Source organism: Curtobacterium sp. ABR8 (assembly GCF_057812125.1).
Window position 1 is genome coordinate 112949 of the sequence record NZ_CM173818.1, and the last position, 223645, is coordinate 336593.

At 69.1% G+C, this 223645-nt stretch carries 223 protein-coding genes and 4 tRNA genes (1 of these 227 only partly in view); 127 read left to right on the forward strand and 100 right to left on the reverse strand.

The window, feature by feature from the left end; translation table 11 throughout:
* A protein-coding gene (locus tag ACXKZB_RS00520) for an MFS transporter (RefSeq protein WP_488824272.1) crosses the window boundary here: on the reverse strand, positions 1–1322 show its 5' portion. 100 nt of this gene lie to the left of the window's left edge; only the first 1322 of its 1422 coding nucleotides appear in the window; the start codon lies at positions 1320–1322; the stop codon falls past the left edge of the window.
* Between ACXKZB_RS00520 and ACXKZB_RS00525 the strand changes: the two genes are divergently transcribed.
* Entirely contained in the window at positions 1301–2428 is a 1128-nt protein-coding gene (locus ACXKZB_RS00525; protein ID WP_488824273.1) for a LacI family DNA-binding transcriptional regulator, read from the forward strand. The two genes, ACXKZB_RS00520 and ACXKZB_RS00525, sit on opposite strands and share 22 nt — an antisense overlap.
* Before the next feature lie 57 nt (positions 2429–2485).
* Positions 2486–3295: an isocitrate lyase/PEP mutase family protein gene (locus ACXKZB_RS00530; RefSeq protein WP_488824274.1), complete on the forward strand. Its 810-nt coding sequence runs from the start codon at positions 2486–2488 to the stop codon at positions 3293–3295.
* Between the two features lie 43 nt (positions 3296–3338).
* Here ACXKZB_RS00530 and ACXKZB_RS00535 read toward each other — a convergent pair whose 3' ends face one another.
* The gene (locus ACXKZB_RS00535) at positions 3339–4625 is read right to left on the reverse strand and encodes an MFS transporter (protein ID WP_488824275.1); all 1287 of its coding nucleotides are present in this window, start codon (positions 4623–4625) and stop codon (positions 3339–3341) included.
* Between the two features lie 63 nt (positions 4626–4688).
* Between ACXKZB_RS00535 and ACXKZB_RS00540 the strand changes: the two genes are divergently transcribed.
* The 3 genes from ACXKZB_RS00540 to ACXKZB_RS00550 all read left to right on the forward strand — a co-directional run bounded on the left by ACXKZB_RS00540 (position 4689) and on the right by ACXKZB_RS00550 (position 6515).
* Positions 4689–5282, forward strand: a complete 594-nt coding sequence (locus ACXKZB_RS00540; protein ID WP_488824276.1) for a CGNR zinc finger domain-containing protein — start codon at positions 4689–4691, stop codon at positions 5280–5282.
* A gap of 84 nt (positions 5283–5366) precedes the next feature.
* On the forward strand, positions 5367–5915 hold the full coding sequence (locus tag ACXKZB_RS00545) for a hypothetical protein (RefSeq protein ID WP_488824277.1): 549 nt from the start codon (positions 5367–5369) through the stop codon (positions 5913–5915).
* A 9-nt stretch (positions 5916–5924) separates the two neighbouring features.
* Complete coding sequence (locus ACXKZB_RS00550) at positions 5925–6515, forward strand: TetR/AcrR family transcriptional regulator (protein WP_488824278.1); 591 nt, start codon at positions 5925–5927, stop codon at positions 6513–6515.
* A gap of 240 nt (positions 6516–6755) precedes the next feature.
* On the opposite strand, the gene ACXKZB_RS00555 is transcribed toward ACXKZB_RS00550, so the two are convergent.
* Complete coding sequence (locus tag ACXKZB_RS00555; protein ID WP_488824279.1) at positions 6756–7925, reverse strand: lipopolysaccharide biosynthesis protein; 1170 nt, start codon at positions 7923–7925, stop codon at positions 6756–6758.
* A gap of 68 nt (positions 7926–7993) precedes the next feature.
* Complete coding sequence (locus ACXKZB_RS00560; protein ID WP_488825937.1) at positions 7994–9304, reverse strand: MATE family efflux transporter; 1311 nt, start codon at positions 9302–9304, stop codon at positions 7994–7996.
* A 176-nt stretch (positions 9305–9480) separates the two neighbouring features.
* Between ACXKZB_RS00560 and ACXKZB_RS00565 the strand changes: the two genes are divergently transcribed.
* Positions 9481–9738: a hypothetical protein gene (locus tag ACXKZB_RS00565; protein WP_488824280.1), complete on the forward strand. Its 258-nt coding sequence runs from the start codon at positions 9481–9483 to the stop codon at positions 9736–9738.
* Positions 9739–10034: 296 nt separating this feature from the next.
* Here ACXKZB_RS00565 and ACXKZB_RS00570 read toward each other — a convergent pair whose 3' ends face one another.
* Together ACXKZB_RS00570 and ACXKZB_RS00575 are read right to left on the reverse strand one after the other, a co-directional pair.
* Complete coding sequence (locus ACXKZB_RS00570) at positions 10035–10481, reverse strand: hypothetical protein (protein WP_488824281.1); 447 nt, start codon at positions 10479–10481, stop codon at positions 10035–10037.
* A gap of 142 nt (positions 10482–10623) precedes the next feature.
* Positions 10624–11961: a uracil-xanthine permease family protein gene (locus tag ACXKZB_RS00575; protein WP_488824282.1), complete on the reverse strand. Its 1338-nt coding sequence runs from the start codon at positions 11959–11961 to the stop codon at positions 10624–10626.
* 81 nt (positions 11962–12042) lie between these two features.
* Between ACXKZB_RS00575 and ACXKZB_RS00580 the strand changes: the two genes are divergently transcribed.
* Both ACXKZB_RS00580 and ACXKZB_RS00585 read left to right on the forward strand, forming a co-directional pair.
* Positions 12043–14007, forward strand: coding sequence for a M13 family metallopeptidase (locus tag ACXKZB_RS00580; protein ID WP_488824283.1), 1965 nt, complete (start codon positions 12043–12045; stop codon positions 14005–14007).
* Complete coding sequence (locus ACXKZB_RS00585; RefSeq protein ID WP_340196669.1) at positions 14007–14945, forward strand: serine hydrolase; 939 nt, start codon at positions 14007–14009, stop codon at positions 14943–14945. Before ACXKZB_RS00580 ends, ACXKZB_RS00585 begins: the two co-directional genes overlap by 1 nt.
* A 42-nt stretch (positions 14946–14987) precedes the next feature.
* Here ACXKZB_RS00585 and ACXKZB_RS00590 read toward each other — a convergent pair whose 3' ends face one another.
* A complete protein-coding gene (locus ACXKZB_RS00590) occupies positions 14988–15407 on the reverse strand; it encodes a GNAT family N-acetyltransferase (protein ID WP_488824284.1) in 420 nt (139 codons plus the stop codon).
* A 151-nt stretch (positions 15408–15558) separates the two neighbouring features.
* Complete coding sequence (locus tag ACXKZB_RS00595; protein WP_488824285.1) at positions 15559–16236, reverse strand: DUF4232 domain-containing protein; 678 nt, start codon at positions 16234–16236, stop codon at positions 15559–15561.
* Positions 16237–16335: 99 nt separating this feature from the next.
* Here ACXKZB_RS00595 and ACXKZB_RS00600 point away from each other — a divergent pair, with 99 nt between their 5' ends.
* Positions 16336–16611: a hypothetical protein gene (locus tag ACXKZB_RS00600; RefSeq protein WP_488824286.1), complete on the forward strand. Its 276-nt coding sequence runs from the start codon at positions 16336–16338 to the stop codon at positions 16609–16611.
* A 3-nt stretch (positions 16612–16614) separates the two neighbouring features.
* Here the strand turns inward: ACXKZB_RS00600 and ACXKZB_RS00605 are convergent, their stop codons facing one another.
* Together ACXKZB_RS00605 and ACXKZB_RS00610 are read right to left on the reverse strand one after the other, a co-directional pair.
* The gene (locus ACXKZB_RS00605; RefSeq protein WP_488825938.1) at positions 16615–17052 is read right to left on the reverse strand and encodes an NUDIX hydrolase; all 438 of its coding nucleotides are present in this window, start codon (positions 17050–17052) and stop codon (positions 16615–16617) included.
* A complete protein-coding gene (locus tag ACXKZB_RS00610; protein ID WP_488824287.1) occupies positions 17049–18371 on the reverse strand; it encodes a glutamyl-tRNA reductase in 1323 nt (440 codons plus the stop codon). Before ACXKZB_RS00610 ends, ACXKZB_RS00605 begins: the two co-directional genes overlap by 4 nt.
* Positions 18372–18409: 38 nt before the next feature.
* Here ACXKZB_RS00610 and hemE point away from each other — a divergent pair, with 38 nt between their 5' ends.
* The 12 genes from hemE (at position 18410) to ACXKZB_RS00670 (ending at position 28551) form a co-directional block, all read left to right on the forward strand.
* Entirely contained in the window at positions 18410–19543 is a 1134-nt protein-coding gene (hemE, locus tag ACXKZB_RS00615; protein ID WP_488824288.1) for a uroporphyrinogen decarboxylase, read from the forward strand.
* Positions 19540–20880, forward strand: coding sequence for a protoporphyrinogen/coproporphyrinogen oxidase (locus tag ACXKZB_RS00620; RefSeq protein ID WP_488824289.1), 1341 nt, complete (start codon positions 19540–19542; stop codon positions 20878–20880). Before hemE ends, ACXKZB_RS00620 begins: the two co-directional genes overlap by 4 nt.
* Positions 20881–20980: 100 nt before the next feature.
* Complete coding sequence (locus tag ACXKZB_RS00625) at positions 20981–21235, forward strand: hypothetical protein (RefSeq protein WP_017887727.1); 255 nt, start codon at positions 20981–20983, stop codon at positions 21233–21235.
* On the forward strand, positions 21232–21690 hold the full coding sequence (locus tag ACXKZB_RS00630) for a phage holin family protein (protein ID WP_123311102.1): 459 nt from the start codon (positions 21232–21234) through the stop codon (positions 21688–21690). The genes ACXKZB_RS00625 and ACXKZB_RS00630 overlap by 4 nt, the downstream gene beginning before the upstream one ends.
* A 32-nt stretch (positions 21691–21722) precedes the next feature.
* Complete coding sequence (locus tag ACXKZB_RS00635; RefSeq protein ID WP_111083767.1) at positions 21723–21953, forward strand: DUF3618 domain-containing protein; 231 nt, start codon at positions 21723–21725, stop codon at positions 21951–21953.
* 67 nt (positions 21954–22020) lie between these two features.
* Entirely contained in the window at positions 22021–22764 is a 744-nt protein-coding gene (hemQ, locus tag ACXKZB_RS00640) for a hydrogen peroxide-dependent heme synthase (RefSeq protein WP_340196681.1), read from the forward strand.
* On the forward strand, positions 22761–23996 hold the full coding sequence (locus ACXKZB_RS00645) for a ferrochelatase (protein ID WP_488824290.1): 1236 nt from the start codon (positions 22761–22763) through the stop codon (positions 23994–23996). The genes hemQ and ACXKZB_RS00645 overlap by 4 nt, the downstream gene beginning before the upstream one ends.
* Entirely contained in the window at positions 23993–24952 is a 960-nt protein-coding gene (gene hemC, locus ACXKZB_RS00650; RefSeq protein WP_222659088.1) for a hydroxymethylbilane synthase, read from the forward strand. Before ACXKZB_RS00645 ends, hemC begins: the two co-directional genes overlap by 4 nt.
* Positions 24953–25020: 68 nt before the next feature.
* The gene (locus ACXKZB_RS00655; protein ID WP_488824291.1) at positions 25021–25704 is read left to right on the forward strand and encodes a uroporphyrinogen-III synthase; all 684 of its coding nucleotides are present in this window, start codon (positions 25021–25023) and stop codon (positions 25702–25704) included.
* The gene (gene hemB, locus ACXKZB_RS00660; RefSeq protein WP_260232956.1) at positions 25701–26756 is read left to right on the forward strand and encodes a porphobilinogen synthase; all 1056 of its coding nucleotides are present in this window, start codon (positions 25701–25703) and stop codon (positions 26754–26756) included. The genes ACXKZB_RS00655 and hemB overlap by 4 nt, the downstream gene beginning before the upstream one ends.
* The gene (gene hemL, locus ACXKZB_RS00665; RefSeq protein ID WP_123311094.1) at positions 26753–28078 is read left to right on the forward strand and encodes a glutamate-1-semialdehyde 2,1-aminomutase; all 1326 of its coding nucleotides are present in this window, start codon (positions 26753–26755) and stop codon (positions 28076–28078) included. The genes hemB and hemL overlap by 4 nt, the downstream gene beginning before the upstream one ends.
* A gap of 8 nt (positions 28079–28086) precedes the next feature.
* Entirely contained in the window at positions 28087–28551 is a 465-nt protein-coding gene (locus tag ACXKZB_RS00670) for a DIP1984 family protein (protein ID WP_123311092.1), read from the forward strand.
* 226 nt (positions 28552–28777) lie between these two features.
* Here ACXKZB_RS00670 and ACXKZB_RS00675 read toward each other — a convergent pair whose 3' ends face one another.
* The 5 genes from ACXKZB_RS00675 to ACXKZB_RS00695 form a co-directional block, all read right to left on the reverse strand.
* Positions 28778–29356, reverse strand: coding sequence for a hypothetical protein (locus ACXKZB_RS00675; protein ID WP_488824292.1), 579 nt, complete (start codon positions 29354–29356; stop codon positions 28778–28780).
* Between the two features lie 166 nt (positions 29357–29522).
* Positions 29523–30308: an ABC transporter ATP-binding protein gene (locus tag ACXKZB_RS00680; RefSeq protein WP_488824293.1), complete on the reverse strand. Its 786-nt coding sequence runs from the start codon at positions 30306–30308 to the stop codon at positions 29523–29525.
* A gap of 17 nt (positions 30309–30325) precedes the next feature.
* The gene (locus ACXKZB_RS00685) at positions 30326–30994 is read right to left on the reverse strand and encodes a GntR family transcriptional regulator (RefSeq protein ID WP_111083777.1); all 669 of its coding nucleotides are present in this window, start codon (positions 30992–30994) and stop codon (positions 30326–30328) included.
* A gap of 85 nt (positions 30995–31079) precedes the next feature.
* Entirely contained in the window at positions 31080–32057 is a 978-nt protein-coding gene (locus ACXKZB_RS00690) for an MDR family oxidoreductase (protein WP_488824294.1), read from the reverse strand.
* Between the two features lie 141 nt (positions 32058–32198).
* Entirely contained in the window at positions 32199–33227 is a 1029-nt protein-coding gene (locus ACXKZB_RS00695) for a 6-phosphofructokinase (RefSeq protein ID WP_123311084.1), read from the reverse strand.
* Between the two features lie 93 nt (positions 33228–33320).
* Here ACXKZB_RS00695 and ACXKZB_RS00700 point away from each other — a divergent pair, with 93 nt between their 5' ends.
* Positions 33321–34307, forward strand: coding sequence for a DNA-3-methyladenine glycosylase family protein (locus ACXKZB_RS00700; RefSeq protein WP_488825939.1), 987 nt, complete (start codon positions 33321–33323; stop codon positions 34305–34307).
* Positions 34308–34318: 11 nt separating this feature from the next.
* Here the strand turns inward: ACXKZB_RS00700 and ACXKZB_RS00705 are convergent, their stop codons facing one another.
* A complete protein-coding gene (locus ACXKZB_RS00705; RefSeq protein WP_488824295.1) occupies positions 34319–35176 on the reverse strand; it encodes an NAD-dependent epimerase/dehydratase family protein in 858 nt (285 codons plus the stop codon).
* Positions 35177–35247: 71 nt separating this feature from the next.
* Entirely contained in the window at positions 35248–36258 is a 1011-nt protein-coding gene (locus tag ACXKZB_RS00710; RefSeq protein WP_488824296.1) for a TerC family protein, read from the reverse strand.
* Positions 36259–36377: 119 nt separating this feature from the next.
* Here ACXKZB_RS00710 and ACXKZB_RS00715 point away from each other — a divergent pair, with 119 nt between their 5' ends.
* Genes ACXKZB_RS00715 through ACXKZB_RS00725 form a run of 3 tightly spaced genes read left to right on the forward strand, consistent with a single transcriptional unit; the run spans position 36378 to position 38283 of the window.
* On the forward strand, positions 36378–37067 hold the full coding sequence (locus ACXKZB_RS00715) for a YceI family protein (protein WP_488824297.1): 690 nt from the start codon (positions 36378–36380) through the stop codon (positions 37065–37067).
* On the forward strand, positions 37064–37579 hold the full coding sequence (locus ACXKZB_RS00720; protein WP_123311076.1) for a sigma-70 family RNA polymerase sigma factor: 516 nt from the start codon (positions 37064–37066) through the stop codon (positions 37577–37579). The genes ACXKZB_RS00715 and ACXKZB_RS00720 overlap by 4 nt, the downstream gene beginning before the upstream one ends.
* A complete protein-coding gene (locus ACXKZB_RS00725; RefSeq protein WP_488824298.1) occupies positions 37576–38283 on the forward strand; it encodes an anti-sigma factor in 708 nt (235 codons plus the stop codon). Before ACXKZB_RS00720 ends, ACXKZB_RS00725 begins: the two co-directional genes overlap by 4 nt.
* A gap of 361 nt (positions 38284–38644) precedes the next feature.
* Here ACXKZB_RS00725 and ACXKZB_RS00730 read toward each other — a convergent pair whose 3' ends face one another.
* Positions 38645–39121, reverse strand: coding sequence for a MarR family winged helix-turn-helix transcriptional regulator (locus ACXKZB_RS00730; protein ID WP_123311071.1), 477 nt, complete (start codon positions 39119–39121; stop codon positions 38645–38647).
* A gap of 152 nt (positions 39122–39273) precedes the next feature.
* Between ACXKZB_RS00730 and ACXKZB_RS00735 the strand changes: the two genes are divergently transcribed.
* Both ACXKZB_RS00735 and ACXKZB_RS00740 read left to right on the forward strand, forming a co-directional pair.
* Positions 39274–39534, forward strand: a complete 261-nt coding sequence (locus ACXKZB_RS00735) for a DUF4190 domain-containing protein (RefSeq protein WP_488824299.1) — start codon at positions 39274–39276, stop codon at positions 39532–39534.
* A 79-nt stretch (positions 39535–39613) separates the two neighbouring features.
* Complete coding sequence (locus ACXKZB_RS00740; RefSeq protein WP_488824300.1) at positions 39614–43186, forward strand: proline dehydrogenase family protein; 3573 nt, start codon at positions 39614–39616, stop codon at positions 43184–43186.
* Positions 43187–43201: 15 nt separating this feature from the next.
* On the opposite strand, the gene ACXKZB_RS00745 is transcribed toward ACXKZB_RS00740, so the two are convergent.
* The 4 genes from ACXKZB_RS00745 to ACXKZB_RS00760 are packed head-to-tail and all read right to left on the reverse strand — an operon-like array spanning position 43202 to position 45313.
* Positions 43202–43399, reverse strand: coding sequence for a hypothetical protein (locus ACXKZB_RS00745; RefSeq protein ID WP_488824301.1), 198 nt, complete (start codon positions 43397–43399; stop codon positions 43202–43204).
* Between the two features lie 10 nt (positions 43400–43409).
* Entirely contained in the window at positions 43410–43952 is a 543-nt protein-coding gene (locus tag ACXKZB_RS00750) for a dihydrofolate reductase family protein (protein ID WP_488824302.1), read from the reverse strand.
* A 33-nt stretch (positions 43953–43985) separates the two neighbouring features.
* Positions 43986–44321 (reverse strand): hypothetical protein, encoded by a 336-nt coding sequence (locus tag ACXKZB_RS00755; RefSeq protein WP_488824303.1) that lies wholly within the window; start codon positions 44319–44321, stop codon positions 43986–43988.
* A complete protein-coding gene (locus ACXKZB_RS00760) occupies positions 44318–45313 on the reverse strand; it encodes an SDR family oxidoreductase (protein ID WP_488824304.1) in 996 nt (331 codons plus the stop codon). The genes ACXKZB_RS00755 and ACXKZB_RS00760 overlap by 4 nt, the downstream gene beginning before the upstream one ends.
* A gap of 99 nt (positions 45314–45412) precedes the next feature.
* Between ACXKZB_RS00760 and ACXKZB_RS00765 the strand changes: the two genes are divergently transcribed.
* Positions 45413–46033 carry a hypothetical protein gene (locus tag ACXKZB_RS00765; protein ID WP_488824305.1) on the forward strand — a complete coding sequence of 207 codons (621 nt, stop codon included), beginning with the start codon at positions 45413–45415 and terminating at the stop codon, positions 46031–46033.
* Positions 46034–46045: 12 nt separating this feature from the next.
* Here ACXKZB_RS00765 and ACXKZB_RS00770 read toward each other — a convergent pair whose 3' ends face one another.
* From ACXKZB_RS00770 to ACXKZB_RS00785, 4 genes are read right to left on the reverse strand one after another with little or no spacing between them, the layout of a single operon-like run.
* Positions 46046–46819, reverse strand: a complete 774-nt coding sequence (locus ACXKZB_RS00770; protein WP_488824306.1) for a YqjF family protein — start codon at positions 46817–46819, stop codon at positions 46046–46048.
* Complete coding sequence (locus tag ACXKZB_RS00775) at positions 46816–47649, reverse strand: nitroreductase family protein (RefSeq protein ID WP_488824307.1); 834 nt, start codon at positions 47647–47649, stop codon at positions 46816–46818. Before ACXKZB_RS00775 ends, ACXKZB_RS00770 begins: the two co-directional genes overlap by 4 nt.
* Before the next feature lie 22 nt (positions 47650–47671).
* Positions 47672–48046 carry a hypothetical protein gene (locus tag ACXKZB_RS00780; protein WP_488824308.1) on the reverse strand — a complete coding sequence of 125 codons (375 nt, stop codon included), beginning with the start codon at positions 48044–48046 and terminating at the stop codon, positions 47672–47674.
* 10 nt (positions 48047–48056) lie between these two features.
* Positions 48057–48494, reverse strand: coding sequence for an Lrp/AsnC family transcriptional regulator (locus ACXKZB_RS00785; protein WP_111083794.1), 438 nt, complete (start codon positions 48492–48494; stop codon positions 48057–48059).
* A 246-nt stretch (positions 48495–48740) separates the two neighbouring features.
* On the opposite strand from ACXKZB_RS00785, the gene ddaH reads away from it, so the two are divergent.
* Together ddaH and rocD are read left to right on the forward strand one after the other, a co-directional pair.
* Positions 48741–49643: a dimethylargininase gene (gene ddaH, locus ACXKZB_RS00790; protein WP_222659106.1), complete on the forward strand. Its 903-nt coding sequence runs from the start codon at positions 48741–48743 to the stop codon at positions 49641–49643.
* Entirely contained in the window at positions 49643–50872 is a 1230-nt protein-coding gene (rocD, locus tag ACXKZB_RS00795; protein ID WP_488824309.1) for an ornithine--oxo-acid transaminase, read from the forward strand. Before ddaH ends, rocD begins: the two co-directional genes overlap by 1 nt.
* 86 nt (positions 50873–50958) lie before the next feature.
* Here the strand turns inward: rocD and ACXKZB_RS00800 are convergent, their stop codons facing one another.
* Positions 50959–51951 carry an SDR family oxidoreductase gene (locus ACXKZB_RS00800; RefSeq protein WP_488824310.1) on the reverse strand — a complete coding sequence of 331 codons (993 nt, stop codon included), beginning with the start codon at positions 51949–51951 and terminating at the stop codon, positions 50959–50961.
* A 58-nt stretch (positions 51952–52009) separates the two neighbouring features.
* Positions 52010–52654 (reverse strand): hypothetical protein, encoded by a 645-nt coding sequence (locus tag ACXKZB_RS00805; RefSeq protein WP_488824311.1) that lies wholly within the window; start codon positions 52652–52654, stop codon positions 52010–52012.
* A gap of 193 nt (positions 52655–52847) precedes the next feature.
* Here ACXKZB_RS00805 and ACXKZB_RS00810 point away from each other — a divergent pair, with 193 nt between their 5' ends.
* A complete protein-coding gene (locus ACXKZB_RS00810; RefSeq protein WP_396289825.1) occupies positions 52848–53858 on the forward strand; it encodes an aldo/keto reductase family protein in 1011 nt (336 codons plus the stop codon).
* 68 nt (positions 53859–53926) lie between these two features.
* Here ACXKZB_RS00810 and ACXKZB_RS00815 read toward each other — a convergent pair.
* The 3 genes from ACXKZB_RS00815 to ACXKZB_RS00825 form a co-directional block, all read right to left on the reverse strand.
* Positions 53927–53999 (reverse strand) — tRNA-Phe (locus ACXKZB_RS00815).
* Between the two features lies 1 nt (position 54000).
* A tRNA-Asp gene (locus tag ACXKZB_RS00820) sits at positions 54001–54077 on the reverse strand.
* Positions 54078–54130: 53 nt separating this feature from the next.
* Positions 54131–54203 (reverse strand) — tRNA-Glu (locus tag ACXKZB_RS00825).
* Between the two features lie 258 nt (positions 54204–54461).
* On the opposite strand from ACXKZB_RS00825, the gene ACXKZB_RS00830 reads away from it, so the two are divergent.
* Positions 54462–55739, forward strand: a complete 1278-nt coding sequence (locus ACXKZB_RS00830; RefSeq protein ID WP_123311043.1) for a M23 family metallopeptidase — start codon at positions 54462–54464, stop codon at positions 55737–55739.
* A 33-nt stretch (positions 55740–55772) separates the two neighbouring features.
* Positions 55773–57236 (forward strand): C40 family peptidase, encoded by a 1464-nt coding sequence (locus tag ACXKZB_RS00835; RefSeq protein ID WP_488824312.1) that lies wholly within the window; start codon positions 55773–55775, stop codon positions 57234–57236.
* 96 nt (positions 57237–57332) lie between these two features.
* Here ACXKZB_RS00835 and ACXKZB_RS00840 read toward each other — a convergent pair whose 3' ends face one another.
* Positions 57333–57824: an inorganic diphosphatase gene (locus tag ACXKZB_RS00840; RefSeq protein ID WP_111086931.1), complete on the reverse strand. Its 492-nt coding sequence runs from the start codon at positions 57822–57824 to the stop codon at positions 57333–57335.
* 64 nt (positions 57825–57888) lie between these two features.
* On the opposite strand from ACXKZB_RS00840, the gene tilS reads away from it, so the two are divergent.
* From tilS to ACXKZB_RS00910, 14 genes are all read left to right on the forward strand, one after another.
* Complete coding sequence (gene tilS / locus ACXKZB_RS00845; RefSeq protein WP_488824313.1) at positions 57889–58908, forward strand: tRNA lysidine(34) synthetase TilS; 1020 nt, start codon at positions 57889–57891, stop codon at positions 58906–58908.
* A gap of 9 nt (positions 58909–58917) precedes the next feature.
* Complete coding sequence (gene hpt / locus ACXKZB_RS00850; protein WP_205463567.1) at positions 58918–59469, forward strand: hypoxanthine phosphoribosyltransferase; 552 nt, start codon at positions 58918–58920, stop codon at positions 59467–59469.
* A 135-nt stretch (positions 59470–59604) separates the two neighbouring features.
* Entirely contained in the window at positions 59605–61593 is a 1989-nt protein-coding gene (gene ftsH, locus ACXKZB_RS00855; RefSeq protein WP_123311037.1) for an ATP-dependent zinc metalloprotease FtsH, read from the forward strand.
* A 9-nt stretch (positions 61594–61602) separates the two neighbouring features.
* Complete coding sequence (gene folP, locus ACXKZB_RS00860) at positions 61603–62469, forward strand: dihydropteroate synthase (RefSeq protein ID WP_185021087.1); 867 nt, start codon at positions 61603–61605, stop codon at positions 62467–62469.
* Positions 62466–62855, forward strand: coding sequence for a dihydroneopterin aldolase (gene folB, locus ACXKZB_RS00865; RefSeq protein WP_222659116.1), 390 nt, complete (start codon positions 62466–62468; stop codon positions 62853–62855). The genes folP and folB overlap by 4 nt, the downstream gene beginning before the upstream one ends.
* Positions 62852–63427, forward strand: coding sequence for a 2-amino-4-hydroxy-6-hydroxymethyldihydropteridine diphosphokinase (folK, locus tag ACXKZB_RS00870; protein ID WP_123311033.1), 576 nt, complete (start codon positions 62852–62854; stop codon positions 63425–63427). The genes folB and folK overlap by 4 nt, the downstream gene beginning before the upstream one ends.
* Positions 63424–63912 (forward strand): DUF3180 domain-containing protein, encoded by a 489-nt coding sequence (locus ACXKZB_RS00875; RefSeq protein WP_488824314.1) that lies wholly within the window; start codon positions 63424–63426, stop codon positions 63910–63912. Before folK ends, ACXKZB_RS00875 begins: the two co-directional genes overlap by 4 nt.
* A 27-nt stretch (positions 63913–63939) precedes the next feature.
* Positions 63940–64461 carry a PH domain-containing protein gene (locus ACXKZB_RS00880; RefSeq protein ID WP_488824315.1) on the forward strand — a complete coding sequence of 174 codons (522 nt, stop codon included), beginning with the start codon at positions 63940–63942 and terminating at the stop codon, positions 64459–64461.
* A gap of 9 nt (positions 64462–64470) precedes the next feature.
* Positions 64471–66228, forward strand: coding sequence for a PH domain-containing protein (locus ACXKZB_RS00885; RefSeq protein WP_488824316.1), 1758 nt, complete (start codon positions 64471–64473; stop codon positions 66226–66228).
* On the forward strand, positions 66225–66917 hold the full coding sequence (locus ACXKZB_RS00890; protein ID WP_222659121.1) for a Rossmann-like and DUF2520 domain-containing protein: 693 nt from the start codon (positions 66225–66227) through the stop codon (positions 66915–66917). The genes ACXKZB_RS00885 and ACXKZB_RS00890 overlap by 4 nt, the downstream gene beginning before the upstream one ends.
* Before the next feature lie 71 nt (positions 66918–66988).
* Positions 66989–68515, forward strand: coding sequence for a lysine--tRNA ligase (lysS, locus tag ACXKZB_RS00895; RefSeq protein ID WP_123311025.1), 1527 nt, complete (start codon positions 66989–66991; stop codon positions 68513–68515).
* A 44-nt stretch (positions 68516–68559) separates the two neighbouring features.
* Positions 68560–68763: a hypothetical protein gene (locus tag ACXKZB_RS00900; RefSeq protein WP_111086942.1), complete on the forward strand. Its 204-nt coding sequence runs from the start codon at positions 68560–68562 to the stop codon at positions 68761–68763.
* A gap of 122 nt (positions 68764–68885) precedes the next feature.
* Positions 68886–69017 (forward strand): hypothetical protein, encoded by a 132-nt coding sequence (locus ACXKZB_RS00905; protein ID WP_258373406.1) that lies wholly within the window; start codon positions 68886–68888, stop codon positions 69015–69017.
* 367 nt (positions 69018–69384) lie between these two features.
* Positions 69385–70443, forward strand: a complete 1059-nt coding sequence (locus tag ACXKZB_RS00910) for a sigma-70 family RNA polymerase sigma factor (protein ID WP_123311023.1) — start codon at positions 69385–69387, stop codon at positions 70441–70443.
* 149 nt (positions 70444–70592) lie between these two features.
* Here ACXKZB_RS00910 and ACXKZB_RS00915 read toward each other — a convergent pair whose 3' ends face one another.
* Positions 70593–71525, reverse strand: coding sequence for an NAD(+)/NADH kinase (locus ACXKZB_RS00915; protein ID WP_488824317.1), 933 nt, complete (start codon positions 71523–71525; stop codon positions 70593–70595).
* A gap of 70 nt (positions 71526–71595) precedes the next feature.
* On the opposite strand from ACXKZB_RS00915, the gene ACXKZB_RS00920 reads away from it, so the two are divergent.
* Both ACXKZB_RS00920 and ACXKZB_RS00925 read left to right on the forward strand, forming a co-directional pair.
* On the forward strand, positions 71596–72072 hold the full coding sequence (locus ACXKZB_RS00920; RefSeq protein ID WP_488824318.1) for a Clp protease N-terminal domain-containing protein: 477 nt from the start codon (positions 71596–71598) through the stop codon (positions 72070–72072).
* A 155-nt stretch (positions 72073–72227) separates the two neighbouring features.
* Complete coding sequence (locus ACXKZB_RS00925) at positions 72228–74750, forward strand: ATP-dependent Clp protease ATP-binding subunit (protein WP_123311017.1); 2523 nt, start codon at positions 72228–72230, stop codon at positions 74748–74750.
* A 255-nt stretch (positions 74751–75005) separates the two neighbouring features.
* Here ACXKZB_RS00925 and ACXKZB_RS00930 read toward each other — a convergent pair whose 3' ends face one another.
* The 5 genes from ACXKZB_RS00930 to ACXKZB_RS00950 all read right to left on the reverse strand — a co-directional run bounded on the left by ACXKZB_RS00930 (position 75006) and on the right by ACXKZB_RS00950 (position 78541).
* A complete protein-coding gene (locus tag ACXKZB_RS00930) occupies positions 75006–76034 on the reverse strand; it encodes a DUF8805 domain-containing protein (protein WP_488824319.1) in 1029 nt (342 codons plus the stop codon).
* Positions 76031–76981, reverse strand: a complete 951-nt coding sequence (locus ACXKZB_RS00935; protein ID WP_488824320.1) for a hypothetical protein — start codon at positions 76979–76981, stop codon at positions 76031–76033. Before ACXKZB_RS00935 ends, ACXKZB_RS00930 begins: the two co-directional genes overlap by 4 nt.
* Complete coding sequence (locus tag ACXKZB_RS00940) at positions 76978–77436, reverse strand: SGNH/GDSL hydrolase family protein (protein WP_123311011.1); 459 nt, start codon at positions 77434–77436, stop codon at positions 76978–76980. The genes ACXKZB_RS00935 and ACXKZB_RS00940 overlap by 4 nt, the downstream gene beginning before the upstream one ends.
* Positions 77433–77876, reverse strand: coding sequence for a hypothetical protein (locus tag ACXKZB_RS00945; protein ID WP_123311009.1), 444 nt, complete (start codon positions 77874–77876; stop codon positions 77433–77435). Before ACXKZB_RS00945 ends, ACXKZB_RS00940 begins: the two co-directional genes overlap by 4 nt.
* Before the next feature lie 212 nt (positions 77877–78088).
* Positions 78089–78541 carry an SRPBCC family protein gene (locus ACXKZB_RS00950; RefSeq protein WP_123311007.1) on the reverse strand — a complete coding sequence of 151 codons (453 nt, stop codon included), beginning with the start codon at positions 78539–78541 and terminating at the stop codon, positions 78089–78091.
* A gap of 122 nt (positions 78542–78663) precedes the next feature.
* Here ACXKZB_RS00950 and ACXKZB_RS00955 point away from each other — a divergent pair, with 122 nt between their 5' ends.
* Positions 78664–79206, forward strand: coding sequence for an amino-acid N-acetyltransferase (locus ACXKZB_RS00955; RefSeq protein WP_181437672.1), 543 nt, complete (start codon positions 78664–78666; stop codon positions 79204–79206).
* A gap of 64 nt (positions 79207–79270) precedes the next feature.
* The gene (locus ACXKZB_RS00960) at positions 79271–79927 is read left to right on the forward strand and encodes a hypothetical protein (RefSeq protein ID WP_488824321.1); all 657 of its coding nucleotides are present in this window, start codon (positions 79271–79273) and stop codon (positions 79925–79927) included.
* Between the two features lie 93 nt (positions 79928–80020).
* Here the strand turns inward: ACXKZB_RS00960 and ACXKZB_RS00965 are convergent, their stop codons facing one another.
* Both ACXKZB_RS00965 and cspE read right to left on the reverse strand, forming a co-directional pair.
* Positions 80021–80224 carry a DUF3800 domain-containing protein gene (locus ACXKZB_RS00965; protein ID WP_488824322.1) on the reverse strand — a complete coding sequence of 68 codons (204 nt, stop codon included), beginning with the start codon at positions 80222–80224 and terminating at the stop codon, positions 80021–80023.
* A gap of 429 nt (positions 80225–80653) precedes the next feature.
* Positions 80654–80863: a transcription antiterminator/RNA stability regulator CspE gene (cspE, locus tag ACXKZB_RS00970; protein WP_017887662.1), complete on the reverse strand. Its 210-nt coding sequence runs from the start codon at positions 80861–80863 to the stop codon at positions 80654–80656.
* Between the two features lie 281 nt (positions 80864–81144).
* Here cspE and ACXKZB_RS00975 point away from each other — a divergent pair, with 281 nt between their 5' ends.
* Positions 81145–81528 (forward strand): SseB family protein, encoded by a 384-nt coding sequence (locus ACXKZB_RS00975; RefSeq protein WP_488824323.1) that lies wholly within the window; start codon positions 81145–81147, stop codon positions 81526–81528.
* 36 nt (positions 81529–81564) lie between these two features.
* Here ACXKZB_RS00975 and radA read toward each other — a convergent pair whose 3' ends face one another.
* Together radA and ACXKZB_RS00985 are read right to left on the reverse strand one after the other, a co-directional pair.
* On the reverse strand, positions 81565–82926 hold the full coding sequence (gene radA, locus ACXKZB_RS00980; RefSeq protein ID WP_488824324.1) for a DNA repair protein RadA: 1362 nt from the start codon (positions 82924–82926) through the stop codon (positions 81565–81567).
* Positions 82927–82936: 10 nt separating this feature from the next.
* Positions 82937–83902: an SGNH/GDSL hydrolase family protein gene (locus ACXKZB_RS00985; RefSeq protein WP_488824325.1), complete on the reverse strand. Its 966-nt coding sequence runs from the start codon at positions 83900–83902 to the stop codon at positions 82937–82939.
* A 143-nt stretch (positions 83903–84045) separates the two neighbouring features.
* Here ACXKZB_RS00985 and ACXKZB_RS00990 point away from each other — a divergent pair.
* Positions 84046–84135, forward strand: a tRNA-Ser gene (locus ACXKZB_RS00990).
* A gap of 271 nt (positions 84136–84406) precedes the next feature.
* On the opposite strand, the gene ACXKZB_RS00995 is transcribed toward ACXKZB_RS00990, so the two are convergent.
* The 3 genes from ACXKZB_RS00995 to ACXKZB_RS01005 all read right to left on the reverse strand — a co-directional run bounded on the left by ACXKZB_RS00995 (position 84407) and on the right by ACXKZB_RS01005 (position 88009).
* A complete protein-coding gene (locus ACXKZB_RS00995; RefSeq protein WP_488824326.1) occupies positions 84407–86494 on the reverse strand; it encodes a hypothetical protein in 2088 nt (695 codons plus the stop codon).
* Positions 86495–86497: 3 nt separating this feature from the next.
* Positions 86498–87595: a site-specific integrase gene (locus ACXKZB_RS01000; protein WP_488824327.1), complete on the reverse strand. Its 1098-nt coding sequence runs from the start codon at positions 87593–87595 to the stop codon at positions 86498–86500.
* 198 nt (positions 87596–87793) lie between these two features.
* Positions 87794–88009 (reverse strand): helix-turn-helix domain-containing protein, encoded by a 216-nt coding sequence (locus tag ACXKZB_RS01005; RefSeq protein ID WP_488824328.1) that lies wholly within the window; start codon positions 88007–88009, stop codon positions 87794–87796.
* A 629-nt stretch (positions 88010–88638) separates the two neighbouring features.
* Between ACXKZB_RS01005 and ACXKZB_RS01010 the strand changes: the two genes are divergently transcribed.
* On the forward strand, positions 88639–89151 hold the full coding sequence (locus ACXKZB_RS01010) for a cupin domain-containing protein (RefSeq protein ID WP_488824329.1): 513 nt from the start codon (positions 88639–88641) through the stop codon (positions 89149–89151).
* 110 nt (positions 89152–89261) lie between these two features.
* On the opposite strand, the gene ACXKZB_RS01015 is transcribed toward ACXKZB_RS01010, so the two are convergent.
* Positions 89262–90080: a hypothetical protein gene (locus ACXKZB_RS01015; RefSeq protein ID WP_488824330.1), complete on the reverse strand. Its 819-nt coding sequence runs from the start codon at positions 90078–90080 to the stop codon at positions 89262–89264.
* A 176-nt stretch (positions 90081–90256) separates the two neighbouring features.
* Here ACXKZB_RS01015 and ACXKZB_RS01020 point away from each other — a divergent pair, with 176 nt between their 5' ends.
* Positions 90257–90535, forward strand: coding sequence for a helix-turn-helix domain-containing protein (locus tag ACXKZB_RS01020; RefSeq protein ID WP_488824331.1), 279 nt, complete (start codon positions 90257–90259; stop codon positions 90533–90535).
* A 1190-nt stretch (positions 90536–91725) separates the two neighbouring features.
* Here ACXKZB_RS01020 and merB read toward each other — a convergent pair.
* The 6 genes from merB to ACXKZB_RS01050 form a co-directional block, all read right to left on the reverse strand.
* The gene (gene merB / locus ACXKZB_RS01025; protein WP_488824332.1) at positions 91726–92388 is read right to left on the reverse strand and encodes an organomercurial lyase; all 663 of its coding nucleotides are present in this window, start codon (positions 92386–92388) and stop codon (positions 91726–91728) included.
* Between the two features lie 130 nt (positions 92389–92518).
* Positions 92519–93313, reverse strand: coding sequence for an SGNH/GDSL hydrolase family protein (locus tag ACXKZB_RS01030; RefSeq protein WP_488824333.1), 795 nt, complete (start codon positions 93311–93313; stop codon positions 92519–92521).
* A 136-nt stretch (positions 93314–93449) separates the two neighbouring features.
* A complete protein-coding gene (locus ACXKZB_RS01035; protein ID WP_488824334.1) occupies positions 93450–94499 on the reverse strand; it encodes an alpha/beta hydrolase in 1050 nt (349 codons plus the stop codon).
* 133 nt (positions 94500–94632) lie between these two features.
* Complete coding sequence (locus tag ACXKZB_RS01040; protein ID WP_488824335.1) at positions 94633–95454, reverse strand: alpha/beta fold hydrolase; 822 nt, start codon at positions 95452–95454, stop codon at positions 94633–94635.
* Positions 95455–95656: 202 nt separating this feature from the next.
* Positions 95657–96514, reverse strand: a complete 858-nt coding sequence (locus ACXKZB_RS01045) for an MBL fold metallo-hydrolase (RefSeq protein WP_488824336.1) — start codon at positions 96512–96514, stop codon at positions 95657–95659.
* 69 nt (positions 96515–96583) lie between these two features.
* Positions 96584–96937 (reverse strand): DUF1330 domain-containing protein, encoded by a 354-nt coding sequence (locus ACXKZB_RS01050; RefSeq protein WP_488824337.1) that lies wholly within the window; start codon positions 96935–96937, stop codon positions 96584–96586.
* A 104-nt stretch (positions 96938–97041) separates the two neighbouring features.
* Here ACXKZB_RS01050 and ACXKZB_RS01055 point away from each other — a divergent pair, with 104 nt between their 5' ends.
* Positions 97042–97632 carry a TetR/AcrR family transcriptional regulator gene (locus tag ACXKZB_RS01055; protein ID WP_488824338.1) on the forward strand — a complete coding sequence of 197 codons (591 nt, stop codon included), beginning with the start codon at positions 97042–97044 and terminating at the stop codon, positions 97630–97632.
* A gap of 241 nt (positions 97633–97873) precedes the next feature.
* On the opposite strand, the gene ACXKZB_RS01060 is transcribed toward ACXKZB_RS01055, so the two are convergent.
* The 4 genes from ACXKZB_RS01060 to ACXKZB_RS01075 all read right to left on the reverse strand — a co-directional run bounded on the left by ACXKZB_RS01060 (position 97874) and on the right by ACXKZB_RS01075 (position 101909).
* Entirely contained in the window at positions 97874–99181 is a 1308-nt protein-coding gene (locus ACXKZB_RS01060; RefSeq protein ID WP_488824339.1) for an LLM class flavin-dependent oxidoreductase, read from the reverse strand.
* Between the two features lie 208 nt (positions 99182–99389).
* On the reverse strand, positions 99390–100277 hold the full coding sequence (locus tag ACXKZB_RS01065) for a sulfurtransferase (protein ID WP_488824340.1): 888 nt from the start codon (positions 100275–100277) through the stop codon (positions 99390–99392).
* Between the two features lie 5 nt (positions 100278–100282).
* Entirely contained in the window at positions 100283–100885 is a 603-nt protein-coding gene (locus tag ACXKZB_RS01070) for a CGNR zinc finger domain-containing protein (protein WP_488824341.1), read from the reverse strand.
* 52 nt (positions 100886–100937) lie between these two features.
* Positions 100938–101909 carry a helix-turn-helix domain-containing protein gene (locus ACXKZB_RS01075; RefSeq protein WP_488824342.1) on the reverse strand — a complete coding sequence of 324 codons (972 nt, stop codon included), beginning with the start codon at positions 101907–101909 and terminating at the stop codon, positions 100938–100940.
* A gap of 409 nt (positions 101910–102318) precedes the next feature.
* On the opposite strand from ACXKZB_RS01075, the gene ACXKZB_RS01080 reads away from it, so the two are divergent.
* Positions 102319–103038 (forward strand): alpha/beta fold hydrolase, encoded by a 720-nt coding sequence (locus tag ACXKZB_RS01080; RefSeq protein ID WP_488824343.1) that lies wholly within the window; start codon positions 102319–102321, stop codon positions 103036–103038.
* A gap of 176 nt (positions 103039–103214) precedes the next feature.
* Entirely contained in the window at positions 103215–103685 is a 471-nt protein-coding gene (locus ACXKZB_RS01085) for a DUF6841 family protein (protein ID WP_488824344.1), read from the forward strand.
* A gap of 795 nt (positions 103686–104480) precedes the next feature.
* Here the strand turns inward: ACXKZB_RS01085 and ACXKZB_RS01090 are convergent.
* Both ACXKZB_RS01090 and ACXKZB_RS01095 read right to left on the reverse strand, forming a co-directional pair.
* Positions 104481–105716, reverse strand: coding sequence for a family 1 glycosylhydrolase (locus ACXKZB_RS01090; protein WP_488824345.1), 1236 nt, complete (start codon positions 105714–105716; stop codon positions 104481–104483).
* A 42-nt stretch (positions 105717–105758) separates the two neighbouring features.
* Positions 105759–106928 carry an MFS transporter gene (locus ACXKZB_RS01095; RefSeq protein ID WP_488824346.1) on the reverse strand — a complete coding sequence of 390 codons (1170 nt, stop codon included), beginning with the start codon at positions 106926–106928 and terminating at the stop codon, positions 105759–105761.
* 241 nt (positions 106929–107169) lie between these two features.
* Between ACXKZB_RS01095 and ACXKZB_RS01100 the strand changes: the two genes are divergently transcribed.
* From ACXKZB_RS01100 to ACXKZB_RS01110, 3 genes are all read left to right on the forward strand, one after another.
* A complete protein-coding gene (locus tag ACXKZB_RS01100; RefSeq protein ID WP_488824347.1) occupies positions 107170–107802 on the forward strand; it encodes a TetR family transcriptional regulator in 633 nt (210 codons plus the stop codon).
* A gap of 351 nt (positions 107803–108153) precedes the next feature.
* Positions 108154–109050 carry an alpha/beta fold hydrolase gene (locus ACXKZB_RS01105; RefSeq protein WP_488824348.1) on the forward strand — a complete coding sequence of 299 codons (897 nt, stop codon included), beginning with the start codon at positions 108154–108156 and terminating at the stop codon, positions 109048–109050.
* Entirely contained in the window at positions 109047–109745 is a 699-nt protein-coding gene (locus tag ACXKZB_RS01110; protein ID WP_488824349.1) for a GNAT family N-acetyltransferase, read from the forward strand. Before ACXKZB_RS01105 ends, ACXKZB_RS01110 begins: the two co-directional genes overlap by 4 nt.
* 66 nt (positions 109746–109811) lie before the next feature.
* Here the strand turns inward: ACXKZB_RS01110 and ACXKZB_RS01115 are convergent, their stop codons facing one another.
* The gene (locus ACXKZB_RS01115; protein WP_488824350.1) at positions 109812–110771 is read right to left on the reverse strand and encodes an aldo/keto reductase; all 960 of its coding nucleotides are present in this window, start codon (positions 110769–110771) and stop codon (positions 109812–109814) included.
* Between the two features lie 149 nt (positions 110772–110920).
* Positions 110921–111283: a winged helix-turn-helix transcriptional regulator gene (locus ACXKZB_RS01120; protein WP_488824351.1), complete on the reverse strand. Its 363-nt coding sequence runs from the start codon at positions 111281–111283 to the stop codon at positions 110921–110923.
* A gap of 216 nt (positions 111284–111499) precedes the next feature.
* Here ACXKZB_RS01120 and ACXKZB_RS01125 point away from each other — a divergent pair, with 216 nt between their 5' ends.
* Together ACXKZB_RS01125 and ACXKZB_RS01130 are read left to right on the forward strand one after the other, a co-directional pair.
* Positions 111500–112474 (forward strand): GlxA family transcriptional regulator, encoded by a 975-nt coding sequence (locus ACXKZB_RS01125; RefSeq protein WP_488824352.1) that lies wholly within the window; start codon positions 111500–111502, stop codon positions 112472–112474.
* A 75-nt stretch (positions 112475–112549) separates the two neighbouring features.
* The gene (locus tag ACXKZB_RS01130) at positions 112550–113395 is read left to right on the forward strand and encodes an alpha/beta fold hydrolase (RefSeq protein WP_488824353.1); all 846 of its coding nucleotides are present in this window, start codon (positions 112550–112552) and stop codon (positions 113393–113395) included.
* A 146-nt stretch (positions 113396–113541) separates the two neighbouring features.
* On the opposite strand, the gene ACXKZB_RS01135 is transcribed toward ACXKZB_RS01130, so the two are convergent.
* A complete protein-coding gene (locus ACXKZB_RS01135; protein WP_488824354.1) occupies positions 113542–114090 on the reverse strand; it encodes a TetR/AcrR family transcriptional regulator in 549 nt (182 codons plus the stop codon).
* Positions 114091–114173: 83 nt separating this feature from the next.
* Between ACXKZB_RS01135 and ACXKZB_RS01140 the strand changes: the two genes are divergently transcribed.
* Both ACXKZB_RS01140 and ACXKZB_RS01145 read left to right on the forward strand, forming a co-directional pair.
* Positions 114174–114866: an SDR family oxidoreductase gene (locus tag ACXKZB_RS01140; protein WP_488824355.1), complete on the forward strand. Its 693-nt coding sequence runs from the start codon at positions 114174–114176 to the stop codon at positions 114864–114866.
* 138 nt (positions 114867–115004) lie between these two features.
* Positions 115005–115949 (forward strand): SLAC1 family transporter, encoded by a 945-nt coding sequence (locus tag ACXKZB_RS01145; protein ID WP_488825940.1) that lies wholly within the window; start codon positions 115005–115007, stop codon positions 115947–115949.
* On the opposite strand, the gene ACXKZB_RS01150 is transcribed toward ACXKZB_RS01145, so the two are convergent.
* On the reverse strand, positions 115950–116378 hold the full coding sequence (locus tag ACXKZB_RS01150) for a tautomerase family protein (protein ID WP_488824356.1): 429 nt from the start codon (positions 116376–116378) through the stop codon (positions 115950–115952).
* A 79-nt stretch (positions 116379–116457) separates the two neighbouring features.
* Here ACXKZB_RS01150 and ACXKZB_RS01155 point away from each other — a divergent pair, with 79 nt between their 5' ends.
* The 7 genes from ACXKZB_RS01155 (at position 116458) to ACXKZB_RS01185 (ending at position 124235) form a co-directional block, all read left to right on the forward strand.
* A complete protein-coding gene (locus ACXKZB_RS01155) occupies positions 116458–117072 on the forward strand; it encodes a TetR/AcrR family transcriptional regulator (RefSeq protein ID WP_488824357.1) in 615 nt (204 codons plus the stop codon).
* Positions 117073–117315: 243 nt separating this feature from the next.
* Positions 117316–117957 carry an HD domain-containing protein gene (locus ACXKZB_RS01160; protein ID WP_488824358.1) on the forward strand — a complete coding sequence of 214 codons (642 nt, stop codon included), beginning with the start codon at positions 117316–117318 and terminating at the stop codon, positions 117955–117957.
* A gap of 629 nt (positions 117958–118586) precedes the next feature.
* The gene (locus tag ACXKZB_RS01165) at positions 118587–118847 is read left to right on the forward strand and encodes a hypothetical protein (RefSeq protein WP_488824359.1); all 261 of its coding nucleotides are present in this window, start codon (positions 118587–118589) and stop codon (positions 118845–118847) included.
* Positions 118844–120355, forward strand: coding sequence for an MFS transporter (locus ACXKZB_RS01170; RefSeq protein ID WP_488824360.1), 1512 nt, complete (start codon positions 118844–118846; stop codon positions 120353–120355). The genes ACXKZB_RS01165 and ACXKZB_RS01170 overlap by 4 nt, the downstream gene beginning before the upstream one ends.
* Before the next feature lie 59 nt (positions 120356–120414).
* A complete protein-coding gene (locus ACXKZB_RS01175; RefSeq protein ID WP_488824361.1) occupies positions 120415–121386 on the forward strand; it encodes a zinc-dependent alcohol dehydrogenase family protein in 972 nt (323 codons plus the stop codon).
* 186 nt (positions 121387–121572) lie between these two features.
* Positions 121573–122958, forward strand: a complete 1386-nt coding sequence (locus ACXKZB_RS01180) for a DHA2 family efflux MFS transporter permease subunit (RefSeq protein ID WP_488824362.1) — start codon at positions 121573–121575, stop codon at positions 122956–122958.
* 92 nt (positions 122959–123050) lie between these two features.
* Positions 123051–124235, forward strand: a complete 1185-nt coding sequence (locus ACXKZB_RS01185) for an MFS transporter (RefSeq protein ID WP_488824363.1) — start codon at positions 123051–123053, stop codon at positions 124233–124235.
* A gap of 64 nt (positions 124236–124299) precedes the next feature.
* Here ACXKZB_RS01185 and ACXKZB_RS01190 read toward each other — a convergent pair whose 3' ends face one another.
* Both ACXKZB_RS01190 and ACXKZB_RS01195 read right to left on the reverse strand, forming a co-directional pair.
* Positions 124300–124770, reverse strand: coding sequence for a winged helix-turn-helix transcriptional regulator (locus ACXKZB_RS01190; RefSeq protein WP_488824364.1), 471 nt, complete (start codon positions 124768–124770; stop codon positions 124300–124302).
* Positions 124771–124979: 209 nt separating this feature from the next.
* A complete protein-coding gene (locus ACXKZB_RS01195) occupies positions 124980–125645 on the reverse strand; it encodes a hypothetical protein (RefSeq protein WP_488824365.1) in 666 nt (221 codons plus the stop codon).
* A 153-nt stretch (positions 125646–125798) separates the two neighbouring features.
* On the opposite strand from ACXKZB_RS01195, the gene ACXKZB_RS01200 reads away from it, so the two are divergent.
* The 3 genes from ACXKZB_RS01200 (at position 125799) to ACXKZB_RS01210 (ending at position 128006) form a co-directional block, all read left to right on the forward strand.
* Positions 125799–125996, forward strand: coding sequence for a hypothetical protein (locus tag ACXKZB_RS01200; protein WP_488824366.1), 198 nt, complete (start codon positions 125799–125801; stop codon positions 125994–125996).
* 370 nt (positions 125997–126366) lie between these two features.
* Positions 126367–126480 (forward strand): helix-turn-helix domain-containing protein, encoded by a 114-nt coding sequence (locus tag ACXKZB_RS01205; protein WP_488824367.1) that lies wholly within the window; start codon positions 126367–126369, stop codon positions 126478–126480.
* A gap of 287 nt (positions 126481–126767) precedes the next feature.
* Entirely contained in the window at positions 126768–128006 is a 1239-nt protein-coding gene (locus ACXKZB_RS01210) for a NosD domain-containing protein (protein WP_488824368.1), read from the forward strand.
* A gap of 73 nt (positions 128007–128079) precedes the next feature.
* On the opposite strand, the gene ACXKZB_RS01215 is transcribed toward ACXKZB_RS01210, so the two are convergent.
* From ACXKZB_RS01215 to ACXKZB_RS01235, 5 genes are all read right to left on the reverse strand, one after another.
* Positions 128080–129003, reverse strand: coding sequence for a PfkB family carbohydrate kinase (locus ACXKZB_RS01215; protein ID WP_488824369.1), 924 nt, complete (start codon positions 129001–129003; stop codon positions 128080–128082).
* A 40-nt stretch (positions 129004–129043) separates the two neighbouring features.
* A complete protein-coding gene (locus ACXKZB_RS01220; protein ID WP_488824370.1) occupies positions 129044–130078 on the reverse strand; it encodes a LacI family DNA-binding transcriptional regulator in 1035 nt (344 codons plus the stop codon).
* A gap of 142 nt (positions 130079–130220) precedes the next feature.
* Positions 130221–131060 carry a carbohydrate ABC transporter permease gene (locus ACXKZB_RS01225; protein WP_488824371.1) on the reverse strand — a complete coding sequence of 280 codons (840 nt, stop codon included), beginning with the start codon at positions 131058–131060 and terminating at the stop codon, positions 130221–130223.
* The gene (locus ACXKZB_RS01230) at positions 131057–131941 is read right to left on the reverse strand and encodes a carbohydrate ABC transporter permease (protein WP_488824372.1); all 885 of its coding nucleotides are present in this window, start codon (positions 131939–131941) and stop codon (positions 131057–131059) included. The genes ACXKZB_RS01225 and ACXKZB_RS01230 overlap by 4 nt, the downstream gene beginning before the upstream one ends.
* Positions 131942–131991: 50 nt before the next feature.
* Positions 131992–133152, reverse strand: coding sequence for an ABC transporter substrate-binding protein (locus tag ACXKZB_RS01235; RefSeq protein ID WP_488824373.1), 1161 nt, complete (start codon positions 133150–133152; stop codon positions 131992–131994).
* A gap of 290 nt (positions 133153–133442) precedes the next feature.
* Here ACXKZB_RS01235 and ACXKZB_RS01240 point away from each other — a divergent pair, with 290 nt between their 5' ends.
* A complete protein-coding gene (locus ACXKZB_RS01240) occupies positions 133443–134672 on the forward strand; it encodes a glycoside hydrolase family 32 protein (protein WP_488824374.1) in 1230 nt (409 codons plus the stop codon).
* 74 nt (positions 134673–134746) lie between these two features.
* Complete coding sequence (locus ACXKZB_RS01245; protein WP_488824375.1) at positions 134747–136090, forward strand: NosD domain-containing protein; 1344 nt, start codon at positions 134747–134749, stop codon at positions 136088–136090.
* Between the two features lie 476 nt (positions 136091–136566).
* On the opposite strand, the gene ACXKZB_RS01250 is transcribed toward ACXKZB_RS01245, so the two are convergent.
* Positions 136567–137325 (reverse strand): hypothetical protein, encoded by a 759-nt coding sequence (locus ACXKZB_RS01250; protein ID WP_488824376.1) that lies wholly within the window; start codon positions 137323–137325, stop codon positions 136567–136569.
* A 901-nt stretch (positions 137326–138226) separates the two neighbouring features.
* Here ACXKZB_RS01250 and ACXKZB_RS01255 point away from each other — a divergent pair.
* Positions 138227–139672, forward strand: coding sequence for a sugar porter family MFS transporter (locus tag ACXKZB_RS01255; RefSeq protein WP_488824377.1), 1446 nt, complete (start codon positions 138227–138229; stop codon positions 139670–139672).
* On the opposite strand, the gene ACXKZB_RS01260 is transcribed toward ACXKZB_RS01255, so the two are convergent.
* The gene (locus ACXKZB_RS01260; protein ID WP_488824378.1) at positions 139673–140650 is read right to left on the reverse strand and encodes a LacI family DNA-binding transcriptional regulator; all 978 of its coding nucleotides are present in this window, start codon (positions 140648–140650) and stop codon (positions 139673–139675) included.
* Between the two features lie 174 nt (positions 140651–140824).
* Between ACXKZB_RS01260 and ACXKZB_RS01265 the strand changes: the two genes are divergently transcribed.
* The 10 genes from ACXKZB_RS01265 to ACXKZB_RS01310 all read left to right on the forward strand — a co-directional run bounded on the left by ACXKZB_RS01265 (position 140825) and on the right by ACXKZB_RS01310 (position 152122).
* Positions 140825–141892 carry a Gfo/Idh/MocA family oxidoreductase gene (locus tag ACXKZB_RS01265; RefSeq protein ID WP_488824379.1) on the forward strand — a complete coding sequence of 356 codons (1068 nt, stop codon included), beginning with the start codon at positions 140825–140827 and terminating at the stop codon, positions 141890–141892.
* Complete coding sequence (locus ACXKZB_RS01270) at positions 141889–142704, forward strand: TIM barrel protein (RefSeq protein ID WP_488824380.1); 816 nt, start codon at positions 141889–141891, stop codon at positions 142702–142704. Before ACXKZB_RS01265 ends, ACXKZB_RS01270 begins: the two co-directional genes overlap by 4 nt.
* A gap of 40 nt (positions 142705–142744) precedes the next feature.
* Complete coding sequence (locus ACXKZB_RS01275) at positions 142745–143329, forward strand: winged helix-turn-helix domain-containing protein (RefSeq protein WP_488824381.1); 585 nt, start codon at positions 142745–142747, stop codon at positions 143327–143329.
* A gap of 149 nt (positions 143330–143478) precedes the next feature.
* Positions 143479–144471: a substrate-binding domain-containing protein gene (locus ACXKZB_RS01280; RefSeq protein WP_488824382.1), complete on the forward strand. Its 993-nt coding sequence runs from the start codon at positions 143479–143481 to the stop codon at positions 144469–144471.
* Between the two features lie 77 nt (positions 144472–144548).
* On the forward strand, positions 144549–145589 hold the full coding sequence (locus ACXKZB_RS01285) for an ABC transporter permease (protein WP_488824383.1): 1041 nt from the start codon (positions 144549–144551) through the stop codon (positions 145587–145589).
* Positions 145589–146473 (forward strand): ATP-binding cassette domain-containing protein, encoded by an 885-nt coding sequence (locus ACXKZB_RS01290; protein WP_488824384.1) that lies wholly within the window; start codon positions 145589–145591, stop codon positions 146471–146473. The genes ACXKZB_RS01285 and ACXKZB_RS01290 overlap by 1 nt, the downstream gene beginning before the upstream one ends.
* 489 nt (positions 146474–146962) lie before the next feature.
* Positions 146963–147766, forward strand: coding sequence for a recombinase family protein (locus tag ACXKZB_RS01295; RefSeq protein WP_488824385.1), 804 nt, complete (start codon positions 146963–146965; stop codon positions 147764–147766).
* Positions 147767–147777: 11 nt separating this feature from the next.
* Positions 147778–148941 (forward strand): N-acetylglucosamine-6-phosphate deacetylase, encoded by a 1164-nt coding sequence (nagA, locus tag ACXKZB_RS01300; RefSeq protein ID WP_488824386.1) that lies wholly within the window; start codon positions 147778–147780, stop codon positions 148939–148941.
* A gap of 598 nt (positions 148942–149539) precedes the next feature.
* Positions 149540–150748, forward strand: a complete 1209-nt coding sequence (locus tag ACXKZB_RS01305) for an MFS transporter (protein WP_488824387.1) — start codon at positions 149540–149542, stop codon at positions 150746–150748.
* A gap of 60 nt (positions 150749–150808) precedes the next feature.
* Entirely contained in the window at positions 150809–152122 is a 1314-nt protein-coding gene (locus tag ACXKZB_RS01310; protein ID WP_488824388.1) for an NtaA/DmoA family FMN-dependent monooxygenase, read from the forward strand.
* Positions 152123–152750: 628 nt separating this feature from the next.
* Here ACXKZB_RS01310 and ACXKZB_RS01315 read toward each other — a convergent pair.
* Positions 152751–153491, reverse strand: a complete 741-nt coding sequence (locus ACXKZB_RS01315) for an NADPH-dependent F420 reductase (RefSeq protein ID WP_488824389.1) — start codon at positions 153489–153491, stop codon at positions 152751–152753.
* Positions 153492–153576: 85 nt separating this feature from the next.
* Between ACXKZB_RS01315 and ACXKZB_RS01320 the strand changes: the two genes are divergently transcribed.
* Entirely contained in the window at positions 153577–153966 is a 390-nt protein-coding gene (locus ACXKZB_RS01320; RefSeq protein ID WP_488824390.1) for a MerR family transcriptional regulator, read from the forward strand.
* Positions 153967–154349: 383 nt separating this feature from the next.
* Here ACXKZB_RS01320 and ACXKZB_RS01325 read toward each other — a convergent pair whose 3' ends face one another.
* Genes ACXKZB_RS01325 through ACXKZB_RS01350 form a run of 6 tightly spaced genes read right to left on the reverse strand, consistent with a single transcriptional unit; the run spans position 154350 to position 158422 of the window.
* Positions 154350–155384, reverse strand: coding sequence for a hypothetical protein (locus ACXKZB_RS01325; RefSeq protein ID WP_488824391.1), 1035 nt, complete (start codon positions 155382–155384; stop codon positions 154350–154352).
* A complete protein-coding gene (locus ACXKZB_RS01330) occupies positions 155384–155635 on the reverse strand; it encodes a hypothetical protein (RefSeq protein ID WP_488824392.1) in 252 nt (83 codons plus the stop codon). The genes ACXKZB_RS01325 and ACXKZB_RS01330 overlap by 1 nt, the downstream gene beginning before the upstream one ends.
* Positions 155632–156495, reverse strand: coding sequence for a hypothetical protein (locus ACXKZB_RS01335; protein ID WP_488824393.1), 864 nt, complete (start codon positions 156493–156495; stop codon positions 155632–155634). Before ACXKZB_RS01335 ends, ACXKZB_RS01330 begins: the two co-directional genes overlap by 4 nt.
* A 39-nt stretch (positions 156496–156534) precedes the next feature.
* Positions 156535–156810 (reverse strand): hypothetical protein, encoded by a 276-nt coding sequence (locus ACXKZB_RS01340; protein ID WP_488824394.1) that lies wholly within the window; start codon positions 156808–156810, stop codon positions 156535–156537.
* A gap of 13 nt (positions 156811–156823) precedes the next feature.
* A complete protein-coding gene (locus ACXKZB_RS01345; protein WP_488824395.1) occupies positions 156824–157837 on the reverse strand; it encodes a hypothetical protein in 1014 nt (337 codons plus the stop codon).
* Positions 157838–157873: 36 nt separating this feature from the next.
* The gene (locus ACXKZB_RS01350) at positions 157874–158422 is read right to left on the reverse strand and encodes a hypothetical protein (RefSeq protein WP_488824396.1); all 549 of its coding nucleotides are present in this window, start codon (positions 158420–158422) and stop codon (positions 157874–157876) included.
* A 250-nt stretch (positions 158423–158672) separates the two neighbouring features.
* Here ACXKZB_RS01350 and ACXKZB_RS01355 point away from each other — a divergent pair, with 250 nt between their 5' ends.
* The 5 genes from ACXKZB_RS01355 (at position 158673) to ACXKZB_RS01375 (ending at position 162779) form a co-directional block, all read left to right on the forward strand.
* The gene (locus tag ACXKZB_RS01355) at positions 158673–159845 is read left to right on the forward strand and encodes a hypothetical protein (protein ID WP_488824397.1); all 1173 of its coding nucleotides are present in this window, start codon (positions 158673–158675) and stop codon (positions 159843–159845) included.
* 490 nt (positions 159846–160335) lie between these two features.
* A complete protein-coding gene (locus ACXKZB_RS01360; RefSeq protein ID WP_488824398.1) occupies positions 160336–161124 on the forward strand; it encodes a TIGR04255 family protein in 789 nt (262 codons plus the stop codon).
* Positions 161121–161660 (forward strand): restriction endonuclease subunit S domain-containing protein, encoded by a 540-nt coding sequence (locus tag ACXKZB_RS01365; protein WP_488824399.1) that lies wholly within the window; start codon positions 161121–161123, stop codon positions 161658–161660. The genes ACXKZB_RS01360 and ACXKZB_RS01365 overlap by 4 nt, the downstream gene beginning before the upstream one ends.
* Positions 161661–161698: 38 nt before the next feature.
* The gene (locus ACXKZB_RS01370; protein WP_488824400.1) at positions 161699–162217 is read left to right on the forward strand and encodes a hypothetical protein; all 519 of its coding nucleotides are present in this window, start codon (positions 161699–161701) and stop codon (positions 162215–162217) included.
* A 202-nt stretch (positions 162218–162419) separates the two neighbouring features.
* Positions 162420–162779: a hypothetical protein gene (locus ACXKZB_RS01375; protein WP_488824401.1), complete on the forward strand. Its 360-nt coding sequence runs from the start codon at positions 162420–162422 to the stop codon at positions 162777–162779.
* Here the strand turns inward: ACXKZB_RS01375 and ACXKZB_RS01380 are convergent.
* The gene (locus ACXKZB_RS01380) at positions 162755–163651 is read right to left on the reverse strand and encodes a hypothetical protein (RefSeq protein WP_488824402.1); all 897 of its coding nucleotides are present in this window, start codon (positions 163649–163651) and stop codon (positions 162755–162757) included. The genes ACXKZB_RS01375 and ACXKZB_RS01380 overlap by 25 nt on opposite strands.
* Before the next feature lie 361 nt (positions 163652–164012).
* On the opposite strand from ACXKZB_RS01380, the gene ACXKZB_RS01385 reads away from it, so the two are divergent.
* The 4 genes from ACXKZB_RS01385 (at position 164013) to ACXKZB_RS01400 (ending at position 170280) form a co-directional block, all read left to right on the forward strand.
* Positions 164013–164594, forward strand: coding sequence for a hypothetical protein (locus tag ACXKZB_RS01385; RefSeq protein ID WP_488824403.1), 582 nt, complete (start codon positions 164013–164015; stop codon positions 164592–164594).
* A gap of 58 nt (positions 164595–164652) precedes the next feature.
* Positions 164653–165198 (forward strand): hypothetical protein, encoded by a 546-nt coding sequence (locus ACXKZB_RS01390; protein WP_488824404.1) that lies wholly within the window; start codon positions 164653–164655, stop codon positions 165196–165198.
* A gap of 623 nt (positions 165199–165821) precedes the next feature.
* On the forward strand, positions 165822–169952 hold the full coding sequence (locus ACXKZB_RS01395; RefSeq protein ID WP_488824405.1) for a hypothetical protein: 4131 nt from the start codon (positions 165822–165824) through the stop codon (positions 169950–169952).
* A gap of 34 nt (positions 169953–169986) precedes the next feature.
* Positions 169987–170280: a formate/nitrite transporter family protein gene (locus tag ACXKZB_RS01400; protein WP_488824406.1), complete on the forward strand. Its 294-nt coding sequence runs from the start codon at positions 169987–169989 to the stop codon at positions 170278–170280.
* Positions 170281–170543: 263 nt separating this feature from the next.
* Here ACXKZB_RS01400 and ACXKZB_RS01405 read toward each other — a convergent pair whose 3' ends face one another.
* Complete coding sequence (locus tag ACXKZB_RS01405) at positions 170544–170804, reverse strand: hypothetical protein (RefSeq protein WP_488824407.1); 261 nt, start codon at positions 170802–170804, stop codon at positions 170544–170546.
* 937 nt (positions 170805–171741) lie between these two features.
* Here ACXKZB_RS01405 and ACXKZB_RS01410 point away from each other — a divergent pair.
* A complete protein-coding gene (locus tag ACXKZB_RS01410) occupies positions 171742–172983 on the forward strand; it encodes a hypothetical protein (RefSeq protein ID WP_488824408.1) in 1242 nt (413 codons plus the stop codon).
* Between the two features lie 187 nt (positions 172984–173170).
* On the opposite strand, the gene ACXKZB_RS01415 is transcribed toward ACXKZB_RS01410, so the two are convergent.
* Positions 173171–173917 carry a GntR family transcriptional regulator gene (locus tag ACXKZB_RS01415; protein WP_488824409.1) on the reverse strand — a complete coding sequence of 249 codons (747 nt, stop codon included), beginning with the start codon at positions 173915–173917 and terminating at the stop codon, positions 173171–173173.
* A gap of 184 nt (positions 173918–174101) precedes the next feature.
* Between ACXKZB_RS01415 and ACXKZB_RS01420 the strand changes: the two genes are divergently transcribed.
* The 9 genes from ACXKZB_RS01420 (at position 174102) to ACXKZB_RS01460 (ending at position 182029) form a co-directional block, all read left to right on the forward strand.
* Positions 174102–174989 (forward strand): carbon-nitrogen hydrolase family protein, encoded by an 888-nt coding sequence (locus tag ACXKZB_RS01420; protein ID WP_222659148.1) that lies wholly within the window; start codon positions 174102–174104, stop codon positions 174987–174989.
* Positions 174986–175771 (forward strand): ABC transporter ATP-binding protein, encoded by a 786-nt coding sequence (locus ACXKZB_RS01425; protein ID WP_222659149.1) that lies wholly within the window; start codon positions 174986–174988, stop codon positions 175769–175771. Before ACXKZB_RS01420 ends, ACXKZB_RS01425 begins: the two co-directional genes overlap by 4 nt.
* Entirely contained in the window at positions 175768–176604 is an 837-nt protein-coding gene (locus ACXKZB_RS01430; RefSeq protein ID WP_488824410.1) for an ABC transporter permease, read from the forward strand. The genes ACXKZB_RS01425 and ACXKZB_RS01430 overlap by 4 nt, the downstream gene beginning before the upstream one ends.
* Before the next feature lie 74 nt (positions 176605–176678).
* On the forward strand, positions 176679–177734 hold the full coding sequence (locus tag ACXKZB_RS01435; RefSeq protein WP_488824411.1) for an ABC transporter substrate-binding protein: 1056 nt from the start codon (positions 176679–176681) through the stop codon (positions 177732–177734).
* Positions 177735–177798: 64 nt separating this feature from the next.
* Positions 177799–177981: a hypothetical protein gene (locus ACXKZB_RS01440; RefSeq protein ID WP_488824412.1), complete on the forward strand. Its 183-nt coding sequence runs from the start codon at positions 177799–177801 to the stop codon at positions 177979–177981.
* Positions 177978–179414 (forward strand): amidase, encoded by a 1437-nt coding sequence (locus ACXKZB_RS01445; RefSeq protein WP_488824413.1) that lies wholly within the window; start codon positions 177978–177980, stop codon positions 179412–179414. Before ACXKZB_RS01440 ends, ACXKZB_RS01445 begins: the two co-directional genes overlap by 4 nt.
* Before the next feature lie 209 nt (positions 179415–179623).
* On the forward strand, positions 179624–180460 hold the full coding sequence (locus ACXKZB_RS01450) for an alpha/beta fold hydrolase (protein WP_488824414.1): 837 nt from the start codon (positions 179624–179626) through the stop codon (positions 180458–180460).
* Positions 180461–180521: 61 nt separating this feature from the next.
* Entirely contained in the window at positions 180522–180749 is a 228-nt protein-coding gene (locus tag ACXKZB_RS01455; protein ID WP_456794938.1) for a hypothetical protein, read from the forward strand.
* Between the two features lie 68 nt (positions 180750–180817).
* Positions 180818–182029: a cupin domain-containing protein gene (locus ACXKZB_RS01460; protein ID WP_488824415.1), complete on the forward strand. Its 1212-nt coding sequence runs from the start codon at positions 180818–180820 to the stop codon at positions 182027–182029.
* 6 nt (positions 182030–182035) lie between these two features.
* Here ACXKZB_RS01460 and ACXKZB_RS01465 read toward each other — a convergent pair whose 3' ends face one another.
* The 9 genes from ACXKZB_RS01465 to ACXKZB_RS01505 all read right to left on the reverse strand — a co-directional run bounded on the left by ACXKZB_RS01465 (position 182036) and on the right by ACXKZB_RS01505 (position 192938).
* Positions 182036–182455 carry a DoxX family protein gene (locus ACXKZB_RS01465; protein ID WP_263091212.1) on the reverse strand — a complete coding sequence of 140 codons (420 nt, stop codon included), beginning with the start codon at positions 182453–182455 and terminating at the stop codon, positions 182036–182038.
* Positions 182455–182910: a hypothetical protein gene (locus ACXKZB_RS01470; protein ID WP_488824416.1), complete on the reverse strand. Its 456-nt coding sequence runs from the start codon at positions 182908–182910 to the stop codon at positions 182455–182457. The genes ACXKZB_RS01465 and ACXKZB_RS01470 overlap by 1 nt, the downstream gene beginning before the upstream one ends.
* A gap of 71 nt (positions 182911–182981) precedes the next feature.
* Positions 182982–183590, reverse strand: a complete 609-nt coding sequence (locus tag ACXKZB_RS01475; RefSeq protein WP_488824417.1) for a biotin transporter BioY — start codon at positions 183588–183590, stop codon at positions 182982–182984.
* Between the two features lie 45 nt (positions 183591–183635).
* Positions 183636–184328, reverse strand: a complete 693-nt coding sequence (locus tag ACXKZB_RS01480) for a TetR/AcrR family transcriptional regulator (protein ID WP_488824418.1) — start codon at positions 184326–184328, stop codon at positions 183636–183638.
* A 23-nt stretch (positions 184329–184351) separates the two neighbouring features.
* Entirely contained in the window at positions 184352–186064 is a 1713-nt protein-coding gene (atzF, locus tag ACXKZB_RS01485) for an allophanate hydrolase (protein WP_488824419.1), read from the reverse strand.
* Complete coding sequence (gene uca, locus ACXKZB_RS01490) at positions 186061–189726, reverse strand: urea carboxylase (protein WP_488824420.1); 3666 nt, start codon at positions 189724–189726, stop codon at positions 186061–186063. The genes atzF and uca overlap by 4 nt, the downstream gene beginning before the upstream one ends.
* A 26-nt stretch (positions 189727–189752) precedes the next feature.
* The gene (locus tag ACXKZB_RS01495) at positions 189753–190457 is read right to left on the reverse strand and encodes an urea amidolyase associated protein UAAP2 (RefSeq protein WP_488824421.1); all 705 of its coding nucleotides are present in this window, start codon (positions 190455–190457) and stop codon (positions 189753–189755) included.
* Positions 190457–191296 carry an urea amidolyase associated protein UAAP1 gene (locus ACXKZB_RS01500; protein WP_488824422.1) on the reverse strand — a complete coding sequence of 280 codons (840 nt, stop codon included), beginning with the start codon at positions 191294–191296 and terminating at the stop codon, positions 190457–190459. The genes ACXKZB_RS01495 and ACXKZB_RS01500 overlap by 1 nt, the downstream gene beginning before the upstream one ends.
* Before the next feature lie 13 nt (positions 191297–191309).
* Complete coding sequence (locus ACXKZB_RS01505; protein ID WP_488824423.1) at positions 191310–192938, reverse strand: APC family permease; 1629 nt, start codon at positions 192936–192938, stop codon at positions 191310–191312.
* A gap of 224 nt (positions 192939–193162) precedes the next feature.
* Here ACXKZB_RS01505 and ACXKZB_RS01510 point away from each other — a divergent pair, with 224 nt between their 5' ends.
* Together ACXKZB_RS01510 and ACXKZB_RS01515 are read left to right on the forward strand one after the other, a co-directional pair.
* Positions 193163–194182, forward strand: coding sequence for a phosphotriesterase family protein (locus tag ACXKZB_RS01510; protein ID WP_222659168.1), 1020 nt, complete (start codon positions 193163–193165; stop codon positions 194180–194182).
* Positions 194183–194228: 46 nt separating this feature from the next.
* Positions 194229–195683, forward strand: a complete 1455-nt coding sequence (locus ACXKZB_RS01515) for an aldehyde dehydrogenase family protein (protein ID WP_111086482.1) — start codon at positions 194229–194231, stop codon at positions 195681–195683.
* On the opposite strand, the gene ACXKZB_RS01520 is transcribed toward ACXKZB_RS01515, so the two are convergent.
* A complete protein-coding gene (locus ACXKZB_RS01520; RefSeq protein ID WP_488824424.1) occupies positions 195670–196872 on the reverse strand; it encodes an MFS transporter in 1203 nt (400 codons plus the stop codon). The genes ACXKZB_RS01515 and ACXKZB_RS01520 overlap by 14 nt on opposite strands.
* Positions 196869–197375 (reverse strand): RidA family protein, encoded by a 507-nt coding sequence (locus tag ACXKZB_RS01525; RefSeq protein ID WP_165932414.1) that lies wholly within the window; start codon positions 197373–197375, stop codon positions 196869–196871. The genes ACXKZB_RS01520 and ACXKZB_RS01525 overlap by 4 nt, the downstream gene beginning before the upstream one ends.
* Before the next feature lie 100 nt (positions 197376–197475).
* On the opposite strand from ACXKZB_RS01525, the gene ACXKZB_RS01530 reads away from it, so the two are divergent.
* From ACXKZB_RS01530 to ACXKZB_RS01550, 5 genes are read left to right on the forward strand one after another with little or no spacing between them, the layout of a single operon-like run.
* Positions 197476–198717, forward strand: coding sequence for an aminotransferase class V-fold PLP-dependent enzyme (locus ACXKZB_RS01530; protein ID WP_488824425.1), 1242 nt, complete (start codon positions 197476–197478; stop codon positions 198715–198717).
* The gene (locus ACXKZB_RS01535; RefSeq protein WP_488824426.1) at positions 198714–199808 is read left to right on the forward strand and encodes an FAD-dependent oxidoreductase; all 1095 of its coding nucleotides are present in this window, start codon (positions 198714–198716) and stop codon (positions 199806–199808) included. Before ACXKZB_RS01530 ends, ACXKZB_RS01535 begins: the two co-directional genes overlap by 4 nt.
* Positions 199805–201361: a gamma-glutamyltransferase gene (locus ACXKZB_RS01540; protein ID WP_488824427.1), complete on the forward strand. Its 1557-nt coding sequence runs from the start codon at positions 199805–199807 to the stop codon at positions 201359–201361. Before ACXKZB_RS01535 ends, ACXKZB_RS01540 begins: the two co-directional genes overlap by 4 nt.
* A 28-nt stretch (positions 201362–201389) precedes the next feature.
* Positions 201390–203384 carry a primary-amine oxidase gene (locus ACXKZB_RS01545; protein ID WP_209132747.1) on the forward strand — a complete coding sequence of 665 codons (1995 nt, stop codon included), beginning with the start codon at positions 201390–201392 and terminating at the stop codon, positions 203382–203384.
* The gene (locus ACXKZB_RS01550) at positions 203384–204820 is read left to right on the forward strand and encodes an amidase (protein WP_488824428.1); all 1437 of its coding nucleotides are present in this window, start codon (positions 203384–203386) and stop codon (positions 204818–204820) included. Before ACXKZB_RS01545 ends, ACXKZB_RS01550 begins: the two co-directional genes overlap by 1 nt.
* 102 nt (positions 204821–204922) lie before the next feature.
* On the opposite strand, the gene ACXKZB_RS01555 is transcribed toward ACXKZB_RS01550, so the two are convergent.
* Entirely contained in the window at positions 204923–205618 is a 696-nt protein-coding gene (locus tag ACXKZB_RS01555; protein WP_488824429.1) for a GntR family transcriptional regulator, read from the reverse strand.
* A gap of 110 nt (positions 205619–205728) precedes the next feature.
* Here ACXKZB_RS01555 and ACXKZB_RS01560 point away from each other — a divergent pair, with 110 nt between their 5' ends.
* The 10 genes from ACXKZB_RS01560 (at position 205729) to ACXKZB_RS01605 (ending at position 216489) form a co-directional block, all read left to right on the forward strand.
* Positions 205729–206241, forward strand: coding sequence for a hypothetical protein (locus ACXKZB_RS01560; RefSeq protein ID WP_488824430.1), 513 nt, complete (start codon positions 205729–205731; stop codon positions 206239–206241).
* Positions 206242–206383: 142 nt separating this feature from the next.
* Positions 206384–207145 carry an amidohydrolase family protein gene (locus ACXKZB_RS01565; protein ID WP_133938734.1) on the forward strand — a complete coding sequence of 254 codons (762 nt, stop codon included), beginning with the start codon at positions 206384–206386 and terminating at the stop codon, positions 207143–207145.
* Complete coding sequence (locus ACXKZB_RS01570; RefSeq protein ID WP_488824431.1) at positions 207142–207681, forward strand: cytidine/deoxycytidylate deaminase family protein; 540 nt, start codon at positions 207142–207144, stop codon at positions 207679–207681. The genes ACXKZB_RS01565 and ACXKZB_RS01570 overlap by 4 nt, the downstream gene beginning before the upstream one ends.
* A gap of 113 nt (positions 207682–207794) precedes the next feature.
* Positions 207795–208400 carry a cysteine hydrolase family protein gene (locus ACXKZB_RS01575; RefSeq protein WP_488824432.1) on the forward strand — a complete coding sequence of 202 codons (606 nt, stop codon included), beginning with the start codon at positions 207795–207797 and terminating at the stop codon, positions 208398–208400.
* Positions 208393–209784 carry an amidohydrolase gene (locus tag ACXKZB_RS01580; protein WP_488824433.1) on the forward strand — a complete coding sequence of 464 codons (1392 nt, stop codon included), beginning with the start codon at positions 208393–208395 and terminating at the stop codon, positions 209782–209784. The genes ACXKZB_RS01575 and ACXKZB_RS01580 overlap by 8 nt, the downstream gene beginning before the upstream one ends.
* A 110-nt stretch (positions 209785–209894) precedes the next feature.
* Positions 209895–211475 (forward strand): ABC transporter substrate-binding protein, encoded by a 1581-nt coding sequence (locus tag ACXKZB_RS01585; protein WP_488824434.1) that lies wholly within the window; start codon positions 209895–209897, stop codon positions 211473–211475.
* Between the two features lie 105 nt (positions 211476–211580).
* Complete coding sequence (locus tag ACXKZB_RS01590) at positions 211581–212642, forward strand: ABC transporter permease (protein ID WP_488824435.1); 1062 nt, start codon at positions 211581–211583, stop codon at positions 212640–212642.
* A complete protein-coding gene (locus ACXKZB_RS01595) occupies positions 212635–214377 on the forward strand; it encodes a dipeptide/oligopeptide/nickel ABC transporter permease/ATP-binding protein (protein ID WP_307804535.1) in 1743 nt (580 codons plus the stop codon). The genes ACXKZB_RS01590 and ACXKZB_RS01595 overlap by 8 nt, the downstream gene beginning before the upstream one ends.
* Positions 214374–215192, forward strand: a complete 819-nt coding sequence (locus ACXKZB_RS01600) for an ABC transporter ATP-binding protein (protein WP_488824436.1) — start codon at positions 214374–214376, stop codon at positions 215190–215192. Before ACXKZB_RS01595 ends, ACXKZB_RS01600 begins: the two co-directional genes overlap by 4 nt.
* A gap of 19 nt (positions 215193–215211) precedes the next feature.
* Positions 215212–216489, forward strand: a complete 1278-nt coding sequence (locus ACXKZB_RS01605; protein WP_488824437.1) for a metal-dependent hydrolase family protein — start codon at positions 215212–215214, stop codon at positions 216487–216489.
* 30 nt (positions 216490–216519) lie between these two features.
* Here ACXKZB_RS01605 and ACXKZB_RS01610 read toward each other — a convergent pair whose 3' ends face one another.
* The gene (locus tag ACXKZB_RS01610) at positions 216520–217206 is read right to left on the reverse strand and encodes an alpha/beta fold hydrolase (RefSeq protein WP_488824438.1); all 687 of its coding nucleotides are present in this window, start codon (positions 217204–217206) and stop codon (positions 216520–216522) included.
* Entirely contained in the window at positions 217203–217853 is a 651-nt protein-coding gene (locus ACXKZB_RS01615) for a cyclase family protein (protein ID WP_488824439.1), read from the reverse strand. The genes ACXKZB_RS01610 and ACXKZB_RS01615 overlap by 4 nt, the downstream gene beginning before the upstream one ends.
* Positions 217854–217930: 77 nt before the next feature.
* On the opposite strand from ACXKZB_RS01615, the gene ACXKZB_RS01620 reads away from it, so the two are divergent.
* Positions 217931–218740: an N-acyl homoserine lactonase family protein gene (locus tag ACXKZB_RS01620; protein WP_488824440.1), complete on the forward strand. Its 810-nt coding sequence runs from the start codon at positions 217931–217933 to the stop codon at positions 218738–218740.
* Positions 218741–218782: 42 nt separating this feature from the next.
* Here ACXKZB_RS01620 and ACXKZB_RS01625 read toward each other — a convergent pair whose 3' ends face one another.
* From ACXKZB_RS01625 to ppk2, 3 genes are all read right to left on the reverse strand, one after another.
* Positions 218783–219298, reverse strand: a complete 516-nt coding sequence (locus ACXKZB_RS01625; RefSeq protein WP_488824441.1) for a DUF6611 family protein — start codon at positions 219296–219298, stop codon at positions 218783–218785.
* Entirely contained in the window at positions 219295–219831 is a 537-nt protein-coding gene (locus tag ACXKZB_RS01630) for a hypothetical protein (RefSeq protein ID WP_173170142.1), read from the reverse strand. The genes ACXKZB_RS01625 and ACXKZB_RS01630 overlap by 4 nt, the downstream gene beginning before the upstream one ends.
* A gap of 86 nt (positions 219832–219917) precedes the next feature.
* Positions 219918–220826, reverse strand: coding sequence for a polyphosphate kinase 2 (gene ppk2, locus ACXKZB_RS01635; protein ID WP_488824442.1), 909 nt, complete (start codon positions 220824–220826; stop codon positions 219918–219920).
* Between the two features lie 200 nt (positions 220827–221026).
* Here ppk2 and ACXKZB_RS01640 point away from each other — a divergent pair, with 200 nt between their 5' ends.
* Positions 221027–222028, forward strand: coding sequence for an aldo/keto reductase (locus tag ACXKZB_RS01640; protein ID WP_488824443.1), 1002 nt, complete (start codon positions 221027–221029; stop codon positions 222026–222028).
* A 149-nt stretch (positions 222029–222177) separates the two neighbouring features.
* On the opposite strand, the gene msrA is transcribed toward ACXKZB_RS01640, so the two are convergent.
* On the reverse strand, positions 222178–222699 hold the full coding sequence (gene msrA, locus ACXKZB_RS01645; protein WP_488824444.1) for a peptide-methionine (S)-S-oxide reductase MsrA: 522 nt from the start codon (positions 222697–222699) through the stop codon (positions 222178–222180).
* Between the two features lie 99 nt (positions 222700–222798).
* The gene (locus tag ACXKZB_RS01650; RefSeq protein WP_488824445.1) at positions 222799–223620 is read right to left on the reverse strand and encodes an aldo/keto reductase; all 822 of its coding nucleotides are present in this window, start codon (positions 223618–223620) and stop codon (positions 222799–222801) included.
* Positions 223621–223645: the final 25 nt, after the last annotated feature.

Below are 223645 nucleotides of genomic sequence, written 5' to 3' on the forward strand. Positions count from 1 at the left end.
GCGGCGGCACCGGTCTCGCGCGCTGCACCCGAGGCCAGGCCGGCCGCGATGATGAACACGAAGACGATCAGCAGCGCCCCGAGCAGGCCGATCTCCTCACCGAGGAACCCGATCAGCGGCGGCCCGGCCAGGAACGCCACGTAGCCGATCGTCGCGACGGCGCTGACCTTGGCGGCGGCGGTGTGGGGGTCGTCGGCCGCGGCGGACATGCCCATCGGGAAGCCGAGGCTCGCGCCGAGGCCCCAGAGCACGACGCCCACGATCGCGAGCGGCACGTTGTCGATGAAGATGAGCATGCCGAGGCCGACCACCGCGACGGCGGCGCTGATGCGCAGGATCGGCACGCGGCCGAACTTGTCGATCAGCGGGCTGCCGGCGACACGGCCGGCGGTCATCGCGGCGAGGAACACCGTCAGCACGGCAGCACCGCCGGCGTTGTCGAGCCCGTGGCCGTCGATCATCGCGAGGGGCAGCCAGTCGTTCGCGGACCCCTCGGCCAGCGCCATGCCGAGCACGATCACACCGATGAGGATCGTGGAGGGCTGCGCCCAGACCTGCCAGCGGGTGAGCGGCGTCGCGACCGGGCTGGTGTCGGTGGAGACCTGCTCCGCGAACCGGTGCTCGTCCTGGAACTTCGTGACGGCGACGAGCATGGCGGCGCTCGTGATGACGACCAGGACGATGAAGTGCAGGGAGACCGGGACCTCGAGCTTCTCGGCCAGGGCTCCGAGGCCTGCGCCGGCGAGCGTGCCGAGACTGAACGCGGCGTGGAACAGCGGCATGATCGTGCGCCCGCCGGCCTTCTCGGCGGCGGCTCCGGAGACGTTCATCGACACGTCGCACAGGCCGTTGCCGAACCCGAAGGCGATCAGCGCGATCCAGATGGCGGCGAAGCCCCACTCGAGCGTGACCGCGATGCCGGCGAAGACCATGCCGAGCGCCAGGCAGGCGGCGGCCACCTGCACACCACGGCGCGCTCCGAGCTTGGCGACGATGTGGCCCGCGAACGTCAGGCCGGCGATCGAGCCGACGGCCATGCCGAGGACGAGCAGACCCATCTCGAAGGTGCTCGCCCCGAGGGAGTCGCGGACGCTCGGGATCCGGCCGAGCCAGGTCGCGATGTCGAGCCCGGACAGGGTGAACACGACGAACACCGCGATGATCCAGGCCTTCGTGGTCGGGACGGTGCGGGTGGACGGCGTCGTCATGGTGATCCCATCGTGCTTCGTTGCGTGTTCTGAGGCGTGCGTTGCGCTGATCGAATCGATTCGACCGATTGTTCCGGCTACGCTAACCGGCGATGGACGAACCGGCAACAGCACCCGGCGCGTCGCCTTCCCGCGGCGGCGTCGCCCGTCCGTCGCGCCCGACGCTGGCCGCGGTCGCCCGCGCCGCCGGTGTCGCGCCGTCGACGGCCTCGCTCGCGTTCAGCGGCAGCGGCCCGGTGTCCGAGGACGCCAAGGCCCGCGTGCTCGCCGCCGCCGCAGAGCTCGGGTACGGCGGTCCCGATCCCCGTGCGCGTTCGCTCCGTCGAGGGCGTTCCGGCGTGATCGGTGTCGTCATGGACGAGCGTCTGAGCGATGCCTTCCGCGACCCGGTCAACGTCCTGACGCTCGACGGCATCGCCGAGGTCGCCGGGGCCGCGGGCGCTTCACTCTTACTGGTCCGGAGTCCGCTCGATGACGAACAGGGCGCCGGGCCACTCGTCGACGCCCCGATGGACGCCGTCGTGCTCGTCGGGTGCAACGTCCGGATCGACCCGGCCGTCGCGGTGCTGCGGCGTCGGCAGATCCCTGTCGTCGCGATCGAGGCGGACGAGATCGAGGGTGCCGTGCCGGTCCAGCTCGACAACCGGGACGCCTCACGCCGTGCTGCCGAGTACCTGCAGGAGCTCGGCCACCGGGACGTGACCGTCGTGACCCTGCCCCTCGACGCCGCACGCCGCCGTGGTCCGATCGACGCAGCCCGGCAGGACGAGGGCATCGCCTTCACCACGCTCGAACGCCTGCGTGGTGTGCGCCAGGTCTACCCGGACGCCGTCGCGATCGAGACCGCCGGTAGTTCGGTGGAAGAGGGACGTCTCGCCGGCACGGAGCTCTTCGCGCCGGCCGGTCCCCGCCCCACCGCCGTCATCGCGCAGAGTGACCTGATCGCCGTCGGGGTCATCTCGGCCGCTCTCGACGCCGGACTCCGGGTGCCCGAGGATGTCAGCGTCGTCGGGTTCGACGGCATCACGGTGGACGACAGCCTGCTGCACCGGACCCCGATCCGACACCTGACCACGCTCGTGCAGCCGTTCGTGCAGAAGGGCCAAGCGGCAGCCCGTGCTGCCCTGGCGATGCTCGAGGGGGCGGAGCCGCAGCCGGCGTCGTTCCGCTCGGAGCTGCGCGTGGGTGACACGACAGGGCCGCCGCCGACGCTGCGCTGATCCCACGCCGTCCGGAATCCGCCAGACCGGGGCGGCGGTGCAGGCTGGACTGGTTCCGTGAACAGCACGACGACAGCAGCAGCCACCCGCTTCCACTCGCTCCACCGGAACCGGCACCATCCGCTCGTCCTCGCGAACGCGTGGGACGCCGCGAGTGCCCGACTGATCGAGGTCGCCGGTGCCCCGGCCATCGCGACCACCAGCGCGGGTGTCGCATGGTCGCTGGGGTACCCGGACGGCAATGCCCTCCCGCTCCACGAAGCACTCGGCGCGATCACCCGGATCACCGCCGCGGTCTCCGTCCCCGTCACCGTGGACATCGAGGGTGGCTCCGCGGACGCTGCCGACGGGGTGGAGCGCACGGTGGACGCGGTCCTCGGAGCGGGCGCGGTCGGGATCAACATCGAGGACGGCGCGCTGCCACCGAGCGAGCTCGTCGACCGCATCACCGTGGCCCGCCGTGCCGCCGAGCGCGCCGGAGTCCGGCTGTTCGTCAACGCGCGGACCGATGTGCACCTCGCTGGGCTCGTCGCGCCGGACCGGATGCTCGCGGAGTCGATCGACCGCGCGAACCGGTACGTCGACGCCGGGGCCGACGGCGTGTTCGTCCCGGGGGTCGGCGACGTCGACACGATCCGCGCGCTCGTCGAGGCCGTCGGTGCGCCCCTGAACGTGATGGCCGGGCCGGGGTCGCCGATCGTCTCGGAGCTCGCCGCACTCGGCGTCGCGCGCGTCAGCCTCGGCTCCGGGGTCGCGCAGGCCGCGTACGCCGTGGCGCGGCAGGCGGCCACCGAGCTGTTGACCGCGGGGACCTACGACTCCACCGCCCGGGGCGTCGAGTACGGCGAGATGAACGCACTGTCCTGACGGGAGCGGGCGGTCGCCTCGAGGGGCGGTCGCCTCGCTCGGATCACGAGGCGCGATCGGGGCCCGCGTGGGTGGCGAGGAGGCGTGGGTCGCCCACCTTCCGGAGGGGTGACGCGGCCACCCAGACGACGGTGAGGAGCGTGCCGGCGCACCCCAGGGCGATACCCGTGCGGGTGCCGAGGGACTCGCCGACGATGCCCCCGACAGCGGCGCCGATGGCGATGACGCCGTAGGAGAGCCACCGCATCGTGGCGTTGACCCGGCCGAGCAGGTCGTCGGGGGTCCGGAGCTGACGGAGTGTCAACGCGACGACGCTCGACAGTGACGTCCCGGCTCCGTTGATCGCGAAGACGACGACGAGGACCGTGACGACCACGGGCGCCGTCCACGACGCATCGACGACGGGGAGGGCGGCGAGGGCGAGGCACTCGGCCGCGGCGCACCCGACCATGACGGACCCGGCACCGAGACGTCTGACGCTCACCGGCGCGGCAGCCGCGCCGAGGACCGCCCCGACGGCGCCGAGACTGAACACGAGCCCGAGTTGCCCAGCGGTGAGGTCGAGTTCACGAACGGCGTGGACGGTGAAGAGCACCATCACCCACTGGGCGAAGAGGTTGTAGATGCCGGCGAAGCCGACCAGGGACACGAGGTAGCGGTCGCGCTGCACGAACCGCAGCCCGTCCGCCAGGTCGCGCAGAGGGCTCCTGCCCGTGGGGACCGGGTGCCGTTCCGGGGTCGAGATGCCGAGGAGCGCCACGGCCGAGACGACGTAGGTCGCGGCATGGGTGAGCAGTGCCCACGGGGCGGACAGTGCCTGGATGAGCAAGCCGGCGAGGCCGGGGCCTCCGATCTCCGCCGCAGACGCCGTCGCCTGCAACCGACCGTTCGCGCGCTCGAGGTGCTCGCGGCCCGCGACCGTCGGCAAGAACGACTGGTAGCCGACCTCGAACAGGACGGTGAACGCCCCGAGCGCCCCCACCAGGACCACGAGGGTCGGCAACGTGAGCAGGCCGGAGAACGCCAGTGCCACCACGACGATCGTCAGGGTCGCTCGGGCGATGTCGGACGTGACGAGCAGCGGGCGTCGTCGCCGCCTGTCGACCAGGACCCCGAGCGGCAGTGCGAGCAGCAGGAACGGTACCCACCGAGCTGCGCCGAGCAGCCCGACCTCGCCCGCCGACGCGTGCAGCACCAGGACGGCGAGCAAGGGCACCGCGAGTTCGCTGATCTGACCACCGATCGACGACGCTGCCTGGGCGACCCAGAACTTCGCGAAGTCCGGCCCGGTCCGCTCTGACGCAGGACTAATGGGCGCAGGTCGTTTCATGCGTTAGACCCTGGCAGGACATCGCTAATGGTGCAAGAGGCCATCGCGCATTAGGATGACGTGATGACGAAGCCGGCCGTTCGATCGCCGTACCCCGAGGTGGGTGGGCACCCGGCGTTCGACCTCGTCGACACCGTGCACTGGCGTCTGGACGAGGACCGTGCGATCGACACGCTCGCCGCGTTCGAGGACGTCGTGGCGTGGTGTGTGCAGCTGGGCGTCCTGGGACGTGACCCAGAGGGCCTCGACCGTGCTGCACATCAGGCGCCGGACTCGGCCGAGGCCGAACTCCAGGCGGTCATCGCGCTCCGCGAAGCGATCTACGAGGCGGTCTTCGAGTCGTCGACTCCCGCGGTGGACCTGATCGCACGCGAGCACGTCGCGGCACTCGGTCGATCGACCCTGCACCGGGACGCAGGCGCGCCGACGTGGTCCTGGCGCGTCCCTTCTGATCTCTCGGGGCCGCGTGCGGCCATCGCCTTCGCCGCGCACGACCTCCTGACGTCGGACCTCGGCTCCGCGCGGCAGTGCGGCGACGACGCCTGTGGCTGGGTGTACCTGGACACCTCCCCGCGACACAACCGGGTCTGGTGCACCGCCGCAGGCTGCGGGAACCGCAACCGCGTCGCACGGCACCAAGCCAAGAAGAAGCACTGAGGCGCACGCGCGGGGTCGATGCGCTCGGCCCGCGCGTCTGACATGCTGTTTGAGTACACCCGTACTCAAACGGACGGATTCCCTGTGACCCTCATCGCCATCGTCGTCTGCGAGATCGCTTTCTGGATCGCGATCCTGGGCGGCCTGACCGCACGGTACGTCTTCCGCCGCCCGCGACTCGGCACCACGATGCTCGTCGCCGCGCCGGTCGTCGACGCGGTCCTGCTCGTACTCGTCACGATCGATCTGCTGGGCGGCGGGACGGCGTCGTGGCACCACGGGCTCGCGGCGATCTACATCGGAGTCTCGGTCGCGTACGGACACCGGATGATCGCCTGGGCGGACGTCCGGTTCACCCATCGGTTCGCGGGCGGTCCGGCCCCGGAACGACTGTCCGGACTGCGCTACACCGTCCGGTGCTGGGGTGACGTCGTGCGGACCGGGCTCGCCGTCCTGATCGCCGCGGGGATACTCGGTGGCCTCATCGCCCTCGTCGCCGACCCCGAGCGCACGGCCGAACTGCAGGGCACGTTCGCACTGCTCGGTCTGGTCCTCGGCGTCGAGGTGCTCTGGGCGATCAGCTACACGCTCTGGCCGCGCAAGCCGTCTGCAGCGCCCGCGGACCGGCCGTAGGCTGAGTGCGTGCCACGCCGTGTCGACCTCGAGGAGCGAGGCGCGCTCGTCACCGCGGCCTGCCTGCGCATCCTCGAGCGCGACGGACTGGCTGCACTGTCGGTGCGCAACGTGGCCGACGAGGCCGGGATTGCCGCAGCCTCGCTCCGAAGGCTGTTCCCGACGCAGGACGCCCTCCGCGAGCACTGCCTGACGATCATCGAGGAACGGGTCACTGCGCGACTGTCGGCGTTGCACTCGACCGGCCGAGCACGCTCCCTGGACATCCTGGCGCAGGTGCTCCCACTGGACGCCGAACGCACGACGGAGATCCTCGCCCAGGTGCAACTCGGGGTGCTCTCGCGAACCGACGAGCACCTTGCCCGCAGTGCGCGCCGCCTGAACGCCGGCGTCGGCCGGGTCTGCGCACGGGCCATCGACGTCCTGGCGGAGGCCGGTGGGCTCGGCCCCGGACGCGACTCGTCCGACGAGACCGATCGGCTCCACGCCCTGGTCGACGGACTCGCAGTCGAGCACACCTGGGAACCGGCGGCACGCACCCCCGAGCGGGTCATGGCGCTCGTCGGACTCCACCTCGACGGTCTCGGGGACCCACGTTGACGCGTCGACGCGGTGGTGTCGTCGTGCGTGAGGGCGCCCGCTTCGAGTTCGGGTCCCGGACGACGCTGGTCGCATCATCGGCCGGCAGATCGGTATCGTGCTCGACGGACTGCGCGCTGATGGGGCCCGCCGACCGCTGCCCGGAGACCCCATCACCATGACCGAACTGCACGGCATCTTCCAGCACGAGGCCGACCACCCCGTCGAGTGAGGTCGATCTCTCCGGGACGGGCAGGGTCGTCAGCGCCGCCACACCCCCAGGCCCACCACCGCGACCAGGTTCACCGCGCTCCCCACCAGGAACCCCGTCGTCCCACCAGCGACCCCCGCGACGGGTCCGAGCACCGCCATGAGCACCGCTCCGACGACGAACCCGGCGACCGAGGCCAGTGCGACCTGCCGTGAGCGTCCAGCGGCGAGCAACAACGCCGCCGGCACGAGCCCGACGGTGAACACCCACACCGCGACCATCAGGTACCGCAGGTCGGCGACGGCAGCCGTGCCCTCGGCGGGGTAGACGATCGGCAGGAACCACCCGGCGAGCAGCGCGACCAGGCCGAACACGACGGCGGACGCAGCAGCGAACCCGACCACGAGCACCAGCGCCCCGCGTGACCGCAGCGACCCACCGTCCGTCCGGTGCGCGAACGCCGGCACGAGCACCTGACCCAACGCCTGCCCGAGCATCGACGCCGGGGTCGCCAGGGTGAAGGCAGCCGCGTAGACACCGGCGTCGTGCGCCGACGACGTCACCTGCGCCGAGATCATCGTCAACTGCAGCAACCCGTTCGAGGTCACCACCGCCAGCACGTTCCACGCCGCGAACCCGAGCACCCCGGCCGTCGGTTCCGACTCGCCGGAGAGCGCGTTCCCCCGCGGCCAGCACGCGATCGCGAACACCGTGTACCCGATGGCCAGCGGCAGCAGCACGAAGGGCTCGAGGCGGGCGACGCACGCCACCACGAGCAACCCGAGCGCCAGCACGCTCGTCACGGAGTCCCACAGCGCGACCCGTGGTGCCCGGTCGTAGCCGAGCTGCGCACCGCGGGCGTAGCAGTAGAGGCCGTAGCCGACGACGACCGCGGCACCACCGAGCACCATCCCGGGGCCGTTGCCCCAGGCGACCGCGATCGGCACGGTGACCGCGGCGAGCACCACGCTCGACACCAACATCGAGATCCCGAGCAACCGGTTCACCGCGGCGTCCGACCGCCGACCCCGCAACGCGATCGCGAGGAACCGCGACGCGGTGTTGCCCGCGGCGTTCGGCCAGAGCAGCGCGATGAACACCGACAGGGACAGCAGGGCGGTGGTCTGCCCGAGGGTCTCGGTGCCGAACACCCGACCGACGACGACGGTCACGACCAGCTTCGCGACACCCTGCACCCCGATGCCGACCGTGGCGAGCACGGCCGACGACGCCACAGACGACGACGGAGCCACCGGCGCAGAGGGCGCGCCAGGAGAACCAGACCTGCTCACCGCGCCAGCGCCTGTTCCACCCAGCCGCGCCGGTGCGCTCGCCCCCCGAGCGTCACCGCCCGGACCCCGATGTACCCGAGGGCGAAGGCCGCCCACAACCCCGCGAGGGTCCCGCCGGCCCACCACAGCAGCGGCAGGTACACGATCAAGTTCACGCCGCCCGCGATCGCCAGGTACTGCGCATCGCCGGCCCCGATCAGTACCCCGTCGAGCACGAAGACGTACCCGGCAACGGGCATCCCGACCGCGATGAGCACCAGCACGACGGGCAGGGCATCCCGCACCGCCTGCGAGTCCGAGAACACCGGCCCGAGCAGCCCGCTCACGGCCACGGTCAGCACGCCGAGCAGCACACCACCGGCGATCCCGAGCAGCACGAGCCGTCGCGTCACCAGTCGCACCCGCTCCGGGTCACGCCCGCCGAGTCCGTGCCCGACGAGCGCCTGCCCGGCGATCGCCAGGGCGTCGAGCGCGAACGCCAGTGTGGAGAACACGGTCAGCCCGACCTGCGTCGTCGCCAGCCCGGTGGTCCCGAGCCCGGCGGCGGCTCCGACGGTCGCGAGCATCGCGATCCGTAGCGACGCGGTCCGCAGGAACAGCCATGCCCCAGACCGCAGTGCCCGTGCGACGCCCGAGGCGCCGGGCCGCAGCGGCGCCCCCGACGACCGAGCGGCCCGCACGGCGATGCGGACGTAGACGATCGCCATGGCCCACTGCACGATGACGGTGCCGGCGGCAGATCCCTCGACGCCCCAGCCGGCGCCGTAGATCAGGACGGCGTTGAGCAATCCGTTCGCGACGAACCCGACGGTCGCGACGACGAGCGGGGTCTTCGTGTCCTGCAGCCCACGGAGCAGCCCGGTCGAGGCGGTGACGACCAGGATCCCGGGCAGCCCGATGAGCGAGACCGTCAGGTAGGCGGTCGCTGCCGCCGAGACCTCGGGCGACGCACCGAACAGGTCGACGAGCGGCCCGGCGAGCGGCCACCCGACGAGCGCCAGCACCACCCCCAGCACGAGCGCGAGCCACATCCCGTCGATGCCCGCGTGCACGGCGCCGCGACGGTCGCCACCACCGAGCGCCCGTGCCACGGCCGGGGTCGTCGAGTACGCCAGGAACACCAGCAGCCCGGTCACGGTCGACAGCACGGCACTCGCGAGCCCGACGGCCGCCAGCGGCGTCGCCCCGAGGTGCCCGACGAGCGCGGTGTCGGTCAGCAGGAACAGCGGCTCAACCACGAGTGCGCCGAGTGCCGGCACGGCCAAGCGCACGATGTCGCGGTCGACCGCGCGCCGCTCGGCGGTCACAGCGGGTCGCGTCGGTCGGTGCACCGACCCATTCTGTCGGCGATGCCGACCCGTCGTGGTCGGCAGGCGGGGTGAGCGCGACCCCGTGACGGACGCGAGGCCCGTGGCGGCGCCGCCACGGGCCTCCAGCCCGGCCGTCCCCGCCTTCGCGACCAGGGGTCGTTATCGTGGGGCGGGTGAAGCCGAGCAGACGCGAACGTCGTCTCCGCAACGTGCAGACGCTGATCCTCGTCGGCTCGATGCTCGGAGTGGTCGCCCTGGCGGGTCTTGTTGGCTGGCTCGGTGCCCCGCAGTGGGCGGTCGTGCCGTTCGTGAGCATCGGGTACCTCGTCTGCTGGCAGGCGACGCTCATGGCGGTACGGCGTCGCCGGGCGATGTGGAATGACCACGCCGAGCGCCCGCCCACCGGAACGGCGACCGAGACGGATGGGTGAACCGGACGCGGCGTAGACCCTCGTCCACGCCGCGGCGTAGTTGCGCGCCCGTCTCTCGGGCAGCGTCGCGGACAGGCCTATCCGCTCCCGAACGCCTCGTGCACGTGTGGGAGGGCTTCCGGGTTGCCCCACTCCTGCACGTGCGAGCAGTCTGCGTCCGCCCGAGCCGCGACGAGTCCCCAGTTGCCGACGTTCCGGTACGCGTCGTGGTCGCCCGGCCCCGAGGTCGACGCGCCGCCGCCGCCCTGTTGCTCCGGCAGTTGGATCTGCTCGCCGTCGGGGAAGACGAGGGTCTATCAGAGAGGCGTGCCGTCGCTGGGCGTCTCGAGAGGTGAACTGGGTGCGAACGGCCAGTCCACTGGGTAGGCGAGCGGCACCGCCACGATCTGGACGTCGTCCTCGTAGGTGATCCGTCCCGGGTGGACCGTCCGGAGCTCCATCCACGCGACGTCGTACCGATCGAGCAGGTCGAGGTACGCGGCGCTCATCGCGAGCAGGTCGGTCGCGTCCGTCCGGAACCAGGACCGTGCTCCCGGGTTGCGCACCTCGTCGAAGCACTCCGGCTGCACGGTCGAGGGATCCGTGTACAGGCCGTCGGCCCGCCGGTTCGCGGCGGTCAGCCACCGCCGGTCGGCGTCGGTGAGCACACCGGTGTCACGCAGACCGTTGGCGAGCGCGAAGACCCCGGGGAAGCGACCGCGTCGGTTGGGCACCGCGCTCTGGTAGCGGACGAAGGCGGTCATGATGCGACGCTCGCGTAGGTCCGGAACGACGCGCTCGACCCGCGCCGTGACGGACTGGAGGCCCGGGGCGGCGCCGCCCCGCGCCTCCAGTCCGGTGGTCCCACGTCTCGGGCGTCCGGCCGTGTCCTGCCGGCCACGCGCGTCAGTCGGCGCGCGGTTCCGCCGCCACGGCGGCGGTGGCCGCATGAGCCGCGTCGGGGACCTCGGTCGGTGCTTCGTCGGTGCCCCGGGCACGTCCGATCAGGTCCATCAGGTGGTAGACGACGATCGCGGCGATCGTGCCGAGGATGATGCCGCCGAAGCTCGCCTGCCCGAACGCGAACGTGAAGTCCGCGATGCCGATGATCAGGGCGATGCCGGCGGTCAGCTGGTTCTTCGGCTTCGAGAAGTCGACCCGGTTCTCGACCCAGATCCGGATGCCGATGACACCGATCAGGCCGTACAGGGCGGTGGTCGCACCGCCGAGCACGCCGGCCGGCACCGAGGAGATGACGGCGCCGATCTTCGGGGAGAGGCCGAGCAGGACGGCGGCGATCGCGGCGACCCAGTACGCGGCGGTGGAGAAGACGCGGGTCGCGGCCATGACGCCGATGTTCTCGCCGTAGGTGGTGGTGGCCGAGCCGCCGCCGACTCCGGCGAGCACGGTGGAGACGCCGTCGGCGAAGAGCGCCCGGCCGGTGAGGGGCGTGAGGTCACGGCCGGTGAGCTGTCCGACGCCCTTCACGTGGCCGACGTTCTCGGCGACGAGCGCCAGGACGACCGGCACGAACGCCAGGTAGATCGGGAGCTGCGACGGGTCGAACGCGGGAGCGGTGAAGTCCGGCAGACCGATCCACGGCTTGTCGCCGACCTTCGAGAAGTCGACCTGACCGCCGATGAGCGCTGCGACGTAGCCGACGAGCACGCCGATGACGATCGACAGGCGGCCGATCAGGCCCCTGAACAGGACCGTGACCAGGATGATCGTCGCGAGGGTGATGACCGCGATGACCGGGGCTTCCGTGAAGTTCTTCCGGGCCGACGGCGCCAGGTTGAAGCCGATCAGGGCGACGATCGCGCCCGAGACCACCGGTGGCATCAGCCGGTCGATCCATCCGGCGCCGGCCAGGTGCACGACGAGCCCGACGATCGCGAGCAGCGCACCGACGACGATGATGCCGGACAGGGCGAGCGGGATGCCGCCGATCTTCGTCGCGGCACCGATCGGCGCGATGAACGCGAACGACGACCCGAGGTAGCTCGGCAGGCGGTTGCCCGTGATGAGCAGGAACAGGATCGTGCCGATGCCGCTGAACAGCAGGGTCGTCGACGGCGGGAAGCCCGTCAGCAGCGGCACCAGGAAGGTGGCACCGAACATCGCGACGACGTGCTGCACGCCGAGACCGATCGTCCGGCCCCAGGTGAGTCGCTCGTCCGGTGCCACGATCGTCGTCGCGGAGACGGTCTTGCCGTCGCCGTGCAGCTTCCACGGAAGTCCCATGCGATGACCGTACCGGCAGCCGTCCACAGGTGACGACGCACACCGACCTGCTGCATGGCGTCGGTGGCTATCGTGGACCGCATGACCGACGTCGCACGTGCCTCCGGCATCCACACTGACGAACTCGACCCCGCGGTGCGCCCCCAGGACGACCTGTACCGCCACGTGAACGGCACCTGGATCGCCGAGACGCCGATCCCCGACGACAAGGCCCGCTACGGCTCCTTCACGGTGCTGGCCGAGGCCGCCGAACTCGCCGTCCGCGAGATCATCGAGCGCTCGCAGCAGGCCGCACCCGGCACCGAGGAACGCAAGGTCGGTGACCTCTTCTCCTCCTTCACCGACGAAGCCCGACTCGAGGAGCTCGCCACGGCGCCGATCGAGCCGCTACTCGCCGAGATCACGGCCATCGAGTCCGTGCCCGAGCTCATCGCCACCGTCGGGCGCTTCGAGCGTCTCGGCCTGCCGAGCTTCCTGCAGCTCTTCGTCGACAACGACCCGGGCGACCCCGAGTCCTACGTCGTGTTCCTCGAGCAGTCCGGTCTCGGGCTGCCCGACGAGTCCTACTACCGCGAAGAGCGCTTCGCCGACATCCGCACGAAGTACCGCGAGTTCGTCGCGGCGATGTTCCCGCTCGCCGGGTTCGAGGACGGCGGCGACCGCACCGAGCACGTCATCGCGCTCGAGACCGCCCTGGCGTCGAAGCACTGGGACAACGTCACCACGCGCGACAGCCAGAAGACCTACAACAAGCTGCCCTGGGCGGAGGTCGCGGCGCTCGCCGAGGGCATCGACCTGCAGACGTGGTGGCAGGCCATCGACGCGCCGGCCGGTGCGTTCGAGACCGTCGTGGTGCGCGAGCCGTCGTTCATCACGGGCCTGGCCGAGCTCCTGCGCGACCAGCCGCTCGAGGTCTGGAAGGACTGGCTGCGCTGGCAGGTCATCCGCGGCTCGGCCGCGTACCTGACGAGCGCGTTCTCGGCCACGAACTTCTCGTTCTACGGCACCGCACTCACCGGTGCGCCGAAGCAGCGCGAGCGTTGGAAGCGTGGCGTCTCCCTGGTCGAGGGCGCGATGGGTGAGGCGGTCGGGCGGATCTACGTGCAGGAGCACTTCGACGAGTCCTCGAAGGCGAAGATGGACGACCTCGTCGCCAACCTGGTCGAGGCGTACCGCCAGAGCATCACGGCGCTGGACTGGATGACCGACGAGACCCGTGCACGTGCCCTCGACAAGCTCGACAAGTTCACGCCGAAGATCGGGTACCCGGTCAAGTGGCGCGACTACTCGGCGCTGCCCGTGACGGCCGACGACCTGGTGGCGAACGTCCGCGCCGTGGCCTCGTTCCAGGTCGACCGCGAGCTCGGCAAGATCGGCAAGCCGATCGACCGCGACGAGTGGTTCATGACGCCGCAGACGATCAACGCGTACTACAACCCGGGCTTCAACGAGATCGTGTTCCCCGCGGCGATCCTGCAGTTCCCGTTCTTCGACGCCGACCGCGACGCCGCCGCCAACTACGGCGCGATCGGTGCCGTCATCGGTCACGAGATCGGCCACGGCTTCGACGACCAGGGCTCGCAGTACGACGGGGACGGCAAGCTCGAGAACTGGTGGACCGAGGCCGACCGCACGGCGTTCGAAGAGCGCACGAAGGCCCTCATCGCGCAGTACGACGCACTCGTCCCGACCGAGGTCCCGGACGGCCATGTCAACGGTGCCCTGACGATCGGTGAGAACATCGGCGACCTCGGTGGCCTGTCGATCGCGTGGAAGGCGTACCTGCTGTCGCTCGACGGCCAGGAGCCCCCGGTCGTCGACGGCCTGACCGGTGCCGAACGGTTCTTCCTGAGCTGGGCGCAGGCGTGGCAGATGGCGATCCGTCCGGAGGAAGCCGCGCGCCTGCTGTCGATCGACCCGCACTCGCCGAACGAGTTCCGCTGCAACCAGGTCGTCCGCAACATCGACGTCTGGTACGACACGTTCGGCGTGACCGAGCAGGACGCGATGTACCTCGACCCCGCCGAGCGCGTCGCGATCTGGTGATGGTGGAGCCCGACGCGGCTCGGTCGTCACGCCGTCGGCGGCCGGGGGACCGCTCAGGTGGTGGCGGTCGGGCCCGCGGTCGGCACAGCGGTCGGACGGACGACCGCTTCGGCGCCACGGTCGAGGCCCTCGGTGCGCTCGCCCTCGACGGCGCCGGGGTCAGTGCCTCGGTGATCGACACGTCCTCGGGCAAGGCCCTGCTCGCGGTCGACGACACCCTGGTGCAGCCCGTCGCGAGCCTCGGGCGCGTGCTGCTGCTGATCGAGGTCGCGGCGCAGCTCGAGGACGGCCGTCTGCACGGCGACCGTCTGCAGCGCATGGCGCGGGACACCGCGACCGGTGCCGGCCTGTGGCAGTTCCTGCAGGAGCCGACGATGCAGGTGCCCGACCTGGCGACCCTGGTCGGCGCCACCGGAGACACGTGGGCGATGAACGCGCTGCTGTCGACGGTCGGCATCGACGCAGTCCGAGAGCGTGCGGAGTCGCTCGGCATCGAGCGGACCGCGCTGATCGACCGGGTGCGCGACCGTCGTGGCCCCGACGACGCCCCGGACGCCTCCGTCGCCCCGACGGGCGAGCTCGCGTGGGTGATGCGCGGGCTGGCGCTCGGTGAGGTCGTGGACGAAGCGGTCTCGAACCGGGTGCTCGGGTGGCTGTCACTGGCGAGCGACCTGAACCTGGTCGCCGGCTCGTTCGGCCTCGACCCCCTGGCGCACCGTGCGCTCGACCACGGGTTGCAGGTCGTCGCGGTCACCGGGTCGAGCACGGGCGTCCGCGCCGAGGCCGGGATCCTCCGCGGTCCGGGCTCGTCGGTCAGCTACGCCGTGACGGTGACGTTCGACGACGCCTCGTTGCAGCGGCGTCTCGCGGTCATCGAGGCGCTGCGCACCATGGGTACCGAGGTGCTCGAGGCCGTGCACGCCCCCGCCCGCCGCTGACCCCGGCGGGTGCGGTCCAGCGTCGGTGCGGTGTCGTTCCGCTCAGCGGAGCAGGACGAACGACCGCAGCGGCTGCGGCTCGACGTCGTGCACCTCGACGAACCCGCGCGACTCGTAGAACGCACGCTGGCCCGGTTCGGCGTCGGTCAGCAGGACGGTCTGCCGGACGTGGGAGTACCGATGCAGGACCGCGTCGAGCAGTGCGCCGCCGACGCCGGAACGATGCGCCGACGGCACGACGAGCACGTCCTGGACGTACACGATGGTCTGGCCGTCCGAGATCGTCCGCAGCAGACCGAGCAGCTGCCCGTCGTCGTCACGGGCGGTCACCACGGCGTGCGACCCCGCGACCGCGGCGGCGAGGGCTGCCGGATCGCTCGTGTAGGCGGTCCACCCGACGGCGTCGTACAGCGCCACGAGCTCGTCCGTACCGGGTCGTTCGTCCCTGATCGTGAACGTCACGGCTCCATGGTGCCCGAGTCAGGGCGCGAGACGCGGCCGCACAACCAAAGTCGCCCGGAACCGTGCGATCACGCGGTTCGAAGACACTTCGGTTGTGCGCGCCCACCCCCGCTGCGCGCCCACCCCGCTGCGCGGCCCCCCGCCGCGCCCGCTACGACGTCGCCTGCCCCTCCGGCACGAGCGCCTGCACGGACAGCAGCGACGCATCGGCGGACGCACACGCCTGGTAGTCGGCGTTCTTCACGAACAGCGACTGCTTCGATCCGGGCGGGTACACGCGGAACCCGTCCGGGGTCTTCGGCGAGCAGTCCGCCTTCGAGTAGTTCCCGGCCTGGACGATCTTGAGCGGCGCCACGGCGGTCTGCCCGGCGGCCAGGGTCACGGTCGGGTGCGGTGAGCTCTTCTCCTGGGTCGCCGCGGCACCGATCTGGGTGCCGTTGCCGCCGCCGACGAACGAGACGCCCGGCCAGCCCTGCAGCGTGCAGGTCGTCGAACCGGTGTTCCGCAGTGCGAGGTGCACGATGACGCTGCCGGCTGCTCCTCCGCTGCCCGGCTCGATGCTGGCGGCGAGCGACGACGCGGCGCACCTGCTGCTGGCCGCAGAGTCCGACCCGGAGCCGTCCGACCCGGTACCGGCTGACGCCGAGGCGCCGGACGACGGTGTCGCGGAGGACGACGACGAGGACGAGGACGCGGACGGCGACGGCGCGGGCGCCGTGACCGTCTCGGTGGCGGAGGGTTCCCCGCCGGAGGCACAACCCGCCAGCGCCCCGACTGCGACGAGCCCGGTGACGGCGAGCAGGAACTTCGATCGGCTGCTGCGTTGCATGGTGCACAGGCAACCACCACCGGGAGATCCAGGTTCGGTCGGCATCCAGGGTCCGCGAGCACACTCCGGAGGCAGGAACCCGAGCAGCGGAGGTCGGACATGACGGGCAAGCACGAACAGGCACGTGGCGATGAGGGTCGCGCGGACGGGGTCGAGACCCACGCAGGCGCGTTCACGGACAGCGACATCCCCGGCGAGGAGCACGTCACGACGACGGAGCCGGTCGGCGAGTTCGTCGCGAGCGACATCCCGGGCGAGGCCCGTCCGGATTCGAGCGGCCCCGACGGTGAGTACGTCGACTCGGACATCCCAGGCGAGGCCGAACCGACGCAGGACGGCGAGACCGGCCACTACGTCGACACGGACCAGGCCTGACGACTAGTCGATGCGCTCCGCCGCCACCAGGCGGCGGAGCGTCTCCACGCCCGCCGGCGGGCAGCGACCGGCGTCCGCCGAGGTGACCCACTCGACCTCGTCGACCTCTGCCGAGGCGACGGGCGTGGCGGAGTCCAACGGGCCTCCCGGTCGGACCAGGAACAGGGTCATCGCTACCATGGTGCCGGGCGCCTGCCCGTGTGCGGGTTCGAGGACGACGCCGAACGGGTCGACGTCGTCGGCGGTGACCCGCAACCCGGTCTCCTCGTGGGCTTCTCGGATGACGGCGTCGACGTCGGTCTCGTGCGGCTCGGCCTTGCCGCCGGGCAGGTAGAGCACGTCGCGCGCTCGCGCGCGCACCATCAGCACACGCCGGTCACGGATCAGCAGGAGTGCACTGACACGCAGCGTGGGGGGTTGCGAGCCTGTCTGGAGGCTCAGCTCGCGTCCGCCTGGTCGTCGCGCGTCGAGACGGTCGGGTCCAGGGCGGTGCGGTCGGCGAGCGGGACGACGGGCGCCGGCAGCTCCGCCTCGGGCTCGGGCCGCACGCCGAACAGGGCGTCGATGGCCCCCACGAACTCTTCGCCACGACCGGCGCGCCCGAGCTCACGGGCCCGGACGGAGGGGCGGTGCAGCAGGACGCCGACCAGGTGCCGGAGCGCCCGCTCGGTGTGCTCGGCGGACTCGCCGTCGGCGTCGCCGCGGCGCTTGGCGCGGTCGATCTCGTCGTCGAGGATGTCGAACACGTGCTTGCGGAAGGCGACGAGGGCCGGGGTGGTCGACTGCTCGAGCGCCTGCGCCCGGAAGCGGGACACGGCGTCGTCGACCATCGCGCGGGCCTCGGACTCGGCGTTCAGCTCGGAGATCGGGGCGTGCAGGCTGATGGTCTCGAGGTCGAGCAGCTCGACGCCGTCCACACCGGCGGCGGCCGGGTCGACGTTGCGGGGGAGTCCGAGGTCGATGATGATGCGGCGGATGCCGTCGTCGAGGTCGGCCGGCGCGACGACCGGTACCTCGCTCGACGTGCAGGTGATCACGACGTCGCTGGTACCGATCGCGTGACGCAGGTCACGGGCGGCGACGAGGTCGTGCTTCGCGGCGAACCAGGCGGCGCGGCCCGATGGCGAGAACACCTGGATGTGCACGGCGCCGCGGTCGCGCAGGGCCGCGATGGTGGTGGCCGCGTAGCTGCCGGTGCCGATGAGCAACACCCGGGTGTGCGCCCAGTCGGTGACGCGCGACGAGGCGAGCTGCAGGCCGAGGCGGACGAGCGACCGACCGGCGGCACCGATCCGGGTGCGGGTCTTCACGCCGCGCGAGGTGTGGGCGGCTTCCTGGAACAGCCGCTCGAGGTCCGAGGTGGTGGTGCCGTTGCTCCGGGCGTCCTCGAGCGAGCGGCGGACCTGGCCGGAGATCTCGGTCTCGCCGACGACGACGGACTCGAGCCCGCTCGACACGGCGAACAGGTGCTGCACGACGTCCTTGCCGCCGAGCACACTGACCGAATCACGCAGTTCGGTGGCGTCCAGGTCGCTCGCGGCCGCCACGGCCTGCACGGTGGCGGCGACGGCGGAGTCGCGGTCGTCGCCGGCGATGTCGAGGTACGCCTCGAAACGGTTGCACGTGGCCAGCACCACTGCACCGTCCAGGACGTCGGAATCCGTCACGAGGTGGCCTGCTGCGGCCGGGGCAGCGATGCTCAGTCGCTCCAAGAGGTCGAAGCTGGCGTTGCGATGCGACGCCGTGAGACAGATGAGCACGTAGCCAATGGTAACGCGCTCGATGGGACAATCATCCGGTGACCGACGCGACGACCACATCCCTCCCCGACTCCCACCCCCTGGCATCAGGGCGGACGAGTGGTTCCCGCCTGGTGCGGGCCCTGCGGGGTGACCGTCCGGAGACCCTGCCGGTGTGGTTCATGCGGCAGGCCGGCCGGTCGTTGCCCGAGTACCGCGAGCTCCGGGTGGGCACGGCCATGCTCGACGCGTGCCTCGACCCCGAGATGGCGTCGGAGATCACGCTGCAGCCTGTCCGCCGGCACGGAGTCGACGCCGGCATCTTCTTCAGCGACATCGTCGTCCCGATCAAGCTCGCGGGCGTGGACGTCGAGATCGTCCCCGGACGCGGCCCCGTGCTCGGGTCCCCGATCCGCACCGCGGCCGACGTCGACGCGCTGGAGCCGCTCGACCCGGCCGCCCTCGAACCCATCCGGCAGGCGGTCGTCCGCACCGTCGAGCAGCTCGGGGACACCCCGCTGATCGGGTTCGCCGGTGCGCCCTTCACGCTCGCCGCGTACCTGGTCGAGGGCGGTCCCTCGAAGGACCACATCCGCGCCCGCACCCTCATGCACGCCGAGCCGGAGACCTGGTCGCGGCTGCTGGCCTGGGCGGCGGAGGTGTCGGGGGCGTTCCTGCGGGCCCAGGTGCTCGCCGGGGCCTCGGCCGCGCAGCTCTTCGACTCGTGGGTCGGCTCCCTGTCGCGCGCCGACTACGTCCGGTCCGTCGCACCGCACTCGGCGCAGGCGCTCTCCCACGTGACCGACCTGGGTGTGCCGCGCATCCACTTCGGCGTCGGCAGCGGCGAGGTCCTGGCCGACATGACCACGCTCGGCACCGACACGGTCGGCGTCGACGCGGTCGGGGTCGACTGGCGGCTCCCGCTCGACGAGGCCGTGCGCCGGGTCGGTACCGGCGTGAGCGTGCAGGGCAACATCGACCCGGCGATGCTCTCGGCCCCGTGGGAGGTCCTCGAGGCCCACGTGCGCGAGGTCGTCCGCCGCGGTGGTGCCGCCCGCGCCCACGTCGTGAACCTCGGCCACGGGGTGCCGCCGGAGACCGACCCGACGGTGCTGACACGTGTCGTGGAGCTCGTGCACTCCCTGGGCGACGGCACGGACGGCACCGACGGGACAGCCGGAGCCGCAGCGTGACCGACGTCGTCGTGGTCGGCGGCGGGATCGCCGGACTCGTCACCGCCCGCGACCTGGCGAAGGGCGGCGCGGACGTCGTCCTCATCGAGTCGTCCGGGGTGCTGGGCGGCATGATCCGCCGGCACACGGTGGGCGGTCTCGACCTCGACATGGCGGCGGACTCGTTCGCGACCCGCACCGACGCCGTCGGCCGCCTGGCGATCGAGCTCGGCCTCGGCAACGACGTCGTCGCCCCGGACCCGCGCGGCGCCTGGCTGATGACCCGCGACGGTCGGACGTCGCCCATCCCCGCGACCGGGCTCCTCGGCATCCCGAGCACCCCGATGGCCGCCGACGTCCTCGCCGTCGTCGGGCAGAAGGGCGGGCTCCGCGCGCAGATGGACTCGCTGCTGCCCGGACCGGTCGGCGCCAAGGCGGAGTCCCTGGGCGAGCTCGTCCGGCGGCGCATGGGGGAGCGGGTCCTCGACGACCTGGTCGTCCCGATCGCCGGCGGGGTGCACTCCACCCACCCCGACCAGCTCGACCCGGAGCGGGTGGCTCCCGGTCTCCGCGCGGCGCTGCTCCGCGAGGGCTCGCTCGCCCGCGCGGTCCTGGCGCTCCGGGCCCGCGCTGCCGCCGGCACCCCGGTGCAGGGGATCCGCGGCGGGATCGTCCGGCTCGTGGACGAACTCGTCGCCGACACGGAGACCTACGGCGTCGACGTCCGGCTGCACACCCGGGCGACGCGGATCGAGGCACACGCGGTCGAGGTCGTCTCCGCCGACGGCACGGTCGAGCGCCTGCCCGCGCAGCACACCCTGTCGTCGGTGCCCGACCCCGAGCGCACCGCGGCGCCGGACCGCACCGGCATCGAGCTCGTCACGCTCGTCGTCGACCAACCCGAGCTCGACGCGGCTCCACGCGGGACCGGGATGCTCGTGCACCCCGATGCCCACGCCGTGGCGGCGAAGGCCCTGACGCACGCGACGGTGAAGTGGCCCTGGCTCGCCGAGGCGGCCGCCGGGCGCCACGTGCTGCGCCTCAGCTACGCGATGCCGGCCGACGCGACCAGCGTGCACGGCGCGACGGGACCCGACGACGCGGCCACGAGCCTCCCGGTCGACCCGGACGGACCGGTCGGGACCCGGGCGCTGCACGACGCGGCCACGCTGCTCGGCGTCCCCCTGACGGCGACGCACGTCGCGGGCGCCGCACGCGTCCGCTGGCACGGTCCGGACCTGACCGCCGCCGGTCTCGCAGCGGGTGTCGTCGGCGTCGGCGAGGTGGCCACCGGCCGGGGTCTGGCCGGCATCATCGGGGCCGCGCGGACCGCCGCTGGACAGATCCTGGGTTCCTGAGCGGACCGCAGACCACCCGGGGGCTACTGTTGGTGAGACCGTCGGACGTATTCCGTTCGGCGCATGACCACCGCACACTGAACCAACGGAGGAATCGCACATGCGCGGAAAGCTCCTGTTCGTCGCCGGCGCCGCACTCGGGTACGTCCTGGGATCGCGAGCCGGACGGGCGCGGTACGAGCAGATCAAGACCGTCAGCGGCAAGGTCTGGAACAGCAACGGCGTCCAGAAGGGCGTGCACGTCGCTGAGGACTTCATCGCCGACAAGACCCCGGACGTCGCCGAGTTCATCGGTGAGACGACGAAGAAGGCCGTCCGCAAGGTCGGCCAGAAGAAGGACACCACCACCTCATGACCGACACCCGCGACCGCAAGTCGCGTTCGCTGTTCGGTCTGGTGGGCGACGTCCCGAAGCTCGTCAAGGGCCTGGTCAAGGGTGAGATCGACCTGCTCAAGGCCGAGATGCTCACCAAGGCCAAGATCTTCGGACTGGCCGCGGGTCTGCTGGTCGGTGCGCTCGTCATCGTGCTCTACGCGATCGGCGTCTTCCTGACCGCCGCCGTGATGGGCCTGGCGACCGTGATGCCGGCCTGGCTCGCAGCGATCGTGATCGCCGTGGTGATGCTGATCATCGCCGCCATCCTCGGGTGGATCGGGTGGAAGCGCCTCAAGAAGGGCCTGCCGATCACGCCGAAGCGCACGATCGACAGCGTCAAGAACGACATCAACGCGGTGAAGGGGATGGGCAAGAAGCCCACCCCGCCCAGCCAGTACGGCAGCCGCAAGCCGGACGTCGGCGGCCGGTTCTGAGCCCCGACAGCCGCACCACCGACGGAGGAACCGTGACCGATCCGCACGACGATCTCGCAGACCGCGTCGCCGCGACCCGCGCCCAGCTGTTCGACACCCTCGACGCGATCGAGGACAAGCTCAACGTCCCGAAGCAGATCGGCATCGCGGCGTCGAAGGTCAAGCGCGGGATCGACGAGAAGCCGGTCCCGTACCTGGCCGGGCTCGCAGCCGGAGTAGCGGTGGTCGGGGGTATCGTCGTGATGGTGCTCCGACGGCGGTAGACCGCCCGAGCGCGGTCCACCGGGTGCGGGGCGGCCACGACCCTGGCAACCGATAGGACAAGGATCCATGAGTTCCGACGCGCCCACGAACACCGCGCCCGCGCATTCCCCGCACGAGACCGACCCCGCCACCGGGATCGATCCCAACCTGATGACGGCCTACGCGCTGTGGGCCGTCTTCCGCCGTCCGCTCGGACCCGTGCACCGAGTCGGTGACGACGCCGTCGCCGAGCTGGACGCCGTGATCGCGTCCGCCGCCGAGCGTGGCGTGACGACCCGGGGCTTCTACGACGTCTCCGGGTTCCGCGCCGACGCCGACGTCATGATCTGGCTGCACGGCGACGACGCGCAGGCCATCCAGGCGGTGCTGCGCGAGATCCGTCGCACCGGGCTCTTCCAGGACGCCGAGCCGGTCTGGCACGTGATGGCGATGCACCGCGAGGCCGAGTTCAACAAGCGGCACACCCCCGCCTTCCTGCGCGGCAAGGACCCCGAGGCGTGGATCACGGTGTACCCGTTCGTCCGCTCCTTCGAGTGGTACCTGCTGCCCGAGGACGAGCGCTCGAAGATGCTCCGCGACCACGGGATCGCCGGCGCGAAGTACCGCCGCGTCCTCACGAACACCATCGCGACCTTCGCCCTGAGCGACTACGAGTGGATCCTGCCGCTCGAGAGCCCCGAGCTCGTCGACCTCGTCGACCTGATGCGCGACCTGCGGGCCACCGAGGCGCGCCTGCACGTGCGCGAAGAGGTCCCCTTCTTCACGGGTCGTCGCGTGACGACCGCCGAACTCCCGGAGGTGCTGTCATGACCGACACCAGCATGATCACGAACGGCCAGCCCGTCCTCGCCGCCACCCCCGCGGCGGCGTCCGGACCGGAGCACGTCGAGGTCCCGACCGCCTACGACGCGATCCTGCTCGCCGGCTTCGGTGGGCCCGAGGGCCAGGACGACGTCATCCCGTTCCTGCGCAACGTCACCCGCGGCCGGGGCATCCCGGACGAGCGGCTCGAAGAGGTCGCCCACCACTACCGGCACTTCGGTGGCGTGAGCCCGATCAACGCGCAGAACCGCGCGCTGAAGGCCGCGCTCGAGGCCGAGCTGGCGTCGCGCGGCATCGACATGCCCGTGCTCTGGGGCAACCGCAACTGGGAGCCCTACCTGGAAGGCGCCTTCACCGAGGCAGCCGACAAGGGCTACAACAAGCTCATCGCCATCGCGACGAGCGCCTACTCGTCGTTCTCCAGCTGCCGCCAGTACCGCGAGGACTACGCGCGCGTCCTGGACGAGACCGGACTGCTCGGCACCATCGAGATCGACAAGATCCGGCAGTTCTTCGACCACCCCGGCTTCGTCCGGCCCTTCGTCGACGGTGTCCGGGACGGCATGGCCCGTGCCATCGCCGAGAACGACGGGCTCGACGTCGCCACCGAGCTGCACGTGCTGTTCTCGACCCACTCGATCCCGTCGACCGACGCCGCGAAGTCCGGCCCGGACTACCGCGGCTTCGACGAGCACGGCGCCTACGAGGCGCAGCACCTCGCCGTGGCGCAGGTCGTCCTCGACCAGGCGTGGACGGAGCTGCTCGAGCAGCCCGAGCACGCGCACCTGCAGGGCACGTCGAAGCCGGCGTGGAAGCTCGTCTACCAGTCGCGCTCCGGCCCCCCGACGCAGCCGTGGCTCGAGCCCGACATCAACGACTACATGAACGAGGACCTCAAGGGCGGCTCGACGCGGGCCGTGCTGATCGTCCCACTCGGCTTCGTCAGCGACCACATGGAGGTCATGTGGGACCTCGACGAGGAAGCCACCGAGACCGCCGGAGAACTCGGCTTCTGGTCGCTCCGTACGCAGACCCCCGGCATCGACCCGGCCTACGTGTCCGGCCTGGTCGACCTGGTGCTCGAGCGCGTCAACGGCACCCCGACCAGCGAGCGTCCGCACCTGACCGACATCGGCCCCTGGTACGACGTCTGCCGCCCGGGCTGCTGCGAGAACGTCCGCGCCGGCTTCAAGCCCGCCGCCGCCGGCGTCGCGCCGTGACCGACGGACCGACCCCGATCCGGCTCGGCACGCGCGCCAGTCGGCTCGCGGTCGCGCAGTCGCAGGACGTCGCCGACCGCCTGGCAGCGGCGGCCGGCCGCCCGGTCGAGCTCGTCACCGTCACGAGTGAGGGCGACACGAACCGCGCCTCGCTCGCGTCGCTCGGGGGCACCGGCGTCTTCGCCAGCGCCCTGCGCGAGGCCCTGGTCGCCGGCGAGGTCGACGTCCTCGTGCACTCGCTCAAGGACCTGCCGACGGCGCCGTACCCGGGCCTGACGATCGCCGCCGTCCCGAAGCGCGCGGACGCCCGTGACGTCCTGGTCGCCCGCAACGGCGCCACGGTCGAGAGCCTGCCCGAGGGGGCGAAGGTCGGCACGGGCTCCCCGCGTCGTGTCGCACAGCTCAAGGCGAAGCGCCCCGACCTGGACGTCATCGACATCCGCGGCAACATCGACACGCGCCTGGGTCGCGTGGACGACGACCTCGACGCCGTCGTGCTCGCGGCCGCCGGGCTCGGTCGCATCGACCGACTGTCGGCCGCCACCGAACTGCTCGACCTCGGCTTCTGGCCGAGTGCTCCGGGTCAGGGCGCGCTGGCGATCGAGACCCGTGCCGACGAAGCCGACACGAACCTCCTCGCCGCGCTCCGGAAGATCGAGCACGCCCCGACCCGCCTGACGGTGACGGCCGAGCGCGAGGTCCTGGCGAAGCTCGAGGCCGGCTGCTCCGCCCCGATCGGTGCGACCGCGGTCGTGGACGCCGAGCTGCTCCTCGTCTCCGCCACCGTCTACAGCCCCGACGGCAGCGAGTACCGCACGGCGTCGCACGCGGCCGTTCTCGAGGGATCCGCGCAGGACCGTCTGGCCGAAGCGCTCGAGGTCGGTGGCCGCGTTGCCGCAGAGCTGCTCGAGAACGGTGCCGGTGACCTGGCGGACCTCGCCGACTCGGTGAAGTAGAGCCAGCCACGGACACGCCCGCTCCCGTCGTCGTCATCCCCCGGGGTGGCGCGTGGGGCGAGCGTGTCGTGGCGTCGGCCCGGCAGCGCGGGCTCGATCCGCGGGTCGTCCCCCTCATCACGACCGAGCCACCGCTCGACGTCGCTCCCCTCGACCGTGCGGTCGCGCGCATGGCCGGGTACGCGTGGGTCGTGGTGACCAGTGCGACGGCCGTCACGGTGCTCGCGGAACGCATGACGGGCCTCCCGTCCGGGGTGCGGGTGGCGACGGTCGGGGAGCCGACCGCCCGTGCCGCACGTGCTGCGGGCTGGGTCGTCGACCTCGTGCCGGACCAGGCCTCGGCCGCCGGGCTCGTCGCGGCCCTGCCGGACACCGACGGCACCGTGCTCTTCCCCCGCTCCGAGATCGCTGCGCCCACGCTCGTCGACGGGCTGCGGGCCCGCGGCATCGACGTGGACGACGTGGTCGCGTACCGTACCGTGGGGACCGGTGACGAGCCGATCACCCTCGACGCGGTGCCCGACGCGGTGCTCGTGACGAGCGGCAGCGTCGCCCGCGAGATCGCCCGCCGGATGACCCCGCTCGACCCCCGCACCCTCGTGGCCTGCATCGGCCCCGGAACCGCCGCCGACGCGCGCGCGGCCGGACTGCCGGTCCACGTCGTCGGACCCACCCGGTCCGCAGAAGCACTGCTCGACGCCGTCGTCGAAGCCCTGAACCCCACCGTCCCCGAACAGGAAGGCCACCCGTGACCGGCCGTTTCCCCCAGGTCCGCCCCCGTCGACTCCGCGCCACCCCCGCGATGCGACGCCTCGTCGCCGAGACCCGGCTGCACCCAGCCGAGCTCGTGCTGCCGATGTTCATCCGCGAGGGCGCGACCGACGCCGTCGACATCTCGAGCATGCCGGGCGTCCAGCAGCACTCGCTCGACTCGTTCCGGCGAGCACTCGTCGAGGCCGCGGGCCAGGGCATCGGCGGCGTGAACCTGTTCGGTGTGCCCACCACGAAGGACGCGACCGGGTCCGGCGCGACGGACCCCGACGGCATCCTCAACGTCGCCATCCGCGTGGCGAAGGAAGAGGTCGGTGACGACCTGGTCGTCCAGTCCGACCTGTGCCTCGACGAGTTCACCGACCACGGGCACTGCGGTGTGCTGGCGACCGACGGCTCCGTCGACAACGACGCGACCCTGCTGCGCTACCGCGACATGGCGGTCGCGCAGGCCGAGGCCGGTGCCGAACTGGTGTGCCTGAGCGGGATGATGGACGGCCAGATCGCCGCCGCCCGCGACGCGCTCGACGTCGCCGGACACACCGGCACCGCACTGCTGGCGTACGCGGCCAAGTACGCCTCCGCCTTCTACGGCCCCTTCCGCGAGGCCGTGTCGTCGTCGCTCGTCGGCGACCGACGGACGTACCAGATCGACGCCGCCAACGGTCGTCAGGGCCTGCGCGAGGTCGCGCTCGACGTCGACGAGGGCGCCGACGTCGTGATGGTGAAGCCCGCGATGAGCTACCTCGACGTGCTCGCCGAGACGGCCGCCACCTCGCCCGTGCCGGTGTGGGCCTACCAGATCTCCGGCGAGTACGCGATGATCACGGCAGCCGCGCAGAACGGCTGGATCGACCGCGACGCCGCAGCGATGGAGTCGCTGGTCGGCATCAAGCGGGCCGGCGCCGACGCGATCCTGACCTACTTCGCCGTCGACATCGCACGGAAGCTCAACCAGGAGGCCGGCCTCCGGACCTCCGGTACCACCGCCGCAGTCGCCGGCATCGCCTCGACCGGGAAGGCCCCCGAATGACCACGAACGACCAGCTGTTCGGCCGCGCGAAGAACGCGATCCCCGGCGGCGTGAACTCGCCCGTCCGTGCCTACGGTTCGGTCGGTGGCACCCCGCGCTTCCTCGTGTCGGCGAAGGGCGCCTACGTCACCGACGCCGAGGGGCGCGAGTACGTCGACCTCGTCGCGTCGTGGGGGCCGGCGATCCTGGGCCACGCGCACCCGGGCACCGTCGAGGCCGTGCAGCAGGCCGCCGCACGAGGGCTGTCGTTCGGCGCCTCGACCCCGGGCGAGACCGAGCTGGCCGAGCTCGTGAAGCAGCGGGTGTCGGTCGACGGCGACGGCCCCATCGAGAAGCTCCGCATGGTGTCCACCGGCACCGAGGCCACGATGACGGCGATCCGGTTGGCCCGTGGCTACACCGGCCGCGACCTGCTCGTGAAGTTCGCCGGGCACTACCACGGGCACTCCGACTCCCTGCTGGCCGAGGCTGGCTCGGGCGTCGCCACCCTGGCGATGCCGGGCAGCGCGGGCATCACGGCCGAGACCGCCGCGCAGACGCTCGTGCTGCCCTACAACGACCTCGACGCGGTCCGCCGTGCCTTCGACGAGCACTCCGAGCGCATCGCCGCCGTGATCGTCGAGTCGGCCGCGGCGAACATGGGCGTGCTCGCCCCCGAACGCGGCTTCAACCGGGCGCTCGCGCAGATCACGCAGTCGCACGGGGCGCTGCTCATCGTCGACGAGGTTCTGACCGGGTTCCGCGTCGGGTCCGCCGGATGGTGGGGCCTCGAGGCGTCGAAGGTCGTCCCCGACGGCGCCGGGTGGAAGCCCGACCTGATCACGTTCGGCAAGGTCATCGGCGGTGGCATGCCCCTGGCCGCGCTCGGTGGTCGCCGCGAGGTGATGGACTTCCTCGCCCCGCTCGGCCCCGTGTACCAAGCGGGCACCCTGTCCGGCAACCCGCTCGCGGTCGCCGCCGGCATCGCCACCCTCCGGGCCGCGACGCCGTCCGTGTACGAGTCGTTGAACCGCACGGCATCGGTCATCTCCGCGGCGACGTCGGACGCCCTGTCGGCGGAGGGCGTCGCCCACACCGTGCAGCGCGCCGGCAACCTGTTCTCGTTCGCCTTCACCGACACCGCGCCGCGGAACTACGACGACGTGCGGGCGCAGGACGTGTTCCGGTACGCGCCGTTCTTCCACGCGATGCTCGACGCCGGGGTGACCCTGCCGCCGAGCGTGTTCGAGGCGTGGTTCGTCACGGCCGCCCACGACGAACGAGCGGTCGGGCGGATCCTCGACGCCCTGCCCGCAGCGGCGAAGGCCGCGGCGGCTGGTTGACTGGCCACATGCAACTCGCCGAGGCCCTCATCGAGCGCGCCGACCTGCAGAAGCGCATCGAACAGCTGCGCGGCCGCATCGCCGCGAACGCCCGCTACCAAGAGGGCGAGGAACCCGATGAGGACGCCCGCGAGCTCCTCGCCGAGGCGGAGCGGTCGATCGACGCGCTCGAGGTCCTGCTCGCCCGCATCAACGCGACGAACGCCAGCACCACCGTCGCGTCCGGGCAGACCGTGACCGCGCTGCTCGCCCGCCGCGATGCCCTGCGGTTGCGGCACGCGCTCGTCACCGGGGCGGCGGACGCCACGGCCGGCGCCACCGGCGGCTACCGCCAGCTCCGCAGCGAACTGCGGACGTTCGCCGCGCTGCCGACCGCCGAGCTCCGGTCGCGGGCCGACGCACTGGCGAAGGAGATCCGCGAGCTCGACGCCGTCGTCCAGCGCACCAACTGGGAGGTCACCCTGGTCGACTGAGCAGCGGGCGGTGCGTCGGTAGACGGACCGGGGCGGGTACGGACCCGATGACCGGCGGGCAACCCGGTCCCTGTCGGCGCAGTGGGCAGCGCCATGGCGAGAGCCGTGCACATCGCAGCCCAGTACGGCGCACCAGGTACGGTGCACACCGCACCACGCACAACCGCGTACCGACCGGACCGTCGAGGGCGGGACAGGGGACAGCACCGCCCCCACCCTCGACGACTCAGGAGCAGTCGGACTTGGTGAACGTCGTGTCGAGTGTCTTCGAGGAGCCGTCGAACGCGTAGGTGTACCGCATGTCGACGTCCTCGTCGAGGAGTTCCTTGGTGTCGCTGTTCGAGCAGAGCGTCGGGCCGACCGAATCGCGGATGGCGCTCTCGGTGATCGAGGCCGGGTCGACGCTGGACGACACCGTGTAGTCGTAGTGGATGGCGTTGCCCTCGGCTTCGACACCAGTCCACGTCGTCACGGAGTCGACCTGCTTCGGCAGGTCGCTCTGCTCGCGGATCTGCACGACGGCCTTCGAGACCTTCTCCTCCGTCGAGTCACTGAACGCGGCGGTCAGCGCCTGGCGGACCAGGATCGCGACGACCACGGCGACGACGACGCCGAGCAGTGAGATGAGGACGCGCTTGCCGCGGGACTGCTTGGGCGGCGGCGCGTACGGAGCGCCGGCGGGAGCGGGCTGCGCGTACGGCTGCTGGCCGGGCTGCTGCTGCGCCCAGGGCTGCTGGCCGGGCTGTTGCTGGTCGGCGTTCGGCTGCGGCTCGGACCCCGGGTAGGGCGGCGGTGTGGTCGTCATGGTGTTCCCCCTCGTTGCAGTGCGCGGCCTGACACCGTCGTCCGGCGTCGGGTCCCTCCCCGACACGGGCCGCGGACACCTGAGCGACCATTCAAGCACGGGCAGGAGCGGCGCAGCGCGGCTGTCCGTCCCCCGCGCCGGCTCCGCGCCGTCAGGCGGAACGCCGTCAGGCGGAACGCCGTGCTGCCCAGCGGCCCTCGGACCGGAGGATCGCGAGCGGGAAGTCGAAGGCGTGCGACACCGCCGACGACGTGATGACCTCGTCCGCGGTGCCCCGCGCGACCACGGCGCCGTCGCGGAGCAGCATCGCGTGCGAGGTCGACGCCGGCAGGTCCTCGAGGTGGTGCGTGACCATGACGCTGCCGAGCTCGGGGTGCCGGTGCCGCAGCGCGTCGACGGTCTCGAGCAGGTGCTCCCGCGCTGCGACGTCGAGGCCGGTCGCCGGCTCGTCGAGCAGCAGCAACTGCGGCTCCGACATCAGTGCGCGCGCGATGAGGGTGCGGCCCCGCTCGCCCTGGGACAGCACGGGCCAGCGGGCGTCCCGCCGTGCGGTGAGCCCGACGTCGGCGACGTGCTGCTCGGCTGCCGCGACCTGGGCCGCCGTGGGCTCCCACCGCACCATGAGGTCGGTCGTGCCGGTCAGCCCGGTCAACACGGTCTCGAGCACGGTGAGCGGCGAGAGCATCCGGTGCCGGGGATCGACGTGCCCGATGTGCTCGCGGAGCTCCCGGACGTCGACCCGTCCCAGGCGTCGACCGAGCACCTCGACCGTGCCGGCGGTGGGGTGGCCCGTCGCGCCGAGGACCGCGAGCAGCGTGGACTTGCCGGCGCCGTTCGGCCCGAGGAGCGCCCAGTGCTCACCGCGCCGGACCGTCAGGTCGACGTCGTGCAGCAGGTCGCGCCCGGACCGGGTCACGCGGACACCGGTGGCGTTGATCAGGACGTCGGTCACCCGTCCATCCTGGCCCGTCAGCTGCGTGCGGAGCGGACGGACTCGATGTGCTGCTCGAAGTTCCGGGTCAGCGCACGCCCGGCCTCGGCGGCCGTCTCGCCGTCGCGCTCGTCGAGTGCCTCGCCGAGGATCGAGAAGAACGCCTCGGAACCGTACTGCTCGAACGCCGGGGTGGGGTTGAGCGTGAAGCGGACGCGCTCGAGCGCACCTTCGGCGGCGACCTGCACGAGCGGGTTGCCGGAGTGGGCGATGGCGAACTCGATGATGTCGGTCACGGCACCGCTGAAGCCGAGGTCGCGGACCTTGCGGAGTCCGTCGGCACGGTCGAGCAGCTTCTGCATCGCCGCGACGTCCGCGTCGTCGTACTCGGGGACGCCCCAGCGCAGGCTGAGCTCGAAGAACCCGGCCGTGGCACGGGTCGCGGTCACCCAGTCGTCGAACGTGGGGGTGGCGACGCGGGTGTACCGGTTCGCCTCCATCTCGACGAGGCCGATGTCGACGAGCTTCGCGATCGCCTCGCGGATGGGGGTGCGACTGACTCCGAGCCACTGGACCAGCTCGTCGTCGTTCAGGCGTTCGCCGTGCTGGAGCGTGCCGTCGCGGAGGGCTGCCAGCATCTTCTCGTACACGACGTCGCGGAGCAGCTTGCGGGGTGAGTTCTCGACCGTGGACTTCGGGACCGGCATGTCATCTCCTCGTGCATCGGACTCGGTACTGGAATCCTAACGTGTCAATTTGCAAGCGCTTGTAAAATTGTGGTACAGGAGTATTTCAGCGCCGCAGGTCGACGACCGTCCGCCCGTGCACGCGCCCTGCGACGACGTCCGCGCCGACCGCGATGGCCTGCTCCGGTGTGATCGTCCGGGTCACGCCCGCCAGCAGCGCGGGGTCGAGGTCGGTCGCCAAGCGCTCCCACGCCCGACGCCGGAGCTCCAGCGGGGCGTCCACCGAGTTGATGCCGAGCAGCGACACCGCCCGCAGGATGAACGGCAGCACCGTCGTGGGCAGCGCGGAGTCCTGGGCGAGCCCGCACGCCGTGACGGCACCGCCCCACCGGGTGCCGGCCAGCACGTTCGCCAGCGTGGCCCCGCCGACGCTGTCCACGGCGCCGGCCCACGTCGCACGCTGCATCGGCTTGCCGGGCTCGGACAGCGCACTCCTGTCCACGACCTCCGTCGCGCCCAGTCGTCGGAGCGAGGCCTCGTTGGCGCTCCGACCGGTCGACGCGGTGACCCGGTGGCCCCGGGCGGCGAGCAGGGCGATCGCCACCGTCCCCACCCCGCCGGACGCGCCGGTCACGAGCACCGGCCCGGCATCGGGCGCGACGAACCGTTCGAGCGCGAGGACGCTGAGCATCGCCGTGAACCCCGCCGTGCCGATCGCCGCCGCGAACGAGTCCTCGATCGTGTCCGGCAGCACCACGAGGGAACCGGACGGCACCACCGCGTGCTGGGCCCAGCCACCGTGCCGGGTCTCGCCGAGCCCGGCGCCGTTCAGCACGATGCGGTCGCCGATCGCCACGTCGTGCACCCCCGGACCGAGGGCGGACACGGTCCCGACGACGTCGATGCCCGGCACGAGCGGGTCGACCCGGGCGACACCCGGGTTCCGAGCGAGCGCGAGGCCGTCCTTGTAGTTGACGCTCGAGTACGTCACGTCGACGAGGGCTTCGCCCTCGGTCGGATCGGGCAGGTCGACGTCGGCGACGGTGGGCGGGGTGGAACTGGACACGACTACGGCGCGGGTCATGCGCCGGACGCTACCCCGGGCCTCCCGGCTCTGCCTGCTGCGATACGGAACGGGGCGTACCCAACGGAACCGGGCGTACCGGGGCGGAAGAACCGACCAGGTACGCCCGAAACGACCAGGTACGCCCGAAACGCCCCCGCACTACCCGAACATGATGGCGGCCTCGTCGAACCGGGCCTGCGGCACGGTCTTGAGCTCGCCGAGCGCCTCGTCGAACGAGACGTGCACGATGTCCGTGCCCTTGAGGGCGACCATCCGGCCCCAACGCTCCTCGACGACCGAGTCGATGGCCGCCAGACCGAGCCGTGTCGACAGCACCCGGTCGTACGCGGTCGGCGTGCCGCCGCGCTGGATGTGCCCGAGTGTCGTGGCGCGCGTCTCGATGCCCGTCATCTCCTCGATGAGCGGCGCGAGGCGCTCGCCGATGCCACCGAGCCGCGGACGGCCGAAGGCGTCGAGCCCGCGCTCGGTGTGCGCGTTGTCCTCGTGGTCGGGGACGAAGCCCTCGGCCACCACGACGAGCGGTGCACGCCCGCGGTCGTAGGCGGCGCGCACCCACTTCGCGATCTGCTCCATGCTCGTCTTCTGTTCCGGGATGAGGATCGCGTGCGCGCCCGCGGCCATGCCGGAGTGCAGGGCGATCCAGCCGACGTGCCGGCCCATGACCTCGGCGACCATGCAGCGGGAGTGCGACTCGCCCGTGGTGCGCAGACGGTCCATCGCCTCGGTCGCGATCGCGACGGCGGTGTCGAACCCGAAGGTGTAGTCGGTGGCGCCCAGGTCGTTGTCGACCGTCTTCGGCACGCCGACGATCTTCAGGCCCGCGTCGGTGAGGCGCTTCGCCGCCGCGAGCGTGCCCTCGCCGCCGATCGCGACGATGGCGTCGATGCCGTGGCGCTCGAGCATGCGCTCGATGTTCTCGACCCCACCGTTCGGTCCTTCGAAGGGGTTCGTGCGGCTGGTGCCGAGGATCGTGCCGCCCTGCTTGGCGATGCCCTGGATGTCCTTGCGGCCGAGCGGGACGATGTCGCCGTCGACGACGCCGCGCCAGCCGTCCCGGAACCCGACGAACTCGTGGCCGTGGATCGCGATGCCCTTGAGGACGATCGCGCGGATGACCGCGTTCAGGCCGGGGCAGTCGCCTCCGGAGGTGAGGATGCCGATGCGCATGGGAACTCCGTCGTCGGGTGGTGCGGGTGGGGTCGTGGGGGACTGCGACCATCATGACTGACGGTGGTTGCGCATTACCATCCCGGTGTGACCCTGCTCGACTCCGCCTCGTCGTCCGCCGGTGCGTCCGGCGACGCGTCCGGTGCCCCTGGTGCGTCCGTCGATGCGTCTCGCGTCGACACGGTGTACCGACCGGGAGGCCCGGTGGACGTCACGTCGACCCTGCGGCCCCTGCAGCGCGGCTCCGGCGACCCCGCCTACAAGGTGGTCGGGTCGGTCGTGTGGCTCGCGCTCCGGACGCCCTCCGGCCCGGCTTCCGTGGCGATCCGGCAGGCTGGCGACACCATCGCGGTCTCGGCGTGGGGCGACGGTGCTTCGTGGGCGGTCGAGCACGCGCCGGAGTTGCTCGGTCGCGGCGACGACTGGGACGGGTTCGACGTCTCCGGGCACGCGTTCCTCGCTGCCGCCCGGCACAGGCAGCCCGGGCTCCGACTGCTCCGCACGAACACCGTCGTCGCGATGCTCGTGCCGGCGATCATGGAGCAGAAGGTGACCTCGCGGCAGGCGTGGGGAGCGTGGCGGTACCTGCTCCGGCGGTACGGCACCGCGGCACCCGGGCCGGCACCCGACGGTCTCGTCGTGCCGCCGACGGCCGACGAGTGGGCGCGGATCCCGAGCTGGGAGTGGCACAAGGCCGGCATCGAGCCCGGACGGTCGGCGACGGTGATGCGGGCGGTCCGGCTCGCCCCGGCGCTCGAGCGCACGCTCACCCTCGGCCGCGGCGGATCGGTCGTGTCCGCGCGGCTGCAGTCGATCCCGGGCATCGGGAAGTGGACGGCTGCCGAGACCGCGCAGCGCTCCCACGGCGACCCGGACTCGCCGAGCGTCGGGGACTTCCACGTCCCCGCGCTGGTCGGGTGGGCGCTGACCGGGGGACCGGTCGACGACGACGGGATGCTCGAGCTGCTCGAGCCGTGGCGCGGGCACCGGGAGCGGGTCGTCCGGCTGATCGGCGGCTCGGGGTTCCGGAAGCCGGCGTTCGGGCCGCGGCTCACGATCCAGGACCACCGCGGGCACTGACCGCGGGGGCGTCAGGGGTGGCGGGTGCCCTCGCCGGCCAGCACGGCGCGGTAGCCCTCGCGGAACGTCGGGTACTGCGGAGTCCAGCCGGTGGACCGCAGCAACGCGTTCGACAAGCGCTTGTCACCACCGGACTGCCGGGCACCGCCGTCGCCGGTGACGGGCTCGGGAACGCCGAGTTCGCCGGCCAGGAACCGCAGCACGTCGTCCAGCCGGCTCGGTTCGTCGTCGGTGCCCAGGTAGGTCGGCGCCGGGTCCGGCACGGTCGCCAGGTGCACGAGCGCCGCGGCGGCGTCGTCGCGGTGGATCCGGTTCGTGTGCGATGAGGCACCGGGGGCCAGGCGTGCGGAACCGGAGCGGACCTGGTCGATCAGACGCTCGCGGCCCGGCCCGTAGACCCCGGACAGGCGGACGAGCACGGCGTCGGGAGCGCGTTCGCGCAGCAGCGCCTCGGCCTCGACCAGCACGTGAGCGGTCGGGGTCCCACCGTGCGCCGGGGTGTCCTCGGTGACCACGCTGCCGTCGTCGACGTCGTACACCGCCGTCGACGACACCACGAGCAGTCGCGGGTCGGCATCCGAGGCGTCGATGCCGTCGAGCACGTTCCGCAGGCCGTCGACGTAGGTGGCGCGGTACTCGTCGACGTCGCGGCTGCCGGCGGCGAAGGCCACGACGACGACGCTCGTGTCCGCGGGGATCTCGGGGGTCTCGTGTCGCAGGTCGACGCTCCGGCCGGTGATCGGCGCCGGGACCAGTTCGGCGCGGCGGCGGAGGCCGACCACGTGGTGTCCCTGTTCGGCGAACCGCAGGCCGGCCTCGGTTCCGAGGTCGCCGCAGCCGGCGATCACGACGGTGTCGTTGTTGTGCACCCGTCGACCTTGGCACGGGCACCTGGTGGACGCTCCAGCGCCCGGCCTGCTGTCGCGCAGAGCACCTTCCGTCAGTCCGACGTACGAGCGGGCTCGTCGTCCTTCGTCTCCACGCCGTCGTGACGCATCCGCACGACGCTGGCCAGGGTCGACAGCGCCATCGCGGCGATGATCACGATCAGGGAGACCCAGGTGTTGATCTCCGGCGCCCACTCGATGTGCTCGCCACCGTTCAGGAAGGGCAGCTCGTTGTCGTGCAGCGCGTGCAGGACGAGCTTCACGCCGATGAAGGCGAGGATCACCGCGATGCCGTACTTCAGGTAGACGAGTCGCTCGAGCAGGCCGCCGAGCAGGAAGTACAGCTGCCGCAGGCCCATCAGGGCGAAGACGTTCGCGGTGAACACGATGAACGGGCTCTCGGTGATGCCGAAGATCGCCGGGATCGAGTCGAGCGCGAACAGCAGGTCGGTGGTGCCGATGGCGATCAGCACGATGAGCAGCGGCGTGAAGTGCCGGACGCCGTCGTGCGTGGTGCGGAACTTCATGCCGTCGAACGTGTCGGTGAGGCGGACCCGTCGGCGGAGCAGCCGGACGATGAAGCTGTCCTGCTGGTCGTCGCCGTCGTCTTCACCGCGGAGCTGCTGGATCGCGGTCCAGATCAGCCAGGCGCCGAAGATGTAGAAGATCCACGAGAAGTTCTCGATGAGCTGGGCGCCGACGAGGATGAAGATGCCACGCAGCACGAGCGCGATGATGATGCCGAGCATCAGCACCTCTTGCTGGATCTTCTTCGGCACCGAGAACCGCGCCATGATGATGACGAAGACGAACAGGTTGTCGATGCTCAGGCTGTACTCGGTGAGCCAGCCCGCCAGGAACTCGCCCGCCGAGTCGCCGCCGGCGAACACGAGCATCAGGACCGCGAAGACCAGCGCGAGCCCCACGTAGACGCCCACCCACGTCGCTGACTCCCGCAGGGTCGGCACGTGCGGGCGGCGCGCGACGATGAGCAGGTCGGCGAGCAGGATCGCGACGATGGCGATCAGCGAGCCGACTTCGAACACGACGGGGAGTTCGGGCATTGCGGCCTTCCTGGCTGCAGGTGGGACGGTGGATGAACAGCCTGACAGATCCGAACGCATCCGTGAGCCGGATCGTTCCTGCCGGTGAACGATCCACCGGGCCACCTCGTCGTCTGGGTATGGGACTCCGCACACGCACCAAGGTCATCATCGGCATCTCCACCGGCGTCGTGGTCATCGCGGCCGCCGCCGTCATCGCCGGCCCGTCCATCTACGCGAACACCGTCAACGGGCAGGCCGCTGCAGCTCCCTCGTTGCAGGCGACGTCGTCCGCCAGCCTGGACGCGGCGGACGCCGACGGCACCTGGACCAGCCAGAGCGGCTCGTACGCCGGCTACCGGGTGCACGAGGTCCTGCAGGGGAATGATGTGAACGTGGTCGGACGCACGAAGGACGTCGAGGGCACCGCCGAGGTCGACGGTGGCTCCCTCGCGAAGGCGACCGTCACGGTCCAGGTCGCGAAGATCACCACCCCCGAGTCCGCACGCGACGCCTACTTCCGGGACACCGCCCTCGAGACGGACGAGTTCCCGACGGCGACCTTCACCCTCACGAAGCCCGTCGACGTCTCGAAGGCGCTCGACGGCAGCAAGCAGGACGTCACCCTGAACGGCACGATGGACCTGCACGGTGTCACGAAGGCCGTCACCGCCGACGCGCAGGTCGCCGTCGGCGAGGGCGGAACCGTGCAGGTCGCCGGTTCGGTGCCGATCACGTTCGCCGACTACGGCGTGAAGGCCCCCTCGCTCGGCTTCGTCACCGTGGACGGGAAGGGCTCCGTCGAGTTCTCCCTCGACCTGCAGAAGTGACCGTGACGAGTCGTTCCGCCGACGAGCTGCTCGCGACGCTGTACCGCGAGCACGGCGACGCGCTCACCCGGTACGTCCGGCACCTGACGCGGGACGGCTCGGCGGTCGAGGACGTCGTGCAGGAGACCATGGTCCGCGCCTGGCAGCGACCGGCGGTGCTGGAACGCGCGCCGGACAGTGCACGCGCCTGGCTGTTCACCGTGGCGCGCAACCTCGTCGTCGACGATGCCCGGTCCGCCCGGAACCGCCGAGAGCTCGGCACGGAACACCCGGTCGACCGCGCGGAGTCGGACCGCACCGACGCCGTCCTCGACCGCATCGTCGTGGCGGACGCGCTCGCGTCGCTCTCGCCGGACCACCGCCGCGTGGTGGTGGACGCCTACTGGCTCGGCCACACGGTGCCGGAGATCGCACGACGTCACGACATCCCCGAGGGCACCGCGAAGTCGCGGTTGCACTACGGGCTGCGAGCCCTGCGGCTCGCACTGCAGGAACGAGGAGTGACCCGATGAGCGACGACCCCTACGCAGAATGGGATGCGGCGTACGTGCTCGGGTCCCTGTCCCCGGACGAGCGGCTCGAGTACGAGCAGCACCTGGAGACGTGCGACCGTTGCACGGCCGCCGTCGCCGAGCTGGTCGGCCTGCCCGGTCTGCTCGCCAAGCTGCCGGCCGACCAGGCGATCGAGATCGCGGAACCGGACGGGAGGCCCGACACCGGTTCCGAGAGCACCCTCGCCTCCGTGGCGCACCGCGTTCGACACCGCCGCCGCCGTCGCCGGGTCTGGGTCGCCGCCACCGCGGGGCTCGCGGTGGTCGCCGCCGTGCTCGGCGGGCTCGCCGTCGGCACGGCGGGGGACCGCGGCACGGTGCAGGCCGGACGCGACGTCTCGGCATCGGCGACCGCGGACCGGTACGACATGACCGGCGCCCAGGGACTCGACGTCGACCTGGCCGTCAGCGGCGAACAGTGGGGCACCCGCTTCGACTGGGGCTGCTCGTACGGCGGCAAGGAGTGGGCGGCGGACGGCTCGGTCATGTACGACCTGGTCGTGGTGCGGTCCGACGGCTCCACGCAGATCGTCGGCTCGTGGACGGCCGCCGGCGAGGACGCGAAGGGACTGTCGGCGTCGACGGACATCCCGCGCGACGACATCGCGAGCGTGCAGGTGCGGCTCCGCGGCGAACAGGGCGCCCTCGCCGTCGTCGACCTCTAGCTGACCCGCCCGCCCTCCGCCCCCGCGCCCGCCCGCCCCCGAGTTCCGTCCGCCCCGAGGTTCCGAAATCTCGGCATCTGGGCGCGACTCACGGCGGTTCGTGGAACCTCGGCGCTCCACGGGTGGCGAGTCGTGGAACCTCGGCGGAGGTGCTCGGGAGAGCCATCGCCGGGAAACGAGTTGAACGGCGCGCTCGGACGTGCGCTGCCTGACGACCCCAGTCCTAATCCCGAGGTTCCGCGATTTCGGAACCTCGGCGCGGCGAGAGGGCGTTCGTGGAACCTCGGCGCTCCACGGGTGGCGAGTCGTGGAACCTCGGCGGAAACGCCCGGGGGAGTCCTCGGCGGACGCGCGCGGACTGTCAGCCGGAGACGGCGTCGTCCGACACGTCGGGGCCGATCGCGTCCTGGACGCGCGCACTGACGGACCGGAGCGTGTCCGCGTCAGTCCCCACGGGCCTCCAGAACAGGTCTTCCAACGCACCGGTGTGCGCACGGATGCCGGCGAGGACCGCGCGACGGCCGTCGGGGGTCATCTCCACCCAGCTGCCCCGGCCGTCGGTCGGGCAGTCGGCCCGGCTGACCAGGCCACGGGAGACCATGCGCGTGACCTGGTGGCTGACGCGCGACTTCTCCCAGCCGATGCCGGCGGCGATGTCGCGGACGCGCAGCCGGTGGTCCGGCTCCCGGTGCAGGCCGATCAGGATCTCGAACTCGGGGATGGAGATGCCGGCACCCGCCTGGACGGCCTGGTCGAGCGCTCGGTCGAGGCGTCGCCAGACGTCGTGGTAGGCGTCCCACGTCGCCCAGTCGTGGCCGTCCTTGCCCTGCGTCGACATTCCTTCAGCGTATCCACCGTCGGGGCCGACCGACCCCGACGCCGCGTACTTCGTCCGTCCGGATGACCCGAACGGGGCGCTGTGGACCGCTCCGGACCGCCCGTACGATGACCGGGCCGTGCAGCGCTCGGCCCGACGAGACAGGAACCCGCATGACGAACCCCTCCGCGCAGCCGCCGACGGCATCCATCCGCCCGACGAACACCCTGGCGATCATCGCGCTGGTGCTGGGTTTCGTGGTCCCCATCGGCGGGGTCGTCGTGGGGCTCATCGCGCTGCCGCAGCTGCGGCGGACGGGTGAGGCCGGACGCGGTCTCGCGCTCACGGGAATCGTCGCGGGCGCGGTCATCTCCGTCTTCTCGGTGTTGCCGGTGCTGCTCGTGCTGCCGGAACTGATCCGGGTGTTCGGCTGACTTCATCCGTCCGGATGACTCCTGGCCGACGTGCGGCGCGCTCCAAGGTGAGGTCGGAGGTGCGGCATACGATCGGAGCATGCCGAGCGCCCGCCTCCAGGACTGCACCGACGATGCCGTGGCGCTGGTCCGCCGGTGGCTGGCGGCGTCCGCCGGGGCGAAGCCGGACGCCGGTGCCGCTCGCCTCGCCGAAGCCCTGCGGGACGAGCGTGGCCTCGACTTCACGCGCAGCTTCGTCGACAAGGTCATCCGCCCCGAGGACCCCCGGGTCGCCGCCCGTAACCTCGAGCAGGTCAGCCGCGACGTCCCCGACTTCCTCGCCTGGTACCTGCGCGGTGCGGTGACGCTCGGCGGTGGGTTCGCGACGATGGCGCCGTGGGCCGTCATCCCGACCGCTCGCCGGATCCTGCGCCGGATGACGGGTCACCTGGTCATCGACGCGAGCACGGCGAAGCTCGGTCCGGCGCTCGCGAAGGTCGGGGGACCGGGCACCCGGCTCAACGTGAACCTGCTCGGCGAAGCCGTGCTCGGCAGCGCCGAGAGCGACCGTCGGCTGCAGGGGACGATGGACCTGCTCGCCCGCGACGACGTCGACTACGTGTCGATCAAGGTCAGCTCGGTCGTGCCCCAGACGTCGATGTGGGCGTTCGACCAGACGGTCGAGCGGGTCGTCGACCGTCTGGTGCCGCTGTACCGGTTGGCGGCGGCTCCGCTGGCGTCCGGCGGCCAGGCGAAGTTCATCAACCTGGACATGGAGGAGTACCGCGACCTCGACGTCACCCTCGCGGTGTTCCGGACCCTGCTCGACCGCGACGAGTTCGCAGGGCTGCAGGCCGGCATCGTGCTGCAGGCCTACCTGCCCGACGCCGCCGGGGCGCTCGAGTCCCTGACGAGCTGGGCGCAGGAGCGCCGGGCCCGGGGCGGGGCTCCGATCAAGGTGCGGCTCGTCAAGGGCGCGAACCTGGCGATGGAGCACGTCGACGCGATCGTGCACGACTGGCCGCTCGCCACCTGGGGCAGCAAGCGCGAGACCGACAGCGCCTACCTGCGCATGCTCGACGCCGCGCTGACCCCGGAGCGCACCGACGCCGTCCGGATCGGTGTCGCCGGGCACAACCTGTTCGACCTGGCGACCGCATGGGTGCTCGCCCAGCGCCGCGGGGTGACCGACGCGATCGACGTCGAGATGCTGCTCGGCATGGCGTCCACGCACGCCGACGCCGTCCGCGCCGACGTCGGCCAGATCCTGCTCTACACACCCGTCGTGCAACCGGACGAGTTCGACTCCGCGATCGCGTACCTGGCCCGACGGCTGCAGGAGAGCGCGAGCCCCGAGAACTTCATCGCCGCAGCGTCCGACATCGACCACGACGCCAGCGTGTTCGACCGTGAACACGGCAGGTACCTGGCCTCGGTCGCGGCCCTCGACGAGTCGGTACCAGCGACGCACCGCACCCAGGACCGCCACCGGGCGCTCGGCGAACCCGTGCTGCGCGACGCGTTCCGGAACGCCCCGGACACCGATCCCTCCGTCCCCGCCAACCGCGCGTGGGCGCTCGACGTCCTCCGCCGAGTGCCGCGCTCGCAGCTCGGCGCGCAGACGATCCGCGGGGCCAAGGTCGCCGACCGATCCAAGCTCGAACGGATCATGGCCCGCACCGCCCAGGCCGGCGTGAACTGGGGTCGGCAGGACCCCTCCGACCGCGCCGAGCTCCTCGACCTGATCGGGCACGAGCTCGAGACCCGCCGCGCCGACCTGATCGAGGCGATGGCGGCGGAGACCGGCAAGACGTTCTCCGAGGCCGACACCGAGGTCACCGAGGCCGTGGATGCCGCCCACTACTACGCCGAACGAGCCCGTCGTCTCGGCGACATCGAGGGCGCCCGCTACGTCCCGCCGCGTCTGACCGTCGTCGTGCCGCCGTGGAACTTCCCCGTCGCGATCCCCGCCGGCGGGGTGCTGGCGGCGCTCGCCGCGGGCAGCGGTGTCGTCCTGAAGCCGGCACCCGAGGCGAAGCGGAGCGGTGCGCTGCTGGCCGACGTGCTCTGGGACGCCGGTGTGCCGCACTCCTTGCTGCAGCTCGTCGACCTGGCCGAGGACGAACTCGGTCGAGACCTCGTCGGGCACCCCGCCGTCGACCGCATCATCCTGACCGGTTCGGCCGACACCGCGCGGTCGTTCCGTTGGTGGCGCGCCGGACTGCCGCTCAGCGCCGAGACGAGCGGCAAGAACGCGATCGTCGTCACACCGAGCGCCGACATCGACCTCGCGGTGCAGGACATCGTGCAGTCCGCCTTCGGACACGCCGGCCAGAAGTGCTCGGCGGCGTCCCTGGTGGTCCTGGTCGGCACGGTCGGCGAGAGCGAGCGCTTCCGTCGGCAGCTCGTCGACGCCACGCGCACGCTCCGGGTCGCCTGGCCGGACGACCCCACCGCGCAGGTCGGCCCGGTCATCGCGGAGCCCGAGGGCAAGCTGCGGCAGGGCCTGACCGAGCTCGGGCCGGGGGAGTCCTGGCTCGTGCAGCCGACGGCACTCGACGACTCCGGGCGGCTCTGGTCACCCGGCATCCGCGACGGTGTCCGCCCGGGCAGCGAGTTCCACCAGACCGAGTACTTCGGTCCGGTGCTCGGCATCATGCGTGCCGAGACGCTCGAGCAGGCCATCGCGATCCAGAACGGCACCGACTACGGCCTGACGGCGGGCATCCACTCGCTCGACGCCGACGAGGTCGCGGACTGGCTCGCCAGCGTGCGCGCCGGCAACCTGTACGTGAACCGCGGCATCACCGGCGCGGTCGTCGGCCGGCAGCCGTTCGGCGGCTGGAAGCGGTCGTCGGTGGGCACCGGCACGAAGGCGGGCGGTCCGATGTACGTGGCGACGCTCGGGCGGTGGGAGCCGGTCCCACGCACCGTGCACAAGAGCATCCAGTTGCACGGGCTGCCGCCGCGCGTGACCGCGGTCATCGAGGCTGCGCGCAGCGGACTGTCGTTCGAGGAGTTCGACCAGGTGCGCGCCGGTGCGCTGAGCGACGTCCGGGCGCGCGAAGAGCTCTACGGCGTCTCGCACGACCTGTCGGGGCTCGTGGTGCAGCGGAACGTCCTGCGCCACCGACCGCAGTCCGTCATCGTGCGGCAGGCGGAGGACGCCTCGGCGGGTGACCTGGTGCGAGCGCTCGTCGCCGCAACGGCCGCCCGCGCCCACGTCCTGCTCAGCACCGCCCGTCCGTTGCCCGGCCCGCTCACCCAGCTGTTCGCCTCGAGCCGGTCACCACTGGACGTCGTCGACCACCTGGTCGAGTCCGACCAGGACTTCCACGCCCGGGCATCGTCCGGTGCCGTGTTCCAGGCGAACTGGACGAGCGGCGAGGACGACGAGCCCATCGACGCGCTCGGGGACATGCTCGCGCAGGGCCAGGACCGACCCGTGCACACGGCGTTCGGTGGTCCCGGGGCACGCATCCGACTCATCGGCGGCGACGCCCTGGCGCTCGAGGAGGCCCTCGGGGCGAGCATCGACGTCGCGATCCACGACGCCCCGGTGGTCGAGGCCGGGCTGATCGAGATGCTCCCGTTCATCCGTGAGCAGTCGGTCTCGATCACCGCCCACCGGTTCGGGGACGTCGACGCGGACTTCGCCGACCTGCGCGTCTGACGTCCCCGGCTCGGGTCAGTCCTCGACGTCGCCGCCCTCTTCGTCCTCGACGCCGGTCTCGTCCATCCGGTCGCGCAGGTGGTCGGCCATCGCCCCGGCACCCTCGCCGCGGTGATCGTGGTCGACCTGTTCGATCAGGCCGTGCAGCTTCTCGTGGTTCGTGGCCTCGGTTGCGCCGTCCATGACGGGCTCGGTCTGCTCGTTGTCGCTCATGCCGCGGACGCTACGCCGTGGTGGCTGCGGACCGGTAGTGCAGTTCCACGGCACCGCCGGTGAAGGGCGTCGTCCCCACCAGTTCGAACACCGGGGTCGGCGCGGCGACCGGCAGGAGTGGGGCACCGGCGCCGAGCGCCACCGGCATCACGGTGACGCGGAGCTCGTCGAGCAGCCCGGCCTGCTGGTACTGGGCAGCGAGCAGTCCACCGCCGACGACCCAGACGTCGCGCTCACCGGCTGCCCGTTCGAGGTCGGCCTGGTGGTCCGCGACCTCGCCCGAGACGAAGTGCACCTCGGCGCCGTCCGGCACCGGCAGGTCGCGCGTGGTGAACACCCACGTCGCCAGGTCCGGGTACGCCCACGTGTCGTCGTGCTCGAGCAACCACTCGTACGTGGTCGAGCCCATGACGATCGCGCCGATGCCCGCGAAGAACCGGTCGTGGTGCTCCTGGAACGGCTCGAAGCCGAACTGCAGCAGCCAGTCGAGGTCGTCGTCGGGCGCGGCCACGAAGCCGTCCAGCGAGGACGCGACGGAGTAGGTGGTGCTCATGTCCCGGACGCTACCGAGCACCTCTGACAGGCGTCAGCGGCGACCGCCACGTCCGACGACGGCCACCTCGGCGACGGTGAGTGCCGCGGCGATCCACACCTGCTGCAGGGCGAACCGGCGGCGCTGCGGGTCGAGGGCGAGCGGGACCATCGTCGCTCCGTGCGCCGCGTCGACGAGGGCGCTGAGGGTGTGTGCGTTCCCCGTGCCGGCGCGTGCGACGAGTGCGGCCTGCGCGAGCTGCCGGACGCCGAGCACACCGTGCAGCACGGACTGGTCGCGTCCCCGGAACGAGCGGCTCAGATGCCAGACCCCGAGGACCGCTCGGCCCAGCTCGACCGCCGACGCCCCCGCTCGTGCACGGCGCGTCATCGTCGTCGTCCTGCCACGAGTGCGACGGCTCCGACTGCACCGATCGCCGCCCCGATGATCCCGTTGCCCATCCGCCGGTGCTCCACCCACCAGGTCTGCGGCGACCAGGCGTGGGCCGACTCGTCGAACACCCCGTGCGCACCGTGGTCGCCCGGCACCGGCTCGTACAGGTTGTCCTGCAACTCGAGGCCGTCCTTGTCCGGCGCCTGCTGCCCGGAGACGAGCGTCTTGGCGGCGTACCAGTCGGCGAAGCGTCCGCTGATCCGGTTGCCGAGGATCGTGTAGACCGTCGACTCACCGACCCAGGTGCGACGGCGAGGGCGCTCGGCCACGGCAGCGATCGCGCGGGCACCGACCTCGGGCTGGTAGATCGGGGCGACCGGCTGCGGGTGGTGCGGCAGCTTCGACTTCACCCACCCGAACTGGATCGTGTTCAGCGCGGGCATGTCCACCCGCGAGACCTTCACCTTGCTGCCCTGTTCGAGCAGCTCGGAGACGACGGACTCGGTGAACCCGACGATCGCGTGCTTCGCACCGCAGTACGCGGCCTGCAGCGGGATGCCGCGGAATCCGAGCGCCGAACCGACCTGGACGACGTGCCCCTGGCCGCGGGGCACCATCCGCGAGAGCGCGGCACGGGTGCCGTTGACGAAGCCGAGGTAGGTGACGTGCAACGCCCGCTCGAAGTCCTCGGGGGCGGTGTCGAGGAACTTCCCGAACACCCCGACCATCACGCCGTTCACCCACAGGTCGATCGGCCCGAGTTCCTGCTCGACGCGGTCGGCCGCGGCCTCGACGGCCTCGCGGTCGGACACGTCGGCGACCAGCGCCAGTCCACGGCGTCCGGCGGCCTCGACCTCGGCGACCGCGGCGTCGACGCCCTCCTGCCCGCGGGCGAGGACGGCCACGTCCCACCCCCGAGCGGCGAGCTCCCGGACGGTCGCCCGTCCCAGTCCTGCGGATCCACCGGTCACCACTGCCACTCGAGTCATGGCTCCCTTGTACCTGCGGTCGGCCGTGTACCACTCAGCCGGTGTCCCCCGAAGCGACGGCCCTGGACCAGGCCGGCACCGACCGGCCATGCTGGCCACGTGGACGCCCGCGACCCCGAGACCGACGGCACCGCCGAGGAGGCACCGCCCGGCTGGGTCCTGAACACACCGACCCGGCTGCGTGAGGTCTGGACGTACCCGGTGCTCGAGCTGCTCCTCGCTGCCGCACACGTCGCGCTCGGCGTCGCCTTCGGTGGTGCGTTGGCGCTCGTCGTCGGGGTGTCCGCCGCGGTGGTGACGACCGCCGGTGCCGTCGCCCTGTTCGTGGCGGGTCGGCACGCGTACGACGAGCAGAGCCGCGACGCCTCGTGGCGGTGCCACGTCACCCGCGTGGTCGTGGCGGTCGGGAGCGTCGGCATCGTCTCGGTCGCCACCCTGACCGTCGGGTTCCCCTTCGGCGCCCTGTTCGGTGCGGTCGCCGGCGTCCCGACGGCGTTCCGCTTCGCTCGCTCCGTGCCGCGGATCGATCACCTCGTCGTCGCGTGGACAGCACTCGCGGTCGCCGTGTGCTGCGTCGTCCTGGCGGTCCTCGGCCTGACGCTCGCTGATCTCCCCGACTACCGGAGCATCTTCTGGACGTTCGGCGCTGCCTTCGCGGTGATCAGCGTCGCGGTGGCCGTGCACCAGTTCGTCGTCGCGCGTCGGTCACCCCACGACTGACACCCACCGGCCTCAGCGCCCCCGCCCGAACCGCGTCGTGACGCCCGGCGAGTAGAGCACCGAGTCCGGCTCGAGCTCCGTCAGCCCGAAGGGCAGCCCCGCCGCCCCGACCAGGTCGTCCCGCAGCGACACCACCGAGGCCCGGTGCAACGGCCACGACTCGTGCTCGTTCGGCCAGAACCGTGTCCGTCCGGCCCGGTGCACGTGCATGCCCCACCGCGCGGTCAGGAACGTCTCGAGCGCACTCGGCTCGGCGAGCTCGTCGCCGACCCGCACGTCGACCAGGGACCGCAGGTGGGTCCCGTGCCGCCGCATCGCGTACCCGACGCGGCCGTCGCCGCTCCGCGACTCGGCGTCCGCCCACCAGTAGGGCAGCCCGGTGGCCACGCGTGCGCCGAGCGTCGGCAGCAGCTTGCCGGCGTCGAGCGACAGGAACACGACGCCGTGCTGGCCCTGCTCGTCGACCGTGTAGACGCGGACGTTCACCTCGACGAAGTCGCCGATGGAGCCGGTCCGCCCGAGCGCCCCGAGGGGCGGGAACCGGGTGTCCTCGAACCGGAACGCGATGAGGCCCACCCAGGTGGTCACCCCGTCGTCGGTCCCGTCGGGCGCCATCGTGTCGGGCCACGTTCCGGCCGGCAGCAGCGGGGCCACCGCCGACACGTCGACGCGCCAGTGCACGAAGACGACGTCGAGCCAGTCCTGCGAGATCCAGGGACGGCCCGGCAGGCCGGGGGCGACGGCCTGGAGGCCCGGGGTGACGTGGGTGGGTCGGGTGTCGGTCACGAGCTGGTCGCCTCCGGTTCGATGTGGCCTGCGACGGGCGCGTCGTCCCACCCCTGCTGCGGGGTGTCGCAGGTGTCGCGGAACACGTACTGTGACGGCCGCTTCCGCTCGCTCGACGTCCAGTCGATCGCGGGGCGTCGTCGTTCCGGCGGAAGGTACCCGATCCGGTAGACGGCCATCAGCTCGAGCGACTCGGGCACCCGGAGCAACCCCTCGATCTCCGCCCAGGCGCCCGGGGCCTCCATCGGGAAGGACACGAACTGGATCCCCAGGCCGAGCTCGGTCGTCGCGAGCCAGATGTTCTCCATCGCGGCACCCATGCTGAACACCGAGTAGAAGCCGGACAGCTCCTGCTCCCGGTACTCGTGGCGGTCGAGCATCACGCCGAGCAGCAGCGGCGACCCGGCGACGAGCTTCCGGTTCTCCTCACCCAGGCTCTGCGGTACCCGGAGCGTGTTCATGAGCAGCTGCCCGCGCTTCGTGAACACCTGCTTCGTGAACGGCCGGAGTGGTCCGGGCAGCTTGTCGAACAGCATGCCGTCGCGCCGCTCGTCCATCTCGGCCTGCGAGAACCGGAAGTACGGCTTGTACCGCTCGAAGAACGTCCCCTCGGCCATGGTGCGGGTCATCGAGCTGCCGCTGATCGCGGCAACGCGGTCGATCGTGTCGCGCTCCTCGACCAGCACGAACCGCCACGGTTGGCTGTTCAGCTGCGACGGGGCCCGGCCGGCGAGCTCCATGAGGAGCCGTTGGTGTTCCTCGGACACCGGATCGGGCAGGAACGCCCCGTTCGTGGTCCGGCGGCGTCGGATGGCCTCGAAGAGCTCCACTGCTTCCCCTCGTGTCTCGTCGTCACGGTCGACGCCGCACCAGCAGCGCCCCCAGGTAGGACGGCGCGGCGGCCACCGCGGTCTTCCAGTGTGCTCCGGAGCGCGGGTTCGTGCGTGGCGCGAGTGCGAGGGGGACGAGGGCGGGCAGCAGGAACAGCGCCGAACGGTCACGGGTCCACAGGGGGGTCGTCGCGGCGGCCCCGGTGAGTGTCGCGGTCACGACGAACAGGCCGTGGTGCACGACGCGGAGCTTCTCGGTCCGGATCAGCCGGACGGCGACCGCGGTGCCCCAGAGGCAGTTCGCGACGTAGGCGACGCTCGCAGCGGTGACCAGCTGCCGGGCCGGGCGCGACCCCGTGGGCGGCGATCCGCGCCTTCCGGTCGTGTTCCGTGCCATCTGCCGGACGTTACGCGGTGTCGCGACTGACCAGCTTGGAGAGCACGATCGCGGACCGCGTGTGGTCCACCTGCGGTGCGAGGCGGACCTTGTCGAGCGCTTCTTCCAGCGCGGACAGGTCCTTCGAGCGCATGTGCACGACGGCGTCGGCGCTCCCCGTGACCGTGCCGGCGTCGATGACCTCGGGCACGGTGTCGAGCAGCGCCCGGAGTTCGTCGGGGGAGACGGTGCCGCGGCAGTACAGCTCGACCCAGGCCTCGGTCCCGCGGTCCTCGACGGCGGGGTCCACCTTGATCGTGAAGCCCTGGATGACACCGTCGCCGACGAGCCGGTCGACACGGCGCTTGACGGCCGATGCCGAGAGTCCGACCACCGACCCGATGTCGCCGTACCCGGCGCGGGCGTTGTCCCGGAGTTGATCCAGGATGCGGTGGTCGAGCGAATCCATTGCACCCATCGTACGCGGACTTCTTGCGAGGTCGGCAGGTCGGACGCACGAAACGTGCGTCACCCGAACGGGTGCCACGGCGCTTTGCCACCGGTGCTGCACTTGCCGGACGGTCTGTGTCAGGATCGTCGTGGCGTCGACCTGGTCCGCTACGGCGAGTGAGCCTGCATCTCGCCGGAGCACCTCTCCTTCGTTCCGTTTCGGTTCCTGGCAGGCTCGGGCCCCGGTCCCTTCTCAGGAGGACTGATGTCGAACACCGCACCCTCGACCACCCACGCACCGGCCCGCACCGCCACCAAGCGGACGATCCTGATGTGCAAGCCGGACTTCTACACGGTGAGCTACCGGATCAACCCGTGGATGCACCCGGAGGAGCCGACCGACACGTCGAAGGCCGTCGCCCAGTGGCAGACGCTCGTCGACGTGTACGAGCAGCTCGGCTTCGACATCTCGTACATCGACCCCATCGACGGCCTGCCGGACATGGTCTACGCGGCCAACGGCGGGTTCGTCCTCGACGGCATCGCCTACGGCGCGAAGTTCCAGTACCCCGAGCGCCAGCCCGAGGGCCCGGCGTACATGGACTGGTTCCGTCAGGCCGGCCTGACCGTCGCCGAGCCGGAGCAGACCAACGAGGGCGAGGGTGACTTCCTGCTCATCGGCAACACGATCTACGCCGGCACGGGCTTCCGGTCGGACAGCACCTCGCACGACGAGCTCGCGACGATCTACGGCCGCGAGGTCGTCACCCTCAAGCTCATCAACCCGAGCTTCTACCACCTCGACACCGCCATCGCCGTGCTCGACCCCGAGCCCGCCGCTGACGGCACCAGCAACATCGCGTACCTCGAGAGCGCCTTCGACGAGCCGTCGCTGGCGATCCTGCGCGAGCGCTTCCCGGACGCGATCATCGCCACGGAGGAGGACGCCGCGATCCTCGGCCTGAACTCCTACTCCGACGGGTACAACGTCGTGATCGCCGCCCGGGCTGTTCGGTTCGCCGAGCAGCTGAAGGAGAAGGGCTACAACCCGATCGGCGTCGACCTGTCCGAGCTCCTGCTCGGCGGCGGTGGCGTGAAGTGCTGCACGCTCGACCTGCACCCGGTCGGCACCGGCAACTCGGTCGCGCGCTCGCTCGGGGTCAGCTGATGTCGGCGGCAGCGTCGCTCGGGGTCAACACCGCGGCGGCGCTCGCCGTCGAGGACCGCGCCCTCGCGCACAACTACAGCCCGCTGCCCGTCGTCATCGCGTCGGGCTCCGGAGCGACCGTCACCGACGTCGACGGCAAGCAGTACCTGGACGGTCTCGCCGCGTACTCGGCGGTGAACTTCGGCCACGGCAACCCCCGGCTGCTCGACGCCGCACGGGCGCAGCTCGACCGGGTCACGCTCACCAGTCGCGCGTTCGTGAACGACCAGCTCGGGCCGTTCGCCACGGCACTGGCGGCGTTGACGGAGACCGAGATGGTCCTGCCGATGAACACCGGTGCCGAGGCCGTCGAGTCCGCGATCAAGGTGTCCCGCGCCTGGGGCTACCGGGTGAAGGGCGTCCCCGCGGACCGCGCGACCATCATCGTGGCGTCCGGCAACTTCCACGGGCGTACCACGACGATCATCTCGTTCTCCGACGACCCCTCCGCCCACGACGACTTCGGGCCGTTCACGCCCGGCTTCCGCACCGTGCCGTACGGCGATGCCGATGCCCTGCGCGAGGCGATGGACGAGACCGTCGTCGCCGTGCTGCTCGAGCCGATCCAGGGCGAGGGCGGCGTGGTCATCCCGCCGGCCTCGTACCTGCCTTCCGTCCGGCAGGTCTGCGACGAGTTCGGTGCGCTGTTCATCGCCGACGAGATCCAGTCCGGCCTCGGTCGCACCGGGCACACGCTCGCGGTGCAGCGCGTCGGGGTGCGCCCCGACCTCATCACGCTCGGCAAGGCCCTCGGCGGCGGGATCGTGCCGGTGTCGGCGGTGGTCGGCTCGCGTGACGTCCTCGGCGTCCTGCGCCCCGGCGAGCACGGCTCGACCTTCGGTGGCAACCCGCTCGCGGCGGCCGTCGGGGCCGAGGTCGTCGCGATGCTCGGCGAGGGCACGTTCCAGCAGCGGGCCCTCGACGGCGAACCGTTGCTGCGAGGACTGCTCGACGAGCTCGTCGGGCACGGCGTCGTGTCGCACCGCGTGGCCGGACTCTGGGCCGGGATCGACATCGACCCCGCGCTCGGCACCGGCAAGGAGATCTCGAAGGACCTCGCCGACCGCGGGCTGCTCGTGAAGGACACCCACGGGTCGACGATCCGCTTCGCCCCGCCCCTGGTGGTCACCGACGACGAGCTGCGCACGGCGATCGGGACGCTGGCGGACGTCCTGGCCGCGCGCGCCTGACGGGTTCGCTCCACGCGCTCGCTTCGTGAGCAGAAATGGTCGGGTCGCCACACGGCACCCGACCATTTCTGCTCACCGAGTGCGGCTCACACCGCCCAGCGCGCCGCCAGCTCGTCCATCAGGGCGTCGAGCCGCTCGTCGACGACCTGCTCCTCGGGATGCGCCTCGTACCAGGCGATGACCTCGCGGACCCCTTGCCGGTAGGGCGTGCGCGGCCGGTACCACGGCACGAGCGACCGGATCTTGCTGTTGTCGAACACCGAGCTGTTCGCCTTGTCGCCGAGCAGCGCCGCACCCCACTCCGGATCCACCGCGTTGATCGCGTCCGCCGGCACGTGCGCGATCCGCAGGTCCTCGACCCCGGCCGCCGCAGCGATCTCGTGCGCGATGGCGTTCCACGTCGGGGCCTCGTCACTCGTGATCGTGAAGGCCTCACCGATCGCCGACGCGTTGTCGAGCAGCCCGGTGAACCCGACCGCGAAGTCACGGCTGTGCGTCAGCGTCCACAGCGACGATCCGTCACCGGTGATGATGATCGGCTTGCCGGCGCGCATCCGCGCCACGGCGGTCCACCCACCGGTCAGTGGCAGCTTCGTCTCGTCGTAGGTGTGCGACGGCCGCACGATCGTCACCGGGAAGTCCTGCTCCCGGTACGCCTCCATCAGCAGTTCCTCGCACGCGATCTTGTCCCGCGAGTACTGCCAGTACGGGTTCTTCAGCGGCGTCGACTCCGTGATCGGCAGGTGCGTCGCCGGGGTCTGGTACGCCGAGGCCGAGCTGATGAACACGTACTGCCGCGTCCGTCCGGCGAAGAAGTCGATGTCGGCCTGCACCTGGTCCGGCGTGAAGGCGATCCAGTTCACGACGACGTCGAAGTGGCGGTCGCCGAGTGCGTCCGCCAGGGCGCTGCGGTCCGACACATCGGCCTGGAGGCGCGTCACACCCTCCGGGATCGGCCTGCCCCCGGTGCTCCCACGGTTCAGGACCGTGACGTCGTGGCCCTGTTCCGTCGCCTCCCGCACGCAGGAGGCGCTGATCACGCCGCTCCCGCCGATGAACAACACGCTCGCTCCCGACATGGACGCTCCTTCGCTCCCGGCGGTGCACCACTGCACCGCAACCCTTCCGATCCTGCACCTACCCGTCGGGACGGGCGCGGAGCACGGCTCGGAGCGAGGTGGTCTCCGCCGCCCACACCGCCGCGTGCGGGCTGATCCAGCCGAGCAGCTCGAGCGCGTAGTCGTGGTCCCGCTGCAGGTCACGTGCGTGGATGGGTTCGTGGTGCGCCGCCCGGTTCCGCACGAAGTGCAGTTGCTGCAGTCGACCACGTACCTCCCGTTGTCGCGTCAAGAAATCTGCAGGTCCCTGCGGGAACGCCCGGTGGAGCGCGGGTGTCCACAGCGCGGTCAGGTACCGCGACTCCACGAGGTATCGCCAGAACCCGAAGCCGAGCTCCGCGATGACGCGTCCGTGCACTTCGTCGCGCCGTCCGTCTCGACTCGCCCGAGCCCGTGCCTTCGCAAGGTCAGCGCGTCCGCGAGCGTCGAGCGGAGCGACGTCGAACCATGGTGCCCCGGTACGATCCGCCGTCCAGGCGCGGAGCTCCTGGTCGAGTGCGTTGCGGGCGACCACCTCGACGACGCCGGTGAGTTCCATGACCGACGCCGAGGCGCGCATGTTCCACTCGTAGAGCCGCAACGCACCGGTCGTGGACCCCGTCCGCTCCGTGTACGAACGGAGCCGCTCGGCCGTGATCAAGCGCTCGAGCTCGTCTTCCTGCATCGCGTCCCTGTCTGCTACCGTTGTTCACGAAGACCCCGGAACGATCACTGGCTCGCGCCACATCGCCGGGGTTTCGTCTTTCCCAGTTGCTGATGAAACATCAGCGTACAGCTGCTGTCCCGCGCGGAGGTTCCGAGGACTACCGTCACGGGTCGAGCCGCATCGACGCGGCCACGACAGGAGTGACACGCACATGGAGTACCGCTACCTCGGCAACTCGGGCCTCAAGGTCTCCGAGATCACCTACGGCAACTGGCTCACCCACGCATCCCAGGTCGAGAACGACGCGGCGATCGCCTGCGTCAAGGCCGCCCTCGAGGTCGGCATCTCGACGTTCGACACCGCCGACGTCTACGCCAACACCGGCGCCGAGACCGTCCTCGGCGAAGCCCTCAAGGGGGAGCGGCGCCAGTCGCTCGAGATCGCCACGAAGGTGTTCGGGCCGACCGGGCCCAAGGGGCACAACGACACCGGGCTGTCCCGCAAGCACATCCTCGAGTCGATCGACGGCTCGCTCGGCCGCCTGCAGACCGACTACGTCGACCTGTACCAGGCGCACCGCTTCGACCACGAGACCCCGCTCGAGGAGACGATGCAGGCCTTCGCCGACATCGTGCGCCAGGGCAAGGTCCTGTACGTCGGCGTGAGCGAGTGGACCGCGGACCAGCTGCGCGCCGGCGCCGCGCTGGCGAAGGACCTCGGCTTCCAGCTCATCTCGAACCAGCCGCAGTACTCGGCGCTGTGGCGCGTCATCGAGGAAGAGGTGGTGCCGACCTCGAAGGAGCTCGGTATCTCGCAGATCGTCTGGTCCCCGATCGCCCAGGGTGTCCTGACCGGCAAGTACAAGCCGGGTCAGCCGCTGCCCGAGGGCTCACGCGCCACCGACGACAAGGGCGGCGCGGACATGATCAAGCGGTTCATGCGCGACGAGGTGCTGTCCTCGGTGCAGGAGCTCGAGCCGATCGCGAAGGAGCTCGACCTGTCGATGGCACAGCTCGCCGTCGCCTGGGTGCTGCAGAACGAGAACGTCGCGAGTGCGATCATCGGGGCGTCGCGTCCGGAGCAGGTGCACGACAACGCGGGTGCTGCCGGCGTCACGATCCCGGCGGAGCTGCTCAGTCGGATCGACGATGCCCTCGGTTCCGTGGTCGAACGCGACCCGGCGAAGACGAACGACAGCAGCCCGAAGACCCGCGAGGCCTAGCGCCGCCCCGGGCCAGACGGCTCAGACAACGGAAAAGGCCCCCTGCCGAAGCAGGGGGCCTTCACCGGTGGCTGGACACGGCATCGATCCGTGGACCTTTCGATTTTCAGTCGAACGCTCTACCAACTGAGCTATCCAGCCGTGGCGACCCTGACGGGACTTGAACCCGCGACCTCCGCCGTGACAGGGCGGCACGCTAACCAGCTGCGCTACAGGGCCATGTTGAATTGCTGTGGTGTTGCTCAGTACTACTTGCTCGCTCACTCGGAGAGTGACCCCAACGGGATTCGAACCCGTGCTGCCGCCGTGAAAGGGCGGTGTCCTAGGCCACTAAACGATAGGGCCGCAAGTGGTGCTTCGCGCTACCGATGGACAAGCATACGGATGCCCCGGGGGGTTCGCAAATCGGGCCCCGTTCCCGCGGAATCCCCGGCGTGTCGCGCCCGTCCGGCACCGGGTGTCGAGGTTGCGGTGCGAGCATCGTCGTCGGCTCCGCGCCCCTCGTCCGAGGGGCTGCGGGGCTGCGACACCTGTTGTTACTGTTGCGTCTGTTAACAGTGTTACGTGCGTGAGCCTTGCCGCGCTGTTACGAAATCGAGATACATGTCGACCTCACCTTCGCTCTCCCTCCGCAACCGCAGCCGCCTCGTCGCCGCCGCGGTCGCCGTCGCGCTCGCGGGCAGCACCCTCGCGGTCCTCGCCCCGGCGACGTCGGCCAGCGCCGCGAGCTACCCGAGCTGGTCCGAGGTGCAGAAGGCCAAGTCCTCGACGAGTGCCCAGCAGGCGAAGGTCACCGAGATCAAGTCGCTCATCTCGACGCTGAAGACCGAGGCCGCTGCCAAGCAGAAGGCCGCGCAGGCCGCCGGCGAGGCCTACCAGGCCGCGCAGAACGAGTACGACGAGGCGACGCTCGAGCAGAAGACGCTCCAGTCCCAGGCGGACGACGCCGAACAGACCGCCGCCCAGTCCGAGGAGCAGGCCGGTCAGCTCGCCGCGCAGCTCGGTCGGGCCAGCGCCAACGACGTGACGACCGACATCCTCACGCACCCCTCGGACTCCGGTGACCTGCTCTACGAGCTCGGCGCCATGTCGAAGCTCAGCGAGCAGGCCGACGGCATCTACTCGCAGGCGTCGCAGGACCGCGGCACCGCCCAGGCGCAGGCCGACAAGGCGGACAAGGCCAAGGCGGCCCTGGGCGACCTCGCCGACGCGGCCCAGTCGAAGATGCAGCAGGCCCAGGGTGCTGCCGACGCGGCGCAGACCGCCGTCGACGCCCAGAACGACAACGAGTCGCGGCTCGAGGCCCAGCTGACCGCCCTCACCACGAAGCAACGCGGGGTCGAGGCCGACTACCGCAAGGGCGTCGCCGCCGAGAAGGCACGACAGGCCCGCATCGCCGCGGCGGCGGCCAAGGCAGCAGCGAAGGCCGCGGCGACGAGCCAGGGCGGCACCGGCGGTGGGACGGCCAACTCGGCCGGGTGGGTCCGGCCGGCCGGCGGCTTCCAGACGAGCGGCTACGGCATCCGCGTCGACCCGTACACGCACTACACGGCACTGCACGCCGGGGTCGACCTCGCTCCCGCCTGCTACGCCCCGATCTACGCCGCCCACGACGGCACCGTGACCTTCGCGGGCAACGGCGGCGGGTACGGCAACGAGGTCATCCTGGACAACGGCGGCGGCATCTCGACGGCCTACGGGCACATCGTCGACGGCGGGATCATGGTCGCGAACGGCCAGCACGTCTCCGCCGGGCAGCAGATCGCCAAGATCGGTTCGACCGGCTGGTCGACCGGGTGCCACCTCCACTTCGAGACCCGGGTCAACGGTGCTGCCGTCGACCCGGTCCCCTTCATGGCAGCGCGGGGGATCTCGGTATGAGCATCAGCGCAGCCGGGATGCGTTGACCCCGCCATGATCCTGTCCGCTCGCTCGTTCTCCTGCGGGATCGCCACCGTCGCCGTGCTCGGCATCGGGCTGTCGGTCGTCGTCGCGGGACCCGCCCAGGCCGCGCCGTCGGCGCCGTCCTGGGACGACGTCAAGGCCGCGAAGTCGGATGCCGCCGACGCGCAGCAGACGGTGAACGAGCTGAGCGACCGGCTGACCGCACTGCAGGACGCCGCGGACCGCGCAGGCATCGTCGAGCAGCAGGCCGGGCAGGCGTACGCCCTCGCCGCTTCGCAGCAGCAGGAGGCGAAGGACACCCTCGCCGACCTGTCCGCGCAGTCGAAGCGCGCGAAGGGCAAGGCGGACGACTCCGCTGGTCAGGTGGCCGCGCTCGTGGTCGAGCTGTCCCGCACGGGCGGCGGCGACCTGTCGACGACGATGCTCACGGACGCGTCCGCCTCCGGGGACCTGCTCTACCGCGTCGGCACGATGTCGCACCTGTCCGAGCGATCGGCGACGATCCTCGCGCAGGCCCGCTCCGACCAGAAGACGGTGGACTCGCTCGCCGACCAGCAGGCCGTCGCCACGACGGCGCTGAGCAAGGCGACCGAGGCGACGAAGACCGCCTTCGCCACCGCCAACGACGTCTCGGCCGACGCCCAGGCCCGGGTGCAGAAGCAGCAGGACCAGCAGGACGAGGTCCTCCGCCAGCTCGCGTACCTCAAGGGCACGAGTGTCGCGACGGAGAGCGCCTACTGGAGTGCGCAGCAGGCCAAGGCGGCGGAGACCGCCCTGGCGGCCCAGACGAGCGGCAGCACCAGCAGCAGCACCAACAGCAGCAGCAGCAGCGGCAGCGGCAGCAGCACCAACAACAACGGCGGCGGCAGCACCAGCGGCACGAACCCGAGCACCGGCTCCGGAACGAGCCCGAGCACCGGCAGCGGCAGTGGCACGACCACCCCGTCGCGTCCGAGCACCCCGTCGAAGCCGAGCACGCCAGCCGCACCGGCGCCCGCGCCCGCCAAGCCGAGCACGCCCACCCCCTCGAAGCCGAGCACCCCTGCGCCCACCACCCCGGCGCCGGCCCCGAGCAGCCCCTCGAAGGCCGCCGGTGCGATCTCCTACGCCCGCGGGCAGCTCGGCAAGCCCTACGTCCTCGGCGGCGCCGGCCCGAACACCTGGGACTGCTCCGGCCTCGTCATGATGGCGTACAGCTCGCAGGGCATTGCGACCGGCGGACACAACGTCGTCTGGCAGTACAACTACTTCGGCTCGATCGGCCGCCTCGTGCCGCTCTCGCAGCGCCAGCCCGGCGACATCCTCTTCTACTCGTCGAACGGAACCGCGTCAGGCGGTTACCACGACTCGATCTACACCGGCAACGGGATGATGGTCGAAGCGGCGCGACCGGGTGTCGGCGTGGTCGAGCGGGCGGTCTGGACGCCGAGCCAGCTCCTGCCGTACGTCGCCCGCCCGAGCGGCTCCCTGTAGCCCCGACCCCTCCCGACCCCGCCCGACAGAGCAACCCCGGACACAGAACGGCGCCCGCCCTCCGATGGAGAGCGGGCGCCGTTCGCGTGCGGAGCGTCAGTGACCAGCGGGCACGTACGCGGCCTGGCCGGCCTGCACGATGGCCTCGGCCTCGGCGGCGTCGCCCCAGCCCTCGGCCTTGACCCACTTGTTCGGCTCGAGGTCCTTGTAACGCTCGAAGAAGTGCGCGATCTCGGCCTTCGTCTGCTCGTCGACGTCCGAGATGTCCTGGATGTGCGTCCAGCGCGGGTCCTTGGCGGGGACCACGAGGACCTTCTCGTCCTTGCCGGCCTCGTCGCTCATCTTGAAGACGCCGACCGGGCGCACCTTCACGCCCACGCCGGGGAACGTCGGGAACTCGAGGAGCAGCAGCGCGTCCACGGGGTCGCCGTCGTCGGCCAGGGTCTTCTCGAAGAACCCGTAGTCGGTCGGGTAGACGAACGACGTGAACAGCACGCGGTCGAGGTAGACGCGACCGGTCTCGTGGTCCACCTCGTACTTGTTGCGGCTGCCCTTGGGGATCTCGACGACGACGTCGTACGCGGCCATGTCTGCACTCCTGGTGTGTCGGTGGGGCTGTCGGTGGTCCCGAGAGCGCGGCTAACGTTACCGGGTGAACTCTCCGCGGCCCCGGCTGGACCCTGCCGTCGCCGAGACCCGCCTTGCGGTCCGCGACCTGCTCGCCACCGCGCTCGACGACGGGGTCGTCGCCGCGGGCGACCTCGTCCTGGTCGCGCTGAGCGGCGGACCGGACTCGCTCGCGCTCGCCGCGGCCACGGCGTTCGAGGCGGGCAAGCAGGGGCTCCGAGCCGGGGCAGTGGTCGTCGACCACGCGCTCCAGGCGGGCTCCGAGGCGGTCGCGAGCCGTGCCTCCCGGCAGGCATCCGAGCTGGGACTCGACCCGGTGACGATCCGCAGGGTCACGGTCGGCTCCGACGGTGGTCCGGAGGGCGCCGCCCGGGAGGCCCGTCACGCGTCGATCGCGGACGTCGCGTCCGTCACCGGGTCGCGTCTCGTGCTGCTGGGGCACACCCTGGACGACCAGGCCGAGACGGTGCTGCTGGGCCTGCTGCGCGGCAGCGGGCCCGACAGCCTGTCGGGCATGCTGCCGCTCGCGCGGCGGGAGCCGGGGCCGGCGTACGGCCGCCCGCTGCTCGCGGTGCGCCGGCACACGACACGGCAGGCGTGTGTCGCAGCCGGACTGGCGCCGTGGCACGACCCGCAGAACGACGACGGCGCCTTCGCCCGGGTGCGCGTGCGGAACGCGCTCATGCCGGTGCTCGAGCGCGAGCTCGGGGCCGGGGTACCAGAAGCGCTGGCGCGGACGGCCGACCAGCTCCGAGAGGACTCGGCGGCACTCGACCACTTCGCCGAGGAGATCGCGGAGGACATCGCCGAGCACACCGAGGCCGGCATCTCGCTGTCGGTGCGGGCACTCGCGGCGAACCCGCCCGCGCTCCGGCAGCGGCTCGTGCGCCTGGCGGTCGAGAGCGAGTTCGGGGTGACGTTGTCACGGGTGCAGACGCTCGAGGTCTGCCGGCTCGTCACCGACTGGAGCGGACAGGGACCGATCGACCTGCCGGGCGTCCGGGCGTCGCGATCCGGTGACCGCCTGTCGTTCAGTGCCGGTTAGGCTGGACCGGTGGAACTCTCCGACGTCCAGGCAGACCTGTCCGAAGTCCTCTTCACCCCCGAGCAGATCGACGACAAGCTCGCCGAACTCGCGGCGGTCGTCGACGCCGACTACGCGGGTCGCGACCCCCTGCTCGTCGGTGTCCTGAAGGGTGCCGTCATGGTGATGGCGGACTTCTCGCGCCACCTGAAGATGCAGGCGCGCATGGACTGGATGGCGGTGTCGTCGTACGGCTCCGGCACGAAGTCGTCCGGTGTGGTGCGGATCCTCAAGGACCTCGACACCGACCTGCACGGCCGCGACGTCCTCATCGTCGAGGACATCATCGACTCCGGTCTGACGCTGTCGTGGCTCAAGCAGAACCTGCAGTCCCGCGGTGCCGCGAGCGTCGAGATCGTCGCCCTGCTGCGCAAGCCCGAGGCCGCCAAGGTCGAGGTCGACGTGAAGTACGTGGGCTTCGACATCCCGGACGCGTTCGTGGTCGGCTACGGCCTGGACTACGACGAGCGCTACCGCAACCTGCGCGGCGTGGGCGTCCTGGCGCCCCACGTGTACTCGTAACCCGTCCAGGGGGCACGTGCCTCGGGTCGAGTTCGCCCGCAGAGGACACCCATTCTCGCCACAGAATCGCGGCCGTATGCTGACCTGCACGCAACTTCGGCAGAGAAAGGTGTCGGGCACTCGCGCCCGGATCACATGAACTTCAAGCGCATCTTCCGCGGCCCGTACCTCTACGTGCTGATCGCGCTGGCGGGCATCTTCATCGGCTGGAGCGTCATCAGCCAGGGCAGCACGACCGAGGTCAGCACCCAGAAGGGCCTCGAGCAGCTCGCCGACAGCAAGGTCTCGTCCGCGATCGTCAACTCCACCGAGCAGCGGGTCGACCTGACGCTCCGTGACGGCGACAAGCAGGAGCAGTTCTACTACTCCACGCCCCGCGGCGAAGAGGTCATCCAGGCCGTCAACGACGCCAACCTGCCGAAGGGCTACGACGACCGTGTGCAGCAGGGCAACTGGTTCCTGTCGCTCCTCGGTGTCCTGCTCCCCTTCCTGATCATCGGTGCCCTGTTCTGGTTCCTGCTCTCGAGCGCCCAGGGCGGCGGCTCGAAGGTCATGCAGTTCGGCAAGTCGAAGGCCAAGATCAACAACAAGGAGAACCCGCAGGTGTCGTTCGCTGACGTCGCGGGCTCCGACGAGGCGATCGAGGAACTCCACGAGATCAAGGAGTTCCTGAAGGAGCCGGCGAAGTTCCAGGCCGTCGGCGCCAAGATCCCGAAGGGCGTGCTGCTGTACGGCCCTCCCGGGACCGGCAAGACCCTGCTCGCCCGCGCCGTCGCCGGCGAGGCAGGCGTGCCGTTCTACTCGATCTCCGGTTCGGACTTCGTCGAGATGTTCGTCGGTGTCGGTGCGAGCCGTGTCCGTGACCTCTTCGAGCAGGCCAAGGCGAACTCGCCGGCCATCGTCTTCATCGACGAGATCGACGCCGTCGGTCGCCACCGCGGTGCCGGCATCGGCGGCGGCAACGACGAGCGCGAGCAGACGCTCAACCAGCTGCTCGTCGAGATGGACGGCTTCGACGGCAAGACGAACGTCATCCTGATCGCGGCGACGAACCGTCCCGACGTGCTCGACCCCGCGCTCCTGCGTCCGGGCCGCTTCGACCGGCAGATCGGTGTCGACGCCCCGGGCATGGCCGGCCGCAAGCAGATCCTCGAGGTGCACGCGAAGGGCAAGCCGCTCGCCGCGAGCGTCGACCTCGAGCTGCTCGCCCGCAAGACGCCGGGCTTCACCGGTGCCGACCTGGCGAACGTCCTGAACGAGGCCGCGCTGCTGACCGCCCGGTCGAACGCGCAGCTCATCGACAACCGCGCGCTGGACGAGGCCGTCGACCGCGTGATGGCGGGCCCGCAGCGCCGGACCCGGATCATGTCCGACCAGGAGCGCCTCATCACCGCGTACCACGAGGGCGGCCACGCCCTGGCGGCTGCGGCGATGCGGCACACCGACCCGGTCACGAAGATCACGATCCTGCCGCGCGGCCGTGCCCTCGGCTACACGATGGTGCTCCCGCTCGAGGACAAGTACTCGGTCACCCGCAACGAGCTGCTCGACCAGCTCACCTACGCCATGGGTGGTCGTGTCGCCGAGGAGATCGTGTTCCACGACCCCACCACCGGTGCCTCGAACGACATCGAGAAGGCCACCGGCACCGCGCGCAAGATGGTCACCGAGTACGGCATGAGCCAGGCCGTCGGCTCCGTCAAGCTCGGGTCCGGGTCGAGCGAGCCGTTCGTCGGCCGCGACATGAGCGGCGGGACCGGTCGCGACTACTCGGAGAACATCGCCCAGACCGTCGACGCCGAGACCCGTGCGCTGCTCGAGGCCGCGCACAACGAGGCCTACCAGGTGCTCAACGACAACCGCGACATCCTCGACCGCCTGGCCGGTGAGCTCCTCGAGAAGGAGACGCTCGACGCCCCGGAGCTCGTGGAGATCTTCAAGGACGTCCGCAAGCTGCCGGAGCGCCCGCAGTGGCTCTCCAGCGACAAGCGTCCGGTGAGCAACCTGCCCGCGATCGACGTGCCCGGGCAGGCCGCCGCCACCGCAGCGGACCAGTCGGACAGCGAGTCGACCTCGAAGCCCCGTCGTCGCCCCTTCGGCAACCCGGGTATCGCCCCGGCGTAGGGGGCCGGCATGACCGACCTGCCGACGAGACGTGCTCGTCGGCTCGACACCCGCGGCGGTCCGACACCGGACCGCACGCGGGTGTTGGGCATCCTCAACGTGACGCCGGACTCGTTCAGCGACGGCGGGCTGCACCAGGCCTACGACGCCGCCGTGCAGCACGCGCGTGACCTCGTCGCCGCGGGTGCCGACATCATCGACGTCGGTGGGGAGTCGACCCGGCCGGGCTCCGAGCGCGTGCCGGTGCCCGTCGAGCAGGAGCGCGTCCTGCCGGTCGTGCGGCAGCTCGTCGCCGAGGGCATCCCCGTGAGCGTCGACACGATGAACGCCTCGACCGCCGAGCGTGCCGTCGAACTCGGCGCCGCGATCGTCAACGACGTGTCCGGCGGTCTGGCCGATCCGGACATGGCCCGCGTGGTCGCATCGACCGGGGCCGGCTTCGTGGTCATGCACTGGCGCGGCCACAGCGACCGGATGTACCGGAACGCCGAGTACGTGCACGCCGTCGACGAGGTCCGGCGCGAGGTCGAGATGCGGGTCGCCGAGCTGATCGTCCTCGGTGTGCGACAGGAACAGGTCGTCATCGACCCGGGCCTCGGCTTCGCCAAGCAGGGCGTGCAGAACTGGGAGATCCTGGCCGGGTACGAACGGTTCGCCTCGATCGGCCTGCCGGTGCTCGTCGCCGCATCACGCAAGCGGTTCCTGGACGGCGTCGGCAGCCCCGAGGGCGCCCCGCCGAAGGACCGCGACCTCGCCACCGCCGCCATCAGCCTGCTCGCCGCCGAACGCGGCGCGTGGGGGGTGCGCGTGCACGACCCGGCACCGACCCGTGCCGTGCTCGACGTCTGGGACGCCTGGAGGGCAGCTCGCTCGTGAACGACACCATCCGCCTCGTCGGGGTCCGCGCGCGCGGCCACCACGGGGTCTTCGACCACGAACGCGCCGACGGTCAGGACTTCGTCGTCGACGTCGCTGTGGAACTCGACGCCCGTGCGGCCTCGGGCAGCGACGACCTCGACGCCACCGTGCACTACGGCGTGCTCGCCGAGCAGGTCGTCGCCGAGATCGAGCGCGACCCGGTCGACCTCATCGAGACCCTCGCCGAACGCATCGCGGCCGCCGTGCTCACCCACCGCGCGGCCCTGGCGACCGAGGTCACCGTGCACAAGCCGCAGGCGCCGATCACGGTGCCGTTCACCGACGTCTCGATCACCATCCGGCGTGCCCGCGGGGCGACCGTGCCGGACGAGGGAGCAGCGTGAGCCGCGTCGTCGTCGCGCTCGGCGCCAACCTCGGCGACCGGGGGAGCACCCTCCGCGCCGCTGCCCGGGCGGTCGCTGCGCTGCCCGGCGTGCACCCGGTGGCCTCGAGCCACGAGGTCGAGTCGGTCGCCGTCACGCTGGACGGCCGCGACGACACCAAGCCGCGGTACCGCAACGCCGTCGTCGTCGTCGATACCGACCTCGAGCCGCAGGCGTTCCTCGACGCCCTGCACGGCATCGAGGACGAGCACGGCCGGACCCGTGACGTCCGCTGGGGCGACCGGACCCTCGACCTCGACGTCGTCGCCGTCGACGACCTGCGCATCGACACCGCCACGCTCACCGTGCCGCACCCCCGCGCCGCCGAGCGGGCCTTCGTGCTCGCACCGTGGCTCGACGCCGACCCCGCGGCCGTCCTGCCCGGCGTCGGCCCGGTGGCCGACCTGCTCGCCGCCGTGGGGGACGACACCGAGCGCGTCGACGAGCCGCGCCTGTTCGCGGACGTGCGCCGGGCCTCCAGGACGACCGCGGTCCCCGCGACCTCCACGGAAGGGAACGTGACCAGCGCGTGAAGCCGACCCGTCCCTCCACCCTGTTCAGCATCGCCGTCGTGACAGCGGTGGCGGGCTTCGCGTTCGACGCGGTGCTGGCGTCGCGCCAGTCGCCGACGCTGCTGCTCGCCGTGCCGCTCGGCATCACGCTCGCGTTCATCGGGGTCGCCGTCGTGCTCATGGCGCGTCCCGTCCGCCGGCACGCCCGCGACGGCGCCGGGCGGCAGCGCCCGGTCGACCCGCTCTACGCCACCCGCGTCGTGGTCCTCGCGAAGGCCTCGAGCATCTGCGGCGCCCTGTTCGGCGGCTTCGCGATCGGGCTGGTCGTGTACCTCCTGACCCGCTCGGTGACGCCTTCGCTAGGCTCGACCCTGCCGAACGTGGTCGCCGTCGGGGGCGGGATCGTGCTGACGGTCTGCGCACTCGTGGCAGAGCGCATGTGCATCGCACCCCCTGGTGACGACGACGAGCCGGGCGACCCCCGCAACGGCACGACGGCGAACTGACCCGAGCACACCCCCTGGAGGCCCGCGATGGCGCGTGAACGACTCGACGAGCCGGGGCTCGGCCTGACCGGCATCGACTGGACCAGGGTGTCCGCCAAGTTCGTGTGGACCGAACTCATCACGACGCTGGTGATCGGGCTCGTGGTGACCGCCGGCCTGGTCCTGATCGGGATCGTGAACGACGGCTTCGGCTCGGGCGCCGGCACGGTCTGGTTGCTCATCGGCACCGTGGTGCTCGTCATCACGTTGGTCACCGCGGCCCTCACGCCCCGCCGTGTCCGCGCGATCGGCTATGCCCTGCGCGACGACGACCTGGTGGTCCGCCGCGGCCTGATGTGGCAGCGGTTCACGGCCGTGCCGTACGGCCGGATGCAGCTCGTCGACGTGGCCAGGGGGCCGCTCGACCGCGCACTCGGCATGAGCGAGCTGAAGTTCGTCACCGCCGCGGCCGCCACGAACGTCCGCATCCCCGGCATCCCGGCCACCGACGCCGACGAGCTGCGTGACCGGCTCGTCGAGCTCGCCGAGTCCCGCCGCGCCGGGCTGTAGGGGGTCGCGGTGACCTTCCGACCCGGCCCGCCGCCGCCCGCACCGCCCACGCGCGGGAACGCCGCTGCGGCCGCGCCCCTGACCGACGGCGAGTGGCACCGCCTGCACCCGCTGACCCCGCTGCTCAAGGGCGGGATCTTCCTGATCGTCATCCTCGGCTACGTGCTGAACAGCCTGCGTGACCAGCTCGTCGAGTTCTTCATCCCCGGCGGCGAGCAGCAGGACGGCGACCCGGTCCGCTACGTGTACGAGCACGGCGTCGTCGGCTGGGTGCTGCTCGGCGTCGCGGTGTTCCTGCTCGTGCTGATCGGGCTGTTCTACCTGTCCTGGCGGATGCACGAGTTCCGGGTCACCGGCGAGATCGTCGAGGTCCGTTCCGGCGTGCTGTTCCGGAACCACCGCAAGGCCCGACTCGACCGGATCCAGGGCATCAACATCTCGCGGCCGCTCATCCCGCGGGTGTTCGGCACCGCGAAGCTCGAGATCGCGCAGGCCGGCAACGACGCCAACGTCCAGCTCGCGTACCTGGGGGTGCGGGCCGCCGACGACCTGCGGTCGCGCATCCTCGTGCTCGCGTCCGGCGCGAAGGACGACGACCGCGGCAGCGGTCCGGCGCGTGCGTCGAACGGCGTGCTGCAGGACCGCGTCGACGAGATGTTCTCGCCGGAACTCGACCCCGCCGCCGTGCACGCGACCCGGATCGTCAAGGTCAAGCCCGGGCGCCTGATCGCGTCGATGCTGCTGTCCGGCACCACCGTCTTCATCCTGCTGGCCGTGGCGGCGATGATCGTCAGCGTCGCGCTCACCGGCGAGTACGGGATCCTGTTCGGGCTGTTCCCCGCGGTGATCGGTGCGGGGAGCTACTACGTCCGCAAGTTCTCGCGGTCCTTGCAGTACACGATCGCCGAGACCCGTGACGGCATCCGGATCGGGTTCGGGCTGGTCTCGACCTCGAACGAGACGCTGCCCCCCGGCCGCATCCACGCCGTCAGTGTGGCCCAGCCGCTGCTCTGGCGCCCGTTCGGCTGGTGGGACGTCCGGATCAACCGCGCGACGAACGCCGGCAACGGTGCGTCGAGCAACCAGCAGGCCTCGGCGATCGTGCTGCCCGTGGGCACCGCGACCGACGTCCGCGAGGTCCTCGACATCATCCTGCCCGGCCTGGTCGGCACGGTCGTCGCCGGCCCCGAAGCCTCGCAGGAGGCCCTGCGCGAAGGCTCCGCCGAGGCCGTCAGCGTCGTCGACGACAGCCTGACCACGAGTGGTGACCAGGGCGGCTTCGTGCACTCCCCGCGCCGCGGCGCGTGGCTCCGACCGTTCGCGTTCCGGCGCAACGGGTACCGGTTCGTGCAGGGCGCGGTGCTGCTCCGGCTCGGCGCCGTCTGGCGGTCGCTCGTCATCGTGCCGCTGCCCCGGGTGCAGAGCGTCAAGGTCGAACAGGGCCCGCTCGAGCGTGCCCTGCGGCTCGCCGCAGTCCACGTCCACACCGTCGCCGGTCCGGTCTCGGCCCGCGTCGGTGCGCTCGACGCGCGGGACGCGCAGCGTCTGTGGTCGGAGACCACCCACCGCGCCGTCGAGGCCGCTGCGGTCGACACGTCCCACCGGTGGCGCGAACGGGAGGCCCGTCCCGCGTCCGTCACGGACGCTGCGGACGTGCCGTGGCCCGAGACCAGTGCCCCTGCCGGGCCCGACGCCGACCACCGGCCCGGCACCGTGCCTCCCGGCCCGGGGTGGAGCGACGTCCCGCCGTCCGGAGCCGTGCGGTGAGGGCCGGGCGCCTGGGCGTCGGCGTCGTCGGCGCCGGACGGGTCGGACCCGTGCTCGGAGCCGCACTGGCGAACGCGGAGCACGCGGTCGTCGGCGTCACCGCCGTGTCCGCCGAGGGGCGCGACCGTGCCGAGGCCATGCTGCCCGGCGCTCCCGTGCTCGCGACGCCGGACCTGGTCGAGCGGAGCGAACTCGTGCTCCTCGCCGTGCCGGACGACCAGCTGGCCTCGCTGGTGCAGGGCCTGGCGGACGCCGGCATCTGGCAGCCCGGCCAGCTCGTCGTGCACACCAGCCCGGACCACGGTGTCGGCATCCTCGCCCCCGCGATGGCGGCGGGTGCGATCCCGCTCGCCATCCACCCGGCGATGGCGTTCACCGGTACGAGTGTCGACCTGTCGCGGCTGCGTGACGCCTACTGCGCGGTGACCGCACCCTCGCCGGTGCTGCCCATCGCGCAGGCCCTGGTGGTCGAGATGGGCGCCGAGCCGTTCGTCGTCGCCGAGGGGGACCGACCCGCGTACGCCGACGCCGTCCGCGCCGCCGTGAGCTTCTCGACCGCGATCGTGGACCAGTCGGCGGGGACGCTGTCCGGCATCGGCGTGGACCACCCCGGCCGGGTGCTCGGTGCGCTCGTCCGCTCCGCCGTGGACAACGCGCTGACGGCGGCCGACGGGCAGTCGACGCTGTAGCGAGTCCGGGGCGGGAGCGCGGCGCGGGTAGCATTTCCCCCGACCCCCACGACCATCGGAGCCGCACCCGCATGACCGACGAGACCGCCACCACCGACACCGCGATCGCCGACGCCGCCGCACTGGCCGAGCAGGAGACCAGCGAGCAGCGACAGGTCCGGCTCGACAAGCGCGCGAAGCTGCTCGAGTCCGGCATCGAGGCGTACCCCGCCGAGCTCCCGATCACGACGACGATCCCGGCGGTCCGCGAGCAGTACGCGCACCTCGAGACGGGTGAGGAGACGCAGGACGTCGTCGGCATCGCCGGCCGCATCGTGTTCTCGCGCAACACCGGCAAGCTCTGCTTCGCGTCGCTGCAGTCCGGCGACGGGTCCCGCATCCAGGCGATGGTGTCCCTGGCAGAGGTCGGTGACGAGTCCCTCGCGCGCTGGAAGGAGTTCGTCGACCTCGGCGACCACGTCTTCGTGCACGGCCGCGTGATCTCCTCGCGCCGCGGTGAGCTGTCGATCATGGTCGACGAATGGGCGATCGCGGCGAAGGCGATCCTGCCGCTGCCGAACCTGCACAACGAACTCAACGAGGAGACGCGGGTCCGTCAGCGCTACCTCGACCTCATCGTCCGCGACGAGGCGCGCGCCACCGTCCGCGCCCGCGCCGCCGTGATGTCCTCGCTCCGCCAGACCTTCACGGCGCACGAGTACCTCGAGGTCGAGACGCCGATGCTGCAGACGCAGCACGGCGGCGCCTCGGCCCGACCGTTCGTGACGCACTCGAACGCGTTCGACACCGAGCTCTTCCTGCGCATCGCGCCGGAGCTCTTCCTGAAGCGTGCCGTCGTCGGCGGCATCGACCGGGTGTTCGAGATCAACCGGAACTTCCGCAACGAGGGCGCCGACTCGTCGCACTCGCCCGAGTTCGCCATGGTCGAGGCGTACCAGGCCTACGGCAACTACGAGCAGATGGCCGACCTGACCCAGGAGCTCGTGCAGAGCGCTGCCCGGGCGGTCACCGGCGGCTCGCTCGAGGTCACCCTGCCCGACGGCAGCACCTACGACCTCGGCGGCGAGTGGCCACGCATCGACATGTACGGCTCGCTGTCCGAGGCCGCCGGGCGCGAGATCACCCCCGAGACCCCGCTGTCCGAACTGCAGGAGCTCGCGGCGGCCGAGGGTGTCGAGGTCGCGCACGCCACGCACGGCAAGTACGTCGAGGAGCTCTGGGAGCACTTCGTCATCGACTCGCTCGACCGCCCGACGTTCGTGATGAACTTCCCGGTCGACACCTCGCCGCTCACCCGCGAGCACCGCACCCGTCCCGGCATCGTCGAGAAGTGGGACCTGTACGTCCGCGGCTTCGAGCTCGCGACCGCCTACTCCGAGCTCGTCGACCCCGTCGTCCAGCGGGAGCGCTTCGTCGAGCAGGCGAAGCTCGCAGCCGGCGGCGACCCCGAGGCGATGCGCGTCGACGAGGAGTTCCTGCGTGCCCTCGAGCACGCGATGCCGCCGTCCGGTGGCATGGGCATGGGTGTCGACCGCCTGCTGATGGCGATCACCGGCCTCGGCATCCGCGAGACCATCCTGTTCCCGCTGGTGAAGTAGCCCGCACACAGTTCGGCGGCGCCGGGGCGGGGTACGATGCTCCGGTGCCGCATGGAGTCGTGACCGGGATCATCTTCGCCCTGACGCCGACCATCGTCGTCGGCCTCATCTTCTGGTTCGTGATGCGCGCCATCATGCGGGCCGACCGCACCGAGCGTGCCGCGTACGCCAAGGTCGAGGCCGAGGAGCGCGCCCGCTTCGAGCGCGAGCACGGCGTCCCCGCGCCGGCACCGGCATCCGCCGAGTAGCCGCGCCGCCGTACCCCGCAGGCTGCTGACCCCACCTCGTCACCAGCCTGGACTCCTGTGCGCCCTCGATCGGTCACGCGCCGTTCACCTCGCCGTCGCGCGCTCGGGTGAGCATCGTCCGCATGGCAACCACACACCCCTTCACGGGTCGCAGCCTCGTCGGTGACATCGAGAGCGAGTACGACGAGTTCGACCGAGACGCCGACCTCGAGGCGTCCAAGCGCCGGGACGGGTGGCTCGAACCCTCCTGGTGACCCCCACCCCTTCGGTTTTCGGGGTACGACCACCGGATCGCACTGATCCGGGCGGACGTACCCCTTTTGCATGTCCAGAAGGCGCGGTACGGCGGGGTACAGATTCGGAAACGCATGAGAAACACGCCTGCAACGCCGGAAACATCACGTCAAACCCTTGATCCGCCGCAGTTCGGGGGGCCACACTGACGGCAGTGCTGTACCCCACGGGGGACGGTTTCGACCGCGAATCACGGAGAAGCCTGAGAATCATTCCGATCGGTTTGTGGGGTACACCTCCGGACCGCTTTACTCATCAACACCCCCAAGTACGACCCCCCAGCACCACCGCACGAAGCCATCACCGCCGAACGCAGGGAGCAACACCATGACGATCGCAACGGCTGCACCGAGCACCACCCGCCGCGCCACCACGAAGAAGGCAGCGGCATCCAAGACCCAGGGCGCCGAGTCCACGACCACCTCCCTCGACACCGAGGTCGAGGCCGACGAGCAGCTCGCCGGCGTCCGCGGTGCTTCGGTCGACCAGGTCGGCGACTACCTGCGCCACATCGGCCGCCTCTCGCTCCTCACCGCCGAGGAAGAAGCGCAGATCGCCCGCCGCATCGAGGTCGGTCTGTTCGCCGAGGAGAAGCTCGCGACCGAGAAGGGCCTCGCGAAGACCCTGCAGCGCGAACTGCGTTGGCTCGTCCGCGACGGTGAGCGCGCCAAGGAGCGCATGATCACCTCGAACCTCCGCCTGGTCGTGAGCATCGCGAAGCGCTACTCGCAGCGTGGCCTGCCGTTCATGGACGTCATCCAGGAGGGCAACCTCGGTCTCGTCCGCGCGGTCGAGAAGTTCGACTTCACGCAGGGCTACAAGTTCTCGACCTACGCCACCTGGTGGATCCGCCAGGCGATCTCGCGTGGTCTCGCCGACAAGGCCCGCACGATCCGCATCCCGGTGCACACCGTCGAGCTGATCAACAAGATCTCCCGCACCGAGCGCGACCTGACGGTGGACCTCGGCCGTGCGCCGATGCCCGACGAGGTCGCCGCCGAGCTGAGCATGACCGTCGAGGAGCTCGTCGACCTCAAGGGCCGCTCGCACGAGCCGGTGTCGATCCACACGGTCGTCGGTGACTCGGACGACAGCGAGCTGGGCGACTTCATCGAGGACGAGGATGCTGCGTCCCCGAACGAGCTCACCGAGACCACGCTCCTGCACCGCGACATCCGTTCGATCGTCGCCGAGCTGCCGAGCGAAGAGGCCAACGTGATCCGCATGCGCTACGGCCTCGACGACGACAAGCCGATGACGCTCGACGAGATCTCGAAGATCGTGCACACGACCCGCCAGGCCGTCAGCCGGGTGGAGTCGCGCGCCAAGCTGCGCCTGTTCGCCAAGGCGGTCTCGCAGGACATGCAGCTGTACCTGACCGACTGAGGTCAGCAGGCTTCGGCCGGCGTCCGCGTCGGCAGGGGAACCCGGGTCGTTCTGTGGGAAGGCGATCCGGTGGGGTGATGGGAAGGCCCGCTCGAGCACTGCTCGAGCGGGCCATTCGCCGTTCCGGGGGTGGGACGGTGCCGGGACCGCTACTGGTCGAGTTCGCGACCGAGCTTCTGCCGCAGGTCGCTGGGGATCAGTTCGATGAGCTGGTCGGGCCGCACCGGCAGGTCGAGCAGGCTGAGCTTCACCCGGCCGGTGCGTCCGTGCCGCTCGGCGTCGAGCCGGACGACGCTGCCGGCGTCCTTGCGGAGCCGGACGTCGATCTGCGCCCCGGTGGCGACCTCGCCGACGACGAGCCCGTCGACCTCGAGTGCAGCGCTCCTGGTGCCCTCGGCGATGTCGAACCGGTAGCGCTCGCGGGCGGCGAGCACCACGGAGCGGTCGATCCCCGCCATCGGTGCGACGGGCGTCACGACGGAGCCGGACAGTGCGGGGGAGAGCACCGGGCCGCCCGCGGCGTAGTTGTACGCGGTGGAGCCCGCCGGGGTCGCGGCGACGATGGCGTCGGCGCGGTAGTACCCGTAGCCGAGGCCGCCGACGCTGAGGTCGGCCGACACCTGGCCGGAGCCGGGGCGCCGCACGATGGTGAGGTCGTTGAAGGCCAGGTAGTCGGTGCGCGCGCCGCTCCAGGACAGGCGGGCCTCGAGCGCGTGGTGCGGCTCGAGCTGGTACTCGCCGGCGGACAGTCGGTCGAGCGCGGCTTCGAGCTCCGGCGGCTCGATCTCCACCAGGAACCCGACGTTGCCGTAGTTCACGCCGAGCACCGGCACCGGACGCTTCGCCACGAGTCGCATCGCGCCGAGCATGGTGCCGTCACCGCCGAGGGCGACGACGAGGTCGACCCGTTCGGTGAAGTCGTCGTCCTCGACTGCGGTGATGCCCCCACCGATCCGCTGTGCGTCGGCGCGGCGGGCGACGAGTTCGCCGAGCCCGGACGCGTTCCAGTGCTGCAGGGTCGTGACGGACTCCTGCACGTTCTTGGTCGGGTGGACGACGAGGCCGACGACGGGCTGATCCATGAGCGGATGGTACCGAGCCGTGCTGAACCGAGGGGTGTCCGATTGTTATTGCATGCGATATTCTGAATACATGCAGATCGCCCAGCTGTCCGTCGCCCTGCCCACCGTCTGCCAGGGCCGCGAGATCGTGCTGCTCGCCGACCTCGAGTCCCACGAGACGGGCTTCGGCTTCGTCGACGCGGAGCACCTCCTGCTCGCCGCCGTCACGCTCTGCAGCGGGATGCCCCGCTTCCGCCCGGCCCTCGACGCACACGGGGTGAGCCCCGAGGCGGTCCGCGCCGAGATCAGCGTCTTCGTCGGTGCGCGGACGTCGTGCCCCGACGAGCACGACCGGGTGGCCTGCACGCCGGCGGCGGCCCGGGTCCTCGCCCGAGCCGCCGTCCTCGCCGGCCCCGCCGAGCGCGTCCGCCCGGTGCACGTCCTGCTCGCCGTCCTCGACGGAGTCGACGACCCCTTCATGGGGTCGGCGCACGACGTCCTCGGCGCCCTGGGCGTCGAGCCGCGCCGCTTCCGGCGTGCCCTGCGTCGAGCAGCGCGTCGCGCCTGAGTTCGCTCACTGCGCACATCGCGCAGTGAGGTCACGCCCACGGCGAACAGGGGCAGCCCCCACGGGGAGCGCTGGTTACTCTCGGAGTACGTGACCGGACTCAGACGAGACCGGACCAGCTGTCGGCTCCGTCAGAAAGGGCCAAGGGAGAGCACATGTTCGAGAGATTCACCGACCGAGCCCGTCGGGTTGTCGTCCTCGCTCAAGAAGAAGCGAAGATGCTCAACCACAACTACATCGGCACCGAGCACATCCTCCTCGGCCTGATCCACGAGGGCGAGGGTGTTGCCGCCAAGGCGCTGGAGTCGCTCGGCATCTCGCTCGACGCCGTCCGCGAGCAGGTCCAGGACATCATCGGCCAGGGCCAGCAGCAGCCGACCGGGCACATCCCGTTCACGCCGCGTGCCAAGAAGGTGCTCGAGCTGTCCCTGCGCGAGGCGCTGCAGCTCGGCCACAACTACATCGGCACCGAGCACATCCTGCTCGGCTTGATCCGCGAGGGCGAGGGTGTCGCAGCCCAGGTGCTCGTGAAGCTCGGCGCGGACCTGAACCGGGTCCGCCAGCAGGTCATCCAGCTCCTGTCCGGCTACCAGGGCAAGGAAGCGGTCGCCGTCGGCGGCGAGCAGCAGCAGAACGGCCAGCAGCAGGGTTCGCAGGTCCTCGACCAGTTCGGTCGGAACCTCACCCAGGCCGCTCGTGACGGCAAGCTCGACCCGGTCATCGGGCGCGAGAAGGAGATGGAGCGGGTCATGCAGATCCTCTCCCGCCGCTCCAAGAACAACCCCGTCCTGATCGGTGAGCCCGGCGTCGGCAAGACCGCGGTCGTCGAGGGCCTCGCCCAGGCGATCGTCAAGGGCGACGTGCCCGAGACGCTCAAGGACAAGCAGCTCTACTCGCTCGACCTCGGGTCGCTCATCGCCGGGTCCCGCTACCGCGGTGACTTCGAGGAGCGCCTCAAGAAGGTCACGAAGGAGATCCGCACCCGCGGCGACATCATCGTCTTCATCGACGAGATCCACACGCTCGTCGGTGCCGGTGCTGCCGAGGGCGCGATCGACGCCGCCTCGATCCTCAAGCCCCTCCTCGCCCGCGGTGAGCTCCAGACGATCGGTGCCACCACGCTCGACGAGTACCGCAAGCACTTCGAGAAGGACGCCGCACTCGAGCGTCGCTTCCAGTCGGTGCAGGTCAACGAGCCGTCGCTGCCGCACACGATCAACATCCTCAAGGGCCTGCGCGACAAGTACGAGGCGTTCCACAAGGTGTCCATCACCGACGGTGCGATCGTCTCGGCCGCCAACCTGGCGGACCGCTACGTGCAGGACCGCTTCCTGCCGGACAAGGCCATCGACCTGATCGACGAGGCGGGCGCACGCCTGCGGCTGTCGATCCTGTCGGCGCCGCCGGAGCTCCGCGAGTTCGACGAGAAGATCTCGACGGTCCGCGGGCAGAAGGAAGCCGCCATCGAGGAGCAGGACTTCGAGAAGGCCGCCTCGCTGCGCGACGAGGAGAAGAAGCTCCTGGGTGAGCGTCTCCGCCTCGAGAAGCAGTGGCGCGCCGGTGACGTCGCCGCGTCCGGCACCGTCGACGAGGGCATCATCGCCGAGGTCCTGGCGCAGGCCACGGGCATCCCGGTGTTCAAGCTCACCGAAGAGGAGACCTCGCGTCTCGTCTTCATGGAGAAGGCGCTGCACCAGCGGGTCATCGGTCAGGAAGAGGCCATCTCGGCCCTGTCCAAGACGATCCGCCGCACCCGCGCCGGCCTCAAGGACCCGAACCGCCCCTCGGGCTCGTTCATCTTCGCCGGGCCCACGGGTGTCGGCAAGACCGAGCTCGCCAAGGCGCTCGCCGAGTTCCTGTTCGATGACGAGGGCGCACTGATCTCCCTCGACATGTCGGAGTTCGGTGAGAAGCACACCGTCTCGCGTCTGTTCGGTGCCCCTCCCGGGTTCGTCGGGTTCGAGGAGGGCGGCCAGCTCACCGAGAAGGTGCGCCGCAAGCCGTTCTCCGTGGTCCTGTTCGACGAGATCGAGAAGGCCCACCCGGACATCTTCAACTCGCTGCTGCAGGTGCTCGAGGAAGGCCGTCTCACCGACGGTCAGGGCCGCGTGGTCGACTTCAAGAACACCGTCATCATCATGACCACGAACCTCGGTTCGCAGGGCATCGCCGGTGGCCCGGTGGGCTTCCAGGTCGAGGGTGACTCGGCCGTCGGCTACGACCGCATGCGCGGCAAGGTCAACGAGGAGCTGAAGAAGCACTTCAAGCCCGAGTTCCTGAACCGTGTCGACGACACGATCGTGTTCCCGCAGCTGTCGCAGTCCGAACTGCTGCAGATCGTGGACCTGTTCGTGAAGCGCCTCGCCGACCGTCTGCTCGACCGCGACATGACGGTGGAGCTCACGCTCCCCGCCAAGGAGCAGCTCATCAAGGTCGGGTTCGACCCGTCCCTCGGAGCTCGCCCGCTGCGTCGCGCGATGCAGCACGAGGTCGAGGACCAGCTGTCCGAGCACATCCTGCAGGGTGAGCTCAACGCCGGTGACCACGTGAAGGTCGACTTCGTCGACGGTGCGTTCCACTTCGAGACCGGGCGTCAGCCGGGCCGCGAAGAGGTCCTCGCCGGCGCAGCCGCGGTCGAGACCGCAGCGGACGCGCCCCAGGGCGAGATCGAGTCCTAGGACCTGACGGTCTGCACGACGGGAGGCCCGGTGCCAGCTGGCACCGGGCCTCCCGTCCGTCATCGGGTCGGTCCAGATCCCGGATCGCCGATGCGCGCGTCCCGCGTCCACGGACCCCCGTCCGGGGGTACGGTGGAACCAGCGCGCGAGACGTTCCCCCCAACTCCTCGCGCGTCGCACTCGATCGGTTCCCCCCAACGGATCGAGTCGCTGCCGGCCCCGGTCTGTTCGCAGACCGGGGCCGTTGCACGTCCGCTAGGCGATGGCGGGCAATGACCCGACGAAGCGGCGGACCGCGTCCTCCCAGCGCTCCGGGTCCTCGTTCCACTCGAGCGTGTGCGGTGCTGTGCGGAAGGCGACGGCGGTGGCGTGCGGGCGAGCGGTGATCGCGGCCACGTCGTCCGCTGCGACCAGCGCATCGGCCTCGGAGTGGACCACGAGCGTCGGCGTCGTCGCGTCCTGCCAGGTCGTGGTCGTGACCGGTGCCGACGCTCCCGCCAGGCGGGACAGCACCGGAGTCGTCGCGATGCGCGCAGCGACGGTGCCGACGAAGGCGGGCAGGCGTGCCCCACGGACCGCTCCGCGGAGTGCCGACGCGACGTCGAGCAGCGGCGAGACGGCCACGATCCCATCGACGTCGACCCGGCCGGCCGCGACCGAGCAGACGAGAGCGCCGGCGGACCACCCCTGCAGCACCACGCGGCGGGCGCCGCGGGCACGGGCGGCGCGGACCGCGGCGACGATGCGGTCGGCTGCCCCCGGGTCGAGCGACCGGAGCGGCAGGTCCGTGGTGTCGATGACCTCGGACGTCGCGCCGAGGCCGCGCCAGACACCGACGCCGCGGAGGACCTGCCGCGGCCCGAGGGACTGGCCGTGCACGTGGACGACGTGGGTCGTGGCGGCCGCGGGCTCGGCGCCGGGGACGTCGGCCGGCCCGTCGTACCGCAGGGCGTCCCAGGCCCAGTCACCGGTCGCGACGGTGCCGGTGACGCGGCGGCGGATGGTGTCGCCGCTGGGCCCGGTCTCCGTGCTCGCGGCGACGATCGCGCCGACCTGCACGCGGGCGGCGTCGCGCTGCAGGTCGTACGTCCCCGGCAGGCGGGTGTCGCGTGTGGCGACGAGTTCGACCTCGGTCCCGGTACTGCTCCGCACGGTGGCGGTCGCCGTGTAGGGGGCGGGGAAGAGCAGTCGTCGGGCGACGAAGGTGCCCAGTCCGAGCGTCCCGACGGCGCCGACTGCCGTTCCGAGTGCGGTTCCGAGTGCGGTCGTGCGTCCGGCTGTCATGAGAGCTCCCTGAGTCGTGCGGTGGTGAGGGTCGCCGCAGCCGGGACGTCCTGCCCGGCCTCGCGTGCGCGGTCCTCGATCTCGACGGCCAGTCGGTGCAACCGACTGCGCCACTGGCGACGCTGCCAGGCGATCGTGAAGTAGAGCCCGGTGTTGCCCGAGGCCGCCTCGAGCCGCCGGAGCTCCGGCTCCAGGCTGCGGAACCGGTGCCGGGTGTCCCGCCAGTCGCGGAACTCCCGTGCCGCGTCCGGAAGCACGCCCCCGGCGGCACCGACGGCGAGCAGCACCATGGACAGCAGGAACACCGGGGCGTACACGGTGGACAGCACGCGGACCGCGCCGTCGACACCGGCGACGTGGACGGCGTCGAGCGCGATCGCGATGACGGCGAGCAGGACCAGCCCGACGGCCCCGACGACGAACAGCCAGTACATCCGGCCGAGGCCGTCGCCGCTCCGGAACCCGCGCAGGACGGCGGCGGCGGAGCGGGCGATGACGACCGCGATGTACGTCATCTCGACCGCGGAGTACAGCGCGGTCGGCAGCTGGTCGCCGTAGACGGTCATGAACTGCGCCGTCGGGGTCGGAGCATCGACCATCGTGAAGAGCACGACGAGCGTGAGGAGCACGACCACGCAGACGACGATCCGGCTCACGCGCAGGAGCTTCGCGGAACGCGCGGCGGCCTCCACCGACTGGGCCAGGGCGAACATGCCGCACACCATCAGACACCGGCCGACCAGGTCGGCGATGTTGGGCACGTGCGTGATGCCGGCGAGGTACGTGGTGACGTCGGGCTGGTTGATCGTCAGGCCGACGGCGACGAAGCCGCAGCAGGCCATGAGCCAGGTGACGCTCGCCGACTGGGTCCGCACCAGCAGCAGCCGGACGACGAGCACCGTCAGGATGACCCACACCGGGATCGATCCCCAGACGTGCAGCGTCACCGGAAGATCCCGGGCTCGCGGTCGTCCGGGTCGAGCAGCCCGATCCGGAGCGCGAGCTCGTCGGCGACGAGTTCGACCGCCTGCTCGTGCGGAGTGTCCAGCGACCGCGTGAACGCGGTCCGTCCGGTGAGCAGCCCGGTGTAGGCCTGGTGGTCGCAGCCGGGGTCCGCCAGGAACACGTGGGCGAGTTCGTGGAGCACGCACGCCACGCGGGAACGCTCGGACAGGTCCGGACGGGTCTCGAGGAGCGCGTGGTCGGCGCGCTGGATGAACCGTGCGGAGAGGTCACCGGGCAGGTCGGCCGTCCGCAGCCGGATCGGCTTGCCGAGGGTCGACTCGGCGCGGGCGAGGAGGGCGGGCAGCGTCAGTCGCCGGGGGAGCCCGAGTCGCCGCACGCTCCGCCGGGCGACGGCTTGCCGACGCCGCGCGCCGAACCGCTCCCGCACGCCGGTCACGGCGCGGACCCCGACTCGTCGAGCCGCCGGAGGTGCTCGGTGAAGTCCCGGATCTCGTCGGCGGAGGCGAACTCGCCGAGGCGTCGGGTCGCGAAGGCGACGACCTCGCGCTTGCGGAGCTCGAGGACGAGTTCGAGCTGCGCCTGCACCCGCTCGGGCACGTCGGTGTTGCCCGCCGCATCGGTCAGGTACTCCGCCGGGACACCGAAGTACCCGGCGAGTGCTGCGAGCAGGCGCTGGTCGCGGACGGCCGGGCCGTTGCCCCCGAGCATGTAGCCCCACCGCGGCCGGCTCATCGACGCACCCTGTGCCTCGATCTCGGCTGCGATCTCCTTGTAGGACGGTCGCTGCCCGGCATTCGCCTCGACGACGTCCATCAGCAACTGCAGCTTCCGGGAGAGTTCTCGCCGGTGTGCATCGTCGTCGTTGTACTCGATCATGTCTCCCCGCCCTGTACATCTGTCTCAGACATGATAAAACTGGACCAGCGCGACGGCCAGTGTGACCACTCTGCCAGGCTCGCGCCGGACCGGCAGGTCGGCATGTCGTGGGGGGATGCCGAACGAAACCGGTGCACGGACGAAACGGGAGGCCCGGTGCCAGCTGGCACCGGGCCTCCCGTCTGTCCGCCTGCGGACGTCTCAGGCCGTGATCACGCCTGCACGTCGCCGCGCCAGCCCGTGTCGGTCGGAGCGGACTCGACGCGCTCCTTGTAGTTCTGCAGGTCCTTCTTGATGGCGTGGCCACCGACGCCGACCGCTGCGCCGAGCTTCTCGAGGAAGCCGGACGGCTCCCAGTCGATCTGCGCGGTGACGCGCGTCTCGTTGTCGGACAGCTTGTGGAAGGTGACGACACCGGCGTGGTCGGTCTCGCCGTCCTTGACGGTCCAGGCCACCCGCTCGTCGGGGTGCTGCTCGGTGATGACGGCACGGAACTCGCGCTCCTGGCCGGCGACCTTCACGGTCCAGTCGGTGGTCTTGTCGTCGACCTGGACGATCTTCTCGACCTCGTCGAGGAAGTGCGGGAACTCCTCGAAGCGGGTCCACTGACCGTACGCTGCGGAGACGGGGACGTTGACGTCGACGGTTTCGATGATCTGAGGCATGCTGTGGACGGTAGGCGGCTCAGCCTGTGCACCGTCCAGCAGGGTGTCCCCCGGGAAGGTCTGCTGCCGTTCGTCCGGGCGCGGAGTTCGGTTGCGCTCCGGCGCGGTCTAGGGTTGTCGAGATGACAGAGCACGGGAAGCACGCGTTCGACGTCCGTGACGAGCACGGGATCCTCGTGCGACCAGCGCTCGCCTCCGACGTCCCGCACATCCAGCGGCTCATCGCCCCCTACGTCGACCGGCGCATCCTGCTCGGCAAGGAGAACGTCGCGCTCTACGGCTCGATCCAGCAGTTCCGGATCGCCGAAGGGCCCGACGGGGTACCGATCGGCTGCGGCGCCCTCGCCGTCTTCTGGGACGACATCGCCGAGGTCCGCACGCTCGCCCTCGACGCCGACTGGATCCACAAGCGCGTCGGACACCGGATGCTCGAGGCGCTCGAGCACGACGCCCGGGAACTCGGCGTCGCACGGATCTTCTGCCTGACGTTCGAGGTCGACTTCTTCGCGAAGCACGGGTACCTCGAGATCGGTGAGCAGGTCGTCGAACCCGCGGTCTACGCCGAGCTGGTGCGGTCGTCGGACGAAGGGGTCGCGGAGTTCCTCGACCTCGCCCGGGTCAAGCCGAACACCCTCGGCAACACCCGCATGCTGAAGATCCTCTGACGCTTTCGCGCGGCACCCGGCGGGGGTCCCGCACCCGGCATCCGGGGTTGTCTACCCTGTGCGCATGTCGTCGTTGCGTCACCCCGTCGGGCCCGAGAAGCCGGTCGTGTACTGGCGCCGTCGTGCAGCCGTGCTCGGCGCGCTCGTGATCATCGTCGTGGTGGTCGTGCTCATCGTCGTCGGGCGGGGGAGCGCGTCGACCCCGACGGCAGCGCCCACGTCCTCGCCGTCCGCCTCGGCCGGTGGTGCGTCGTCCGCTGCCCCGTCCCGCTCGGCGTCAGCATCTACGGCGGCGTCTGGTTCCGGTGCTGCCGACGGGTCGACGTGCAGCAAGGACCAGGTCGTCCTGACACCCGTGCTCGACAAGGAGGCCTACGGGCCCACCGAGGACCCGAAGATCGCGATGTCGATCAAGAACTCCGGCACGAACTCGTGCCACCTCGACCTCGGCTCAGCGCAGCAGGTACTGACGATCAGCTCGGGCGAGGAGCAGTACTGGTCGTCGAAGGACTGCCAGACCGGCGGCACGAACCAGGACGTCACGATCAAGGCCGGGCAGACCCTGACCACGCCCGCGATCGCGTGGGACCGGACCCGGTCGTCCACCACCACGTGCGATGCGTCCCGTCCGGCGGTCTCGGCCGACGGGGCGAGCTACCACCTGCAGGTCGCGGTCGGGAACCTGAAGTCGAAGACCTCGGTGCAGTTCATCCTGCAGTAGCCCGGTCGTCGCGTGGGCTGGTAGCCTCGACCCAAGTGGATTGGGAATGCCCGATCGGCGTCGAACCCCCGGAAACCCCGGGGGTTCTCGCTTTCACGGGTACACCTTCAGACCCCAGCCCTTCACCGAACCAGACGGCGACTTCGGCATGCGCTCGAGGATCCGGTCCCACGCGCGGTTTGGCTGCTCGGGCTTGAGGAGATGTGTGCCGATCGGACGAGCGACGAGATCGGCGATCTGGAGCCCGGCACTGTTCGTCTGCTTGCTCGCGATCTTGAAACGGAAGGTCTCGGCCATCCCACGCATCTTCGTGGTGGGCGGACGAACTCGTGCTTCCGGATGGCGGATGCAACCACCCCGAAGCGCTCATCGAACACGGCGTCGACTCTTGCCATGAAGTCGCTGCGGACCGAGGCGTTCAGGAGGATGTCGAACGGCGGAGCTGACTGACGCATCTCCCGCTCGTGGAGGACGACCATGTCGTGGTTGAAGAAATCGAACTTGAGGCGTTGGACGAGCGGAACGATCCGGTCGACGCAGACGTCGACGGGGAAGATGCAGAACGCGAGCACGAACATCGGGTAGTCCGGTTGATGCGCGTGAGACTGCGATCTCCGCTTTCGTCGACGTAGACGACGTATCCACTGCGCACCGGTCCAACACATCAGTGGACAGCAAACGGCCCCGCCGTCCAGAGGACGACGGGGCCGTTCGAAGCTGATGTGATCAGCCGAGGACGGTGATGTTCTCCGCCTGCGGGCCCTTGCGGCCCTCGGTGATGTCGAACTCCACCTTCTGGTTCTCCTCCAGCGACTTGTAGCCGTTGCCGGCGATCGCGGAGAAGTGCGCGAAGACGTCAGCGCTTCCGTCGTCCGGGGCGATGAAGCCGAAGCCCTTTTCGTTGTTGAACCACTTGACGGTACCGGTAGATGCCATGATGGCGTTTCCTTAGCTTTCTTGCGTTCCGCCATGGTGCGATCGCACCTGCGGAGCCCCGACGTACGTCGACGGGGGTGATGCGCCACGCGGGCAGGTGCCGGCGGGACGGGTTCGGGGTCAGGCCTGATGGCCAGTGACCCTGGTAGTCCGAGTTGAGGGGCAAACCACCTCGCCCGAACGTTGAGCGCCGCCGAAGCGGTTCCATCAGGCTAGCGTGCTCAGGGCCGACTGGCTACCCGTGGGTCACGGAACGACGAAAATCTGGTGGAATTGATCAGATGGCAGACAAGGAACAGCGCTTCCGGAGCGAAGAGCTCGAGGAAGCCCTCGCGAAGCAGGACGTCGCTGCGGTGGCGTTCGCGCTGCGCAACGACATCGTGATCGTCCCCCGGCTCGTGACCGGCAAGAAGGACATGCAGGTGCGGGTGTTCGGGCGCGAAGGCTCCGAGAAGCGCATCCTGCTGCTGTTCTCGTCGGCGGACGCCTACACGGCGATGGTGCCGGACGAGAAGATCCGGCAGGTCATGGTCTACGACGGGCCGCGGCTCGAAGAGTTTCTGAGCGCCCACCTCGACATGCTCGAGGGCGTGTTCTTCGACATTGCCGGGCCGAACACCATGCAGGCGACGCCCGAGGACCTGTTGGCCGCATTGCGCGCTTAGGACTGGCTGTCGGGCTGTCCGCGGTGAGCCGTCGGTTCAGAACGCGCGGTCGAGCTCGCGCTCGCGGGCGGACTGCGTCATGGAGAACGCCACGCGGAGTGCTTCGCGCAGATGCCCGGAGTCGGCGCCGAGCACGGTCGTGAAGCCGAGTCGGCTCGCCTCGTTCACGCGCTGCTTGGTCCCCGTGGCCGGACGGATTTCGCCCGCCAGGCTGATCTCGCCCACGGCGGCGAGCGTGTGCGGGTACGGACGGTCCCGCGCCGCGCTCGCCAGTGCCAAGGCGATCGCAAGGTCGGCGCCTGGCTCGGTCAGCTTCATGCCGCCCACCGTGGAGACGTAGACGTCGGCATCGGAGAGCTTGAGACCGGCTCGGCGTTCGAGCACCGCGAGCAGCATCGCCACGCGTGACGCATCGACGCCGTTCACGACCCGGCGGGGCTGCGGAGCCGAGCTCGGGACGATGAGCGCCTGGACCTCGACCGGGAGCGCCCGGCGCCCCTCGAGCGCGACGGTCACGCACGTGCCGGAGACCGGGGTCGCGTTCTTCGACATGAAGAGGCCGCTCGGGTCCGGGACCTCGTGGATGCCGTCCCCGCCCATGTCGAAGCACCCGACCTCGTCCGTGGGACCGAACCGGTTCTTCAACGCCCGGACGAACCGGAGCGCGGTCTGCCGGTCGCCCTCGAAGTGGCAGACGACGTCGACCAGGTGCTCGAGGAGACGCGGCCCGGCGATGGTGCCGTCCTTCGTGACGTGGCCGACGATCAGGACCGGGAGGGCGCGGTCCTTCGCGATCCGGATCAGGGTCGAGGCGACCTCGCGCACCTGCGACGTCCCACCTGCGATGCCGTCGATCGAGCTCGACGAGATGGTCTGCACGGAGTCGGCGACGAGCAGGTCCGGCTTGACCTGGTCGATCTGGCCGATGATGACGCCGAGGTCGACCTCGCTCGCCAGGTAGAGGTCGTCGTGCATCGCCCCGGTGCGCTCGGCCCGGAGCCGGACCTGGTCGACGGACTCTTCCGCACTGACGTAGAGAACACGCTTGCCGGAAGCGGCTGCCCGCGAAGCGACCTCGAGCAGGAGCGTGGACTTGCCGACGCCCGGCTCGCCGGACAGCAGGACCGCGGCCCCGGGCACCACCCCGCCGCCGAGCACCCGGTCGAACTCGCCGATGCCGGTCTGCCACCGCTGCACCGTCGTGCCGCGGGCTTCGGTGATGGGGCGGGCCGCGCGGGCCCCGGTGACGGCGACGGCCGCCGTGCCCCGGGTGCTCGCCGAGACCGCCGAGGAGTCCTCGACCGTGCCCCAGGTCTGGCACTCGCCGCACCGGCCGACCCACTTGACACTGGACCAGCCGCACTCGGTGCATCGGTAGAGGGACTGCGGGCGCGCCATGTCGTCGAGGCTAAGCCGTGCCGCTGACATCACCGGAGCGATGCACCGGCTCGTCGGGCAGGGCGATCGAACCCGTCATCCGGTTGCGGATCCGTTCGACGGGACTCGGTCGGTTGGCGTGGTCGAGTGCATCGGCGCCGTCGGTGTCCTGCTCGGCCCGGGCGTTCGCGACGGCGCCGGCCTCGCGCCCGAGGTTCTCCGCCTCGCGCGCGGACAGGTAGTGCCGGATCGCGGCAACCGTGTCGACTCGAGCGTCGACCGCGGGCTCGAATGCGCTCGCCCAGACCTCGTACCCCCGGTCGTTCGGGTGGAACAGGTCGCCGTAGCTGTTGAAGAACGTGCGGCGGACCCCGACCCGCTTCGTGATCGTGTGCAGCGGCGCCACGGTCAGCCCGAACTCGGCGGCCACCCGGTGCACGATCTCGTTCGCCACCGCCACCTTGCGCTCACGGTCCGGCACGAACATGCACGGCAGCTCGGCGACCACGGCGTGCGACGGCACCGCGCCGTAGATCGCCCGGATGTTCCGCTCGAACTTGTCCGGGTCAAAGTCGGCGATGTCGTTCGCCCCGATCGACACCGTGCAGATGTCGGGCGTGTACTGCCGGAGCTTCGGCAACTGGTCGCGCTTGGCACCCCACGTCGTCGAACCCGAGACGCTGAGGTTCACGACCCGCACCGACTCATGCGAGCGGTGCCGGATCCGACGCGCCAGCAGACCCACGTACCCGCGCGACGGGACCGTCGCACCGACGCCCTGCGCCGCCGAGTCGCCGATCGCCACGTAGAGCAGCTGCCCCTCGTGCTGCTGTCGCTCGTGCCACCAGTCGGCATGGATCGGCAGCATGTCGACCACCCGTTGCGCAGCCGCCCGTTGGCCCTTGACGCCGGCCCGGGCCCCGACGGCAGCAGCGCCGAGGACGCCGGCCCCACCGAGGACGGACGTCAGGAGTGCGATGAGCGTGCGGGTCTTCATGCCGTGGACGGTACGCCCGCAGGCCGAGTCGACGACGTGGGCGGTCTGTGGGTGTGGGAAGAGCCGTGGGGGTGACCGCCTGTGGAGGGCGGGCCGACGTCGGGTGGCGTGACGGGCCTCCCGGATCGTGTAAGATCTTTCCCGGTACCGTGTCCGAGCGGCCGAAGGATCATGTCTCGAAAACATGTGTGGGGGCAACTCCACCGTGGGTTCAAATCCCACCGGTACCGCCACGGGGCCATTTGCAGACCAACCCCGTTTTGGTTTGCAGGGCAGCCTGAACACGAAGAACCCTCGGAAATATCCGGGGGTTCTTCGTCGTTCGGGCGGCGGTTCGCGCCTGATCATGACCACTCGGGCGTGCTTTGAGCCGTGAGCTGGTGGCGGGGGGAGGTCGGTGCTCTTGGACGGCGTGCTCGGGCTGCAAGGTGGCAGGCCGAGAGCTGGGTTGCCCGATTTTGGGCGTGGTTGTGACCGGCCCCGCGGATCGGGTCAGGTCGTTGATCACTCTTCGGTGTCGCTCCAGGGAGGAGGCGTGCCCATCCGTTTCAACGGCGGTGGATGCGACCCGTAGCGGGACAGTCCGAGGCGGTCGCGTCTGCGTGGGAGTTTTGGCTTGCGGGGGTTCTCGGTCCCCGGCGGTGGCTTGAGTCGTCTCGTGCCGGTTTTTGCGCGCCACTGTTCAAGAGCGTGCAGCCACTTCAGCATGCGGTTCATGTTCGCGATGGCGGCGACGATGCCGATGAAGAGCTGCTGGGCAGCGATGCCGCGGATGAGCCGTCGGCTGGGGTCGTCGATGTGGTGGTGCTTCTTCAGGTAGTTGTTGAAGCTTTCGTCGCTCTGCCGATCGACGTGGTAGGTGCTTTGCCAGACGGGCGTGCCGTACTGGTAGAGCTGACGCTGTCGGATGTCGACGTCGGCCCCGATGGTGATCGATGTCTGCGAGCAGATTTTGTAAACGGGGAAGTCAAGGTCCTGCTTGAAGACCTGAGCTCGATGCTTGCCGACGACTGCCTTCGGGTGGAGCCCGTTGTTGTAGCGGCGGGGGCACCTAGCGGTCGCGGAACGCCCGAAGGCAGGACACCTGTACTTGACGGAGCCGTCCGCTAAGCGTTCTTGAATGGGGAGTTCGAGGAGGTGTCGTTCCTTGAGCACCTCTTGGTACTGCTCGTAGCTGATCTCGCCGTTGTCGTACATGGTGGTTGCGTCGATGAGGCGAAGTGCCATCGCGGGGCAGTGAGGCCGGCCTTCTACGAACAGCGCACCGGACCGGAGGGCGATCTCCTGGTCGTTGCGGATAGCGATAGCTTCTGCGTGTCCGTTGCTGATCCCGTCCCGGTGCCTAGCCTTCCGCGTTTCCGGCGTTCGGAGGGAAGCTATGCCCTTCTGTTGGTCTCGGTAGTCCATCACCAGCGGGATGCCGGCCGCCGCCATCGGTCGATGGAACTTGTCCGGATCGAGGTAGTTGTAGCCGCGGTCGACGGTTAGTCGCTCGATGCTTTGATCGCGAGTTTGCACAATCCCGGTGAGGGTGACTGCGTGCTCACCGACGCGCTTGTTTGGGGTGTCGACGAGTAGCGCGCGGGCGGTCTGCGGCTGTTGGAGCCAACGAGGTGCGGATGGATCTTCTGCCACGTCGACGAGGACGTCGACGATAAACGAGAGTTCCGTTTCGGGGCGATCAGAGGCGGTTGAGTCAGGGTCGCGGCGGTGGTCGCCGCGTGTCTTCGGGTACGGGTCCGCGTCCATCTCGAGGACTGGGCGGGCGATCTCCTCTCCGGTGTATCGATTCCACTGCGGCTGCTCTACACCTTTTGCGCGCCACCACCGTCGCCGTTGACTGGTGGCGCGGATCGCCGTCTGGTCGAGCGCGAGAGCTAGGTGGTCCCGACGGCTGAATTGGGGCGTCTGGCTGAACGTCATCTCCAGGAACTTGTTGATGAACCACACCGCTCGTTTGCGTGTCGCAGCGACCCAGTCGGCATGCTCCCGTTGCCACGCTTCGATGGCAAGGCGTTCATCAAGCATCTTGAGTTGTCGTGGACGGATCGGTTCCTTCAGGAGTTCAAGCTTGCGCGGCGCGACCCATCCGTCGAAGGGCGCGATGAGGCGGTGGAACGCGCGGTAGCTGAGGAAGTACCAGTCGTGTTCGCCGCGCAAAGGATTGTCCGCTGCGCTGATGAGGAGTTCGATGACGGCGTTGCCGTGAGCCGGATCGCCGGGGTCGTCCGGCCACTCTTCGGGAAAGAGGTGGTCGATTCCAAGGATGCGTCGTCCGGCGCGGTCGAGCCGATACTCCAGAAGCCTTGCTACCTCGGTGATGAGGAGTGGTCGGCCCTCGGCAGCGAGGATGAAGAGCGCGACCAGGATGACGAGATCCGAGAGGTACGGTTTCATGTCACCACCGGCGCTCCGGGTGATGCGGCGTTCGCCACGCCAGTGTTCGAGGGGTTCCAACACGCCCATGCTGAGCACCCGCTGCACCCATGTCGCCACCATCCATGCGGGGATCTGGGAGAGGTGGGTGTTGGCTGCCTCGATCTCGCGAGCGGTGAAGCCGCCGTGTTTCTTCGGATCGTGGCGAACACGCATGTCTCAGTCCGCTTCGCCGGGAGCCATGCGGAGCAACGGGATGAGTGTTTCCCAGTCGCGCCTGTCTGTGAACGGTTCGTACCGCGTGAGTGAGCCGATGGTTTGAAGCCCCGCAGCAGCGACCACTTCTGCAGCAGGAAGCCGGTTCATCAAGTCCACGATCCAACCGCCGCGAAGCCGCTGGAGCCCCGGCGCCGCATCTCGGTTGCTGAAACTGCTAGCGAGCGAATATGGACGCTCACCGTTTCTGGTCCGTGGGTTGCAGAACCAGCCGTCGGGGAACGGTGAAGCGGTCTCCAGGAGTCCTTCCCAGTCGCGACGGAGAGGAACAGTCCGAGCGTTGAGGCCTCGGATGTGGATGACGTAGCCGTCGCTCGTCTGGTCGACGTCGGATGTTCGAAGGTCGAGAATCTCGCGGCCGTGAAGCCCAGCACCGGCGGCCAGGGCGACGATGGTTGCGTAGTGTCGGCGGCGATACGCGGTCGAGGCATGGCGCGCCCATGCGTCGTAGCCCCGGAGTTCGGCGGCCGTGTACGGAGCGGACGCTTGCCGCGGTCTGCTCCGCATCCGATCGACGGGGTGTCCGCCGAGCGCTGACGCGATGTTGAGCAGGCGGGTCCCGCCGGAGCTGATCGATAACGCCGTCCCCCAGCGTTCGTTCGAATACCGGATGATGAGGTCGGGGTAGAAGAGGTCTTTGCGGTCGAGTGGGGCGCCGAGTGTCGATGTTGCCCAGTGCACGTAACCAGCGACGCTGTAGAGGGTATAGCGGTACTCGCTCCAGCCCGTCGGTTCGTAGTCGAGGACGGCCCGCAGGACGAACGTCCGGTGCTCGCGCCAGGCCCGGTTCGGGGTCCTGCTCGGTCGGTAGTTCATCAGCAACTCAACGATCCGCGTCGCGTCATGGCTATTACTAACGCCAGATTCTGCTACGCGCGCCTGGATTTCGGAAGGCGTGACCTCATCCGCCTCCTGATGGCCCCTGGCCTGCTCGACCGGCGCGGGTCCGCCAGTAGCGCTGAGCCGCGTCGACGCGCTGTTTGAATTCCTCAACACGTAACCACGGTATAGACCTTTTTTACGGATGAGTTCGACCGACACGCAGTCGAAAATTTGTACAGCACGGCTGCGTCAGCGAGTTGCGTATCGAACTCCTAGCCGCCGGTGCTGCCGCGGTCGGCGCGCTCGAGCGCGCGGACCGGCGCGATGTAACCGCAGCCCCGTGTGGGCACTTGGGTCGTCCACGGTTTGCGCGCGCGAGGCGCGGGCGAAGGCTCGGCGAGGGCTGATGCCCGCAGATCAGGTGGGATCGGAGGGCTGGTCGTCGCGAGCTTGCCGGATCCAGTAGTGGACTGTTCCGGGCGGCATGTCGAGCCATTGGGCCAAGGATCGCAACGACACGCCTCGTTCGTTCAACTCGAGCATGCGTTGGCGGATGCGGCGCGCTTCATCGTTGTGCCGGCGGAGCGAGTAGCGCAGTTCGATGAGTTCGCTGTCGTCGGTGGGGTGGGTCATCATGCAGTCCGTCCAAGGCCGTCGAGTGAGGGCGGGCCCGCTTGGTGCTGCACCGGAATGGTGACAGCATCGGGCCCGAATGCCTTCAACAGAGGCGATGGCTTGGAGAGGGGAGCAAGGTTCGCGCGGACGACGCGTGAAGACGACTGCACGCCACGGAATCGGCTGTGCAGTGCAATCTCCAGCGAGGGCAGAAGCTGGAGAGGTTGACCGGACCGACGTGCGCTTCTGGGCAGTGAAGCGCGTGCCGGCGTTTGGTGTGTCTTCATCGTACTGTGCGCGGCTTGACCTCCGCGGCTCGTGCGCCGCTGTCCTCTTTCGTTTTGAGCGGGCTCGTGACCCTCAGCTGCGCATGGCGGCCGGTCTGAGTCCACGTTTGCTCTCCTATTTCGTGTGCTCTGCGTTCGATTTATGTCGAATCGGACGCCAGGCGCATACAGTGGGGGTATCTAGTCGCGCTATGGTCGCAGCGTCGGGGTCCGAAGCCGCCCTTTGACACCTCGTGTCTTTGTGGCGATTGTAGTAGCCGTGCGGGGGGCGGAGTGGGTATGGGTGTCTCAAGTAGTGATGGTCATCGTCTTCGCGTTGAAGCTGCTTTGGAGTCGCTTCGAAAGCGGTTCATCGGACACGTGCCGCTCGCGCGGGTGTCGCGGTTCACCGGATTGCCGGTCGGTACCCTGCGGCGGATCTTCTCTGGTGAGCAGGAGATGACGTTGCTGCAGTTTCTGACGCTGGCGGCTGCGGCTGAGCGTCCGGAGGCTGAGCTGCTCGGCCCGTCGAAAGCTGCGACTGAGGTGGCGGCCAGCACCTACGGCGAGGCTCAGTCGACGTGGCGATTCGTCGACCAAGATGCCATCGCTCCAACACCGGTGGAGCAGCGGCTGACCGGACCGGAGCGCGCAGCTCGCCGTCACGACGGCGTCGAGTGGATCTACGTCGTGCGCGGTTCCGTGACGATGCTGCTCGGAACACCCTTCCGAGCCGTTGGGCTCCAAGCGGGCGAATCCGTGACCTTCGACGCCTCCGCTCCTCACCTCATCGCTGAAGTCGGTGGGAGCAGCGCAACGCTTGTGCGGTGGATGACCACTGGTGGAGTTCGAGCGCATGTCCCGGTCGACGGAGAACCCGAGCGGCCGAGCTAAGTAAGCCTGACTTCGAGATGGTTGAACGCGCGCTCCTCGGCTCGTTCCGCTCGTTGGTCGCATTCGAGTCGTGACGGCATCGGCGAGTGAATGTCGGGCTTGTCGAGGCGTCAGGAGTCGTCAAGGAATGGCATGTACCGATCGAGCGTCTCAGCAGATCTCAGGCCCGCGATGCGCAGCAGCGTCGACAGAGGAGTGTTGTGCCGGAGGTGATGCACGATCCACGTCGCCCGCATGCGCCGTGACTGCAGATCCGCTCCGCCAGCGCGGGAGACAAAGTCCGTGATGAGATTGACGTTGTTGCCACGCTGCTCACGGCGGAACGCCCATCCGGTACCTTCGAGATACTCAAAGCGTGCCCGCACGGCTGACTCCCATCCGGCGAGCAGCGGGACTGAACGTTGGTTGCGTCCGAGGACGTCGATGACAAAGCCGCCGTCGTTCGGGCGGAAGTGCTCCACGCGCGCTGCGACGATCTCAGCTCCGGTTAAGCCGGCGCCTGTGCCCAGCGCCAGCAGTACCAATGCCGACGTTCTGCTCTCCACCGTCGGCTGATGCGCCGCCCACGCGTGGAACCCCGTCAGGTCTTCGTTCGGATATGGGCGGACAGCATTTGCTTTCCCGAGGGCGCGGTAGGTGCCTTGAGCGTCCTCCCCGAGCAGCACTTCCGACACGCGTCGAACGCGCGCCCGCATCGTGTTTCGGGACGCTCGGTTGTACCCGCCGAGCCGATGGTGCGCGAACTCATCGACGGTGAACGGGTCGAAGACGTACTCGTCTTGGAGTGGCATTCCCGCCGTGAACGCGTACTCGACCAGCCGCGTCACCGCAGGGTAGAGCTGCTCTTTCGAGTAGCTGACCAAGGATTCGCTTCGCGCGACGACGTCGTGAACGTACGCGGCGATGTTCGCCCAGTCTTGTGCCGGCATGTGGGGGCGGTACGGCTGCCGCCCCGATGAGGCAGTCATTCTGTGGCCCAAGTCGAGGTGTCGCGTCGGCGTCCACCAGAGTCTCGGTCGAAGTGCGCTCCCGAAACACTGTCTCGTGTGAGTGGCACGCCACCCCTTTGCCGCGGAGGGAGGGATGCGGCCCGTACCCTAACGGGATGGGACGAACGCCGCGGTCGCGACCGAACGAGATGGCTGGGCAGCCATGGCCCGACATCCCGGCCCAGGATCCCGTCGCCGAAGCAGCGCGCGGGTTCGTTGTTCGCGCGCGCCACGCAATCGGCGACCGCAGCGTCCGCTCGGTAGCGATGGCAGCCGGACTGCATCATCAAACGTTGCTGAACGTGTTGAACGGTCAGGTATGGCCCGATCTTGCAACGATCGCTCGGCTCGAGCAGGCGCTCGACGCGGACCTGTGGCCCGGCCGTAGCGACTGACGCCAACGCGTCACTCATGGCGACGCAAGAGCCGGTTGACACGAGCGGTGCGGTAGCGCAGCTGCCAGTGTGTGCGAGTGGGAGTATCCATGGCAAGCGCTTTGGGGACCCAGCGTGCGCCGCTCATGCTTGCGATGACTTGAGCCTGCGACCACGCGCTTCGATCCGTTGGTCCAGTCTCGGCGGCCGCGAGCGAACGCAGCGACTTTCCCGCGGTGAGGAAACGTCGGTGCGCCTGCATTGCGGCAATGAGGAACCTGCGCACCTCCGGATCCGGGCAGGCACGACGATCGAGACTGAGCAGGTACTCGCCGCTGCGAAGGTCAACGCTCCACACTCCCGTTCCCTCCGGTGTGCCGGACGCTGCCATCCGGGCCCAGCCTCCGGACTGCCGAAACCAGGCCCGAGCGGCGAGCGGTGGGCTCAGGCGGTGAAGCCAGAGCCCATTCGCCGCCAAATTCGGCTCGGAGAACTCGATACCATTCCGCAGCTGCCCGGTCCGGCGCGCGAGCAGGCGACTCACGCAGACCCCCGTCTCCACGACCCGCACACCAACATGCGATTACTTTAGCCGGACGGCTGGGGAATGTCACCCTCTTCTGACGGTGGCCGTTCACCGGTGTGGGGCGCGCCGGGCATTGACGGGCACTCGGACTCGCCCTGGGTGATCGGATGCGCGGCGGAGCGAGACCCACGCGACGCCTCGGCTTGTCCAGCGCCTGCTGCCAGCCCACCGCGTCGTCCGGACTTCCGGGTTGCTGCCTTCGTGGCCGCGCTAGCCGTCCGCCTGGTGCCACGACCGTTCCGGGCCGCCGGAAGGTCTTCTGCTGAGGTGTTGTCACGCCTAGCGGCTGAGTCGGCCGCCTGATGTAGCGCGCTTCTAGCGACGGATGGCGCCGGCGCTGTCGTGCTACAAGGTCGTTCCGACGGTCAAAACGAGAGCGCCTTCATGAGGTGCAGTGGATGCCAACGGTCCTCAGCGACCGGCCGCCTCGAGGCGGCAACACAGTTGTCGGCCAGCCGACGCGCGAAATCTCGTGTTCCCGAAGACGGGCGACCAGACGACGCAACCTGTCCTCTGCCTGACCGTTCATAACTAAGCACGTATCAGCAATCCAGGCAGGGGCCTTCACCACTCAGCAATTCTCGACACGGCGGTGCCGTCGAATGACGGTGGCTGCAAGCGACCCTCAGTTGCCCCAGAATGGTCCGACGAGTCCGACGGACCGGAAGTACGATGCTGCCTCAGCGGGGTCCCGCCGGCGGTATCCGCGCTCGAGTCTGCCGCTGTACCAGTCGGACGCGAGATTCCAGAGCGCCTGCACGCTGAACACGGCACCCTTCTGATGCCCGCCCTTCTCGGCCCAGGTATCCACGCACTTCTCATCGCAGAAGATCATCTGATTTCCGCAGGCGTGCACGACGTCGTCCCAGACGCTGTGCATCGGCACCAGGAAGTGCGCGACTTGGGTACCGGCCGGGGGTGCTGCTGCCGTTACGTTCCACGCGTGTGGTGTGCCGCACGCTGGGCAGGTCGTCGCGACGAGCGTGGGTGATGCGCCCGGGACGAGGTGCGCGATAGCGAAGGAATCCCAGGCGCATCCACCCCACCACAGCACATCGGCGCTCTTCACTGAGAATCGGAAGTCTCGTGTGGCGAACGGGTGGGCGAGCACGATTTCACCGGCGTCGTCCAACACAATGTGGCGAGCGGTTGACAGCTGCTCATAGGCCTCGGCAATGCCGTCGTCACTGAGGCCGAGCCGTCGCGCGACCTCGGCTCGCGATGCGACGCGTCCCTCTCGTGCGAGCTGTCGGTAGAGGTGGAGGCGAAGGTCTTCGTCGTCGGTCATTCGGCTTCTCGTTTCGTCAGCGTGTCGAGGTCAGAGACGTGATCCGTGGCTGGGTGGGGCTTCGAAGCCGGGAGCGTGTGGCCGTTCAGCTGGTCGCAGACGCGGACCCTCGACGAGGCGAAGACGGTGCTCATCGCTCGTCGTGGGTAACGGTGTTGAACAGGATGTCAGTGACGGCGTCCATGCCGGCGAGGGTCGGATGGTACGGCGCACCGCCGCGAAGCCCGAAGTGGAATGGCTTCGTCCACGGTTCGGCAGCCCAGGCGTGGTGGCTGTGGGAGGCGCTGGCTACTTCGGCGAATCCAACGGCTTCAGTTGCTGCGACCAGGCGGGTTGCCGCCGTCAATCGCTGGGCCACGTGTCGACCCCAGGACGCCATCTCAAGCGGGAGGGGGAGCAGCTGTTGCTCGGTGACGACCCCTACCGGGGGAAGGATCGTTAGGTAGTCGACGAGGACGATACGTGCGGATGGGGCCTGCTGTTTCACGTACTGCACCAGGGTCGTGTAGTCGCGCTCGAGTGCCGCGATGCGACGGTCGACTTCGAGGGCGTCTCGGACCGTGCCAATTCGTCGACGTATCCGCGGGAGCGCCTGAACTGCCTTCGGAAGGCTCGTCAGGGTGAGTCCCGGGAGGTAACCCACGTCGTTTCCGCCAGCGGTGATTGTGATGAGGGCGGTGTCCGCTCGGATGGCGGCCAATTGCCCGCTGCTGGCGCGATCGACACCATGCAGCATGCCTCTCACCGTCGCCCCCGAGTAGGACACGTCGGCTAGATCGAGGTTGACTCTGGCGGCGAGACGGTGCGCGTAGTTCGCTCCGGATCTGCCGCTCGGACGCGGGCTGTTCTGAGCTCTGGGACGGAGGCCTGGCCCGGCTGCGAAGGAGCTTCCCAACGCTACGTAGTGCGCCCGTGCAGTCATCATCGTCCTCGGACCACGAGGACGACGTAGGTAACAAACCAGCTGGCCGCAAGCAGGGCGGTCCACCCAGCCCAGGCGGCGAGTCGCGCCGCGAGGTGAGTCCTCTGTCGCTCCATTGAATCTCCTGTCACGTGTTGCTTCACCGTCTCGCGGCCGCTCGGAGGAACGAAACGGTCCGGTCGAATGCGACGTCGGCCTGCGGTGTGGCGAAGTCGAATTGGTACTCGTGTCCGAGGTGTGCCTTGCTCCCGTTCCAGGTGAGCTCGGTGACCGGGACATCCTCGGCGCGTAAGGTGGCGGCGAGTTCGGATTCCTGAGAGCGGAACGGGTCCGTATTGCCGACGCTGACGAAAGTCGGCGGGTAGTCGGCAGTGGCCGTCGAAGTCGTTGACATGTCGGTGATGCCGGGTGCGTCGAGCCAGTTCCGATGTCCCGTGTACGCCCAGAGGTAGGTTCTGAGGGCGGGGAAACCGGTGCGCCCAACGGTTTCCATGTCGTAGAGGCCGCAGAACAGCACCACTCCGCGAAGCGCGGTGCTGCTCGGCGGTGTCGGAATGCCGATTGCGCGGGCGAGTCTGGGTGAGGTCTCCGCGGCGGCCAGTTCACTGGCGATCTGGGCGCCGGCGGAGTCGCCGCCGAGAACGATCTTGGAAGCGTCGCCGCCGTATTGGGTGCCGTGGCGCCGCAGGTACGCGAGCGCGCTGCTGCCTTGTCTGACGGGCGCAGGGTGGCGCGCCCCAGGAGCGATCGAGTAGTCGAGGTTGGCGACGACGAAACCCTGCTGAGCGAGCAGCACGGCGTAGTCCTGAACCGTTTCCGCAGAACTCGAGATGAACCCGCCTCCATGGATCCAGAGCACGATGGGGTGTGGGGTACCGCCTGCCGACCGAGGTGTCGTGATTAGCAAGTGCGCTTCCGGAGCCCCTCGGGTGCGCAACGGAACCGTTGGATGCTGTTGAACAGTGGCGGCAATGGACCCGTAGTCGGCGGGAGGCGTGACTTCCCGACCTGTCTCGAACACTGCTCTCACCAGAAGGGCTCCCGGCTCGACGCTGACGTTGTATGTCACGAGGGCGAGGAGCGCACCGAAGACCACTAGGGCTGCCGCCTTCACCGACCGTCGCGCCAGCAATCGGGGCGTGCGCTTCAGAGGTCTCATGCGTCGCACCTGCCGTTGTTGTCTCTTCATAGTGGGGAAAGCCCCGCTCTCGATGGGGGACGAGAGCGGGGCCCTCGGGCCGCCGAGGCGGTCCGACGCGGGGATGGTCAAAGGGAAGGTTCACCGTCCCCGCGGGTCAAGACGACGCGCTATCGCGTCGTGGTCAGCGGGCGATGAAGTCGAGGATGTCCTGGTCGACTTCGCGCTGGAAGTCGCCGAAGATGCCGTGCGGTGCGCCGGGGTAAACCTTCAGCACACCGTTCTGGAGAAGGTCGATGGCCTTCTGGCTTGCGGCCTCCACCGGGACGATCTGGTCGTCATCGCCGTGGGCGAGGAAGACCGGCACGGTGATTGCCTTGAGGTCGTCGGTCTGATCGGTCTCGGAGAACGCCGCAACGCAGTCGTAGGCTGCGGCCACACCGACCTCGAGGCCCTGCCGCCAGAAGTCGTCGAGGACGCCCTGAGACACGGTCGAGCCCTCGCGGTTCGCGCCGAAGAACGCCTTCGACAGATCCTGGTAGTACTGCGAACGGTCAGTGATGACACCGTTCCGAATGCCATCGAAGATGGCCTTGGGTGCCCCCTCCGGGTTGCCCTCAGTCTGGAGCATGAGCGGCGGCGTGGCTCCGACACCGATCACCTTCGCGACTCGGCCCTCTCCGTACTTCGCGGCGTACCGGATGACCTCTCCGCCGCCGGTGGAGTGACCGACGAGGATGAGGTCCTTGAGGTCGAGCGCCTCGACGAGGTCGCGAAGGTCGGCGGCGTAGTGGTCCATGTCGTTGCCGGTGTAGGTCTTGCTGGACTTGCCGTGCCCGCGCCGGTCGTGCGCGATGGCCCGGTACCCGGCGTCCGCGAAGACCTTCAGTTCCAGCGCCCAGGCGTCAGAGTTGAGTGGCCAGCCGTGGCTGAGCAAGACCGGCTGTCCGGAACCCTGCTCGGTGTAGTAGATCTCGACGTCGTCCTTGGTGGTGATGTAGGGCATGGTGTGCTTCCTGTTCAGTCTCGCGAACGGAGCCCGCGAGCGTGTTTCACGATGCCGTGTCCGGTTGGCCACGGGGCTTACATCAGCCACCCATCGGGGAGCGCTGCGCGACTCCGGGTGATGGCTCCTGGGACGGTGTGGTCGTCCGAGATTCGGGGCGTCGTCGTTCTGACGACGGGAGCGGCAGCGCCGCTTGTCCTGTTCATGGCCGTGAGGCTGCTGCTTGTGCGCCGCTCCACAGCGCGCCGGGATTCGCACGGCTCGGATATCGCTGCAGCATGGCGTCGTATATCTCCACTGCGGATCGAGCAGTCGTGGCGACGGCGTTGAAATCGCGCAAGTACTGAGCGGTCTCGTGCAGCGTTCCCGGGTGGTTGTGTCCGTCCGGCTTCTTGTGCCCGGCGACGACAGCTGCCGGGTCGAGTAAGGCGATCGCCTCGGCGGCTGTCGCCCAGCGCTCGCGCGACTCGGCGGTCGTCTGCGCCGTGAACTGGTGCGTGTCGTTGTAGACGACATCTCCCGCGACGACCAGCCGCAGGTCAGGACTCCACAGGTAGGTGGTGTCCCGGGTGTCGGTCCTGCCCGCCTGGATGATCTCCAGACGGTGCCCTTCGAGCTCGAGAGTGCTGCCGTCGAGCGCCTGCGGCAGTTGGAACGGCGGAATCTGTCCAGGGAAGAGCGTGCCCCAGAAGTCATTTCGCCACGCGGGTTCGCCTTGTTCCGCAGCGACAGCGACGGTGCCGGCGGAGGCGACAGCAGTTGCATCCGGAAAAGCTTGGAGCAGCTGGGCGATGCCAAAGAAGTGATCGCCATGACCGTGGGTGATGAAGACGTGGGTGAGGTTGCGGCCGAAGGAACGCACCCAGTCGACGAGTTCCGCGTTCTGCGCGATCGACGTGTACGTGTCGACGAGGACCGCGTCGGATTCTCCGTAGATCAACGTGGCGGTGTTTCCCACCCACTGCAGGTCGTCGGGTCCGTGCGGCAGGTCACGGGTGAGTCCCGGTCGGGTCGCGGTCCTCACGGCGAACTGCAGTGGGCTTCGGGTCGCGGTTGCCATCTGTCTGCCTTTCGTTGAGGGGATCACGCCACAGCGCCGACGTCGCGGTTGACCTGCAGGCGGCGTTGGTTACGCGGCGGCAATCTTGGCGCGAACGCCAGCAACGAAGCCCTTCACGGAGAAGTCCTCCGGGAGCTTGTCGATGATCACGGTGTCGGAGATGGAACTCTCCAGGCGCAAGGGGAGGATCCGCTGGTAGTCCGCGGACTCGTACCAGCCGTCCACTGCCCCGCGGTCCGGGAACTCGATCAGCACGACGGAGCCCTGCCAGCCACCCTCCTTGACGACCGCGGGAGCTCCTTGGGCGAGGTACGCGCCACCGAATGGGGTCAGGGTCGCCTCCACCTGCTCGAGGTAGGACAGCCCTGCTTCGTTGGGAACGTCGTTCGGGATCCGCAGGTGGGTGATCATGTAGGTCGTCATGGCGGCCCTCTCGTTAGATGATGGATGTAATCTAAACCCGAGGCTGGGTCCGCGCAAGTCAGATGACAGGCGTAATCTGAAACGATTGAGAGAGAAGGGGAAGCGTGGCGAAGTCATCGAAGGTGGAGACGGCCCGGCATCGGGAAGCGATCGTGTCCGTCGCGGCACGGATGCTTCGGGAGCGGGGCGAGTCGGGAGTCAGCGTGCAGGCGATCATGGCGGAGGTCGGTCTGACGCACGGCGGCTTCTACAAGCACTTCAGCTCAAAGGACGAGCTGATGACGCTCGCCGCGGAACTTGCGTTCTCGGATCTCATCGAGGATATGAGCGGGGCCGGAGGTGGCGCTGACGCCTGGTTGGAATTCGTGGGCGAGTATTTCTCGGATGAGCAGCGGCGCGACGTGGCTGGGGGTTGCGCGTCGACTGCCTTGGCATCCGACGTGATCCGCGCGGGGGAAGCTAGCGGCCTGCGCGACGCGTACGTTGTCGGCGTGGAGAAGACGTTGCGGGCAATCCGGGCCTGTCAGGGGGAGCCCGAGACCGAAGATGCTCGTGCGGAGAGCGTCAAGGCGCTGATCACGATGGTGGGCGCGTTAACGCTGTCTCGGGCGACGGCTGGTTCTCCGCTGGCCGACGAGTTCGCCGCCGCGGCGCGCGCCGTGCTGTCTCCGCCGCGGTCTGAGGGCGGGTGCTGACGGTCAGTGCGGCAGGCGCAGCAGCCGCCGCGCCCTGGTGTAGACGCTCCGGCCGTGTGCGTCGCGAGTCGGCTGCGCTGTCGCCGGGCGGTGACGTGTGAACATGTCCCGGCAGTGCGCCGTGGCGCCGTGAGCGGCGGGCCACCGCACCCGACCCAGCAGTACCGGCTCTATCCGAACCTCGGGCGCGGATAGAACTTGGCGCTACGACGAGCGACTTCTGTGGTCGTGCATAACCTGGTCAGAGCCCAGCGAGGTTGGATCGGAGCGTCTTGCCCTGGTATTCCGACGGGTAGATGCCACGCTTAACCAGCAGCGGGACGACATGGTCGACCATCTCGGTCAGTCCACTCGGTAGCGATGGCGCCATCACGATGAATCCGTCGGCGGCGCCACCGGTGAAGCGCTCCTCCATGTGGTCTGCGACTCGTTCGGGCGTTCCGACGATGAGGCCCTGTTCGGCGACCGCTTGGTACACCTGGCGCAGGGTTAGCTTCCGCCCGTCTACAAGCGATTCGATCCACGCATATGCGGACTGGGACTGCTGCATCGTGTCGACGTCACCGAAGTCGAAGGAGAAGATCTCGTCCGGGTCGTGGTTGGAGAGGTCGGTGCCAAGACGATGGGAGAGCAGGTCGAGCGTGACCTGATCGGGAGTGAGCTCCAGGATCAGATCTGCCCTGTCTCGAGCTTCCGCCTCCGTCGATCCGATGACCGGACCGAGCAGCGGCATGACAGCGAGGGCGTCGCGGTTCCGGCCGGCTGCCAGTACTCGTCGCTTGTAGTCTTCGTAGAGCGCCTGCGCGTTCCCCAGTGAGCCGACATCGAGGGTGAATGCCGCGTCGGCCTTGGCAGCTGAGAGGGTCTTGCCCGCCTCTGATGAGCCGGCCTGGAACAGGGCTGGTCGGCGCTGTGGTGGGCGGGAGATGTTGAGCGGCCCACGAACTGTGAAGAACTCGCCGGCGTGGTCGATCGGGCGGATGAGGTCTCCGGCCGAGTACCGGCCAGTCGCCTTGTCGGCGAGCACTGCGCCTTCGCCCCAGCTGTCAAGCAGTTCGTCGATGACGTCGACGAACTCGCCGCCTCGCCGGTACCGAACTGAGTGGTCAAGGTTGGCGGTCTTGCCGAAGTTCCATGCTTCCTCATCGGTTGCGCTGGTGACGAGGTTCCACCCGGCCCGACCGTTCGAGAGGAAGTCGAGCGTCGCCAGCCGACGGGCGACGTGGTACGGCTCGTTATACGTGGTCGACACGGTCGCGACGAGCCCGATCCGTTCAGTGGCCTGGGAGAGCGCTCCAAGCAGTGTGAATGGTTCCAGGCGTTCGTTGACTGTCGATTCCATCCCGGACGCGAACCGGTCCCAGACGTAGAGCTCGTCGGCGAGGAAGAGGGCGGCGAAGTTACCCCGCTCGGCCGTCCGTGCGAGATCTCGGTAGTAGCCGACGTCGAGGAATCGTTCGGGTTGCGCGTCGGGAAGACGCCAACTTGTGACGTGTTCGCCACCCGGGTAGAAGAGGCCTAGTGCGAGGACGAGATGGTTTCGGCTCATAGTGCCGCTCCGTTGCTGGTGAGGATGAGAGTGGGACGAGAAGGGGGCCCGTGATGTCACCGGGCGGTGCGACGGGCCGACGGTGCGCCCGCCGGTTCCGCCGAGTCGTGGGCGCGGCGACGGCGGTCACCTGACGAAGACCTCCTCGATCGGCGTTTGGTCATCAACGGCTGTCGATGGTGCCGAAGCCGTTTGCGATGAGCCTGCTTTACGGCCGGGGCTCGCCCCGCTCGATTGGCACGCGGACCGAGTTGCCCCATTCGGTCCAGGATCCGTCGTAGTTGCGGACCTGCTCGAAGCCGAGGAGGTGGGTGAGGGCAAACCAGGTGTGGCTGGAGCGTTCGCCGATCCGGCAGTAGGTGATGATGTCGTCTTCGCTGTGGAGGCCAACCTCCTCGACGTAGACGTCACGAAGCTCCTCGACGGTCTTGAAGGTGCCGTCTGGGGCCGCGGCTCGCGCCCAGGGCACGTTGCGGGCACCGGGGATGTGGCCACCGCGGAGCACGCCTTCCTCCGGGTAGCCGGGTGCACTCGTCACCTCGCCTCGGTACTCCTGGGGGGAGCGGATGTCGACGAGCGGCTTCCCCGTGTGCTCGAGGACATCGTCACGGAATGCCCTCGTGGTCGTGTCGTCGCGGTCGACCACCGGGTACCCGCGCGAGGGCCGTGGCGCGTCGACGGTGGTGACCAGCGCGCGACCCTCGTCGATCCACTTCGTCCGGCCGCCGTCGAGGAGCCGCACGTCCGGGTGCCCGAACAAGTTGAACACCCAGAGGGCGTAGGCAGCCCACCAATTGCTCTTGTCGCCGTAGATCACGACGGTGGTGTCACGGCTGATCCCCCGGGCGTCCATCAGCGCGGCGAACTGCTCGCCGTCGAGGTAGTCCCGTTGCTCCTGCTGGTTGAGGTCCAGATGCCAGTCGATCTTCACGGATCCGGGGATGTGCCCGACCTCGTAGAGGAGGACGTCTTCGTCGGACTCGACAACAACCACCTGCGGGTCGTCGAGGCGGGCTGCGAGCCAGCTGGTGCTGACGAGTCGCTCGGGGTGCGCGTATCGGGCGAACTTCGGTTCGGAGTCATCGATGGGGTACATGAAGTTCACCTCGCGGTTTCTGCGGTGGGGTTGGAAGCGTCTCGTTCGTTTCGGCGTCGTGCGCGGGAGGCACGGAGATTCATCGCGTTACCGCAGGTGCGCACGTCGTGCCAGACACCGCTGCGATTCTTCGACCTGTCATAGAAGCTGAGGTTGCAGTTCGGGTTTGCGCAGATCTTCAGCCGCTGCCAGTCCCCGGATCGCTGCGCGAGGAACGCTTGAACGAGGACCGCCGCGGTCAGGCGGGAAGCGGGGCGACCAGCGTGGGCCACGTCCACCACACCGCTGGGCTGGAGTTCCAGCCGGAGGTCGGCGCGGATGCGGGTCGGATCGACGCCGCGGAGTGTCGCGGCGATACTGTCTCGGAGCTCAGCGAGTCGACGGAGCTCCTTCTCGGTGGGAGCATCGAGCAGGGTGTCGGACGGCTGCTCGAAACCGGGCGCCTTCAACTCCCGCAGCCATTCACTGGCGAGTTGGGGCTGCTGGAGAAGGTCGGGGAGATCTGTCTTCCCCGCGGTCACGGTGTTGAGCAGTTCCTGCACGAGCTGAAGATCTGGTGGCGCCTGCGCGACGCCGTAGCGTGCCGCTCCGAGAAGAGACGTGGTCATCGGTGCTCATTTCTACTGTTGGAAAGCAAGGAGCGAGTTCTGCCGTGCCAGCTCATCGGACGCGGCTGCGATACGCCTGCGGTGTAGAGGACCAGTACGACCGGAACCGTCTGGTGGCGTGGCTCGGGTCGTCCCAGCCGACTGCGCGCCCCGCGGCTGCGATCGTGACGTCGGTCGTGCGAAGCAAGTAGGCCATCCGTTCGGCGCGGATACGTTGGAGATACGCCATGGGCGCCATCCCGGTGTCCGAGGTGAACACTCGGTTGAGCTGGCTGGGCGAGAGCATGACCTCCGCACCGAGGCGGCTCAGCGTCCAGATCTCGTCGATCTGATCGTGGAGCAGGGAAACCGCATGCGAGACGCTCGCCCGGTATTTCCCGGCTCGATCAGACCCTGTTGCCGCGTGGCTGAACGTCGTGGGATCGACGGTTCGGCTCAGGGCACGTTCGTTGAGGAACACCGGGGAGAGTGCCCCGAGCAGTTCGAAGACGCGGGCGATTTTCTGGAAGTGGTTCCGCCCGTCGAGGCGCTCGAGAGCGTTGAACGCCTGAGTGACCGCTGTCAGGTTCTCCGGGCTCAGGCGGATAGTCATCGCTGGCGCTGTCGGGTTGGCCGCCGTGTTGCGAAGGATGGGACCGAGGTGCGGGAAGTCCGTCATCCACGCCAGCTCCGTCGTGATGACGTTCTGCGACAAGTACAGGTTCGTCAGCTCGAGGTGACCTTCGGTCTCGTACGAGTGCCACGTTCCCTGCCCGACGATGATGAGGTCGCCCGCTCCGATGGGGATCGAACCCGACTCGACATGGTGGATGGCTGACCCACGTCGAACCAATGAGATCTCAACAAACTCGTGCGTATGTGCGCAGCGGAACCTGTTCACGACGGTCTGGTCGACAGCAATCGCACCCTGGTCGAGCGGGAGCACCTCTCCCTCCGACACGAGGTTGACCGTCGTTCCGTCCTCGCACAGCAGGCTCGAATGAATCTCCAACCGATCAACACTGGAACCGACGGCAGAGGTCATGGCCGTTAGCTTACGTCGCAGATCAGCCTCACGCCAGGGCTCCTCCAGCCAGCTCGAGGGGGACTTCGCCGCCGAAAGCACGTCGGACAACGGGAGGAGGTGATGTCACGGCGGAGGATGCGGCGGATCAGCCACGGCATGCGCAGATTCGCCTGGTTCCGCATCCGCTCGTTCGCGAGGCTGAATCCACAGACCCAGCCGGGCGTCTGCAACGCGAAGCCCACGGCGCAAGCCGTGTCTTGAAAGGTGCTCCACCATGTCATCGTCCATCTCCCGCCGCTCCGTCGCCTTCGGCGCGGGCATCGCCGTCGTCACCGCCCTCGCGGTTGGCGTTCCGCTGGCCGCCAATGCGTCCCCCAGGCACTCCGTCCGGGATGGATCGGTGGGGCTCGTCTCCTCCACCCAGTCGGTGACGCCGACCATCGTCCTGGTCCATGGCGCGTTCGCGGACGACTCGAGCTTCGCCCCGGTCACGAAGCGGCTGCAGGCCGACGGGTTCACTGTCGTGAACGCACCCGTGCCGCTGCGAGGACTGGCGACAGACACTGAGGATGTCGTCTCGTACGTCAAGGCGAACGTGTCCGGCCCGGTCGTGCTCGTTGGGCACTCCTACGGCGGGTCCGTCATCACCGGTGCTGCCGACCGGTTGCCGCAGGTTCGCGGCCTGGTCTACGTCGATGCGTTCGCGCCGGCCGCTGGCGAGACTGGCAACGGGCTAAGCACTGCGCAGCCGGGCTCGGCCCTCGCGGTGAAGGACCCGACCAAGGTCTTCGACTTCGCGCCCTACCCGGGCGCGGTCAACGGCGACGAGGACACTTACATCCAGCAGAAGTACTTCGCAGCAACGTTCGTTCCGATGCTGCCGAAGGCCGAGCGCGACGAACTTGCCGCCAGCCAGCTGCCCGTCACGCAGAGCGCACTCAACGACCCGTTCGTCGGCACACCCGCGTGGAAGACCATCAAGAGCTACTTCTTCATCGGGACCGCCGACAAGATCATTCCGCCGGCCGAGCAGGAGATCCTCGCCAAGCGCGCAGATGGGGTGGTCGTGAGGGCGCACGTGGACCACGTCGCGATGCTCGAAGCACCCGGCAAGGTGGCCGCTCTCATCGAGCGAGCCGCCAACTGACAGTTGGCGCCGAGCGGCGGGCCCAACCCCGGCGGGGTTGGGCCCGCTGCCGTGCGGAGAGCTCGGTGATGATCTGACCGAAGTTGACAGAGGTAAAACTGTTATGCTTGCGTCCTCGTCGACGGCGGTCATCTGGCGACGGGAGTCCTGATCACCCGAAGTTGAAAGGAACCGCAATGTTGCAGCACCACGAGGACCCTGTCCTCATCGAGGCCCGTGCTGAGTTCACCGCCTGGTTCGATGACGAGTACATGCCGGCCTTCATCAAGGCAGTCGGCGGGGCAAGCGACCCTGCATTCATCTCCTCGTATTGGGGTTCCCCGCTGTGGGTCGGCAACGACCTCGGTCCGGTTAGCCTTGCGCCGACGGATGAGGACGTCGCGAAGGTCTTCACGGCGATGACGTCGCGGTTGCACACTGCGGGCTATGCGGACAGCATCGTGCTCGACCGTCGGACGGTTGTTCATAACCGCTTCGGCGCGACCATCGACGCGCTGTGGTCTCGACAGCGAGCCGACGGCTCTGAGATCGAGCGAGTTGCCGTGCACTTCGCTCTGGCGAAGCGCGCCGATGGCATTCGCATCGTCACCTTCGCCACTCACGCCACCGAGGCGGAAACGCTGGAGGGCGTCTGGCCTGTGGCGTAAGTGAGGCCCATCGTCTGGCCGCGCCCCTCGGTGTAAACCGCTGCGGGGCGCGGCGCAGGTCGACAAGACAGTTGCCGCTCGGTGGTCGTCGACATGAAATGCGAGCGGCGATCACGCGTGCAGTCAAGTCCGTAGGGATGGCACTCGTCATCGCGAGCACGCAACCACCGCGGATCACAGGGTGGCCTGGGGCAGCGCCGCTCCAGGTCAAATCCCACGGGGAAGCCTGCGCCGATTGTGCGGTGCAGGTCAGCTCCGGAAACGGTTGCCGTGACATCTACCGTCGGGACTTTGCCCCACGTCCGTCGCTACCGTTCGTGCACACCTCGGCTGTCTTCGGCGCGGGTCAACAGTGAGGACCGGCATGCGTCGGTCCGTCACCTCGTGCGGGGGGACCGAGCGGCCGACCATGACCTTGCGCTGCATCCTCGCCCTCCCGTGCGGAACGTTCGGTTGTACTGACGTCGATCGCTCCAGTTGAACAGGCGTCGTCGGCTGGGGACCTGATCTCGATGCAGCGTGCCGCGACACAGTGATGCCTCAGGAAGCCGGCCGGGATGACGCCGTCCTTGAGCGTCAGATCGCTTTCGTCCGTTGCATGGGCTTCCACTCACCGCTCGAGTTAGGACAGCGCCCGGTGGGGGCGGCGGCAGGTCAGCGTGCAGGAGTGGAGGACTCCGGCGCTTCGCCGAGGCGGCGCCGGTGGTAATGCTGGCACTCCGGAAGAGTTCACGAGGAAGCTTCAATGCCAGAGGTTGCGACGCTTCCCCGCTCGAGTCTGAGGCTCGGGCAGCATTAGCTTCGGCCGCCGTGCGCCTCGAATGTCGGCGCGATAGCCCTCATGTCGCGGCTGTGGCGTGCACCGGTGGGGCGGAGGGCACCGAGCCAGTGCAGGGATGGCTTGGGGGTGCGTTCGAACGTGGTTCGGTCAACCGAGGCAAGACCGAACGTGGGGCCCCAGTGTCCCCACTCCCAATTGTCCAGAAGGGACCAGTGGAAGTAGCCGCGCACGTCGACGCCATCGTCCATCGCGGCGCGGAGGGACAAGAGCGCGCCGGTCGTGTATTCGATGCGACGTTCATCGTCGGCAGTGGCGATGCCGTTCTCAGTAACGATGATGGGCACGTCTCCAACGATTGACGCGACGCGTCGAACGGCGCCGCCCAGAGCGTCCGGAAGGTACGTCCAGCCGGTCTGCGTCCGCTCTGCGTCTGGCTCGGGGACTGGGTTACCTTGAGAGTCGATCCGCCCACCGGTGTAGGTCTGAACCCCGACCCAGTCGTCACCCCGAGCCGCTTCGAGGAACACTCCATCGCGAGGGCGGGCGTAGGCGGCCGCGGCATCGGCGGCGCCGGGTTCGGGTCGGTAGTCCTGAACGGACACGCCCCAGCCGACGAGGATGCTCGGGTGGTCTCGCTTGATGCGGTCGCGCGCAGCGTCGTGCACTCGGATCATCGCCTCGGTGGTTGCGGGGTCGGGGACGGGGAGCCCCTCGTTGAGGTTGTGGGCACCCTGCAGCTTGGGGAAGATCGCGACGATGTTGGGTTCGTTAATCGTTTCCACCCGCTCGACTCCAGCTTCGAGGACTGGCTTGAGAGCGTTAACGTATCGAAGGAACCGGTGGGCTGCGTCGGGTCGCAGCCATCCGCCGCCGAGGGTGAACCAGAGCGGGTTGGTGAAGTGGTGCAGAGTGACGAGCGGCCGCAGACCACGGTCGATCGCGCCAAGCACGATGCGTCGGTAGTGGTCGACTGACGCACGGGAGATGAACCCCTCCGCGGGTTCGATGCGGGACCATTCGATGCCGAACCGGTAGTCGGTCAAGCCGGCCGCGGCCGCGAGGTCGAGGTCTTCGGCCCATCGGTGGTAGCTGTCGATGGCGTCGCCGGCCCGTTCGGCGACTGGTGAGTTCGGTTGGTTTTCGCGCGCCCACCAGTCGCTGGCGACGTTGTTCCCCTCGGACTGGTTCGCGCCGATTGCGGCTCCCCAGAGGAACCCTCGAGGGAAAGTGGAGGGGCTGAGATCGGTCATGGTGGATGCCTTTCGGTGGTTGAGGTTGTCTGGGCGGAGGTGTCAGCGGACGCTGCGGATGATGACGATGACCGCAGCAGCGAGAAGTGCAGCGACGAGCGATGTCACGAAAAGTGCGGCATAGCCGAGGTGCGCGGCGAGCATGCCGCCGAGGACGGGTGCGAGGACCCCGGGCAGAGTCTGCGCCGAGCTCAGAAATCCGAGGTCGCGCGCGGCGGTGGAGCGCCGACGTAGGACGGCGATCATCAGGGATTGGTCCACGGCGATGTAGGCGCCGAACGCAATGCCGGTGATGGCGAAGAAGATGACGTAGGTCAGCACTGTCGGTGATAGGAGCACCGGAACGAGGGCGATCGCGACCAGCGTGGACGCTGACACGACAAAGAACTTCGTACGACCGGTTCGGTCCGACAACGGCCCGGTGATGACCACAGTGGTGGCGGCGAGGACTCCGAACAGCAGTGTGGTCCAGGCGATGACGTGACCGGCTGCGTGCGCCGGGAGGTGCAGGTAGTCCGTCAAGGTGAAGAGTTGGAACGTCGTGAGCATGACGATCGCGAAGATGAAGAAGAATCGGCCGGCGAACGCGAGCCAGAAGTCCGCGCCGCCCCGAGGGATGAAATCGCGGAGGAGCTGAGAGGGAGGCTGCTGCCGTACGCCGCGGTTGTCAGCCGGCTTGAGCGTCAGCGTGATGACGACGGCTCCCACGACCATGGTCCACGGGACGATTGCGAGCCCTGCGCCGGTGGCGGAGACAAAGATGCCGCCGGCGACTCCGCCGACGGTCTGCCCAAGGAGATACCCGAAGCCGGCGTATGCCGACGCACGGCCAATTGATCCGGGGGCGACGTGATCTGGGATCAGCGCCGCAGCGGATGCGACCCACACGCCGACCCCGAACTGGAACAACCCGTACCCTGCGCCAATGAGGACGCCCCCGTGCACGAGACCGGTCGCCGTCAACGCTAGCCCAGAGAGCAGAGACGAACCGAGCAGCCACGGAGACCGTCGACCGATCCGGCTGCGGGTTCGGTCGGAAAGCGCTCCTCCGATCAAGGTGCCCACGATGCTCGCGACAGCGCCGACGACGGCGAACACGCTGTACGTCCCGACTTTATCAGCTGCACCCGATTCGGCCGACAGCGCCTGCAGCAGGGTCGTCCCCGCGGTGCCAGGAATTGCCCAGACGAGCTGGCCGACGAGGACAGCCATCCCAGCTCTCGATAGTCCGCGGCCTGCCAGCCCGGCTTCAAGCAGCGGCTCGTGAGGGGTCGCCCCCGGCGGGATCGTAAGCATGTGGCCCTCTCGGTTCGTCGGGAGCCCGAGAGGCAGCCGTCAGGCGGACGCAGGTGGTTGTTTCGGACCGACAGGCAGTCGGAGCGCGCTGCGACGCACGCCTCTCCAAAACACAGTCATACTGCGCTTTCATTCCCGGCTTCGATAAACTGGTCAGATGAGCGAGAGTGCAAGTCGGCGCGGACCGTACGCCAAGGGCATCGCGAAGCGTCGGCAGATCCTGCGCGAGGCGCTGCTGGCGTACGCCGAAAGCGACAGCACGGGTCCGTCGCTGCGCGCAGTCGCGGCACGAGCTGGCCTGAGCGAACGAGGGCTGCTGCACTACTTCGCTTCACGCGACAATCTGTTCGTGTCGATTCTGCGGGAGCGCGACGCCGCGGAACTTGAACTGATCGGCGCCGAACCACACGTCGGGACACTGGCGGCGGTGCAGGCAAGGAGTGCGAGCACACCGGGTCTCGTGCGGCTGTTCTTCGAGCTGGCGGCGGCGGCGCCCGATCCGGCGAACCCCGCTCATGCGTTCTTCACCGGACGCTACGAACGCCTCCGGGCTTTCATGGGTCGTGTCGTTCGCCGGTCGGGTTCTGGCGTTGCAGCGCGACGCGATCCGTTGGACCCAGATTTCCTCGCTCGTATTCTCATCGCGGCGTCCGATGGACTTCAGATGCAGTGGCTCCTGGACCAGACGATCGACTTGGAGTCGGATCTCAAACGGCTTGCCGAAGCCCTCGGGCTCACGACCGATGCCGACACGTCTTCCCCGGATAGCGCTCACGCAGAAGCGCCCTGAGACCACCTCCGCGTGGTCGTGTCCAGGCGCCAGGAGGTGCGCTCGTCTGCCGCGCAACCGCACGAGGCGCCGTAGCTGCCAATAGGTGAGAATCTCTCTCAGGGTGTCAGAGATGTCCAAGCATGGAGCGCGGCCCTCCTCGAAGCTCGGTGGCTTCAGTGCGGCTGGGTTCAGGCCGTGGCCAGATCTGTTGGAAACGCGTCCACCGAAGCGGTGCGGTACCCGCCCCGGCGGGCAAGGCTTTTCCTGCAGGAATCACGGACCGACTGGCGCTGGCAGACGTCCGAAGCGCCGTTGGTTCTTCCCATGCCACGCCCACTCCGAACAGCTGCCGCCCCTAGGAGCCCTCCAATGACCCACAACGAGTCCGCGAACGACGGCGCCGCATCGACCGCTGATGCGGACCATTACCTGCAAACGTGGACCGATGCCCGGAGTGGGTGGTTCACCCGACCGAACGGACGGCGAATCCGCTTCATCCGCACCGGGGACGGCCCACCTCTGGTGCTCCTTCACACTGTTCGCACACAGCTCGACTACTTTCAGCGGCTGATCCCCTTCCTGAACAGCAGCCACACCGTCTACGCGCTCGACTTCCCAGGCATGGGATGGTCGGACATCGCTCCCGACGAACGGTACGACCACGATGACCTGCGCCGGGCCGTCGTCGAGTTTGTTGAACACCACGACCTTGACGACGTGACGCTGGTCGGAGAGTCCATGGGCGCCGTCGTTGCCCTCACGGCATCGATTCATCTCGCGACTCGTGCGCTCCGAGTGGTCGCCTCGAACACATACGACTACCTTCCCGGCCTTGAACGGGCCAACTTCCTCGCGCGCCTGATCATCTCAGCGGTCCGCGCACCCGTCGTCGGTCCCGTCTTCGCGTCACTGGAGAACAAGGCGATTCTTCGCGGAATCATGCGCGGCGGTTACGCCGATGCACATCGACTGCCGGAGCCGTTCCTCGACGAACTCACGCGGGTGGGTAACCGTCGTGGCTACCCCAAAGTCGCCCGAGCGATCTACCGAAATCTGCCATCCCTCGTGGCCGCGAAGGCTTCGTACGACGCGGTCACAGTACCCGTCGACCTGGTGTACTCCGAACGTGACTGGTCTCGCGAACGGGAACGAGCTGCCACAGCCGCGCACCTCCCGGGAGCGATCCGACATCGGCTTGACGACACCGGACATTTTGCGGCCATGGAACACCCCGACCGCTTCGCGAACATCATCCTCGGCCGATGAGCGCACACTCCCGGGCGATGCCGGATCTGCTGAATCCGGTGTGGGCAGCCCTGACCGGGCCGCACGAACGGTTCAGCCAGCGGCTCAGGTCAGCAGCGGCATACGAGAGCGACGTGTCTCCGTTTGCGGCGCTCCTTGACCCGAGCGATCCGCAAGCCTGGAACGACCTTTCGGAACTCTCCCGCGGACGAGCCGTCGCCGTGTTCAGTACACCGCCGGAAGAGATCGCCAACGGATGGGAGACGACGGCCAACATCGACGTCCTGCAGATGATCCATCGTCCACCCGTCGCGCGAGTCGAGTCCGAACTGGTTCCGCCGCTTGGCCCGGACGACGTCGGCGACATGCTCGATCTTGTGAGCGCGACCGAACCGGGCCCGTTCCTGCCCGGGACGATCACCCTCGGCAGGTACTTCGGACTCCGCAGCCCCTCGGGAGAACTTTCCGCGATGGGCGGACAGCGATTCGACACCGGGACGTATCAGGAGGTCAGTGCCATCTGCACTCGGCCGACGCACCGGGGTCAGGGTCAAGCGACCCGGATCCTTCGCTCCGTTCTCGCTGACATTGCCGGAAGCGGCCGCGAGGCATTCCTGCACGTTGCGACCGCGAATCCCGCGGTGGGCCTGTATCGACGGGAGGGATTTCAGGTTCACCAGCGACACACGATCCACGTGCTCCGCGCCGTCAGCTGAACGCTCGACCCCGCGGTAGCCGGTCAGCGTGTGGGCTCACACGGACGGAGCTACTTCAGCGTGCCATCACGCGGAGGGGAAGAGCTCATCCAGACGCGACGAGAGCGTCGCGTCCCACCGCAACGCTCGGGCCTCCGTGATGGCTTGCCACTGACTCTCGCGGCTGGGTCCGACGATCGGTGCGGTCACATGGGGACGGTTGACGAGCCACCCCATCGCAAGTCCAGCGGGACTGACTGCGTACTCGACCGCGAGCTCATCGAATGAGCGGATCCGCTCCATGAGTTCGATGTCGGAGAGGTAGGTCCCGACCTTCGAGGCGACGCTCGCACGGCTTCCGAATGCTGGCTGTTCACCGCTGCTGTATCGCCCGGCGAGCAGACCGTTGGCCAGCGGCGAGTACGGGGTGTATGCCAGACCTTCGCTGGCGACGGTCGGCAGCACTGTCTGATCGTCGGATCGCTCAACGAGCGAGTAGGCATTTTGGACAACGCTGGGGCGGGAGATGCCGAGTCGGTCCGCCGCGGCGAGTGCCCGCTCGAGGTCTGCTGCGGTGACATTGGAGAGCCCGTAGGCAAGGATGGTCCCGTCCTCCACGGCGGCGCTGAACGCGGGCAAGCTCGCCTCCCACGAAGTGGCGGGGTCGACCAGATGAGCAACAAACAGGTCCACTCGCCCCAACGTCGTGACGCTACGCGCCAGCTGCCTCGCAACGCGCTCCGGAGCGAGGTCGGGACCCGTCGCCGTTGCTCCGGTCTTCGTCTGGATCAGCAGACCCGCGTCGGGGTGCTTCCGATTCCACATGCCCACCACACGTTCGCTGTTGCCCGAGGTGTACACGTCGGCCGTATCGAGCGCACGGAAGCCGTCAGCCACCGCTCGATCAATGAGCGAAAGTCCGTCGTCGTCAGACAGACCCAGTCCGGGGCCGGCGGCGGACGCGATGCCGCCGATACCGCCCGTACCGAGCATGAACTGTCCAAACTGCTCGCGGCGCCCCTCTGACGTCGACGCGATCAACGTCATGTTGCACCTGCTATCGCTCGGTCGTTCAGCTCCTTGGCAGTCCGAACTCCGACCCACCGCCGTGCTCAACACCAGGGGTGCCGGCGCGTATTTCCGACTCCCTGACCTGACGCTGACGATTCAGCCGTCATGCGTCGCCGCGACGGCACTCACGCTCGTCGGAGCACCGCACAAGTCGGTTCCACATGATTTGCACCCCACTGTTGGAGCGCCCGAAGGACAGCGCTGAAGTCCTCCCCAGCCTCCGTGAGGTGATACTCGTGGCGACCCGGCCGGTCGCTGGATTCCCACCGATCAATCAGACCGCTGTCCTCGAGCTTGCGAAGCCGGCGCGAAAGCGTGTCGCGAGGCGCTCCCGTGTTCGCCTGGATTGCTGTGAAACGGCGCACCCCGTTGCTGAGTTCGCGGAGTATCGGAATCGTCCATCGTTGGCCGACGCTGTCCACAGCCGCGGCGATGGAGCTCGCCTGCGGCAGCACATCCAAGTTGCTCGGTTCAGTAGACGAACTCATCGACTCAGAGTAAGCCCGGACCGCTACCGCCGCGAAGGTCCCAGGAACGCTCGCACGCTAAGGACTTGCGCAGCGCATCCGCTGACCGCCTGGGCACCTCAACGTCAGGTCTTGTTCCCGACCGCGGCCGGTATGGCCCGGTAGCCCCAGTCGATATGCAAACCGTCATACTGGGCCAAGGGAGCCGCGCTCGACGGCCTCGTGAAAGGAACAACCGTGACCCGTCCCCACCGAATCGGCTTCCTCGTCTTCGACGGCGTGAAGATGCTTGACGTCGCAGGACCGTTGGAAGTGTTCGCCGAGGCCAACCTCTACGGAGCGAACTACGAGATCACGATGCTCACCGTCGACGCTCCCTCGGTGAGCTCCTCCGCCGGGATCCGTATCACCGCCGACGACTACGCCGTCGGCGACGACCGATGGGACACCGTCCTCGTCGCCGGAGGGGAACCGTACCCGAGCACCGGGGTGCCCGAGCCCTTGGCGCTTGCGGCGAAATCGTTGGCGGCGCGGACGACCCGGATCGCGTCGGTTTGTACGGGCGCGTTCATCCTCGCAGCGGGCGGCCTCCTTGATGGCAAACGCGCCACCACGCATTGGCGGTACGCAGCCGAGCTCGCGCGACGATACCCGGCCGTCACCGTCGAGCCGGACCTGATCTACGTGAAGGACGAAAGCACGTTCACCTCAGCCGGAGTCTCCGCAGGTATCGACCTCGCCCTCGCCCTCCTTGAGGAGGACCACGGAGCCGCGCTCGCGCGACGCGTGGCACAGTGCCTTGTCGTCTACATGCAGCGCCCCGGCGGGCAGTCCCAGTTCTCCGCCTCGCTCACGGGCCCTGCCCCGAAGACATCGGCCCTCCGAAAGGTGGTCGACCATGTCCGGGCGGACCCCACCTCGCACTGGACGCTCGACAGCCTCGCCGGGATCGGTCAGGTCAGCACCCGACACCTCAATCGCCTCTTCCACGAAGAGCTCGACACCACGCCCGGGCGGTACGTCGAGCTCATCCGCTTTGAACTGGCGAAGTCGCACCTGGACTCGGGGTACTCCGTGACGCTGGCCGCGGAGATGTCCGGATTCGGATCGTCGGAGGCGCTCCGGAGAGCGTTCATCAGCCGTTTGAACATTCCTCCCCTGCGCTACCAACGACGGTTCCACTCCACGACGAAGGTCTCCGCCGCGGCCTGACCGGTGGCCGGATCCGTGGGAAAGGCGGCCGAGCAAGCGGGGCCATGACCGTGCGCGCTGAGGACCATGGTCTCCATGACCACAACCCTCACGACCAGCCCGCTGCAGCACGTCGACGGCAGTACCGGCGTCACATACGCCTACCGACGCTTCGGCACCGGCTCCGGGGTACCGCTTGTCTTCCTGCAGCACTTCCGCGGTAACACTGACAACTGGGACCCGGCCCTGGTTGACGCCATCGCAGCACGCCGCGACGTTGTGGTGTTCGACAACGTCGGCGTCGGTTCCACCACCGGGACGACCCCCCGCACTGTCGAGGAGATGGCCGACGATGCCATCGCCTTCATCCTCGCCCTCGGCTTCGAGCAGGTGGACATCTTCGGCTACTCGCTCGGCGGCTTCGTCGCACAGGACATCGCCCTCACCCAGCCGGCGCTGGTCCGCAAGCTGATTCTCGCCGGCACTGGGCCCAAGGGCGCTCCCGGGATGGAGCGGTGGAGCGACGACGTCGAGGCGGCAGTCGTCGCCGACGAAACCGGCGCCGAAGGCGTGCTGTACGTCTTCTACGCGCCGACCGCGACCAGCCAGGAGGCCGGAGGCGCGTCCCTCGGACGGATCTATGGCTGGCAGGACGGCCGCGACCAGGACGTCACCCTCGAGACGAAGAACGCCCAGTACCAAGCAGTCCTCAACTGGGGTCGTCGCGACTGGGACGCCGTTGCACGTCTCGCCGACCTGCAGCAGCCGACCCTCATCCTGCAGGGCGACAACGACATCATGATCCCCACCAAGGCCAGCCACACGCTCGCAGGCCTGATCCCGAACTCCACGCTCCGCATCTTCCCGGATGCCTCACACGGATCAATCTTCCAGTACGCGGACGAGGCAGCGACAGAGACGCTCGCCTTCCTCGCGAACTGACCACAGCCGCCGCGGTCGGGCGATCCCCCCTTCCTCGCCCGACCGCGGCTTTCACAGGCCAGCACCGGCCGCCCGGTCAAAGTTCCAGTGATCCCACGGAACCGCAGTCAGGTGCACGCCGGGGCCGGAAGGCGCCATCCAAACCTCTACCGCAGCAAAAGCCGTTTCGTCGCTGCAAGTACGTCGTCCGACGCCGCGGCTCCCGCCATCGTCCGAGAGAGTTGCACCGCTCCGACCATCGCTGCGACGTCGAGCAGCGCCCGGTGGCCCTCTGACCCGTCGTTGCTCAACGCGCCTACGAGGTCGCTGAAGGCTCGGCTGAATCCGTCGGACAGCGGCGCTCCGGCGACGGCGGCCGGGTCACCGGTGAGCGTGGCCACCGGGCAGCCATGCTCCGGGTCGTCGCGGTGACGCTCCGAAAGGTACGCGTCAATGACAGCTCGCCGCGGGTCCCCGGTCGCTGCTGCCATGCCCAGCACCACACGACGGCGCATCACGATCTGGTCAAGCGCCTCGGCCATCAGCGCATCTCGCGAAGCGAAATGTTTGTAGAACCCGCCGTGAGTCAGACCAGCGCGCGCCGAGACCGCATCGAGCGTGACTCCCGCAGAACCTCGTGCGCACAGCAGTTCGGCCGCTGCGGTCACCAGCGCTTCGCGGTTCCGTGCTGCCTGCTCTCGGCTGACTCGTGGCACGTGCGCCTCCTCTGGTCAGGTTCCAGTGTCGTACACCAGCCCCTGTAGTATAGATGTCAACAAACATCGAAAAGGAGACAGCTATGCACATCGAAGGAAGAAGCGTTCTCGTGACCGGTGGACAGCGTGGCCTTGGCGCCGCCATCGCGGCCGAGTTTGTCGCGCACGGAGCTGAGCGGGTCTACGTGACCGCGCGCGCTCCGCGTCCGTCGAAGGACCCCCGCATCGTCCCCATCGCCCTGGACGTCACGGACGCCGACTCCGTTGCGAAGGCAGTGGATGCAGCATCAGGTGTCTCGATCGTGGTCAACAACGCCGGAGTCGACGGGAACTTTGGCGTACTCGGGACCGACGTGTCCGAGATGCAGCACGTCTTCGACACGAACGTGTTCGGCACGATCCGGATGACGCAGGCCGCAGCCCCGCTGCTCGCCGCACACGAGACCAGCGCGGTCATCAACGTCCACTCCGTCCTGAGCTGGCTCGCGGGTGCCGGCGCGTACGGCGCTTCGAAGGCGGCACTGTGGTCCTTCACGAACTCGCTACGAACCGAACTCGCACCGCAGCGGACTCAGGTGATCGGCGTGCATCTTGGTCTGGCGGATACGGAGATGGCCGCCTCGTTCGACGGCCCGAAGATGTCGGCAGAAACTGTCGCGCAAGCCGTGGTCGCGGGTCTTGAAGCCGATGAGCACGAGGTCCTCGTCGACGACGCCAGCCGTCACGTGAAGTCGATACTCGCCGGTCCGGTCGAGCACCTCGTCACGTCCATCTGACCGGACAACGTCCTAGCGACTCCGCCTCCACGCATCCGCCGAGTCAATCCCGGTTCCTGCACCCTGAGCTTCTCGTATCGGAGGCACGTCATCGTCCAGCATCGCCACGTTGCGCCAGCCTCAGACAGCGCAGTTTCCCTGAACCTGTTCGGGGTGCCACTCGGCTTCGCAGGTTCCGGCGGCGCGTGGTCGGCCGCCGCCACGCTCGTGGGCGCCCCTACATGGCCGTCGGAGATCCTGTACGGGCTTGGAGCGGCGTTCTGGGTCGGCTTCACCGCGCTGTACGTAGTCAACGGCGTTCGTCACCGCGGCACATTCAGGGGGGATCTCCGCCATCCGTTCACGGGGCCGTTCGCTGCGTACATCCCACTGGTCGCCACGCTCCTCGCCGCTCATTACTCGTCGATTGACCGACAGGTGTTCGAGGCTCTGGTCTGGGTGTCGGTCGCCGCACTCGCAATCGTCGGGGCTCAGTTATTCGCGCACTGGCTCACCGGTGGCACGAATCTCGAAGCAGTCCACCCCGGGTACTTCATCCCGGTCGTCGCTGGAGCTAACGTCGCCAGCATCGGCCTCTCTACCGTCGGCGCCCACGATGCAGCGATCGCCGCGTTCGGAGCAGGCGTGTTCTTCTGGATCACCGTCTCCATCGTCGTTCTGATTCGGCTCGTCACCCATGGGGTGTTGCCAGCCGCGGCGACCCCCAGTCTCGCTGCGTTCCTCGCAGCCGCGGCGACCTCAAACCTCGCCTGGCTGATCAGCCATCCAGGGCCCCAGACCGAGACGCAGGTCATCCTCCTTGGCGCACTCGTCATGATGTTGCTCGTGCAAGGGGTGCTGCTTCCCACGTACGCCCGATTGCCGTTCTCGCTGAACTGGTGGACGTTCACGTTCCCCCTCGCGTCCACGACAAACTTCGTCGTCCGCTGGCTCGGGTCGAACGACCCGACGCTCGTGGCGGTGTCGTGGTCGCTGCTGGCCGTGGACACGATCTTCCTCGGGTACGTCGCGGCGCAGTCGGTCGCCGTCGCTGCACGGCGGGTGCGACGCGTCCCCACCCCAGGTCCGCGTCGCACCGCATGATCAGCTCGACAGACTCGCGATCTCGGCTCGGGCTGCCGCCACGAGGTCGTCGTTGGTGTTCGCGTGTCCAGCGAGTCCCCATCCGCCAGGCACCGCCTCGGTGAGGAGGACCCAGACCCTCGACGGGTCGCCGGGGACGCCGAGGGCGGTGGCGACGACCTCACTGAGGCGCTCCACGGCCCGCACCTGCTTCCCGCGATCCAGGGCGCCCGCATTGGTGAGCACCTGCACGCGGATCCGATCGGACTCCCCGTCGACGTTGGCGAGGTTGCCGGCCGGCAACTCGTGGATGAAGGCTGCCGTGTTCTTCCGGAACATCGGGATGTTCGGCACTTCCTCGACCTCCATGAGCGTCGCCGCCAGGGAAGATGCGAGCCCGTGGGGATCGGAGAAGGTTCCCGCGGTGGCGTAAACGTCGATCATTGGCATGGTGCCTCCTTGTTCGGTATGACGACAGACATACACGAGCGGTCAGAGCGCCAGCAAGCAAACGTTGCATACTGAAGCGGTGGAACCTCGCGAACGGATGGTGCACAGCGCCGTGTTGCTGCTCGCCGAGGTCGGGTACCAGGGCACGTCGTTCTCGAGCGTGCTCGAACACTCCGGAGCACCGCGTGGCTCCGTCTACCACCACTTCCCCGGCGGAAAGGACGAACTGATCGCTGCTGCGTTGCACCGCACCGTAGAGCTGGCTAGTCAGAGCCTCGAACAGCTGCACGGTCAACCCATTGTTGACATCCTTCAGGCGATCGAAGCCTGGTGGCGGCGAATCCTCCTCGATGGCAGCTTCAGCCGAGGCTGCCCCCTCGTTGCCGTCTCCAGCGGGATAGGTGCCGATCACACTCTGGTCCCGATCGTGCGCGAAGGGTTTCTCGCCTGGGAAACGGCGCTCGGAGATGCACTCAGTTCGGCATCTGACATTGACGTTGACGATGACCAGGTTGTCCGCAACGCAGCGGAGATCCTCCTCGCCTCGCTCGAAGGCGCGCTCGCATACGGTCGGGCCACGCGGTCACTTGAGCGATTCGATCTTGTAACGGCCGCCATCGAGCGACAGGTCTTGGGCCTTGTGGCTCCAGCGCGGCTTCAAGCCGCAGCGCAGGCGGCGGTGTTCGGGCACTGAGAGCTGGCAGTTGAGGCTTCCGTCCGGTGCGCCGCGGTACTCGCCGGCTGACGGAGATTCGATCTGGTGAGGTCGCTGCGTGGACAAGTCTCCCGCTCCCCGGCCGAATGAAGTCGCTTGAGCGCGCGAAGTTGCGCCAGTGAGGGCCTGCCTTCAGCCGTGCGGAAGGCTCGGCTGGATCAGTGGGAAACGTGACACTCCTGGCGGTGCATCTGAGCGCCAAGTCGGGCGAACCTTCTCTCCATGACTACAGAGCAGATCGCTGGAATCGACATCCCAGATTCGGAACTGGCCCGTGAGGCCACAGCACTCATCCGCGACACCACGAACGAACTCATCTACAACCACTCCCGACGCGTGTTCCTGTTCGGCAGTCTCCAAGCCGGCGCGCTGGATCTCGAGCCCAACAGCGAGTTGCTCTACATCGCCGCGCTCTTCCACGACACGGGTCTCGTCAAGCCGTTCCGCACGGACGGGCAGCGGTTCGAGATCGACGGTGCCGACGAAGCGCGGAACTTCCTCTTCACGCACGGCGTGGTCACTCCCGACGCGGACACCGTCTGGACGGCGATCGCGCTGCACACCACCCCCGAGGTGCCGTACCGGATGGATCCGGTGATCGCAGCAACGACCGCCGGCGTCGAGTCGGACGTGCTCGGTCTGCACCTCGAGAACATCCGGCACGACCTCCGAGACGAGGTCGTCGCGGCGCACCCCCGCCCCGACTTCAAGAAGCGGATCCTCCGCGCCTTCAACGACGGTTTCAAGGACCGCCCGGACACGACGTTCGGGACGGTGAACGCGGACGTTCTGGCGCACTTCGACCCGTCGTTTACTCGTGGTGACTTCGTCCAGGTGATCCAGAACTCAGCATGGCCGGAGTGATCCGAGCCAAGGTCGGTTCCTTCGGCACCACTTGGGGCGCAGCGGACAAGCTCGATGGCCTCTGCAGATGCGGCAGTTCAAATCTCTCACCCGCGGGACCAGCTTGGATGGAGCCTAGGCACGTTCAGCTCGCCGTCCATACTGCCTACCCGGCTGGAGCGATTACGGCTCCTGGCCGAGGCCCCTCGGTCCTCAACGCCCGCCTGATCCTCATACCCCTGGCCGGCAGCACCCGACTCACTTGACGAGCAGCACCCAAGGTCGTTGGTCCTCGCCCCGCTTGGGTCCGCCCTGCTGGAGCAACGACAGCATCCGTCTTTCGCAGCGGGCCGCACCGAGTGCCACGCCGAGCGGTCGCGGACCTCTCAACCGCGAGATCTGGGCATGAAGAGCCATCGAGGTGGTCCCGACGTCTAGGGCGCCCAACGGCCAGCACAACCCAGCTCTGCCCGAGACACCAGGGGCCCGAGCAACCACCACAGTCCGGACCCAACCTCGCAGCACAACGTCCACGCGACTGAGGCAAAAAACTTTTGACTAAGTTGCTCGAAAGCCTTGTGCGGGCTTCGGGATCGCAGGACGATGGTGCTCCCGCCGGTCCAAACCCCCGCCGGGCGAGCGGAGCTCCCATGTCGAAGGTCGATGTGTACGCATGCCTCGATCCGCACGCAGGAGATCTCAGGTTGAGGCCGGCGTCGAAGGACTTCGGCGCTCAGGTCCCGGCGTTCCAGCAGACCACCTTCGCAGTCATCGGCGGGCTCTTCGGCTCCAGCACCCGATGCAGACGGCGGTGCTGGCGCTCTGACCGCCATCGGGGCGCTCACCACGAGACGCCGGCTCTGGTGACCGAGCACATCATCCGCGCAGAAATCGAAGGCAGCGCATCATGAGCACATCCAACATCCCTGACGCCACCGAGCGGGACGCGTCGGACCGCGGTCCGGTTAACTCGCTAAACGATCTCCGCGAAACGTTCGGTCAGACCGTTCTCGGAAGCGGCCGAGGAGCAATCCTCGTGGCGGCGACTGTCTTCGCATCGATGGTCGGCTTCCTCGACGCTTCCGTCGTGAACGTCGCCGTCCCCTCAATCGGCAAGTCCTTCGGCAGCAGCGTCAGCACACTGCAATGGGTACTCACGAGCTACCTCGTGACCGTCGCAGCCTTGCTACTGGTGTCGGGGGCACTCGCCGACCGATATGGGCGGCGAAGAATCCTCACCATCGGGTTGATCATCGTCGCAGGATCCGCGGTCCTCTGCGCGCTCGCACCCAACGCGGGGATCCTCATCGCCGCGCGCGTGCTCCAAGGAGTTGGCGGAGCCCTGACCATCCCATCGAGCCTCGCGCTGCTGAACGGCGCACTGCGCGAGCAGGACCGAGCCCGAGGGATCGGCATCTGGTCCGGCATCTCGACATTGGCGACCACTGTCGGTCCCTACGCGGGTGGCTGGTTGCTGGATCACTCAACCTGGCGATGGCTGTTCCTGCTCAATGTCCCGCTATGCATCCTTGCCCTGATTGCCCTGCGGTTCGTGCCGAAGGACATACCTCTCCTGCAGCAACTCACCACCGACGCCCTCGGGGTTGTGCTTGCAATCATCGGGCTCGGCGGCATCATCTACGCCCTCACCACCGGGGCATCAACTGGTTGGACAAGCCCCGTCGTGCTGTTTGCCGGTATCGGCGGCCTCATCGCCCTCGTCACACTCGTTCCTGTCGAACGGGTCGCCAAGCAGCCCATGCTCCGCCTGTCAGTGTTCCGGTCGGGACGGTTCAACGCCATCAATGTCAGCACGTTCTTCTTCTACGCGACCGTCAGCGGCATGGGGTTCCTCGTCACCGAGCAGGCGCTCGTCACACTCGGGTATGACGCTGCGCAAGCCGGCGCACTACTGCTTCCGGGAACGATCGTCTTCCTGCTGATGTCGCCTCTGTCCGGCCTGCTCGCGAACAGATTCGAAGCGCGTTGGCTGATGAGCATCGGAATGGCATGTGCTGCGGCGGCCGTGGTGGCGCTGTCGTTCTTGAACGCGGATTCCGGGTACATCACCGACGTGCTCCCGGCCACCCTCCTGTTCGGCTTCGGTCTCGGTATAGCAGTCACTCCGCTGACCGCCGCAGTTCTGGCATCCGTGCCGGCGGCGGACCTTGGCGCAGCCTCCGCTATCAATAACGTCAGTTCCCGCATCGGAGGTGCTATCGCCATCGCCGTCCTCCCCGCGGCGGCGGGAGCGACCGCAGGCCGGACTCTGGAGGAAACCCTCTCAGCCGGCTACCTGCCCGCAATGCTCATTGCCGCCGCACTTGCCTTGGTGGCGGCACTGATTGCAGCGATCTTCGTTCGCCGCCAAGCACCAACATTGTCGCGGACGGGCCCTCTGAACGAAGCACGCCCATAACCAACCTTGCGCACACATGCCCGCGGCGCCTCACCATACAGACCATCTGGAGCGAGATCATGAAGGCAGTTCAGTTCAACACATGGGGTCCGGCAGCAGATGTCCTCAGCATCATCGACACCGACGAACCGGCAGCACCCGCCGCGGACGAAGTCACCGTCCAGGTCACGTACTCACCTGTGAACCTCCACGACATCGGATTCATCGAGGGCCACCTCGTGCAAACCCCACTCCCCGCCACGCCCGGCAACGAGGGGATCGGGACGGTGATTGCCGCTGGCAGCGGCGTCACCCACGTCGCAGTGGGTGACACCGTGGTTCTTCCCCTGCTGGCCGGCACGTGGCGAGAGCGCTTGACCGTCCCCGCGGAGACGATGTTCCCGCTCCCCGACGGGGACGCCATGCAGCTCTCGATGCTTGGGAGTAACACACCCACTGCGGGTTTGATGCTCAGCGAGTATGCCGACCTTGAGCCCGGCGACTGGATCGTGCAAGACGCCGCGAACGGCGGCGTTGGACGCAACGTCATCGCGATCGCCAAGCAGCGCGGCCTGCGGAGTGTCAACTTCGTCCGCAGCGAGAGCAGTATCCCTGACCTCAAAGCAGCCGGCGCCGATGTCGTCCTGATCCATGGCCCGAACTCCGCGGACGAAATCCGCTCCATTGTCGGCGAAACCGGCGTTGGCCTCGCCATCGACTCCGTCGGGGGTCCCGTCACCGACACCATGCTCGAGATCCTCATCCCCGGCTCCGCAATCGTGTTCTACGGCAACGCCAGCAGGACCCCGATCAACAAGTCCCACCCTGCCATCGCGAAGAAGAACCTCCGCGTCGCAGGCATCTTCGTTGGAGCCTTCGATCGGGAAGCCAAGGTCCTCCCGGTCATTCGAGACGCGGCGCCGCTTGTGGCGTCTGGCGAGCTCACTGTTCCCATCGACGCGGTGTACCCGCTCGAGGACGTCGTCGCGGCCGCAACGCACGTCGTCGAGCGCGGCGGGAAGGTCCTGCTCTCCGTAACAGCCGACATCTAATCGCACCCGCGGAGTTCCCGAGGTGGCCCTCAGCCGTTGCAGGCCACCTCGGGTGCGCTCAGGGTCGACACCAGTCGGACGATTCGCTCGGTTCGGCCCTGGGTCGTACCAGATCGCGCCGTGTTGAACACCGGCGCGCGGGTTGCCGCTCCCTTCCCCGGCGCATCACAACCAAACGGGGGTCCAATGACCACCACGGCGCACACACGGAAACAGGGCCGTGCGATCCTCCTGGTCGCGAGTCTGGCTTCCATCGTCGCATTCCTCGACGGCTCCATCGTCAACGTCGGTCTTCCGGCAATGGCCGCCGAGTACCGCGCGGGTCTGCCCTTCCAACAGTGGGTTGTGGACGGCTACACGCTCGCCCTGGCCGCACTTATTCTGACCGCGGGCGCACTCTCCGACCGCACCGGCCGAATTCGGGTTCTCGTCATCGGAATCATCGCATTCGGCGGCGCCTCAGTCGCGTGCGCCATCGCGCCAACCGCGACAACTCTCATCGTTCTCCGCATCGTGCAAGGCATCGCAGCAGCCCTCCTCGTCCCGAGCTCACTCGCATTGATCGCGGGATACTTCCGCGGCCGTGAGCAAGCGAAAGCGATTGGGCTCTGGTCCGCTTGGACCAGTTGCGCCTTCATCGCCGGACCGCTGCTTGGGGGGGGGGGGGGCATCGTGGTCACGATTGGGTGGCGGTGGATCTTCGCCGTCAATGTTCTCCCCGTCCTCGCGACCCTTATCGCGATCCTTCAACTTCCGCCGGATCAGCCAGCCGAGGCAGCGCGTCTCGACGTTCGCGGCTCGATCCTGGCCGCCGTCGGGCTCGGAGGCGTCACCTTCGCACTCATTGAGCAATCGAACCTCGGTTGGTCAGATCCCGTCGTGCTCGGGACGCTCGTGATCGGGATACTTGCCTTTGCGCTGTTCCTCCGCGTCGAGCACACAGCCGCCGCACCGATGATGCCACTGCAGCTGTTCCACGCCCGTGACTTCTGGGCGGGCAACCTCATCACGTTCCTCGTGTGGGGAGCGCTCTGGCTCGGCGTGTTCATCGTGCCGGTGTACCTCCAACAAGTTGCCGGCTACAGCGCACTCGTGGCCGGCATCGCGACGGCACCGATGACCGTCATCAGCCTGCTCGTCTCCAGGACCATCGGCTCACTGGCCGGCAAGTACGGCCCGCGGCGGTTCATCATTCTCGGACCGAGCATCGCCGCATGTGGCTACCTCTCGATGTCCTTCGGCTCGGATGGATCGACCACCTGGCTCGTCATCATGATCAGCGTCGCCGTCGTCGGTTTGGGAATAGCGGTCACGGCCACCCCAATCAGCACGGCAGTCCTTAGCTCCATCGACGCCGAAAAAGCCGGTATAGGTTCCGCCATCAACAATGCCGTCGCTCGAGTCGCGGGCCTCATCGCTGTCGCTCTGGTCGGGCTCGCGACGGGCAACGCTCTCGACAGCGCTGATTTTCGGAGCGTCACCGCTACCGTCGCGGTCATCATGCTCGCCGGCAGTGGTATCGCTGCGCTTGCCCTGAGTTACGCACCTGCAGCACCAAACAGCGCTGAGTGAACGAGTCAGCCCAGGCATCCATCGCACGTGGGCTGTCCCCAGTACAACGTCACCTCGGTTGGTTTTCCCAACCCTGGGTCTAGGCTGCTCGCATGCGAACCCTCAGTCCACGTCTGTCGTTCTGGACCGCCGCAGCGGTGATCGGTTTGTCCTTGTGGGTGACTGCTGCACCCTCGGTGATTTACCCGGCGTACGAGACGCAGTGGCACCTCACCGCCGCCGCGGGCACGGTGATCTTCGCGGTGTTCCCGATCACCTTGGTGCCGGTGCTGGCAATCTTCGGGAACCTGTCGGACTACATCGGCCGACGCCGCGCGATCCTGCTTGGACTTGCCGCCTTCATGGTCGGTACGGTCCTGTTCGGTGTCGCACCGAATCTCGTGCTGGTCCTGATCGGGCGGGTGTTCATGGGCGTCGGTACCGGGCTGTCTCTCAGTGCGGCGACGGCGGCAATGATCGAATTCGGCGGCTCTCATCGAGCGCGGCACGCAAGCGCGGTGACGACCGTCGCCAGTTCTGCGGGCCTGGCATTGGCGACGCTAGGTGGCGGAGCGCTCATCCAATACGCACCGTTCACGCTGCACCTGACCTACTGGGTGCTCGTGATCGTCGTGCTGGTGGTCGGCGTGCCTGCCTGGTTCCTGCCCCGGGCGCATGACACCACGCTCGGCCGCTGGAGTCCAAGGATGTTCCGTATTCCAGAAGGGCTGGGGCGCACCGTGGTCGCAGGGTCGCTCGGTGTGTCCGCCGCGTATACCGTCGGGACGATCATCATGGCGCTCGGGGCGCAGGTCGGCCGAGAGCTGATCCACTCGACGAACAGCCTGCTCGTGGGCGCAGTCCTCGCCATCTCAGCGGTCGCGATCGGCCTTGCGGGAATCCTTGGACGGAAGCTCCCGCCCAAGCTCGCACTCACAGTGGGGCCCGGAGTGATCATCGTCGGCGGGGCAGTGTTCATTGCCGGCGCGACTCTGTCGTCGTTGGCGTTCTTCATTGTCGGCAGCGCTCTGATCGGAGCATCGTACGGACTGATGTTCGCTGGCGCGCTCGGCCTCATCGCTGCATCAGCACCCGCACATCACCGTGGCGCAGTCATCTCTGCGGCCTACCTTGTGGGCTATCTCGTGCAGGGCGTGACCGCCGTCACCCTCGGAGCGATCGCTACGACAGACGGTTTACTGCTGGCGATCGAGATCGGTTGCGGTGTCATTCTGGCGCTCGCCGTCAGCGCGGCGGTAGCGGCGCGGACAGGCCGCTCCACACTGGCGACGGCTTAGTGCACCCGGCACCTCTGACGGGTATGTGTTCTCGCGGTGCCGCTTCGAAGCACAGTCGCGATGCTCAAGCAACGGTGGCGGGGGCCGCGCTCACGTCGTGCACAATCCGCACTTGATTCGGATCGTCAATGACCTCGCCCTCGTCGACGAACCGAAGCTCTACCTCCCTGCCGGTCGCTTCGTTGACGAACCGTGTGAACGGCCGATCGCTCGGCAGTGCGTGCTTATCACCCCACGCCACCAACGACGCGAGGACCGGGAGGAGGTCCCGGCCAGCGTCAGTGATGACGTATTCGAAACGTTCCCGTTCCCCCGGGGCTCGGTACGGACGCCGCTCAAGCAGACCGTCAGCAACGAGCCCGTTCAGCCGACTAGTCAACACGTCTGAGGGCACACCGATCGCCCGAAAGTCCGCGAACCGGGTTCGCCCGAGGAGCGCTTCTCGAAGGATTAACAGTGTCCACTTCTGCCCGACCGCTGCGAGGCTGTGCGCGATGGAGCAGTTGCTGTTGCGGGGGAACTCGAGCATGTCCATGGCAGGATCGTAGCCCTGGCTTGGCTAAGCCAACTCGGATGGACTGGCGTGGTCTCCAGAGGACGTCCGGACACGGATCGCCTATTGCAACGGTATGAGTGGCGTTACGAAGATGCAGAAGGGTCAGCGAAGACGACGAGACGTTCCACGGTGTCCGCGTATCGGCCCGTCAGGGCTGCCTCTCGGGGGGGCGAGTGCGTTGACGGTGGTCACGGCACGAGTCCGAGCCCGTCGTCATCGAGCGTGCGGTCGTCGCAAGTGACGCGGGTCGCTCTCAAGGCGGCGGTGTCGTCCGCGGGCTCGGCCATCGTGGTCTGACCGTTCTCGCCGCGGGTGCCATCGACCTCACCGGGCAACACGGCACCGGTGTGGGATGCATACTGGTCACCACTGGTGTTCGTGACTGCCTCGAACGCGCAGCCGGTCCACCGGTACAGATCGACCGCACGGCTGCCCGCGACGAGCATGATGACCGGTCCGTTGCCCTGACCGGACACGTCGGCGAGCAACGCAGTGGGTTCGGCGCCGCCGGACAGGTTGCTGGGACGGACAGAACTGGTGAGACCGGTGGTCGTCGTCACGCCGAACCGGCCATCCTCGGTCACCCACTGTTGGTCGGCCTCGAGATCCCCGTCCACATCGATCGTCGACGCGGTCCTGGCACCGTCCGGGACGCCGTCATCGGATGCCGGGCAAGGCTGCGATGTGCCGACTGGAGCCGGTGTCGAAGCGCTCGACGCAGCTGGTGGGCGCGATGTTGGTCCGACGGCTGTCGGCGCCTCGCCCGTCCCGCTGCACCCGGTCAGCAGGACGACCGCCAATGCTGTGGCTACGAATGCGCTGGTGCGCAGGATGGTGCTCCCCGTCGAACTCATCAGGACAGCGTGACTCCTGTTCCATGAGCAACGCAAACCGCACACGCTGGGGCCAGCCAAGGTCCCGCTGCGGCACAATAGCGTCCGCCGGTATGACCCTGGTTACCACCTGACGGGGTCGAAGGGCACCATGTCGCGGCGTAGGTTGCCGGAATGGAGATCAGCTATAAGAAGCGTGCCGTGAACCTTGGCTTCGGGCTCGGCATCGTCCTCATCATCGCGGGCCTATCCGCGGTCTGGTTCGCGCCGGCCGTTTGGAGCGGTTGGGCGACGTTCCTCGTCGCGGTCGGGGTCCTCGGAGCGCTCGTCGGGTTCGTCTTCGCGCTCGTTCCCGCTCGCGGACAACGCTGAGCCCGTCACAGGAGCACCGTCGAGGCCTTCGCACACCCACTCGACAGCGCTCGACGCGATCTCCTCCTGTGGACTCATCGTGACCACGGTTGCAGGGCTCGACTGCGAGAGAACGAAGACGCGCTTCCAAGGCTCTGCCGGTCGTCGCAGACACACCCAGCGACAGCGACCGGTAGCCGATCGGTGACCGGACAGGTCGGTGCGGGTCGTCAGGTTGTGGCGGCGGACTGGTGGCGCACCGTGAGCGAACTCACGCGGGCCTTGCGGCGGCGCGAGCTCGAGGACGTACTTGGGGGGGGGGGGGGGGCGACCTCCGCGGCTATCCGTCGACCAAGTGTGAACGGCTCGGCGGCTGTACGAGCAGCAGGACATGACCGTCGCGCAGATCGGTGACGTCCTCGGGGTGAGTCGCACGACGTTGTACCGAGCGCTCCGTCGAGAGAGCGAGCCCGTCGCAGGGTGCCGGGGCAACGCCTCAAAGTGATGCGTGTCCTCGTCGGGTGAACTAACGCCCGCTCTTCCTCTCGCGCCGACTGTCGAAGTATCATCACTCTGAGACATGCCAAAAGCATTTGGCATCTACGAAGGGGTAGCAGCAATGACGAAACATCTCGTGATGTCTCGGCGCACGGTGCTGACGGGGATGGCAGTTCTCGCCGTAGCCGCGCGCAACGTGCCCGCTCTACAGGCGGCAACGGGACAACCTCACCTCACGGAGCACCGAGGGAAGCTCGAGGCTCGGCGTCGTCGCGTTCCGGTCGGGCTGCTCTGATGCCCGCTGACAAGAAGAAGCCGGCGGCGCTCCCACCGGAGCCGAACGTCTACGACGTCACCGATTGGAATCCGACCGGCACCCTTGATCCGATCCGCGACGTCGGCGCGGTCATCAACAGCATCATCGGGGACATCAAGCGCCGACAGACGTATCAGGCGGACAAGCCGGGTGCCGTGATCTACATCCCGCCGGGGACCTACTCGCTGAAGACGCGCGTCGTCGTCGACATCAGCTACTTGTGCATCCGCGGTTCCGGGCATGGCTTCACGTCGTTGAGCATCCGGTACAACTCCGGCGACACGTCCGCGTGGCACGAGATCAACCCGGGTGGCAGCCACATCAGGGTCGAGAACACCGACGGCAAGTCCGAGGCGTTCCTCGTCCAGCGATCGGGCGATCCCCGCCTGAGCTCAATCGAGTTCGAGAATTTCTGCCTCGACGGGGTGTCGTTTAGTGGCAGCCAGAACTCATACCGCAACGGGAAGGTCGGCATCCGGTTCGCGTCCGCGACCGACTCGACCAGGGTTCGCGGGATCGGGATGGTGTACCTCGAGCACGGCCTGATCGTGCAGGACGCCGACGCGCTCGACGTCTCCGGGAACTTCATCGCGGAGTGCGGCAACTGCGTCGAACTCACCGGATCCGGTCAGGCGTCGAAGGTCACTGACAACCACCTCGGCGCGGGACCCATCGGGTTCTCGCTGTTCGCCGAGCAGCACAACGGCCTGCTCATCACCGGCAACAACGTCTTCCCGCGCGGTATTGACTCGGTGCACCTGAAGAACTCGACCCGGTGCAACATCTCCGCCAACCGGCTGCACTCGTTCTACCCGGGCATGATCACGCTCGAGGGGAACTGCAAAGAGAACCTGATCGGGTCGAACATGTTCGAGCGGCAGGTGGAGACGTACGGGCCGTTCATCGGGGTCGGCAACGGCCGGCCGGACGACTTCGGTGTCGTGCAGGTGAACGGTGACGGCAACACCATCACCGGCAACCATGTGACCGTGATCATCCCGCCCGAGCAGGTCGCACCCGCCGGTGTGACATCAGCGGTGTTCCGCGTCGTCAGCGGCGATCAGAACCTGATCGGCGCGAACCACGTGATCAGCAACCTCACGCTACACACGGTTGTCCTCGACGCCGGAACGACCAACTCGCACATTTTCGACAGCGGAACGGAGGCGCAGTTCGCCGCGGCCTCAACCAGTTACGGGTTCCGGCCTACCCCGTAGCGCGTGGCCGGCACACGGCGGCCCCGTCACTCACGGTGACGGGGCCGTCGTCGGTCTAGGTGGACATGATCGGTCAGGATGCGTCGGTCGTCGCCGCGAGGAGTTCGGCAGGTGATGGAGGGTTTGCGCCGGCACGGCTCACCGCCACCGCGGCAGATGCTGCCGCCACAGCGCCGACGCGGGTCAGTAGCGTCGCGTCGATGACAGATTCCTGCACTCGGTGGAGCCCGCTGTCCTGCAGCAATGCGAAGAGCAGCCCCGACATGTAGGCGTCTCCTGCCCCGATCGTGTCCGCAACCGTCACCGCGGGCGCCATGACCGGCACGCGAGCGTCTCGGCCGGCGACGATTGATCCGGCTGCGCCACGGGTGATCGCGGCAAGGCGTACCCCTGCATCGAGGAGACGGTCGAGGACGCCATCGGCGTCGACACCTGGGTAGATCCAGTCCGCGTCTTCATCGCTGAGCTTGACCACGTTCGTCTGCTGGACGATACGGTCGAACTGCTTCAGCGCCTCGGCGTGCTCGAGGAGCGCCGGTCGAATGTTCGGATCGAAGCTACGCACGGTCGCCACGGGAAGCTGACGGAACAGCTGCACTGCTGCGTCACCGCCGGGTTGCAGGAATGCGCCCAGCGACCCGGTATGCGCAACAGCCGGTGCTGCCCCCGAATCGAGCACGGGTGCGTCCCGGTCCCAGACGATATCGAAGTCGTACCGAGCGGACCCATCCGCCCCGAGTTCTGCACGAGCGACCGACGTCGGCCCGTCGGCCCGGTCGACCGTCACGCTGTCGTGGGCGAGATGTTCGGCGATCAGTCGCCCGTGTTCGTCGTCGCCGAACTGCGTGGCGAGGGTCACGGGGACGCCGAGGCGAGCGAGGCCCACTGCGACGTTCATGGGGCTCCCGCCTGGGGTGAGGCGAGTGCCGGACACGTCGGCGACGGCATCGATGAGCGCTTCGCCGAAGACGAGGGCAGGGCGGTAGGCGGGGGTCATGGCAATCCTTCGGCAGAACGGTGATGCCACCGTCTGATCGTTACTCGGATGGTGCGGCGACGGACTCGCGGCGCACGAGCGGGCAGGCCAGGAACACCGGTCCGACCGCTCGTTCCAGCTCGCCCGGCGGGACATCGTTCTGCAGCTCGACGAGCCGTTCGAGGGCCCACTCGCCCATCTCGTAGTGCGGCAGCGCCACCGTGGTCAACGCGGGGAAAAGCCCCTCGGCGATGAGCTCCTGGTTGTCGAAGCCAACCACTGAGAGGTCGATGGGGATCCGGAGGCCGAGCTCTGCTGCGGCGCGGTAGGCGCCCATCGCCATGCGGTCGTTGTAGCAGAAGAGGGCGGTTGGTCGGTCGGGGTGCTGCAGCAGGGCCCGGGCAGCGTCGTAGCCGCCCGGGGTTTCGGACGGGGCGGCCTGCACGAGCGACTCGTCGACGTCGATGCCGGCTTCCATGAGGCTCTCCGTGTATCCCGCCAAGCGTTCGTGGGTGGCGGGGACATCGTCGACGTTGTTGATGAACCCGATGCGTCGGTGCCCGGCAGCGAGGAGTTCCGCCATTGCGGCGCGGGCACCGCCACGCTCGTCCGGGGCGACTGCGGGATGCTTCCTGGTGCTGTCGGTGGCGTCGATGACGACGGTCGGGATGACCTCGAGCTCGGCCGGGGGAGTGATGTCGCGGTGATACATCGTGGCGTAGAGGACGCCATCGACTTGTTGCCGGATCAGGGCGGTTGCGTTTGCGGCAACGTCGTCCCGGTCGGTGTTGATGATGACCAGCGTCAGCCCGTGGCGACGGGCTGCGTTCTGGGCGCCGAGGATGATCCGACCCGCGTGCGGTGTCGTGGCGATCTCCTCGCTGAGCAGTCCGATCATCTCGGAGCGCTGCATCCGCAGGCCCCGGGCCATCCGGTTTGGGCCGTAGCCGAGGCGCCGTGCGGCGTCTTTGACCCGTTCGCGGGTTTCGTCGCTAGCACGGAGGAAGTCGACATCGTTGAGGATGTGGGAGACGGTGGTGACGGACACCCCGGCCTCGGCTGCGACGTCTTTGATGCCGACGCGTCTCGGAGCCACCATCGATCCTTTCGTTCAGGCTGAGGCTGTTCGAGCACGCCAACATCGGTGCTCGTGGCCGTGGGAGGTCCCGCTCCCGGTGTGATGCGCGAGCATCATCACCCTAAGTCCATCGGAAGCGGGATCTCCGGGCGGCCCGTATTCAACCCTTGACTGCGCCGAGGGTGAGACCGGCGACGATGTGCCGCTGCAGGACGAACGTCAGCAGGATGACGGGCAGGGAGTACACGATCCCGAGTGCGGTCATGGTTCCCCAGTCGAGGCCGAACTGTGTCTGGAAGTCGGCGATCATCAGCGGCGTCGTCTGTGCGCGGACGGACGTGAGCAGCAGCGCGAAGATGTAGTCGTTCCAGGACGCGAGGAACGCGAAGATCGCGGTGACCGCGAGCCCACCTGCGGTCACCGGCAGGATCACGCGGACGAGCGCGCCGATCCGAGATGCGCCGTCGACGCGGGCAGCTTCCTCGAGTTCTTCCGGGACCGCTTGGAAGAAGCTCGACAGCAGCCAGATCGACAGCGGCAGCGAAATGGTCGTGTGCGCGATCGCCAGGGCGAAGGAGGTGTCCTGGATGCCGATGCTGCGGAACATCGTGATCAGCGGGGCGCCGACGACGATCGCCGGAACCATTCGTGTCACGAGGGCGACGAGGATGAACACCTGCCCGAACCGGGTCCGGTACCGGGTGACCGCGTACGCGGCTGGGACGGCCAGCACCAGGGACATGACCGTGCTGATGACCGCGGTGACGATGCTGTTGATGAAAGACGCCGGCACGCCGCTGGTGCCGAGCGCGGAGGTGTAGTTCTCAAACGTCCAGTTGCGCGGCCAGATCGTCGGAGGGACGGCGATCGTCTCCACCGGCACCTTCAGCGAAGTGAGCACCATGTAGAGGAAGGGGAAGGCGTAGAGGACGACGAGGAGGACCAGAGCGATCCAGAGAATGGTCTTCGTGCCGATGCGCTGTGATTCGAGGCCGTTCACTGATCACTCCCGGGTCGCCAGATCTTGAAGATTGCGAAGATGGCCACGGCCAGCATCGCGATGAGGTAGATGGTCCCCATGGCGCTTGCCAGCCCTGGATCTCCGTACCGGATCTGGGTCTGGTAGACCAGCAGCGACATCGTCTCGGTGGCGTTCTGTGGGCCACCGTTGGTCTGCAGGACGATGACGTCGAACGCGCGAGCGGCGTCGACGCCACGGACGATAAGCGCGACGGCTATCACGGGACGCAGCAGTGGGATCACGATGCGAAACAGCAGTGTGGGGTAGCGGGCACCGTCGAGGCGGGCCGCCTCGAGGACGTCGCCGGGGATGTTCTGCAGGCCGGCGAACAGCACGAGCGTGATGAACGACGTAGTTAGCCACACGTCCGGGATGGAGACCGACACCAGGGCGATCTTCGGATCGCTCAGCCACTGGATCGCGTTGGGGGAGGGCAGCAAATGTGCACTGTAGAGCAGCTGCCCGACGATGCCGAAGTTGTCACTGAGGAGGAACTTCCAGAGCAGGCCCGCGACGATCGGGGCGATCATCAGCGGATAGAGGAAGATCGTGCGGAACACGCGTGAGCGATCACCAATCGTGGCGAAGAGCAGCGCGACGAGCAGGCCGATGGCGAACTCGAAGAACACGACGATCGCCGTGTACACGGCGGTCCGCCAGGCGGAGTTGCCGAACTCGGGGTCGGTAAACGCGGTGATGTAGTTGCCGAACCCGACGAACGTGCGGGTCCCCGCGAGCTGGTTGATGTCGAAGAAGCTGTTGGTCACGAACTGGATCAGTGGCCAGCCGATGAAGATGAGCAGGAACAGCGCCGCCGGCAGGATCATGAGCACGGCGAAGCGTCGGTCGGTTATACGCACGAGCGACTTTCGGTTCGGGGGAGGTGGTGGCCCCGAAGGGCCACCACGCTCTACTTGAGGATGCCTTCGACCTTGGTCTTGGCCTGATCGAGCAACTGCTGGTTGTCCGCACCCGGCCGAACGGCCTGCTGCAGCATCGGAACGAGGGCGTTGTCGACGATCTGCTGCCACTTCGGGTTCGACGGACGCGGGATCGTCCCCTTCGCCTGCAGCGTCTCCACCATCGGCTTGAATGCTTCGTAGCCAGGCTTGTCCTGGTACTTCTCGAACGCGGACACCCGAGCCGCGAGCCCGAGGTCCGTGGTCGCGCTGAGGTCGTTGTGCTCGTACGCGAACTTGATGAACTTCTCGGCCGCGTCCTGGTTCGGCGACGCCTTCGGCACGCTGAGGTAATACGGCCCCGGCACGCCCGCGACGCCGGCGGGGCCGGCGATCATCGGTGCGACGCCGACCTTGCCAGCGACCTTCGAGTCATCGGGGATCTGCCGGTAGGCGTGGCCCCAGAACAGCATGAGCGCGGTCTTGCCCTGGTAGAAGAGGTTCTGCGCTGCAGCCCAGTCCGTCTGCGCCGCGCCGGGTGCTGACGAATCGAGCATGCTGGTGTAGAAGTCGAGCGCCTTCAGGCTGGCGGCGTCACCGAGGGTGACGTTGCCCTTGTCGTCGACGACCATATTCTTCTCGCCGGCCTGCGACAGCGCGGCGAGGTACTCGGTCTCAACGGCACCCTTCGTCGCGGTGCCGTACATGCCGTCCTTAGTGAAGAACTCGGCCTCGTCCTGGTACTGCTCCCATGTCGTCGGGGGCACCAGGTCATAGCCGTACTTCTCCTTGAACGCGGTCTTGTTGGCCGGGTCGTCGAGGAGGTCCTTGCGGTAGTAGAGGATCTCCGTGTTCGTCCACGCGGGCATACCGACGTAGTCGCCGCCGATCTTGCCCTCCTGCAGCTCCGCCGGGAAGAGGTCCTTCTTCACGTCCGCGGTGAACAGTGAGTTCAGCGGCGTCAGCCCCTCCTTGAACGTCGGCAGCCAGATCGCATCGAGCGCGGCGACGTCGAAGGACACCGACCCGGAGTTCAGCTCGCTGTTGACGCGGTTGTACAGGCCGTCGTAGGGCAGCTCGACGAACTGCACCTTGGTCCCGGTCTCCTTCTTGTACAGGTCCGCGATCGGCTGGAGCTCGCCGTGTCCGCCGGCCTCGACGAGGACGGTCAAACTCTTCGCCGACCCTCCGCTGTCGCCGCCACCAGCGCCGCAAGCGCTGAGGACCAGCGCCGATGCCACCGCGACGGCAGCACCAGCGAGGATGCGGCCCCTGTTGCCGGCACGCGTGCCGGACTTCCTACGAAGCATCATTACTTCGTCTCCTTGGTCTACAGCAGCAGTGCTGCGATCGGGTACGGTGTCGGTGACAAAGCGTTTTGCCAAAACGACTTGGCCAAAGATATACATCTACCTGGAGGCCGTCAAGCGGACGGCCCATCGCTTCGAGGGGACCCCTGCAGATGATCGACGACGATCGCCCCAGCATCCATCTGACCGCCCGATCGGGCTGGATCAACGACCCGCTGTCACTGACGTGGCACGACGGGAAGTATCACGTGTTCTTCCAGTACGTCCCGGAACAAACCACCTGGGCGCCGTCCTGCCACTGGGGACACGCGACATCCACGGACCTGCGCACGTGGACAGAGCAGCCGGTCGCGCTCGCGCCCGGCGATGGAGACGACGGAATCTGGTCCGGCTCCATCGCCATCGACGGCGGCCAAGCCACGATCTTCTACACGTCCGTCGGTACTCCGGAGTTCAGCATTGGCCAGATCCGCACGGCTACGCCGGTTGGGGCCGACTGGGCAGCATGGACGAAGGGTGACATCGTCGCCGTTCCCCCGGCGAATGTCGATGTACAGGTCTTCCGAGACCCGTTCGTCTTTCGCGACGGTGATCAGTGGCGGATGCTCGTCGGTGCGAACCTCGACGGTACGACCGCGGCCGCGCTGTCGTACTCTTCCTCGAACCTTCAGGACTGGCAGTACGACGGTGTGGCAGCGCAGCGGGACACCTCGCTGACCGAACCCGTCTGGACCGGAAAGCTCTGGGAGTGCCCGCAGGTCTTCACAATCGACGGTGTTGACGTGCTGATCACCTCCGTCTGGAACGACGACGAGCTCCACTACGTTGCGTACGGACTTGGAGCATGGCGAGACGGTGTCTTCGAGGTCGAGCGGTGGGGTCGGCTGACATGGGGTGAGAGCTACTACGCCCCGTCCTTCTACCGAGACGCCGAGGGCCGGCCTGGGCTGGTCTTCTGGCTCCGTGAGATCCGTGACCAAGCCGGTGACACCTGGACCGGCGCGATGAGCGTGCCCCACGTCCTCACGCTCGACCGCGACGAACTCATCGCCCGCCCGCACCCCGACGTCATCAGCGGCGACGGCGTCAACACGCACTCGGCGTTCGACCGCATCGACCTCACCGTCGACGGACGCGCCGACGTCATTAGCTGGGACCCCGACCTCGGACAGCTGGACGTCACCCGCGACGGGGAGCCGGTCCTTACCCTCAACCGGAACGGCGACGACTTGCACGTCGCGGCAGCAACCGATGCGAGCGGAACGGTGCCAGCTGGCCGCAGCACTGTGCAGATCCTCCTCGACGGACCCATCCTCGAGCTCAGCACCAGCGCCGGCCTATTCGCGGCGCCCTTGCGCACCTCGGTCGCTGTCACGCAGTAGCAGCCTCGAACTGACCCTGCTGTTCGGCTACCGCAGTAGCCACAGCAACGACGAGACGGAAGAATCCAGCAACCATGCCGCACAGCAACCACTACGACGTGACCACCTGGCCCATTGGTGACGCGACCGACGACATCGGCGCGGTGATCAACAGCATCATCGCCGACATTAAGAGCCGCCAGAGCGGCACCGACGGCGACGGCGACGGCGGCAAGCCCGGCGCTGTCATCTACCTCCCGCCGGGGGACTACCGCCTCCGTACACAGGTCCTCATCGACATCAGCTTCCTCAAGATCCACGGCGCCGGACATGGATTCTCCTCCTCCAGCATCCGCTTCAATGTCCCCGAGGAGGAGTTGCCGGACCTGCACGAACTCTGGCCCGGCGGCAGCCGCATCCTCGTCGACCTGCCACTCACGGCGAACGATGACCAGCGAGCCAGCGCCGCGTTCCTGGTCGAGCGCGAGGGCAGTCCTCGGATCAGCTCCGTCGAATTCGAGAACTTCTGCATCGACGGCATGCACTTCACTGCCGACGGGTCCGACCTGCACCCAGAGAACACCTACGTCAACGGCAAGACCGGCATCCACGTCTCCAGCGCCAACGACTCCTTCCGCTTCAACGGTATGGGGCTGGTCTACCTCGAACAAGGCCTCACGATCCACAACGCCGACGCCCTGTCCATCCACGACAACTTCATCGCCGAATGCGGCAGTTGTATCGAACTGCGCGGATGGGGACAGGCATCGAAGATCACCGACAACCTCATCGGGGCCGGCTTCAAGGGCCACTCCATCTACGCCGAAAACCACGGCGGACTCCTCATCACCGCCAACAACGTCTTCCCCCGCGGCGCGAGCAGCGTCCACCTCCGCGGCGTCACCCGGTCCAGCATCACCAACAACCGGCTCCACTCGTTCTACCCGGGCATGGTCGCCCTCGCCGAGAACAGCTCCGAGAACCTCGTCGCCACGAACCACTTCCTTCGCGACCACGAACCCTGGACACCGTTCATCGACATCGACAACGGGCTCGACGACCAGTACGGCCTGCTTCGCATCGACGGCAGTGACAACACCATCGTCAGCAACCACTTCTCAGAAGTCATCGACTCTCAGCGACTGACACCCCCCGGCGAAGCACCCGTCATCATCCGGATAGTGAGCGGCTCCGGCAACTCCGTCGCGACGAACCACATCGTGGCCAAGGATGCACGCTCCCGCTCGAACCAGTCCGCGTTCTCAGGTCAGGTTGACGCGCTCCTAGCCACCGAATCCAGTCAGCTCGCTGTGGTCTCAGTGCAGGTTGACCCGGAGGCCGTGGGTAACGTTGTACTCGACTCTGGACGCGCGTCAGAGGTGAGCATCGACGCAAGAGTCAACGCTTTCCGGCCGACGCCCGAATTTGCAGGGCGATAAGCAGTTGATGTGTCGCTCTGGTCAGGCTCACTGGTGCCAGCCCGGTCGGCTCGTGCGACCCGTGCGAGCGATCGCGCTCTAACCCCATGCTCAGAGGTGAGGGCCCAGGCGGTAAGAGGGCCGCGCGGAGGTTCTCCCGCAGCGTGGTCCTCGCGTAGCCGGTGGGGTAGATGCGGCGCCGAGTGGTGTCCCGTGAGCCGATCCGCTATCGAGCAGCACCTCGACGGCGGCTGTGTCCGAACCCGCTCCGCGACTTTCTCCCGTGGGAACTGCGTGCAGTGGCGGCTGACGGAGAAGTGGCTCACCGACCACGACGTCCCGTTCGTCCACGGCAGCGCGGAAGCGGACGGTGTCGCCGACGCGGCCCAGTCGCTTGGCGTGACGGCCGCGCCGTCGTCGTCGGCGACGAGGTGTGGAGCGGGTTCCGACCCGACCTGCTCGAGCAGCACACAGCGTTGTCGGTGCGTCAGCACGATTCAGGGAATGGGTGATTTGCCGCTCCAGGACCGCAGGAGTCGATGAATCCGCACAGTCGGAGACACCTTCGGTTCTTTGACTAGTTGATCTTCGGGGATACCGATACTTTCCTGGTACCGGCGGATGCCGACCCGTTCCGTTGCTGTCGGTCCTGAGTTCTCGGGATCCTCGTGAACGCGTTCAATCGGTTCGGAACGATGCCGACGCCACCACTGGCCACTTGCGTCGCGGAAGATGACGGTCGTAGCCAGACCTGGTTGCCCAGGATGAACTTCGTTGATCCAGGTGAAGTCGACGACGTAATCGGATTCTGGGTCGATGGCGCCGATGCTGAGTGAGAACTCGTCCCACACCCGGCCCGTGCCACCGTTCACCATCTGCACGCGCGCCGGGCCGATGAGTTCCTTACTGCCGTTATGAATCACCACCGTCGCTTGAATCAGTGGCTGCAAAGCGAGGCCGATCGACTTCTGCTCCGCATCCGGCTCGGGGTTAGGAATGATGGCTGCGCCTGGCGCCCCGTTACCCATCCTCGCGTCGTTTGGAAGCAGGGGAAAGGTCTCGCCGGCATCGTGGTGCTCGACGTGGGTGAACTTCGAGTAGACCAGGCGAGCCTGTTCCTCCCGCTTGATTTTCCCATTGCGGAGATAGGTGCTGGTCGCTACGAAAAGCGCGACAAGACCACCGAGCGTGGTGAGCCAGCCGCGCCACGCATCCCATTGGGAGGGTGTGAGAAGTCCGAACAGCCAATCGATCATGATGCCTGCAGCGTATGGCCGCATGACCGACGTCCACATCCTCTTCTCCGCTGAACGCGTGTCCTCCGGCTGTCAGAGGCTGCGGCGAATCAGCGCCTCGCCGACACGACGTTCTTCTTTCGTCCTGCTCGTGATCGGAAATCACCCGCGAAGCGGACGGCGTCGCCGAGGCGGCCCGGGCGCTGGGCGTGACGGCCGCGCCGTCGCCGTCGGCGACGGGGCGTGGGTCGGGTTCCTACCCGACCTGCTCGAGCGGCACTTCTTGCTGGGGTCAACCTGAGGGGCACACGAAAGGTAGGGCGTCCGAAAGCCGGTCGTCGGCCGGGCGCTTCGATGCTTCAGCGCGCTCCTCCGTACCGAGCTGCGCGGCACTGAGTTGCTCTGTCGCACATAGGTGGTCCGGAACGAATCTCATTGCGCGTGCGTCATACGGCCGCGCAGAGCGCGTCGGTGCATCTTTGTACTATCCGTTTAGTGGCTCGTCGTCGTTCGAAAGGTTGGCAGCCGCCGCAGCCGCCGCAGCCGTTCTCGCTGGAGGAATCGGCACGCGGCGCGGACGTGCGGGAGCTGGTGCAGCCGATGCCGGTGTACGCCTGGTTCCAGCTGCCGGACCGGCTCATCCGCCGGGATGACGCGGTCGCTCGGAGTATGACGCGTGACGCGGTCTGGGTGGAAGCGGGCCGTGGCGAGACGAAGCTGACGGCATGGGTTTGGAGGAGTTCGGTCAGGCATAGAGCTCCGGAGTGAGCGCGAGCGTCGTCAGCTCGGCAGGTTCCACCGGAGGTCGTAGCCGGTGTCGGCGAGGAACCAGAGCCGGTTGCGGACATGGAAACTAGCACGAGCCAGTGATACGGTGCACTGACCATGTCCGAACATGGAACCGGTGCGACGAAGGAGTCACATGACCGCCACTGACCGCTCACAGTCCGCTGCGCGTCTCCCCGATCTCACGCCCGGGCCTCATGCTCGGCGACTCGGCCTCGTCGCCGTCGTAGCGACGCTCGGCGGATTGCTCTTCGGTTACGACACGGGTGTGATCAACGGTGCACTCGAGCCGATGTCTCGGGAGCTCGGGCTCACGGCCCTGAGTGAAGGTGTCGTCACGTCGTCGCTGCTGTTCGGCGCTGCGGTCGGTGCATTGCTCGGGGGCAGGCTCAGTGACGCGTTCGGCAGGCGGCGCACGATCATCGTGCTCGCGTCGATGTTCGTCGTCGGAGCGCTCCTGAGCGTTGTCGCTCCGGGCCTCGGCGTGCTCGTCATCGCGCGCAGCATCCTCGGGCTCGCCGTCGGAGGCGCGTCGGTCGTGGTGCCGGTATACCTGTCCGAACTCGCGCCCTACGAGATCCGTGGCAAGATCGCGGGCCGGAACGAACTCATGATCGTCGTCGGACAGCTCTCCGCGTTCGTCATCAACGCGATCATCGGGACGATCTGGGGTGAGATCGAAGGGATCTGGCGGGTGATGCTCGCCGTCGCCGCAATGCCCGGGCTCGCGCTGCTCATCGGGATGCTCAGGATGCCGGAGTCTCCCCGGTGGCTCCTGTCGAAGGGGCGCCGCTCGTCAGCCCTGGCTGTCCTGACGACGATCCGGTCGGTCGACCGCGCCGAGGCGGAACTGGACGAGATCATCCGCACGACCGAGCAGGAAGAGGCCAGGCCGAAGGCGTCGCTGCAGGCATTCCGGAACAAGTGGGTCTTCCGGATCTTGCTCGTCGGCATCGGGATCAGCCTCGGGCAGCAGCTCACCGGGATCAACTCGATCATGTACTACGGTCAGGCGGTCCTGACCGAGGCCGGCTTCTCGCACAACGCCGCGTTGATCGCGAACATCGCACCCGGTGTGATCGCGGTCATCGGGGGGATCATCGGTCTGTCGTTGATGCAGCGCATCAACCGGCGCACCACGCTCCTCGTCGGCTTCTCGCTCACCACGACGATGCACTTCCTCATCGGACTCGCGTCGATCCTCCTGCCAGTCGGCAACGACGCACGGCCCTACGTGATCTTGACGCTGGTGGTGCTGTTCGTCGGTTCGATGCAGACCTTCCTCAACATCGCGATCTGGGTGATGCTCGCTGAGATCTTCCCCCTGTACGTCCGAGGACTCGCCATCGGCATCTCGGTGTTCTGGGGGTGGATCGCGAACGCACTCCTCGGGTTGTTCTTCCCGAGCCTCGCGGCCGGACTCGGGATCTCCGGCACGTTCTTCCTCTTCGGTGGCATCGGGGTCCTCGCGATCATCTTCATCGCGACCCAGGTCCCCGAGACCCGTGGGCGCACCCTCGAGCACATCGAACACGGCGTCACGACGGGGTCCATCTACACGGTCGAGGAACGTCGCGGCTGATCAGAGCGGCCGAACCGGCCCGGTGCTGCGGCGGATGATGAGTTCGGGTGCGTCTCGATGGGTCACGATCGGCTTCGCCGGGTCGTCGATCCGGGCGATGATGGCTTCGAGCGCTTCCGCCGCGAGGCTCGCCGGTTCGTGCCGGACGGTGGTGAGCTCGATGAACGGCAGGCGCGCGACCGAGCTGTCGTCGAACCCGACCACCGAGATCGTCTCGGGCACCGCGACGTTTCGACGGGCAAGGGTCGCGAGGGCGCCGACCGCGCATCGATCGTTCGCCGCCATCAGGGCCGTCGGGAGGATCGCCCGTTCGAGCAGGGCGACGGCCGCCGCGGAACCGGCCTCTTCGGTGTAAGCGCTCTCGACGACGTCCGGCTCGAGGCCGTGTCGCCGCATCGCCGCCACGTACTGGTCCCGTCGGCTCGCAGCGTTCGGGCCGACGCCGCCGGTCGCGTGGGCGATCTTCCGGTGGCCGAGACCGACGAGGTGATCGACCAGGAGCTGGATGCCGACCTCGTCGTCGACCCGCACGTCGTCCACGGGGACGTCTGCCACGGGACCGCCGAGCTGGACGATGGGTATCCGGTTCGGGAGGCCTGACATCGTGGCGCGCCCATCGTCGGTGGCCAGGATCACCAGTCCCTCGATGCGTTGGCCGAGGAGCCCGGTGATGACCTCCCCCTGCGTCCTGTCCGCCGTGATCGGCCCGAGCACGAGCGAGTAGCCCCGTGAGGCAGATTCGCCGATGAGCGCTTCGACGAGGTCGACTTCAAACGGCTCGTGCATCGTGAAGACGACGCCGAGCTGGAAGCTGCGGCGTCCGCGCAGCACCCGCGCGGACGCATCGGGGTAGTAGCCGAGCTCGGCAGCCGCTTCCCGAACGCGCCGGCGCGTTTCCGCGCTCGCACCGGGGAGGTCACGGAGCACCAGTGAGACCAGCTGCCTGGAGACGCCGACGTGGTCGGCGAGATCCTTCATCGTCGGACGGCCACGCGGTACGTCGGCTGCAGTGCTCGGTCGGAGGTCCACGCTTCATCGTCCCACGGGAGACCGTCAGAGCACGGGGAGCTGCTTCCTAGCACGTGCGCCTAGCACGTGCTACCGTCTGAACATCGGCCCTCGGGCGACACACAACGGAGTGCAGGAGGCACCATGTCCATCACCACCCCCGCCGCGAACACCGCGGCGCCCTCCTCCGCGCGGAAGACGGTCCGTCTCGGCCTGGTCGGCGCCGGCTGGATCGGTGCGTTTCACGCGCAGAGCATCGCGCTGCGGGTCCCTGGCGCCAAACTCGTCGGGATCGCCGACCCGGTGCCTGGTGCAGCGGAGCGCGTCGGGGGATCACTCGGTGTCGACCGCACCACCACGGATGCCGCGGACCTGCTTTCCGACCCATCCGTCGACGGTGTCGTCATCGCATCGCCCGCGTTCACGCACACCGACCTCGTCGTCCGTGCCGCCGAGGCGGGCAAGGCCGTCTTCGTCGAGAAGCCGATGGCACTCACGCTCGCCGACGCTGACCGGGCGATCGCGGCCGCAGCGGCCGCAGGCGTGCCGCTGCAGGTCGGGTTCAACCGCCGACTCTCCACCGACTTCGCGGCAGCCGGCGCGCTCGTCCACGACGGAAGGATCGGCACACCGCAGCTCCTCCGCTCCCTGACCCGCGACCCTGGACTCGCGAATCCGGGCGCCGTGAAGCCGTGGACGATCTTCAACGAGACGCTCATCCACGACTTCGACACGCTGAACTGGTTCAACGCTGGCGCGAATCCGGTCGAGGTCGTCGCCTTCGCCGATGCGTTGGTCGCGCCCGAGTTCAAGGAGAACGGGCTCCTCGACACCGCTGTCGTGACGATCCGGTACGACAACGGCGCGATCGCGACCGCCGAAGCGAACTTCTCCGCCGCGTACGGGTACGACGTCCGCGGTGAAGTGTTCGGCAGCGAGGGCATGGTGACCGCCGGCGACGTCCGTGCCACCAGCGCTCGCGTCTACGACGCCACCGGCGTCGGCGTCGCCACGACCCGCCTCAACATCGACCTGTTCCACCAGGCGTACACGGACGAACTCGTCGCCTTCGCGGACGCCATCCGGACCGGTGACGTCACTGCAGCGCGCGGCGAGGACGCTCGAGCGGCGTTGGCTGTCGCACTCGCGGCCCGTGCGTCGATCGAGCGCGGCGGCATCGTGCACCTCGACGCGGATGGTCGCGTCGCATGACCGTGGCGACACGGGAAGCCGGCGTCACCCTCGCCGCATCGGCGGAGATGCTCTTCACCGATCTGCCCGTCGTCGAACGGGTGCGACGGATCGACGACCTCGGGTTCCAGGTCGAGATCTGGGACTGGACGACGAAAGACCTCTCCCAACTCGCCACGACCGGGGCGACGTTCTCCTCCATGACCGGCTACGTGTCGGGGAACCTCACGGACGACGACGGGATCGCCGAACTCCTGAGATCAGCAGAACGATCCCTCGACGCCGCGTCGGAGGTCGACAGTCCACGACTCAACCTGCACGGCACCGGGCTCGATCCGAACGGGCTCCCGGTGATCCCGCGGCACACGGTCACCGCCGCCGACTGGCTCACCGCCGCGAACACCCTCGAACGACTCGCCTCGCTCGGTGAACGCCACGGCAGGGTCTTCACGCTCGAGAACCTCAACACCGCTGTCGATCACCCCGGCGTCCCGTTCGCCCGTGCGGCGGACACAATCACCCTCGTCGAAGCGGTCGGCAGTCCGCACCTCCGCCTGAACCTCGACCTGTACCACGCGCAGATCGGCGAGGGGAACCTGATCGAGCTCGTCGAACGGGCGCTGCCGCTCATCGGGGAGATCCAGGTCGCGGACGTCCCCGGCCGACAGGAACCCGGTACCGGCGAGATCGCCTACGCCGCCGTCGCTGCAGCTCTGGACCGGCTCGGCTACACCGGCGTCGTCGGCCTCGAGTCCTGGGCGAGCGGATCCTCCGACGACGCGCTTAAAGCCTTCCGTGCAGCCTTCGACGTCTCCGTCACCGCGCCTCGGTAGCCGTGAACACGCGCGCCACCCCGCCACGCCGGCACTGCCGGTGTGGCGGGGCATCGCAGCGACGATCGAGCAGGCAATCTCCGACGGGACCTTCCCGGTCGGCGCGCGCCTGCCGAGCGAACACGAACTCGCCCGCGCCCACGGTGCGAGCCGTCCGACCGTCGTCCAAGCGATGCGGTGGCTCGTCGCCACGGGACTGGTCGACCGCCGCCAGGGCATCGGGACGTTCGTCGCGGCGACGACCGCCGCGCCGACAAGCGCGCACATCGTCCTCGTCGGAACCGCAGGGACCGGGCTCCGCCTACTCGAGGACCGTCCCACCCTCATCCGTGCTGACGCCACGCTCCGTGGCCAGAGCGTCGCCGAGATCGCCGTAGAGACGTACGGACACCCCTGGAAACGGGCAGGGGACCTGCTCGACTGGCCCGTCCTCACCGGTGCGAGCGGATGGCAGGGCTGCCAGCGGGTGAGCCACACGAGCCTCACGCGGCTCGGTGGTCAGGTGCGCTTGCGTGTGTCGACCGACGTCGCGGACGAATTCACCGAGCGACGCTGCCGCATCACCCTGCTGTTGGACCCATCCGTGTTCAGCGTCGAGATCGAACGCTCCACAAACTGGTACTAGCACGTGCAAGTCGCACGTGCTATCTTCACGACACCGGCCAGCATCGACGGCGATGTGACACCCGAGAACCCGGCCGAACAGCACAGCACCAAGCGCCCCGCCGAGTCACCGACTCGTCGGGATCGGAACACGAGACAAAGGAGTCCTCCGTGAAGCGCATCCCTGCACTCATCAGCCTCACCGCGGCCGCCGCCGCCGGGGCACTCATCCTCGCCGGCTGCTCCAGCCAGGGTGGACGGACCACCAACGACGACTCGGACGGATCCGCCTCCGGCGGCAAGAACTCCGGTCTCACGATCGCGCTGGTCACCCACGCCGCCCCAGGCGACACGTTCTGGGACATCGTCCGCAAGGGCGCCGAGGACGCCGCGAAGAAGGACGGCGTGAAACTGCTGTACGCCTCCGACCCCGACGGCTCCAAGCAGGCCCAACTCATCAGCCAGTACACCGACCAGAAGGTCGACGGGATCGCCGTGTCGCTGGCGAAGCCCGACGCGCTCAAGAGCGCCGTCGAGGGGGCGGAGAAGGCCGGGATCCCGGTCGTGTCCCTGAACGCCGGCAGCTCTGCGTACAAGGACCTCGGCATCCTGGAGCACTTCGGCCAGGACGAGGACGTCGCCGGTGCGGCGGTCGGCGAGAAGCTCAAGGCCGAGGGCCTCAGCAACCCGATCTGCGTCGTGCAGGAGCAGGGCAACGTCTCCCTCGACCAGCGGTGCGCGGGCATCAAGAAGGTGCTCCCCGACACCCAGACCCTGTACGTCAACGGCACCGACAACAGCGCAGTCCAGTCCACGGTGACCGCCAAGCTGCAGGCAGATTCCTCGGCCGACTCCGTGGTCGGCCTCGGCGCCCCGTACACCGCCATCATCGAAAAGGCGGTGCAAGCCGCGAACAGCAAGGTCAAGATCGCCTCGTTCGACCTGAACGCCGACCTCGCGAAGAGCGTCAAGGACGGCGACGTGCTCTTCACCGTCGACCAGCAACCGTTCCTGCAGGGGTATGAAGCCATCGACTCGTTGGTCCTCTACAAGCAGGGCGGCTTCGAACTCGGCGGCGGTCAGCCGACCCTGACCGGCCCGGCCATCGTGGACAAGGACAACGTCTCCGACGTCCTCAAGTACGCCGAGGACGGCATCCGCTGACCCGTGCCGACGGGTCCGCAGCTGGCGCTGCGGACCCGCACCGTGCCTCCAGTCTGATGCCCCGGAACGGAACCCTCATGACCACTGCAACCATCGTCCCCGCAGGCGACGAGCGCCTCGCTCGTCGCAGCCCCATCCGCAAAGCCCTCGGGCGTCCCGAGGTCGGCGCCGTCATCGGCGCCGTCGCGATGTTCGTCTTCTTCGCGATCGTGGCGCCCGTGTTCACCCAGGCCGACTCGATCTCGACGGTCCTCTACGGATCGTCGACCATCGGGATCATGGCCGTCGGCGTCTCGCTCCTGATGATCGGTGGGGAATTCGACCTCTCCGCCGGCGTCGGCGTGATCTCGTCGTCGCTGACCGCGAGCCTGTTCTCCTGGTACTTCGCCACGAACATCTGGGTCGGGGTCGCCCTCGCCCTCGTGCTCTCCCTCGGCGTCGGCGCGCTCAACGGGTGGATCCTCATCCGGACCAAGCTCCCCAGCTTCATCGTCACCCTCGCGACGTTCCTGATGCTCACCGGGTTGAACCTCGCCATCACCCGGATCGTGGCCGGTGGTGTCGCCACACCGGACGTGTCGAACATCGACGGCTTCGCGCTCGCGCAGCAGATCTTCGCCGCGGACGTGCCCATCGGCGGCGTCACCGTGAAGATCACCGTGTTCATCTGGATCGCCCTGGTCGCCGTCGCCTCCTACTTGTTGCTGCGCACGAGGGTGGGGAACTGGATCTTCGCGGTCGGCGGGGACGAGAACGCGGCCCGTGCAGTCGGCGTTCCGGTCACGAAGACGAAGATCGGCCTGTTCATGGGCGTCGGGTTCTGCGCCTGGATCGCCGGCATGCACAACCTGTTCGCGTTCAACGTTGTTCAGTCCGGTGAGGGCATCGGCAACGAGTTCCTCTACATCATCGCCGCGGTCATCGGCGGCTGCCTCCTCACCGGCGGCTACGGTTCCGCGGTCGGCGGCGCGATCGGCGCCCTGATCTTCGGGATGGCGAACAAGGGGATCGTCTACGCGCAGTGGAACCCCGACTGGTTCAAGTTCTTCCTCGGCCTGATGCTGCTACTGGCCACGATCATCAACCTCATCGTCAAGAAGCGTGCGGAGCAGAAGTGATGACGAACACACCGACCACCCAATCCGTGACCGTGCCGGTCTCGGACTCCTCGGAGACCGTCGCCGGCGCTCCGCACCTCGTATCGTTGCGAGACGTCGGGAAGCACTACGGCAACGTCATCGCGCTCTCCGACATCTCGATGGACGTCGACGCGGGCCGCGTCACGTGCGTCCTCGGCGACAACGGCGCAGGCAAGTCCACCCTCATCAAGATCATCGCCGGCCTGCACGAACACTCCGCAGGCACCTTCTCGATCATGGGGGAGGAGCGGACGCTCTCGTCCCCACGTGAAGCCCTGGACGCTGGAATCGCCGCGGTCTACCAGGACCTGGCCGTCGTCCCGCTGATGCCGATCTGGCGGAACTTCTTCCTCGGCTCCGAACTCCGGAAGACGTTCGGCCTCCTCGACGTGGCGACCATGAAGGCCATCACCAAACGGGAACTCCTCGAGATGGGCATCGACCTGCGCGACGTCGACCAGCCCATCGGCACCCTGTCCGGTGGCGAGAAGCAGTGCGTGGCCATCGCCCGAGCCGTGTACTTCGGAGCGAAGGCGCTCATCCTCGACGAGCCGACCGCAGCCCTCGGCGTGAAGCAATCCGGCGTCGTCCTGAAGTACATCCTCCGCGCACGCGACCGCGGACTCGGCGTGATCTTCATCACTCACAACCCACACCACGCCTACCCCGTGGGCGACCGCTTCCTGCTCCTCCGCCGCGGCAAGAGCATCGGCTACTTCGAGAAGCACGACATCACCCTCCCCGAGCTCACCGGAATGATGGCCGGCGGCGCCGAACTGGAAGAACTCGCGCACGAACTCGAAGAGATCGGCGGGCAAGGAGATCGGGTGGCGGAGATCCGTGCGGCGGAAGCAGCTTCTTGAGGCCACATGTCCGTAGTGATGGACGAGAGGCTCAGTTTCCAAGCGCCTGCGTCAAACTCAGAGGACCGGCATGGCCCGAGCATCGACTCGGCGCGAGATCGAAAACCCACCGACCTCGATGCGTTGCCCGCTGATTGCCGGTGGTCACGAACGCCGCGACGGCCACGCCGGCGTCCCCCGCCCTCCCGACCCCGCCGAACATGCGGGGGTCGCCTCCTGAACCGGCGCCGATGGACGAGCAGGGAGCAGCTCCGCCTCGCGATCGTGCACTGGATCGAGGGCACCTACCACCGGAAACGTCGTCAGCGCGCGCTCGGGAAGTTGACGCCCGTCGAGTACGAAGCAATCATCGACCCACAGGTCGCACTCGCGGCCTAAACCCACGAGTCAACGAAACCTGCAGCAGTCCCGTCCAAACCGTGGGGCACGTCAACGAGTCAACGAAACCTGCAGTAGTCCCTTGCGGCAGAAGTGTGCGATGGTCAAGGGGTGGCGCATTACAAGCAGATCGTCGACTACGTTCGGGTGGGCTCCCCTGATCAGCGCCAGGATCGACAGCTCGAGGCGGTCGGTGACGTCGACCGAGTGTTCGAGGAGAAGGCCTCCCGAGGATCTCGCTCGAATCGAGTGGCGCCGCTCGACTGCATCGGGTACGTCCGCGACGGCGATACCGTTCGCGCTGCATCAATCGATCGTCTCGCGCGCGCTCTCGGTGATGTTCGGAACATCGTTGACAAGATCACGTCAAAGGGCGCGTCGGTCGTGTTCGTGAAGGAGCCGCAGACCAACAGCCGTGACACCGACGACGCGTTCGGTCGGCTCATGCTCAAGCGCCGTGGTGCGTTTGCAGCGTTCGGGCACACGCTCGTTCGCGAGCGGCAGCGTGAGTGGATCCGTATCTCGAAGGCGGCAGGCGAGTACAGGGGACGAGCGCGGAAGCTGACGGACGACAGGGCCGTTGAAGCGTGCCGGCTGATTACTGGTGCACCCAAGGCGGCAGTGGCGCGTGACCTGGGCGTCGACCGCACAACGCCGTATCGGATGCTGGCCGCCAGCACGCTTGCGCCGACCCAATCGGATCCGCGACCCGAGTGCATGCCGCTCCGCTGTGTCGCCCACGGCTCCGGGGAGGGGGCTGCGATCGCCGCCGCAGTCGAGGCGCCGCTCAGCTCGTCCGCCCCCGATTCGGCGCTGGAGCTGCACGAGCACGCGACTGTCGTCTATGAGGAGGCCGCGGCCGGCCTGCAGCTGTGCGACCACTACGGCTACGCCCACGCGAACAAGCCCGCCTGACAACGAGACCGATGAGCGCCTACCTCACCCAGACGACTCTGCTTCGCGCTGCTCGATGCGTTGACGATCGCACCGACACCGCCAACCCCTGGATCCTGCTCGCCGGTGACGTCATTCGATCCGTCGGCAGCGGTCGCGACGCGCCCGACGCGAACGAGACCATTGACCTCGGGGACGTCACGCTCGTTCCGGGCTTCATAGACATCCACGGGCACGGCGGCGCCGGAGGCGCGTACGACGAGGGCCCAGAGGAAATCCAGAAGTCGTTGCGCTTACACCGGCAGCACGGAACCACCCGGTCCGTGCTCAGCCTGCTCACCAATCCCGTCCCCGCCCTGGCACGGTCTTTGGCGAGCATCCGAACAGTGATGGAGAACGATCCACTCGTACTCGGAGCGCATCTCGAAGGTCCCTTCCTCTCCGCGCTCAATCACGGTGCTCACGAGCCCGGACACCTCGTCGCCCCGACACCAGACAATGTCGACGCTGTGATCGAAGCAGGCCGTGGCGTTCTCCGCCAAGTCACGCTCGCACCCGAGGTACCCGGAGCGATGGACGCCATTGCCGCGTTCACGTCCAACGGAGTGATCGCGGCGGTGGGACACACGATCGCGACATACGAGACTGCCCGCAACGCGTTTGACGCGGGCGCGACCCTCCTCACACATGCGTTCAACGCGATGCCCGGCATCCACCACCGACGGCCGGGCCCGATCATGGCGGCGATCGATGACGACCGGGTCACGCTCGAACTCATCCTCGACGGGGTCCATGTTGCACCGGTCGTGGCCCGCACACTCTTCCACGCAGCCCCGGGACGGGTCGCGCTCATCACTGACGCGATGGCGGCCGCTGGGGCACCAGACGGCACTTACAGGCTCGGGTCGCTTGCTGTTGACGTCGTTGCAGGTGTCGCCCGGATCGCTGGAGGCGACACGATAGCCGGATCGACCCTCACGCAGGACCTCGCCCTGCGGATCGGCGTTCATCACGCCGGCCTTGGCATGCAAGAAGCGGTCGCGGCCCTCACCGCGTCCCCCGCCGCAGCGCTTGGGCTCGGGCATCGTCTCGGCCGACTAGCGCCGGGGTTCGCAGCCGACGTCGTGGCGATCACTCCGACGCTCGAGATCGCCGACGTCTGGGCCGACGGGGTGAGGCAAACGCGGCCCCTATGACGATCGTCGCAGGATCGCTGTTGCTCCGTTCCTTCGCCGCACGCGGACAGACGCGCACATCGATGAGGTTCGCGGGCAGCGCGCCGTCTGCTCCTCCTCACAGCTCGCTCTTGACGAGTCCGGCGCAGCTGTACTGAGCCATCACGTTCGTGACACTCGGGCTGCGGGCGTGAGCCCGCGGCTCGAGTGGATCCGGCCAGTTTTGTAGTACCTCACGCTGGCCAAGGATCCCGAGCGCGCTCGCATCGTCGCAGAACTGCGTCGAGCACGCCGCGGGTAGAAGTAACCGCCGGTTCAAAAAGCCGTCCCTCATTCGGCCTGGAGAGGTCTGTCCATCGGACGCACCAAAAATCTCCGATTCCACTACAAGCAGCCAGAACTGAGCGGAGGTGCCACGCGCGACGGCGCTTCTTAAAGCTACGAGCAGCACTGCTCACACGGTACGTCGCCTCGATGGACGAGGCGCTCAGCGCTCGATCGGCCTGAATCGCGGATGGTTGGAGGGAAGCCGCGCGTAGGGGTGATGGGGAGCAGCTCTGGGTCCGACATTTCATCCGATTTGACCTTGACACTAATGGCAAGGTTAGAGAATGACCGGATGCTGAAGCCCCCCTCACCCGCTGCACGCGCTTTGACGCCTGCACGGCTTCCCCTCGGTGCGCTGCTGGCACTTGCCAGCAGCGGATTCCTGACCGTGATGCTCGAGACGATGCCCGCGGGTGTCCTTCCCACTTTGAGCAGGGATTTGGGCGTCGAGGAGGCGACTGCCGGACAGACAGTGACGTTCTATGCGCTCGGAGCGCTGCTGGGTGCCATCCCGATCATCGGCGCGACGATGGGATGGCCCCGGCGTCGTCTGCTCATGATGGCGTTGAGCGGGTACATCCTTACCAGCCTGATCGTCGCGGTGTCGCCGGTGTTGGCAATGACGTTGGCCGCCAGGTTTATCGCGGGCGTCTTCGCCGGAGTCCTGTGGGGGATCCTCGCAGGGTACGCCGGTCGCATCGTTGCTCCGACACAACGAGGGCGCGCGCTGACGATCGCGCTCTCCGGTACCCCGATCGCTCTTGCTTTTGGCACCCCCGCAGGAACCCTGCTCGCCTCAGCGGTCGGCTGGCGGCTCACTTTCGTGCTGATGGCCGCCGTCACGGCAGCCGTGCTGGTCTGGGTCGTGACCGTGGTACCTCCTCTCCCGGGACAGGAGCAGCACGAGCGCACGAATGCAGTCCAGGCGCTTCGCCTTCCCGGCATCGTGCCGATCATCGCCGTCGCGCTGCTGTTCTTCTCGGGTCATGCGCTGCTGTACACCTACATCGCACCGTTCCTCTCCCTCGCAGGGATGGGCGGCACGGTCGGTGCTGCGCTCCTCGTGTTCGGCGTCTCGGCTCTCGTCGGTCTGTGGGCGACGGGACTTCTGATCGACCGTCATCTGCGCCTGCTCATGCTGGTCAGCACCGCTGTGTTCGCACTCGCGGTCCTTGTGCTCGGACTGGCCACAAGCGCGCCGGCTGCGATCATCATCAGCATCGCCGCGTGGGGAATTGCCTTCGGCGGGTCGGGAAGCCTGCAGCAGACGGCGCTGACGAACGCGTCCGGCACTGCCGTGGACGCCGCGCAGTCGGTCCTCGTCACCGGCTTGAACCTGGGGATCGCTGTGGGCGGGATCCTTGGCGGACTCGTTCTGACCGGCTTCGGGGCCGGGGCACTGCCCTTCGCGACGCTGACACTGCTCGTTCTCGTTCTCGTCATCGTCGCCGCGGGACGACGGCACGCTTTCCCCGCTCAGCGCCTGACAGATCCGTCGTGACTGGGCTCCCGCCGCGATGACCAACCCAAACACGCACACCATCAGGAAAGGCCCCCAGAAATGACCACTGAGAAGAAGATGCTGATCAGCATGCAGCTGGGCAACGGGTACGGGGCCCCGACGCTCGCCTGGCGTGCACCCAATGTCGACCCGCGCAACTACACCAATCCCGACGCGCACGTGCGGTATGCGCAGGCCGCGGAGCGAGGCAAGTTCCAGTTCTTGTTCTTGCCGGACATGCTTGCGCAGAGCCAGCAATCCGACCAGGACTCCCCAATGCTAACCATGGACCCGTTCATCACCATGGCCGTGATGGCGCGGGAAACCCGAAAGATCGGTTTCGTGTCGACAGCGTCAACGACGTTCTACGAACCATATAACCTCGCGCGTCAGCTGAAGACACTCGATGTGATCAGCGGCGGCCGGATCGGCTGGAACGCGATCACGACGTCTGATGAGGCCTCCGCGGCCAACTTCGGCACGTCGATCGCCAGCCGTGACGAACGCTACGGACGCGCTCAGGAAGTCATCCAGATCGTTCAGGCCCTCTGGGGCAGCTGGCAACACGACGCCTGGACCGCAGATCAGGAATCGGGAGTCTTCGCCGACCTGACAAAGATCCAGCCCATCAATCTCCAAGGCCGGTACGTCGCCTCCCGCGGCCCGCTCGAAATTCCCCCGTCCAAGCAAGGTCAGCCCGTCATCTTCCACGCCGGGCAGAGTCCCCACAGCCTCGCGCTGGCGGGCCGTTTCGCGAACGGAGTGATCGGGAACACCCACTCCATCGCGGACTCGATCCGTCAGCGGTCGAACGTTCGGCGGGCGGCGGAGCAGGCGGGCCGCAACCCCGACGACATCAAGTACTTCGCAGGGATCAGCCCGACCATCGCGCCAACGAAACGAGAGGCGCTCGACCGGCGCGGTCGATTGGTCCAACCGCAGCTCCACCACCAGGTCGGCTACCTCGGGATGATGCTGGGCATCCCCCTGACGGCGCGCGATCTCGACAGACCCTTGAGCGCAACGACGCTCGCAGCGGCCCGAGCCGCTCCGTCCGACCCCCGATCCGCGACCGCCCTGGAACTGGCTCGAGAAGGATGGAGTGTCCGTGACATCCTTTACCACGGCGTCATCGACTACCACCCCGCTCCTGTCGGCCCTCCGCAGCTCACCGCCGATCACATGCAGGAGTGGTTTGAGGCCGGCGCCTGCGACGGGTTCTGGCTCAACCCCGACATCTACGAGGACGGCATCGACGCATTCGTGGACGGAGTCGTGCCCCTGCTCCAGCAGCGAGGCCTCTTCCACCACGACTACGACGGAGACACCCTCCGGGATCACCTCGGTGTGCCGTACCAGTACGGCATGAACTAGGACGTTTCCTCCCGGAACAGGCAGATGTCCCCAGGACACGACCGCACGTCATCCCACAGCCCTCGATAGCAGAAGGAATTCATGACCGACCAGAACCCCTCTCCGATAAGGCCGCCGTCACCCTTCTTCGGGGCGGCGACCTTGCCGTCAGGTGCCCGTGTACGCCGGTCAGCACCACGGCAGCGGCTACCGACGCGAGACGAGCGGCCTCCACCACGGATACCTCGACACGCCGTCGACGCCACTGTTCGCAGGCGTGGTCGGCGACAATCCGCCGACAAGAACAGTGAGCCAGCTGGCCTGAAGAAGCAGGGACGTTGGGAGCCATCGCGTGGGTAGTCGGGCGGCCACACACGCCGATGTTGTCAGGCCGTGCAGCCGTTGTCGACACCGTCGCTTCGTTCTTGCGCACCGACGATTGAGATCGGCCGCCACGCCTCGCGCTGATAGGCGTTTATCAACTGGCGCGGCCCCGAGAGGGTGGCGATTCGGGCGTGCCGGTTCGCGGCCATCTCCATTCTGTGCGCACCCGCTCACGAATCCGAGAGGACTCTTCTCTTTGCAGCCGACATCTACGTCGGTTGTTCTCGTCTCCCCGAGGGCCAGGGGTCTGCGGACCAGTTCGCGGTCAGTAGACGGCGCGGCTTAGGCGCAAGAGGTAGTCGCCGCTGATCGATCCGTCGACTTCGCTGCGTTCCGTGGCGGCGGCGGAGACGATGTCGCGACGCCGCGGCGATCGCTCCTTGTCGGCGGCAGCCAGGAATGCCGGCAGTTCCGTGGCAGTGCGATCGGTGCAGTAGGCGGGGGTTCCCGGCTGCTGCCGCCAGGACTCGCTCAGTGCGCCAGCGTCGACGGCGTCGAAACCGGTGTCATCGACCAGTGTCATCGCCAACGACTTCGCTCCGGCATCGTCCCCAGCCACGGGTACTGCGACGCGGTCAGGAGTGCCGGGCTGGGTGGCGCGGTCCGCGAAGGACTGCGCGCCGATCGCGTTCCACGCCTTCACCACGGGACGGCCGAGCCGCTCGACGACCCACAGGCTCTCCACCTGCCCTGACTCCAGCTCCTCGATTTCACCGTCACGCATCGGGTAGTAGTTCGACGTGTCGATCACGACCGCGCCCGACGGGGCATCGCGAACGAGCGGCGCGATGTCCGGGATGCGACTCAACGGCACCGAGACGATCAGGGCGTCGATGCCGGCCGTCACCTCTCTGGCATCGACGGCGGTGGCGCCTGTGCTGAGAGCCTTGCCTTCGATGGTCTCGGGGCCGCGACTGTTCGCGATGGACACCTCGTGCCCCGCGCTGGCGAGACGCTGCGCGAGGGTTGCGCCGATCATGCCCGTACCGATGATGCCGATCTTCATGGACTCCTGCCTTCCGAACTCGTGGTGTAGTCCAGTCTGAACATTGCCACTAGTGTGAAGGTCAAGCGACGAGGAGGGGAAAGCCATGAGAATCGGAGAGCTCTCCAAGCAAACGGGGGTGCCGTCGCGCATGCTCCGCTACTACGAGGAGCAGGGGTTGATCACTCCGCAGCGGCTCGACAACGGATACCGGGACTACGGGGACTACCTCGTGGATCGCGTGAACAAGATCCGGGGCCTGGTCGAGAACGGGATCCCCACCAGGATCATCATCGACATCCTCCCGTGCCTCGATCAGCCGCAAACGATCGTCGTCCGGAACCCCTACCCCGAGCTCCGAGACACGCTCACCCAGGAACGCGATCGGATGTCGGAAAAGATCGACTTCCTCATCCAGAGCCGCGACGCGCTCACCCAGTACATCGAAGCGATGGACCGCACCACGTCCGGGACAGGGGCCGCTCAAGCGAGCTGAACTCACGCCGAGAGCGGAGGGCTCTGGTATGCCCTGATGTCGTCTGATCGCGGCGACCCTCCTCGGACTTGACCTTCGCACTGCTGAGGGGGTTGCACCATGGGTCAGTGGACAGCTCGTCATCGCCTTCCCCTCATCGCGAGGGCATGCTCCTCGGCCTCCACTTCGGCAACGCTACGGTTCCCAGCCCGATACATGGCGCATGCCCGGCGTGAATCCGTCCGGCTACGTATTCGCTTACGCTTTCTCCGCCTGAACGAGCAGCCCCTGCTCCCTCCAACGATGCCGTGCACTGCACGGACGTATCGAGCCGGCGGAGCTCGGCCACGGCTCGCGGACGGGAACTCCGGTGAAGCCGGGGCTACGACGGACGCGGGCACTCGTCAGCTCGGCAGGTTCCACCTGAGGTCGTATCCGGTATCGGCGAGGAACCACAAGCGATTCCGAACCTCCTCGAGCGCTTTCGTGTCGTCGTCGGTGCGGGTGTCGGCGCGGAGGAGTGTGTTGGCGGTGATGACGTCGTCGGTGCGGTCCCGGTAGCCGGCGGCTGTCGCGGTGGCGAAGATGGTTGGGTCGGCCGGGATGATCAGCTCGGTCCCGGCAAGGTCTTCGTCTTCGGGCTCGAATCCGAGGCCCTTCATGTCGATTTCGTTCGCTGCGAAGGCGACGAGACGGTACGGCGTCGTCTTGCCGACAGTGATCGCCGGGTAACCGGGGCGACTCGAGATCCCGCGCCCGGAGATCAAGCAGCCGGCGCTGATGAGCCGGTCCGCCTGCTCCGGAAACGGGAGGTCGGATCGCCACCGCGTCCGAATCCCACCCGGTCCCGGGTAGCAGGCGATGCTCCAGTCGACGAGCCCGCCGACTTTCCGGGATTCCCATCCGATGCTGGTGCGGTGCACGCGTTTCCCGAGTCGGGCGAGGGCGTCGTCCACCTGCCCGGGCCTGAATCCTCCGCGCTCGACGAGTTCGTCGAAGCTCGCGCCGTTGACCGCGAGCATCCGCGCCACGGCGAAGGTGATGTAGATCGGTGCGGCGTCCTTCCACCGGTCGTGGACGCCGAGGACCTGTTTCCCGTTGACCCAGACGCGTCGTCGGTCGACGTCGACGAGCAGGACCGTCTCGGTCTGCTCCGCGAGTGCGATCTGCATTTGCATCACGGTGCGCGGGGCGAGCAGGTGCAACTCTGCCGGTGTGTCTGGTTCGCCGCGTGGATTCCGGGTTGATGTTGGGAGGCGGGCGCGGCGGCCGTCGGCGAGGCGGATCGTGTCGTGGGACTCGACGACCGCGTTCAGGCCGGCGAGTTTGAGGACGGCGAGGGCGTCGGTGAGGTCCGCGGTCTCCCCGAGCCCGTACGGGAGCGTGATCTGCGGCCGTCCCGCGTAGGCGTCGGCGACCCATTGCAGTGCGGGCCCCATCAGCGGCGCTCCTCGGGGGTGTCGGGTCGGATGAGGGCGATGATCCAGCCTGCTTCGGTGAGGAACGGCTCCCACCCGTCGCGAGTGTCACCGTGGGCTGGTTCGCACCGGTAGCCGCCGTCGCCGTCGGTGCTACTGACGAGGACCTGCCGGAGCTCGGAGTCCGGTGGATCACGGAAATACATGTGCCCGTGGGTGCCGGCCATGTCGAACGCGACGCTGAGCAGGAACAGCTCGGGTCGGGCGGTCACCACCGCCACCGCCGTCCCCGGAACAAGGCGATGACGGTGGCGAGGGGCCGGCCTTGCTGCATCCAGACCAGCGGTGTCAGGGGCACATCGTCAACGCTGAGGAATTGACGGGCTGTGGTCATGAACTCGGTCATCGCCGCCGCGTCGAGGAGCCGCTGCGGCGCTGCCGCGAAGAGCACGTCAAGCCCCGGCAGCAGACTGGCCGGGTCGCCGAACTCGGGGAGGGCGGGTCGGATGAGTTGCCAGTCGGGGATGCGTTCTTCACCGTCGAGGTCGAAGCTCGTGAGCCGGTTCGACCCGAACATTTCGCCGACCTCGTCGATGCTGATCTGTAGGGCGGTGGCGGCTTCCGCTTCGGTGAGGGTCGTGTCCAGCAGGTGTCGGCGGATGCGTGCCTGGGTGGCCTGCCACCATTCCGCGGGCACGTCAGCACCATCAGCAGGAGCGGAACCGGGGGCGTGTGGGATTTGGCGGCCGTTGTCGGTGTAGGCCTGGAGCTGGTCGATGCTGATCTCACCGCGGGCGTACATCCACAACTGGCCCTGCCACGGCATGTCATCCGGGAACCCTTCGAGATAGCCGGCGTGGATGACTTCCCGGACCGTCTTCTCCCGCTTCGCGACCACGGACGCTGGGATGAGCAGGGTCTGCACGATGCGGTTCGCTTCCCGCGTTGCGGGGACGGTCAGGTCAGTGAGGCGCCGCCGGTGCCGGTCAACGAGCTCGTAACCGGGTTCCTTCTCACTGGGTTCGATCATGATCCGCGCCATCGACGCTTCCGGGTCGTCGGTGTCCTCGAGGAGGACATGCCCCCAGAGGATCCGGTCGTTCGAGAGGTGCAGGGAAACCAGACGGATCACGGGCGGTACCTCCAAGAAGTCGGGACAGGAGCGCGAGGGTTAGGGCTGGGAAGTCGGCGAGGTGCGGCCGATGCGTTCGGGTGTGTAGCGAAGGATGAACCGCATGATGCGGTCCGCTTCCGCCATCGCTGGCACCGATGGGTCCTGGGCGTCCGGGTCGACGTTGGTGAGCCGGAACCATGGCGCCGCGTCGGTGTGGTCGATCAGCACCGTGGCGGGCTTGTCGTCAGGGTGGTCGAGGCTGGTGAACATGACGGCGCCGAAGAAGCGTGCGTCGTCGTACGCCAACGTCAGGGACAGCAGCTGCAGCGTCATCGGTGGACTCTCGTTAGCTGCCGCTGGGGTGCCAGCGGAGGTCGTGGGCGAGGTCGGCTTGGAAGTGCAGCAGCTGCCGCAGCGCGTTCACCGCCTCCGTGTTCGCGGTCACCCAGCTGTCTTCGTACATGACGTGCGCGGTGATGAAGTCGTCTGTGCAGCACCCCTCGGCCGCGGTCAGGATGGTGGTGTCCTGCGGGATGACGACTGTGACGGTTGCGTCGTTCACGGTGACGGGTTCGTAGCCGAGCGCGTGCATGTCGGGGTGCTGGGCGAAGAACGCAGTCAGGCGGTTCGGCGGGACGAAGACGCCGGACTGCTGCGCGGCCCACCGGTCCGACATCACCCCGCCAAGCCCGATCAGCTCGTCTGCTTGAGCGTCGATGCTGACGTCGCGGCGCCAGCAGGTGCGGATCCCGCCGGGACCCGGATACGCCGCCAACGCCCAGTCGCACAGTGCATGCCGGTCGGCTGCTTCCCACCCGACTGGTGTGTGGACGACGTGCGCACCGAGCACGGGCATAACGGCTCGGACGTCATCCGCCGGGATGCCGACGCGGTCCGCGATGGCGTGCGTGCCGCCTCCATGCAAGACGATCGTCCGGGCGCTGGCGAACACGGTCTGCCATCCAGGCGTCGCGTCGCGCTGCATCGAGCTGCCGTGCACCTGCCGGCCGTTCGCCCAGACACGTTGCCGCTTCCCGTTCACGACTACGAGGTCCGGGTACCGCCGCGCCAAGGACAACACTCCACCCTCTGACCCGCCAGGGAGAACGATGAGGTCCTCGTCTCGTTCGGCAGGGGTGCCGTCCTCGGTGATCGTGGCTGTCGGGTCCGGCGTGGACAGAAACCCGGTCCGGCCGTCCTTGAACCGCAGCCGGTCAAACGCCTCAACCGTGGCGGGCATGCCAGCCGCGGCTAGCGCCGTCAGCGTCTGGGTGATGTCGATCGTCCACCCGAGCCCGAACGGCAACGACAGGATTCTCTGGTGGTGGCGGATGTTCTGCACCCATTGCCGGTCACTCATCAACGCCGCCCCGGAGGCGACCGAACGAAACGTTGGTCAGTCATGGTCGCGAAGCCTCGGGTCGTCCTCAGAGAGCCGCTCCAAGCCGAGTCCGGACGCGTCGAGGATCGCGTTCTCGGACTCTTCGGTGGCGACGAACGATCCGATCTGCGCGTTGACCGCGACAAGAACCCCGATTCGACTCCGCGCATCCAACACCACCGCGGCAACCTCCTCCTCGGAGCAATTCGAGCTCAGTTCCGGCCTCGACGGGTGCAGGGCCGGGAACTCGAGCCGCTGCACCGGCGGATGCCACGTGACGCCGATGCGGAGCACTCGTTCGTCTTCGTTGTTGCGGTAGAACATCGACCCGAACGGGTGGCCCATATCGAGGGTGAGGTCGGCACCGTAAAGCGTCCAGCCAGGAGCGCCGTAGGCGGAGTCCCACCGTTGCACCATGAGTGCTCCGAGCCCCATCTTCAGGCCTGGGATGAGGGCTTCGTCGTCCTGTACCTCCGCGTAGAGGGCTTGCAGATTCGGGGGACTCTGGTTCCGCAAGCTCGACAGTGGGATTCTCGCCAACCATCGCGGGCTCGAGTCAGTCATGGCCGGCTGCTTGCATGGCGAGGCGGCCGTTCGTCAGAAACCACATGTGGCGAATCTAATCGCAACTTGCCAGTATGTGAAGCCCTTCCCCCATGCTCGCGAACACACGGCCGTGTCGGTGCTCGCGGCTAATCTGCATCGAGTGCATGAGGGATCTTCGGAGGCGGCTTGGGGACCGCGATCGCGACCACTGTCGCGTAGGGTCGGCGCTGTACTCAGCGGCATCGGTGCGACGACCCTGGCGACGAGCATGGTGCTCTACCTGTTTCTGCTCCCGTTCGGACTCATCAACGGCCCCGGTGTTGCCGACATCACCGATGCGCTCGTTGCGTTCGGCCGTCAGCTCGATGATGGGGCGGCGGAGTTCCAAGGGATCGTTCTTGGCGTCCTCGGCGCTCTGTTCATCGGCCGGATCGTTGCACCTGTCGACGACGTCAAGCACGAAGTCGAAATTGACGTCGGATCTGCCTTCGCCGGGCACGTCCTCGCCGCGTTCGTCGTCTCGACCGCGCTGCTGACCGGTGTCGGCGTTGCGGGCGACGATGAGACGGCCGGGCACGTCTGGTACTTCAGCCTTCTCGCTATCGTCGCGTACGCGTTGGCGTGGGGCATTGATGCTGGCATCACCATCACCAGGAAACGTCAGCGGCGTCGTGCGCGCGCCGCACTTGTGGGGACGTCCTGGCGCGTCCACCGTCGAGCAGCCCGGCTGGTCCACGTTCGCGGCGCTCGAGTGAGACCAGGTGTTCGGCTACTCGTCGTAATATCATCGACCGTTGTTGTCGCGGCTGCTGCCGCCGCGTACCTGGTGATCGTGACCGCTCCTGGCGGGGTGTCAGGTTTATTCGTGATTGCTGTGGTCGGCAGCGCGGTGGTGCTGGCGACTTGGGGCACGATCTGGGCGTCATTTCTGCTCCTCGCTATTGAGCCGGGCGGGACGTGGGTGACCGTGGCAGCCGCGTGGGCGATGTCGGCGGTGACGACGGCGGGGCCAGTAGTGGCGGTGATGTTGATGCCAACTGATTCGGCGATCGCGCCGGTGAAAGTGGGGATCGTGCTCGCCGTCATGTTGCCCTTCCTCCATCTCGCCGCTCCGGTCCGGTTCCGCTTCCTGCTCCGGGGTGCGTTGGTCGCCGTCGAGCTACGATGGCATCGGGTGCGTCGTTTGGTGCTGCTCCGCGACTGGTATGCGCTCCGCAAGCGACGGTCTGACCGCCCGGACGCCGACGGTCAGGATGCGCAGCTGCTGGCATTCTTGCTGCGGGCTGGAGCGAGCGCACCGCGGAAGCTTCCGAAGACAGCGTCGTTGGCAAATCACCGGCCGAGCCACGGAATTGGGTCGGAGGATTGGTGGGAGCAGCACCGTCAGCCTGCCATGTTCTCGCCGTTGCATCCAGAGCGGCAATGGTGGACGCGACGGTGAAACCCTACGGCGGCATGATCGGCGCGACGTCCGCGCATTCGCCGCGACATCATCACGCTCCGCATCAGCCACGTCCCCGCACCGGAGGCCGCGGACGCGCCATGGCCCTTCCGGCGTCGAATTGACAGTCGCCGGCGACAGGCGGTCGGTCACCTTCTCGCACCGACGGAACCGTGACAACACCCTCGGGCCCCTCGTTCCGGAACTGATGCCGTAGCGGGAGGCGATTCAACGAACCTCACGAAGCTGCTGGGGAACCAGTCGACGTGGCGGGCCAGGTTGCCTGTCCTGAGCTCGGCGACGACCGTGGGCACCAGTTAGACGTGAACCCTGCGACGATCGGCCGGCCACATCCGGCCGCCAGCCGAAGGCGTATCCACGCTGCGGCGAGCTTCGCCGCATAGCGGTGGGCGAGTAGTGCTGTACTCCCTACGCGAAACACGGCGCGCTACCAGGACTGACGAACGGAGTGTTCACTACTGTGAGGACCATGACGCACGCTGGCGGGACCCTTCGCTTCACCAAGCCTCCGGTACGCGGAGTATCACTGACCGTGTTCTTCGCGCCGATCGAAGGGCTCCTGCTCACCTCGCTCGCCCCCCTGGTGTCCGAGGTCAAGAAGGGGTTTCCCGTCGTCAAGGAACGCTTCGCCGAAATGCCGTGGACATTTGAGGATCTGGACGATGACGCGCTGCCATCCCTCGATGATGATGCGTTCCCGTTCCCGTATTTGACGTTCGCAAACGGCAGCGGACATGCAATCAACTTCCAGAACGACCGATTCCGCCTGACGTGGTCCTTCTCTGACGGTGACGGGTATCCGGGCTTCGACGCGCTTCGGACGCAGCTCGATGACCATCTCAGCCTTTTCGTGCGGCATGTCGCAAAGGAAGTCGGTGAAGATGTCGCTGTGAGCCACGTGGCGGTCCGTTATGACAACGAGCTCGGTGACGACGCAAGCCCCCTCGATGTGATGCTTCGCGCTTACGGCGTCGAGGCGGAAGAGAAGCGTCGTCCTTCAGATGCCAACAAGCTCGAAGATGCGACCTTCCACGCAACAGTGCCTCGGCACGCGGAAGGCCGCACCGAAGAGGTCTACGTCATCTCACGCCGCGTCGACACAAGCACGACGCTTGGGCTTCGATCCACTTCGCGCAGACCCGAACCCTCGAACGGGGGCTGGGGAGACCTCCTCGAGGCGGCTCACGGTAATCTAATCAACGTCTTCGACAGCTTGACGTCGCGGGCACAGAAGGTGGAGTGGGGGGTAACAGCATGAGCTTCGCTGCAGATTTCTACACGGCACCATCAGCGCCCGTCCAGTGGAAGCAGCACCAGAAGCGTCAGACGCGGCGCCGCTTGGTCGCGGTGCCGATCGACCAGCGAGAACACGAGGTCCTTGACTTCGATCGGCAGGCGTTCCTCGATGCCGTCATCGTCGTCAACGATGCGATTGAACATGCCATTCGCCAAATCGACGAGATCGAACGGCATATCGACCTCGGAAGCGGTATTCGAAGCCGCATGCTGTCAGCCCTCCGTGCTTCGCTCGGAAAAACTTCCGTGTTTCCCACCCTCACGACCGACGGCAATGATGGCCTCATCGCGCAGTGGAAAGCCGGGCCGCGGTATCTCATGCTCGAGATTTCGTCCGATGACGGCTATTCGATGATGGCTACAGGCGATGATGGCGAGCTTCAGCTCAATGTCGCGGATGATGGGAATCCCGACTTCGAGGAAATGAAGATCCTCGTGCGAGAGTTCTCGGCATTTGTCGAGGCTCGTAATCCTGCTTGGCGAGAACAGTACGTCTGACAGTGAGCCCAGCCCTTTGGGTCGTCGACGACGGATCTGTGCCCGACGATGCGCACGTCTTTCGACGGCTACCCGACAAACCTCCGTTTATCGCCGTTCCTGATGCGCTCGGCGGCCCTAAGGAGCTCGGTATCGCCGTCTACTCCTACGATGACGATGACGGCATGTCCGTGTACTCGTCAGTCGCAATGGAACGCGAATCCATTACGCATGTCGAACTCATCGACTGGACGACGAAGAACCTGTGTGTCGTGCCAATGGCGGTGGTGCGGCGATCCCTACCGCGAGCCGAAGCGCGCCCCGGAACCGTCTCACCTGACGCTACACATGAAGTTCCCGGCGGAGTCATCGCAGCGGAGGTTACGCATTCCGATCCGCGAATCGGGCGCTCCCACGCGTTGATGCGTATTGAGGTCGTTCCAACGGCGGCAAAGAACGTACTGAAGCCGGCTTGGAACGCCTTCCGACTGAAGCTGCTTGACGACACGTGCTTCAAAACCGAGGCAAAGGGTGAATGGACACGGCAACCAGCTCGCGATATTCCGTCGGGCGCCTAGAAGCGACCCACGATGGATCCAGTTTCAATCGGGCCAAGCCGCCCTACCGATGTGTCAAAGTCGACGCTTTGACAGGTTTTGCCTGGTGCGATCAGCGCCAAATGCATCGCCCGATGCCATGTCTCGGTCAGCGATTCCACGCTTTAGTCGGGGCGCCTCAGTGAACGTTGCCCGGCGAGGGCCCGACATCGGGAGCTGACGCTTGAGCCGTCGTGACCGCAACTTCTGGAACAGCGATGAGAGTAAGCGCACGCAGGACCTAACGCGGCGCTTCCGGATGCTGCACGTCCGTCTCGATCGCCAGCCGCTAACTAAACGGTCAGCGGCGCGCAGTCAGCGCAGGAGTACTGACTTCGCCGAGCTGGTCGAGCGTGAGACGGAAATCTACCGTTCGCTTCCTCGCGATCAGGTGAGAAGCTCGATGAGCGTGTCCATCTCCGTCAGCGCCGCGTCGGCTACCAGCGAGCCCTCGAACGAGTTCTCCTGCCGGATCCTGAGCCGGTCAGCGGTCCGCCGAGAAATTGATGCTGGAGTCGATCAGGGCGCGAGCCTGCCTGACTGATCAAGCAGGATGTGGAGAACGGTTACAACTCGACCGGCAAAGTAATCGTACGCGTCGACTGGAAGGTCGGCGACGTGTGTCTCGTGGTGGCGGACCCGGAACGTGTTTCCAAGGTTTGTGACCGCGATCATGTCTGCGCGGACGACGCTACGCAATGGCTCTGATTCGATATGAGCGAGGAGCGCCTCGGCACTGGCCTTCTTCTGATTCTTGCCGGGTTGCTCGACCGTCTTCAACCGTTCCAGTGCGCCCCACAGTGACTGTATGCCTGCGAGCCGTTCGGAGGCTTTCCTGGAGATAAGAAGACTCCGACCCTCTGCCACAAGAGCGTCCAATTCAGTGTCACCAGTTGCGGGATCGAGAGCGTTCAGAGACTCTCGCAGCTCCGCAGGACCGATGCGGACAATAGTCAAGCTGCCCAGCATCTCGTAAGCGGCGCCACCGCGTGCGAGAAGCTGATTTACGTCATTCCGGTACCGTGTTGCGCCGGCCTGCCGATCGAAACGCAACGAGAAATGGTCGAAGAATTTGTGATATGAAGAGTTAGTGGGTTCCGCGATGAATTGTCCAACAAGTTCAAGCAGGTCGAAAAGTGTCTCATCAACTATTTGTCCCTGATTTCGCCAAAGCGGAACTTGGATGTTCGGTATGAGAGCAGACGCGCGCGTCTCGAACGCTTCAACGTTCGTTGCATAGATGTGACGCTTATCCGGGTCGGAGCACCTCTCCGGGAACTCATCAGCGAGCCAGTCCGAATCCAGGCGAGAGATAACCAGCGCCAGTAACCCTGCGGCGGTTTCGGCTGGCAGCATCTCCGCCGTCCGCGGACGCTCCCCATGGAGGCGATCGGTGTACAGGGGATTGCTCGTCATGGAGGCAATCATGGTGTTAAACGTCTCGCCGCGCCAGCGGCTGCGATGCGGTTGCAGCCGTCGCGTTCGAGACGCACACGGAGGTCACCATCATCTGTCGGCAGCAGGGACCGTTCAGCCAGCGGCCGACGAATCACCTCGACGCTGCCGAGGCGGCATTCGACGACGCCTACCAGCTCCTTGAAGTCATCGTCGACGCAGCGACGTGCGGCGAAGGCGTCTGAAGCGAAGCGGACGCGGAGCCTTCCTCCTGCTCCCAGCCGGACCACCGGTACGACCCACGTCCCGGCCTCATCTTGCCGGCAGGAGGGTCTCGACTGATCGCATGGGCCATGATGGGCATGTGTCTTGGCTCGGTTTCGTGGACTCGCTGGTGCGGTCGCTGGCGTGGCCAACTGTTGTCCTCATCGCATCGCTGCTATTCCGGACCGAAGTTGCGGGCCTTGTCGCCCGGCTGACACACCTGAAAGTGCCCGGCGGCGAGGCGACGTTCGGCGAGGGACTGGCGAAGGCCGAGAACACATTCGAGAAGTTCCAGGCGTCGGCGACGGGTGCTGAAGCTGCATCCGGTCAATCGGAGGCGACGGACTCCGACGAGGCAGGCAACGTCGACTCCGAGTCAGTGGAGCCTTCGGCACTGGTTCTGCGCTCCTGGGAGCATCTGTCGGAGGAGATCATCGGACTCGCGCACGCGCGCGTTCCCGGAGTGCGCGCGACGAACGCTGCATCTGCAGCGGCGGCGCTCGAACGCGCTGGCGTCGTCAACGACCTTTTCGTCGAGACGGCGAATGAGCTCCGCCAACTTCGGAACGCTGTTGCTCACGCGAAGGAGATCCCGACACCGGGCTCGGCGATCGCGTACGCAGACCAAGCCCGTGAACTGCAAGCGGCGTGCCGCGCGCTCGCGCAGCTGCACAACGGCCGCGGAGGAACAGCGCCCTGACGGGAAGGCTCAGGCGGGTCCCGCGTCGCTTTTCCCACTCGCCTGCCAAAGTCGATGTGTGGACCTCAACACGCTCAACACGCTTCCGCCTTCCGATCAACGGATATTCCTGCTCGGCCGGGTGACCTCTGAGACGACGAGCCTCGATGCGGCTCTCCGCTTCGTGCATGCCGCTCTGCGTGGGCGTCACGAGATCGATGCGTTCCTCGACGCGCCGCGGTACATCACGACCATCGTCAAGGAGTGCAAAGCGCTCCTCGCCCAGCATGACGGCATCGACGCGACCGGCCGGCGAGCAGTGAACGCGACGCTGACCGCCGCGAACAAGCTGTACACGTCACGGAACCGGTTCATCCACGACATGCTCCGTGCCGACCTCCTCAGCGGGGGATGGGAACTTGCAGGGCTCGAGCGTCAGCCAGACGGCGAGCAGGACATCACCGCAACCACATTCGACGGCATGGTCGGACTTGTTGAAGATCTCGTCGGAGTCGTATGGCGGCTCCGGGGAGCAGCGTTCTACATCCTCAACGGCTCCTGGAGCGGACTCGCAACCGGAGCCGTCGAGGGGCAATGGGACGGCAGCGCCGACTACGTCAGCTGAGGCCTGCTGACCCTGCCTGGCTTTCATCGAACGCCCAAGATTGAAAGCGATACATGGTCCGACTGGCCACCGCATCGTTCGCTGACATACCGCTGCGGGTCGAGGAACTCGCGGACCTGAAGCTGGACCAGTAGACGCTTTCGCGCCATCCAACTTTGACGTTCCCTTCGGCTACGTGCTGCGGGTCCGCCCCAGGCCAGAGCTGACAAGGGCCTATTCGCACCGCACCACGGGCAGGACGCGTTCCTTCCGCGCCCCGCGAGCCTTCGAGATTCGAAAGGTCGCCACTGTTCGAGTCCTGCCGACTCCGCTTTCCTCGCCGATATGGTGCTTCGTGTTGTCGATCGCGCACCCCGATCAAGAGTCGTGGTGTGAGTCACCTACCTCTGACGAGGTCACGATCCTCGTCTCTGGCCTGCCTGAGGGTTTCGACGAGGCGACCACCTGCGGTCACAGGGCGCGCCGCCAGCCCGCCCCGCGCCTCCGGTCCGGTGTCCCGAGGGCCGCCGTCGCCACGCCCGACGCAATCGGATGGAGACGGTTGCGTGCCGGACATCGCCCGGTAGATTGCGTCCCAGACCACGCGGACGGCCGCGGAGTCGACCGACGACGACGGATGGACGATGGATCTTGCCCTGACCGGTGTGGGTGCCGTCCTCCTGAAGAGCGCACCCAGGGCGTTGATCGCCGTCGTGAAGGTGCCGATCGTCGTCCGCACCGTCATCCTCGCTCCCGTGCTCTCCTTCCGCCTCCGCGGGACTGCGCAGACACTCGGCATCCATCTCCGTCGTCGCGTCGTCTGCCGCTGGATCCGTCAGCGATCGGTGCTCGACTTCCTCATGAGCGGACATGCCCCGCTGACACGGGAGGACCGCGGGGCGTTCGTCACCCTCCTCGGTGTCGGTGATCGCGACGAGCGGGTGGTCTTCCTCATCGATGCACTCCGCGAGTGGACGCTCGAGCTCCTCCCGCCCCAGAAGGCGACTGCGATCGCACAGGCCGAGATCCGAGCGGAGCTGCGAGCCGCCGAGGAGGGGTCCCGGCAGCGGGACACCGCCATGGCGGCGCAGATCGCGGGCGTGGGGGAGAAGGTCGTCGACGTGCACCGCGACCTGGTCGGTCTCGGCGCGCAGCGCGTCCTGGGAGCCGCGGTCGACGTCGCCGAGCGCGCCCGCTCGGCCGAGCGGAGGGGCATGCCCTTCTCCGCCCACGACCCGACTGCGCTCGGCGTGCACCGCGCCGTCGGAGCGATCGGTCAGGACGCACGGCGTGGAGCAGTGCTCCCGGCGTTCCTCCAGCGCCCACACGACGATGAACTGCGTCGAGCGATCAGCGGTGGCGACGAACCCGGCACGGCACCGGACCGGCCCGTCTTCGTCGCCCTCTGGGGAGCATCGTGCCGAGGGAAGACACGGAGCGCGTACGAGGCCATCAGCAGCTCGACAGTGCGCGACTGGGACCTGGTCCGGCCGGGTTCGCTCGAACACCTCGTCGACGAGTTGGAGCGAGGCATCGCGCCTCGGTCCGTCCTCTGGCTGGACGATCTCGAGGACCTCTTCGGCCTCGGCTTCACCGCCGGCGACGAACCCGTCGGCCGTCGTGCGATCCAGTACCTCGCCGACCTGCTGACCGCGCCCGCGATCGGTGGCGTCCTCGTCGTCGCGACGATGTGGGCACTCCCGACGATCTCGGAGACGCCGGGGTCCGCTTCGACCAACGGCGTAGGTCCCGAACGCGTCGCCGCCCGGACCAACGGGATCGCGCGGTTGTTCCAGCTCGCGCACACCGTGCAGGTCGAGGCGGACTTCTCCCGGACGGACGTCGAGGGCGCAGCTCGGACGGACGCCCAGTTCCGGCACGTCGTCGAGCAAGCGGGCTCCTCGGCGACGCGGACCGGCCGGATCGCCGCGAGCCAGTACTTCGCCGGCGCAGCGCACCACCTCCAGCGCTACATCGCCGCGGACGAAGCCGAACACGCGCTCATCACGGCGGCGATGGAGCTCCGGCGCGTCGGCCTGACCAATCCGCTCCCGGGCGATCTCGTCGCCGACGTGGCGCGGGAGATGGGGCGATCCTCCTCCGCGGATCCGGGCACCGGTGTGCTCGAGGCCGCTCTCCGGCGCGTGAGCGAGGAGTGGCGTGGGACGTACGCGCTCCGGGCGGTGCGGCGGCCGGACGGCTCACTGGCGTACGAGTTGCACGACTTCCTGTACTACTCGCACGTCGAGCAGACCCGCGCCCGGCCGACGGAACGCGCCTTGTGGCCCGTGCTCGTCGACCACAAGTACGAACTCGGGGTCAGCACGCTCCGCGCCGTCCGCAACGACGCGCTCGCTCGCGGCATGCGGCACGTCGCTCACCTCCTGGCAGACCCCACGGAGTCCTGGCGCCCCGATCGCTCCGGTGTCGGAGCGATGCGGACTGCCGAGTCGCTCGCTGCCGCCGAACGGGAGCACGCGCGCGTCGAATCGACTCCGCTCGACCCCGACCCCGACTCCGACCGCGAGCTCGGCCTCGATCGCGAGGCCCTCTTCGCGGCGCAGCTCGCCCGCGGTCACCGGGATCGCGTCGAGGCTGCGGCAGTCGACAGCTGGATGGCCGACCACCTCCTCTCCGCACACGACTACGGGGCGGGTTCGGAGCACGAGCTCGACCGTCGCGCGGCCGCGGGCTCGCACTCCGCCGAGCAACGTGTCACGGAGCGACTGGTCTGGCGTGGCGAGGTCGAGCGACTCCGTGCACGCCGTGGCGAGCGCAACTACACGGTCGAGCGAGCCCTCGCCGAGCTCTTCACCGCGACCGGGGACGTCGCGGCGCTCCGCGAACTCGCCGAACAGGGCGTCGCCCGGACGGAGTACGTGTCGATGGTCCTGGCACGAGGAACGACGACCGAGTGGGTCGATCTGCTCGCGTCGGCGGCGTCGACGGGTGAGCAGTACCGGATCCTCGGTGCGTTGATCGCCACCGGTCGCTCGGCCGACCTCACCGAGCCCGTCCCACAGCGCGACATCGGTGAGTTCCGCGTCGAGCAGATCGCGCGTGCGATGGACGCCGTGCACCTCGACGACCTGAGCCCACTCGGGTACGAGGAGGTGGCACTCGAACAGGTACTTCGTGCGGCCGCCTCTGGTGACGATCACGCCATCGAGGAGATCGCCGCGCAGTGCGCGGACAGTGGCTTCGTGAGCCTCGGATGGACGCACAGCGACCTGCTCGGTCGCGCCGTGTCGCTCCTCCTGGTCCACGGTCGGACAGACGTCGTCCGCGTCATCGCGGAGGAGAGGACCGACGTCCTCGCCAGGTTGCTCGTCCGCTACTGGGCCACCGGCGACCGTGACGGCCTGCGAGCCCTCGCCGCCGACGCACGGGTCACCGAGGACTGGACCCTCGGAGCTCGACTGGGGTGGGCGCTCGCCGCGCTCGACGAGTGGGCGGTGCTCGCCCAGAACCTCCCGACGCACGAGGCGACGATCGCGCGCGCGACGGTGACGGGCGACCGGGCCGCACTCGAGCGGGCCGTCCGGCAGTTCAGTCCTTCGGCCGAGCAGGCGCTCGTCGGGATGCGGACCTCGAAGCGTGTGGCACGCCGTGTGCTCCGCAACCGGCCGCTCGACGCCCGACGCGTCCCGGAAGCGGCACTCGCGGCGTTCGCGTCCCGCGGCGCCGTCCGCTTCCTCGAACGGCTCGGCGCGGCTGACCCGACCCTGCGGAACGCGTGCGCGACGTACCTCCTCGCCTCGGGGCGCCCTGACCGCATCGCTTCGATGGTCCGGAAGTCGTCGAAGCAGGCGGGGCCACCGCTCGACGAGTGGGTGCTCCGCGTCGTGGCAGCGCTCCACACCTCCCGAGATGCGCTCGTGGGTCTCGGCCGGATGATCGGTCCGGAGGACCACGGCGGATGGCTCGCCCTCAACAGCCACCTGCACGACACCGGGCGGATCGACGTCCTCCGTGCCCTCGGCAGTGACGGGAGCGGGGCACTCGTGGAGCGGTCGCTCGACGGGTCCGTCCGACCTTCGCACGTGGTGGACTGGGCTGAGAGCTACGTCGTCGCCGTCACTGATCGGGACGGCGACGCCGCGGCCGAGCGGGAGGTGGACCGAGGACGGTCGGCGGGCGAGGCGTGGGCGTCGACCGTCCACACGCACCGGCTCGGCCGCCGCGGCGACTGGTTCGGGGTGCGAGCACTCGCGCTGCAGGGCGAGGAACCCGCCGTCGAGCTCCTCAGCGATCGGCTGCTCCTCCTGGCGGACGGCGACGGACTGCTCGAGCTCGCCGCGAGCGAGCACCTCGACAACGCGCAGCGGTTCGCGCTGAAGGAGCGCGCTGTCGAGGTGCTCGCACGGAAGCTCGACCGGGACGAGTTGATCGCCCGGATCGGGGCCGACAGGACGCTCCCCTACCTGGTCTCCTCGCACCTCATCGAAGCGGGTGCATGGGACACGTTGTCGGAAGCGCTCCGGGACGGACGGCTCGCCGAGAGCTCCGGGACGATCCTGCGAGCGGCTGCGATCCGCGGCGACCTGGGTCTGGTGCGGGAACGCGCCGACGCCGGTGACCCGAATGCCGTCGAGGTCCTCATCGACCGCGCGACCGCCCGCGACGACGTGGACGAACTCGTCCGTCTGGCGCACTTCCCCGCGGAGTCGGCCTCCGCGTCGATCCTTGCTCGGGCGACCGTGGGGGATCCGAGGGGTGCCCCCTTCACGCTGGACGCTGACGCGGTCGCCGTTCCGTGGCTGCCGCGGGACTGAGTTCGCCCGGTCGTGCAGGGCTACGGTCGGACCGGTGAGTGACGAACGACGCACCCCGACCAGTGACGGTGACGACCGGCGCCGCGAACTCGGCGAGAACGACAAACCGGTCGAGGACGAGATCAACGAGTCCTTCACCGCCGTCGCGGAGGAGGGTGCGGAGCGCCTGCACCGCACCACCCGCGTGGTCCTGACCACCGGGTTCGCCGGCGGCCTCGAGATCGGCCTCGGAGTGATGGGGTACCTCGCCGTCCTGCACGCGACGGGCGACCACCTGCTCGCCGGCCTCGCGTTCAGCGTCGGCCTCGTCGCGCTCTACCTCGCCTGACTTCAATTTCTCGGGGGCGGAAATCCTGCTGAAGCTGAGGAGAACGTTGATCTCATCAGGTGCGGCATTCGCATCGAGGTTCCGAGGTGGTGGCGAACGCAGAGCATACGACCTCGCGCCAATGGCTCATCTGCGAGCCGGTGGTCGTGGCTGCCTCGCATCCGAGCTGTCGGACGACCGAGTCCTTGTTGACGTCCCGCAACCCGCACTCGCGCGACGACGGGCACAGCAGCTGCGGCCCGCGGGGTCCGAAGAACCCAGCTTCACATCCAGTCGCCCGCCATCCGCGCTTCCCATCGTTCGCGTTCCGCTCGCAAGTCTTCCTTGGTGACTTGTATCTCCGAAAGCTCGATGTCGCCCATCGGAAACGTCCATCGGTCAAGAACGAGGGTTACGTCCTCGTGGGTCGCCACCGACGACTGGAGTCCCTGGGTGACGAGTTGACTGACTGTCGAGCGCAGCAGGGCGGCGTGCTCCATCCAGGAGGTGCCGTCATGAACCTCCACGCCCTTCCAGGTCTCCATAACGACAGTGAGGCCAGCCTCGGTACATGCGCCCAGTCGTGACAAGGCACCAACGAGCGCCACTGCCGGAGCCGTACGCTAACTAGTGGCATTCCATCGATCGCGGGGAGACACCCAGCGATGCTCGTCTTCATAAGCGACGTAGTCGACGTACTGCGCCTCTTCCCGCGCTTGTACAATCTCGTTCCGGAAGACCCAGTCCACGTCATTTGGTCCGTCGAGATAGTACTGGCGCCTTAGTAGGTCAATGTACTTCCGCAGTTCGCCTAGCGTGCCAGGGGACATGCCAGCCACCTCAGCATAGATGCCTCGTGCAAGGTGTTGGTTGAACTTTGTGAGGTGGTTCCGAGCCGCGCGCTGGGTGCGGACGTCCATTCGCACATAGTCAAGCAGAATCAGCGCTTTGCTTGCTTCTTCCGCAGCCAAACCCTCAAGTGGCTCAATGCCTCGCGTCGAGCTGGACGCCTGCAGGTCCGTGATCGAATCGGTCAGGGCTCCGACATGCTCACAGATGAGCTCAAGCCCCTCCGCGAGAAGAGCCAGTTTCTTCCCGGGGGAGACGGACAGAAGGTCCACTACTGCGCGAGGTCGCATGAGTCAGCGTCCGGTTACTCCTTGGCGGCGGCGCCACCAGGGCTCGATTCAAGAGGTGGGTGGGGAGGCTGTGTAGCGTGAGGGACAGCAGGACCATCCTGGTGTTGGTCGGAAGCCTCCTGAGCACGTGAATCAAACACGTTTGCGCGGCTCGTAGGAGATTTCCCCTCGCCCCGCGCGTCTTCGTCCGAGAGGCGCACGACAAGGGCAGCCGCGACATGTATAACGAGCCAAGCATCGGCTTTTGTCGTTTCTTCATCCCGATACTGGTGCGCATTCCCCCGGTCAGAAAATCTTTCCAGCCGGACGGAACGATCCGCCGCTCAAGCGTCGTCCTACAAGCATGGACCTCAACAACGCACTGAACCCGACCGTGAACGACGAAGAGCAGGTACCCGTGAGCGCCGAAGCAGCCGACTCCTTCGAGCACGACAGCCTGTTCAGCTCCAAGGACGACACCGACGCGGACATGTACCCGCGGCTGACCAACATGTCGGCGGCCTTCATCTACAAGGCAATCGCTCGCCCCACAGCTCCGGAATCAATCGAGTACGTCGCCGTACCGACCAGCCACCGCTCGGTCGACCTCACCGTCGCGATCAGCAAATGGAACCTCGCCTGGGAGGCTGGCCAGTTCCGACGACGCTTCTTCGACCCGGACGAACTCCCCGAGCCGCTCGCCAAGCTCGCCGAGCTCGGTGACAGGAACATCCAGTTCGTCCCGAAGACCCGGTCCAAGTACTTCGAGTACGCGACCCTCCTGCACTTGCTTCCCGCGCGCACCCTCGAGCGCTACGGCCTGCCGCTGTTCCGCGCTGGCCAGTGGCCGTTCCTCGCTGACATCTCCCGACCCGACCAGCACGTCTCGCCCCAATTCGGCGAGCAACTGAGCCGGGCCTGGGCGGCCACGATCTGGCCGCATCTGTCCACCGGCTCACGACTCAACGCGTTCTCCGCGGACGACCCGATCCGACTCCTCTCGCACAACCTCGACTTCTGGGTGCCCGCCGTCACCGAAGTCATCCAGAACCGGCTCGCTGACTTCCCGCTCGTCGATAACGGCATCGAGGAAGGTCCCGTCCCGCTCGCTGAGGGCGGCTACCTCGAAGGCGCTGTCGCCGGGAGTCCCCGCAAGGGCGGAGATGTGTGGACCGGAGAACTCGAAGCCGCCGAAGTCGTCCGAGACACCCTGGAGGCCGCAGACCGAACCGGCAACCTGCGCGCCATCCTCGACGCAGTCCGGTCGAACCGAGTGGAGGAAGACTTTTCCAACAAGTGGTCCAACGCACGCGAGGACTTCGAAAGAAAGCTGTACCGGAAGCGCGCCAAGATCGCCGTGAAGTTCGTGGAGCTTACCGACACGATCCCCGTGCAGGGAGCAGGCAGCGACTTCGACGGTGCACTGGTCACCAACGAGTTCCTCGCCATCCTCGACGAACGGAACCGTCAGATCGTCATCCTGCTCAACAGCGGCTTTACGAAGGCCACCGAAATCGCTGAAGCCCTCGGATACGCGAACCACAGCGCGGTCGCCAAGCGCCTCGCGAAGATCCGTGCCGCCGCCGAACGGTTCTTCGAGATCTGAGGCAAAGGCGTGCTGACCAGGGCTTACACGAGAAAGGGGAAACTCGGGGCAGGCCCAGGGGAAACTCAGCAAGCGGCGTCGGGCGAAGGGCCCTGCATCCGCGTCACGGCGGGGATCGTCGAGACCTGCAAATGACCCGCCACGAGAACCCCCGGCTCCGGCCGGGGGTTCTCCTCGTTCCGGACTGTCAGACAGCGTCGCGGTGCCGGCGCAGTGTGTTGCTGATCACGATGAGGTCGCCGCGGTAGTACCCGACAGCGAACTCGATCGGTCGACCGGATGCGTCCGTCAGGAGCCGGTGCTGCATCAGCAGGGGCGCGGACGGCTCGGTGGACAGCAGTTCCGCGACGGCGGGGTCAGCCGGCACCGCGCCGGTGCGCACCGCCGCCTCACCCAGTTCGATGCCTGTGGCCTCCAGGAAGCCCCACGTGCCGGCATCGACTCCGGGGGTCTCCTCGCCGGGCTCCTGCAGCCCGAGGTCGCTCCGGAAGTAGCTGGTCCACAAGACGAGGGGGTCGCGCGAGGCCGTGATCCGCTCCCACCGGATGACGGGTGTCCCGAGCGGGACGAGCAGGTTCTCGGCGACCACCTGTGGCGCGGGAACGAGCTCCCAGGAGAGTTTGCGGTAGTGGATCGCGTTGCCCTCGACGGTGCTGTGACCTGGTTCGCCGATCGCGCGGAGCTGGTTGAGGTGGTGGACGATGACGTGCGCCGTCGGTTCGGTCCCCTGACCGCGGACGCGTCGGATGAGCCGCTCCGACACGAGCAGGTCGAGCGCTTCCCGGACGACGTTCCGGCCCACCTGGTGCCGTCGGATCAGTTCGTCCTCGGAGGGGAGCGTCGCGACCCCGCCGTCTCCGCGCAGGAGCTCGTCGCGGAGCATGTCGCGCAGCAGCCGGGCGCGGTGGTGGCGACGTTCGAGGTACTTCGGCATGGGACCTCAGGGTGGCACACGCCGGTCGCCGTGGCACGAGGACGCGTGGACTTCGTGGCGTTGCGTCCTCGGCGGAGCCAGGAAGTCCCGGTCAGGCGGCATTCGCTGATACGTGCGTGGTGGCTTAGCAGGGGCGTAACGAGGGCGTGACGGAGTGGAAACCGCCGTCGATCACGCTCTCCTCATGCCCCTCACCACCATCGCCACCGTGTCGATGCCGGTCGTGTACGACCCGGACACGAACCTCACCGTGATGCTCGGCCGCATCCGGGATGCCGCCGAGATCGGTGCAGACCTGGTGGTGTTCCCGGAGCAGGCTCTGCAGGGCTACCTCACGGACACGCTCAGCCTGGACTTCGAGAACGTCCGCTACCAGCAGCAGAACGCCGAGACGGTACCGAACGGTCCCCGGGTCAGTGCGTTGATCGAGGCTGCGGTCGAGCAGAGCCTGCACGTCGTCTTCGGGCTGACCGAGCGTGACGACCGTTTCGCTGACGTGCTCTACAACACCGTCGTCCTCGCCGGCCCGGACGGGTACATCGGTCGGTACCGCAAGGTGCACCAGCCCGGGGACGAGAAGCACGTCTACCACCCCGGTGCGGGGTTCCCCGTGTTCGAGACGGGCATCGGCCGGATCGGCATGCTCATCTGCTACGACAAGTGCTTCCCCGAGACGACCAGGGCCCTGGCGCTGCAGGGCGCGGAGATCCTCGTCATGCCGACCGCGTGGGCGTACGACGACGCCACCGAAGCGGCCGAGGACGACGTCCGCGTCGACCAGTACACGCTCTTCGGCCGCGTCCGGGCGCTGGAGAACCAGGCGTGGATGGTCGAGTCGAACGTCGTGGCCCCGCAGGGGAACCTGAACTACCACGGGCACTCGCGGATCATCGACCCGAACGGCGTCATCCGCGCCGACACCGGGCCGACCGAGGGGATCGCGTGCGTCACCGTCGACGTCGAGGACACCATCCTCCGTGCACGCGGCATCGACTACATCGGCTACCACTTCCTCAAGGACTACGTCCCCGTGCCCGCAACAGTCGGGCCGTACGGGGCAGGAACGGAATGACCATGTCCCACGCGATCGAGGTCCAGGGCATCGGGAAGCGCTACGGCGACGGCCCGCTCGTGCTGGACGGCATCGACTTCCACGCGAAGGCCGGCGAGTTCGTCTCCTTCGTCGGCCCGTCCGGCTGTGGCAAGTCCACCCTCTTCAACATCATCACCGGTCTGCTCGCTCCCACCGAAGGACGCGTCCTCGTCAACGGGACCGACACCACCGGCAACCCGAACCGCTCGATCGGGTACGTCCTGCAGAAGGACCTGCTGATGCCGTGGCGGACGATCATGCAGAACGTGGTCCTCGGCCTCGAGGTGCACGGCGTCCCACGGCGCGAAGCCCGGGAACGCGCGTCGGCCCTGTTCGACACGTACCACCTGTCCGGTCGCGAGGACAGCTACCCCGGTCAGCTGTCCGGCGGCATGCGGCAGCGCGCGGCGCTGATGCGGACGATGGTCACCGACCCCGACATCATCCTGATGGACGAGGCGTACAAGGCCCTCGACTACCCGCTCAAGATCCAGCTCGAGAGCGAACTCATGGACACCGTGAAGGCCGCGGGCAAGACCGTCGTGTTCGTCACCCACGACATCGAGGAAGCCGTCACCCTGAGTGACCGCGTCTACGTCCTCAAGGCCCACCCCGGTCAGGTCGTGCAGGAGATCGAGATCGATCTCGGCACCGACAGCCACGCCATCAACGAGCGCCGTCTCGCGCCGGCGTTCAACGACTACTACGAGGCGATCTGGCGCTCCATCGGCACCGGGTCCCGGACGGAGCGCGCAGCATGACCGCCATCCAGATCGAAGAAGCAGCCACCGGGGCGGTCCGGACCGCACCCGAACGTCGCACCCGACCGCGGTCGTCGAGGCGACGCAGCGTCCTCGTGTCGATCCAGATCGCGATCGTCGTCGCGTTCCTCGCGGCCTGGCAGATCGGCGCGTCCGCCGGCTGGATCAGCACGTTCCTGTTCTCCAGCCCCGGGCAGATCGTCACGGTGCTCGCGCAGAACACCGTGACCGGCGAACTGTGGACCGACCTCGGTGTCACGGCGCAGGAGGTGCTCATCGGCTTCGTGATCGGAGCCCTCGGCGGGTCGCTCCTCGGCCTCCTCCTCTGGTACTCACGGTTCGTCGCCGACCTGTCCGCGCCGTTCATCACCGCGATCGGTTCTATCCCCGTGCTCGCCGTCGCTCCGATGATGATCATCTGGTTCGGCACCGGCCTGGTGTCGAAGGTCGTCATCGTCGCGTTCTCCTGCGTCATCGTCTCGCTGACGAACGCGTACCGCGGGGCGCAGAAGGTCGACACGGACCTGCTCGACCTCATGCGATCGTTCGGGAGCTCCAAGACCCAGGCGTTCACCAAGGCCATCGTCCCCGGTGCGATGTCATGGGTCATCGCCGGCCTCAAGCTCAACGTCGGGTTCGCGATCATCGGCGCCGTCGTGGGGGAGTTCATCTCGTCCTCTGCAGGAGTCGGACACATGATCGTCACCGGATCGTCGAGCTTCGCCATGAACCAGGTCCTCGCCGGCGTCGTCGTGGTGATGGCGATGGTCCTGGTCTTCGGCCTGCTCATCGACCTGCTGGAGCGCATCCTGCTCCGGTGGGACCACCGCTGACCCACACAGCGGATCGCGCCACCCTCCTCACCCGTCCTTCCCCGCACTCCTCCCACCGAAAGGGCTGTGCCCCCATGCGATCTCCCCTGCCCCGACGCGCCCGCGTCCTCACCCTCGCCGCGGCCAGCGCCGCTGCACTCCTCGTCCTCTCCGGATGCGCTTCCGGTTCCGACGCCGCCGACTCCGCCGACGGCGGAACCCAGGACGTCACCATCAACCAGGCCGTCCAGACCCTCCTGTACCTGCCGCTCTACGTCGCCGAGGAGAAGGGGTACTTCGAGGACGAGGGCGTGAACGTCACGATCGACACCGGCGGATCCGGCAACGCATCGTTCGCCGCGGTGCTCGGAGGCTCGGCCGGGTTCTCCATCCAGGACCCGGTGTTCTCCGCCAAGTCCCACGAACAGGGCGGCGAAGGCGTCATCGTCGCCGGTGTGCAGAACGCCCCGGCGGAGTTCCTCGTCGGCAAGGACGGCACGAGCGCGCAGGACGACCCCACGATCCTGAACGGCAAGAAGGTCGTCGTCTCCCCGTCCCCTGACTCGACGTGGGCACTCATGACGAAGATGATCGACACCTACGACCTCACGGGCGTCAAGCTCGTCAACGTCTCGCTCGGCAACGAACTCGCCGCCGTCGCGTCCGGTCAAGCCGACTACGCGGTGGTCCCGGAGCCCTCGGTGAGCCAGGCCGTGGACCAGCAGGACATGCACGTCGTCTACTCGTGGCCCGCCGCCGGAGACGAGTGGAACCCGTTCGCGTTCTCGTCGCTCACCTCGACGCAGAAGTACGTGAAGGCCAACCCGGAGGCGACGCAGGGTGTCGTCAACGCCTTCCAGCGGGCGTACAACTACATCTACTCGGACGAAGCCGGAACGATCGAGGTCGCCGAGAAGTACTTCCCGAAACTCGACAAGTCCACGGTGGCGTCGGCCGTCAAGCGTGAGATCGAAGCAGACGGCTACCCGCACGGTGCGACCGTCACCGAGGAGGCATGGGACCACAACCTCCAGCTCGCGGCGGACATCGACAACGTGGAGAAGTACCCCGCCGACGCCACCTCGTACGAGACGAACGTCGACACCACGTTCTCGGACAAGGCCGAGAAGACTTACCCCGCGAAGAACTGACCCATCCCACGCTCGGCGGGGCCGCCACCCGGTGGTCCCGCCGTCCCCCCATCGGAGGATCCCCATGGACGACACCGCCCGCCAGGCGCTGACCGACGAATGGGTTGCGCGAGGCCGCTCCATCGCCGTGTTCGTCACCGCGAACGTCCCACCGGAGGTCGTTCCCGTCGCCGTCTTCGACCACCCGCACACCGACCGGTCGGACCAGACCGGCGACACCGACGTCGACGACGGAGCCCGCTCGTGACCGATCTGTACCGACCGATCGCTGAACTCGCCGGCATGCTCCGCTGCGGGCAGACCTCCGCCGTCACCCTGACCGAGCAGAGCATCGCCAGCATCGACGAGCAGGCGGACCTCGCCGCGTTCGTCCACGTCGATATCGAGGGCGCCCGTGCGGCAGCCGCGAGGGCGGACGCCGAACTCACCGCAGGCGTCGACCGCGGATCGCTGCACGGTCTCCCGGTCGCGGTGAAGGACAACATCGACGTGCAAGGCCAGCGCACCCGCGCCGGCAGCCTGCTCCTCGGCGACGAACCCGCCGCGCGCGATGCCACCGTCGTCACCCGCCTCCGCGCGGCGGGCGCAGTGATCGTCGGCCGGACGAACATGCACGAACTCGCCTGGGGCGGCACGACGGACAACCCGCACACCGGCCGTGCGCGGAACCCGTGGAACCGTGATCGTGTGCCCGCCGGCTCCTCCGGCGGGTCCGGCATCGCGGTCGCTGCCGGCATGGTGGTCGCGGCGCTCGGCACGGACACGGGAGGCTCGGTGCGGCTGCCCGCGTCGGTCAACGGTGTCAGTGGGTTGCGTCCCACCATCGGTCGGGTCAGCAACGCCGGCGTCGTCCCGCTCGCGTGGACCATGGACACCGTCGGTCCCCTCGCCCGGACGGCGGCGGACGCCGCCGTCGTGCACGACGCGATCGCCGGGTGGGACCAGCGCGACCGGACCACCCGACGTGAGCCGGTCCGCCTGGCCGCCCCGGGCCTCCAGTCCGTCGACCCGGCCACCCACCTGCGCGGTCTGCGCGTCGGCATGATCGCGGACTACGCGCTCGTCGGGAACCAGCCGGACGTCACTGCCGCCGTGCGAGACGCGCTCGATGCGCTGGCCGCAGCAGGCGCCGTGCTCTCCGAGATCAACGTGCCGGGCGTCGAGGAGCTCGTGGACGCGCAACTCGTCGTCGACGCCGTGGAGCCGAGCGCGATGCACCTCGAACTGCTCCGAACCAGGCCGGACGACTACGGCGACGACGTCCGGACGCACCTCGAGATCGGACTCCGCTACTCAGGTGTCGAGTACGTGCAGGCGCAACGCTTCCGGGCGTGGTTCCGCGACGGACTGCTCGAGGCGATGCGCGACGTGGACGTCCTCGTGACCCCGACCCTGCCGTTCACGGCGCTGCCGCACGGTGCGGAGTCCGTCGAACTCGACGGGCGGCCCGCCTCGTTGACGGCGGGGAACATGCGGTACACGGCGATCGGCAGCATGGCGGGGTTCCCTGGACTGAGCGTCCCGATCGGGCTCGACCACGACGGCCTGCCCGTCGGGATGCTGATCACGGCCCGCGCGTTCGACGAGTCAGCAGTCCTGCGTGCCGGACACGGCTACCAGGCGATCACGGACCACCATCTCCTGCGACCGCAGGTCCCGATCGCGACCGCTTCAGGCTGACCCGGCCCCGCCTGTCCTGCCCGGCGTCGCGGGTGAGCCACGCCTGCTCAGAGTGCGGCCCCGACCCGATGCGAACCCCGATCGAGATGAATGACCCAAGCGCCCGACCGCGCCGCGACCGTAGCGTGAGGTCGCTTCGACCTTCCGCCGGACGGAAGGCAGCGGCCAGCCCGCGAACCAGGTGGAGCAACGACTCACGGAGGTGCAAGATGGCGTTCGTCACCACGAGCGACGGTGCAGAGATCTACTACAAGGACTGGGGGCCCCAGGACGCCCAGCCGATCGTGTTCCACCACGGATGGCCGCTGTCCTCCGATGACTGGGACGCGCAGATGCTGTTCTTCCTGGCGAACAGCTACCGGGTGATCGCCCACGACCGTCGCGGTCACGGCCGGTCGTCGCAGATCGGGACCGGTCACGACATGGACCACTACGCCAGCGACACGGACGCGCTGGTGCAGCACCTCGACCTGCAGAACGCGATCCACATCGGGCACTCCACCGGTGGCGGCCAGGTCGCCCGGTACGTCGCGAAGTACGGCGAGCCGCAGGGCCGGGTCGCGAAGGCGGTCCTGGTGTCCTCCGTACCCCCGATCATGCTGCAGAGCGACGACAACCCGGAGGGCACGCCCATCGCGGTGCTCGACGGGTTCCGGAGCGCGCTCGCCGCGAACCGGGCCGAGTTCTACCAGGCCGTCGCCGAGGGGCCGTTCTACGGGTTCAACCGCGAGGGCGCCGAGGTGTCCGCTCCGGTGGTCGCGAACTGGTGGCGCCAGGGGATGACCGGCAGCGCGCTGGCGCACTACGAGGGGATCAAGGCGTTCTCCGAGACCGACCAGACCGAGGACCTCAAGGCCATCTCGGTCCCGGTGCTCGTCACGCAGGGCGACGACGACCAGGTGGTGCCGTACAAGGCCGCGTCGATCAAGCAGGCCGAGCTCCTGCAGAACGCCACCCTCAAGATCTACGAGGGGTACCCGCACGGGATGCTGACGACCCACGCGGACGTCATCAACCCCGACATCCTCGCCTTCCTCAAGCAGTAGGCGTTCACGGACCCGAGGGGCGCGTGCCGTGGTGGGCGCGCCCCTCGTGCCGAGGAGTGACATGCAGACCGAACTGTTGCAGCAGGCCGACCGCGTGCTCGCCGCGCTCCCCGCGGGTCGGCGCGAGGCCGTCCGCGAGATCGTCGTCGACGCCGTGCACCGGGGTGCGCTGACCGCGACGGGGCGAGCGTTCATCGCGCGCGTGTCCGGCTCGACGTTCCTGGCGGACGTGCTGAGCGACGCGATCACCGAGCAGCGACGAGCGCTGGAGCACGATCGCGTCGAATGACGCTAGGGGCCGCCGACGGCTCCTGGTCCGATGGTCTCGCCGCGCATCCGAGAACGAAGGAGCAGACGATGACCGACCAGCCCACTCCGCCGCACCACGAGGCCCCCGCCGTCGGCAACCCCGACCTCCCGCAGGAAGGACTCGTGAACATCGCGGACGACCCCACTGCGAACACGATGACGGGTCCGCAGAACCCGGCGCTCGCGGCGCAGTTCCCGAGCCAGCTGAACGCGCCGGCGACCGACATCAGCACACAGGCCTTCTTCTGGTCCTCGTTCAACATCTCGCCCCGACGAGTCCAGCGCGGCGGTTGGGCACGGGAGCTGACGCAGTCCGACTTCGCGATCTCCGACGAGATCGCGGGCGTGAACATGTACCTGGAGCCCGGGGGCATCCGGGAGCTGCACTGGCACCAGACCGCCGAGTGGGCACTGATGACCCGCGGCGGGTGCCGCGTCACGACCCTGAGCCGCGAGGGCCTGCCGAGCGTCGAGGACGTGTTCGAGGGCGACCTCTGGTTCTTCCCCGCGGGGCTTCCGCACTCCCTGCAGGGCCTCGGACCGGACGGGGCCGAGTTCGTCCTGGCGTTCGACAGCGGTGAGCAGTCCGAGAGCAACACGCTCCTGCTCACTGACTGGTTCGCGCACACGCCGCCGGACGTGCTGGCGAAGAACTTCGGCGTCGCGCAGGAGGCGTTCACGGACCTCCCGCTCCACGACCTCTGGATCTTCCCCGGCGAGGTCCCCGGTGAGCTCGAACGGGACCAGCTGGCGGCCGGTGTCGAGTGGGGCGGGACCGAGCCCGTGATCTTCCGGATGGGCAAGACGGCCCCGCGGTTCGAGAACAGCGGCGGCAGCATCCGGATCGCGGACAGCACGAACTTCCCGGGCGCGAAGACGGTCGCCGCGGCGCTGACGGTCGTGGAGCCCGGTTCGATGCGGGAGCTGCACTGGCACCCGAACGCCGACGAGTGGCAGTACTACCTGAAGGGCCAGGGCCGCATGACGGTCTTCAACACCGGCCCCCACGCCAACACCATGGACTTCAGGGCCGGTGATGTCGGTGTCGTGAAGCGGAACCTCGGGCACTACGTCGAGAACACCGGTGACGAGCCGCTCGTCTACGTGGAGACGTTCCGCAGCGACCGCTACGAGGAGGTCTCGCTGGCGAACTGGCTCGCACACCTGCCGCCGTCGCTGGTGTCGCAGCACCTGAACATCCCCGAGGAGGTCCTCGCCACGTTCCCGCGTGGGTCCCAGGGGATCGTGCCGCTGCGGTAGTCCGGCTCAGCGGCGCTTGCGGAGGGCGTTCGTCGCCCAGAGCGCGACGGCGATCAGCACGGGCTGGAACAGGAGCCGGACGAACCGCTTGGTGTCCGTGTCCAGGCCGAAGCCGTCACGGTGGTGCATCCACTGGGCGATGTTGCCCGGGAAGATCGCGGTGAAGAACACCGCTGCGACCCACCCGACCGTGGCCTGCCGGCGGACCAGCAGCATCAGTGCGGCACCGAGGGAGATCTCCGCGATGCCCGAGGCCAGGACCGTGACGTCCGGGTCCAGGGGGACGAACTCCGGCACCTGGGCCCGGAACTCCTGCCGTGCGACGGTGAGGTGGCTGATGCCGGCCCAGGTCATGGCGGCTCCCAGCAGGATGCGGACGACGGTCCGGGGCTTGGTCGAGCGGGAAGTGCGGCGGCGGGAGGTCATCAGGGGCACGTGCCTTTCACAGGGGATGGTGGAGCGGTGCGTCGACCGACGCTGCGGATGCGACGCCGGCGGGTGAGTTCGAACACGACCAGTGCACCGGTCCCCACGAGGAGACCGACGCGATGCGCGCGGGCCACTGCCGTCGCGCCGGAGACGGCCAGTGCCGCGGCGGCGACGGTTCCCACGGTGACGGTACGGTCCTCGAGGTCGATGCCGGTGCGCACCGCTCCGAGCGCCGTCGCTGCGGCAGCGGCAGCGGCAGCCGTGGTCGACGGACGTGCGCCCCGCGCGAGGGTTGCGCCGGCTGCGATCTCGAGCAGCGGCACCAGGAGTGCGTGCGGGAGGCCGGGGGCGAAGCCACGCTCCACCATCCGGTGCGCCCGGACGCGCAGGGGTCGCGTCGTCGACGTGCCCGCTCCGTGCAGGGCGAGGAGGATCCCGGCGGTCCGGATCATCAGTTGTGCTCGATCATGTTGTGCACAACCTAACACGGCGCCCGACGTCGCACACCCCAGCGAGCGACGCTTCAGCGCACGACGTCTCGACCACCGACGCGTCGCCGGACCGCCGCCGTCCACCCGAGCGAGATGGCACCGGCACCGAGCAGCGCCTTCACCGCACCGCCGAGGACGAACGGGTACAGCCCGAACTCGAGCGTCTGCTGCAGGTCGAGCCCGAGCGACACCGCAAGCCACACCATGCCGATGGCGAACGTCACGACGGTGCCGAGCGCGAAGGACAGCACCGAGTTCCGCAGCGGACGGTCGCCGAAGCGCTCGGCGATCCACCCGACGAGGGCAGCGGCGGCGACGAAGCCGACGATGTACCCGCCGGAGGGACCGGCGAGCACGCCGAACCCGGCCGAGCCACCCGCGAAGACCGGCAGCCCGACGACCCCGAGCAGCGCGTAGACGAGCATCGACAGGGCACCGCGGCGCGCACCGAGGGCGCTGCCGACCAGGAGGACGGCGAGCGTCTGCCCGGTGATCGGGACGGGCCAGAGCGGGACGGACACCTGCGCGGCACCGGCGGTGAGCAGTGCACCGCCGAGGACGAGCGCGGTGCTCACGACCGCGGTGCGGGGGAGCAGGGCGTCGGCGAGTGGACGGTGTGCGGCGGGGGAGAGCGCGGTCATGGCAGAACCTCCAGATGGGGCGACGGAGACGAACGGAAGAGCTGGTCAGACGGTGACGGCGGCGAGCAGTGACCCGGCCTCGCGGCGTGCATCGGCGACGGCAGCGGTGTCGAGCCCGCACGCCCGCAGGCAGGTCGTGACGATGGCCTCGCGGTCGGTGTCCTCGACGCCGCCGACGCGGCGGAGCTGGATGACGGTCTCGGCGAGCTGGATGAGGATCCCACCGAGCCGTGCCGGCGAGATCGCGACGGTGACGTCGGAGTGGGCGGCGAGCGACCCGAGGCGCCCGTAGGCGTCCCGCAGCTCGATCCGCTCGGCGCGGAACCCGTCGTAGCGTTCCCCCTGCACCTCGGGCAGCAGGTACAGCGTGCCGATGTTGTGGGGGGTGCGGGCGAGGGTCTCCACGTCGATCAGGACGAGCGCGGCCAGCGCGCCGGCTGCGGTGGCGGACGCCGGGACCCGCTGTTCGAGCTCGCGGACTATCTCGAGACTCGGCCGGACCGAGGTCGTCAGGAGCTCGACGAGCATGTCGTCCTTGCCGGCGAAGTGGTAGTACAGCGACGCCTGGCGGATGCCGACCCGCTCCGCGATGGCTCGGGTCGAGGTCGCGCTGATGCCGTTCTCGACGAACAGTGCGGCGGCGGCGTCGAGGATCTGGTCGCGGGGACTGAGCGCCGAGTCGGCGTTCGGGACGGCCCTCGGGCGACCGGGCCTGGCCGGTCGGTCGTCGGAGGACATGGAGCCATCCTCCCAGCGCGGCGTCATGCCTGCTCGCGGTAGGCCCGCCAGCCGCCGAACGCCGTGATGTCCGCGGCGCCCTCGACGGCGAACGGCTCGACCAGGAAGCCGGTGACGTCGGTTCCGTCCTCGAGTGCCACGGTGCCGATGGCCATCGGCGCGGGCAGGGACGCCACGAAGGTGCCGAACCCGGCGGCGGGCAGCCGCCAGACCTCACCGGCGATGCCGGGGCCCGAGCCCGAGCCCGAAGCCGGCCCCGACCCGGGCGCGTCAGCGCCGGACGCGTCCGGACCCACGCGGACCAGCCCGGGCTTGGGTGGCACCGTGTCGAGGGCGTAGAGCCGGTAGTCGGACGCGGTGCGGGCCTCCCGGACGAACGATCCGCCGGACGCGACCAGCTGGCCGTTCAGCGGCTGGTCACGGAGGTGCGCTCCGACGACCAGCAGGTCGACGGTGGGCGCGAGGAACGCGGCGCCGAGCGCCGCGAGCCGTCGGTCGGTGAACGCGGGACCGGTCAGCATGACCCCGAACGGCAGACCGTCGACGAACCCGGCAGGGACGGCGAGCGAGGCCATGTCGAGCAGGTTGGCGAAGTTCGTGTACCGGCCCATCCGGCTGTTCGCGCCGATCGGATCGGCCGCGACCTCGTCGAGGGTGGGGTGCCACGTCGTGGTGGGCGTGAGGAGCGCTGTGGTGCCGGCGAGGGCGGCGCGTCCCGCGGCGCCGAGCACGTCGAGGCGTTCCTGGTCCGCGAAGAGGTCCGCTGCCGTGGGTCGGGCGCCACCCAGGACGATCGTGGCGACCGACGGGTCCAGGTCGTCGCCGACCAGGTCGCGGTGCGCCTCGACGTGCGCGCCGACGGCGGCGTACCGCTCGGCGACGAACGCGCCGTCGTAGAGCAGCGACGCTGCGTCGAGCAGGGGTGCGATGTCGACCTCGACCACCTGGTGGCCGAGTGCGCGGAAGCGCTCGACGGCGGCGGCGAAGGCCTCTGCCCAGCCCGGCGCGAGGCCCTCGAGCTGCGAGGGCAGCGGGATCGCGATCCGCGGGACGGCGGGCACGTCGGCGAGGGCGACGTCGATGCGGGCGAGCGGGTCGGTGTCGTCCGGCCCGGCCATCAGCTCCGCCGCCGTGCGGGCGAGGTCGAGCGATCGGGCGAAGACCGTGACGCAGTCCTGCGAGCGGCAGGCCGGCACGACACCGGTGTTCGGCACCAGGCCCTTGGTCGGCTTCACACCGACCAGGTTGCCGAGCGCCGCCGGCACGCGGCCGGAGCCCGCGGTGTCCGTGCCGAGTGCGAAGTCGACGATGCCGAGCGCGACGGCTGTGGCCGAGCCGCTCGACGAGCCGCCGGAGATCCGCGTCGGGTCCCACGCGTTCCGGACCGCGCCGAAGGGCGACCGGGTGCCGACCAGGCCGGTGGCGAACTGGTCGAGGTTCGTCTTGCCGACGACGACCGCGCCGGCGGCGCGCAGGCGGGCGACGGCGGTCGCGTCGCCGTCGGGCTCGTAGGCGTAGGAGCGGGCGGCGGCGGTCGTGGGCAACCCGGCGACGTCGATGTTGTCCTTGACGGCGAAGAGCAGACCGGCGAGGGGGAGCGTCGGGTCGACGGCCTCGGCCTCCTGCAGGACCGCGGCGCGGTCGCGCAGGGTGATCCAGACCTCGGGCCGGTCGACGGCGTCGATGCGGTCGAAGGCGTCGCGGACGCGGTCCGCGGCGGCGCTCGCCGCGCTCACGCTCCCGCTCCGATCGCGGCCAGGACCTGCCCCGGTGCGACCTGGTCGCCCGGCTTGATGTAGACCTCCAACACGTGGCCTCCCACCGGTGCGTGCACCATCGACTCCATCTTCATCGCCTCCACTGCCAACAACTTCTGTCCCTCGTCCACCCGGTCGCCCGGCCGCACGTCCACCTGCCACACCGTCGAGGTGAAGGGCGCGGTCACGGCCGTCGCCCCGGCGGGCAGGACGACCTCGTCCGCCACGACGGCGGCCGGTTCGTCGCGCACGTCGAACTCGCCGGACGCGCGCCAGCGCTCCTTCTCCTCGCCGAACGCCCGCGCCTGCTGCGCCCGGAAGTCCGCGATCGAGCCCGCGTTCGCCTCGAGGAAGCGGTTGTACGACGCGATCGAGAACTCGCCGTCGACGGTCTCGAACGAGCCGCGCCCGGCGTCGGTCTCGGCCCGCAGTTCGAGCAGCTCGTCGGCACCGACCGGGTACCACTCGATCCGGTCGAAGAACCGCAGCGCCCACGGGTGCTCCTGGAACAGTCCGCCGCGGCGGAACCGGTTCCAGATCTGCACGGTGCGCCCGACGAACTGGTAGCCGCCCGGTCCTTCCATGCCGTAGATGCAGAGGTACGCACCGCCGATCCCGACGGAGTTCTCGGCGGTCCAGGTGCGGGCCGGGTTGTACTTCGTGGTGACCAGGCGGTGTCGGGGGTCGAGCGGCGTGGCGACCGGGGCGCCGAGGTACACGTCGCCCAGGCCGAGCACGAGGTAGCTCGCGTGGAAGACGGTGCGGAAGACGTCGTCGACGCTCTCCAGACCGTTGATGCGCCGGATGAACTCGATGTTCCAGGGGGTCCACGGTGCGTCGTTCCGCACGCCGTTCATGTACCGCTCGATGGCGAGGCGTGTGGCGGGGTCGTCCCACGACAGCGGGAGCTTGACGGTGCGCGACGGCACGACGAGCTGGTCGGTGGGCGGGATCTCGTCCTCGAGTTCGCGGAGGAGCCCGGCCACGTCACGGGCCTTCAAGACCGACGCGTCGGTGTGCACCTGCAGTGAGCGGATGCCCGGGGTGACGTCGAGGACGCCCTTCGGCGCCTCCTGCTGCAGCTTCGTCATGAGCGCGTGCACGCGCATGCGCAGCGCGATGTCGAGCGTCATGTCGCCGTACTCGACGAGCACGTTGTCGTCGCCGTCGCGTCGGTAGGCGACGCTCGGGCGGACGTCGGTCGCCTCCAGGCGGGTGATCACGCCGTCGTCGCCGTCGCCCCCGGTGCGGGGGACGGTCCGGGAGGCCCGGTTCGCCTCGAGCGCGGCGGCGTCGGCTTCGCGGACGGGGACGAACCGGACCGTGTCACCTGGTCGGAGTTGGCCCAGCTTCCACAGGTCGCCGCTGGCGACCACGGCGGGGCAGACGAAGCCGCCGAGCGAGGGCCCGTCCGGACCCAGGATGATCGGGGTGTCGCCGGTGAAGTCGATCGCACCGACCGCGTACGGGGTGTCGTGGATGTTCGAGGGGTGCAGACCGGCCTCGCCGCCGTCCGTCCGCGCCCACTCGGGTCGGGGCCCGATGAGCCGGATGCCGGTGCGCGCCGAGTTGTGGTGCACGCCGTAGTCGGTGGCGTAGAAGACGTCCAGGTCGGCGCGGGTGAAGAAGTCCGGGGCGGCGTGCGGCCCCTCGGTCACGGCGATCTCCCACGCGTCGGTGAGTGCCGTGCGGTGCTCGGCCGGGGTCGGGCCGCCGACCAGGCCCAGTCGGGCGTCCCCGGGGAAGGCGGGGTGCGCCGCGTCGGAGTCCGGGGAGCCCGGCCGCAGGACGTCGCCGGCGAGCAGCGCGCGACCGGCGTGGCCGCCGAAGCCGCCGAGCGTGAACGTGGCGGTGGAGCCGAGGTAGGTGGGGACGTCGAAGCCACCGCGGACGGCCAGGTAGGTGCGCAGGCCGGGCCCGGGCGCCGTCCCGACCGCCAGGGTCTGTCCGGCGCCGACGTCGATCGGCTCCCAGAGCGCGACGGGATCGCCGTCGAGGGTCGCGGGCGCCTGCGCGCCGGTGAGCGCGACGACGGCGGCGGTGGAGAAGCGCAGCGTCGGACCCGTCGCCGTGATCTCGAGCGCGGGAGCACCGTCGGGGTTGCCCACGGCGCGGTTCGCCTCGGCGAACGACGCGGAGTCGAACGGGCCGCTCGGCGGGACGCCCACCTGCCAGTACCCGACCCGGCCGGGCAGGTCCTGGATCATCGTCATGGTGCCCGGTGCGATGACGTCGATGCGCGGGTCCGGGTCGTCGGTCTCGTCGAGCGTCGAGGTGGAGTGCGTGGCGGTGCGGAGCTCGAGGTCGTCGGTCAGTGCACGGAGCAGCCCGGTGTTCGTCACGATGCCGTCGATCCGCGTGGCGGCGAGGCCGTCGCGCAGCCGGTCGAGGGCGTCGTCGCGGGTCTCGCCGGTGGCGATGACCTTCGCGAGCATCGGATCGTAGAACGCCGAGACCTCGGAGCCGGTCTCGACCCAGCCGTCGACGCGGAGTCCGCTCGGATCGCCGGACTCGGTGGTCGCGCTCGGGAACACCGCCTGGGTGACGAGGCCGCTGGAGGGCAACGAACCCTTCGCCGGGTCCTCGGCGTAGACACGGGCCTCGACGGCGTGGCCGTTCGGGCTCCAGGTGCGGTCGAAGACGTCGTCGCCGATGCCGTCGGCGCCGTCGCGGGCCAGGCGGAGCATGAGGTCGACGAGGTCGACTCCGAACACCTCCTCGGTCACCGGGTGCTCGACCTGCAGGCGGGTGTTCACCTCGAGGAACGACGCCTCTTCGCGCACCGGGTCGTAGACGAACTCGACGGTGCCGGCGCTGCGGTACCCGACGCTCGCGGCCAGGCGACGGGCGGACTCGTGCAGCTCGCTGCGGACGTGCTCGGGCAGCGCGGGCGCCGGGGCCTCCTCGATGACCTTCTGGTTCCGACGCTGCAACGAGCAGTCCCGGTCGCCGATCACCGCGACGCGCCCGTGGCCGTCGCCGAAGAGCTGGACCTCGACGTGCCGGGCCGGTCGCACCAGGCGTTCGAGGAAGATGCCGGCCGACCCGAAGGCCGCGGTGGCCGTGCGGGTGACGCTCGTGTACGCCTCGCGGACCTCGTCGAGGGTCGCGCACGCCTGCATGCCGATGCCGCCGCCGCCACCGGTGGCCTTGAGCATCACCGGCAGGCCGATGCGCTCGGCCTCGGCCACGGCGTCGTCGACGCTCTCGAGCAGGCCGGTGCCGGCGAGCATCGGGACCCCGGCAGCGGCGGCGAGCTCGCGGGCGGTGTGCTTCGCGCCGAAGCGGACGATCTGGTCGGCGGTGGGCCCGACGAACCGGATGCCGGCGTCCTCGCAGGCGCGGGCGAAGTCCGTGTTCTCCGACAGGAACCCGTAGCCGGGGTGGACCAAGCCGGCGCCGGTGTCCTTCGCGGCCTGCACGACGGCGTCGATGCGCAGGTAGGAGTCGCGTGCTGGGGCCGGGCCGAGGCGGACGGCGACGTCGGCTTCGCGGACGTGCGGCGCGGCGCGGTCGGCGTCGGAGTAGACGGCGACGGTCCGCATGCCGAGGGCCCTGGCGGAGCGGATCACCCGGCGGGCGATCTCGCCGCGGTTCGCGACGAGGACGGTGTCGGTGGAGAGCGCGGGTGGCTGGGGCACGGTGTCCTCGGTATCGGGTGCGGCGATCACGGCTGGACCACGATCATGCGCAGCGGGGTGCAGGAGAAGTCGTTGCACGGGTTGTTCATCTGGGGGCAGTTCGACACGATGACGAGCACGTCGCGTTCGGCCCGGACGGCGACGCGCTTGCCCGGTGCGCTCATGCCGTCGACGATCCCGAGGGCGCCGTCGGCCTCGACCGGGACGTTCATGAACCAGTTGAGGTTCGAGACGATGTCGCGGGCGCCGAGGCCGTGCCGTCCGGCCTCGGCCAGGAAGTTCTCGCGGCAACCGTGCTGGTACTGGGTGTGGTGGCCGTACCGCAGGGTGTTGGACTCCTTCGAGCACGCGCCGCCGATGGTGTCCTGCCGGTCGATCTCGTTGGCGACGACCGTCATGAGCGGGCGCCCCTCGTTCGACATCAGCACGGTGCCGGTGCGGACGTAGGCGTTCCCCTGGGCCGCGAGGGTGTCCGGGACGCTGTAGCGCTCGTCGGGGTCGTACGCGTCGTAGACCAGGCAGTCGGCGCTCTGGTTGCCGCCGACGTCGACGATCGTGAGCACCTGGCCGGCGCGGACGACGGCGGACCAGGGCGCGAGCGGCTCGACCCGGTCGTCGCGGACGACGTCGCCGGGCACGAGCGACTCGCTCCAGTCCAGGGCGACGTCGGGGGCGTGGACGGCGCCGACCGGGACGGTGGAGGTGCGGGCGTGCGTCGTCGTGTCGGGCATCAGAGGCCTCGTGCTTCCGCGTAGTCGATCGCGTTCAGGTAGGCGCGGGTGAGTTCGGGCGTCGCCGTGAACCGCTCGTCCGCGTCGGTCGTCGGTGCCCCACGCCAGGCGTGCACCCGGAGCGGGCCGACGGCGTACTCCGGCCGGGGGTCGATGGGGTGTGCGACGTTCGCGACGAGCACCAGCAGCGGCAGCTCGGCGACGAGGGTCACGTGGTGCCCGGCACCGGCCGACCCCGTGAAGGTCATCGCCCCCTCGTCGTCGATCCGGACGCCCTGGAAGAACGAGACGCTCGGCGGCAGGTCACGCCTCGTCAGCCCGTGCTTGGCGGCGGCCTTCACGAAGAGCGACCGACCGCTCGGGCTGGGCCCCTCGGGTGCCGCACCGCCGTACTTCCGCTCGTTCCAGGCGTCGGTCGACGTGCCGCAGAAGGCGTCGTGGTGCCCCGAGGTGTCCTCGACCACCGTCGCCAGGGCACGGCCGTCCCCGCTGAGCAGCGGCGTGCCGACACCGAGGTAGGCCTGCCACGGGATCTTCTGCGTGTCGGCGACGTTCAAGCGCTCCCACGGTTCGAGCGCGTTGAACACCAGGAGGTTGGCGCATGCCTGCCCCGTCGGGTCGTCGAAGCGGAGACGAGAGCCCCTGGCCAGGACCTTGTGCGTGTACCCGCCGGGGGCCACCGTCTCTGCCCAGACGAGCTGTGCGCGGTCCACGACGTCGGGGGCGAACGGTGACGTCGACGCCGGCAGGTACGGCATGTACTCGGACTGCGTCCCGGCCTGGGCGCGCGCATCGGAACGCGATGCGAGCACGCTGTCGGTCTGGTGGAGGTCGCGCATGGGGTTCCTTCGGTCAGGCTTCGACGGTCGCGGTCGCGGAGGCGGGTGCCTGGACGGCGGGGACCGAGGCGGTGGACGGGACCTCGGCGAGGGTGATCGGTCCGTGCGCACGGTGCCGCCGGGCCGACCACACCCAACCCACAAGCAGGACGGCGCCGATGAACAGCAGTGCGCTGTACTGCAGCCACCACGAGTTCCCGGTCAGGTCGTAGATCTCCGGGCGCGGCCAGATGAGGTTGACCGCCATGCCGATCTGGAAGGCGACGGCGAGGGCGTTGAGCGGGATGCCCCACCGGCCGAGTGTGAACAGCGGCTTGCCGTCCTCGTCCACGCCGGCGGGGAAGCCGGACCGTCGGAGCCGGATGCGTTGGACCAGCAGGGGGCCGGTGACGCCGAGGTAGGCCAGGTAGAGCATCGCGATGCACAGGCTGGACAGGGCGGTGAAGATCGCGGACTGACCGATGTTGACGGCGAGCGCGAGGCCGGCACCGACACCGACGACGATCGACGCGGCGATCGGGGTACCGGTCCGGGGTGAGACCCGAGCGAGCGTCCGGTGGAAGGGCAGGGCCTTCTCGCGGGCCATCGAGTAGACCATGCGCGCACCGGCGGTCTGCACGGCGAGGGTGCAGGCGAACACGGCGACCGCGACGGTGCAGAGCAGCAGTCGGCCGAAGACGTCGCCGAGCGTCGAGGTGATCACCCACGCGAGTCCCTGCGTCGCCAGCTTGCCGTCGGTCAGGCTCGGGGCGGCGACCAGGGCACCGATGATGAGCAGCCCGCCGCCGAGGCCGGAGACGGTGAGCGCGCGGACGATCGTCTTCGGGGTGGTCCGGCGGGGGTTGTGCGTCTCCTCGGCGAGCTCACCGGCGGAGTCGAAGCCGACCATCACGTAGGCAGCCATCAGGGACGAGGCCAGGAACGCCCAGACGTACGGTTCGGTGCTCGTCGAGCCGGCGGTCGTGAACACCACCGCAGGGCTGCGGTGCGGCAGCAGGAAGAGGGCGCCGATGAGCACGACGACGCCGATGATCTCGATCAGCACGCCGAAGCTCGTGACCCGCGCCATCAGCCGGACGCTCGTGATGTTCACCAGGGTCGTCACGACGAGCATCACGATGCCGAGCACCACCGCGTTCGCGGCACCGGTCGACGAGGCGAGGGAGGGGTCGGCTCCGGGGCCGCCGACGACCTGGAACCCGTTCCAGATCGCGGGGAGCACGGCCTGCACCGCGATCGCCGCGACGGCCACGGTGAGGATCTGCCCGATGATCATCGTCCACCCGGTGAACCACCCGAAGCGCGCGCCCGCCAGACGACTGGACCACTGGAATATCGCGCCCGAGATCGGCCACCGGGCGGCGAGCTGCGCGAAGTTCAGCGCGACGAGCAGCTGGCCGCCGAAGACGAGCGGCCAGGCCCAGAAGAAGGCGGCACCGCCGAGTCCGAACCCGAGGCCGAACAGCTGGAAGACGGTGGTCAGGATCGAGACGAACGAGAACCCGGCCGCGAACGACGAGAACGAGCCGACCCCGCGGTGGAGTTCCTGCTCGTAGCCGAGTCGGGCGAGGCCCTGGGTGTCGACGGGGTCGACGCTGGACGTGGCGCGCGGTGCGTGGAGCGGTGACTCTGGAGAGCGCATGGCTGCAGACCTTTCGCGGAGTACCTGTCGGGTGACAGGTAGTGCGACCAGTGTCGTGCGGACCCGTGTCGCCGTCGTTGCCCGGCTGTTTCGGGCACGTGACGGAAGGGGCCCGCGTGTAAACGTTCGGAGTCGAGCGGGGAGCTCGGCGACACGTGTGGACAAGAGGGATCCAAACCGATGTAGATTGGATCCGTCAAGTCCGCCACCGCGAAAGGCACGTCGTGATCCAGACCGTCCTCGGCCCCGTCGAGTCGTCCGGGATCGGTGCGGTGTCGATGCACGAGCACCTGCTGACGGACGCGAGCGCCCTGCAGCGGCCCGGTGTCGAAGCGCTGGAGCCGAGCCTCGCGGTCACCGCGGACCTGGCGGCCGCCCTGCGGTGGAGCCAGCTCGCACTCGCGGACAACCTGCGCCTCGACGACGTCGACCTGCTCGCCGACGAACTCCGCACCGCGCGGAACAGCGGCCTCGGCCTCGCCGTCGACCTGAGCTCCCTCGGCTTCGGTCCCGACCACGCCCGGCTGCCCGGACTGTCACGGGCGAGCGGCGTCGGGATCGTCGCCGGCTACGGGGCTTACCTGCCACGACTGCTGCCCGAGTGGTACCTCGACCTGGACACCGACGGGCGACAGGGGCTCTTCGAACGGGCACTGACGGACTCGGTACCCGGCACCACGTACCGTGCCGGGCTGCTCGGCCTGATGGGGACGACGACGGCGTTCGCGACCGCCGACGGACTCGAGGAACGCCGCAGTCTCACGGCGGCTGCACGAGCGGCGGCGACCACCGGCGCGGCCGTCGTCGTCCGGCTGGCCGCCGACGCCCGAAACGGCCTCGAGGTGCTCGCGCACGTCGTCGCCGAGGGGGTCGACCCGAGCCGGGTCGTGTTCTCGACCGTCGACGAGTTCCTCGACCTGCCCTACCTGCGCGACCTCGGCCAGGCAGGAGCAGTGCTCGAGCTCTGCTTCGGCAACGAGGGCTCGCACGTCGGTCGCATCCGCAACGCCAGCGATCCGCAACGGCTCGACGCCTTCCTGGCCCTGCGCGAGAGCGCCCCCGACACCCGCTGGGTCTTCGGCCACGCCACCTGGACGAAGGGCCAGCTCCGTCGGTACGGCGGACACGGCCTCGACCACCTGACCGCCCGGGTCGTCCCCGGCCTCCGCGCACTCGGCGTGCCCGACGAGGTCCTCACCCGGATCACGGTCGACGAGCCCGCTCGGCTCCTCGACCGCCCCTGACCGAGCGCCCCGACCCACCGAACCCACGTCCCACGGAGGAACCGTCATGAGAGACACGCTCGCACCCCTGGCCCCGCTCGAGCCGTTCCTCGTCGACGGCACCTGGACCGCACCCGACGGCGCCGAACTCCTCGACGTGCTCGACCCCGCCACCGAGGTGCTGCTCACCCGGGTGCCGCAGGCCGGTCCCGCCGACGTCGACGCCGCCGTGGCCGCGGCACGCCGGGCACACGAGGACCGCCGGTGGAGCGGGATGAGCCCGCACGACCGCAGCCGCATCCTGAACCGGGTCGCGGACCTGATCGAGGAGCGGCTCGAGGAACTCGCCGTGCTCGAGACCCGCGACAACGGCAAGCCGATCGAGCGCTCCCGCGCCGACACCGCGACCTCGGCCCGGGTGTTCCGCTACTACGCCGGCGCTCCCTCGCGCCTGACCGGCACGGTCGTCCCCGTCGACGGCGGAGCGCACCACGTGTACACGACCCTCGAACCGGTCGGCGTCGCGGCGCTCATCCTGCCCTGGAACTTCCCGATCATGACCGGCGCGTTCAAGCTGGCACCGGCGCTCGCCGCGGGCTGCACGGTGGTCGTCAAGCCGGCCGAGCAGACCCCGCTCACGATGCTCCGCGTCGCGGCGATCTGCGAGGAGGCCGGTGTGCCCGCCGGCGTCGTCAACGTCCTGACCGGTGACGGCCGGGTCGGTGCCGCCCTCACCGCGCACCCCGGTGTCGACAAGGTCTCGTTCACCGGCAGCACCGAGGTCGGCCGCAAGGTGATGACCGCCGCGAGTGCGGACTTCAAGCGCCTGACCCTCGAGCTCGGCGGCAAGAGCCCGAACATCGTGTTCGAGGACGCCGACCTCGACGCCGTCGTCCTCACCGCCATGCGTGCGTCGTTCGGGCACTCCGGCCAGATGTGCACCGCGGGCAGCCGCCTGCTCGTGCAGCGGTCGGTCCTCGACGAGGTCACCGAGCGCCTTGTCGCCGCGGTCCGGAAGGTCCCCGTCGGCGACGGGCTCGACGGCGGGATCACCGTCGGCCCGCTCGTGTCCGAGGAGCAACGGCAGCAGGTGCTCGGGTACATCGAGCAGGGCAAGGCCGAGGGGGCGACGGTCGCGGTCGGCGGCGGCGTGCCCGAGCGCCCGGGCTACTACGTCGAACCGACGCTCTTCACCGGCGTCTCGAACACGATGACCATCGCGCGCGAGGAGATCTTCGGGCCCGTCGTCGGCGTCATCCCCTTCGACGACGAGGACGAGGCGATCGCCATCGCGAACGACCAGACGTACGGCCTCGCCGCCGGGGTGTGGACCCGTGACCTGTCCCGCGCCCACCGGATGGGCCAGCGGTTGCACGCCGGCACCGTGTGGGTGAACACCTACAACCTGTTCGACCCGGCGCTGTCCTTCGGCGGGGTCGGCGAGTCCGGCCTCGGCCGCGACCTCGGCGAAGAGGCCCTGCGCGCGTTCTGCGAGTCGAAGAGCGTCGTCATCGCGCTCTGAGGTCGCGACCGGTGCCGCCGCCGTCGTGCCTGCCGAGTGCGGGCACCGCGGCGAGCTGCAGGGCGGCGAGGACGACGAGCGCCCACCCGGAACCGACCGCCGACACCAGGACCCCGCCCACGAGCGAGCCGACGGCGTAGCCCGCACTGGTGACGGCCGAGAAGACGCCGACGCCCGTGGCCCGGGTGCGGTCGTCGAGCGTCCGGGTGCTCAGGAGCGTGAGCGTCGGGAACAGCGGCGAGTACCCGGCACCGACCAGGACGGCACCGGCGGCCGCGGTCGGGAAGTCGTGTGCGACCGCGAGGACGACCAGCCCTGCGGCGAGGACGACCAGGGCTCCGCGTGCGGTGCGGACGGGCCCGATCCGGTCCGGCAGTCCGCCGAGGAGCAGTCGGACCCCGACGACGCTCGCTGCGAAGACCGTGAAGACGTTCGCGGCCCCGGTCAGTCCCTGCGCGCCGACGCCCTGCCCGACCAGGTGCTGGATGAGGAACGCGATCATGAAGCCCTCGGCCGCCCAGGCCACGAGTCCCGCCGCGCCCGGTCGCACGACGGCCCGCAGCACCGCCGCGAGCCCCGCACCGGCCGGTCGTGCCGGGCTGCGGTGGACCGGAGCCGATCCGCCCCGCGTGAGCAGTGCCACTCCGAGCCCGGCGAGCTGGATGCCGATCGCGACGACCCACACGGTGCGGTGTCCGGCCGACTGGTACAGGTTCTCGCCGACCACGGGCCCCAGGGCGAGACCGATCCAGACGGCGAGCCCGAACAGGCCGAGTGCGCGGCTCCGCTGGGTCACCGGGACCTCGGCGACGACCCAGGCCGTCAGGGCGGTGGCGGTGGCCGCGTTGCCGGCGCCGAAGACGAGCCGGCTGACCGCGAGGCTCGGGACGCTCAGCGCGACGAGCACGATGCCGAGTCCGGCCGCCGCCAGCAACCCGGCACCGAGGAGGACACGTCGTGGACCGAGCCGGTCGCTCAGGATGCCGGCCAGCGGCATCACCCCGATCGCCACGAACCCCGCGAGCGACACGAGCAGTCCACCGACGGCCGGGTCGGCGCCGAGCTGGTCCGTCGCCAGGCGTGGCACGACCGGGGTGCTCGCGCCGTTGACGACGTAGCCGGCGGTCGACGCCACGACGAGGAGCCAGAACGAGGTCCCCCGCGTGCCGGTCTCGGCGAGCGGTCTCACTCCCCGGCTCGGCGGGGGCGGCACTCCAGGCTGAGCCAGAGCTCGAAGCAGGCGCTCCGCGACAGGGCGGTCGCACCGATCGACGCGCGGCCCATCCGACCGACGTCCGGTCCGAAGACGTCGAACAGCAGGTCGCTGGCCGCGTTCGACACCTGGTTGAGCTGCTCGAACCCGGGCGGGCAGAGGACGAAGCACAGCCCGCGGGACAGTGCGGCGACCTCGTCGAGCGAGCCGAGGGCGTAGCGGATCATGCCGAGGGCGTTGACCGCGGTGTAGCGGGCCGCTTCACGAGCCTGCTCGAGGGTGATGTCGACACCGACCGACCCCGGGTGCAGCATCGTGCCGTCCCGTGACTCCGGGGTCATGCCGCTCAGCTCCAGCAGGTCGCCGGTGCGGTGGAACGCCCGGAGCGAGCTGCCGTACCGGCCACCGTAGGGCGGGTTCGCGTAGTCCGGGATGACGAGTCCGAGTTCCTGCGCGCGGGCTTCAGCGGAGTGCTCCATGGGACAACAGTATCCGGCGGTGGCGGTAATGGATACAACCTGTTTATGATGGGATCCATTCAGCGTCCGGGGGTGGCGCGCACGAGGGAGGACCCGCGACATGACGATCGGTCTCGAGGACGGCACGATGGCCGCCCAGGCAGTGACGGCGATCGACGTGGCCGCCGAGCGGTCCCGCACCGCCGGCACCGCAGGGCGCCACTACTTCAACGCGGCCGGCGCGGGCCTGGTCAGCGACGGTGTCCTGGAGGCAGTGGTCACCCACCTGCGCCGGGAACAGCGGGTGGGTGGGTACGAAGCCGCCAACCAGGTCGCCGACGAGGTCGCCGACGTCTACACCGCGGCCGCCACCCTGCTCGGGTCGGCGCCGGACGAGATCGCCCTGTTCGACAGCGCCACGAGCGGCCTGCGCGGTGTCTTCGACGCGCTGCGGCTCGGCGCCGGGGACACCGTCGTCGCACCCCGCTCCAGCTACGTCAGCCAGGCGCTCCGGTTGTTGGCCATGCAGCGGCACGACGACGTGCGGCTCGAGGTCGTGCCGAGCGACGCCACCGGTGCCATGGACCTCGAGGCCCTGGACCGCGCCGTCGCCGGAGCGAGCGGCCGTGTCGTCGTGAGCGCGGTGCACGTGCCGACCTCGTCCGGTCTCGTCGAACCGATCGCGGAGATCAGCGCCGTCGCCCGTCGCCACGGCGCCCTGACCGTCGTCGACGCCACGCAGTCCGTCGGCCAGATCGACATCGACGTGCGCGCCGTCGACTGCGACGCCCTCGTCACCACCGGCCGGAAGTTCCTGCGCGGGCCGCGCGGCACCGGCCTCGCCTACCTGCGCCGCGGGATGCTCGAGGGCGTCGGTGCGTGGGCGCCGGATGTCCGCGGAGCCGTCTGGACCGGCGAGGATGAGTGGACGATGGACGGCACCGCGCGACAGCTCGAGACGTGGGAGTGCTCCGTCGCCGCACGGCTCGGCCTCGGCGTGGCGCTGCGCGAGGCCCTCGACCGCGGGCCGGCGGCGACCGAGGCGCACCTGGTCGGCCTCGGTGCCCACCTGCGCACCGCGCTCGACGCCGTGGACGGCGTCACCGTGGCGGACCCGTCAGCGTCGTCGTCCGCGATCGTCACCTTCACGGTCGACGGCGTCGCCGGCAAGGAGGTCTCGGCCCGGCTCCGGCAGCGCCGCATCGACTCCATCTCCGTCCCCGCGAGCCACGCGCAGTGGGACCTGGGCGCCCGCGGCCTGGCGAGCGTCGTCCGCGTCTCACCGCACGTGTACAACGACGACGAGGACGTCCGGGTCCTGCTCGAGGGCGTCGCGGACGTCGTCGCCGAGGTCCGCGCGTGACGGCCGTGCACGACGTCGTCGTCCTCGGACTCGGCATCCACGGATCCGCCGCCACGTACGAGCTCGCGCGCCGCGGCCTCGACGTCGTCGCGGTGGAGCGCTTCGCACCGGGGAACGAGCGCGGCTCGTCGCACGGCGCCACCCGGATGATCCGCCGCGCCTACCCGCACCCGGTGTGGAACGACCTCGTCGACCGTGCGTACCGCGGGTGGGACCGCTGGGGAACCGCAGCCGGCGCGCCCTTCCTGCACCGGACCGGTGGACTGTACGCGCACCGGGGCGAGCCGACGATGCAGGGTGGGGCCAGCCTCCCGGTCGACCGCGCAGCCTGGCCGACGCTCGCGCCCTCGCTGCGTCCGCCCGAGACGTACGGCGCGGTCCACGACCCCGACGCCGGTGTGCTCGAGGCCGCGAGGGCACTCGCGTTCGCGCAGTCCGCCGCCGCGGCGGCCGGCGCCGACCTGCGGTACGGCGAGACCGTGCTCGACTGGCAGGTCGACGACGGCGTCGTCACCGTCCGGACCGACGCCGGCTGTGTCCGCGCGCGACGGCTCGTGCTCGCCGGCGGAGCCTGGGCGTCGCAGCTGGTACCCGAGGCCGCCGCGTTCTTCGAGGTCTGGCGCATCGTCACGCTCACCGCACCGACGGGGCAGACCGTGGCGCAGCCGCCCGCGCTCGGGTGCTTCTCGGTCGACCTGCCGGAGGGGCTCGTCTTCGGGCTCCCGGAGACCGCCGGATCCGGGGCGAAGATCGGCATCGACGCCGGACCCGTGTGGGACCCGGACGTGCCCGTCGCACCGCCGACCGAGGCCGAGGTCGCGCACCTGGCCGAGCTCCTCGAAGGGTTCGTCCCCGGCATCGTCACCGCCGGTGCCCAGGCAGTCGCGTGCCTGTACACGATGACCCCGGACAAGCGGTTCGTCGTCGGCGCCCTGCCCGAGCAGCCCGAGGTGCTCCTCGCCGCAGCCTGCTCCGGCCACGGCTTCAAGTTCGGGCCGGCGATCGGGGCGGCCGTCGCCGACCTGGTGCAGGGCATCGACCGCCCCGACCTCGCGTTCCTCAGCCCCGCCCGGATGGTGACCACCGCATGACCGCCCCAGCAGCACCCGCCACCCGCCGCGTCGCCGTCGCCGCACCGCACCCCGCTGCCCTCGACGCTGCGTCCGAGGCCGTCGCGGCCGGCGGGGACGCCATCGACGCCGCGCTCGCGGCGGCCACCGCACTGACCGTCGTCTACCCGCACCAGTGCAGCATCGGCGGGGACCTCGTCGCCCTCGTCCGTCGGCCAGGACAGCCCGTCGCCGCCGTGGTCTCCGCGGGCGCCGCACCGGCCGGCATCGACGTCGCGGCGCTCGCGCAGCAGGACCGGATGCCCCGGCAGGGCGCCCAGACCGTCACGGTCCCCGGCGTCGTCGCGGGGTGGCAGGCGATCGACGCGCTGGGCGGCCGTCTCGGGCTCGCCGACCCGTTGACCCGCGCAGCACGACTCGCGGCCGACGGGGTCCCCGTCTCCGCCGGACTCGGCCGTGCGATCGCGGTCCGGACCGACGAGCTCCACGCCGACCCCGGGATGCGCGAGGTCTTCACCGACGACGCCGGGGCGCTCCTGGCCGAAGGCGACCCGTTCGTGCAGCCGGCACTCGCCGCGACCCTGACCGAACTCGCTGCCGACCCGGGCGCGATGTACCGGGGACGGGTCGCCGCCTCGATCACCGCTCGGCTGCGGGAGCTCGGCGGTGCACACACCGAGGCCGACTTCGCCGCGCACGACGCCGAGCTCGTCGAGCCCCGTGGCACGACGATCGGCGGTGCCCGATGGTGGGTCGCTCCGCCACCCACGCAGGGCGTCGTGCTGCTCGGGATCCTGCCGGAAGCGCTCGCGGGCGTCGGTGAGCAGGGCACCGCGCGGTCCGCGACCGCCGACCTCGTCGACGCCGTGCACCGCGCCGCGCTCGTCCGCCAGGCCGAACTCGGCGACCCCCGCGGCGGACCCATCGACGTCGCAGCCATGCTCGACCCACGCGACTCCGGTCGGGTCGGCGCACTGCCCCGCGCCGGCCGTGCCCTCGGCGACACGGTCGCGGTGACCGCTGCGGACAGCGACGGCACCGTCGTCACGCTCATCCAGAGCGTCTACCAGCTCTTCGGCTCCGGCATCCTCGACCCGGGGACGGGCGTGGTGCTGCACAACCGCGGCTCCGCCTTCAGCACCGACCCCGCGCACCCCGCCCACGTCGGGCCGGGCCTGCGGCCGCCGCACACCCTGTTGCCGGTGATCGCCGAGACCGACGACCTGGTGCTCGGCCTCGGCTGCCAGGGCGGCAGCGCCCAGCCGTGGATCCTCGCCCAGCTCGCCCGTGACCTGGTCGCCGCGGGCAGCGACCCCGACGAGGTCCTCCGCCGACCGCGGTTCGTGGTCGGTGCGCGTGACCTCGGGCACGAGGTGATGACGCTCGTCGCCGAACCCGGTTCCGAGGACGCGATCGCCGCAGCCGAAGCCCTCGACCTGCCGGTCGCCCGCACCGACGGCCCCGTCGACGAAGCCGGACACGTGCAGACCGTCCGGCTGCACGCCGACGGACACCTCGACGCCGCGAGCGACCCCCGCGCGGACGGCCGCGCCGTCGTCCTCGACGCCCACTGACCGCACGATCCACCCGAGAAGGAAGCCCATGAGCAGCACCCACGTCCTCGATCCGCTGACCTCCGTCGAGATCGCCTCCTTCGTCACCGCCGTCCGTGCCTCCGGGCGCATCGGGACCCGGCCGCGCTTCTGGGGGATCGCGCTCGACGAGGAGAAGGCCAGGGGCACGACCGCCGGTGGCGCCCGCCCGGTCCGGATCGTCGTGATGGACCCGGACGCCCACGCCGCGTGGGAGGTGCGGGGCTGGACCGCCGGCCCGGACTCGCCCGCGATCGTCGAGCTGTGGACCGACGTGGACCACCGTCGCCCCGGCGTCTCGAGTGACGAAGCACGGCTCATCGCGCAGGCCGCACGGAAGTCGCCGCTCGTCATCGAGGCGCTCGCGAAGCGCGGGATCACCGACACGTCGCTCGTCTGGGTCGACCCGGAGTCGATCACGGGCTTCGTGCCCGAGGACCTCGCCGACCGCCGCCTGAGCTGGGGCACGGTCTGGTACCGCGAGTTCCCCGAGGACAACGGCTACGCACGACCCGTCGCCGGGCTCGTCCCGATCCTCGACCTCGACACCCTCGAGGTCGTCCGGATCGAGGACCACGGCGTCATCCCGATGGCGAGCGAGACCGGCGTCTACACCTCCGGCACCTGGGGCCCCGACCGCGAGGTGTCGGCGCTCGACATCGTCCAGCCGAACGGTCCCGGCTTCACGATCGACGGGCACGAGGTCCGCTGGCAGAACTGGACGTTCCGCGTCGGCTTCTCGCACCGCGAGGGGCTCGTGCTGCACGACCTGTCCTACCGCGACGGCGACGTCGAGCGACCGGTGCTGCACCGCGCGGCCGTCAACGAGATGTACGTGCCGTACCTGGACAGCGACCCGACCGCGTACCGGAAGAACTTCTTCGACTGGGGCGAGTACGGCGCCGGCCCGCTCACGGCGAGCCTCGAGCTCGGTTGCGACTGCCTGGGGGAGATCCGGTACTTCGACGTCGACTTCCTGGACGGCCACGGCGAACCGCAGACCATCGTCAACGGCATCTGCCTGCACGAGGAGGACGACTCGATCCTCTGGAAGCACGTCAACACCCGCACCGGCAGCGCCGAGGTCCGTCGCAGCCGCCGACTCGTGATCTCGAGCTTCGCGACCGTCGCGAACTACGACTACGGGTTCTACTGGTCGCTGTACCAGGACGGCTCCGTCGAGCTCGAGGTCAAGCTCACCGGCCTGATGTCGGTGTCCGGCATCGCCGACGGCGAGACCCCGCGGTACGGCCGGATGGTCGCACCGAACGTGCAGGCCCCGACGCACCAGCACTACTTCGCCGTCCGGCTCGACACCGCCGTCGACGGTCCGTTGAACCGGCTGGTCGAGGTGCACGCCGAGCCCGAGCCCGACGAGGCCCTGAACCCCTACGGCAACGCCTGCATCGCGGTCGAGACGCCGATCGGTTCCGAGGCCGACGGCGCCCGGATGACCGACCCTGCCCGCGCGCTGCACTGGCGCATCGAGAGCGAGTCCGCGCAGAACCGCTACGGCGAGAGCACGGCCTACAGACTGGCCGTCCAGAACACCGCGCAGCTGCACGTCCGCCCCGGCAGCATCGTCGAGCGGAAGGCGCCGTTCGTCGCGAAGCACCTCTGGGCGAGCGCCTTCGACCCCGAGGAGCGCTTCATCGCCGGCGAGTACCCGAACCAGGGCGAGCTCGGTGACGACGGGGTGCACGTCTGGCAGCAGGCAGACCGGTCCCTCGAGAACGAGCGCCTCGTGCTCTGGCCCGTCCTCGGCGTGCACCACTTCCCACGGCCCGAGCAGTGGCCGATCATGCCCGTCGACACGATCGGCTTCCGGCTCGAACCCGACGGCTTCTTCGACCGGAACCCCTCGCTCGACGTCCCGCCGTCGGCGACCGACCACTGCGCGCCGGGCGCCGGCCACGACCACGCGGCGCACGACCACCACACCGACGCCGCGCACGACGGGCACGTGCACGCCGAGCAGCAGCACGACCACGAGGGCGGCCGCTGATGCCCCAGACCCCCGAGCACACCCCGGACCACCTCGCCGACTGGTCCGCCGTCCGCCTGGCCGACGCCGTCGCGAACCGCGAGGTGTCGGCGGTGGAGGTGATGCGCGCCCACCTGGAGCGGATCGAGGAACGCAACCCGCGCCTCCAGGCCGTCGTCTCCCAGCAGCCCGACTCGGTCTCGCTGGCCGCGGCAGAAGCGGCCGACCGCCGCACCGCCGCGGCACGCGCCGCGGGCGAACCGCTCCCGCTCCTGCACGGCCTGCCCACCGCGGTGAAGGACCTGATGGACGTCGCCGGCCTGCCGACCACGAACGGGTCGGCGGCGTTCGCCGACGCGCGCCCCGCCGAGCACGACAGCGTCCTGGCGACCCTGCTCCGCGACGCCGGGGCGCTCATCATCGGCAAGACGAACACGCCGGAGATGGGCCAGGGCGTCCTGACCTTCAACCCGGTGTTCGGCACGACCGTGAACCCGTGGGACACCTCGCGGCACGCGGGTGGGTCCAGTGGTGGCGCCGCAGCGGCCCTCGCCGGGCGGATCCTGCCGATCGCCGACGGCTCCGACAGCGGCGGGAGCCTGCGCTACCCGGCCGCGTTCTGCAACGTCGTCGGCGTCCGGCCGAGCCCGGGCCGGGTCCCGAGCGGCCGGACCGGCAACGCCTGGACGCCGCACGGCGTCACCGGCCCGATGGCACGCGACTCCGCCGATGCGGCACGTTTCATGGAAGCCCTGGCCGTCGAGAAGACCGTCTGGCCGATGTCCGCCATGACACAGCACCCGGTCCGTCCGGTGGAGCTCGACGGCCTGCGCGTCGCGTGGAGCGAGGACGCCGGCGGCCTGCCGATCGACCCGGCCGTGCGTGCCGTGCACCGCGCGTTCGGCGAGCAGCTCGCCGGGCTCGGCTCGGTCGTCGAGGCCGACGAGCCCGACTTCGCGGGTGCGGACGAGGCGTGGGAGACCATCGAGACGTTCGAGTTCTTCCTGGGTGGCCGGCACGCCGTCGACGCCGGTGCCAGCGGGTTCCGTCCCGACTACGTCCGGAACGTCGAGCAGGGGCGCGCCACCACGGCGGCGCAGCTCGCCGATGCGTACGAGCGTCGGACCCGGATGTACCGGGACACGGCTGCGGTGCTCGACCGGCACGACGTGCTCGTGCTGCCGGCGACGCCGGTGGTCGCACCGCCGGCCGAGGTCGAGTGGGTCGACGAGGTCGACGGCCACCACTTCGACCGCTACTTCACGTGGCAGATGCTCGCGAACCGGCTGACGTTGACGGCGCACCCGGTCGTGGTGACCTCGGGCGGGTTCACGCCCGAGGGGCTGCCGGTCGGCGTGCAGGTCGTCGGGCGGTACGGCCGCGAGGCCCAGCTGCTCGCGGTGACGCGCGCGATCGAGGAGGCCACCGGCTGGATCCGGCGGGCGCCGGTCCTGTAGACGGCCGGGACGGTCCGGTCGGGAGGCGCGGGTCGGCCCCGCCCCGTCGGTCCGGCGCTGAGCGCTCCGGTCGCTTGCGCCGCTGTCGCTGGTCGCGCCGGGTCAGCCGGTGAAGACGGTGGACGAGCGGCGCTCGTACCAGTGCGCCAGGTGCTCGCCGGCGCGCAGGACGTGGTCGCGCATGAGCTCGGCGGCGCGCTCGCGGTCCCCGGCGACGAACGCCTCGATGAGCTCCTCGTGCTCGCGGAAGTTCTCCTCGCGGTGCCGGGAGTTCTCGCGGAGCACCAGGGCTGAGACGTTGCGCGGGAAGGCGTCGTTGATCTCGACGAGCATCCTGGTCAGCCGGGTGTTGCCGGAGGCCTGGTAGATGAGCCCGTGGAACTGGTCGTTGTCGCTGCCCTCGCGCTGCTTCGGCTGCTCGCCCTCGGCCGCCGCCAGGGAGCGCTCGTACATCGCCTGGTTCACCGAGCGGAGCTGCGCGATCGTGGCGTCGTCGAGCCGGTCGACGGCGCGACGGGCTGCGAGCGACTCGAGCTCGGCGCGGACCTCGTAGGCCTCGCGGACCTCCCACGGCACCGGCACCCGGACGACGGCGCCACGGTTCGGGACGACCTCGATGAGGCCGCCGGTCTGCAGCTGGCGGAGTGCTTCGCGGACCGGGGTGCGGCTGATCCCGAACTGCGCGGCGAGGTCGGCCTGGCGGAGCGGTGCGCCGATGGAGATCTCGCCGGACATGATCTTCGCGCGGATCCGGGCGGCGAGGTCGTCGACGAGTGCGTTGCCGTCGCTGGTGGTCACGTCGTGGTCTCCCTCGGTACGTCGTCACAGCGAACCCCCGCTGCGGATCCAATCCTGCCAGGTGTTGGATCCCGTTGCCGTATCCGACTCGCGCGTGATTGGATCCAATCATGCCCGCGCTGCTCGTCGTCATGCTCGTCGCAGCCATCGGTGCGCTCGGGCTCGGCATCGCCGGCGGGCGACGGATCGGGCTGGTCGCACTCGTCGCCGAGGCGGTGATGCTCGTCGCGATGCTCGACGTCCACGTGCCGGCGCTCCACGTGGTGCCGGCGCCGTTCTGGGCGCTCCTGCTCGGTGGCTGCGCGATGGGCACGGCTGCCGTGGACCGGTGGCGTCGCCGGAGTCGCCCCGCTGGTGACCACCTGCACGCGCTCGGGATGCTGCTCGGTGCGGTGTTCGTGCTGCTCGCAGGTGGCCATGCCGGTGCCGGTGCCGGTGCCGGTGCCGGCGCGGGGCACTCCCACGGTGCGGTGCTGCTGCCGGTCGGGGTGGCGGTCGCGGTGCACGCCGGTGTGGTGCTGTGGAACGTCGTCGGCGGCCGGGTGCCGCGGGTCGAATCCGTGCGCCGGGCGGCGTCGCTGGTGAGCGTGCTGGCCATGGGCGCGATGGTCATCGTGCACTGAGCCGGCGCGGCGTGGGTGCGTCGGACCTCCACGCGGGGGTACTCCGCGACCCAGCGCTACCAAATTGGATCCAATTCTGGCAGTATCGGATCACATGCGGGGGAGTTCCGCCCCACGAGCCGCCGACGAGGAGACGCCCACGATGATCATCGACGCCTACAACACCACCCAGGACCGCCGCGGCCGCAGTGACTACCTGAGCGGCGTGCGCCCGGGTGAGGAGCCGCCGGCGTACACGCCGTTCGACGCGAACCGGATCCTCGACCGCATGGACGCCGCGGGGGTCGACCGCGCCATGGTCTGCTCGCTCGCGCAGGGGATCGAGAACGACTTCCTGATGGACCTGGTCGCCGCGCACCCGGACCGGCTGTTCGGCTTCGGCCAGGTCATGCCGCAGTGGGAGAACGCGACCGACGAGATCCGTCGCTTCGCCGAGGGCGGGCTGGTCGGCCTGAAGCTGCACCCCAGCCTGCACGGCTACCACGTCGCGGACCACGGCCTGCTCGACCCGCTGTTCGAGGTCTGCGCCGAGCTCGGCCTGCCGGTGCTGATCAACGCACTCGACGACGCGTTCTGTGCACCGTTCTCCATCGAGGAGATCGCGAGGAACTTCCCGACGGTGCCGACGATCATCGCCCACATGGGTGCGGTGTGGAACGTGCCGGAGGCGATCATCGTCGCCGAGCGGAACCCGCACGTGTACCTCGAGACCTCGGCCACCCTGATGTCCGACGTCAAGCGGGCGTACGCGCGCCTCGGCGCGGAGAAGATCCTGCTCGGGTCGGAGTGGCCGGGCAGCGACTTCGACCTCGAGCGCATGAAGATCGCGAAGGCGATCCCGGACGAGGCCGACCGGGCCCTGGTCGAGGGTGGCAACATGGCGCGGATCCTGGGCTGGTCGTGAGCGACTCGACGGGCGGGGCTCCGTCCGGCGGCAGTGCCCGACCGGTGCTCGCCGGCCCGCCGTCCGGGATGGACGCCGCGGACCAGGAGCTGCTCCGGATCGCGACGGACGTGCTCGACCGGCGGTACCGCACGGGGGTGCACGAGGTCGCCGCGGCACTCCGGCTCGCCGACGGGAGTGTGGTCACCGGGCTGCACGTCGAGGCATCGGCCGGCCGCGCGTCGGTGTGCGCCGAGTCCGCGGCACTGAGCGCGGCCGTCGTCGCCGGGTCGCCGGTGGTGTCGGTCGTGGGGGTGCTCCGCAGGCCGGGCGGGACGATGCACCTGATCGAGCCGTGCGGGGTCTGCGCGGAGCTGCTCGGTGACCACGCGCCCGACGCCCGGGTGTGGGTCGCGGTCGGGGACGGGTTCGGGCCGGTCGGGATCGCCGAGCTGCTGCCCTTCCGGCGGCGGCGGAGCGCGCGGGCGGCGGCCGGAGCGGCGGCGACGCCGTTCGGTTCGGCGACACCCTTCGGTTCGGCGACACCTGAGGTTTAACGCCCCCGAAACACCCCGGACCCGTGCGGTGTCGGATCCCGTCAGAGGATGACGGCGACGGCGCGCACCGGTCCCCACCCGCTGCACGATCCGTCCCGGAAGGAACCACCAGCATGCTCGCCGTCTCCGGCAACCCCGTCCTCATCGTCGTCGACGTCCAGGGCGGAGCCGCCTCGACGATGCCCACGCCCGGCATCCCCGTGATGGGCGGCCGTGCCGAGCGCGCACCGCGAGTGCGTGACCTCATCGAGCACTGCCGCTCCTCGGGCGTGCCCGTCGTCTTCATCCAGGAGGTCCACAAGCCGGACCTCGTCGACATCGGTCGGGAACTCGACGGCGCCGAGGGCCCGCACTGCATCGAGGGCGAGGAGCAGACCGAGCTGGCCTCGTGGATCGATCCTCGACCCGAGGAGTTCGTCATCCGCAAGCGGCGCTACTCGGCGTTCTTCGGCACCGAGCTCGAAATCGTGCTCAAGGCGTACAAGGCCGGCACCGTCCTGCTCGTGGGCGGACTCACCGACGTCTGCATCCACTACACGGCGGCCGACGCCCACCAGCACGACTACGCCGTCCGGGTCCTGACCGACTGCGTCGCCGGGTCGAGCGAACGCGCGCACGACGCGGCACTCGAGGCGATCGGGTACCTGCAGCGGGACGCCCTGGTGACCGCCGCGGACGTGCGCACCTGGCTCGACGAGCGGGAGCCCGTCGGTGTGTGAGGCGGCCGGGCGGTCCGCGCGGATCGTCGTCGGGCACGTCCGGACGATGGACCCGGTGCAGCCGACCGCCGAGGCCCTGCTCGTGGTCGGCGACCGGATCGCGGCCATCGGGACGCTCGACGACGTGCGGGCGGCGGCTCCGGAAGGCGCAGCAGAGGACCACGTCGAGGGCACCGTCCTGCCGGGGTTCACCGATGCGCACGCACACGCGCAGCGTGCCGGACTGAAAGCGCTGCAGCTCGTGGACGCCGACGCCGACGCAGCGACGTTCTCGGCCGCCATGCTCGCCGACGGCGACGCGGACCCGGACGCCCCGGACTGGATCGGGGACGCACCGCCGACGCTCGAGGACCGGCTCGCCGCGATCCGTCGCATCCAGCCGCTGCTGCACGCGATGGGGTTCACCGGCGTCGTCGACCCGGCCGTCACGCTGCCCGAGCTCGAGGGGTACCGGGAGGCGCACCGGCAGGGACTCCTGACGCTGCGCGTGGTCGCGATGCCCTACCCCGAGCTCGGCAGTGCAGCGGTCCCCGACGTCGACGCGGCCCTGGCGGTGCTCGACTCGATCGACGGCGTGACCGGTGACGGCGACGACCGCCTCCGGCTCGGCCCGGTCAAGGTCTACTACGACGGCGAGGGCATGAAGGGGCAGGCGCTGCTCGAACGGCCCTGGACCGGCGACGACCACGGCGTGCAGCGGATCTCGGCGGCTGACTTCGCCCGTCTGGCGTCGTCGTGCGTGGCCACGGGGTGGGGGCTCGGTGTGCACGCGGTGGGCAGTCGTGCGGTCGCCGAGGTGCTCGACGGGCTCGAGGCAGCGGAACGGGACACGGGACGATCGGTCGCCGGACTCCGCTGCCAGCTCATCCACGCGTACCTCGAACCGAGCGTCGCGAGCGCCGACCGTGCGGCACGCCTCGGCGTCGTGGCGTCGCTGCAGCCCTCGATCGCCTGGAAGAACGCCGCCGGGCTGCAGCGCCGGCTCGGCAGCCGTGTCGACGAGGTCAACCCGATGCGGACCTGGGCCGACGCCGGCGCCACGGTCGCCATGGGCTCGGACGCGCCGTACTTCCCCTTCGATCCGCGCGAGGTGGTCCCCGTCGCCGCAGCCCGTCGGATGCGCGGCCTGGATGAGCCGATCGGCCCGGCACAGGCGCTCTCGGTGCTCGAGGCGGTCGAGGCCTACACGCGCGGTGCCGCACACGCGTCCTTCGCCGAGGACCGCCGCGGCGTGCTGCGCGCCGGCGCCCTGTCGGACTGGGTGCTGCTCGACGTGGACCCGGCCGCGTGCACGGTCGACGAGTTCGCCGCGGCGCGGGTCCTGCGCACCGACGTCGGCGGCGCGACGGTCTTCGACGCCGCGGCTCGTCCCGGTCAGATGTAATCCACTCGAAACACAGTTGGATGCGGATTGTTCTAAATTGGATCCAAGTTGGACCCGACCCTGGGACTGACTCCCTGGCATCACCCCGAATCCCACTGGAGGACAGCACCATGGTGAGGAAGCGCATCCTCGTCGGCGTCGCGTTGGCGACCGCCGTCGGACTCTCGCTGAGCGCGTGCACCGCGTCCGGCTCCGCCGACGGCGGCGACAGCTCGTCGAGCACCGACACGATCAACGCAGAGCTCTGGTACGCCCCGGCGACCTTCGACCCCGCGAAGGCCTCGGCCAGCTCGGACGTCGAGGTCGCACGACTCGGCTTCGACACCCTGCTCCGACAGGGCGAGGGCGACGACGGCGGCTACATCGGCGGGCTCGCGACGAAGTGGGACGCCGAGTCGGCGTCGAAGTACGAGTTCACGATCCGCGACGGCGCCACGTGCTCCGACGGCACCGAGATCACGCCGACGGTCGTCGAGAAGTCCTTCGAGTACCTGGTCGGCCTCGACGACTCGGGTGCGCAGACCTGGAAGAACCAGGCCTTCGGCTCGGGTGACCCGGAGTTCACCGCCGACGACGCCGCCGGCACGCTGACGATCTCGCTCAGCGAGCCGTACTCGCAGCTGCTCGGCGGCCTGACCCGCCCCGGTACCGGGATCATCTGCCCGGCCGGTCTCGCCGACACGAAGGGCCTCGCGGCCGGCACCGTCGACGGCGCCTGGTCCGGCCCGTACACGCTCGCGAAGTCCTCGGCCGGCAAGAGCGTCTCCTACGCGCTGCGGTCCGACTACGACGCCTGGCCGGCGTGGAAGACCGTCACCGGTGAGCCGGCCAAGACGATCAACCTGACCGTGCAGGGCGACTCGAACACGAGCGCCAACCTGCTGCAGTCCGGCGGTGTCGACGTCGCACGCTTCTACGACTCGAACGCCGAGCGCTTCAGCGGCGACGACTACTCCACCGTGCAGTTCGCCAGCTCGGCCTACAACCTCGTGTTCAACGAGGCGGAGGGCTCCGGCTCGGTGTTCGCCGACGACCAGCCGCTCCGTGCCGCGGTCGCCCAGGCGATCGACACGAAGGGGTTCAACAACGCCGGTCTCGACGGACTCGGGGTCGAGCAGAACACGGTGAACGCGGCGAGCTACCGCTGCGCGCTGGACGACTCGTCCCTCGTGCAGTCCTACGACGCGAAGGCCGCGACGAAGGAGCTCACGGGCAAGACGATCCGGCTGCTCATCATGTCGAACTGGGACCCCGCCGCCGACTTCCTGGCGGAGTCGCTCCGGAACGCCGGTGCGACCGTGAAGGTCTCGGCTCCGGACCCTGCCGACTGGACCAAGCAGATGCGCACCGAACCCAAGACCTGGGACGTCGCCGTGGCGGCCGAGGACGCGCAGACCGGGCTGATCAACACCTCGATCGCGCGCTACGTCGGCCCGACCTACGCCGAGGGCGGCACCAACGTGTCGTCGAGCGACAACCCCGAGGGACTCGCGGCCTACCAGGCGGCGATGGCCACGTCGGACGCCGACCAGCAGTGCGAGGACTTCGCCACCGCGCAGAAGTCGATCCTCGAGCGCGTCGACATGACCCCGCTCATCACGGACACGCACCGGTACGTCGCCCGCAAGGGCTTCGAGACCCACGTGTTCTCGGGGTACTGGGACGTCTCCGCAATGCGGATCGTCTCCTGATCGCCTGACCGAACGAGCACCAAGCACCGCGCCACGCACCACGCACCACCCAACGCGCACCACCGCACCACCCCAGCCCGGACCGGAGCACCAGGAGGACCCGCGATGAGCACCACCACCGTCGACCATCTCCCCGTGCCCGGTCCGGGCACCCCCGGGTCTCCGGGGACCCCGACCGCCACAGCACCCCGGGCCGCGAGCCTCGGTGGCGCATGGCGCCGCTTCCTGCTCCGTCGCGCCGTCGGACTCGTCATCAACCTGGCGCTGCTCGTCCTCGTGACGTTCCTCATCGTGCAGCTCATCCCCGGCGACCCGGCAACGGCCATCGCCGGCGACACCGCGACGCTCGCCCAGGTCGAGCTCGTCCGGCACCAACTCGGTCTCGACCAGCCGATCCCCGTCCAGCTGTGGCACTACGTCGCCGGCGTCGTGCAGGGCGACTTCGGTGACTCGTACAAGTACCGCGCGCCGGCGATGGACATCGTCATGACGGCCGTGCCGTACACGCTGACGATCACGATCGCCGCGGTCCTGCTGCTGCTCGTCCTCGGACTCGCACTCGGCATGACCGTCGGTGTCCTCACCCGCGGCGACCGGCACCGCTGGCTCGACGTCTCGTTCTCGGCGGTCACCGGCCTGATCTCGTCGATCCCCACGTACGTGCTCGCCACCGGGTTCGTCGTCGTCTTCGCGGTCCTGCTGCACGTGCTGCCGCCCGCGTACTCGCCGGCCTACGACTTCGGCGCGGCGGCGGTCCTGCCGATCGCCTCGCTCACCGTGGGCGGCACGTGCTCGGTGGCCCGCATCGTCCGCCGCGAGACCGCCGTCATCCTCGAGCAGGACTACATGCGCACCGCCCGCGGGTGGCGGCTGCCGGCGCTGTCGATCTACGCCAAGCACATGCTGCCGAACCTGCTCACCACCGCACTGACGCTGTCCGGGATCATCCTGACGGCCCTGCTCGGCTCGGCACTCATCACCGAGGCGGTCTTCGCGTGGCCGGGCCTGGGCGGCGTCATCGTGCAGGCGATCGCGGTGGACAAGGACTACCCCGTGATCCGCGCCGCGGTCTTCGTGATCGGGCTCATCTCGCTCGTGATCACCCTGGTCATCGACATCATCCTGGGTCTCATCGACCCGCGCACCCTCGGGGAGAAGCGTGGCTGACACCATCACCACCGTCCGGGCCGCCACCACCGACCCGGCATCGCGTCCCCGGACCTTCGCGTGGAACGGCGGGCTGATCGTCGGCTTGGCGATGTTCGGGCTGATCCTGATCGTGGCGGTCGTCGCCCCGTTCGTGTTCGGCGCCCAGGCCACGGGCATCGGCGGTACCTCTGGGTTGGGGTCCACCGCCGAGCACCCGCTCGGTACCGACACCCTCGGCCGCGACATGCTCGCGCGCACCCTGGTCGCCACCCGGGCCACGGTCCTGATGGCGCTCGCCGCCACGGCCCTGTCCGCGATCGTCGGCATCGCGCTCGGCATCGGCGTCTGGCTCGCCCCCCGCCGGGTGCGCGAGCTCGGGCTGCGCGGGATCGAGTTCGCGGTCAGCTACCCGACGATGCTCGTCGCGATCATCGTCGCAGCGATCCTCGGGCAGGGCATGGTGCAGGTCGTCGTGGCCATCGCCGTCGCGAACATCGCCGGCTTCGCCCGTCTGACCGCCAACCTGGCGGCGAAGATCTCCACCAGCGAGTACGTCACGACGGCACGCCTGATGGGGGTCCCGGCGCACCGCGTCGCGATGCGGCACGTCCTGCCGAACATGGCCGAGCCGACGCTGATCCTGATCGCCGGCGCCTTCTCCGGATCGCTCGTCGAGATCTCCGGACTGTCCTTCATCGGCCTCGGCGCGCAGACCCCGGCGTTCGACTGGGGCACCCTGCTCAACGACGGGTTGGACCGGATCGTCGTGAACCCCGTCGTCATCGTCGGCCCCGCGGTCGCGCTGACCTTCGCCTCCCTCGCCGCCCTGCTCGTCGGGGACGGACTGGCCGCTGCCGCGAACCCGCGGTCGAACACCACGCGGTCCCGCACCACCCGCGCGACCGGCCCGTCGACGCTCGCGGTCGAGGACGACGCCGTGCTCGTCGCGGACGGCATCTCGGTGCAGCACGCCGCCAGCGGACGCGCCCTGGTCAAGGACGTCTCGTTCACCATCCGGCGGGGCGAAGTGCTCGGGATCGTCGGCGAGTCCGGTTCGGGCAAGTCGTTGACGGCTTCGCTCGTCGCCAAGCTGCTGGGCGAGGGACTCGAGGGCTCCGCGCGGCGGCTCGAACTCGGCGGCGTCGACCTGCTCGGTCGCGTGCCGGACCGCGTGCTCGCATCCCGCATCGGCCTGGTCTACCAGGACCCGGGCACCGCGCTGAACCCGGCCATGGTGCTCGGCATCCAGTTGTCCGACGTGCTGCGGATGCGGCTGCGCCACAGCCGACGTGACGCGATCCGGCTCCTGACGCAGGGCTTCCGCGCCGTGATGCTGACCGATCCCGAGGGTCGACTGCGCCAGTACCCGCACCAGCTCTCCGGCGGCATGAAGCAGCGCGCGATGATCGCGTCGGCGATGAGCACGAAGCCCGACCTGCTCATCGCGGACGAACCGACCACCGCCCTCGACGTCACCGTCCAGCGTGAGGTGCTGACCGTGCTGAAGCGGATGAACGAGGACTCCGGCACCGCCGTGCTGTTCATCTCCCACGACCTCGGCGTCGTCCGCGCACTGTGCGACCGGGTCCTCGTGATGCGGAACGGCGAGATCGTCGAGCGCATCGACGACGTCGCCGGGCTCTCCCCGGACACCGTCGACCACCCGTACACGAAGCAGCTCCTGGCGGCCACTCCGGTCGTGACGGTGCCCACGGAGTCCACGCGCACTGAGCAGGCGGAGGCACACGCATGACCGACACCACGACGACGCGCGAACGCCGCGCAACCGACACCGGCACGGCCCCCATGATCGACGTCCGCGCCCTCGACGTCGCGTTCGGCTCGACGACCGTCCTGCGCGGCGTCGACCTCCGCCTCGAGCGAGGTCGCACCGTGGGCGTCGTCGGCGAGTCCGGCTCGGGCAAGTCCACGCTCGCCAAGGTCCTGGTCGGCACCGTGAAGCCCGCCTCGGGCAGCGCCGCGGTGGACGGCGTCGACCTGACCGCGGCCGACCGGTCGACCCTGCGCGGCTACCGCCGCCGGGTCCAGATGATCCCGCAGGACCCGTACTCGTCGCTCTCGCCGCGACGGACCGTCGCGCAGACCCTGGCCGAGGCGATCGACCCCGTCCGCCCCCGGGTCGCCACCCACGAGGACCGCATCGGCGGCTGGCTCGAGCGGGTCGGGCTATCCCGGGACATGATGCACCGCTACCCGCACGAGTTCTCCGGCGGGCAACGGCAGCGCATCGCCATCGCCCGCGGCCTGGTCATCGACCCGCACCTGGTCATCGCCGACGAGATCACCTCGGCGCTCGACGTCTCGGTGCAGGCGCAGATCCTGGAGCTGCTCGCCGACATCAAGGAGTCCCTCGGCCTGACGATGATGTTCATCTCGCACAACCTGGCGGTCGTGCAACGTGTGAGCGACGAGGTCGTCGTGCTGTACCAGGGTGAGGTCGTCGAGGCCGGTCCGGTCGAGCAGATCTACGCCGATCCGCAGCACTGGTACACGCGCCGCCTGCTCGACGCGGACCCCGGTTCCGCACGTTTCAGCCTGGCCGGCTGACCGACCCGGAAGGCCCGCTGTGGCGGCACGACTCCCGACGACCCCGCACGCCGACGGCGTGCTCCGACTGGTCGGCGCGACCCTGGTCGACGGCACGGGTGCGCCGCCCCGCACCGACGCCGAGGTCGAGCTGCGTGACGGCGACGTCACCTACGTCGGTCCACGGCGCGCCCCGGCCGCGGACGTGCCGACGGTCGACCTGTCCGGCCGGTGGCTGCTGCCCGGCTTCGTCGACGCGCACGTGCACCTCAGCATGGTGCCGACGACACCCGAGGAGCAGCGGGCACGGTTCCCGGAGGAGCACGTGCTCGAGGTCGCCGAGGTGCTCCGGAGCACCCTGCACGCCGGCGTCACGACCGCGCGGGACCTGGACGGGCTCACCCCCGGCTACCGCGACGCCGTCGCCCGGGGCACCGTCGTCGGTCCGCGCCTGCACCTCGCGATCGCCATGCTCTCGCCGACCGGTGGCCACGCCGACCCGGTCCGGCCGAACGGGTCGCTGCCGGCCTGGGCCGTCCGGCCGGGCATGCCCACACCGGGCGTCGTGGACACCGACGAGGACGTCGTCCGGACGGTCCGCTCGCTGCTCCGCACCGGCGCCGACGCGATCAAGGTCTCCACGTCCGGTGGGGTCGGTTCGCCGACCGACGACCCGGACGACATCGGCATCACCGAGGACCAGGTGCGGCTCGTCGTCCGCCTGGTCGGCGAACGCGGCGGCCGCCCGGTCACCGCCCACGCGCTCACCGACGCCGCGGCCCGTGCCGCCGTGCTCGGCGGAGCCGCCAGCATCGAACACGGCTACGACCTGCACGACGACACCATCGCGCTCATGGTCGAACGCGGCACGGTGCTCGTCCCCACCCTCAGCACGCTCCTACGCGAACTCGACCCCTCCACCGCCTCTGCCGAACGCCTCGCACAGCGCGCGGCACTGCACGCTCGCGGCCTCGACAGCGTGCGACGCGCCGTCGCTGCCGGCGTGCCCGTCGCGCTCGGCACCGACGCGGGTGTGCACCCGCACGGTCGGAACCTCGCCGAACTCGCCCGCCTCGTGCAGGTCGGGCTCTCGCCGCTCGCCGCGATCACGGCCGGCACGCTGCAGGGTGCCCGGCTGCTCGGTCTGGAGGCCCGGCTCGGCTCCGTCGAGCCCGGCAAGGCCGGCGACCTGGTCGTCTCGGGCGTCGACCCGCTCGCCGACGTCGGCGCGCTGGCCGACGCTGCCAGCGTGCGCGCGGTCCTGCAGGCGGGTCGTGTGGTCAAGGACCTCGACGGACTGGTGACCACGGCCTCCTGACCGTGGCGCCACCCGCGCAGCCGGCGGTGGTCAGCGCAGCGCGGCCACCGCGCGCTCGATGACGGCGACGACCCGGTCCGGAGCGGCGTGCGCGACGGCGTGGCTCGTGTCGACCTCGTCGACCACCGCACCCATCCGGGCGACGAAGTCGCGCTGGATCGCGGGCAGCAGGTGCCGGTCGCTCGTGGCGACCAGGTACCAGCTCGGGCGGGTCCGCCAGGCGGGCTCTGCCGTGGGCTGCTGGAAGGCGGCGTCGGCGGTGACCCGCCCCTCGGCACGTGCGGCGCGCAGCACGTCCTCCGGGACGTCCCAGGCGAGCGCCAGCCGCGACTCCTCGTCGTCCTGTGCGATCCACTCGCCGGCCGGGCCGCGGTGCATGTACTGCGAGACGAGAGCGGGTTCCCGGGTCTCGACGATCCCGGAGACCGACTCACCGGCGTCCGGGGCGAAGGCTGCGACGTAGACCAGCCCGACGACGCGGTCGTGCGTGCCCGCGTTCGTGATGACGGCGCCGCCGTAGGAGTGGCCGACGAGCAGGACCGGGCCGTCGATGCCGTCGACCAGGGCGCGGACCGACGCCTCGTCGTCGCGGAGCGAGGTCATCGCGTTGTCGGCGAGCGTGTACGGGATGCGGCGGTCGCGCAGGAGTGGGGTGACGGACGACCAGGTGGACGGCGAACCGCCGGCACCGTGGACCAGGACCACGTGGACGCTCATGCGTGGGTCGCCACGGCGAGGGGGAGCAGGACGGTCGGAGCGGGAGCGGCCTCGCGCCCCGCGAACGGCACCGGCTGGCAGACCATCAGGTAGTCGCCGGGTTCGACCTCGGACAGGTCCGCGTTCTCGAGGATCACGACGCCGGCGCCGCACAGGGCGACGTGTGTCGGCCACGCCTCGGTGTGCGCCGGGGCCTCCATCGTCATGTAGTCGATGCCGGCGAACCGGACCCCGCGGTCGACCAGCCACTGTGCACCGCTCGGGCCGAGGCCGACCCACGTCTCCGACCGCTCGTTCCGGGTCAGCGCGTCGGTCGAGTTGCGCGTGCGGAACAGCACGCGCTCGGCACCGGCCGCACCCGCCACCTCGAGGTCGTCGGCGGTGATCTCCTCGACGACGTGTCGCAGGTCGAGGACGCGGACCGGGCCGACCACGCTCTCGAGCGCGATCTCGTCGACGGTCGTCGCACCGGGCACGAAGTGCGACGGGGCGTCGACGTGCGTGCCCGTGTGCGCACCGATCAGCCAGCGGGACACGTCCGACGGGTACCCGTCCGCGATCTCCTCGACCATCTCGAACGTGGGGCGCCGGCCCCAGTGCAGCATCTCGGGGGAGATGGGGATGTTGATGTCGATCGCGTCGGTCATGGCGTCCTCCCGGAACTCCGGCACAATGGATTCGGATTGGCACAAATTGTATCCAATCAGGCCGGAGGTGCAAGGGCATGGCGAAGACGTTCGACGGGGCGGTGTGGACCGGACCCGCACTCGGGGGCCGGCCACGCGGGCTCGTGCCGCTCGTGCTCGGGTGGGAACCGATCCCCGAGTCGATCTCCCTGCGGGGCGGCGATCCCGCACGCTTCCTCCTCGAACCCGTCACCGCCGCGGCCGTCGTCTTCGACCACGGCTGGGTGCTCCTCGACGGGGGGTTCAACGTCGACCGCGTGCGCGACCCCGAGGCGCGCGCCGCGCACTACGAGTACGAGAGCTACACCGCGGTCGTGCCACCGGGCGACGCGCTCGCCGAGGGGGTCGCGGCTGCGGGACTGGCGTGGGCCGACCTGGCGCTCTGCGCGATCTCGCACGTGCACCTCGACCACACGGGCGGCCTCCGGCTCGTCCCACCGGGCACCCCGGTCGCGCTGCAGCGACGGGAGTGGGACTGGTTGCGGAGCGGCATCGGTCGGCGGGAGACGGTCGTCGTCGACGACGTGCTCGACGCCGACGTCCGGGTGTCCCTGCTCGACGGGGACACGGAACTTGCATCCGGCCTGACCGCACTCGACACCCGCGGGCACACGCCGGGGCACCAGTCGTTCCGCGTCGACCTGCCGGATCGGACCGTGGTGCTCGCGTGCGACGCCGCCGACCTCGAGCGGAACCTCACCGAGCGGACTCCGTGTGGGTGGGTGGGGCGGGCCGGGGACGAGCTCGAGGCGCAGCGTTCGATCGACCGGCTGGCGGACCTGGCCGCCGAGCCCGGCGTCGAGGTCTGGCCCGGGCACGACCCCGAGTGGGCGGCCTGGCGGCGCTGAGCCGGCGGGTCCGAGCCAGCGGGGCACCGCGCTCGGGATGGGTCACCCTGCCCGCGGTGGTTGCTCCGGCAGTGCAGCCCACACGTCCGCCCAGATGAGCTCGAAGTCGACGGGCGCGAGCCGGTGCGCCCGCACCGCCCGTTCCAGGATCGAGAGCGCGTCGAGCGACCCGGCGAGGAGTCGCTCGTCGCCGTGCACCTCCGGCCGACCGTTGCCCAGGAACGTGGTCACGGTGATCGAGCGCACCCGTGGCCGCAGCCGCCTGGTGGCCCGGCCGAGGACGACGAACCCCGCGGCGTACAGGGCGAGCCCGACGGGCATGCCCGCCGCCGGTACCGAGACCGCGAGGACCACGACCACGAGCGCGGTGAACGCCCCGACGGCGGGCCACACGTGCCACGCCCGGAGCAGCAGGCGCTCACTCGTGTTCGTCCCGGGCGGGAACACGACGAGTGTCCGCGAGGTCCACATCGTGCGTCCCACCGGCCGGATCGTGTAGCGGCCCCACAGGTGCGGCCCCTCGATCAGGCGGTCGCGGACGGACGTCGCCGTGGTCACCGTCCCACCGGCAGGAGTTCGGCGCGGACCGGGACGACGTCCCGGTGCCGGACGGTCGTCAGGCAGGGGAAGCAGACCAGGTCGCCATCGCGGACGTCGGCCGGCAGCGGAGCCGGGAGGCGGTGGAACGGACCGTCGGCCTGACCGTCACATCGGGTGACGACGTACATCGTGGCGAGGGGAGCGGTGCTCCGGCGTCCGATCAGGCGCACCTGGTCGAGCACGGCGCAGGTCGGCAGGACCGCGTCCAGTTCCAGGAGCACCACCCCGGTGCGCGGCCGTCGCACCCGGGTCACCGACGCGACCGCGACGCTGACGTCTCGGGGGGTCCAGCCGCGGGGGCGGTAGCGCGGCGGCGACTGTTCCGCGGTGTGCACGCTCGGGGTGCCGGTCAGGTCGGCGAGCCGGACCATCGAGATCGCGGCGACGACCAGGTCGTCGGTGGTCGCCACGGTGTGGGCCGGCCACAGGACCGGGTCCATCGGATCCGGCAGGGACGCACGGAGCGTCGGCATGATCGCTGTCAGTGTCACACCGGACACGTTCCCGCGCGGACAGGCAAGGGGGAAGGTGCCCTGACGGAACCCCTACGCCCGAGTGCCCACTCCTGACGGCCTGCTCACTCGATGTCGACGTCCCGCTTGCCGCGCCGCACGATGAGCGGGTCCGGCTTGCCGATCACGTCGACGGCCTTGTCCGGGTAGTCGAACTGCGTCAGGAAGTACCGCATCGCGTTCAGGCGGGCGCGCTTCTTGTCGTTCGACCGCACGATGGTCCACGGCGCGTACCGCTTGTCGGTGCGCGTGAACATGGCGTTCTTCGCCTCGGTGTAGTCCTCCCAGCGGTCGAGGGACAGCAGGTCGATGTCGGACAGCTTCCACCGGCGGACCGGGTCGAGCTGCCGCATCGCGAACCGGGTGCGCTGCTCGCGGCGCGTGACCGAGAACCAGAACTTCGTCAGGTGGATGCCGGAGTCGACGAGCATCCGCTCGAACTGCGGCACCTGGGTCATGAACGACTCGTACTCGGCGTCGTCGCAGAACCCCATGACCCGCTCGACGCCGGCGCGGTTGTACCAGGAACGGTCGAACAGGACCATCTCGCCGGCCGACGGCAGGTGCTGCACGTAGCGCTGGAAGTACCACTCGCCGCGCTCCCGCTCGCTCGGCTTGCTGAGCGCCACGACGCGCGAGGTCCGGGGGTTCAGGTGTTCCGTGAACCGCTTGATGGTGCCGCCCTTGCCGGCGGCGTCGCGCCCCTCGAACAGCACGACGACCTTCTGCCCGGTGTCCTCGAGCCAGTACTGGCACTTCAGCAGTTCGATCTGCAGCTGGTACTTCGAGTACTCGTACTCGTCACGCGGCAGACGCTCGTCGTACGGGTAGTCGTCGCGCCACGTGAGGACGGGGTTGCCGTGCGGGTCGATGAGGTCCGGGTCGGCAGTGTGTCCGTCCGCGACGCTGTAGCCCTCGGTCCGGAGCTGCTCGATGTACTCCCGGAGCGGTTGCGAGTACGGCGCTGTGTCCACGGTGTCTCCCTCACTGCCCACCGGTCGACGGTCCGTCGATCGGTTCGTCCCCCATCCTGTCCTGCACAGCCGCACGGACGCCGAACCACGCGTGTCGTCCCGGTGGAGGTCGTCCTGCTCAGCCGACGCCGCACCGTGCCGCCCGGTCGTCATCCACTAGCGTCGTCAGCGGCCAAGTCCCCGACCCGGATCGAGCAACGATGCCTGACGTCCACCTCCCTGCCGCCGACCGCTACGAGCAGCTCCCGTACCAGCGCGTGGGGAGGAGTGGCCTCAAGCTGCCGCGCATCTCCCTCGGCCTGTGGAACAACTTCGGCGCCGACCGGGCGCTCGCGACGCAGCGCGACATCGTGCTGCACGCCTTCGACCGCGGGATCACCCACTTCGACCTGGCGAACAACTACGGTCCGCCTCCCGGGTCGGCCGAGGAGCAGTTCGGCCGCATCCTCGAGTCGGACCTGCGCCCGTACCGCGACGAGATCGTGGTGTCGACGAAGGCCGGCTACGACATGTGGCCGGGCCCGTACGGGGACCGGGGCTCCCGCAAGTACATGCTCGCGTCGCTCGACCAGTCGCTCGGGCGCCTCGGGCTCGACTACGTCGACGTCTTCTACTCGCACCGTCCCGACCCCGAGACCCCCATCGAGGAGACGGTCAGCGCGCTCGTGACCGCGGTCCGTTCGGGCAAGGCGCTGTACGCCGGCATCTCGAACTACGACCCGGAGCAGACCGCCGCGGCAGCCGAGGCGCTCGCCGCCGAGAACATGCACCTGCTCATCCACCAGCCGCGCTACAACATGTTCGACCGGGTCCCCGAGGACGGGCTCTTCGACGAGCTCACACGACTCGGCACCGGCGCGATCGTGTTCTCGCCGCTGGCCGGTGGGCTGCTGACCGACCGGTACCTGGACGGTTCGGTGCCGGTGGGTTCACGTGCCGCCGAGGGCCGTTGGTTCGGTGCGGACCGCATCGACGACGAGTACCTGACCACGGCGCGGGCGCTCAACGACATCGCGGCAGCACGCGGGCAGACGCTCGCGCAGCTCGCGATCACGTGGGTGCTCCGGCAGCCGGCCGTCACGTCGGCGCTGGTCGGGGCATCGAGTGTCCGTCAACTGGACGGCACGCTCGACTCGCTCGCGGGCGCCCCGCTCACCGACGAGGAGCTCGCGGCGATCGACGCACTGGTGCCGCGCGGCTGAGCCGCGCGGCGCGGTGGACGCGACGAGATGACAGACGGGAGGTGGGCCCCACCCGCCGGTACCGGCGCACCGCGCCAGCGGGGCGACGGCCGTGACGGGAGGGACGGTGCCAGCTGGCACCGCGCCTCCCGTCCGTCAGTGGGTTGCCCCTAGACCGCCGCGGTCGCCTCGTCGCGGTGCGGGAGCTTCCAACCCGGACGCACGAAGTGGCACGTGTACCCGGCGGGGTACTTCTCGAGGTAGTCCTGGTGTTCCTCTTCGGCCTGCCAGAAGTCGCCTGCGGGCTCGACCTCGGTGACGACCTTGCCGGGCCAGATGCCGGACGCGTCCACGTCGGCGATGGTGTCGCGCGCGACCTGCTCCTGCTCGGGCGAGGTGAAGAAGATCGCCGAACGGTAGGCACGGCCGACGTCGTTGCCCTGGCGGTCCTTCGTCGACGGGTCGTGGATCTGGAAGAAGAACTCGAGCAGGTCGCGGTACGAGATCACCGACGGGTCGAAGACGATCTCGACAGCCTCGGCGTGGTCACCGTGGTTGCGGTACGTCGCGTTCGGGGTGTCACCACCCGAGTAGCCGACGCGGGTGCTGACGATGCCGGGTCGGCGACGGAGGAGCTGCTGCGCTCCCCAGAAGCAGCCGCCGGCGAGGATGGCGGTTTCGGTGGTGGTCATGGTGGCCTCCTGAGGTCGTCGTGCCGCTGGCTGCGGCACCGTGTGGTGCAACCGGCAACAGGGCTGCGGTGTTCCCGTGTCGCCGGATGTCGGGTCGCGTCAGTTCGTGGTGTCCTCGAGCGCGTCGAGCGCGGCCACGTCGTCGGCGGCGAGCACGAAGTCGACGTCGGCGTTCGCGGCGATGCGCGACGGGGTCGTGGACTTCGGCAGGGGCAGGACGTCCTTCTCGAGCAGGTAGCGGATCGCGACCTGGGCGACGGACTTGTCGTACTTCGCCGCGATCTCGGCGATCTGCTCGTTCTCGAGCAGCCCTCCGGTGGCGAGCGGGGAGTATCCCTCGGTCAGGATGTCGTGCTCGCGGTCGAAGGCGGTCGTGTCGTCCTGGGTGTTGCCGATGAACCAGCGGATCTGGTTGGCGTGCGGGACGACGTCGGTGCGGCCGAGCAGGTCCTCGAGGTCGGCGACGGCGAAGTTCGAGACACCGATGCTCTTGGTGCGGCCGGCGTCGTAGAGCTCCTCGAAGACCTTCCAGACCTCGACGTTGCCGTCGCGGTGGTCCGAGCCCATCTCGCTCCAGGGCCACGGCGCGTGGATCAGGTACAGGTCGACGTGTCCGAGGTCGAGGTTGCGGCTGGACTCCTCGAAGGCGTCGCGGGCGCCGGACGCGGTCTTGACCTCGGCCGGCAGCTTCGTGGTGATGAAGAGTTCGTCGCGGGGGATGCCGCTGTCACGGACGGCCTCGCCGACGCTGGCCTCGTTGCCGTAGGCCAGGGCGGTGTCGATGTGGCGGTAGCCGAGGTCGAGCGCGGTCTTCGTGGCGTCGTACGCGTCGGAACCGGACGGGATCTGCCAGGTGCCGAAGCCGATCTTCGGGATGTGCAGGCCGTTGGACAGGGTGAACGTGTCGATGAGAGCGGGCATGCGTCGGACAGTACGCCGCGGGTTG

Excerpts from the sequence above, each read along its gene's own strand:
- ACXKZB_RS00525 (WP_488824273.1), top strand. The coding sequence starts at position 1,301 with ATGGACGAACCGGCAACAGCACCCGGCGCGTCGCCTTCCCGCGGCGGC.
- ACXKZB_RS00535 (WP_488824275.1), bottom strand. The coding sequence starts at position 4,625 with ATGAAACGACCTGCGCCCATTAGTCCTGCGTCAGAGCGGACCGGGCCG.
- ACXKZB_RS00540 (WP_488824276.1), top strand. The coding sequence starts at position 4,689 with ATGACGAAGCCGGCCGTTCGATCGCCGTACCCCGAGGTGGGTGGGCAC.
- ACXKZB_RS00570 (WP_488824281.1), bottom strand. The coding sequence starts at position 10,481 with ATGACCGCCTTCGTCCGCTACCAGAGCGCGGTGCCCAACCGACGCGGT.
- ACXKZB_RS00575 (WP_488824282.1), bottom strand. The coding sequence starts at position 11,961 with ATGGGACTTCCGTGGAAGCTGCACGGCGACGGCAAGACCGTCTCCGCG.
- ACXKZB_RS00580 (WP_488824283.1), top strand. The coding sequence starts at position 12,043 with ATGACCGACGTCGCACGTGCCTCCGGCATCCACACTGACGAACTCGAC.
- ACXKZB_RS00585 (WP_340196669.1), top strand. The coding sequence starts at position 14,007 with ATGGTGGAGCCCGACGCGGCTCGGTCGTCACGCCGTCGGCGGCCGGGG.
- ACXKZB_RS00595 (WP_488824285.1), bottom strand. The coding sequence starts at position 16,236 with ATGCAACGCAGCAGCCGATCGAAGTTCCTGCTCGCCGTCACCGGGCTC.
- ACXKZB_RS00600 (WP_488824286.1), top strand. The coding sequence starts at position 16,336 with ATGACGGGCAAGCACGAACAGGCACGTGGCGATGAGGGTCGCGCGGAC.
- ACXKZB_RS00625 (WP_017887727.1), top strand. The coding sequence starts at position 20,981 with ATGCGCGGAAAGCTCCTGTTCGTCGCCGGCGCCGCACTCGGGTACGTC.
- ACXKZB_RS00630 (WP_123311102.1), top strand. The coding sequence starts at position 21,232 with ATGACCGACACCCGCGACCGCAAGTCGCGTTCGCTGTTCGGTCTGGTG.
- hemQ (WP_340196681.1), top strand. The coding sequence starts at position 22,021 with ATGAGTTCCGACGCGCCCACGAACACCGCGCCCGCGCATTCCCCGCAC.
- ACXKZB_RS00645 (WP_488824290.1), top strand. The coding sequence starts at position 22,761 with ATGACCGACACCAGCATGATCACGAACGGCCAGCCCGTCCTCGCCGCC.
- hemL (WP_123311094.1), top strand. The coding sequence starts at position 26,753 with ATGACCACGAACGACCAGCTGTTCGGCCGCGCGAAGAACGCGATCCCC.
- ACXKZB_RS00670 (WP_123311092.1), top strand. The coding sequence starts at position 28,087 with ATGCAACTCGCCGAGGCCCTCATCGAGCGCGCCGACCTGCAGAAGCGC.
- ACXKZB_RS00675 (WP_488824292.1), bottom strand. The coding sequence starts at position 29,356 with ATGACGACCACACCGCCGCCCTACCCGGGGTCCGAGCCGCAGCCGAAC.
- ACXKZB_RS00685 (WP_111083777.1), bottom strand. The coding sequence starts at position 30,994 with ATGCCGGTCCCGAAGTCCACGGTCGAGAACTCACCCCGCAAGCTGCTC.
- ACXKZB_RS00690 (WP_488824294.1), bottom strand. The coding sequence starts at position 32,057 with ATGACCCGCGCCGTAGTCGTGTCCAGTTCCACCCCGCCCACCGTCGCC.
- ACXKZB_RS00695 (WP_123311084.1), bottom strand. The coding sequence starts at position 33,227 with ATGCGCATCGGCATCCTCACCTCCGGAGGCGACTGCCCCGGCCTGAAC.
- ACXKZB_RS00710 (WP_488824296.1), bottom strand. The coding sequence starts at position 36,258 with ATGCCCGAACTCCCCGTCGTGTTCGAAGTCGGCTCGCTGATCGCCATC.
- ACXKZB_RS00715 (WP_488824297.1), top strand. The coding sequence starts at position 36,378 with ATGGGACTCCGCACACGCACCAAGGTCATCATCGGCATCTCCACCGGC.
- ACXKZB_RS00725 (WP_488824298.1), top strand. The coding sequence starts at position 37,576 with ATGAGCGACGACCCCTACGCAGAATGGGATGCGGCGTACGTGCTCGGG.
- ACXKZB_RS00730 (WP_123311071.1), bottom strand. The coding sequence starts at position 39,121 with ATGTCGACGCAGGGCAAGGACGGCCACGACTGGGCGACGTGGGACGCC.
- ACXKZB_RS00735 (WP_488824299.1), top strand. The coding sequence starts at position 39,274 with ATGACGAACCCCTCCGCGCAGCCGCCGACGGCATCCATCCGCCCGACG.
- ACXKZB_RS00740 (WP_488824300.1), top strand. The coding sequence starts at position 39,614 with ATGCCGAGCGCCCGCCTCCAGGACTGCACCGACGATGCCGTGGCGCTG.
- ACXKZB_RS00745 (WP_488824301.1), bottom strand. The coding sequence starts at position 43,399 with ATGAGCGACAACGAGCAGACCGAGCCCGTCATGGACGGCGCAACCGAG.
- ACXKZB_RS00750 (WP_488824302.1), bottom strand. The coding sequence starts at position 43,952 with ATGAGCACCACCTACTCCGTCGCGTCCTCGCTGGACGGCTTCGTGGCC.
- ACXKZB_RS00755 (WP_488824303.1), bottom strand. The coding sequence starts at position 44,321 with ATGACGCGCCGTGCACGAGCGGGGGCGTCGGCGGTCGAGCTGGGCCGA.
- ACXKZB_RS00760 (WP_488824304.1), bottom strand. The coding sequence starts at position 45,313 with ATGACTCGAGTGGCAGTGGTGACCGGTGGATCCGCAGGACTGGGACGG.
- ACXKZB_RS00780 (WP_488824308.1), bottom strand. The coding sequence starts at position 48,046 with ATGGCACGGAACACGACCGGAAGGCGCGGATCGCCGCCCACGGGGTCG.
- ACXKZB_RS00785 (WP_111083794.1), bottom strand. The coding sequence starts at position 48,494 with ATGGATTCGCTCGACCACCGCATCCTGGATCAACTCCGGGACAACGCC.
- ddaH (WP_222659106.1), top strand. The coding sequence starts at position 48,741 with ATGTCGAACACCGCACCCTCGACCACCCACGCACCGGCCCGCACCGCC.
- rocD (WP_488824309.1), top strand. The coding sequence starts at position 49,643 with ATGTCGGCGGCAGCGTCGCTCGGGGTCAACACCGCGGCGGCGCTCGCC.
- ACXKZB_RS00800 (WP_488824310.1), bottom strand. The coding sequence starts at position 51,951 with ATGTCGGGAGCGAGCGTGTTGTTCATCGGCGGGAGCGGCGTGATCAGC.
- ACXKZB_RS00805 (WP_488824311.1), bottom strand. The coding sequence starts at position 52,654 with ATGCAGGAAGACGAGCTCGAGCGCTTGATCACGGCCGAGCGGCTCCGT.
- ACXKZB_RS00810 (WP_396289825.1), top strand. The coding sequence starts at position 52,848 with ATGGAGTACCGCTACCTCGGCAACTCGGGCCTCAAGGTCTCCGAGATC.
- ACXKZB_RS00830 (WP_123311043.1), top strand. The coding sequence starts at position 54,462 with ATGTCGACCTCACCTTCGCTCTCCCTCCGCAACCGCAGCCGCCTCGTC.
- ACXKZB_RS00835 (WP_488824312.1), top strand. The coding sequence starts at position 55,773 with ATGATCCTGTCCGCTCGCTCGTTCTCCTGCGGGATCGCCACCGTCGCC.
- ACXKZB_RS00840 (WP_111086931.1), bottom strand. The coding sequence starts at position 57,824 with ATGGCCGCGTACGACGTCGTCGTCGAGATCCCCAAGGGCAGCCGCAAC.
- ftsH (WP_123311037.1), top strand. The coding sequence starts at position 59,605 with ATGAACTTCAAGCGCATCTTCCGCGGCCCGTACCTCTACGTGCTGATC.
- folP (WP_185021087.1), top strand. The coding sequence starts at position 61,603 with ATGACCGACCTGCCGACGAGACGTGCTCGTCGGCTCGACACCCGCGGC.
- ACXKZB_RS00880 (WP_488824315.1), top strand. The coding sequence starts at position 63,940 with ATGGCGCGTGAACGACTCGACGAGCCGGGGCTCGGCCTGACCGGCATC.
- lysS (WP_123311025.1), top strand. The coding sequence starts at position 66,989 with ATGACCGACGAGACCGCCACCACCGACACCGCGATCGCCGACGCCGCC.
- ACXKZB_RS00905 (WP_258373406.1), top strand. The coding sequence starts at position 68,886 with ATGGCAACCACACACCCCTTCACGGGTCGCAGCCTCGTCGGTGACATC.
- ACXKZB_RS00910 (WP_123311023.1), top strand. The coding sequence starts at position 69,385 with ATGACGATCGCAACGGCTGCACCGAGCACCACCCGCCGCGCCACCACG.
- ACXKZB_RS00915 (WP_488824317.1), bottom strand. The coding sequence starts at position 71,525 with ATGGATCAGCCCGTCGTCGGCCTCGTCGTCCACCCGACCAAGAACGTG.
- ACXKZB_RS00920 (WP_488824318.1), top strand. The coding sequence starts at position 71,596 with ATGCAGATCGCCCAGCTGTCCGTCGCCCTGCCCACCGTCTGCCAGGGC.
- ACXKZB_RS00925 (WP_123311017.1), top strand. The coding sequence starts at position 72,228 with ATGTTCGAGAGATTCACCGACCGAGCCCGTCGGGTTGTCGTCCTCGCT.
- ACXKZB_RS00930 (WP_488824319.1), bottom strand. The coding sequence starts at position 76,034 with ATGACAGCCGGACGCACGACCGCACTCGGAACCGCACTCGGAACGGCA.
- ACXKZB_RS00945 (WP_123311009.1), bottom strand. The coding sequence starts at position 77,876 with ATGATCGAGTACAACGACGACGATGCACACCGGCGAGAACTCTCCCGG.
- ACXKZB_RS00950 (WP_123311007.1), bottom strand. The coding sequence starts at position 78,541 with ATGCCTCAGATCATCGAAACCGTCGACGTCAACGTCCCCGTCTCCGCA.
- ACXKZB_RS00955 (WP_181437672.1), top strand. The coding sequence starts at position 78,664 with ATGACAGAGCACGGGAAGCACGCGTTCGACGTCCGTGACGAGCACGGG.
- ACXKZB_RS00960 (WP_488824321.1), top strand. The coding sequence starts at position 79,271 with ATGTCGTCGTTGCGTCACCCCGTCGGGCCCGAGAAGCCGGTCGTGTAC.
- ACXKZB_RS00965 (WP_488824322.1), bottom strand. The coding sequence starts at position 80,224 with ATGGCCGAGACCTTCCGTTTCAAGATCGCGAGCAAGCAGACGAACAGT.
- cspE (WP_017887662.1), bottom strand. The coding sequence starts at position 80,863 with ATGGCATCTACCGGTACCGTCAAGTGGTTCAACAACGAAAAGGGCTTC.
- ACXKZB_RS00975 (WP_488824323.1), top strand. The coding sequence starts at position 81,145 with ATGGCAGACAAGGAACAGCGCTTCCGGAGCGAAGAGCTCGAGGAAGCC.
- radA (WP_488824324.1), bottom strand. The coding sequence starts at position 82,926 with ATGGCGCGCCCGCAGTCCCTCTACCGATGCACCGAGTGCGGCTGGTCC.
- ACXKZB_RS00985 (WP_488824325.1), bottom strand. The coding sequence starts at position 83,902 with ATGAAGACCCGCACGCTCATCGCACTCCTGACGTCCGTCCTCGGTGGG.
- ACXKZB_RS00995 (WP_488824326.1), bottom strand. The coding sequence starts at position 86,494 with ATGCGTGTTCGCCACGATCCGAAGAAACACGGCGGCTTCACCGCTCGC.
- ACXKZB_RS01005 (WP_488824328.1), bottom strand. The coding sequence starts at position 88,009 with ATGACCCACCCCACCGACGACAGCGAACTCATCGAACTGCGCTACTCG.
- ACXKZB_RS01015 (WP_488824330.1), bottom strand. The coding sequence starts at position 90,080 with ATGCCGGCACAAGACTGGGCGAACATCGCCGCGTACGTTCACGACGTC.
- ACXKZB_RS01020 (WP_488824331.1), top strand. The coding sequence starts at position 90,257 with ATGGGACGAACGCCGCGGTCGCGACCGAACGAGATGGCTGGGCAGCCA.
- merB (WP_488824332.1), bottom strand. The coding sequence starts at position 92,388 with ATGACCGACGACGAAGACCTTCGCCTCCACCTCTACCGACAGCTCGCA.
- ACXKZB_RS01030 (WP_488824333.1), bottom strand. The coding sequence starts at position 93,313 with ATGATGACTGCACGGGCGCACTACGTAGCGTTGGGAAGCTCCTTCGCA.
- ACXKZB_RS01035 (WP_488824334.1), bottom strand. The coding sequence starts at position 94,499 with ATGAAGAGACAACAACGGCAGGTGCGACGCATGAGACCTCTGAAGCGC.
- ACXKZB_RS01040 (WP_488824335.1), bottom strand. The coding sequence starts at position 95,454 with ATGCCCTACATCACCACCAAGGACGACGTCGAGATCTACTACACCGAG.
- ACXKZB_RS01045 (WP_488824336.1), bottom strand. The coding sequence starts at position 96,514 with ATGGCAACCGCGACCCGAAGCCCACTGCAGTTCGCCGTGAGGACCGCG.
- ACXKZB_RS01050 (WP_488824337.1), bottom strand. The coding sequence starts at position 96,937 with ATGACGACCTACATGATCACCCACCTGCGGATCCCGAACGACGTTCCC.
- ACXKZB_RS01060 (WP_488824339.1), bottom strand. The coding sequence starts at position 99,181 with ATGAGCCGAAACCATCTCGTCCTCGCACTAGGCCTCTTCTACCCGGGT.
- ACXKZB_RS01065 (WP_488824340.1), bottom strand. The coding sequence starts at position 100,277 with ATGTACCCCATCGATGACTCCGAACCGAAGTTCGCCCGATACGCGCAC.
- ACXKZB_RS01070 (WP_488824341.1), bottom strand. The coding sequence starts at position 100,885 with ATGACCACGTCTCTTCTCGGAGCGGCACGCTACGGCGTCGCGCAGGCG.
- ACXKZB_RS01075 (WP_488824342.1), bottom strand. The coding sequence starts at position 101,909 with ATGACCTCTGCCGTCGGTTCCAGTGTTGATCGGTTGGAGATTCATTCG.
- ACXKZB_RS01085 (WP_488824344.1), top strand. The coding sequence starts at position 103,215 with ATGTTGCAGCACCACGAGGACCCTGTCCTCATCGAGGCCCGTGCTGAG.
- ACXKZB_RS01090 (WP_488824345.1), bottom strand. The coding sequence starts at position 105,716 with ATGACCGATCTCAGCCCCTCCACTTTCCCTCGAGGGTTCCTCTGGGGA.
- ACXKZB_RS01095 (WP_488824346.1), bottom strand. The coding sequence starts at position 106,928 with ATGGCTGTCCTCGTCGGCCAGCTCGTCTGGGCAATTCCTGGCACCGCG.
- ACXKZB_RS01100 (WP_488824347.1), top strand. The coding sequence starts at position 107,170 with ATGAGCGAGAGTGCAAGTCGGCGCGGACCGTACGCCAAGGGCATCGCG.
- ACXKZB_RS01105 (WP_488824348.1), top strand. The coding sequence starts at position 108,154 with ATGACCCACAACGAGTCCGCGAACGACGGCGCCGCATCGACCGCTGAT.
- ACXKZB_RS01110 (WP_488824349.1), top strand. The coding sequence starts at position 109,047 with ATGAGCGCACACTCCCGGGCGATGCCGGATCTGCTGAATCCGGTGTGG.
- ACXKZB_RS01115 (WP_488824350.1), bottom strand. The coding sequence starts at position 110,771 with ATGACGTTGATCGCGTCGACGTCAGAGGGGCGCCGCGAGCAGTTTGGA.
- ACXKZB_RS01120 (WP_488824351.1), bottom strand. The coding sequence starts at position 111,283 with ATGAGTTCGTCTACTGAACCGAGCAACTTGGATGTGCTGCCGCAGGCG.
- ACXKZB_RS01130 (WP_488824353.1), top strand. The coding sequence starts at position 112,550 with ATGACCACAACCCTCACGACCAGCCCGCTGCAGCACGTCGACGGCAGT.
- ACXKZB_RS01140 (WP_488824355.1), top strand. The coding sequence starts at position 114,174 with ATGCACATCGAAGGAAGAAGCGTTCTCGTGACCGGTGGACAGCGTGGC.
- ACXKZB_RS01150 (WP_488824356.1), bottom strand. The coding sequence starts at position 116,378 with ATGCCAATGATCGACGTTTACGCCACCGCGGGAACCTTCTCCGATCCC.
- ACXKZB_RS01160 (WP_488824358.1), top strand. The coding sequence starts at position 117,316 with ATGACTACAGAGCAGATCGCTGGAATCGACATCCCAGATTCGGAACTG.
- ACXKZB_RS01165 (WP_488824359.1), top strand. The coding sequence starts at position 118,587 with ATGTCGAAGGTCGATGTGTACGCATGCCTCGATCCGCACGCAGGAGAT.
- ACXKZB_RS01170 (WP_488824360.1), top strand. The coding sequence starts at position 118,844 with ATGAGCACATCCAACATCCCTGACGCCACCGAGCGGGACGCGTCGGAC.
- ACXKZB_RS01175 (WP_488824361.1), top strand. The coding sequence starts at position 120,415 with ATGAAGGCAGTTCAGTTCAACACATGGGGTCCGGCAGCAGATGTCCTC.
- ACXKZB_RS01180 (WP_488824362.1), top strand. The coding sequence starts at position 121,573 with ATGACCACCACGGCGCACACACGGAAACAGGGCCGTGCGATCCTCCTG.
- ACXKZB_RS01185 (WP_488824363.1), top strand. The coding sequence starts at position 123,051 with ATGCGAACCCTCAGTCCACGTCTGTCGTTCTGGACCGCCGCAGCGGTG.
- ACXKZB_RS01190 (WP_488824364.1), bottom strand. The coding sequence starts at position 124,770 with ATGGACATGCTCGAGTTCCCCCGCAACAGCAACTGCTCCATCGCGCAC.
- ACXKZB_RS01195 (WP_488824365.1), bottom strand. The coding sequence starts at position 125,645 with ATGAGTTCGACGGGGAGCACCATCCTGCGCACCAGCGCATTCGTAGCC.
- ACXKZB_RS01200 (WP_488824366.1), top strand. The coding sequence starts at position 125,799 with ATGGAGATCAGCTATAAGAAGCGTGCCGTGAACCTTGGCTTCGGGCTC.
- ACXKZB_RS01205 (WP_488824367.1), top strand. The coding sequence starts at position 126,367 with ATGACCGTCGCGCAGATCGGTGACGTCCTCGGGGTGAGTCGCACGACG.
- ACXKZB_RS01210 (WP_488824368.1), top strand. The coding sequence starts at position 126,768 with ATGCCCGCTGACAAGAAGAAGCCGGCGGCGCTCCCACCGGAGCCGAAC.
- ACXKZB_RS01215 (WP_488824369.1), bottom strand. The coding sequence starts at position 129,003 with ATGACCCCCGCCTACCGCCCTGCCCTCGTCTTCGGCGAAGCGCTCATC.
- ACXKZB_RS01240 (WP_488824374.1), top strand. The coding sequence starts at position 133,443 with ATGATCGACGACGATCGCCCCAGCATCCATCTGACCGCCCGATCGGGC.
- ACXKZB_RS01245 (WP_488824375.1), top strand. The coding sequence starts at position 134,747 with ATGCCGCACAGCAACCACTACGACGTGACCACCTGGCCCATTGGTGAC.
- ACXKZB_RS01250 (WP_488824376.1), bottom strand. The coding sequence starts at position 137,325 with ATGATCGATTGGCTGTTCGGACTTCTCACACCCTCCCAATGGGATGCG.
- ACXKZB_RS01255 (WP_488824377.1), top strand. The coding sequence starts at position 138,227 with ATGACCGCCACTGACCGCTCACAGTCCGCTGCGCGTCTCCCCGATCTC.
- ACXKZB_RS01260 (WP_488824378.1), bottom strand. The coding sequence starts at position 140,650 with ATGAAGGATCTCGCCGACCACGTCGGCGTCTCCAGGCAGCTGGTCTCA.
- ACXKZB_RS01265 (WP_488824379.1), top strand. The coding sequence starts at position 140,825 with ATGTCCATCACCACCCCCGCCGCGAACACCGCGGCGCCCTCCTCCGCG.
- ACXKZB_RS01270 (WP_488824380.1), top strand. The coding sequence starts at position 141,889 with ATGACCGTGGCGACACGGGAAGCCGGCGTCACCCTCGCCGCATCGGCG.
- ACXKZB_RS01285 (WP_488824383.1), top strand. The coding sequence starts at position 144,549 with ATGACCACTGCAACCATCGTCCCCGCAGGCGACGAGCGCCTCGCTCGT.
- ACXKZB_RS01290 (WP_488824384.1), top strand. The coding sequence starts at position 145,589 with ATGACGAACACACCGACCACCCAATCCGTGACCGTGCCGGTCTCGGAC.
- nagA (WP_488824386.1), top strand. The coding sequence starts at position 147,778 with ATGAGCGCCTACCTCACCCAGACGACTCTGCTTCGCGCTGCTCGATGC.
- ACXKZB_RS01305 (WP_488824387.1), top strand. The coding sequence starts at position 149,540 with ATGCTGAAGCCCCCCTCACCCGCTGCACGCGCTTTGACGCCTGCACGG.
- ACXKZB_RS01310 (WP_488824388.1), top strand. The coding sequence starts at position 150,809 with ATGACCACTGAGAAGAAGATGCTGATCAGCATGCAGCTGGGCAACGGG.
- ACXKZB_RS01315 (WP_488824389.1), bottom strand. The coding sequence starts at position 153,491 with ATGAAGATCGGCATCATCGGTACGGGCATGATCGGCGCAACCCTCGCG.
- ACXKZB_RS01320 (WP_488824390.1), top strand. The coding sequence starts at position 153,577 with ATGAGAATCGGAGAGCTCTCCAAGCAAACGGGGGTGCCGTCGCGCATG.
- ACXKZB_RS01325 (WP_488824391.1), bottom strand. The coding sequence starts at position 155,384 with ATGGGGCCCGCACTGCAATGGGTCGCCGACGCCTACGCGGGACGGCCG.
- ACXKZB_RS01340 (WP_488824394.1), bottom strand. The coding sequence starts at position 156,810 with ATGACGCTGCAGCTGCTGTCCCTGACGTTGGCGTACGACGACGCACGC.
- ACXKZB_RS01345 (WP_488824395.1), bottom strand. The coding sequence starts at position 157,837 with ATGAGTGACCGGCAATGGGTGCAGAACATCCGCCACCACCAGAGAATC.
- ACXKZB_RS01350 (WP_488824396.1), bottom strand. The coding sequence starts at position 158,422 with ATGACTGACTCGAGCCCGCGATGGTTGGCGAGAATCCCACTGTCGAGC.
- ACXKZB_RS01355 (WP_488824397.1), top strand. The coding sequence starts at position 158,673 with ATGGTGCTCTACCTGTTTCTGCTCCCGTTCGGACTCATCAACGGCCCC.
- ACXKZB_RS01360 (WP_488824398.1), top strand. The coding sequence starts at position 160,336 with ATGACGCACGCTGGCGGGACCCTTCGCTTCACCAAGCCTCCGGTACGC.
- ACXKZB_RS01365 (WP_488824399.1), top strand. The coding sequence starts at position 161,121 with ATGAGCTTCGCTGCAGATTTCTACACGGCACCATCAGCGCCCGTCCAG.
- ACXKZB_RS01380 (WP_488824402.1), bottom strand. The coding sequence starts at position 163,651 with ATGACGAGCAATCCCCTGTACACCGATCGCCTCCATGGGGAGCGTCCG.
- ACXKZB_RS01395 (WP_488824405.1), top strand. The coding sequence starts at position 165,822 with ATGGATCTTGCCCTGACCGGTGTGGGTGCCGTCCTCCTGAAGAGCGCA.
- ACXKZB_RS01405 (WP_488824407.1), bottom strand. The coding sequence starts at position 170,804 with ATGGAGACCTGGAAGGGCGTGGAGGTTCATGACGGCACCTCCTGGATG.
- ACXKZB_RS01410 (WP_488824408.1), top strand. The coding sequence starts at position 171,742 with ATGGACCTCAACAACGCACTGAACCCGACCGTGAACGACGAAGAGCAG.
- ACXKZB_RS01415 (WP_488824409.1), bottom strand. The coding sequence starts at position 173,917 with ATGCCGAAGTACCTCGAACGTCGCCACCACCGCGCCCGGCTGCTGCGC.
- ACXKZB_RS01420 (WP_222659148.1), top strand. The coding sequence starts at position 174,102 with ATGCCCCTCACCACCATCGCCACCGTGTCGATGCCGGTCGTGTACGAC.
- ACXKZB_RS01425 (WP_222659149.1), top strand. The coding sequence starts at position 174,986 with ATGACCATGTCCCACGCGATCGAGGTCCAGGGCATCGGGAAGCGCTAC.
- ACXKZB_RS01430 (WP_488824410.1), top strand. The coding sequence starts at position 175,768 with ATGACCGCCATCCAGATCGAAGAAGCAGCCACCGGGGCGGTCCGGACC.
- ACXKZB_RS01435 (WP_488824411.1), top strand. The coding sequence starts at position 176,679 with ATGCGATCTCCCCTGCCCCGACGCGCCCGCGTCCTCACCCTCGCCGCG.
- ACXKZB_RS01440 (WP_488824412.1), top strand. The coding sequence starts at position 177,799 with ATGGACGACACCGCCCGCCAGGCGCTGACCGACGAATGGGTTGCGCGA.
- ACXKZB_RS01450 (WP_488824414.1), top strand. The coding sequence starts at position 179,624 with ATGGCGTTCGTCACCACGAGCGACGGTGCAGAGATCTACTACAAGGAC.
- ACXKZB_RS01455 (WP_456794938.1), top strand. The coding sequence starts at position 180,522 with ATGCAGACCGAACTGTTGCAGCAGGCCGACCGCGTGCTCGCCGCGCTC.
- ACXKZB_RS01460 (WP_488824415.1), top strand. The coding sequence starts at position 180,818 with ATGACCGACCAGCCCACTCCGCCGCACCACGAGGCCCCCGCCGTCGGC.
- ACXKZB_RS01465 (WP_263091212.1), bottom strand. The coding sequence starts at position 182,455 with ATGACCTCCCGCCGCCGCACTTCCCGCTCGACCAAGCCCCGGACCGTC.
- ACXKZB_RS01470 (WP_488824416.1), bottom strand. The coding sequence starts at position 182,910 with ATGATCCGGACCGCCGGGATCCTCCTCGCCCTGCACGGAGCGGGCACG.
- ACXKZB_RS01475 (WP_488824417.1), bottom strand. The coding sequence starts at position 183,590 with ATGACCGCGCTCTCCCCCGCCGCACACCGTCCACTCGCCGACGCCCTG.
- ACXKZB_RS01480 (WP_488824418.1), bottom strand. The coding sequence starts at position 184,328 with ATGTCCTCCGACGACCGACCGGCCAGGCCCGGTCGCCCGAGGGCCGTC.
- ACXKZB_RS01495 (WP_488824421.1), bottom strand. The coding sequence starts at position 190,457 with ATGCCCGACACGACGACGCACGCCCGCACCTCCACCGTCCCGGTCGGC.
- ACXKZB_RS01500 (WP_488824422.1), bottom strand. The coding sequence starts at position 191,296 with ATGCGCGACCTCCACCAGACCGACAGCGTGCTCGCATCGCGTTCCGAT.
- ACXKZB_RS01505 (WP_488824423.1), bottom strand. The coding sequence starts at position 192,938 with ATGCGCTCTCCAGAGTCACCGCTCCACGCACCGCGCGCCACGTCCAGC.
- ACXKZB_RS01515 (WP_111086482.1), top strand. The coding sequence starts at position 194,229 with ATGAGAGACACGCTCGCACCCCTGGCCCCGCTCGAGCCGTTCCTCGTC.
- ACXKZB_RS01525 (WP_165932414.1), bottom strand. The coding sequence starts at position 197,375 with ATGGAGCACTCCGCTGAAGCCCGCGCGCAGGAACTCGGACTCGTCATC.
- ACXKZB_RS01530 (WP_488824425.1), top strand. The coding sequence starts at position 197,476 with ATGACGATCGGTCTCGAGGACGGCACGATGGCCGCCCAGGCAGTGACG.
- ACXKZB_RS01540 (WP_488824427.1), top strand. The coding sequence starts at position 199,805 with ATGACCGCCCCAGCAGCACCCGCCACCCGCCGCGTCGCCGTCGCCGCA.
- ACXKZB_RS01545 (WP_209132747.1), top strand. The coding sequence starts at position 201,390 with ATGAGCAGCACCCACGTCCTCGATCCGCTGACCTCCGTCGAGATCGCC.
- ACXKZB_RS01550 (WP_488824428.1), top strand. The coding sequence starts at position 203,384 with ATGCCCCAGACCCCCGAGCACACCCCGGACCACCTCGCCGACTGGTCC.
- ACXKZB_RS01560 (WP_488824430.1), top strand. The coding sequence starts at position 205,729 with ATGCCCGCGCTGCTCGTCGTCATGCTCGTCGCAGCCATCGGTGCGCTC.
- ACXKZB_RS01565 (WP_133938734.1), top strand. The coding sequence starts at position 206,384 with ATGATCATCGACGCCTACAACACCACCCAGGACCGCCGCGGCCGCAGT.
- ACXKZB_RS01575 (WP_488824432.1), top strand. The coding sequence starts at position 207,795 with ATGCTCGCCGTCTCCGGCAACCCCGTCCTCATCGTCGTCGACGTCCAG.
- ACXKZB_RS01585 (WP_488824434.1), top strand. The coding sequence starts at position 209,895 with ATGGTGAGGAAGCGCATCCTCGTCGGCGTCGCGTTGGCGACCGCCGTC.
- ACXKZB_RS01590 (WP_488824435.1), top strand. The coding sequence starts at position 211,581 with ATGAGCACCACCACCGTCGACCATCTCCCCGTGCCCGGTCCGGGCACC.
- ACXKZB_RS01600 (WP_488824436.1), top strand. The coding sequence starts at position 214,374 with ATGACCGACACCACGACGACGCGCGAACGCCGCGCAACCGACACCGGC.
- ACXKZB_RS01610 (WP_488824438.1), bottom strand. The coding sequence starts at position 217,206 with ATGAGCGTCCACGTGGTCCTGGTCCACGGTGCCGGCGGTTCGCCGTCC.
- ACXKZB_RS01615 (WP_488824439.1), bottom strand. The coding sequence starts at position 217,853 with ATGACCGACGCGATCGACATCAACATCCCCATCTCCCCCGAGATGCTG.
- ACXKZB_RS01620 (WP_488824440.1), top strand. The coding sequence starts at position 217,931 with ATGGCGAAGACGTTCGACGGGGCGGTGTGGACCGGACCCGCACTCGGG.
- ACXKZB_RS01640 (WP_488824443.1), top strand. The coding sequence starts at position 221,027 with ATGCCTGACGTCCACCTCCCTGCCGCCGACCGCTACGAGCAGCTCCCG.
- msrA (WP_488824444.1), bottom strand. The coding sequence starts at position 222,699 with ATGACCACCACCGAAACCGCCATCCTCGCCGGCGGCTGCTTCTGGGGA.
- ACXKZB_RS01650 (WP_488824445.1), bottom strand. The coding sequence starts at position 223,620 with ATGCCCGCTCTCATCGACACGTTCACCCTGTCCAACGGCCTGCACATC.